This window comes from Shewanella sp. Scap07 (assembly GCF_013394145.1).
Taxonomy (GTDB): domain Bacteria; phylum Pseudomonadota; class Gammaproteobacteria; order Enterobacterales; family Shewanellaceae; genus Shewanella; species Shewanella waksmanii.
The window spans coordinates 1,395,758-1,626,443 of record NZ_CP041329.1 but is presented as its reverse complement, the minus strand read 5'-3'; the positions used below and the strand labels follow the sequence as shown (position 1 = coordinate 1,626,443).

Sequence of the window (230,686 nt, the reverse complement as noted above, 5' to 3'; positions counted from 1 at the left end):
GGTGCCTCAAGGTGATCTATTAGCCGGTCAGTCTTCATTAGTGTCATTAGATAGTTGGACAATTGAAGATGCACTCGTCCCCGCAACTCAAGGGTTTCATTTATACTGGCCGTCAATTCGTCGCTTATCTCAAGATAAAGACAAGCGCAAAGAACAGCTCGATGAGTACCAGCAGCAGCTGAAACAGATCGAGCAGATGTTCGCCGACGGTCAACGCTATCACCTAGCAAACCGTGATAAGCAAGTCAGTAAAATCGATTTACGTTGGCAAGCGCTGCAGCCACTTTACCAGCGCCAAGCGCAACTATTTGTACATGCAAATAAACAGCTGCAAATAGAAGAAGCGGTTGCGTTAGCCAAGCAATATGATTTTAAGTTGGTCATTGTCGGCGGTTATGACAGTTGGCGACTGGCTGATCTACTTAATGAAGTTAATGCCAGCGTGGTTTATACCCGTACCTTTAGTCTGCCAATGCGCCACGATGAACCTTTAGAGATGAGCTTTAAAATCCCCTCTTTACTCGCAGAGGCTGAAATACCTTTTGCTTTAGGTTTTAGCTCAGATTGGAACAGTCGTAACCTTCCTTATGCAGCAGGGCAAGCGGCAGCCTATGGTTTGAGCCAACAGCAAGCATTAAAATCCATCACTTTAGATGCAGCTAAGATACTTGGTGTGACCAATATGGGTGATATAGCCAGCGGCTATCGTGGCAATGTGATCATTGCAGAAGGTGACCTACTTGATCCTATGACCAGTCGCATAGAGCAGCTATTTATCGATGGTCGTCAAATTGATCTTAATAATCGCCATCAACAGCTTTATCAAAAGTATCTAAAACGGTAGAATTTTACCAAGCCGCCTAAATGTAGGCGGCTTCCTTTAACCGAACCTCATCACGGATGCTTATATGAAAATCACCCTTCCTTTGCTGTGTACCCTGTTATTGAGTGCATGTGCAGGTAATTATACCTTTAATAGCAACCTCAACGGCGAAGCCATTGATGAGTACTTTAAAGCATCTGATGTCCGCGTATTCAATGAGGGCGAGCAACCTCGAACTCCCTATGAGCTAAAAGGCATGGTTGAAGGCGAGACATGCCAAATCAGCCTTAACGATGCACCGGCATCGATTGTTGAAGCCCGCACTATTGCCCGCAGAGCTGCAGCTGACAAAGGTGCCAATGGCATGATAGTTAAAAAGTGCATGTTGTTTGAAGAGCGTACTGAGAGCTGTTATAGCCGCGCTTTTTGTGTCGCGCAAGCCATCTCATTAAACACCACCGAACAGTAAACTTGGCGCGTAATCAACCCAATGACATTCACCAATCAAGTGCAAGCGGTGGCGATTTGCCATACCCCCTACAAACAGAAATTTGGTATCCCACGCCAGCCAGGGTTAGTAAAAGCAGCCCATGGATATATTGAACTCCAAGCACCATTTAATCATATCGATGCGGTCAGGGGCTTGGAGCAATACTCGCACATTTGGCTATTATTCAGTTTTCATGAGAACTTGGCTCAAGGCTGGAAAACCACTGTGCGTCCACCTAGGCTAGGCGGCAATGAAAAGCTCGGTGTGTTTGCTACTCGCTCAACCTTTAGACCCAATGGTATTGGCCAGTCTGTGGTTGAATTACGTGACATAAGCCAGGTCAACGGCAAAGTACGATTAGGCATTGGCGCAATGGATCTACTTGATGGTACTCCCATTTTAGATATCAAACCTTATATCCCTTTTTCCGATGCGATTGCTAACGCACAAGGCGGGATTGCCCATGAAGCACCACATACCTTAGCGGTGCGCTTTACCGATAGTGCCAAATCTGCCGCCTTAGCCGCCGAAAGTCGCTATCCACAGTTACTTATGTTGATTGAACAAGTGCTAGGACAAGACCCAAGGCCAGCTTATAAGCGGGCTAAACAGGATGACAAACAATATCAGGTCGCACTGTATGATTTAGATATATTGTGGCGTGTTATCGATGAGCAGATCATCGTGGAGGCGATTCGCCCGGGTCAGTGTTAACTTTGGTAATTAGACATTATGATGAGCAGTAATGAAAGCAGCAATATCGACTATCAAGGCCAACATAAGCGTCGCCTCGCTTACATGCCGTGGCTATACTTTTCATTAAAAGCCAAACATTTAAACTGGGCTAAACCTTGGCAACAGCAAATTCAACAACAGCTTTCAGCCCTAGAAACGGTGCAAATAGGTGAAGATTGTTTCATTGCGCCAAACGTTAACCTATTTGCCGAACCCGGACGCGATATCATTATAGGTAAGCGTTGTATGATTGCCGCCGACAGTTTTCTTCACGGACCGATTGAGTTAGGTAATGAAGTGGCGATTAACCATGGCTGCTCGCTAGATGGTGGTAAAGGCAAAATTGTTATCGGCTCGCAAACGCGTATTGCCAATAATGTCACTATTTACGCATTCAACCACGGCATGTCACCTGACAAGCCAATCTATCAACAAGTCGTTGACTCAAAGGGTATTATCATTGGTTCAGATGTTTGGATCGGTGCACAAGCAGGGATAGTGGACGGAGTTAACATTGGCAACTGCGCCGTCATAGGCATGGGGGCTATCGTCACGAAAGATGTGCCTGAGTATGCCATTGTGGCTGGTAATCCGGCGAGAATAATCGGCGATAGGCGCGACAAGTAAGTCAATTAATTGCATAAAAAAGGCCAAACACACTGTTTGGCCTGTTATTTACTATATCGACTTAAAATCGATTAGCAAAAGTAAGTACTACGCTACTGCTATCATAATCATATAAAAAGCTGGTTTTTTGATCTAATTCGGTTTGGGTATAGCTATATTTTACGCCGATATCCCAAGCTTTGTTTAACTGGTACCTAATACCTGCTTCAGCGACTAAATGACTGTCACTTTCCCAAGTTTGATACTGTAAATTGGTTTGCAGCGAAAAGCTCTCACTCATGTTCCAATTCAATTTGGCAGTACCCGCTGGTAACGCCTTCCAATCTTCATCATCTGAATAGCGTCCGCCGCCATCATCAAGATCAACATCAAGCCCAATCAAATGTACATAAAGGCCTAGTCCAATATCCAGCTGCAGGCTATCAGTTAATGACAAACCTTTATAAACGTTTCCGCCTAATACCCAATGGCGAAACGCAGTCAACACCTCATCACCGACACGATATTCGACACCATCCACGGTAAAGTCTTTCGCAACCACACCACGACGACGGGTTTCAGATGGTAAAAACTCAGCCTCAATAAAATCACCACCGCCAAGCTCATACTGATAATTCACGTACGAAAATGGCTGCGCTTCATCAATAAGTTCATCATTAGTCAAAAATTCGGCCGCACCGGCCTGTGCAGAGCTATCAGCAAAGTTAGCCCCTATCCCCAACTCTAAACGATGTTTTAACTTCTCAACTTTTTGCGCCTTTGGCTTAGTTGACTCAAACGCTTCACCGGTTACCGTCACCCCCATTGCCATGCCGTCTGCGGTTGGTGTTGCATTGATATATACACCTTCAGTGCGATAAGGAGAGACAAAATATTGATTCATCAAAAACGCCGTGGCGCCACCAGCGACAACATCACCCGCATAGTGACGATTGCCATGAATACGACTTGCGCCGACAAATGTAGCTGCCGCATAGGCGGGAATTCCCCAATATGCACCATATCGACTTTGTAAGAAGGCTGCCCCAGAAAAGGCTGCGCCTGTATGCCCTGACGGGAAAGAGTTCCAGCTACTCTCATTCGGGCGTTTACGTCCAACCCCTTCTTTAACACCATGAATAATCAACTGGGTGCTTAACGTCGCGTAGGTCAACTGTTTGGCACCTTCAAAATCATCATGTAACCAAGCAGCAAAGTAACCCGTTGCCGGCAGTAATATTTGTAGCATATCACCGGCTTTTACAATCGAGTCATTAACTGAGCGGTTAATATCATTGTCTTCAAGGCCATTGTTATCATCAGCTAACACTGGCAAAACACACAGCGAAGCCATCAACGCAGTCGCAATTGGAGTCAGTCTCATAAAATACCCTTAATCGGAACAAACACATTAACAATCTTATTGTGCACATGCTGGCAGCACACTTAAACCACGCTTATTTACATACCACCAACAAATGGTAACACATTAATGGAAAGCTGCTGGATTATTACGATATTTTTCAGCGCAATAGCACCATTACCATCTAAGCTTACGCAAACGGTAGTGGCATAAGAAATGTAAAAAATTATCGCAGACTAGCTCGCTTGCAATGAGCAACTGTGGCTCATTACAAGGCTTTTACAGAAACGATTAACGGCCAACTTTGGCCATCAGGTGGGCATCAATAAATTCACCGCCACGAAACGCATACGCTTTAGCGGTACCTTCAATAACAAAGCCAAATCGCTGATATAGGCTAATAGCAGCGTGGTTATCGGTATAAACTTCCAGCTCAATACGAGTGATTGCCAGCCAGTCATTTGCCAATTCAACAGCTTGTTGCATGAGTGCCTCACCCACTTGCTGGCCACGATGATTTTCATCGACGGCCATACCGATATTGGCGACATGTTTGCGCCTAGGGCTGGCAAAAACTTCCATGCCTAGTTGCCCCACTACCGCCCCCTCAACTTCAGCCACTAATGAATAAAAATGTTCATGGGTTCCTGATAATCGCGCTTGCCATTGCTCAATACTGGGGTGTGGCAATTGCAAAGTATTGGCATAGCACGAAGGTTGCGCATAAATGGCCTTAATGGCTGCAATATCGCTGTCACTGCTGTGTCTAACTTGAATATTAACGGTCATTTTTCGCTGTCCTGATAAATATTGGGTTGCCATTTTTGCATTAAAATCTCTGGGTTAGGCACCGGCTCAAAACCAAACTGGGCGTAAAGCCCGTGGGCGTCTCGTGTGGCAAGCATTTGTCGCCGTAACCCCTGCAACTGTGGATGTGCTCCAATGTAGGCCATCAGCTGCTTACTTAAGCCGTTATTGCGGTATTGCTGCAATACAAACACATCTGCAAGGTAAGCGAACGTGGCTTTATCGGTAATCACCCGGGCAAACCCAACGGTGTTTTCAGCACTATTTAGCAGAGCAAAACACAGCGAGTTTTGCATACTACGCTCCAATGTTTCCCTTGGGATAGAATTTGCCCAATAGCTACTGCTGATCACTTGGTGGATCAAATCGATATCCATCTGCGCAATATCTTCAGTAATTTGATATTCCATTTATCCACTCCTTTCCCTAACACAGGGTTATTCACTCTCATGCCTTGCCAATCAACTGTCCAAGCTTAACCACATCCTATGTGACTGAAAAAGTTAGTTAAGTCGCAGCCACCTTCATTTAAGTTACCCTAATTTAGCGCGACAACAAAGTCGCTTTTGTAACAATTTCTCGACGATAGTCGATTGCCTCATTAACCTAGGACTGAGACTTCTCACCTCGCGGTGCTAAGCCGCCAATAAACTAGGTGACATAGGCGCTAACGGTGCTAAAATATCGGCCTATTTATTTCTAACCTGGATATTGGGAATGCGAGTTAGCAAGTACCTGCTTTCAACACAAAAAGAAACCCCAGCAAATGCTGAGGTGATCAGTCATCAATTAATGCTTCGTGCCGGTATGATCCGCCGTAACGCTTCTGGCCTATATAGCTGGTTGCCGACAGGTTTACGTGTATTACGTAAAGTTGAAGCCATCGTTCGTGAAGAGATGAACAAAGCAGGTGCGGTTGAGATCCTAATGCCTATGGTGCAACCGGCCGACTTATGGCAAGAGACGGGTCGTTTTGAAAAATTTGGCCCTGAGCTGCTGCGCTTCCAAGATCGTCATAACCGTGATTTTGTTTTAGGTCCAACCCATGAAGAAGTGATCACTGATATCATTCGTAAAGAAGTTAACTCTTACAAGCAGTTGCCTTTGAATTTATATCAGATCCAAACCAAATTCCGCGATGAAGTTCGTCCGCGCTTTGGTGTCATGCGCTCACGTGAATTCTTGATGAAAGATGCTTATTCTTTCCACTTAGATCAAGCGTGTATGGATGAAACCTATGAAGCGATGTTCCAAGGTTATTGTAATATTCTTAGTCGTCTTGGGCTTGAATATCGTCCAGTAATGGCCGATACCGGCTCTATCGGTGGTAGCTTATCCCATGAGTTCCACGTGCTGGCCAATAGTGGTGAAGACCTTATTGCCTACTCAACGGCTAGCGATTACGCGGCAAACATCGAAAAATGTGAAGCGCCGTTACCCACAGCGACCCGTCAAGCTGCGAGCAGCGACATGACTTTAGTCGACACGCCCAATGCTAAAACTATCGCTGAGCTGGTTGAGCAACATGACATTGCTATCGAAAAGACGGTAAAAACCTTAATCGTCAAAGGTGCAACTGAAGAAGCACCACTCGTTGCCTTAGTGATCCGTGGCGATCATGAACTCAACGAAGTGAAAGCTGAAAAAATCGATGCAGTACTGTCACCTTTTGAGTTTGCAGACGATGCCGAGATCCGTAAAGTCATTGGCGCCGGACCAGGATCAATTGGCCCTGTCGGTCTAGAAATTCCAGTATTTGTTGACCATAGCGTTGCGATAATGAGCGATTTTGGCGCTGGCGCAAACCAAGATGATAAGCATTACTTTGGTATCAACTGGGAGCGTGACTTACCAGAAGCACCAGCCTTTGATTTACGTAATATTATTGAAGGTGAGCCTAGCCCATGTGGCGAAGGCACTATCGCACTTTTACGCGGTATTGAAGTTGGCCATATTTTCCAACTGGGTAGCAACTACTCTGAAGCAATGCACGCCAACGTACTTGACCAAAATGGTAAGTCTAAAACCTTGTTAATGGGCTGCTACGGCGTTGGTGTAAGCCGCATGGTTGCTGCCGCTATCGAACAAAACCATGATGATCGCGGTATTATCTGGCCTGATGCGATTGCACCTTTCAAGGTAGGTATTCTGCCGATGAACATGCACAAATCTCATCGCGTTAAGGATATGGCTGAGCAACTTTACCAAGACTTAAATGATGCGGGTTTTGAAGTGTTATTTGATGATCGCAAAGAACGCCCAGGTGTGATGTTTGCCGATATGGAGCTGGTTGGTTTACCTCATGTTGTTGTCATTGGCGATCGCAACATTGATAACGGCGTATTTGAATACAAAAACCGTCGTACGGGTGAGAAACAAGATATCCCATTTGATCAACTGATTGACTTCTTAAAGTCACAAGCCTAATTCATTAGCTTGCGAGGCTAAATGCCGACCTTAGGGTCGGCATTTTTGTCACTCCTATCCGTCATTACCTGAATGAGCAGCCCGCTATAGGTGTCTTTAACAAAAAAGCCGCCGTAAATCTGATAATAATCTACTTACTTACTTGATTTTAAGCCATATTAAGCGCTTTAATAAAAGTAGCCCTAATCGATGGAGTGGTGATATTGGCAGCAAAAACAGCACTAGTACTCGGCGGCGGTGGCGCCAGAGCGGCCTACCAAGTCGGTGTGCTCAAAGCGATAGTGCAGTTCTATCCACGTAATCATGGTATTCCGTTTAAAATCATTTGCGGCACCTCAGCCGGCGCCATCAATGGCACCTCGATTGCGACTCATGCTTCTTGTTTTCATCTCGGCGTGCGCAAGCTTGAATGGGTTTGGCGTAATTTTACCTGTCACAAGGTGTTTAAGTCATCGTTCCCAGGAATTTTATCGCACTTAGGCAGCATGGCCTTAATGGGCCTGCAAGATGAGAAAATCAATACTAACCCGGGCAGCTTATTTAATAACGATCCACTGCGGGACTTACTCAATCAATTGATCAGTTTCGCGCGTATCGACCGCAATATTGCCAGTGGGGCATTAGCAGCCTTAAGCGTGGATACTTCTTGTTATAACTCGGCAAAATCAATCACTTTTTTTCAAGGCAATCAACATATTGATGAGTGGCATCGAGCCAGACGTGGTGGTCAACGAGCACAGTTAAATACTGAACACTTGCTCGCAAGCTCGGCCATTCCATTGGTTTTTCCCTCAGTGAAGCTCAATCAAGGCTATTTTGGTGATGGCTCTGTGCATCAGTTAGCTCCTCTCAGTAGCCCTATTCACCTCGGGGCGGAGAAGATTATGGTGATTAACTTAGAAAGCCTGCACAAGACTCAGCATCAAGACTTAGAGCATCATCCGAAAACAGCGACAATCACAGGTCATCTATTGGATACCATCTTCTCCGATACATTAAACAGTGATTTGGAGCGGCTTTCTCGGGTGAATAGCACCCTTGATTTGATTGATGCTGAAAAGCGTAAAACATTACCACTGAAGAAAATTGAGACCTTAGTCATTAAACCCAGTGAAGACTTGAGTCAGATTGCTACCAAATACTATCAAGAGATGCCACTTGCAGTACGCACCATGTTGCGCCCGATTGGTGTCAATCAGCAAACCGACTCAAGTATCGCCTCTTACCTGCTGTTTGAGCAATCATATTGCAGCGCACTGATTAATCTTGGCTACCAAGATGCCATGTGTCAGATTGATGAGATTAAGCAGTTTTTTGATATTGATTAATTTCGGCCACATTGAAGTGTTTCTTGCACGCTGAAGCGATAGCCTCCGCCCAAATTTGATAGCTCGCTTCACTGGGATGGAAGCCATCTTGGGCTAACGATAACTGCCCATCTTCATTTGGGATTGCCAGCAGCATCACATTGGCATTGCGTTTAACCTGTTGCATCAAACCTTGATTGAACAACTTCGCCCGCAAGCCCATGCAGTAACGCAACGGCTGCGGTAAGGCGCTAAAGTGCTCTAATGGCGGCACTGCAGTTAAGATGACTAACTGTGGCTGCAATCGTGATTGTATTTGCTGTAAAAATTGTTGTTGCAGTCTCAACCAGCCGCGTTGACTAATCGGGCTAAAAATATCATTCACCCCTAGTGAAATCACAACTACATCAAAATGCTGCTCAGGCAACTTAGCTAACCAACGAAACGCCCCTTTGGTGGCAAGGCCAGAGCGGGCATGTAAGCGCCATTCCAGGTTAAAGTGCTGATTTAAGCGAGTTGCGATCGCGCCACTTAACGCCTGTTGTTGATGGCTTGCTCCCACACCTGCTGCTGCGGAATCTCCAATGATTAATACTGACAACGGCTTGTCCGACTGAGACGCTGCAGCTTGATGATGCCTCACCCCTTTGGGCTCTGGTAAACGCAACGTCGATGCTTTCACTTTCAGTGCCTGAATTAGCAGTAGCGGGCTCAACAACAAAGGCAATACCCGATAATAAAGCGTCAACATCACTGTTCTCCTTAGCGGTTGTTCAATGACATCAATCTCTGTAAGTCACTGGTTTACTGATGCCACCCGCTAACTTAAACACTGCCGTCTTATTGGCGGCTTGCGGGCATCTAGTTTCTGGTTGCTGGTTTTAATGAACTGCAGGCTAAGTGCTAAGCACTAACCCTGCAGCAAGTAATGCTCAGCCTTCTCAATTCGCCGAGGCTTACCCAATAAAATCAAGGTATCACCGGCTTTAATACACCAATCTAGTTCTGGGCTTTCCACCTCGGCGCCTGCGCGGCGCACCGCTCTAATTTCAACCCGAAGTTTATCCCACGGGATATCGGACAAGGGTACACCCACAACATGTGCCCCTTTAGGCAATGCTACGGCATGCAGCAACTCTAAGGTGAAGTCGGTTTCTGCACCTGAGAAAAAGCCATGCAGATATTGATAATGGTTACGGCGTTCATACTCCAAGCGCTTAAGAATGCGGTTTAGCGGCACCCCGCACTGATATAACACCTGCGAGACCAACATTAAGCTGCCTTCTAAACTCTCAGGGATCACTTGACTAGCCCCTGCCTGCTCTAGCTCTTCCATGCCCTCATCGTCTCGAGTACGAACTAAGATTTTGGCATCTGGTGCCAGCTGACGACAAAGTGGCAGCACATCTTCTAATATGCGCCCTTCGCTAAAGGTTAAAACGATTAACTTGGCTTGCTTAATTTTGGCCTGTTTTAAGATACTGCGTTTGCTCACGTCACCAAAATACACCGGCTCACCGGCGCGCCGTGCTTCAGAGACCCGAGTGGGATCTAAATCAAGTACCAGAAACGGCACCGCTTCAGTCTTCATAAAGCGAGCAATGGTTTGGCCCACTCGGCCATAACCTAAAATCAATACTAAATCGTTGGCATGTTCTAACGCGGGATCGATGTGCAGATCTTCTGGGCTACGCCCTCTGGCCCCCTGTAATCGCCTAGCAATATCGACGCTATGGCGCACTAACCATGGCGCGACAGCCATCGACAAGACTGCCACCATGACTAATTTAGTGCTTAAGGTGGGTGCCAATAATTCGTAATTCACCGCCAGTGCTAACACAACAAAACTGAACTCACCCACTTGGGCTAAGCTAATTGCGGTGGCCACAGAAGTTCTAAACGACTCTTTGGCTAAGCGCAACAGTCCAAACACAATGACGGCCTTACCAAAAATCACCGCCACAACTAACAACAGAATTTGCCACCAGAAAGCGAGCACTAAAGAGAAGTCGAGTAACATCCCTATTGAGATAAAAAATAACCCCATTAGCAGATCGCGAAACGGCCGAATATCGGCTTCAAGTTGGCGCTTATATTGGCTTTCACCCAGCAGCATACCCGCCATAAATGCGCCAAGCGCCATTGATAGACCTATCCACTGCGTAAACGCACCAGTAATTAATGCCACGACCAAGGTCGACAGCACAAATAGCTCATTAGAGCGTGAGCGAGCCACCTCATCAAATAGCTTGGGCAATGCCCATTTACCGAAAGCCATTAACAACACAAACGCGGCGACCCCCTCTAACATGGCATAACTGATACTTTGCCATGTCATAGGCTCGCCCTGAGCAGAAAGTAAAGGAAGTAAGATTAATAAAGGGACAACAGCAATATCTTGGAACAACAAAACACTGACAGATAATTCACCATGGCGGCGACGTAACCACCCTTGCTCATTGAGTAGTTTGAGCACAATTGCTGTTGACGACAGCGCAATTGCTGAGCCAACAACAATGGCTTCGACTAATGACAAACCACTGACTAGGCTCACCCCTATGGCCACAATCGCGGTCACAAAAACTTGCGCACTACCTAGACCAAACACCGTCCGGCGCATCGCCCACAATCGAGGTAACGAAAACTCCAGCCCTAGGCTAAACATCAGTAGGACCACACCCAGCTCAGCCACCGAATGCATTTGATGTTGGCTAAACCAATTGAATCCTGCTGGGCCGCTGATCACCCCAGTGGCAAGATAAGCCAAAATTGCCGGTAATCCGGCACGACGTAATAATGCGATAGCAATAATCGCAATAACCAGCATTAGCAACACTTGGATCAGAAAACTATGTTCCATCTACTCACCAACATCAATGTTGAAAACCATCCATTGCGCCAGGGGAATGATTGGCGCAGCTTGTATACATTTGGCTCTATGGCTACTGTCATGATTGAGCGACTTAGCCACCTCAGTTACATTAGCACAACAACAGGCATAACCAATTGAAAAGTTAAATATTAAATCACCTAACCTGATACGGCTGATTTCGGCTACAAACGCCCCTTGGGCGATTGAGACACCATTTCACGGCAAAACGACCTTATTAACATTACGCTAACATAGTATCTAATCAAATACAGCCGCTTAGCTGTCAAAAACATGGCGGAAGCAAAACTTCCTCCACTTCCGCTCAGCACGGCAGTTTCAAGCCAATTTATAACTATTTTTAAACATCGGCATGCATATTGCTTTATATCTACCATTGATGGTCCGTTTTTGGTGGAGTAAACATTATGGACTTTGGTTTAGCTACGGCTTATTACCCTGAAGAATACCGTTATCAAAATGCACACAATGCAAGACTTGGTAACACACCCGATATGACGAAAATTATACAACAGCTACATGAGAGCTTAGATCCGCGGACAGTCTTTGCCTGCTTTGGCAAAGTCATGGGCCAACATTTGCCGATCCAAGGTGTTGCATTGCGCTACAAGGACTATCAGTTTGCTTGGGGCCGTAAGCAAGGGCTTGAGATCAAACAACATCTTGAGGTCAGTGGCGAAACCGTGACTTTAAATTATCACGTCAACTCTCCACTGATGCCTTCTCAAGCGGAGATCATGCAGCAAATTCAAGGCTACTTACTCCAGCCTTTAGTTAATGCAACTCGGTATAGTGAGATGGCAAAACAGGCCATGTTCGACTCGCTTACTCAGCTAGGCAATCGTCACTATTACAATGAAAGTATAAGACAAGCCATTGCACAAGCCGGCCGCAGTCACCAAGCGCTATCTATGATTGTGTTAGACCTAGATAACTTCAAAATGCTCAATGATCGTTATGGACACCTTATTGGCGACCAAGTATTGACGGCTTTTGGACAAATACTATCCAACAGCATTAGAGCCACAGATCAGGCATTTCGTACCGGAGGAGATGAGTTTGTCATTATCGTTCAAGGCGACAAACAAGCAGCATCGATTCTTTGCGACCGCATTCTCACTGCGATAGGTGACAACATTCAATTGGGTAAATACTCAGTGCATAGTAGCTTAGGTCTAACCCAGTGGCATGCGCAGCTAAACGCAGACCAACTCTATGACCAAGCAGACAAAGCGCTTTATGAGGCCAAAGCTGCTGGTAGAAACTGCTATAAAGTGGCGTCTTAATACCGTTTTACTCAGTAACAGCCAAGCGGTGAGTTTTACTGGTGATATTGCAACTGTATACTCGGCTCGCCTTTACGGCTTAGATAGGCTTTTTCTATCCAATAGCCTACAGCACACACCAGCTTGTCATCGAAGTACACTAACGGGACGCGACTGCGCTCCCAAGGCGGAACGGCAAACTCTTGCCAGACTTTTTTCAACTCTCTACTTTTCTGCCGTGTTGATGGATGCACTATTGTGCTGCCCGGCGCGCCGAATTTAATCGATACTTGCTGTGTCGAGTTTGGCAATTTAAGGCCAGATGCATTCTCAAGTCGATAAATACGAATACAGCTACCGTCACTGACGGCAATTTGCTGCTGAGTATTATGCTCATTGACATCGAATATGACTCCACAGTCTACCGACAACGGCTGCTGATAGTGTTTCGCCTCAAGCAAATATAATCGCTGTTGATAGCGTTTGGCCAATAAGCCATTGAGGACAATATTGATTTGCGCGTCACTTTTGGCATGCAGTACTTGCAGCAACAGATTTTGTAACTGCGCTTGCGAAGGTGCGTTAAAACCACACGCTTCAATAAACGCCCTTAAATAAACCGCTTGCCAATGCTCACTTTGCTGTGCAAGCAGACATAGATCCATACAAGGTTTGCCTAGCGCAGCGTTATGCTCAATCAATGCCGGTAAGCGCTCACTAACGACTTCATCTAGCAACGTCTGCTGCTGGGCACATAACGCGGCGCTGCGGCTGCTGGTTACGCTAATGGCGCTCCAGCGCTCCTTTAAGCGCGGTATTATCTCATGTCGAAGAAAATTGCGGTCATACTGAGTGTCATGATTGCTATCATCTTCGATATGGCTAATTTGATGTTGTTTCGCTGCGGCTTCTATTTGTTCACGGCTCACTGACAGCAACGGCCGCACTAACCAGGCTTGCTGTGCAAATGTTTGTACTTGTCCCATTGCCGCGAGCCCTTTGGGCCCTAAGCCACGCTTGAGCGCCAGTAGCACAGTTTCCAGTTGATCATCTTGATGATGTGCTGTTAATAACACATCACCTGGGTTCACTAACTCAGTAAAGACACCGTAGCGAGCATCACGAGCGGCAGCTTCAGTGCTAATTCTCGCGCCAAGCGTCAAGGTGACTCGCTGACACTTAAAGGGCAACTGGTACTGCAATGCCTGCTGATGACAATGCGCCACCCAACTATCGGCAGCGGGGTTGAGCCCATGATGAACATGAACTAGTAAATATTGAAACTGCGGCTGAGCCCGAGCATACTGCGCTAAACCGTGGCACAACACCGCTGAATCAACGCCGCCACTGTAGGCAAGTACTAACTTAGCACCATCTTTAAGTGCTAGCGGCGCAATATTTTGCTCAATAAGGTCTGCTACAGCTAAGGTCATAGTTAAAACAAGATCCGTACTTTACCAGAGCCTGTTAGTGATTCTAGGGCCAACATCAGCTCATCTGTTGGATTCACCCGCCACTCATCCCCTAGCTTAAATTGCGCTTTGGCCTGCGGCTGGGCGTAGTTGATCTTCATTGGTACCGCACCTGATTTCCACGGCTCGACCGCCGAGCGGAATTGCTCCAGCCATTGTACCGAAAGGCTACTGGCTTCAAGATCAACTTCTACCGCGCTGGCAAAGTGACTACGAGCCTCGCCCATATCGATGATGTTTCGCGCCGTCATGCGGTTGCCACCAGAAAAATCATCGAAGCTTACCTCACCTTCAATGATTAAAATGCGATCCTTTTCTAGCAGGTGATTGAACTTTTCGAAGGCCTCGGTGAATAGCATCACCTCAAGCCGGGCACTTTTATCGTCTAAAGTCACCAAGCCCATTTTGGAACCGCGCTTAGTCATCATGACTCGCGTAGCGACCACTAAGCCAGCCGCTTTCATGGTTTTACCACGCTCTGTTGGGTGGACATCTTTTAGTCGCCCAGAGGTGTAATGCTTAAGCTCTTTAAGGTATTGATTAATGGGGTGACCGGTTAAGTATAAACCTAAGGTATCTCGCTCCCCTTCTAGCCACACTTTATCAGGCCAAGGCGTACACTCAACAAACTGCTGCTTGTTATCTTCGGGCTCAGTATTGAGTAGGCCAAACAGATCCTCTTGACCGATTTCTTGTGCTTTGGCATGCTGCGCTGCCGCTCGAATCGCCTCAGGCAAGGTTGCCATCATTGCAGCGCGGTGCGGGCCTAAATTGTCTAATGCGCCGGCGCAAATAAGCTTCTCAATCACGCGCTTGTTGAGTTTTTTCAAATCGACTCGGGCACAAAAATCAAACAGATCTTTAAACGGGCCGTCTTCCCTTGCTTGAAGAATTGAATCTACTGGGCCGTCACCAACCCCTTTAATAGCTCCAATGCCATAAACAATGTTTTGCTCATCATCTACGGTAAATTTAAATAAGCCTTTATTGACATCGGGCGGGATCAGCGGCAACCCCATACGCTCACACTCATCAACTAAGATCACAATCTTATCGGTGTTATCCATATCGGCAGACATAACCGCTGCCATGAACTCGGCGGGATAATGGGTTTTTAGCCATAATGTTTGATAGGACACCAAAGCATAGGCCGCAGAGTGGGATTTGTTGAAACCATAACCGGCAAACTTCTCTACCAAGTCAAAGATTTTCATCGACAAGTCGCCGTCAACGCCATTATTGACAGCACCTTCTTTAAAGGTGCCGCGCTGCTTAGCCATCTCTTCGGGTTTTTTCTTACCCATAGCACGGCGCAACATATCGGCTCCACCAAGCGTATAGCCCGCCAGTACCTGCGCGATCTGCATTACCTGCTCTTGATACAAAATAATGCCGTAGGTTGGCGATAACAACTCTTTCAGTGAGTCGTGCTGATACTGGGCGTCTGGATAAGAGACTTCCTCACGCCCGTGTTTACGCTCAATAAAGTTATCTACCATGCCTGATTGCAGCGGACCAGGGCGGAACAGCGCTACCAATGCAATCATGTCTTCAAAACAGTCTGGTTGCAGACGTTTAATCAAATCTTTCATACCGCGAGATTCCAGCTGGAACACGGCGGTGGTTTCATAACGCTGCAGCAACTTGAATGACTTAGGATCATCGAGGGGAATGGCCTCGATTCTTACTGGCTCGATACCCTGCTTTTGTAAGCGCGGGTTAATCATTTGCAGCGCCCAGTCGATAATGGTTAGGGTTCTTAGCCCTAAGAAGTCAAACTTAACTAACCCTGCGGTTTCAACATCGTTCTTGTCAAACTGAGTTACCGGGTTCTGGCCTTCAGAGTCACAATACAAAGGAGCAAAGTCGGTGATCACCGTCGGCGCAATAACCACACCACCGGCATGTTTACCCGCATTACGTGTCACCCCTTCTAGAATGCGACACATATCAATCAGGTCTTTGACCTCTTCATCAGCATTGTAGGACTCTGGCAAGCCAGGTTCGACTTCAAAAGCCTTGGCCAATGTCATACCCGGTTCTGCGGGGATCATTTTTGAAATACGGTCAACAAAACCGTAGGGATGACCGAGTACACGCCCAACATCTCGTACCACCGCCTTGGCAGCCATGGTACCGAAAGTGATAATTTGCGATACCGCATCACGACCATAAAGGTCGGCAACATGATCAATCACTTCATCACGACGGTCCATGCAAAAGTCGACGTCGAAATCAGGCATCGATACACGTTCAGGGTTTAGAAAGCGCTCGAACAGCAGGTCAAATTCCAGTGGGTCAAGATCGGTAATTTTCAGTGCATAGGCCACAAGCGAGCCCGCCCCCGAACCACGGCCTGGACCAATGGGGATGTCATTGTCCTTACCCCACTGGATAAACTCCATTACAATCAGGAAGTAACCAGGGAACCCCATGTTATTAATAACTTTAAGTTCGATATCTAATCGTTCATCATACTCGGGACGTTTTTCAGCGCGTTCTTGCTCATCGGGAAACAGAAACTCAAGCCTTTCCTGCAGGCCTTTTTCAGAAACTGCAACAAGGTAGTCTTCAATACTCAGATCCCCGGTAGGGAAGTTGGGCAGGAAGTACTCATTCAAACGCACAGTGACATTGCAACGTTTAGCGATTTCGACGCTGTTAGCCAGGGCTTCGGGAATATCTTCAAACAGTTCACACATCTCTTGTTCACTGCGAAAATACTGTTGTTCGCTGTATTTCTTGGGGCGACGAGGATCTGCAAGGGTAAAACCATCATGAATAGCGACCCTGATTTCATGGGCCTCAAACTGATCAGGCTGCATAAACACGACCTGATTGGTCGCCACCACCGGCACCCCCGTCTGCGCAGACAGTTCGACTGCCATATGCAAGTAGCGCTCTTCGTCTGCTCGTCCGGTACGAATTAACTCTAGATAGAATCGGTCAGCAAAGTGCTGTTGATAAAAACCAATAAGTTCATTAACTTGATTTTGATTGCCTTTAAGTAATGCCTTACCTACATCGCCTTCGCGACCACCGGATAGCAGCAATAAGCCTTCGCTATACTTAGCTAGCCATGCTTGGTCGATGACCGCGCGGTCGTTAACATGACCACGTAAAAATGCATCGCTGATCAATAGCGTAAGATTCTTATAGCCTTCGTTATTAATAGCAATGACAGTGACTGAGCAAAACTCTTTTTCAAAACCTGGGACCAACATCGAAAAGTCAGCGCCAATAATGGGTTTTATTCCCGCTCCGTGACACCCGCCGTAAAATTTAACTAGGCCGCATAAGTTAGTTTGATCAGTCAACGCTAACGCCGGCATTTCAAGCTCAGTTGCCTTAGCCAAAATGGGTTTCACTTTGGCTAGGCCGTCACACATAGAGAAATCACTGTGAACACGCAGGTGCACAAAACGGGGTTCAGACATACTTTATACTTTTATCATTAGGCAACTAATCGCTGCCTTTGAGGTTAACAGACTGAGGACAAACTCACTAGAAGTTGAGTATTTTATTCAACTAAACTTTTGCTCTACACGTCGCTTTCGAGTGCAGTTTGTACAGGTTTAAAACTGCGCCGATGCTCCGCTAATACACCGTGGGCGGCTAATGCTTCAAAATGGGCTTTAGTCGGATAACCTTTGTGTTTAGCGAAACCATATTGGGGATATCGCTCATCTAACTCGGCCATCTCCCTGTCGCGAACCACCTTGGCGACAATTGACGCCGCGCTGATACCATCAATCAAACCATCGCCCTTAATAATTGCATGGGCTTCATTATCTAGCTCTGGCGTGCGGTTGCCGTCAATTAATATTCTGTCAGGGCGCGCTTTTAAGCCCGCGACTGCCCGTTGCATGGCCAGCATAGTCGCATGTAATATGTTGATTTGGTCGATTTCTTGCGGACTGGCACGGCCGACACTCACATCAAGTGCTTTTTCTAAAATCTGCTCATACAAAGCATCACGCTTTTTCTCTGACAGCTTCTTTGAATCATTTAGGCCTAAAATGGGATTATTAGGGTCGAGCACGACTGCGGCCGTGACGACATCACCAACAAGCGGACCACGACCCACTTCATCAACACCCGCATAATATCCGCAGGTCAGTTCACTTATCTGCTCAGCTGTTATCCCTTTATAAATGGCCATTAATCTGCCTCCACAAGTTGACTGACAGCTTGCGCCGCGACTTGGCTGGCGTTACAGCGCAGCGACTCATGCATCTGCAAAAATGTCTGCATTAATGGGCGGCTATCTTGATCAAGCTGCAGCGCGACTGCTTGAGCAATCTTCTGTGCTGTACAATCATCTTGAATCAGTTCCGGAATTATTTTTTCGCCAGCGAGTAAATTGGGCAAAGAATAGCTATCGATTTGCATCATGCCTTTGGCAATCTTATAAGTTAAGGCATTAACTTTATAAGCCACCACCATGGGCCGTTTCACTAACATCGCTTCTAATGTCGCCGTACCCGATGCCAGCAAAATGGTATCTGCAGCCGCCATCACTTGTCTGGATTTGCCCTCAACTAAGGTAATTTCTAGATCGGGCGCATATTGTTTGAGTGCCGTTTCAAACTGTTCTCGACGCTTAGCGTTCACTAAAGGAGTAACAAATTTAAGATCAGGGTATTGCTGCTTAAGCAATTGCGCCGCTTCTACAAACGGCTGCGCCAACTGCTTTAGCTCGCCGCCACGGGATCCGGGTAATATCGCAAGGTATTCCGCTTCAGGGGCTAAACCTAACTCCATTCGCGCTTGCAGTTTATCTGATTGTAGCGGGATATCATCAGCCAAAGTATGGCCGACAAAAGTACAAGGCACTTGGTGCTTATCATAAAACGCTTTTTCGAATGGTAGCAACGACAATACCATATTGGTTGCTTTTGCTATTTTAAAAATCCGCTTGGGTCGCCATGCCCATACCGAGGGACTCACATAATGCACCGTTTTAATGCCATGCTGCTTAAGCTTTAACTCAAGCCCTATATTGAAATCAGGCGCATCAATGCCAATAAAACAGTCTGGTTCGAGCTTGGTGATCGTATCGACTAAGGTCTTTCTAACATGCAGCAAGCGTGGTAATCGCGACAATACCTCAACAATCCCCATGACTGCTAGCTCTTCAAATGAAAATATCGATTCAAAGCCCAGCGCATCCATCTGTGGTCCGCCAATGCCAACAAAGCGTGCATTGGGATATTGCTGTTTTAGTGCCTTAATTAAACCAGCACCTAAAATGTCACCGGAAAGCTCTCCAGCGACCATGGCAAAAACTTTTTGATCTACTTCGCTCATAAAACTGCACTGTTATAAAATCAATATAAAAAAAAAGCCCGTTAAACAACGAGCTCTTTAGTTAGGTAAGCTGCTTAACGAATAATACCGCGGCTTGACTGCTTAACAAATTCAGTTAGCAGTTTAACCTGATCGTCTTGCATATCTTCAGACAAAGCGACTACGGCTTCTTCTACGGTCAGCCCTTTACGGTAAAGTGTCTTATACGCACGTCTAACTGCAAGCTGCGTTTCTTTAGAGAAACCACGACGCTTCAGGCCTTCGCTATTAAGCCCCCGAGGTATCGCCGGTTGTCCTGAAGCCATAACAAATGGTGGCACATCTTGAAGGATCAACGAATAACCAGCGGTAAATGCATGGGCGCCAATTTTGACAAACTGATGAACGCCTGTCATGCCGCCTAAAATCGCCCAGTCTCCCACATGCACGTGGCCAGCAATAGAGGCATTATTGGCCATGATGACATTATCACCCACGACACAATCATGAGCGATATGCACATAGGCCATAAACAGGTTGTTTGAGCCAATTTTGGTGATCCCCTCATCTTGAGTGGTACCACGGTGTATCGTGACCGACTCCCGAATCACGTTATTGTCACCAATCTCTAGTCGTGTTGGCTCACCGGCGTACTTTTTATCTTGGCAATCTTCACCCACCGAAGCGAATTGAAAAATACGGTTGCCCTTACCAATGACACTTGGGCCTTTAATGACAACATGCGAGCTAATATGACAATCATCACCAATCTCAACATCTGCACCCACATAGGTCCAAGGTCCGATAGTGACATTGTTGCCAATTTTGGCATCGGGATGAATATAAGCTAACTTATCTATCACTTGCTGATCTCTCTGCGTGCACACATAATTTCAGCTGAACAAACTAGTTCACCATCCACTTTAGCTTCACCAGTAAACACCCCTATCCCGCGGCGCTCTTTTATCATTTTAACTTCAAAGTGAATTTGATCACCTGGCTCTACAACACGTTTAAAACGCGCTTTATCGATACCAGCGAAGTAGTATAACGCGTCATTTGACGGCGCATCACTCATGGTTTTAAATGCAAGCAAGCCAGTTGCTTGTGCCATAGCTTCTAAGATCAACACACCAGGCATAACCGGCTGTACCGGAAAATGTCCTTGGAAAAATGGCTCGTTGATGGTGACATTCTTGATCGCATGCAATGTTTCACCCGGTGTGAAATCCAATACTCTATCAATCAACAGGAATGGATATCTGTGTGGCAGAAATTTCAAGATCTCTTTGATATCCATGGTATTTAATTCGTTTGACACTAAATTACTTCCTTAGCCGCCATCAATTGGCAGTTAATCATCTGACTTTACGTTTTGTTCTAGCTTTTTGACTCGTTGGAATAAGCTATCTAACTGCCTAAACCTAACCGTATTACGCCGCCACAGTTTATTCTCTGTCGCGATCGTTGCTGACGAGTATAGTCCAGGCTTTCTTATTTCGCTGGTGACATTAGTACCACCAGACACATGCGTACCATCGACAATAGATAAGTGACCTGCAATGGCGGTATTACCACCAATAATACAATACTTACCTAGCGTTAAACTGCCTGCTAAAGTGGTGCTGCCCGCAATTGCAGTGTGCGCCCCAACTACCACATTGTGTGCAATTTGCACTTGGTTATCGATTATCACGCCATCATGAATTTCGGTATGGTCTAACGCGCCACGGTCGATACTGGTGCTGGCACCAATTTCAACATCGTCACCGATACGCACGCCGCCAGTTTGTGGAATTTTTATCCACTGACCGCGATCATTGGCGTAGCCGAAACCATCTGAGCCAATCACTGCTGCTGCGTGAATAATACAGCGTTGACCAATATGTACATTGTGGTAAACACTGACATTAGCCCAAAGCTTACTATCACAGCCTATTACACTATCTTGGCCAACAACACACCCAGCACCAATCTGAACCCGCTCACCTAAAATAACGTTGGCGCCGATCACGGCATTTGCACCGATGGCTACCCCTTCACCGAGCATAGCACTGGGATCGATCACCGCACTAGGATGAATCGCATCTGCAGCTTTCGGAGTGCTATCAAGCAATTGAGCTACTCGAGCAAAGCCCACATAGGGGTCTTTAAGCACAATCGCATTACCAGCAAAGCCCACCAGCGCGCTTTCGGTTAACAAGACAGCACCAGCTTGAGTCGATTCAAGTTGACTGCGATATTTAGGATTGGCAAGAAACGCAAGCTGATCAGCCTGCGCTTTTTCAAGTGTTGCTACGCTTGAGATAGTGATTGAACCATCGCCAACCACTTCTCCGTCTAACTTTGACGCTATCTCACTTAAAGTAAAGTGACTCATCAACAATTAGCCTTTGCTTAATGCATCAACAACTTTGCTGCTGATATCTGATGTTGGCTTAACATAGATAACAGCACCACGCTGAAGTACCACATCATATTGCTCTTTTTCAGCAATTTCATTGATGGCTTTTTGTACTTCAACTAACAATTTATTTTGCTCTTCACCATTACGACGACGCATATCTTCATCAAGTGCTTTACCTTTTAGTTGCAGCTCAGCTTTGATTGAATCCATGTTACGTACAAGTTCAGTTTTTTGAGTATCACTCATTAGCGCTGCATCACGTTGTTGCTTCTCTAGCATGTCACGCAACTCATCTTGCATCTTCTGTACTGCAGCAACTCGATCACCAAATTCAGCTTTTAGTGTTTGGTTCACTGCTTCGCGCTGTGGTAATTGCTCAAAAACTGCCTGCATATCTACAACAGCAATTTTTTCTGCTTGAGCGGCAAGTGGGGCACCTAAAAGAACCAATACCATCATTGCGCGATTAAACATCTTTTTCAAAATAGACTCCTTTTTACTCTGCAACAACTGCAGATTAAACTGTATTAATTAATAAAATTCTAGAAAGTTTGACCAATATTAAATGAGAAAATTTCAGTATCATCATCCTCATATTCCTTAATTGGCCAGGCTAAGCTAAATACCATTGGGCCCATTGGCGATAACCATTGAACACTCATACCTGCTGATGCACGAATACGACCAGGGTCTGAATAATCTTCTAGCTTAGCAAACTGCTCAGCAGGAAGGAATCGATACGAATCATAATCAAACTCAGTATCCCACACGTTACCCGCATCAACGAAGAAGCTTGTACGTACAGAGTTAGTGTAAGCTTCATCCAAGAATGGCGTCGGTACAATCATCTCGATTGTCGCGGTTGCAATTGCATTACCACCAATTGAACGCCCTTCGCTCACGTCAATTCGATTCGGATCACCTGGCAACGTACATCCATCGCCTGATGGATCTGGCGAGCATGGCTCACCGCCTCGGTAAAGATAGAACGAACGTGGGCCTACCGAATTCGACTTAAAGCCACGTAGCGAGCTACTACCACCGGAATAATAGTTCTCCCAGAACGGTAGAATCTGATCATTGTCATTAAACTGGCCATAACCGTTACCGTAACCTAAACGTGCTTTGGTCAATAGTACGAAACTATGGCTGCGGTTAAGTGGGAAATAGAAGTCAGTATTAAAATCGGTCTTAAAGTACTGTAAATCTGATCCAGGAATCGTCATCTTCGCATTAAAGCGCTGTGATGAACCTGATGATGGGAATGTCCCGCGGTTTAACGTACGGCGAGACCAACCAATATTGGCTTCAAAGTTATCAAAAGCTAAATCTGCATTAGGATCGTTAGGATCACGGTAAATATTATAGAAACGCAGCGCTTGCTCATAAGCAGAAATTTCAGAAATACTGTTATGACGATAACCAATACCACCGTTAATACGGTTATATTCGTTAATCGGGAAGCCTGAGTTTACTGCAATACCGTAAGAGCTATTCTTATAACGCTCAAGGTTAGCTTCTTGTGCATCAAACTCGTTCCAGAATATGCTACCACCTAAACTGATACCATCTTTAGTAAAGTAAGGGTCAGTGAAGGATAAATTCACATTCTTCGAGTATTTATTGGTATTAAGGTTAATACCCGCTTGGTTACCCGTGCCTAAGAAGTTACTTTGCTGCACACCAAACTGTAAGCTCAACCCAGATTCTGTACCATAACCCACACCGGCATTAAATGACCCTGATGGTTGCTCCTTAACATTAAAGGCAACATCGACTAAATCATCTGTACCAGGCACTTGCACTGTTTCTGTATCGACGGTCTCAAAAAAGCCCAAGCGGTTCAAATTACCCTTAGAAAGTTCAACTTGCGAAGAGTTTAACCAAGCCCCTTCCATTTGACGTAACTCACGACGCATCACTTCATCTTTGGTTACTTGGTTACCAGCGAAGTTAATACTGCGAACATAGACACGTTTACCAGGTTGTACATTGATATTGAGGTTAACCTGTTTATTCTCGTCATCAATTTCAGGGAAGGTCTTCACCTCGGGGTAAGCATAACCAAAACGGCCTAAATATTTGCTGTACATCTCTTCTGCAAAGGTCACATCTGCGCCGTTATACGTTTCACCACTCTTAATTGGCAAAATCGCTTCCAGCACTTTTTCGCGCCCCATTAACTCACCGGTCAAATTGACCTCGTTTACCGTATATACTTCGCCTTCGTCAACGTTAATGGTGATATACAGGCCTTTGCGGTCCGGTGTCATCGCAACTTGAGTTGACGTCACATCAAAACGGATGTAGCCACGGTTATGATAGAAAGTTTTAATGGTTTCTAAATCGGCTTGCAACTTCTGTTTTTGGTAGCGACGCTCACCAAACAGATCCCACCATGCCACATAATCTTTAAGCTCAAGCATGCCGATAAGTTCAGCATCGGTAAATACAGTGTTACCAACGACATTGATTTGCTCAATCTCTGCCGCTAAGCCTTCAGTAAAGTTAAACTTAAGCTCGACGCGGTTACGCGGTAAGTTAATCACCTGTGCTTCTACTTTGGCGCCATACTTACCGACACCGTAATAGAAATCTTGCAGCCCTTTTTCAATGCCACTTAGCATGGTTCTATCTAAAGATTCACCCACTTTTACGCCAGAGCTGTCTAAGCTCTCTTGTAGCTGCTCATCTTTGATATCTTTATTGCCTTCGAAGGTGACCGTACTAATAGTTGGCCGCTCCTTAACGCGGACAACAAGCACATCGCCATCTCGATCAACCTCAATGTGTTCAAAGTTGGTCGATGCATACAAGCTTTTTATCGCTTGTTGAAGACGTTGCTGATCTACCGTATCACCCACTTTAATTGGCATGTTCAACAGCGCAGCACCTAATGCAACACGTTGTAAGCCTTGAATTTGGATATCGGCTACTTCAAATGGCTGGAATGTATCGGCCCAACCGTTCCCTGATAAAGACGCACCGACTAATAACATCGAGGCAAAAAGTTTATTCAATCTCATAGAGCACTTCTAATTATTTGTGTGTCCTTGCTCAGAGTCGGGAAAAATCATTGAAAAGGGCTATACTCATCAACATTAGCAGCAAGGCTGCCCCAAATCTGAATCCAATTTCCTGTACCTTTTCTGGTACAGGCCTACCCGTAATTACTTCTATGAAGTAATAAACAAGATGCCCACCATCAAGCACTGGCAAAGGCAGTAAATTAATAATGCCTAAGTTTACGCTGATTAATGCTAGGAATCCTAAAAAATAAACCAATCCGTATGTTGCACTGCTTCCCGCACCTTGTGCAATAGAAATCGGACCGCTCAAATTCTTTACTGAAACATCGCCAGTAAAGAGCTTGGCAATCATCTTAATGCTCACAGAGATAAGTTGCCATGTTTTATCTGCCGCAACCGCAAAAGAATCAATTACCCCATATTCAAGTTGCAGTTTCATATTCTCTGGCCAACTTGCCTGAGTCGGTGCAACACCAATCACACCTTCACTCACTCCAGCGTCGTTTTGACGCGATTTAGGTGTAACCTCAAGTATCAGCTGTTCTCCATCGCGTTGGACGGTAATCGCGACCATTTTATCTGGCGAGGCTTTGATGAGCTCTACAAATGGCTCCCAGCCTTGATAACGTTGTTGATTGACGGCAATCAGTTTATCGCCAACTTTCATTCCTGCCGCTGCTGCAGCACCGTCATCGTTGACCATGCCAATCACAGGGGTAATTTCAGGCCTAAACACCTCTAAACCAAGCGAAGTGATAGGTGATTGCTTGTCGGGATCAAATTGCCACTGACTAATGTCAAGCTGATAACTTTGTGCCTTGCCATAGCCTTGGTTTAGCGGTGTTAACGTTATATCCAGTTTATCATCACCAATATGACTCACTAGCGCATAGGTAACCTCTTCCCAAGTGCGCACCGACTTGCCACCAATCGCAGTGACCTGCATCGGCTCATTTACTTGAATAACCGCAGCAGGCGTAGCAGTTTGCGTCGACTCAATAACGGGTTTGACCGCAGGAACGCCAATCAGGTACATGATATACAGTGCAAATATGGCAAAAATAAAATTAGCCATAGGACCGGCACCTACGATAGCGATACGTTGCCAGACATTTTTTCGATTAAATGCTTGATCTTTTTGTGATTCAGGCACCTCATCAACACGCTCATCGAGCATTTTGACATAGCCGCCTAACGGAATCAGTGCCACCACATACTCGGTGCCATCTTGGCCTACTTTACGCCAAATCGCTTTACCAAAACCGATAGAAAAACGCTCAACTTTCACACCGCAACGACGTGCCACCCAAAAGTGACCATATTCATGGGCGGTAATTAGCATGCCAAGGGCAACAATAAAAGACCCTAAGTTCCAGAGAAAATCAAACATCCTTTTCCTTTACATGACTAGGTTAAGTCACTGACTAATTCTGCAGCGACTATTCGTGCTTGAGCATCAAGCTGCATAATATCTTCAATACTATTTAAATTACGCTGAGCAACACGATTTAAGCTTAACTCATTCACTTTAGCGATATCGGTGAATTTAATGCCACCTTCTAAGAACGCCGCCACTGAGATTTCATTTGCAGCATTCAATACTGTTGTGGCTTCCTGCCCTTGCTCACAGGCATCAATCGCCAACTTTAAACAAGGGAAGCGAGCAAAATCTGGTTCTATAAAGCTTAACTGTCCGACTTTGAAAAAGTCTAAAGGTTCAACGCCAGAGTAAATTCTCTGTGGATAGGACATACAATGAGCAATCGGTGTACGCATATCTGGATTGCCCATTTGCGCAACAACTGAGCCGTCAATATATTGCACCATTGAGTGAATCACACTTTGCGGATGAATTACCACTTGTATCTGCTCACGGCTGGCATTAAATAACCAACGGGCCTCAATATACTCTAAGCCTTTGTTCATCATTGATGCTGAGTCTACCGAGATTTTACGTCCCATTGACCAGTTTGGATGCTTACAAGCTTGATCAGGGGTTTTGGTCGCTAAACTTTCGATGGGCACTTGTAAGAAAGGTCCACCTGAGCCAGTTAGCAAAATATGAGAAATGCCGGCATCACTGAGGTTGCAACGACCCACCTGAGTTTGCACTGTCTCTGGTAAGCATTGAAATATGGCATTGTGCTCACTGTCTACAGGTAGCAGCTGCGCGCCAGAACGCTCAACTTCATCGATAAACAGGCGACCCGACATAACCAAGGCTTCTTTGTTAGCCAGTAGCACTCGTTTGCCCGCTTTCACTGCGGCTAAGGTTGATGGTAAACCTGCTGCTCCGACGATAGCTGCCATTACTGTGTGTACTTCGGGCAGTGCAACGATACTGGCAAGCTCATCAGCCCCGCAAGAAACCGAGATAGCCATATGAGCAGGCAAACGCCGCTGTAGCTCAGCTGCCGCTTTCGGGTCGACCATATGTGCAATACTGGGGTTAAATTGCAAACACAACTCCAGCATCTTATCTACATTGCTATGCGCAACCAATGCATATGCTTTATAGGCAGCAGGGTTAGCGGCAACCACGCTAAGAGTGCTGGTTCCAATAGAACCGGTCGCACCCAGAACAACCAAATTTTGCATTAGATTACATCCAGAAGGCGATATATAACAGTGTAAACACTGGCAACGCCGCAGTTAAGCTATCAATCCGATCTAACACGCCACCATGACCCGGTAAAATGGTACCTGAATCTTTAATCTGAGCTGCGCGTTTAAACATGCTTTCTGACAGATCTCCCAGTGCCGAGACCAATGCAACGAACAAAATCACTGACACTACTAACCCAAGCTCCTGCTCCGGCGAAACTGTCATTACCGCATAAGCAACCAGCATGGTGGCAACCAGGCCGCCGAGCAGACCTTCAATGGTTTTGGCTGGGCTCACATTGGGCATTAGCTTACGTTTACCGAATTGCTTACCCGCGAAGTACGCACCGGTGTCGGCCGCCCACACAACCATCATTACAAAGAAAATCAGTGTGCCGCCATAAAACGGCATCGCAGCAGAACTCAATGATTTAAGCGCAATAAGAGATGCGAAACAAGGAACCAAAGTTAACTGGCCAAACATCGATTTAAAAGTGGGGCTATTACGCCAAAACGCAGCGCTTTTAGGGTAGCTAATCACAAAAACTAACGATATCGCCCACCACATTGCCCCTATCAGTATGATAGCCAGCATCACCGGGTGCAAGGTCCCTTTAAACCAAACCTCATGGGATGGAACAAATAAATTAAGCGCAACTAAAAGAAAACCAATGGTAATGGTGAAGCTCCACTGGGTAATATTACAATTTTTATCAATAATACGTCCCCACTCCTTAGCTGCGATAAGGAAAACGGCGACAAGTCCCCACGAAAAATACTGACTTGGCACATAAAAGACTGCGCCTATCACTAAAGGGATTAACCAACTTGCTGTTATTATTCGTTGTTTTAGCAAAACCTTCCCTCTTTATTACTCGGCTTGTAACGTTTCTATTTGCGTACCCGTTAACCCAAAGCGGCGTTGACGACTGGCAAAAGTATCAATCGCCTGTTTGAATGCATGTTCATCAAAATCAGGCCATAAAATATCGGTAAATACCAACTCTGCATAGGCTGCTTGCCAAAGCACAAAATTACTAATGCGGTAATCACCGCCAGTGCGGATCATTAAATCAACTTCAGGTTGATTTTGCATGCACAAATGCTCACTTAACCCCTCTTCGGTCATTTGACTGCTGCTGATTTCACCAGTTTCTACTTTTTTAGCTAATGCTTGAGCAGCCTGTAAGATATCCCAACGGCCGCCATAGTTAGCGGCAACATTAAGAATGAGACCGTCGTTATCAGCAGTCTTGGCCATGGCGGCTGCAATTTGTTTCTGAAGTCTTTCGGAGAAACGGCTTATATCACCGATAATATTTAGGCGAACACCATTTTTATGCAGTAATTTGATTTCCCGTTGCAGAACCGTAAAAAACAGCTCCATCAACAAGGTGACTTCTTTATCGGGACGACGCCAATTCTCGCTCGAAAATGCAAACAATGTCAGCGATCCAATACCTAACTCGCGTGCCGTGCTAACAGCTCGTCGCACTGTTTTAACACCGGCTTTGTGACCGACCACACGCGGCTTACCTTGAGCTTGTGCCCAACGACCATTGCCATCCATAATGATAGCAACATGCTTTGGTATTGACTGTTTAACCAGTTCCGCTAGATCCGCAGCAACTTTATCAGTATCTGACTGGGATTCGATTGACATCTAGTACAACCCTTAAAAATAGACAAACGCCGTGTAGTATACCCCTACACGGCGTGTTAACTCTAGTCTTGAGACAGGGAGTTTAGACTTCCATCAATTCTGCTTCTTTTGCAACCAAAATTTCTTCGATTTGCTTAATATGCGCATCGGTGAATTTTTGGATTTCGTCTTCAGTGCGACGTACATCATCTTCAGTACACTCTTTCTCTTTCTCTAGTGCTTTCACATCAGAGTTAGCGTCACGACGAACATTACGAATAGCAATACGGCCGTTTTCAGCCTCAGCACGTACCACTTTGATTAAATCTTTACGACGCTCTTCTGTCAATGCAGGTAGCGGGATACGAATCGTCGTACCAGCTGACATTGGGTTAAGACCCAAATCAGAACTCATGATCGCTTTTTCAACAACTGGGATCATAGTTGTATCAAATACGGTTACCGCTAAAGTACGAGAATCTTCAATAGATACGTTGCCCACTTGCTTAAGTGGTGTCAACGAGCCGTAATAAGACACTTTAATTGAATCAAGTAAACTTGGGTGAGCACGACCAGTACGTACTTTAGCCATTTGAGTTTTTGTTGCTTCAACGCACTTAGCCATACGTTCTTGAGCATCTTTTTTGATTTCGTTAATCACGTTAAATATCCTTTTGATCACTCAGTTTTTAATTGATTTATGTTCTGGGTTATTCAGCACTTTGTTTTTTAATAAAGGTGCCTTCATCTTCGCCCATGATAACACGACGAAGCGCACCAGGCTTATTCATGTTAAATACCAAAATTGGCATATCGTGATCTCTCGCCAACGTAAACGCCGCCAGATCCATCACTTTTAATTCTTTGTCTAGGACTTCATCATAACCCATGCGGTCATATTTAACGGCTTCAGGATTTTTAACTGGGTCATCTGAATAAACACCGTCGACCTTAGTGCCTTTTAATACCACTTCGGCTTCAATTTCGATACCACGTAAACAAGCGGCTGAATCGGTAGTACAAAATGGGTTACCTGTGCCTGCAGCAAAAATCACTACACGGCCAGATTTTAATAAACTGATCGCTTCGGCCCAGTTATAATCGTCACATACACCTTTAAGCGGAATTGCCGACATCAAGCGTGCATTAACATAGGCACGGTGCAATGCATCGCGCATTGCCAAACCATTCATCACTGTTGCTAGCATACCCATATGGTCACCAACAACACGATTCATCCCCGCAGTCGCCAACCCTTCACCACGGAATAAGTTACCGCCACCAATCACAACACCAACCTGAATGCCTAACTCAACCAGCTCTTTTACTTCTTGAGCCATACGGTCAAGGACTTTAGGGTCAATACCAAAACCTTCTTCACCCATCAGTGCTTCACCACTGAGTTTTAATAGAATACGTCGAAATGCAGGTTTAGGATTTGTGCTCATAGTTTTTATTCCTGATTAGAGTCGATGAGTATCATACCAATTTTGGCTGACAAAATGCATGCTACAAATAAAAAATTGATATAACAAAACCGCAGCGATTGCTGCGGTTTTGGGGGTATCTTACAGCTTAACGAATTAAGCCTTAGAAGCGGCGATTTGTGCTTCTACTTCAGCAGCAAAATCTTCTTCTTTCTTCTCGATACCTTCACCAACTTCTAGACGAATGAAGTTAGATACTGTTGCGCCTTTCTCTTTAAGAATTTCGCCAACAGTTTTCTTAGGTTCCATGATGAAAGCTTGACCAGTAAGAGAGATCTCACCAGTAAACTTCTTCATACGACCAGTAACCATTTTCTCAGCGATTTCTTGAGGCTTACCTTCGTTCATCGCGATCTCAACCTGAAGAGTTCTTTCACGCTCAACAACGTCAGCTGGAACATCTTCTGGGTTAACGAATTCTGGCTTAGATGCAGCAACGTGCATAGCAACGTGCTTTAGTGTCTCTTCGTCAGCTTCACCGGTAACAACTACACCGATACGCTCACCGTGACGGTAAGAAGCAGCGTTAGCACCGTCGATGTACTCAACGCGACGAACGTTGATGTTTTCACCGATTTTAGCAACTAGTGCAACACGAGTTTCTTCAAACTGTGCTTTTAAGTCTTCAATCGTTACTTTAGCTGCAGTAGCAACTTCAAGTACTTGGTTAGCAAATGCTAGGAAGTTAGCATCTTTTGCTACGAAGTCAGTTTGACAGTTAACTTCTAGAAGTGCAGTGAAGCCTTCGCCACTCTTGATAAGGATAGTACCTTCAGCAGCGATGTTACCTGCTTTTTTAGCAGCCTTCGCAGCACCACTTTTACGCATGTTGTCAATTGCAAGCTCAATGTCACCATTGGTTTCAGTTAGAGCTTTTTTACAGTCCATCATGCCAGCGCCAGTGCGGTCACGAAGTTCTTTAACTTGGGCAGCAGTAATTGCCATTGTTAAATCCTCTACAGATAATTCTACAAATTCATTTGATAAAAAACAGGGGCCTTGTGGCCCCTGTTCACCAATCATTTCTTTTGGTTAATAAGGGGGATGAGAATCATCGCGCCTTATTATTCAGCTTCTACGAAACCGTCTTGCTCAGCTTGTACTGCTAGATCTTGACCTAGACCAGCTTTTGCCGCAGCAGCAACTGATTCAGTGTACAAACGGATAGAACGCATCGCATCATCATTACCTGGAATGATGTAGTTAATACCGTCTGGTGAAGAGTTAGTATCAACAACAGCTACAACTGGAATACCTAGGTTGTTAGCTTCTTTAATAGCGATATGCTCGTGGTCAGCACCAATAACGAAGATAACGTCAGGAAGACCGCCCATGTTCTTGATTCCGCCTAGAGACTTCTCTAGCTTATCAAGTTCACGAGTACGCATTAGCGCTTCTTTCTTAGTTAGCTTGTCGAAAGTACCGTCTACAGACTGGCTTTCTAGATCTTTTAGACGCTTGATTGATTGACGAACTGTTTTCCAGTTAGTCAACATACCGCCTAACCAGCGGTGATCAACGTAGTACTGATCACAAGAAACAGCAGCTTCTTTGATCGCTTCGCTTGCAGCACGCTTAGTACCTACAAAAAGAACTTTACCTTTTTTAGATGCAACGTTGCTGATGAACGCTAGTGCTTCATTGAACATAGGCACAGTGTGCTCTAGGTTAATGATGTGTACACCGTTACGAGCGCCGAAGATGAATGGCTTCATCTTTGGGTTCCAGTAACGAGTTTGGTGACCGAAGTGAACACCGGCTTGAAGCATGTCGCGCATTGAAACTGTAGTCATTTTATTACCTTATTTAGGGGTTAGACCTCCACGTATCCCATATCTCCGACCAATTAATTGGCACCCCGAAGAACGTGTCGATACGTGTGTGATTTAGTATTTTAAAATAGCCATGTATAATGGCCGCCATATCAACTCTTACGTATACCAATAAAATTGATCAAGTAAGAGTCAAACACAACGGCGCGCTTTATACCATATTGGTAGCCAGAACACAACTTTTTGGCGTAAAATCACCATCTGAAAAATCGCGTAGACAGACAAGAGAACACTGAATGAGTATTGTGATTAAAACCGCTGAAGAGATCGAAAAAATGCGCGCAGCAGGCAAGCTAGCGGCTGACGTATTAGAGATGATTGCCGAGCATGTGAAGCCCGGTGTCACCACCAATAGCCTCAATGACATTTGTGCTAAATATACCCAAGAGCATGGTGCAATTTCGGCCCCGCTAGATTATCACGGTTTTCCTAAATCTATCTGTACCTCGGTCAATGATGTTATTTGTCACGGTATCCCCAATGACACCCCACTCAAAGATGGCGACATTATCAATATTGATATTACCGTGATTAAAGATGGTTACCATGGCGATACTTCAAAAATGTTCTTTGTTGGTGATGTATCTCCTAAGAACAAACGTCTTTGTCGTATCACTCAAGAGAGCTTATACGAAGCCATCAAGAAAGTTCGCCCTGGAATGAAACTGGGTGAAATTGGCACCATCATTGAAAAATACATTAAGAGTAAGAAAACTGGTCTTGAAAAATACACCATCGTAAAAGATTATTGCGGTCACGGTATTGGCTCAACGTTCCATGAAGAACCACAGGTCATGCATTACAAAAATGGTGACAAAACCGTATTACGTCCAGGCATGTGCTTCACCATTGAGCCTATGATTAATGCCGGTCGCCATACTTGTATACTGGATAAAGATGATGGCTGGACGGTTACCACCTCAGATGGTAAGAATTCAGCACAGTGGGAACACACGTTGTTGGTGACTGACACTGGGGTTGAAATTCTCACCTTACGTAGCGAAGAAGATATCGCTCGCAGCATTAATCATTAACTCTCCTCACAAAGGCAACCTCATGGTTGCCTTTGTTGTGCTACAGGACGTCAAATGGAAAACGCCTTATCTGCCAAGCTGTCATTAACCGAACTTAATCAGCAGTTGCTCGAACAATTTAGTAATAAAGACTCGATCACCGAACTCGTTAGCCAACGGTGCCGGTTTGTCGATGAGGTCCTCATTAATCAATGGAAAGACGAAGGGTTAACCGAACTGCCTATTTCATTGATTGCCGTGGGGGGATATGGCCGCGGTGAGCTACATCCACAATCTGATATTGATCTATTGTTTTTGATTGCCCCCGACCTAAGCAAAGCCGATGAAGAGCGCCTCGGCGCATTTATCGCCTTCTTGTGGGATGCAGGCTTAGAGGTCGGCCATAGCGTACGTACTGTCGATGAAACCATCGAGCAGGGCAAAAACGATGTCACTGTTGCCACTAACCTCTTAGAATCTCGCCAGCTTATCGGCGAGCAATCTTTATTTGATGAGTTATATGACCGCATAAGACAAGCTGACTTTTGGCCAGCCAGCGCTTTCTACATTGCCAAACGCGACGAGCAAGTTGCCCGTCATGAGAAAGCGAATGCCTTTGATCTTGAGCCCAATGTCAAATCCTGCCCCGGTGGATTGCGAGATATTCATACCATTGCTTGGGTTGCAATGCGCTATTTTGACGCGGCTTGTGCAGAAGAGTTGGTCGCGCACGGCTTTCTTGAACCCGATGAGCTGCAAGAGCTACTCGAATGCCAAGCCTTTTTATGGCAATTGCGCTTTGCCTTACATTTGATTTCTGGCCGCGATGAAAACCGATTACTGTTTGACATGCAACGCCAAGTGGCAGAATTGCTAGGCTATTCTGACGGGACCGTGTTGGCGGTAGAGAAAATGATGAAACGCTATTACCGCACAGTTAGGCGCGTAATGGAACTGAATCAAATGCTACTGCAACTGTTTAAACGCGCCACGTTAGGCCATACAAAGGCGCTAGAAATCAAGCCGATTAATGACAGCTACCAGCGCCGAGGTATGTACATTGAGAGCTTAAACCCCGAACTGTTTGAGCAACCGACCGAAATTCTCAACCTGTTTTTACAGATTGCCAAAAACTCAAATATCAAAGGTATTTACGCCCCAACATTACGTAGTTTGCGCCGTCAACGCCGCGCATTAAGGACGCCGCTGATGGAGCTCGCACCCTGTCGGCAACTGTTTTTAGAAATTCTGCGTCATCCACGGGGCATAGCCGCGCTTTCGCTAATGCATCAACATGGCATTTTGTCGGCCTATCTGCCGGCTTGGCGACAAATTGAAGGCCAGATGCAGTTTGATCTGTTCCATGCCTATACCGTCGATGAACATACCCATAGGTTAGTGCAAAATATTGACCGCTTCTCGCAGCCTGAACAAAAAGAGGAGTTTCCGCTGGGATCAGTGTTAATCAATCAACTGCCGAAGAAAGGTCTGTTGGTTCTCGCAGCCATATTCCATGATATAGGTAAAGGTCGCGGCGGCGATCACAGCCAGCTTGGCGCCGTGGATGCGTTGGAGTTTTGCGAAAAGCATGGCATGAATAAACACGACGGTCGTTTGGTGAGCTGGTTAGTGAAAAATCATCTGGTAATGTCAGTAACTGCGCAGCGCCGTGACATATCTGATCCCGATGTTGTCGCTGAGTTTGCCGAGAAAGTACGCGATGCAGTGCACCTAAGTTACCTTTACTGTCTAACGGTGGCCGATATATGCGCCACCAATGAAAAAACCTGGAACAACTGGAAAGGCTCACTATTACGAGATCTCTACTTTTCAACCCAGCGAGTATTAGCTCGCGGCAAAGAAAAGCCTGTTGATATCCGCGCTCGCGTACGTGAACATCAAGCAAAAGCTAAGAAAGATCTCCTTAGACGCGGAGTGAAAGAGAAAGAGCTCGATAAATTATGGCAACGTTTCAAAGCTGACTACTTTTTGCGCCACCAGCCCAATCAATTAGCTTGGCACGCTGAAGCCATATTGAAGCACAAAAGCAAAGAAGTGCTGACTCTAATATCAAAACACACGACCCGTGGCGGCACTGAGCTATTTGTATATAGTCCAGATAAGCCTAAGTTATTCGCCACGGTTATGGCGGTATTGGACAATAAAAATATCAATGTACATGATGCAACCATTATGAGTTCGAAGGACAATTATGCCATCGACTCGTTTGTCATTTTAGAACAAGATGGTAGCCCTGTTGCCCAGCCATCAAGGATTCAGGGCATTAAAAAAGCCATCAATAAGGCGCTTTTAGGTGACACTGCCAAGCTACCTAAGTTCAGAAAACTGTCGCGTCGCATGAAGCCTTTTAACGTTCGCACTCAGATCACATTTATTCCATCGCCTAAACCTGGCACCAGTATGATGGAATTAATCGCCTTGGATACCCCTGGCCTACTAGCAAAAGTCGGCGATATTTTATATCGTTGTCGGGTCAAATTGTTGGCAGCGAAGATCACGACCATTGGGGAACGCGCCGAAGACTTCTTTATCCTGCAAACGGCCGAGGGTCAGCAGCTAGATGAGCAGACACAACAGCAATTGACTGAAGCGCTTGTAGAAGCGCTACAAAAGCCAGCAGCACAATAGAAAATATTCATTTTATCGATTTTATATAGCAAATTTGGGAGACATTAATGGAGGCTTTACGCCAACGTATAGAAGCAGCTTTTGAAGCTCGCGCTGAAATTACACCGAACTCAGTAGATCCAAGTGTTCGTGCTGATGTTGAAAAAGCTATCGCGATGCTAGACAAAGGCGAAGCGCGTGTTGCTGAAAAAATTGATGGCCAGTGGCATGTACACCAATGGCTAAAAAAGGCTGTGCTACTTTCTTTCCGCATTTTCGATAACGGTGTTATTGACGGTGCAGAAACCAAGTACTTTGATAAAGTCCCAATGAAATTTGCCGACTATGACGAAGCTCGCTTCAAAGAAGAAGCGATTCGCGTCGTACCACCTGCGGCAGTGAGAAAAGGCTCATACATCGGCAAAAATACCGTACTGATGCCATCGTACGTTAACTTAGGTGCCTACGTTGATGAAGGCTCTATGGTTGATACATGGGCAACGGTGGGTTCATGTGCACAAATTGGTAAAAACGTTCACCTATCTGGTGGTGTCGGTATTGGTGGTGTTTTAGAGCCACTGCAAGCTGGCCCAACTATCATTGAAGATAACTGCTTCATTGGCGCGCGCTCTGAAATTGTAGAGGGTGTAATTGTTGAAGAAGGCAGTGTTATCTCAATGGGCGTTTACATTGGTCAAAGCACCCGTATTTTTGACCGTGAAACCGGCGAAGTACATTACGGCCGTGTTCCAGCAGGCTCAGTAGTAGTATCTGGTAACCTACCATCAAAGTGTGGCACTTACAGCCTTTATGCGGCAATCATCGTTAAGAAAGTCGATGAAAAAACCCGCGGTAAAGTGGGCATAAACGAGTTACTACGTATCGTAGACTAATTCGCAACAGTAAGCTTTTAGCTAAAAAGCCAAGCAGTGATGTTTGGCTTTTTTTAATGGGGCATGGCTAAATCATCAAATTGCACATGGGCATTAGCGAGTATTTTCCATGTAATGCAGCCCATAACCTCATCCCCCTCTATCACCAACAGATAATCGCTGTCGTGCTTATCGAGCAAATCTACCGCATCTTTGACTATCACCGATGGCGCGATTGTTGGAAACTCGTGATGCATAACCTGATGTACACGGCGGTTTTCAATATTACGATCAATGGTTCTTTCTGCAGCCGTATCAAGCAGTGGACTATGCCATAGATCAAGTAAATGCAGATCCACAACACCCACAATACTGCGCCGTGTTTCGCTCAATACCGCTGCCACTTTCACCCCTGCAGCAGTCATCAACTCTCGCGCTTCAAATAAGCTATGGTCCAACTCCACCGTGGTTACCGGTGCTAATGACAGATGTGCTACTCGAGTAATATTGTCGACCTGATGGGACGACAGCAGCTCAATACATACCTCGACAATATGACTATCAAACAAGGTCCCCTTGCCGCTATTAAGGATCTCCACCAGTTTTGACATCCCTAATGATGCCCTGTAAGGGCGATGGCTCAACACCGAATCAGCCACATCAGCCACACCGATGATTTTCGCTTCGAGCAATATCTCATCATCAGTCAAGCCTGCAGGGTAGCCTGAGCCATCAAGCCTTTCATGGTGCTGTAATATCATTTCTTTAATTGGCCAAGGAAACTCCACCTCACTAACGACATCGGCACCTTGCTGTGGATGCATTTTCACTAAGGCATACTCCTCTGCAGTAAGGCGTGCAGGCTTAGTGAGAATTTGCGACGGGATAGCAAGCTTACCGATATCATGGATCAGAGCTCCCAATTTTAGCCCTTCAAGCCTGTCAGTATCCAAACCTAGTCGCTCGCCAATTAAATAGGCGATTTGCGCCACCGATTTTTGATGCCCAGCGGTATAGGCATCTTTGAGCTCAACGGCATCGGATACGGCGCCAATCAGCTGCACTAACGTATGTGACAGTTTCTCTCTTTGTGAGCGAATAACCTCTGATTGCTTGGTCAACACTCGCATAGATTTAGGCAACTCAACACAGTGCCACATTATTGAGGCAAATATGGTCAAAGACTTTGCATCAACCGCAGTATAAGGTTTGACACGATTGCCTACACCTATGACACCGACAATATGGTTACGATAGCGAATCGGCACACTCATATGGCTGTTCAGTTGGAAGTGACCGTCAGGCAAACCTTTTTTATGATGCTCCGTTGCATAATCATTGTGAATAACGGCCTCTTGGGTGCGAATACTGTCGGCCCATATTCCAGCTTCATCCAACGGCGCATGGGTCATCTGCGGAATATCACACATTTTGAGTGCTGAGTCAGACCAAGCCGTTAAGGTCATCTCATCGCTTCTTTCATCATATAGATGTAAATAGCCAACCTTGCTATCAGTTAACACTAACGCTTGATTCACAGCCACTTTAAACACGTCACTGGGCGAAGATGTGATCACCGCTTCAATCTGCTGCAGCCATTCATCACTTGACTGTATGGCATGTTCATAGTCAGGATGTAAATCCATCAACCAGCGGTCATCAAGCGCCAATTCCGATACATTAAGGCACCACAACCCGCTTTTTGATTCGTAAGGAGTAAACACCCCCTGCACTCCTACGCCACGATCATTCACCCAATGATAGGTTTGCGCGCCGCTTTTCGGCAGTGTGATATCAATTTCAGCAATATTAGAATAACTTTGCTGCAGCTTATGATTGAGGATTTGTGAAATGGGCTTTCTAACCGATTGATAGAACGCTTCACTGAGACGCTTAACAACAAGTTGCTCATCAACCACAGCCCAAGCAATTGCCATCGAATGGGGTATTTCATTTGAAGTTAAAAACTGGCTAAATTTCTGTCTCAGCACCACAACGTCCCGTGTCTTTTTCTGCGCCTACTTTAAAAATAAGTCGGAAATAGTCACAACGCAAAATTTCAGCGTAATTAACACGATCTATATCAGGTTTTATTTTGGCAAATTGTGATTGGCGATGGCACCGGATTGTTCGAAAACCGCTTATCGGCATCATAGATGCACATTTACTCCTGCAAATTAGCCTTACGGAGATCATCAAATCACGTTGAATCTCATAAAGTGAGCGATTGATAAACACTCTGAAACACTCATACATCATCTAAGTCATTCAACTTATCTTGAAACAGTTGCGCACAAACTGCTTACAGCTTTTCGACAAATTAGGGTTTAGATTTAATCCGGACCTTGGATAAACCCGCTAGGAGCACCACATGAAAAAGTTACTTACCATCGCCTTGTTAGCAGCTGCACCACTATCTCTATCTGCCAATGCAGCAATGTCACCTCAGCTAGAAAGCACGCTGGTTGCTGTTTGTAAGGCTGGCGCAAGCAACAAAATCTATAAGTTCAATGACACAATGAAAGAGTACCGTATCAATAAGAACCGTATCTTCCCTCGACTCGTTTGTAATGGTCAAAGCTACCATCAATTCGCGCTAGACAATGGCGCTGACAAAACCGCTAAACGCATTGCTCGCTATGTAAAAGGTAGTGTCACCATTAAAGATATTGCGATGACCTATGGCGAAGACCAAATCATGGCGGTAAATTACTAACACCGTCTTGTTAACCAACAGTACGTACATTATGAAGACAAAAAAGGCACTCTACGGTGCCTTTTATGATCTTATTATATTGACTCTATGCTTTGCTATCTGGGCATCAAAACTCAAAACACCACGGTTTTGTTGCCATACACGATAACATCTTCTTGCATCACCAGTTGCACGGCTTTACTAAGCACGCTTTTTTCTACATCACGGCCACAACGTGCAAGCGCTTCAGCGCTATAACTATGATCAACAGGAATCACATCTTGCTTGATAATAGGGCCTTCATCGAGACAGTTATCAACAAAATGCGCGGTGGCACCGATGATCTTAACCCCTCGCTCCCAAGCTTGACGATAAGGTTGAGCCCCCACAAAAGCGGGCAAAAATGAATGGTGAATATTTATGATCTGATTTGGGTATTGCTCAACAAATTCAGGGGTAAGTACCCGCATATATTTCGCCAAAATAATGTACTGGGGTTGATAGTCCGCAATTAATGCCAGCATTTTTTGCTCGTGCTGGTGACGGGTCAAATCATTGTGATCAACATAATGGAAGGGAATATCAAACTTATCTGCTAACGGTGCGAGCACATCATAGTTGCCGATGATCGCAGCAATCTCGATATCAAGGCCACCATAATAGGATTTCATTAACAGATCACCTAAACAGTGAGCTTCTTTGGTTACCATGATTACCACACGCTTTTTACCATGTTCAACCAGTCGGCGATGGCTCTGCGCCGGCAAAACACTGTCAATCTGTTGTAAAAATAACTGCTCATCAAATTGGCCTTCCAGCTCAGTACGCATGAAAAATCGCCCTTGAGCATTATCAACAAACTCACTGTTTTTTATAATGTTTAAGCCATGGGCAAAACATATTCCGGTTATCTTAGTGATTAAACCCGGCGCATCAGCACAATCTGTGATTAATACTTTCCGTTCCATTAACACTTCACCTCACTTTTCGCTATTGTGCTTTTTAAAAATTGACATTGCAGCATTGCTATTAGCTTTGCTAGTTATGCCTATCAATATATTTGTTAAGCAAACGCCTAATACTTTCAGCTTTAGTACCATAAACCACTTGTACGCCGTTACCCAAAATCACCACACCTTTAGCGCCCAATTGACTCAGTTGGCTCTTATTGACCAGATCCGCCGATTTTACGCTAATACGTAAACGAGTCAGGCAAGCGGAGATATCGACAATATTCGCCTTGCCGCCCAATGCGTTGATAATCGCAATCAGTCCTTTAGAACCCGAAGTCTCACCGATTATTCGCCCTGGGGTTTTTAGATTAAACAGCAAAATTGAACCGCGAAACAACAAATAGTAAATGACCGCGGTCAATGGCCCTAAAATAATAAACCACTCAGTGTTGCGTGACTGTGCAAACAGCAAACTAAAATCGACCAAACCATGGGAAAATACAATACTGTGATGGATATCTAAACTGATAGACACGGCGTAAGCAAACCCGGTTAACAACGCATGCAATAAGAACAACAACGGCGCGACAAACATAAATGCAAACTCAATCGGCTCGGTCACGCCAGTTAACCAAGATGCCGTTGCCGCAGAAATCATAATCCCGGCGACTCTATTGCGCTCGGATTTATCGGCGCAGCGCCAAATCGCCAAGGCTGCAGCAGGTAACCCCCACATTTTGATCAAATAGCCACCCGCAAGATGCCCAGATTGGGGATCACCAGCTAAGTAACGAGCCACTTCCCCCCTTATCACCTCACCGCCCTGCATAAACTGGCCTAACTCTAAATAAAACGGCGCATTCCAAATATGATGTAAACCTAAAGGAATTAATAATCGCTCAACGGTGCCATAAAGCGCAAAAGCGTACATCGGGTCTTGATAAACGGCCCAATCAGAAAACAGCTCAATTTTGCTGGACAACAAAGGCCACATCATTAAAAACAGATAGGCAATGAACATGGCCAAAGGCAATAATAGCAATGGCGCGCTACGTCGGCCTTCAAAGAAAGAGAAAATACTGGGTAAGCGCAGCCGTTCACTGAGCCTCACGGCGATGCAAGTAACGGCGCCAATTGCAATGCCACCTGCAATTCCTGTATCAATGGTTTGTGCTCCCCACAGCGATATCGTATCCAGTTGCCGCATGCCAGCTAGCGCCGATAAACTCGAAAAAAAGACGCCGTAACCAAATACGGCACTGAATGCGGCAATGCCTTGGTCTTTGCAAAATCCTATTGCTATGGCCACTGCAAACAGCATTGGCATCATGGTAAAAATCAGATTGCCCACGGTTAACATTAACAATGTTAGATCCGCAGAAATAAAGGGAATGGGGTTAATGGCGAGGCCAATCATCACCCCGGCTGCGGGCAAAATGGCAATAGGGATGAGCAGCGCTTGACTTAAACGCTGCGCAAATTTAAACCAGTGTTGGTTAAGGCGACTAAATACAGAGCCTCTTAGGCCTGTTGTTGGCTCAAGTTTAACAACCAAGCTTTTGCCTCGACTTCCGGTTCCATGGTTTCGCACGCATCAATTTTTAGCAACTCAGCAGCCGGTTTAGCGCCAAGTTCGCTGAGCAATTCATCAAATTGAACTCCGGCATGGCAGAAGGTTTCATAGCTAGAATCACCCAAGCCTATTACGGCGTATTGTAATTGCGGCAGATAAGGAGCCTGATCTTTAAGTTGGGCGAACCAAGGCGCGATATCTTCTGGGATATCCCCCTGTCCTGTCGTCGAACAAATCACAACCAGTAAGCTATCTTGTTCCGGGATATAGTTATCCAGTTGCTCAGGGGTTAGCAATTGAGTTTGCCACCCTTCTGCTTGCAGTGTTTGCTCGGCTTCTTCAGCAACAAATTGAGCATTACCGTATACAGTTCCAAATACTAGATTCACTTTTCGCATGTTTTACTTAGCCCTCAGCGCATTATTTACCTATAATCCAAACATACTTTATTGAAGGCCTTATAGCTACAGTGGCATAAAGTTCAAGGATTTGCTGATGCGACACTCCAGTAGACAAAAACACCTTAAGCATGTTCATAAATCTGCCCACACACGTCGTATGTGTTACTTCAGAACAGTACAATGTTTAACCGATCCCGCTGAAGCTAGTGTTGACCATGGCGCTGAAAATCAATCTGAGACGATTGAAGCTGAGCAAACCAAACCCTTTAAAGCTCAGCCATAATCTATGCTGCAATGCTAAAGGGCTAAATTTACCCGCTAGGTTTACAAGCTTGATTAAATAAGCTGAGGTTAGCTAATTAACATGCTTGGCTGATTGTCTAAATCTTCCGCCTGCCAACCTAACTGCTCAAACAATTCAAGCCATTGTGATTCAAGCTCAGTTTCAATAGATACTCGCTCCCCTGTCCTTGGGTGGTCAAAACTCAACTTCTTGGCGATAAGCCATAGCCTATTGATATTAAAATGCTCTCTAAAAAATCGGTTTTGCTTACCGTCACCATGGGTGGTATCACCGATAATAGGATGCCTTAAGTGGGCCATATGGCGACGTAACTGATGTTTACGCCCTGTATGCGGTGTTAAGTGAATCAGGCAATAGCGGCTCGTGCTATAACGTCCAGATGGATAAGGAATTTCACAATTGAGCAGTGGCTTATAACTGGTTTGCGCATCTTGCGCCGCTTTATCTGTATCGGCATGCTTGTCGCCCAAATCATCAAGCTCTTGTTTCAAGGCATAATCTAATAATCCGGCTTCATGCATATTGCCGCGCACTAACGCTATGTAATGTTTTTCGATAGTTTTATTGGCAAACTGCTCACAGAGGATATTGGCCATCTCGCTGCTTTTAGCAAACAATAATATGCCCGATGTGGGCCGATCAAGTCGATGTACCGGAAACACGTGACAGCCTATCTTATCGCGCGTCAATTGCATCGCAAAAAAGCGCTCTCGCCGTGCTAAATAGCTGCGATGAACTAATAATCCCGCTGGCTTATGAATAGCAACCACATCTTCATCTTCGTATAACACTTCAATCTCTGGCGCTTGCTCTTCACAAGTCGCATCATCGGGTGCTAATTCATCACTTTCATTTGGTACTAACAGCTCATCACTCACGACTTCATCGCCTATACAATTATCTGGGTTCATCGAGTAACTTCTCTAACGCAATCAGCTCATCAATTAGCGCTTGTGCCGCAGTTTGATTATCAAAACGCATCTGCGCCATTGGGCTGATAGCAAACTGAGTCGGCAAGGCTTGTTGATTAGCAACTAAATCCGACATTTTTGGCAAAAACACAAACTGCAACCAATGCTCGAACGGCATCGACTCGTAGCAAAAGGGGCTGGGATCGGCTAGTGCTTCATCAGACGGGGCTGTCTCAGTCCATAATTCAAGATGTTGTAAATGCGTTTTTATCCGTGCCAATGCCTGCGCAGTCTGCAGGTATATTGCCTCATTCATAGGGTATGACTTTTCATTACTCAGTGCTTAAGCCATTAGTTTATCACTTGAACCATAAACTTGGACCAAATAATCACGATAAGTCTGCAGCGAACACGCTTTTATTAGATTGCACTCAACATTCAAAGCACAGCGATGCTATACTGCCGCGATTAAGATTTAGAGACAAATTACGGCGACATAATGACAGAGATTAATACCCTCACCCAATTCCTATCAACGGCCAATACCCAGTTCCAAGTTTATGATCTAGGTCGACGTGTTCAGCACATTGATATGGTCGCTTTTCAACAGATTGAAAACTTGGCTACACCCTATCCCTACCCACTGCAAGGGCACGCGCAATTTGCCGTGGTATTCTGGGATAAAAGCATGCAGCACTATATCTGGTTTTTGAAGCTACCTTTGTGCGAACAAGGCAAGTTGATGGCCGCCCCGCGTACTCAGTTTATTAAGATGGTGGTCGAGGCTCTGGGCCGAAATCCCGCTCAAGTGCTCACTGAGCAAGAACAGGAAAAACTGGCAAATCACCCCTTTGCATTTAAACCGTCAGCAGAAAAACTCGCGGTCTTTAATGCCTTAGTGCGCAAACAACTTGGGTTACCTGCAAGTCCACAATATGAGTTCGCTTATCAATACTTAAGCCAACAACATGACGCTGACAAATGGCAGCAAGTAGGCTATCAAGGTTTGGCCGATATCTGCGTCAATGCGAGTAATCTAGACCACCTGCAGCACTTAAAAGCTGGATTCGATTTTGCTGCTCCTGAAGTGAAAATCGCCTTGTGCCAGCAACTAGAGCATCTGTATATCGACGAATCTCTCGCTGATATCATCTACCAAACAGGTTTAAAGGCTACGACTGAAGAAAAGGTCTACTACCTACGAGCACTGGCCTCTCGCCCACAATTAGCCATTGCGTTTATTGGCCAATTAGCCGAGCAACAACAGTTGAGCGATGAAGTGTTAATTGCAATTGCCGGACGTAACTGGAACACCCTAAAAGATGATCCAACCCGCAGTCTGTATTTAGAAGCACTTGCCAAACAGCCCCAAGGCTTCTTTAACCAAGTATTTGCTGATATTGTGGCTATTCCTAGTTTGCGAACTGAGATGTTAAAGGCACTACGCGATCCCAATCGTAGCCCGCAACTATCTGCTGCCATAGGTGGCTTGTTTAAGGTAACCAAAGCATGATGACAGATTTTTTGATGATTGCCGCTTTAGTGGTGATCGCTGCATTTTTTTGGCAATTGAGACAAATGGCTGAGCTCAGTCGTATGTTTGCTGGTTCAGAATGTAAAAAACAACGTGTGCAACTGTTATCCATCGCCATGGAGTCAGCACGCCCAAGTGTTGGTGGTAGTAGTGGCTTAACTTGGAATGCTAAGTTTCTCATGGAGTTTAGTACTGATGGCATCAACCAATATAAAGCCCATATTTGGATGCATGGTAAACGTGTAAAGAAAGTCGAATGGCCAATATTTCCCGAACCAGAATGGATGGATGCACCAGTTTCAAAAGGCTCAGTCGGCGGGTGTGGTGGCGGAGCTAAACGCAGTTGTAACTCTGGGCGTTGCCGCTAGAAAAGGAAAAACGCGGCTTCAAGAGAAGCCGCGCCTTCGATTTTTTTGTTAAGCATTCCCGCTATTTTATATGCTCCCTGCACCATCCATGCGTTCAAATTGGCATCCAGCCTCATCCATGCATATCCCTATCATTCCATGTACAACTAAGTACTAAGTTCCTTTATCCTAACAAATCCTATGTTAAGAGCACTTATCCGTAAGTGTGTTCCTTATTCGTCCTTGTTGATTCCGTTCAATACTTCCGTTGTAATACCGCCTTCCAGACAGCAAACCTTCCATCCTGGATTGTTTGGCTTTCCTTAGCAGTTCCCACGTTTCAATCCTAAAACGTGTCATCCTTGATAATATCCCTTTAATCACTAACTTCCTGTCAGTGATACGAACATCCTGTTCGACTTCCTTGAATATCGTCCGTCCTTGAACAGTTATAAGTATATGGCGTTCAGCAACGAATATCTCACCCCACAATTAAATAACATAAAAAAAACACCGAGCGTACAGACAGGTAACCACGCAAGCTATTGTTTTTTATCACTTCTAACTGGTAGGCATGACATTAACACACTTAAAATCTCTCAATTGTCCTACAGCCTTGTAAGAGATCTCTCACACGGGTTATGGCATGTTGAGATATACACTATCGAGGTATATTGCATACCATCAATCTTATACTGATTTTCGCTAGCAAACTGACAATAATCACAACGATAAATGTAAGCGCTTACCTCAAAACTCTTTATTCCATGGGGGCTAGCGGCCACTTCTATCGTAATCATTAATGCAATGGATAACAGAGCAAAGCAATACCAATGGCATGGCGTGTTACTAGGATGACGACTAAATATAACCCTTGTTACTCTGATTAATCATTGTGATGACTTAGCGTTCTAAAACACAAAAAATTAACAAACTAATCATGTTAGCTTTAAACCAAACTATTGATTAAAAGTATCTTATTAAGTGAACCGTTGAAAACACAGACAACACAATCGCCTAAAAATCGCGCAACGAGCAAATAACTTACATTCCGACCATTGAAGTGAGCAAAATTTAAATAGCATAGCTAGACCACATTCAACCGACTTAACCTTGGTTGAATAGGCGTTTAATCTTATTGATATACATAACCCAATCACCCAATAGGCTATACCCAGGATAGGTAAAGGTGGCTGGACGGTTTTTCTCAAAAACAAAGTGGCCTACCCAAGCACATCCGTATCCTGCAACCGGCATCAGTAAAAGCAGCCAAAAATTACCGCTGCTAATAAAGCCGATAAGTAACAATAACACTAAGCTTGACCCCAGATAATGTAGTGCGCGGCAACGTTTATCTTGGTGCTGACTTAGGTAAAATGGATAAAACTGCTTAAAGCTTTGATAGCGTTTAGTCATTGCTATGACCTCGATAGAAGAGCAAATCCCCCTCTACATTACCAATGGTCAGTCGCTCTAACTGGGCAAAGTCATGGCGACTAAAGAGCTTTGCGTGATTGTCATTGGCCGCAAACACCCCAATTCCAGCCAATTCGGGCTGCTCTTCACTCCAGCTGATCACCGCTTGCACTAAGCGATTGCCGTAGCCCTTACCTTGCTCAATGGGGTTAATAGCAATGAACTGCAGCACACCACTGTGGGCACTAGGCAGGTGCTCCAAAATAGAGCGCTCCTTATTCATTAATGCTTGGGTGGTTTGCCAACCGGCGCTGACTAACATTTTCAAACGCCAGTTCCATAGCCTAGCCTCACCTAATGGCAGTTGTTCAGTGGCTATGCACGCCACACCAATTAGGCGCTCACCATCAAATAAGCCTATTAACACTTGTTCTTGCTGCCACAAACTATTGAGCTCTTCTCGAATAGCACCACGGAGTTTCTTCTCATATTGCACCTGATCGCCCGAGTGCATAACATCGACAAAAAGCGGATCATCATGATAGGCATTATAAAGAATAGAAGCGGCCACTCTTAAGTCTTCAGCAGTAAGGTAAACCGCTCTTAACGCTTCAGTTTTATCAATTGGGGCAGTGGTAGTCATCGCAGTGATTCCGTGATCTAGATCAATACTGATAACCTAACAAGAATAAAAAAAAGTGCAAATAATAATCAAGGCGCTATCTTTAGGGAATCAAAATAGTGACTACGAGCTGGTAATATGGATACAAACACCCCAGATTTAGCGTTGCTTTTTAAACAGTTAGGTTTAGAGTCAGACCAAGAGTCCATTGATAACTTTCTGGTCACCCATTCATTGGCAGACACAGTTAGTTTAGCTGAGGCACCTTTTTGGAATAGTGCGCAACAGGCATTTATACGCGAGGCAATAGCAGAAGATGCCCAATGGTCTGAAGTGATTGACCAATTGGACACCTTATTGAGAAGACGTTAGCTTACGATAATAGTGCTAGATGCTGGCATAAGCACGGTCACCCCAGCCAACGACACCGTTTTCAGAAATGACAATCGGCGTACACTCATCTTTAGTGGTTTTACCATCACCATTAGTGCGTTGAGTGCGATAGAACAACACATGCACTTCCTTGTCTTTATCAAGGTACGCTTCATTAAAGTCCGCATCGCCCATCAACGACAACACTTCTTGTTTGCTCATCCCTAAGGTTAAGCGGGTTAAATTTGTGCGGTTTTGTTGTTGTTTATGCTGCCAAGAATCATAGCTACTCCATTCGCTTTCACCGTCACCGACATTCAACACACAACCTGACATACCCACACTTACAGCGCCCAATAAGACCAAACCCAATAATTTTGTTTTCACTTTGACATCCTGTTTATCTATTATACTTAACTAGCGATAAAGCAAGGCTTATGCCAAAACCATAACCAACTGTTTTATAACAACATGTTAATTTTTGAACACCACAGTGTTTGTGATATTTACTAAGTTTTAAGGAATTCGACACATGACTTCAGCCATTGACCAAGTATTGGCAGCCGCACAGTCAATCAGTCAAAGCGGACGAACGCCAACCCTTGCCTTGATAAAAACCAAGCTGGGGACGAGTGTCGCCATGCCTACGCTTATCCAAGGGCTACAGCAGTACAAATCCATGTCTGCTGCTGATCAACAGGCTATTGCACCGTTGAGCGCCGCTCCGGCTGTCGTAGCCGAGCCTAAAGTGGACGATATCGACAGCCTTTTACAAGCCTACAAGCAACTTAATGATAAATATCTCGCGCTAGCCGAGCGTGTCAGTGAGCTTGAGTCTCAAGCTAAGCAACAAGGTTAATTACCATGCACGTCATCGAACTGCGATTTGAATGTTTTGACAACACCACGATTACCGCCGCAGAGCAGGCGATTAATGGCTTACTCGAAGCCTACCGCGCCAACGGCCAAGTGCTTGGGCGCGAATTTGCTGTGGCTTTTAACGAAGGGGAATTTCGGGTCCGCCTACTTACACCAGAGAAAAGTAGTTTGGCTAAACGGCACAACAGTCCATGGGTCAACGTTGCCTTACAAGATTTAACTGCGGCAAAAATATTAGCCCCGCGGGAAAAATATATTGGCCAAGATATTAACTCTGAAGTCAGTAGCACCGACACGCCAAGTTGGCAGGTTTTGTATACCAGTTATGTACATATGTGTTCGCCAGTCCGCAATGGCGATACCCTGCAGCCCATTCCTCTATACCAATTGCCTGCCACCTTTAATGGCGATCATAAGCGCATCATCAAATGGCAAACTGAATGGCAAGCGTGCGACGAACTGCAGATGGCAGCGGCCACCAAAGCGGAATTTGCAGCCCTGGAAGAGTTAACCTCTGAAAAAAGCGATCTGTTTCGCCGCGGCTGGGATCTGCGCGGCAGAATAGAATACCTCACCGGCATTCCAACCTATTACTATCTCTATCGTGTTGGTGGTGAGAGCTTAGCAACGGAGCAACAGCGAGCCTGCCCACGCTGCGGCTCAAAAGACTGGTTGCAGCCGCAACCTTTACTCGATTTGTTTCACTTTCGCTGCGACAACTGCCGCATTGTCTCTAACATTTCCTGGGATCACCTATAATTCATCACCCAGTGTGGCTGACTGTTATTCAAGTACGGGCTATCAGCACCTGTATAACAGTCTTTTGCTCTGAATCTAAGCCGGCTTAACGACTGCCGCGTAAATTACGCCACATGATTTTAAGTCGGTGCCAGATACCAGGATGATCGGTTTGCGGCATAGACTCTTCCACTATTTCAACCGGTGGCGCCACCCGAGGTGTCAGCTGCATTAAGAAATCACTGACGCTGTCAGCCAGTCGTTTAGCGGGTTCTTCCCCAGGAATTTCAACCCACACACTGCCATCACGGTTATCGACTACCAACATCTCATCACCTTGGCCCAATACACCAAAAAACCAAGTGGGCGGCTGCTTTAACTTCAGCTTCATCATCAAATGACCAATTAGGTTTTGCTGCAAATATTCAAAATCTACCTGGTTCCAAGCCTGAATAATCTCTCCCTCGCCCCATGGCGAACTAAAAATCATCGGCGCACTGTAATAATGGCTAAATAGGCCGTCGATATCGCCGCTAAGTTGTAACTCCATGGCCCGCTCTACATTGTCAAAACTGGCGACAGATTCTCTTTTAACTGCCTGCCAATGCACCGCTTGCTTAAGCAACTGCTCATCAGACAACTCGGTGTCGCTGATAATACAGTCGGAAAATTCGCCGCGGGGGTAATACCTAGGCGGTTCGCCTAATGATTCTTGATAGGCTTGGTGATAGCGATTAATAAAATTCTCTAAAGCAGTGAGCGAAGACACTTAGCAGCGACCCAAAATTTAAGTATAATGTGGCTCTATTTTGACATGGAAACACAACTGATGACACAAGTTCATGACCCATATTCTGATGCTCCGGCACTTTCTGAACTGACGCTAGGTAAAGCGACAGGCTATCAGGCTGAGTACGATGCATCTTTGCTACAAGGGGTCCCTCGAAAACTCAATCGCGATGCCATAGATTTGACCGATACACTGCCTTTTCACGGCAGTGATATTTGGACAGGTTATGAGCTATCTTGGCTAAATGCTAAGGGCAAACCTGTGGTGGCAATCGCTGAGTTTATCTTGTGTTATCAAAGCAAAAATCTAATTGAATCAAAATCTTTTAAACTTTATCTCAATAGTTTTAACCAAACACGTTTTGATAGTGTTGAAGCTGTACAACAAACCCTAACACGCGATCTATCCGACTGTGCTCAGGGTGATGTACAAGTGAAAGTACTTGAGCCGAAACACTTTAGTCATCAACGTATTGTTGAACTACCTGGCACCTGCATTGATGATATCGACATTGAAGTGGACGATTACCAGTTCAGTAGCGACTATTTAGTAGATAGTACTGATAGCAAATCCATGGTGGCTGAAACCTTAACCTCAAACTTGCTGAAATCAAACTGCCTCATCACCTCACAGCCTGACTGGGGCAGCGTGATGATCCGTTATCAGGGGCCTAAAATTAATCGCGAGAAGTTACTGCGATACCTGATCTCTTTCCGTCAACATAATGAGTTCCATGAGCAATGTGTTGAACGTATTTTTGTTGACCTAAAACGCTATTGCCAATGCACTAAGCTGACAGTTTACGCCCGCTATACTCGTCGCGGTGGTTTAGATATCAATCCCTATCGCAGTGACTTTGAGACCCCTGGTGATAACCAGCGCCTTGCAAGGCAATAAGCTGCTTGCTCGTGGTAGCCGATAAATAGTATCGGCTACCATCACTCCTCTTTTCCCTCGCTATTTGCGTTGCTTTTGCAATGCCATCTGCTCGGTCAACATATTACGCAACCACAGGTTAGCTGGGTTTTGGCTCAAACGGTTGGCCCAAATCATCTGGATATCTAACGGCCTAATGTCAAACGGAGGCTGCAACACCTGCAAATTAAACACGCCGGCATACTCTTTGGCATAAGATTCAGTCACTATCGCTAAGGCTTCGCTCTTTGATGCAGTAGCAATCATGCTCAACAAAGAGGACTGCTCACTGTATATTTTGCGCTGCGGCATCACACTTGGGGTCAGCATATCCAATACTTTGAGATTAAAACGGCGCAGATTAAATACGATATGCTTTTCATCAAAGTACTGCTCATAGCTTAAGCTGCCGCGTATTCTTGGGTGCTGTTTACTGGCCACGCACACAATCCGTTCCTGCATGAAAGCTTGGCTACTAAAGCCGAGCTCCAAGGGTTTAGAAATATCAATCGCCAGATCCACTTTCTCGGTTTGAATATCCATCAGAAAGCTTTGCTCTTGGATCGGCGTCTCCTTAAATACCACTGACAAACGCGTACCTTTTAAGTGTTGTTCAACACTCGCTTGAAGCAGTTCAATCACCGTATCGTTCGCATAAACCTTAAAAACACGCTCAGAGCTATGGGCATCAAACGCTTCGAATCCTGCCACAACCTGCTCAATGTCATCAAGTGGCTGTTGTAAATGATGGTACAAATTCAATGCAGCGGCTGTGGGGCGCACGCCACGGCCTTCTCGAACAAACAACGCCTCACCCACTCGGCTCTTTAAACGGGCAATGGCATTGCTCACCGACGACTGCGTCAACGACAATTCCTCTGCTGCGCGGCTAAATGAACCGGTACGACACACCACGGTGAATACCCGTAGCAAGTTCAAATCAAACTGTTTTAGTTGCGGCATTGGTACACCTAATATTCATAATATAAATACCAAAAACCAAGTTAACCCCAATTATTTAATCAATCAAGCGCCCTATACTGGCCTCAATCAACAAAGAACGTCGGTAACCACCCTGAAAAGATTCTGCTCACAATTCAGGTTAGGCGTGAGTCATCGCTATTTATCATTCATTTGGTCAGCACCCTGACCTAAGGAATTCAAATGAAAAATTCAACTATTGCTATTGCGATTGTGTCCACTTTAAGTCTCAGCGTTCAGGCTGCCCAGCACGAACATGACCACATTAGCGTCAGCTACCAAGGTAAGGCCGCAACCGCGCATACCATTAAAGTTAATCAGGCCCACGCTGCCACCCTTAACTATGCTGATACCCGAGCTTTTGAGCAGTCTGCTAATCAATTAGTCGCTAAATTTGATAGCGAAACAGCCGCGATTCTTCGTGCCGAATTTGCATTTATTAGTGAACAAACACCGGATTCAGTTAATCCCTCTTTATACCGTCAGGCCCAACTCAATATGGTTCCTAATGGCCTATACAAAGTCACTGACGGCATCTACCAAGTTCGCGGGACAGACTTGTCCAACCTAACTCTTATTCGCAGTGACAACGGTTGGATTGCCTATGATGTGTTGCTAACCAAAGAAGCCGCGAAAGCCTCGCTGACCTTTGCTTTGAAGAACCTGCCAAAAGATGGCGACTTGCCTGTGGTTGCGATGATCTACTCACACAGCCATGCAGATCACTTTGGTGGTGCGCGTGGCATTCAAGAGCTATTTCCTGCGGTTAAGGTTTACGGTGCGCATAACATCACTAAAGAAATTGTCGATGAAAACGTACTGGCGGGTAATGCAATGAGCCGCCGCGCTGCTTACCAGTATGGTGCCACCTTGGGCAAACATAACCACGGCATTGTTGATGCGGCATTAGGCAAAGGCTTATCGAAAGGCGAAATTACCTATGTCGCCCCAGACTACACATTAAACCGTGATAGCAAGTGGGAAACCCTCAGTATTGATGGCTTAAAGATGGTGTTTATGGATGCATCCGGTACTGAAGCTGAATCGGAAATGATCACCTACATTCCCAGTAAAAAGGCGCTGTGGACAGCTGAACTCACCTATCAAGGCATGCACAACATCTACACGCTTCGCGGTGCCAAGGTACGCGACGCGCTAAAATGGTCAAAAGATATCAATGAAATGATCAATGCCTTTGGTGATGATGTTGAGGTGCTGTTTGCATCCCACTCTGCGCCAGTATGGGGTAACCAAGAGATTAATCAATTCTTACGCCTACAGCGAGATAACTACGGCCTAGTGCACAACCAAACCTTACGGCTCGCTAACCAAGGGGTGACCATTCAAGATATTGGCGATGCTATCCAAGATACTATTCCAAAAAGTATCTACCAAGCGTGGCATACCAATGGCTACCACGGTACCTATAGCCACAATGCTAAAGCGGTCTATAACAAATACCTCGGCTACTTTGATATGAATCCGGCCAACCTCAACCCACTGCCGACTTCGCCTGAAGCACAAAAGTTTGTTGAATATATGGGCGGCGCGGATGCAGTGGTCACCAAGGCGCAGCAGGACTTTAGTCAAGGGGAGTATCGCTTTGTCGCAACGGTGCTCAATAAGGTCGTCACGGCTCAACCTGACAACCAAACAGCGCGAGAGTTGTTGGCTGATACCTATGAGCAGTTGGGTTATCAAGCCGAAGGTGCTGGCTGGCGCAATATCTACTTAACCGGAGCACAAGAATTGCGGGTTGGCATTCAAGCCGGCGCGCCTAAAACGGCTTCGGCAGATGTGTTAAGTGAAATGGATATCTCTACTTTGTTTGATTTTCTAGCGGTGAAAGTCGATAGTTTAAAAGCAGCACAAGTGGGCTTTATCAACATGAATATCGTCACACCCGATGATGACAAAATCCTATATATCGAGCTCAGTAACGGCAATTTAAATAACAGTGTCGTCAGCAAACCTAAAGAGGCTGCAGCAACAATGACCATCAATAAGGCGGACATTACCCAGATTTTGCTCGGTAAAACTGATTTGGCCAGCTTAATTGAACAGGGCAGAGTCAAGTTCGACGGTGAAAGCACTGCATTTGAAAAAATCGCGGCAACGATGGTGGAGTTTAACCCAGCCTTTGACATCGTACCGACCCAAAAATCGGCCAACAAGGCACACAACCACTAATTAACAACCTGTAAACGCAAACCTCGAAATCGCATCACGATTTCGAGGTTTTTTTTCACTTTTAACAAATCTGCAATTAGAAAAACCTAATAAATACCCACTTAGAGGTACACCTATTTAGGTATAAGCCGTTGATCTTTATCACATTTATTAGCCTAAAAAACCTTTCATTTAACAACCTTGTTTTAGATCAATCTTTGCTACTGCAATCCCACCTATAACATCCCCAGAGCAATGATAAAACAAAAGGATCACATAAGATGAAAGTCCATACCCTTACACTAGCTATTTTAACAAGCCTAGTATCAACAGCCGTCGTAGCAGATAATGTTGATCCACTGAAAAAAGCCTTTATCGATGATTCCGAAGTTAAAGTGCAATTCCGTTTACGTTATGAAGATGTCGATGTGGCCAATGTCGACCAACAAAACCAAACCACACTGCGTACCCGTTTAAATTATAAAACCGGTGATCTATACAACTTCTTTGCCGTGGCCGAAGTTGATGACGTGCGCTCAACAGATAACGAGCCACTGATTGCCGACTATGAATATACGCAAATCAACCAAGCCTTCTTAGGCTATAAAGGTCCAGCTGAGACCTTAGCTAAATATGGTCGCCAACGTATTTTACTCGATAACCAACGTTTTGTTGGTGGTGTGGGCTTCCGCCAAAACGAACAAACTTATGATGCGTTCTCAGTTAAAAATACTGCCATTGAAAACCTGACCGCTTACTACTCATACGTCAATAATGTTAACCGTATTTTCGCCGAAGACTCGGGCAAAGATGAGCACAAAAACAAGACCCATCTAGTGAATGTTAACTACAAGCCTGTTGATGCGCTTAACGTAACCGGTTATGGCTATTTAATTGACAATGTTAACGTGGCTGCTTTTTCAACCGATACCTATGGTGTGCGTGCCACCGGTAAATTTGATTTAGATGCCATTAAGCTTAACTACGAAGCAGAATATGCGCAGCAGTCAAACGGCGGTGACAACCCAACCAGCTACGATGCTAACTACTACAAACTCGGTGCTGGCATTAACTTCAACAATTTCGGCGCAAAAGTTGGTTACGAAGTATTGGGTTCAGACGACGGTAACGCTGGCTTTATTACGCCACTTGCCACACTGCATGCGTTTAACGGTTGGACAGATAAGTTCTTATTCGGCGGCGCAGGTAACTGGGAAAATGGTCTCGTTGATACGCACTTTATTGTTACCGCTAAAGTTGTAGGTCTTAAATTACTCGCCAAGTATCACACTTTTGAGTCTGACTATGGCAGCATCGATATGGGTAAGGAATGGGGTGTATCTGCCGCATACGGCTTTAAGAAGCATTACAATGTCAGTGTGAAATATGCCAGCTTCAGCGGCGCAGATGCCGGTTATGGCTTCTCAAACGACACTGACAAATTGTGGTTAACTTTCCAAGCTAACTACTAAAACCTAGGTTGTTGGAGACCGTACATTAACAATCAACTACGGTCACTTTTAAGAGTAGGCGAGCTCCCCGCCTACTCTTTTTTCATTACGCGTTAAGCTAAAGCAAACACGCTTTGTGCTGTCACCACTTGTGCTAACCAGGTCGGACTTTCGGGCAAACTAATACTGATCGCAAATCGATATTCGTAGTCCAGTCGACCAAACATCACTGACCACTGCTCAGCATCATCCTCTGAGTCATGCAACTGCAGCGAGATACCATTGTCAATATTGATTTCACGGCTTTGCTGTGCATCAAACAAGGCCATATTAGCCGACTTACGATGTTGCATGGTAAAGCTAAAGCCTTTCAATGACATCGCTAAGCCCAGCCCTTTAGCCTTAATGTAAGACTCTTTCAATGCCCACAGATCAAAGAAACGTTCACGTTGTTGATCCTCTGGTAATGCCAACAGATCGCGGGTTTCTATATCGGTAAAATAGTGACTTAAAATCGCATAAATATTGGTGCTGGCGCGGCTACGTTCGATATCAACGCCGAGCTCAATGTGTTGCTTTATCGGATGGCCGCGATAAAAACTAATCACTAACCATTGGCCACTATGACTAATGTTAAAATGAATGCCAGTTAGGCGAAAATCCCGCTCGCATAAGTCTGGCTTACCTTTGTCGCCATACTCAAACTGCCACTGATGCGGCGCAATATCCACCTGCCAAAGCCTGGCATATTGGCTTAATAAAATACGTAAATAAGCTCTAACCATCAGCGCTTTATCGCGCGCTTGTTGGCGATATAACCGATTAATTTTATGGCATTCATCTTCAGGTAGTAACGCCATTAACTCACTTTTTTGCTGCGCATTTAAACTATCTTCATTTAAAGGGCAGAAATATAACCTAGCTTGATTATGTTGTTTTTGGTCTATGCTCATGCTTCATTAAAATAGTGGCCGGTATGCAGCACGCTCCCAGCTTCACTACATCATAACCTGTTAAAAGCTCCAGTTAAATTGCAAGTAACTCAATGTTGAGGGGGTTTGACCAAACAAGCTAGCGCCGCTACCGTCAAAGCGTTGCAAAATAAACTGCACTTGCCAGTCATCGCTGAGCGAGTAGCTTTGGCTTGCCCCCACAAAGTACGAGCCATCGTCATAGTAACTACTGCTTAACGTTAAGCGGCTTAGATCCGAAATATCGGCGCTTACATCCACATAATAAGTCCAGTTGGCAAAGCTCAATGTCCGCGCGTTCAAGGGTAAATTCAGGTAAGCCAATGCACTATCGGCATCGATAGGATTGGAGATATACAAAAGCGACGTACGCACTAAGTAGTTTCGCTGACTGGCAAAACTGTAGTCGGCTTCTATCGTGGCAACATGGCTCGATGGCAATGATTGGTTAGCGATATCGGTAGCTAGTGACGATGGCGAGCTTGGCTTATTATTGTTAGAGTGGTTTAGATGGCTAGCGACGGGCCAAGTCTCATCAACTGGGTCAAAGTAGCTCCATTCAGCACGCAGCCCCGCCCCGGCAATATCCCCAGCAAAGCCAGCACCCAATACATAATCAGTTAATGATTTTCCCGCTAGTACCTGCAGATCCCAACCGTTAGCGTTGGTTAAATATCGCAGTGCATAGCTGTCCAAGTTACGATCTAAGCCATCGTCATCATTGATGCTATATACCGCATCAATACTACTGGCAAAGCCCAGCTGCCGACTTAATTGCACTGCATCTGAACCGCGGCGCTCGGCATAATCAACATCATAAATGGAATAGGCATTAAAAATATCATTGGGGTTCCACAAGGTAGACATTGCCCAGTTAACCCGAAAGCGTCCGAGCTTTAACTGCCAATCTTGATTCATGTCCCAGCTAAGATTAAGCCGATCAAACTGGCTATTACCTAACCAACTGCCGCTATCTAGCCAGTTATGGGATAAGTCCATATAACCGCTATCGGCTTCAATAACCTGAGCAAAACCTGGTATTTCTGGACTATCACCATAATGAAGTCGATTACGCATTCCGACATTAAGTCGTAAATCGCTGTCAAAACGATATTCAAAATTAAACCGCTGATGCAGCAGGTGGTCCACTAAACTGGAGGTGCCATTGGGGTTATTACTGCTAACACTGTAGTGAATATAGCCAGACAAGTCCCAAGGCGCAGCAGGTGCCATGCCGGGAATATCACTGGCAACAGCCTTAGCTGACATTACCAACAAGCCAGCTAAGCAACAATATGGCGTCAATTGCCATTTCACTGACATTGATCCTGCTTCAATTGGCCATCTTCAAATACAATCACCCGTTTTGCCCGCTTTATCACGCGCTGATCATGGGTGGAGAAAATAAAGGTGGTGCCCTCTTCGCTGTTGAGCTGCTGCATGATATCGAGTAACTCAGCGGTACTTTGCGCGTCTAAATTGGCTGTAGGCTCGTCAGCCATAACAAATCGAGGCCGAGGCGCGAGTGCGCGTGCGACTGCCACCCGCTGTTGCTGACCGCCCGATAGCTTAGCCGGAACCTTGTGCATTTGCGCTGCTAACCCGACCTTAGTCAATAGTTCAGTGGCACGCCGCCGGCATTCAGCGGAGCTCAGCCCTTGCAACTGCATCACAAACTCGACATTTTCTAACGCCGTCAACACCGGCAACAAACTGTAATCTTGAAAAATAAACCCCACATGATCGCGGCGAAAGCCTATTAGCTGCTGCTCATTCAATTCAGCGATATCTTTACCATCAATCATCACCGAACCACTACTGGGCGTGTCTATGCCGCCAATAAGATTCAGTAAAGTGGTTTTGCCCGAGCCCGAAGGCCCCATCACCGCCACAAACTCACCGGAGTTAATTTCAAGATCAACATTTTGAACCGCATGCACAGGAAACTCACTATCGGCATGGTAAGTTTTGGTTAGTTTGTTGATTGCGATGCTCATAGCTTATCCTTTGTCACTCTTAGCCTATGTTAGTCGTCAGGTTAGTGTTTCTCTGACATCGCCTGTACCGGCCGCTGTTTTAAAATTTGTCTTGCTGGGTACATGGCCGCGAGCACGCTCACCACCATCACTGCCACAAATACCCACTGATAAGTCGCCAGACTCACTTGAGGGTATAACATTGTATCCACCCCAAATGCCCCAAGACCTGCTGCCATATTACCCAGCGAAATACCGGTGCTTTGTAAAACTGCCATCAAGACACTGCTAGCCACGATACCTAGCAATGCGCCGACCGCCCCAAGCAAAGCTGATTCCGACACTATTAAGGCAAAAACTTGGCCTTTCTCCATCCCCACAGCCATCAGCACACCAAACTCTCGTGTGCGTTCAAATACCGCCATCAACATAATATTGATAATGCCAAACCCCATTGCACTGACAAACACCACCAGCACCACTGCGTTACTGGTAGCCATTTGTCCAATCAAGGTTGCGAGTAGCGGCTGGATCTGTGGCCAGTCTCGCACTTCATCGGCTGGATCACTTACTGCTTGCAGCGCCGCTTTTATTTGCTCAACTTGGCTGCGTTCAAAATTATCAGCACTATTAAGTAACACTGCGATTTGATGAATGCCCTGCACTCCCGTAGCCGCGCGTAAATCCTCATCACGTACATAAACATGACTCTCATCGAATTCACTTGATGGCGACGCAAAAATACCCTGTACACGAAACGCCGCGCCGGTGACATCTTTGTTGGTATTGGTAAAAGTCAGCACCACTTTTGAGCCCAGCACCAACTTAAGTCGGCTGGCGGTTTTTTCTGACACCACTATAGGTTTACGGCCATCTTGAGTCAGCCAACTACCGTCGCTCATATGGCTATCTATGGGACTAATTACGGCCTCAGCTTCAGGGTCAACGCCAACGATTTTTACGCCTCGACTGGCTCTGGCTGAAGCAACCATACCGTCAACTAACACTCGCGAAGAAAATCCCTTTACTGCGCTATTGTCTGATAATGCTGTCACAATTGGAGTGGGGGCAGTGATAACGTAATTGACATCGGGGTCTTGCAGATAGTGCCGCTGGCTAATTTGCAGATGACTGGTTTGCCAACTTATGGCGTTGTCTATCATGTTGGCGTACATGCCCGTCATAAACCCCATCATAGTGACCACGCCCATCAGACCAAACACCATGCAGGCCAACATAATTCCAGTGCGTAACCGGTTACGCCAAAGATTGCGCCAAGCCAGCTTAATAATCAGCAACAATCGAGATGTCCTTGAATGCCCCTCAACGCGCGCACTAACCATGTTGGTCTCCTTTTAGGCCGCTAACCACATCAAGATGGTAGGCGCGCCAAAGCGGATACAGTAAACAGATCAACATCAGTAGCAATACCACCAAGAGTTGGTCAACCGCCAACTGCATTGAGACCGACATAGGCACAATTGGCTCCCAGCCCATATCAAGCATAACTTGTGCCGTATCGCCTGTTAGTTCAATGGGATTAAAGTAGAAATAACCAATTACCGGAATGGCCAACGCTAAGCCCATCAGCATTCCCAATAGGGCAATCAAGCTCGATTCGATCACTATCAATTGCAGCAGCTTAACGCGCTGTAGGCCCGTGGCAAGCATCACCGCAAATTCGCGCTGACGCTCTAAAGTCATCATCAAAATGGTCGCAAACAATCCAAAGCCCACAATGCCGTACAGCAAGTACATCATGAACACACCGCCGGCTTTATCCATGGCGATCTGCTGGGCCATTTGCGGCGCCATTTGCAGCCAGTCACGTACATTCACCGCTTGGTCAGCATAGGCACGTATCAACTGCTGTTTTACACTGGCAACCTGAGCTATCTCATTGGTATGTAGCACCCAAGCGGTCACTTGCTCACCCGTTGAAAATAGCTGCTGAGCGCTGCTCAATGGCAAATAGACTAAGCGCTTATCTAGCTGCGGCAGCGGAAAGCGCACTATGGCCTTTATGGGGTAAAGGCCCGCCGCGGTTTGACCGCGATAACCTTGTCCATAGAGCACCAGCTCATCTCCCAACTCAACTTTAAGCCAGTCGGCCAATCCTTGACCTATCATGACCCCCTCATCAACATCTTTAAGCAGCTCACCAGCAACCACCTTATCGCCGATGCCAGAATAAAGCTGTTCGAGACTTGGCACCGCACCAATAACCGCCACCCCTTTTGACTTGTCGCCAGCGGCAGCCAAAGCAAAGGATTCAATTCTGGGCAGGATAAAACTAATATGGTCGAGCGACTTGGCGGCAGCAATAAACTCATCACTGCCTGGCAGTAAATCTTCAATACTTTGGCTGTCGCTAAAATCAGGGTGTTGCAGCTGCAGTAGTCCGGTTGCAAAACGAGCACTGTTATCGATGTTGCTCTGATAAGCGCCCTCTTGCATGCTGCGCATAAACAGTGACAAAAACAGCGCTAATGCAATCGCAAATGCGGTGATCAAGGTACGGCGTTTTTGTCGCCACAAATTGCGCCACCCAAGCTTAAGCAACATATTTGACTACTCCTTAGTCTCTGAGCGCTCGCATTTTTTGCTGAGAGAAAAAGCTGTCATCGATGTCGAAATCAAATTGTGCTTGATGAGTGATGAGCTCCGTGCGCTGTCCGGGTTTATCGGCTGGAATCATCACCATTTTGGCCGCCAACATCCGCCCGCCCATCAACTGCACATCTGAGGTTTCCATGGTATTGACTAACTCATCAAATTCATCATAAAACTCAACTTTGCGCTGTAAAAAGCTAGTGGTGGATATCCATAGACGCACTTTGTTCCACACCACTGGCGCATCGGGTTTGGCTATTGCATCTATCAAGTACGTATTGTCATCACCAATCTTAACCTGTTCTACCAATTGGTGCTGATAATCGACCACTATCGATGACTGATTGATTAAGTCGTCATTGGTAAAATCCGACCCCATCCAAGATTGACTGAGCATCGACGGCGCAATTTTGATGACCCGTTCAATAGATGGGATCCAGTTCCACATCTCTTTGTAGCGCTTTAACGAGGCACTGCCTTTGTCTTTAGCAGGTGCAGTGACTAACACCAATGACAACTCTTGACCTTTGGTCCAACTTTTCATCCGCATCGAGCGCTGCCAGTCTGGACGTACAATATTCATAGTCGCTTCGGTAAAGCTCGATTCTCCGCGCATCTGCTTATCAGACTGGGCGACAATTTCGCTGGCATTTAATCCTGATGCAGACAAAGGCTCTGGCTCTACCGCCTGCGTGCTCGTAATTACTAAAATGGAAGCAACAAACATAGCCAACATCGACGTTAACCTGCGTAGTGATAACCATTGTCTGATTGAGTAGCTTGGCATGTCGGCTCCTTGACTGTTCATAACCATCACACAGGGTTGATTGGCGGAATAATGGCGTTTTTCAACTATAAATTATTGAGTTCGAAATAGAAATGATTATGGGCGGCATTCAATCGAAGGATTTAATCGCCACAGCCACGATAGACAGCCTACACCTTCTTATTTACGGCAAGCTTTTAGGTAGAGTTATCCATGACACGAAGTTATGGCTGGTGACTTAAGTGGAAAAAAGCTGGAAACGCGCATGAGTAAAAGTACATTTCAATCCACACTAAAGGGTAATTTTAGTGGCTTTTTTCTCTGTTAATTTTTTATTATTAATAACTTAAGTAAAGTGTGAGCAAGGTTTGTAGCGGCTTCCATTTTGGGAGTAACCAAAAGTTCGCAATAGTGTCCATTTATGGCTGAGGAGAAATCAATGACATTAGCGGAAGCATTCACATTAATTCCAAGCTCAAGTGTCAAATCAGGACAGTTTGTGGGCTTATTATTCCACCGCTGCTTTGGCCTTACTGGGCTTTGCCATAGCTTCTGAAAAAGCCACTCGGTCTAGACTTAAAACTGCTGCTATTCAATAGGATTTTCTATTGTTCTCTATTGGCAACGCATGAGCTATTTATGCATCTCAACTAACACTCATAAAGCTAGGAGAAATTGTACGCTCATTCGTTGGTACCAATGGGTTGGTAAATACATTTAATAGTTGGCTGGCAGAGCTATTTCATAGCGTTGTCACTGTATCAATATTAGTACTTATTGAGGTCGCGTTTCGCTATAACAGGTCAAAGTAAGATGATTATTCTGTAGCAAAAGTTAATCAATAACGTAATAGGCTGGCATCTATGCGTTCTTGCTATTGGCCCAAATCCAAATTTATAAGCGACTATCGATGTTGGATTAGTCGCTTACACTCCTTATCGTTTTAAGATATGGACTATGTCTTAATTGCCAGCACCGCACCGAAAGTTACTAAACCTGCACCACATACTTGATTTAGCCTTTTCTTTATTCGTAATAAGTGCTTTTGTAGTGTTTTAGATGTGAAAACAGTCGCTACCGTACCAAACCACAAACCATGTAGCACACACATATATAGTCCATACGTTAACGCTAGATGTTGGTTACTTGTGTCAGATGAAATCACTTGGGTAAAAATGCTGAAGAAAAAAAGCATTGTTTTCGGGTTCAGTACATTACACAAAAAGCCCTGCGTTAAACAATGCAGCGCATTGATACCTTTCTTGCCGACGGCTACTGGTTCTAGCTCTGCACTGGCGCTAAAAATGCTCGCTAGCCCTAAATAGATCAAATAAGCGGCACCGGCATATCTAACCACACTGAATACCAGCTCATTCTGTGAGATTAAGTAACTAACCCCCAACATTGAATAACTAATATGAACACCGATAGCTAAACTAACACCAATCGCAGTCAACACCCCAGCCTTTCGTCCCTGATTCACACTATTCTTTAGCACCAGAACGAAATCAGCCCCTGGGCTGATTACGATTAGTAGGCCCAAAATAGCAAGACTCAACATCTCCATACATTCTCCAAAATTGATAAATAAACAAGTTATGAGTCGTCATTGTATGTACTTTCTTATCTGTCTATAATCGAAACAATCTCAATAATTATGTGAGAAATAATCACAAATGAGACATTTAAAAGCTTTCCATGTATTCCATGTGGCTGCATCATCATCAAGCTACAGTGAAACAGCAAGCAAACTGAACATTACTCATGGAGCTGTGAGTAAACAAATTAAAGTGCTGGAGAGTTATCTCTCTCAACCCTTGTTCTATCGGAAAGGGAGAAATGTATACTTAACCCCAGAGGGGGAGTTACTGAAAAACTATACAGAACAGGCATTTCAAGCCCTGGATACTGGTGTAAGTAAACTCGCTCAGGTTAAAAATCAGTACCTAGAGATTTCTTGTGAGCCAACGTTAACAATGCGATGGTTGATGCCACGATTGTCAGACTTTTACCTAGAGTCAGGGACAGATGTAAGATTATCAACCGCCGGGGGGCCAGTGACACTCGGGGCCAACGGATTATCGCTAGCGATTCGCCGCGATGACTTTGAATTGCCTGATAACTATACAAAGACCAAGTTAGTCGATGAATGGGTCGGGCCGGTGGTTTCACCAGAATACTGGTCTTTAGTAAAAAATAATTTGGATGACGTAAAGCTACTTCATAGCCAGACAAGAAGACAGGCATGGGAAAATTGGTCTTCAAACTATAAAGACTCATTTTATCTCGACAATGTTCAGCAAACTTTTGCACACTTTTACTTTTGTTTGCAAGCTGCTGTAGACGGATTGGGAGCAGCGATTGGATCCTACCCTTTAGTTGCCGATGATTTAAAAAGAGGTAACCTAGTTGCACCATTTGGCTTCGTTTTATCGGGGCACCGTTACGTATTGCTTAGCCAAGATAAGTCATCTGATGACCTCGAGCAGAAATTTACACAGTGGTTACAGCATAGCTTGTCTCAATGTGTACCAACATCTGAAGAGATTGCGCCGTCATTACAATAACCTTGTTTTCATACCTAACTATCGACAGTTCAGTTCCACAGTAAAATGCTGACCCAATTTTCTGTCGCCACTTTGCTACTGCTCCACCTTGTTACACGTGGTTTTTGTGGTGCTATCAAGCTTGGGCATCATTCTCCTTAACCACGACCCTATTTCAGCGCCTTGTTTTGCCCCTTCCCTCCTAAGAGGGCGTTTTAATCAACACTGCATTAGACATCATTGTTTTATCTATGTTTTACTTAGTTCAGCGCTCGCGAATAACAGTACAATGAGGGGGAATAAATGCCACACTTTGTCATGGACTGCTCAGCTAACATCTTAGAATCTCACTCTGAAGAGTTCGTTGTTGAACAAATATTTTTGGTCGCGAATGCAACCGGCTTGTTTGATGAGCACGACATAAAAGTCAGACTCAATCCTTTCAAAAAGTATTCTGTGGGTAATAAGCGCGAAGACTTTATTCATGTATTTGCATCTATCATGCAGGGGCGAACAACGGAACAAAAGGCCCTATTATCCAAGCAAATAGTATCTAAACTTGCTGACTTATTCCCCAATGTCCGCAACATTGCGATGAACATAAGTGATTTTGATAAGGCCAGTTATTGTAATCGCACCATGCTATAGATTGCTGTTACAAGCCTATGTAAACCGCTCCCCCCAAGGTTTAACTAACTAAGAAAAAGTAACTAATATGCGACTAATATATGTGATGGACCCAATGTGTAGCTGGTGCTACGGCTTTCAACCACAGTTGGAAAAATTTTTAGATAATCATCGCCACGCAACAGTGGACTGGATCATGGGCGGCTTAGCGCCAGACACCACGCAGCCAATGGATGACGATTTAAAGCAAGCGATCTCTTCCTATTGGTATCAAATTGAAAAACGAGCCCAGGTCAGCTTTAATCATGATTTTTGGCGGTTAAATACTCCTTATCGTTCAACTTACCCCGCTTGCCGCGCCGTGATTGCCGCTAACAGCCTTATCGAGCAAGGTGCAGTTAAGATGGCTAAGGCGATCCAGTCGGCGTATTACCTTGAAGCGAAAAACCCTTCTTTAGAAGCTACTTTAGTCGATTGCGCCAGCTCAATCGGCATTGCCGCCAATCAATTTATAGAGGTATTCAAATCCGCCAGTACTGAGCAGCAATTTAAGCAACATCTCACCCTTGCCCATCAACTACAGGTAACCGGCTTCCCCGCACTATTTTATATTGATGAAACCAATCAAGCTTACCCTTTAGCTGCGGGCTATTGTCAGGCAGAGGATTTGCAGCAGCGCTTTGCACGTATCTCTAGTCAATAAATAACCAATAGATAGCCAATAGGTATCGGCTCATGGCTTAGTAAAATTCAGGGAAGAAGATAGATGATGAAAAAAGCTTTAGCGACACTGCTTGGTGTATTAACACTACTACTGGCGGTATACCTGTTAACGCCAACATCTAAGTTGTTTGAACTAATGATTAGCGCTGAGCGATTGATGGCAGGCCTTGAGCTGAAACAAGTGCGCGTCAACAAGCTTAATGTCGCGTATCTTAACGGTGGCAGTGGTGAACCGCTGGTGTTGCTGCATGGGTTTGGCGCAGATAAAGACAACTGGAATCGAATAGCTGCCCATTTAACCGATCATTTCGAAGTATTCGCCATCGATATACCGGGTTTTGGCGATAGCAGCGCTGATATCTCGCTAGACTACGACGTGCTTTCACAAACCGCTAGGATTAATGAGATTTTATCAGCACTTGAGCTCAACAAGGTTCATTTAGCCGGCAGTTCGATGGGGGGATATATTGCAGGAAATTATGCAGCAATTTACCCTAAAAAAGTTAGCCAGTTATGGTTAATCAGTCCTTTTGGCGTAAAAGGGGTAGAAAACAGTGACATGTTTTTATCCATTAAAGCAGGTAAAAACCCAGTAGTGCTGCCGCGAACAGAGCCTGAATTTCTCGAACTATTTGACTATTTGTTTGTGAAGCCGCCTTTTGTCCCCCAACCAATCATTACCCATTTAGCCAAACAGGCTGAATCTAGGGTGCTGCTAAATAGCAAGATATTTACCCAAATACATAGATTGGAAAATGGGCGTCCGCAGCCAGATTCTCCGCTTGAAGACGCATTAACAACCTATAAAGGCCCGGTACTTGTTACATGGGGTACTCTAGATCGCATATTACATGTGTCAGCAGCTGATACGCTCAAACAAACTATGCCCCATGCGACATTAAACTTAATGACTGACATGGGTCATTTACCCATGATGGAAAACCCACAAGCCGCAGCAGACGCCTTTTTATCCTTCTCATCAGTGCAATAGGCGCCCTTATTGGCTAGCACTCTGATATGCGATAAGTACTAGTCGCGATAATTGCTGTGGTGCTGTGGTGCTGTGGCGCTGTGGCGCTATGGCGCTGTGGCGCTGTGGCGCTATGGCGCGATGTTTTAGCCACCCTACTTTAAACTAAATAAGTGACTTTCAGTTTACTGTCAGATCACGGATTCAGGTTGTCGTTTTTGTTCAATCTTAACGCTTTGGCCTTGGTTACTATCATTAGCACTTGAGAACAGCATCAATAAGTCAGTGTCTGTTCATCACAATGAATCTAACTCGGTAAATGCAATGATAGACATCAAACCAATCGACAATCTAGCGATAATCAGCCCACTTAAAAAGCAGTATTTTGCGCAAACAAGCGCCCCACTTGATGGTATGTGGCACTTTGGCTTTGCCCCCATGGCAAATCACTTTGGCTTTTATCAACAAAACCAATTGGTTGGTTTTTGCTGTGTTAACGACGACGGTTACCTACTGCAGTTTTATCTCACCCCGCAAGCAAGCGCTGATGCCAAAGCACTGTTTACGCTTATCGCGCAGCAAAACAGTCAAATAACGCCCCAGGTTAAGGGCGCCTTTGTCAGTACCGCTGAGCCACAGTATTTATCTCTATGTCTTGATAACTCAAGCCAATTTGAAGTTAATGCGCTCATGTATCAGCAGCTAAGTTCAACACCGCAAAGTAGTGATACTGAGCTGCCGTTAACACTGGCAAAACCTCAACAGTTACAGCAATTTGTTGAGTTTGCAGCAAGTAACATTGGTGCGCCTGAGCAGTGGCTTACAGGCTACTATGGCAACCTGATCAGCCGTAAAGAGTTATTTGGTTACTGGCAAAATGGTGAACTATTGGCAACGGGTGAATGTCGCCTATTTGATGACTATCAGACCGAGTATGCTGACTTAGGCATGATAGTCGCGCAATCTCATCGTGGTCAGGGCCTAGCAACTCAGGTACTTTCAAGCTTAATCAGCCAAGCTAATCTACGTGGATTGACGGCGATGTGCTCAACTGAAAGCGGCAATATTGGCGCACAAAAAGCCATTGAACGCGCTGGTTTAACGCCACAAAATCGCCTTGTTAAGGTCACATTTGAAATAACATAATACCTGTTAGCAACTATCGCTGTTAGTGAGTATCTGCGGGTTATTGTACTGGTGACTATTGTTGAAATATAAGTTGTGATGCTTGTTGTATTGGCGGCTGTGTGCCATATAGTGATAACTCGTATAGTTAACAAGGTTAAGCTGGTTATGATTCATTGGTTACAGGCGCCCGCTAATGCTAGCGTTGCCAAATACGTGCAATGCTACTGGCTAATAGAAAAACGCCCAGATATTCATACCTATAGCTACCCAAAGCTTAACCCAGATCCCGCTGCACATTTGATTATCTCGCCGTCTGATCAAGCCTATCGCTATGATACCTGCTCGGGCAGTACCACAGGGGCAGGCAGCCATTGGCTATATCCTCACCAAAACACCTTTGAGCTCGATCACTCACAGCCCTTTATCCACCTAGGAATTAAATTCCATATTGGAGCGCTCTATAGTCTACCTGAATGCTCCGGTAACACGCCGCGGCTTGATGAAATAGCACAAATGCAAGGTACAACGCTGTTGAGTGAACGCGGAATCAACCAAGATGTGTTGCTTGCTCTGGCAAGAAAGGAGGCGAAATTATGCTGTGACCAATTAGATGCGTTATTAATGCCATGGTTTGAAGAGTGTACTGAAGATCAGCACAGCAAGATCACCCGCAAGGCATTGCACCAGCTTGATGACAGTATCATATCTTCACTGGGGCAACAGCTGCATTGCTCGCAGCGCACATTGGAACGCAGCTTTCAGCGTGTGACAGGGCTGACACTTAAACAATGCCAGTCGATGAATAAACTAGAAGCAATGTTGGAGTATTTATATCAGCGCTCATCGGCCGAGCTTGATTGGGTGGAAATCGCACTCAAATTTGGCTTTAGCGATCAACCTCATTTGATTCGGTACTTAAAAAAGCAGCTAGGCTTTACCCCTAAAACCTATGAAAAACAGCGCGGCCTGACCATAGATGTTTATGGCGGAGTCAGCTCAATATCAAGCTGATACTGTCGGATTTATTCAATCATTCAATGTAAGCAGGCTTTATAATACACACATCAATTAATCTCACGGCTACGAACATTAGTTCACAAGCCGTTCGTTAAATCCTATAACACACCAACTGAGTATTAGCGTTAAGGCTGAAGTACAAATGATAAGAGTAATACAAGACAAAGATTTCGATGCTGCCGTGTCTATCTGGCTAGCGGCATCAATCAAAGCACACAGTTTTGTGGCTGCTGAGTTTTGGCAATCACAAGTCACCAATATGCGAGATTTGTATCTTCCTAATAGTGAATCTTGGGTTTATGAAGACAACGGCCAGATTGTTGGTTTTATTTCATATTACCAAGGCAGTATTCCAGCCATTTTTGTTGACCCTCAATCGCAATCTAAAGGAGTTGGAAGTCTGCTTTTAGATACGGTAAAAAGCAAATATGGCAAGTTAACATTAACCGTTTATGCTGAAAACAGAAAAACACACCAGTTTTATCTACGCCACGGCTTTATTGATGTGGGTAGCTGTATTTGCGAACACACAGGGCATAAGCAAATTGAGATGTGTTGGACAGCTACCTCGTTGTAACACCATCGACCACTAACAGGCCTATACTCACTGCGAATTCGAGCAAGAGATTAAAAGATCTTTGCTTGAATAAGGCATAAAAAATGCTCACAAGCGCATTGCTGTGAGCATCATATAGCTGCCGCTGACTTTATCATTTTCAGCTCTAAAACCTCCTTCACATCAGACTATATAGGCACTCAGCGAGACAGCACTCAACTCGTCTTAAAGACGTGTTTCTGGTACTCGCTATTTGCTAAGCGAAATATAATAAGCTAATCGGCTGATTTTTATTTAAGTCGGTCCAACAAAAACACCAAAAACACCAAAAACACCAAAAACACCAAAAACTAATATAAACAACCACCTAAGCTATTTGAGTGTTTTTATTTGCTATACAGAACGCAGTTTACATTTTGATAACAGGTGTAAAGCCGTTACTATCGCGCTTCCATTAGTTTTCAGATACATAGGTCATTCATGCTTACAGGACGTTTGCTCACCATCAGTTCGCTATTACTCATTAGCGCTTGTTCAGATAACGATGATAACTCTACCCCAGCACCAGCAGAACCCACCCAAGCTGAAATAGAAGCGCAAATCACCAGCGTGTTACGACAACAAATTGCGTCTTTAGGACTAACAGGCGATCCAAGTACTGACCGCAATATTCCAAGCATTGATGCGCCTTTGGCACAATTGGGTATGCAACTTTTTTATTCTAAAGCACTTAGCGGCGAGATGGATACAGCCTGTGTATCTTGTCACCACCCGCTGCTTGGTGGCGGCGATAATTTATCATTATCAATTGGCGTAGAAGCTGTAGATCCAGATCTCCTTGGCTTGGGTCGTGCCCATAGCAGCAGTGGCACTCATAATGATGGTGGCCCAACGGTACCGCGCAACGCTCCTACCACCTTTAATATGGCGTTGTGGGATCGCAGTATTTTCCATGACGGTCGCCTAGAAAGCCTAGAAGCCACACCAACTATGAACGGTGCGGGTGATACCATCATCAGCCCAGATTCTGCTGATGGCACCACAGCCGATCCCCACGCAACCAGTCTCACAGCAACTCAAGCCAGATTCCCTGTCACCTCTGCAGAAGAGATGAAAGGTCACAATCTTGGTAACTTGGATAACGCAGCTATTCGACAACATTTAGTCGCTCGTCTAAAAGGTGAGACCAATGAGTTAGACAACAATCAATGGTTAGCTGCATTTCAAACTGGGTACCAACAGCCAGATGCCGATGCTGCTAGCTTGATCACCGAAGCAAATCTATTCAATGCCATTGCAGAGTTTGAGCTCAGTCAGACCTTTGTTGATACACCTTGGAAAGCCTTTGTTGAGGGCAATGACAACGCGTTAGATTTAACCGAAAAACGCGGTGCACAACTGTTTTTTACCGCTGTTGAAGACGGCGGCGCCAATTGTGTGCAGTGCCATAGCGGTGATTTTTTCAGTGACGAGTTATTTCACAATATCGCCATGCCACAAATTGGCCGTGGCAAAGGTGACGGAGTAAATGGTAGCCATGACTTTGGTCGCTTTCGTATCACTCAGAACGTAATAGATCGCTTCGCATTTAGAACCCCATCGCTTATCAACGTTGAGTTCACTGGCCCCTACGGCCACAGCGGTGCGTTCGTCTCTCTCACTGAAGTGGTTAAGCACCATTTGGATGTACAGACCTCTGTAGCCAATTACGCCGTGGGTGGTCATGTGTATCAGGCTAATGTGCAGCATAATGATACCCAAACCAACACCCAAGCCGCTCTTGATAAACTGCTCGCTGACCGCAATATTGAAGATCAACTAGGCCTACAAGATGTCAGCCTTAGCGTGGAACAAATCACTCAGTTAGTGGCGTTTCTGCATACTTTGTCTGATCGCTGTGTCGCCCAAGACAATGATCCACAATGCTTATCACAGTGGGTACCCGATGAAACCCTACTCGACCCTGATGGGCTGCGCCTAGAGGCTAAGTTTCAATAACTCTCTAGTTAAAAGGGTATGTGAGGCCATCGCCAAGGTTAATTGCCTCGGCGATGATTACCCTGCTTAAAGCGATTTATATCTTGAGTAACAGGATTATGGCTTAACAGCTAAGTTTGGTGGTAGAGCTAACCTCTAGACTCAGTAACTGAGCAGCAGCCCAGTTCCCATCGCGGTCACAGCTAGCATCAAATGTGGAAAATAGTGCGGTCGGTAACTAGCAGTAAGTATCACCAAGAGGCCAGCAAGCGACAACAGCCCCACAAATAAAATACTGCCGTAAGCAAAGCCCAGATATTGGATATTGACGCTGTAGCTAATCAATAACACTAGCCAGCCACAGCCATATAAACCACGGCTTTGTATCAAGCTAGGCGCCCGATTAAAGCTCGCTCTAAAATGGCTAAACATCGCCAGAGCCATGCAGCTCAATGCCAAATAACCAAAGCAAAACAAGCCTAAACTCAAGCCATTAGTCAACGTAGGTTGAACCATGATTATTCCTCCAGCTTAGCCACATGAGCAATTTGACCACGGGGTGGCATCGACGTTCGTCTCGTTCGCCGCGCCTGATTAACTTTAGGCACGCGCAATTTATAGCCAATTAAACCAAGTAAGCTGCCCATCAACACACATAGGCTATCAAACCCCAATAAGATCCACTGCGCGGACACAAAGTTATCGATAATCCCCTGACCGGATGTCAGCACATTTAATAACGGTATCGCCAGCAGTGCTATCGCAGCCACACTAAACAGCAACTGCCAGCATCGCCGACTACGATTGATACAAGCAATCAGCCCCACCAGGGCTAAGGTGATGAAAAAGCAGTTAATCTCCCACTGTGCTCTTGCTGGCATGGCCTCTGGCAGCAATCGGTTGGCATAAAAAAATGCGCTAGTTGCCAGTGGCAAGCCGGCTATAAAAGTCAGGTTTAAACCTTCAACTAGTCGTAAGCCAAAGCTCGGCTTATCAGCCAGTTGCAACTGCTTTTGCTGTTTTTGGCGAATTTTTATCGCCCAAAGCAAGCTGCCTGTGGCAATCATGGCGCAGCCCATTAGGCCGCAGATGAAAAACAGCAATCTCAGTATAGGCTCAGCAAAACGGGCGGTATGTAACGCCATGAGGGTATCGTGGGTTTGGCGTGCACCCGAGCTTGGCAGTTTTGCAGCGCTGAGCATTTCACCGCTTACTCCATCAAACACCAATGGCGTACGCAGGTCGGTCACCGCTTGCCCGGTATTACGATAAAAGCTCACCCGACTATTAGCATCCCCCGGATACCGCACCGCAATACGTTTTATTGGCGTATCTCCCCATACACTGTGCACTTGGGGCAATAGCTGGCTAAGCGTGATCAACGGCGCCCCGGTACCTGCGGGTTTTACGCTAACCCTCTGCGGGTTAAGTTCGGCTCGGTATGCCCGGCTGTCACCGTCAAAAGCGGTAACTACGCCCCACGGCATGTACATCATCATTAAGGTGATTAGGCCGGTGTAGGTGATCATCAGATGATAAGGTAAGGCGAGCACCGAACTCACATTGTGGCCGTCTAACCAAGAGCGGCTCCCCTTACCCGGTCGAAAACTAAAAAAGTCTTTAAATATACGTTTGTGGATGACAATGCCGCTGATGATTGCCAACAACATAAATAGGGTGCAAAAGCCGACTATCCAACGGGCAACTTTGGCAGGCATGTAATGTAGATCGAAATGCAATCGATAGAAAAAGTGCCCACCGCGCGACTCGCGCACCTCAGTTACCACATCTGTACCGTCAGCAGTTATAATGTGCTCATGAAACTTGCCACGCCGCTGGCCTTCTTCAGGCTGTTCTTGCCAGCCAAAGCTTAAATAGGGTTGGCGCTCATAAGCAAACTCGATGTGCCAATCTTTCGCATCACTTGCATGATTTGCTAGATAGCTCTGACCTTGATTGATTTGTGCCTGCAACTGCTGATGTTGATAGGGCTGCATCACCGCTTGATGTATCTCTGGCTTTGTCCATAGTGAGATCTCGTGCCGGTAATAACTCATTGTGCCAGCAAAAAATACCAACAGCAGTATCCAACACACTAACAAGCCAACCCAAGTATGCAGCCAGGTCATGCTGCGAAAAAAGTTCTCTTTCATCGCTTAACCCACCAGCAAAATCAATAGATACAACCCGGCACTGGCAAGCAACAAATCACGCCAAGCGCGGGTGCTGCTAGGCACACTAAAACTGTATAACGCCGCGCAGGCATAAACAGTAAATGACAGCATAGTGGCCACCAACACGCTGTCGGCTGCTGCCATTGGCAAAGCGATAGCCATTAAACCACAAGCTGTCGCAGCTAATAAATAACCCGCAAATATCGCCGAACCCGCTCGGCTAGCAATCATAAAACTCGGCTTAGCGAGCAACGCTCGCCATCTTTTACTCTCAACTAACACAACAATTGAATCCCAAACCGCATGTAATCAAATGATACAAATGTGACAATTTCGCGATTCTACATGATATTAGTTGTTGAGAATGGTTTTTATTTGAGTTTTAAGTGTAAAGATTGTCAACCCTTTACGCGGTGACATTACTACGCTGCCTTTTGATTTTATCGCTGCCTCTAAAACACTAAGGTCTCACCATCGGCTGGGATGTGTACTTTGCCGCTTAAGCCTTGTAACTCTAGGCTTTGTTTAAGCGTTGCGCGGTCAATGGCACAATGATTCAAGGCTTCCATATGATTAGCAATGACCTGGCCTGGCGCCAGCTCGATAAAACGCATTAGCTCATCATTAGACATCAGTAGCGGCTGACCAACGTCCATCTGGGCTTGCCCCGCCGCAACGACAGTAATATCGGGTTTAAGCTGCAGCAAGGCTCGTTCAACCTCTGTAGTCAATACTGTATCGCCGCTTATGTAAATACTGGGTTCATCCGGTAAAGCAATGAAAAAGCCGCTACCATTTGCCATCACTTTGTGAATCCAGCCATGGCCATGCTGAGCGGGCACCGCAGTGATCTCACCCCCTAAAAAGGGCAGCGTTTGCCAATCACCTACCGCATGAGAAACCGAAAGGCCTACCTTACGCAAATAGGCACTATCTTTTTCAGGCGTTGCAATATCAATATGATTGTTAACTAGAAATTTCTCACCAGCAGCATCGAGATGATCAGTATGTTGCAACGCGCGCACCCCAAAAGTTTGGCTGTGAGTCACAATAGCTTGGTTCACACCGTTAAGTAATCCATCTGCGTTGCTCGGCAATTCAATCGTTGGGTTACGCTGGCACTTAAATCGCATTAACGAGAACGGAGGTAGACTGCCCTGTTTACCTAACATGGGATCAACAATAATTTTATGCTCGCCTGATTCAATGATTAAGGTGGCGTTACGTATGTGGTGAATTTTCATAGTTGCAATCTGCTGTGGTAATCAATTTTTTCAGTATGCAAGTTGTAACGATTATGCAAAACTGTCCCTAAGGACAACCAACAGTCATATTGGGCCAAAATGATGCAACCGCCACTTTATCGCATCGCAGTAATTGCATTTGAGGGTATCAGTGCTTTTCACCTATCAGTGCCCTGCATGGTTTTTCAAGACGCGTTTGTTGACCAATCACCTAGATTTAAGCTGACTATTTGCAGCGCCACCGATAGCGATTTGCAATCGAGCTCAGGCTTTGGCATCCATATCGACCAAGATATCAATGCCCTCAAAACCGCAGATATAGTCATTGTTCCCAGCTGGCCAAATGACTTACCCGCCCCACCTAAAAGCCTTATTGATGGCTTGATAGCGGCCCATCAACGTGGTGCAATGCTTGTTGGTCTATGTTTGGGCGCTTTTGTAATCGCCCACACAGGCTTGCTTGATGGCAAAGCCGCCACAACCCATTGGGCGCTATGCCAACGTTTTAGCCAGCAATTTCCTAATATCAACGTCGATAGTCAGCCTTTATTTATTGACCAACAACAGATTATTACGTCTGCCGGCATCGCTGCGTCTCTAGACTGTTGTTTACATATTGTCAGAAAGCTATGTGGCAGTGAACTGGCTAGCCAGTTAGCACGAGTCATGGTCACTGCGCCTTATCGTTCGGGTGGGCAGCAGCAATATATTCCTACGCCTATAAGCTCCCAACGGCAGATCAGCAGCAGTTTGGCACAGGTAATGGAACGTATTGAACAGCAACTTGCTCAGCCCCACAGTATCGACTCTGTCGCTGCGCTGTGTGCGATGAGTCGGCGCACCTTTACCCGCCGTTTCAAAGCCGCTTATGGCTGCACTTTTGGCTACTGGCTACTCAACCGCCGCTTAATCTATTCACAACAGCTACTGGAACAAGATAAGCACTCTATAGCGCTAATAGCAGATCTTGCAGGGTTTGGCTCCGAAAGCATCTACCGCAAACACTTCAAAGCCGCCTTTGCTCTGTCCCCTTCCCAATGGCGACAACAGTTCACTGGGCTAAGTTAGTCGCACTTTACCTGACTAAATAACTAAAGTTTTAAAGCGCTCACGCCACTAAGTTAACAATGTTTAATATTAAATGTTGAGAACTGTTAGCGCTTGGTCAATAAGCCTGTAAAGCCCGATACATGCTGACATTTTTCTTATCTAAGCAGGCTATTTATTAACACTGTAAACATGGCTTGGCGCACAGTTGTACGCTTAAACTGGTCTAAAGAGTATGAATTAAGTCCCAGGAGATTGTTTTGCCCCTCATCCTCAGGTAGTCTGCTCAACCACTAGCTACTAATTCACGACAAAATCGCGCTTCGACAGGGTTTCTGCAGAATAAAACTGTCATAAAACGTGATGAGTCCCAGAAGATTATTAACGGGTCACCGCTATACTGATGGAAGAACAAGCTCGTCAGGCAGACTCTCCGCCAAATTCAAAAACGGATGAGTGTACGCAAAATGCCACCCAAGTCAGGCACCGCAACGCCACAACGACGCCAGAAATGCGTCAGTTTATTCAGGAATCTGATCTGAGCGTGTCGCAACTTGCGAAGGTGCTCAACATCAGTGAAGCCACTGTGCGTAAGTGGCGCAAACGCGATTCTATCGACGACAGCCCCACTACCCCGCATCACCTCAATACAACGCTGACCCCATTGCAAGAATATGTCGTGGTTGGCTTACGCTTTCAGCTAAAACTGCCCCTCGATAGGTTATTACAAGTTACGCAGCAATTTATAAATCCCAATGTATCTCGTTCTGGATTAGCCCGCTGCTTAAAACGTTACGGTGTGTCGCGTATTGCCGGGATTGAATCCCCCCATGTACCTGAACGTTACTTCAACCAGCTTCCTATCGCCCAAGGCAGCGACATTGCCACCTACACGCTAAACCCAGAAACCTTAGCAAAAACGTTAGCTTTGCCACTGGATGACACACAAAGCGTTGTACAAGTTGCCTCATTGACGATTCCTCCCCAACTCACCGAACAAACCCCAAGTTCAGTGTTGTTGGGTATCGATCCGATCAGCGATTGGATCTATCTCGATATATACCAAGATGGCAATACCCAAGCCACATTGCGTTACTTCGCTTATGTCTTACGACATGGGCCGTTCCATTTAAGGAAGTTGCTCGTACGCAACTACCACACCTTTTTGCAGCGCTTCCCTGGTGCCCAGCTTACTCACGGGCAACAGATGAAAGGTGCTGACACTAACAACAAGACGCCCACTACGCGGGCAGCCACTGGAGACTCATAATGAGCCAGACCTCTAAACCTTCAAAAGCATCAGCAAAAAAGTCAGCGGCCAACGCTGTTGACACTGGGCAAGATAGCCAAGCTGATTTACGTTTAAACAAACGCCTTAAAGACATGCCTATTGCCATTGTTGGCATGGCGAGCATCTTCGCTAACTCTCGTTACCTAAACAAGTTTTGGGATCTAATCAGCGAGAAAATCGATGCCATTACTGAGCTTCCAGCGAGCCATTGGCAGCCAGAAGAGTATTACGATGCCAATAAGAGCACGCCGGATAAGAGCTATTGTAAGCGTGGTGGCTTCCTGCCAGATGTTGACTTTAACCCGATGGAATTTGGTCTGCCGCCAAATATTTTAGAGCTCACTGACTCATCACAATTGCTGTCTTTAATCGTTGCCAAAGAAGTGTTGGCCGATGCTAACTTGCCTGCCGACTATGATCGCGACAAGATTGGTATCACCTTAGGTGTGGGTGGCGGACAAAAAATTAGCCACAGCCTAACCGCTCGTTTGCAGTATCCAGTATTGAAAAAAGTCTTCGCCAGCAGTGGTATTAGCGATGAAGACAGCGAAATGCTAATCAAGAAATTCCAAGACCAATATATCCATTGGGAAGAAAACTCGTTCCCGGGCTCACTGGGTAATGTGATTGCTGGTCGTATTGCTAACCGCTTTGATTTTGGTGGTATGAACTGCGTCGTCGATGCCGCCTGTGCAGGCTCACTCGCAGCAATGCGCATGGCATTAAGCGAGCTTGTTGAAGGCCGCTCAGAGATGATGATCACCGGTGGTGTGTGTACCGACAACTCACCATCAATGTACATGAGTTTCTCTAAAACACCGGCGTTCACCACTAACGACACCATTCAACCATTCGACATCGACTCTAAAGGGATGATGATTGGTGAAGGTATCGGCATGATCGCCCTAAAACGCCTAGAAGATGCAGAGCGTGATGGCGACAGAATCTACTCGGTGATTAAAGGTATCGGTTCTTCATCAGATGGTAAGTTCAAGTCTATCTATGCGCCGCGTCCATCAGGTCAGGCTAAAGCCCTGAATCGTGCCTACGATGATGCCGGTTTTGCGCCACACACATTAGGCTTAATTGAAGCCCACGGTACGGGTACCGCTGCTGGTGATGCCGCAGAATTTGCCGGTCTTTGTTCTGTGTTTGGTCAAGACTGCGATGACAAACAGCATATCGCGTTAGGTTCGGTTAAATCGCAAATCGGCCATACTAAATCGACTGCGGGTACCGCGGGTCTGATTAAAGCGGCCTTGGCACTGCACCACAAAGTGCTTCCGCCAACCATCAACGTGAGCGAGCCAAGTCCAAAGCTGGATATTGAAAACTCACCTTTCTACCTTAATACCGAAACCCGCCCCTGGTTACCTCGGGTTGATGGTACGCCACGTCGTGCTGGTATCAGCTCATTTGGTTTTGGCGGCACCAACTTCCACTTCGTACTAGAAGAGTACCAAGCAGAACACAGCCGCGACGATGCCGACAAAGCTAAATATCGTCAGCGTGAAGTGGCACAAAGCTGGTTAGTGAGCGCCGCAGATAAAGCCGCATTGATTAACGCATTGACTTCGCTCAACAGCGCAGCTGATCAAGCTGAATTTATCTTAAAAGATAGCGCCGCAGATTACCCAACTCGCACACTTGATGCTAACCATGCGCGTATTGGTATTGTCGCAACAGACACCCAATCACTTAAAGCGCAATTGACCCAAGCTATCAGTAAACTGCAAAGCAGCGATGATGTAAGCTGGCAGCTTCCTGGTGGTACTAGCTACCGTGCTAGTGCGCTAGTGAGCAACAAGTCAGGTGCTAAAGTAGCGGCATTGTTTGCTGGCCAAGGTTCACAGTACCTAAACATGGGTCGCGAGCTTGCCTGTTACTACCCAGAGATGCGTCAACAATGGGTTAGCGCAGATAAAGTATTTGCTGGCAATGATAAAACGCCACTTTCACACATCGTTTACCCTAAGCCGGTATTTAATAAGCAAGATGTGAAAGCGCAAGAATCGGTATTAACCAACACCGCCAACGCACAAAGCGCAATTGGTGCGATGTCGATGGGCCAATACGCGCTATTTAGCGCCGCAGGCTTTAATGCCGATATGGTTGCAGGACACAGTTTTGGTGAACTCAGTGCACTTTGTGCTGCAGGCGTGATCAGCAGTGATGACTATTACAAGCTGGCCTTTGCCCGTGGCGATGCCATGGCGACTAAAGCCACACCTAAAGCCGGTGAAACTGAAGCCGATACCGGTGCAATGTATGCCATTATCACCAAAGACAACAGTGACCTTGAAACCTTAGAGGCCACTATTGCCAAGTTCGACGGCGTCAAAGTCGCTAACTATAACGCGCCAACACAATCAGTGATTGCAGGCCCTACAGCAACCACAGCGGATGCCGCTAAGGCGCTTGCTGATTTAGGTTATAAAGCCATTAACCTACCTGTATCAGGTGCATTCCACACCGAGCTAGTAGGCCACGCCCAAGCACCGTTTGCTAAAGCCATTGATAGCGCTAAGTTCACTAAGCCAAGTCGCAGTCTCTATTCTAATGCGACAGGCAAAGCCTATGACGCCAGCGGCGCTAAAATTAAGACCGCCTTTAAGAAGCATATGCTGCAATCGGTACGCTTTACTGACCAGTTAAGCGCCATGTATGACGCAGGTGCGCGTGTTTTTGTTGAGTTTGGACCTAAGAATATTCTACAAAAATTGGTACAGGGCACCCTAGCCACTAAAGGCGAAGAGATCTGTGCGATTGCGATCAACCCAAGCCCGAAAGCAGACAGCGATGTGCAGCTAAAACAAGCTGCCGTACAACTTGCTGTAGCCGGGGTGAGCTTAGACAATATTGACCCATATCAAGCCGATATTGCTGCGCCTGCAAAAGCGTCGCCAATGAATATTACCCTCAACGCGGTTAACTACATCAGCGCGGCCACCCGCAGCAAGATGGAAAAATCACTTAACCAAGGCCAAGTGTCTAGCACCATAGTGGTCGAAGAAAAAGTGGTTGAAAAAGTGGTTGAAGTTGAAAAAGTCGTTGAAAAAATAGTTGAAGTTCCCACGGTAGTGGAAAAAATTATCGAAGTTGCTGCGCCGCACCAAGATGCTGCCCAGTCTGTTAATCACACCATCAATGAGAGTGCCGTACCAGTGTCGCAAGATAACAAACCAAGCGTAGGTTCATCAGCCGATGCGCTGACACAGTTCTTTGCAGCCCAGCAGCAAGCAGCACAGCTGCACCAAGAGTTTTTACAAATTCCGCAGCAATACGGTGATACCTTCACTACATTGATGACCGAACAAACTAAGCTTGCCAACAATGGCGTGGCGATTCCAGAAAGCCTACAGCGCTCGATGGAACAGTTCCACCAGCTGCAAGCTCAAACGGTGCAAAGCCATACTCAGTTCTTAGAAATGCAAGCGGGTAGCAACAATGCAGCCCTAGCAGCACTAAGCGGCGCCCAACTTCAAGCACCTCAAGTCAGTGCACCTGCACCTGTCAGCACTGTTACTGCCGCGCCAGTAATTAGCGCGCCAGTGGCTCCTCAAGCGCCGGTACAAACTGCGCCAGTACAAACTGCGCCACAAGCGAACAGCGCGCCAAAAGTTGCGCCAGCGCAAGTGGCTACGCCTGCACCAGTTACAGCTCCCGCTCCAGTTACAGCGCCTGCAGCCCCTGTTGTTACACCCGTTGCTAGCGCACCTGTGGCTGCGGCACCTGCGGGATTAAACGCCGAGCAAGTGCAAACTACCATGATGGCGGTTGTGGCTGAAAAAACCGGTTACCCAACCGAAATGCTTGAGCTTGAAATGGATATGGAAGCCGACTTAGGCATCGACTCCATTAAGCGTGTTGAAATTCTTGGTACCGTACAAGATGAGCTGCCAAGCTTGCCAGAGCTTAGCCCTGAAGATTTAGCGGAATGCCGCACCTTAGGTGAAATTGTTGCCTACATGAACAGTAAGCTACCTGCTGCGGGTTCAGTTGCCGCTGCGCCAGTGGCTGCTCCAGCCGTGAGCGGTGGTTTAGATGCAGCCCAAGTTCAAAGCACTATGATGGCGGTTGTCGCTGAAAAAACCGGTTACCCAACCGAAATGCTTGAGCTTGAAATGGATATGGAAGCCGACTTAGGCATCGATTCTATTAAGCGCGTTGAAATTCTCGGTACTGTACAAGATGAGCTACCAGGTCTACCTGAGCTTAGCCCAGAAGATTTAGCGGAATGCCGCACCTTAGGCGAAATTGTTGCCTACATGAACAGCAAGCTACCTGCTGCGGGTTCAGTGGCTACAGCACCAGTGGCTGCTGCCGCTGCCGTCAGCGGTGGTCTAGATGCAGCCCAAGTACAAGCCACCATGATGAGTGTCGTGGCCGATAAAACCGGTTACCCAACTGAAATGCTAGAACTGAGCATGGACATGGAAGCAGATTTGGGCATTGATTCAATCAAGCGTGTTGAAATTCTTGGTACCGTGCAAGATGAGCTGCCAGGCTTGCCTGAGCTAAGCCCAGAAGATTTAGCCGAGTGCCGCACCCTTGGTGAAATCGTTGCTTATATGAATAGCAAATTGCCAGCCAGTGCACCGGTAGCCTACGGCGCTGCCGCGCCAGCTATCACGCCTGTGGCAGCACCTGCAGCAACAGGCGGCTTAGATGCTGCCCAAGTACAAGCCACCATGATGAGCGTAGTGGCCGATAAAACCGGTTACCCGACTGAAATGCTTGAGCTTGAAATGGATATGGAAGCCGACCTAGGTATCGATTCGATTAAACGTGTTGAAATTCTTGGTACCGTACAAGATGAGCTACCAGGCTTACCAGAGCTTAACCCTGAAGATTTAGCAGAGTGCCGCACTTTAGGTGAAATTGTTGCTTACATGAACAGCAAGCTACCTGCTAGTGCGCCTGTTGCAGCAACAACGACAGCTGCGCCAGCAGCACAAGCACCTATAGCAAGCGGTTTAAGCGCTGATCAAGTACAAGCGACTATGATGAAAGTCGTCGCAGACAAAACCGGTTACCCAACTGAAATGCTCGAACTGAGCATGGATATGGAAGCTGACCTAGGTATCGACTCTATCAAGCGTGCTGAAATTCTTGGTACCGTACAAGATGAACTACCAGGACTGCCTGAGCTTAACCCAGAAGATCTCGCCGAGTGTCGTACCCTAGGCGAAATTGTTAGCTACATGAACAGTAAGCTAACCGTTAGCGCGCCAGCAGCACCGGTTGCCGCGACTAGCGCTACTGCGCAAGCCCCCGTAGCAAACGGTTTAAGCCCACAACAGGTACAAGCTACCATGATGAAAGTGGTCGCTGATAAAACCGGCTACCCAACTGAAATGCTTGAGCTAAGCATGGATATGGAAGCCGACCTAGGTATCGACTCGATTAAACGCGTTGAGATTCTAGGGACGGTACAAGATGAGCTGCCAGGGCTACCTGATCTTAACCCAGAAGATCTCGCAGAATGCCGTACCCTAGGCGAAATTGTGGATTACATGAACAGCAAGCTTGGCGATGGCCAAAGCGCAACTACTAGTGCTGCTGCAAAACCAGCACCAGTGGTAAATCAGCCGAGTGTTGAGCTACCACCCCATGATGAGGTTGCATTAAAAAAGCTTGATGCGGCGAGCAAACTAGTTGATTGCTTCGCCGCTGATAGCACCGTTGTGATCACCGATGACGGTCATCATGCCGGCGTATTAGCCGAGAAGCTAAACAAACAGGGTCTGAATGTCGCGGTTGTGCGTTTACCAGAAGGTCAGCCACAATCACCGCTAAGCAGTGAAGTCGCCAGTTTCCAAGCAAAATCTGTTGACGAAGCGGGTATCAAAGCCGTTATCGGTCAAATAGACAAGCAGCTGGGCAATATTGCTGGTTTCGTACACCTGCAACCCCAAAGCACTGCCAGTGCAGAGCAAGCCGTTAATCTTGACGATGAGAGTATGCAGCACGTGACCCAAGCGTTCCTATGGGCCAAATTACTGCAGCCAAGCCTATGCAAAGACACTGGCGCGCGTCGCTGCTTTGTTACCGCAAGCCGTATCGACGGCGGTTTCGGATATTTAGATGCAGCCGAGCTTGCCAAAGCTGAGCTCAACCAAGCCGCGCTAGCTGGATTAACTAAAACCTTGAGCCATGAATGGCCAAACGTATTCTGCCGAGCGCTGGATATTGCACCGAGTGTCGATGCCAGCAACTTAGCAGATGCAATTGCTGCAGAACTGTTTGACCAGCAAGGTATTGCAGAAGTCGCGATAGCGCAGCAAAACGGTGAGCTTGTACGTCACACTCTCGTTGCCAGCACAGCAGTCAATCAAACCGCTGCAGCTAACTTAGATAGTGCAGATAAAATACTGGTGACCGGGGGTGCAAAAGGCGTCACATTTGAATGTGCTCTTGCCCTAGCCTCACGTACCCAATCACACTTTGTGCTTGCGGGTCGTAGCCAATTGCAGGCCATTCCACAATGGGCTGCAGGTAAACAAGCGTCAGAGCTGAAACCGGCTGCCATTGCGCACATCATCGCGTCAGGCGAAAAGCCAACGCCAAAACAAGTTGATGCGCTAGTTTGGCCGGTTCAAAGCAGTCTTGAAATCAGCCATGCATTGGCCGCCTTTGAGCAAGTCGGTGCCAGCGCTGAGTATGTCAGCATGGATGTCACTGACAGCCAAGCGATTGGCCAAGCATTGAGCACCCTCAAAGGGGTCAGTCAGGCGAGCGATATTACCGGTATCATTCATGGTGCTGGCGTATTGGCTGACAAACATATTCAAGATAAAACTGCAGCAGAGTTAGCCCGTGTTTATGGCACTAAAGTTAACGGCCTAAAGGCCCTACTTGCCGCCATTGAACCAAGTAAACTTAAGCTACTGGCGATGTTTAGCTCAGCAGCCGGTTTCTACGGCAACACTGGCCAAAGTGATTACTCAATGTCTAACGACATTCTTAACAAAGCGGCACTGCAATTTAGTGCCCGTCAAAGCCAAACTAAAGTGATGAGCTTTAACTGGGGCCCTTGGGATGGCGGCATGGTCAACCCAGCGCTGAAAAAGATGTTCACTGAACGCGGTGTCTATGTCATTCCGCTAAAAGCGGGTGCAGAGTTATTTGCCAATCAACTACTCAATCAAACTGGCGTACAGTTACTGATTGGTACTTCAATGCAAGGCAATAACCAAGACAGCCAAGGAGCAGCTGCTGTAAAAAAGCTTAATGCGGGTGAGGTGCAACTTGCATCGCGCCCGCTTGCGGCAACCTCGGTAACGCGCCAACTAGACCCAAAAGCAATGGCCTTTATTGAAGACCATTGCATTGGCGGCAATCCTGTATTGCCGACAGTTTGCGCCATTCAGTGGATGCGTGAAGTTGCCAGCGAAATGCTAGGCTCACGCATCACTGTTCGAGATTATAAGCTGCTTAAGGGCATTGTGTTTGACAGCGCTACGCCACAGCAAATGACCTTGGAGTTAACGCCAGCTAAAGACAACAGTCTTGAAGCGCTCATCTCTGCCAACGGCCGGCCACAATATAAAGCCAGCTTAGTTGCCGATGAGCAGCCGTTGCCTGCGGCGAAAGCCTTAGCAGCCCACAATGATGTGGTTGCATCAGGCGCGAGCTTGTATCAGGACGGTACGCTGTTCCATGGTCCGCGCCTACAAGGGATTAAGCAGGTCACGCGCTTTGATGAACAAGGTTTAGTGGCTGATTGCCAAATTCCAATGGTGGAGTTGAGCGATTGTGGCGACTTTACCCCAAGCGCACATATGGGTGGCAGCCAAGCTTTCGCTGAAGACTTATTGTTGCAAGCCATGCTCGTTTGGGCACGCATGCAGTACGGTGCAGCCAGTTTGCCTAGTACTATCGGTGAGTTTCAGGTATTGCGTCCACTTGCCTTTGGCGAGTCGGGTGTTATTGAACTCAGTGTCAAACGTACTAGCCAACGTGCCTTAGAAGCCGATATCGCCTTGTATCATAGCAATGGTGAACTCAGCGCTAAGATGACAGCGGCCCAAGTGACCATCAGTAAAGGGCTTAATGCCGCTTTTACGGCAAATAAGGCCACGTTAGTACAACATGAGGCGAAGCTGTAATGTCGACATTGGTCTCCAACGCCACCAATGGTCAAACTGCCGATAGTGTTATGCCGCTGCGCATAGCACTATTAGCGTTGCCGTCGGCTCAGATGAGTGATGAGGTGCTCAAGCACCTATTGCCAGATCTGAGCCGCAGTCAGCTATTTGACCAACCCATTGTACAAATTCAAGTGGATGACTTTGAGGCTAACCTCAAAGCCACCATCGACGCAATTAGTAATGATAAAGTAGTGCAGTTAACGGCCCAGTGCTGTGACACCGACGCCCCAATTTCATTGCTAATGATGCCAGCACTCAAAGCGGCGCAACTGCGTATTCATCCCCACGCCCAACTCGCTGCTATGCAACAAAGCGCGCTGGGCAGCAATGCAGCATTGACCGCGGCATTAAGCCAAGCAAAACGTGATGAAACCGATTTAAGCCGTAACCAAGATCATCATAATCTCGATAGCCGTCAGCAATTTGCTGTTGTCTATCAATTGATTGTGGCGATGGCGTCGCGCACTTGGCAACGTGAGTTAGTTAACGGCGAGACGCCGCTAACTAGCAAACAAGCTAAAAGCCACTATTGGTATACCGAGCATCACCAAGCCCGAGTCGCGGCTATCAGCTTTACCGACGATGCTTCATCGCAAGCGGTAAGCTATGTGCTTTCACAAGGTAGCGGCGTACTCGCTGCCAAATCACTATTGCATGCACAGCAACTGCAATTTGTAGTGCAAGCGGATGACGTCAGCAACCTTACAGCGGCCCTTGGTCAGCTTGAGCAAGCACTCATCGACGAACCGCTAGCGCTGCTTGAACTAATGCGCGACAACTTGGCCGAAGCTGCTCAGTCAACGAGTCAGTACCGCGCGGTATTGCAAGCCACTGGCGTTGATGCACTTAAAACTGAAATAACAGCGCTTATCCAAGCACTGCCCAAGGTGATCACCGCTGACATGCACGCCGCGCCCTACCGCACGCCAGCAGGCAGCTATTTTGCTAGCACGCCACTGGGCAGCGATAAGCAACAGGCATTAGCCTTTGTTTACCCCGGTGTCGGTACGGTGTACGCAGACATGTTTAGTGAATTACATGGCTATTTCCCTGAGTTGTTTGCGCGCCTAGAGCGTGAAGGCAATCTCAAAGCCATGTTACAAGCCGACGCCATTTATGATTTGGACCCTAAAACTGCTGCCAACATGGCACTAGGCGATTTAGCTATCGCTGGTGTAGGCAGCAGTTATATGCTCACGCAACTGCTCACCCAAGCCTTTAAGATTAAGCCTAACTTTGCGTTAGGTTATTCAATGGGTGAAGCCTCAATGTGGGCCAGTTTGGGCGTGTGGCAAAACCCACATGCACTGATTGCAAAAACCCAAACCGACCCGCTGTTTACGTCGGCGATATCAGGTGACTTAACCGCAGTTAGAGCGGCTTGGCAACTGCAAAACAGTGATGAAGCCATCGACTGGAATAGCTTTGTGGTGCGCTGTGATAAAGCCGCCATCAGTGCGCTACTGCCTCAGTATCCGCGTGCTTATTTGGCCATTGTGCAAGGTGATACCTGCGTCATTGCTGGCTGCCAAACACAATGTAAAGCCCTGTTGAGTGAACTCGGTAAGCGCGGCATTGCCGCTAATCGCGTCACCGCAATGCACACTACGCCAGCACTGAATGAGCATAGCAACGTGATTGATTTTTACAATCAACCATTGTGCGATGACGTGCCGAACGATATCGGTTTTATCAGCGCCGCCAGTTTGCTGAGTGGTCAGGATAAAGCCGTCAATCAGCAACAGTCACTCAACAGTCAAATTATTGCTGAGTCGATAGCCGATACCTTCTGTCATCCTTTGGACTTTACCGCCTTAATCCATAGCGCGCAGCGCCAAGGTGCCAAGCTGTTTGTTGAAATAGGCGCAGATAGACAAAACTGCACCTTGATCGACAAAATCGTTAAGCAAGACGGCGGCGATGCCAGTGCCTGTTGCACGGTACCAATGAATGCCAAAGGTGGCACTGATACCACCCATTTACTTAAAGCCTTGGGGCAGCTTATTAGCCACCAAGTGCCGATGTCATGGCAACCATTACTTGACGGCTTAGACCGCGAGATTGCTTTGCTAAAAAATCAACAGCAGCTCGCAGATATTGCTGTTGCTAATGGCATTACCTTACCGAAAGGGGAAGTCTCATGTCGCTAGCTGACAAGTCTTCAAAACCAAGTAAAACCAAACAGAACAAAATAGCCATTGTTGGCTTGGCGACGCTATACCCAGATGCCAAGACCCCAGAGCAATTTTGGCAAAACTTGCTGGACAAGCGCGACTCGCGCACCACCTTGACCAACGAAAAACTCGGTGCCAACAGCGCCGACTATCAAGGGGTTCAGGGCCAGTCAGACCGCTTTTATTGTGACCAAGGCGGTTACATTGAAAACTTCAGCTTTAACCCTGAAGGCTACCGCCTAAGTAGCGAAGCGCTCAACGGCTTAGATGACAGCTTTTTGTGGGCACTTGATACTAGCCGCAAAGCGCTAGAAGATGCCGGTGTGGCGCTAAGCGATAGCCACACTCTGCAGCGTACCGGCGTAATCATGGGGGCGCTTAGCTTCCCAACGGCACGCTCTAATGATCTGTTTTTACCGATCTACCACAGCGCGGTAGAAAAAGCGCTGCAACACAAATTGGCCAATCCAGCCTTTAGCCTTAACCCGACCAATGCGGATTCATCGCGGGCACAACAAGGCCAAGCCATTGATGTTGCCAATGGTGCGATCGCCCATAACACCTCAAAGGTGGTGGCCGATGCGCTGGGTTTAGGTGCGGCACAATTAAGCTTAGATGCCGCCTGTGCCAGTTCGGTATATTCACTTAAATTGGCCTGTGATTACTTAACCACAGGTAAAGCCGATGTGATGCTAGCCGGCGCGGTCTCAGGCGCTGACCCGTTCTTTATCAACATGGGATTCTCGATTTTCCACGCCTACCCTGACCACGGTGTGTCAGTGCCATTTGATGCCGACAGTAAAGGCTTGTTTGCCGGTGAAGGCGCTGGGGTACTGGTATTAAAACGCCTTGATGATGCCCAGCGTGATGGCGACAAAATTTATGCGGTTGTCAATGGTGTTGGCCTATCCAATGACGGTAAAGGTCAGTTTGTACTGAGCCCGAACCCCAAAGGACAAGTACGCGCGTTTGAGCGTGCCTATGCCGCCAGTGATATCGCACCTAAAGATATTGAAGTAATTGAATGTCACGCCACAGGTACACCGCTGGGTGACAAGGTTGAGCTAACCTCGATGGAGCAGTTTTTTGCTGACAAACTCGAAGGTAAAAGCGCGCCAATGATTGGCTCTGCCAAATCCAATTTAGGCCACTTACTGACAGCAGCTGGCATGCCAGGGATCATGAAGATGATCTTTGCGATGCGCGAAGGTGCCCTGCCACCGAGTATTAATATCAGCGATGCGATTAGCTCACCCAATGGCCTATTTGGCAGCCATACCCTACCCAATCAAGTCACGCCTTGGCCGGTGAAAACCAACAACCAAGCGCGCCATGCTGGGGTATCGGTATTCGGATTTGGCGGCTGTAATGCACACTTACTGTTAGAGTCTTACTGCGCGGATGAGCAGCTCGTCGCCACACCACAGCCAAGCGCGCCGACGGCAATGACAGTGACAGGTATTGCCGGTCACTTTGGGCCGCTAAGCAGTATCGATCAGCTCGATCGCGCCATTAGTGAACGTAGCAATGGCTTTATTGGTTTACCTAAGCAGCGCTGGAAAGGGCTTGAACAACATCAAGACTTGCTCAATCAGTTTGGCTTAAGCGCGGCACCCAAAGGCGCTTATGTCGATAACTTTGAACTCGACTTCCTACGCTTTAAGCTACCGCCTAATGAAGACGATAGACTGATCTCGCAACAACTGATGCTGATGCGAGTCACCGACGAAGCTATCCGTGATGCGAAATTACAACCTGGTCAAACCGTAGCGGTATTGGTTGCTATGGAAACTGAGCTGGAATTACACCAGTTCCGTGGCCGTGTTAATCTGCACACTCAGCTGGCACAAAGCTTAAATGCAATGGGTGTCAGCCTTAGCGATAGCGAATACCAAGCGTTAGAAGCTATTGCCATGGACAGTGTCCTTGATGCCGCTAAGCTGAACCAGTACACCAGCTTTATTGGCAATATCATGGCTTCACGTATTGCCTCGCTGTGGGACTTTAATGGCCCAGCCTTTACCATCTCAGCGGGCGAGCAATCAGTGAGTCGCTGTGTTGATGTGGCACAAAACCTGATGTCTGAAGATAATATCGATGCCGTGGTGATTGCCGCAGTCGATTTGTCAGCCAGTTTTGAGCAGGTCATCTTAAAGAACCAGCTGGCACCGGTAGCCATTGAGCCCAACACGGGTGCAGTAGGTAGCTGGAATGTCGGCGAAGGTGCAGGCGCTGTGGTATTGGTGAAAGCCGGTACTGAGCTTGAGCAGCAACAAGTCGGTTATGCCAGCCTTGATGCCTTAAGCTTTGGCCATGTAGAACACGCCAGTCGCGTCAGTGATAGTTTGTTGTCGCAAACCGGCGTTGATAGCAGCAGTATTAAAGTGGCTGAAACCAGTGTCGCACCTGGCAGCTTAGCGATTAATCCACTGGCATTGGCCCAAGCAGTGCACACTAATGCCGACGAGCGCATTGGCCATTGTTTTGCCGCCGCTGGCATGGCCAGTATGCTGCACGGCTTGCTCAATCTATCTAAGCATGCCGTTAGCGCCAATAGCCGCCAACATGCCTTAGTCAGTAACGTCAGTGAAGATCAAATCTCGCAAATTCTGCTCAGCCAAAGTGATGCCCAACAGCAAGCACTTAGCCAGCGCTTAAGCCAAGAGCTTAAATCAGATGCTAAACATCAACTGATTAAGCAAGTGCATTTAGGTGGCCGAGATATCTACCAGCACATTGTTGACACTCCGATTGCCGAGCTTGCCACTATTCAACAAAAGGTGGGCCAATCTCAGCACTCAAACGTGAGCAAAACACCACTGCAATATGTTGCCCGTCAGCCGCAAGCGCTCAATCATGCCGCCCAGACAGCACCAGTTAATTCTGTATTAGGTAACCCTACGCCAATGACAACTAAAACTCTTAACCCGAGCACTCCTGCTGCAGCCATTAATGTTAGCCAGGGTGATCTCAATGCGTTTCAACAGAACCAACAACTAACTCAGCAAGCTCATCAAGCCTTTTTGCAAAGCCGCGCTAGCGGAATGAAAGTCGCCGATGCCTTGCTTAAGCAGCAGTTAGCAAAAGTCACTGGCAATACCGCGCCAGCAATTGCACACAGCGCGCCAGTTAATGCCTTAAGTAATGCAGCAACGCCAACTACTGCGCCTGTGATTAAGCCAGATCATGCTAACGTGCCGCCCTACACCGCGCCAATTCCAGCACTGAAACCCTGCATCTGGAATTATGCCGACTTAGTTGAGTACGCTGAGGGTGACATCGCTAAGGTGTTTGGCCAAGATTATGCCATCATCGACAGCTACTCACGCCGCGTACGTCTACCAACCACTGACTACTTGCTGGTTTCTCGCGTAACAAAACTTGATGCCACCATGAACGAGTTTAAACCTTGTTCAATGACTACCGAGTATGACATTCCCGTTGATGCACCGTACCTGGTCGACGGCCAAATTCCGTGGGCTGTGGCGGTTGAGTCAGGCCAATGTGATTTAATGTTGATCAGTTACTTAGGCATTGATTTTGAAAACAAAGGTGACCGCGTATACCGCTTACTTGATTGTACCCTTACTTTCTTGGGCGATCTGCCGCGCGGTGGTGACACCCTACGTTATGATATTAAAATCAATAACTACGCCCGTAACGGCGACACCTTGTTGTTCTTCTTCTCATATGAGTGCTTTGTTGGCGATAAGATGATCCTGAAAATGGATGGCGGCTGCGCTGGCTTCTTTACCGACGAAGAGCTTGCTGACGGCAAAGGCGTGATCCGCACAGAAGATGAAATCAAGGCGCGCAACTTAGCGCAAAAGCAGGTGTTTAAGCCTTTACTTGATTGCCCTAAAACTCAGTTTAGCTACCCAGAGATCCACCAGCTACTGTCAGCCAACATTGAAGGCTGTTTTGGCCCAAGCCATGCTGGCGCACCACAACCATCATTGTGTTTCGCCTCAGAGAAATTCTTGATGATTGAACAGGTCAGCAAGGTTGACCGTCAAGGCGGCGCATGGGGCTTAGGTTTAATTGAAGGCCATAAGCAGCTTGAGCCAGACCACTGGTATTTCCCGTGTCACTTTAAAGGTGACCAAGTGATGGCAGGCTCGCTGATGGCCGAAGGTTGTGGCCAATTGCTGCAGTTCTACATGCTGCACTTAGGTATGCACACCCAAACTAAAAATGGTCGCTTCCAGCCACTGGAAAATGCCTCTCAGCAGGTACGTTGCCGTGGTCAAGTTATCCCGCAGTCAGCGGTATTAACCTACCGTATGGAAATTACCGAGATTGGCTTTAGCCCGCGCCCTTACGCCAAGGCAAATATTGACATTTTGCTTGATGGTAAAGCGGTTGTGGATTTCCAAAACCTTGGGGTGATGATCAAAGAAGAAGATGAATGTACCCTTTATCCATTACTTGAATCTGCTCAAGAGCAAGTGCCAGCAACGGACGCGAAAAAAGTCTATCAAGCTGCGTCTGCTAACGCCCCATTAATGGCGCAAATTCCAGACTTAAGCAAAACACCAAACAAAGGTGTGGTGCCTATCTCTCATGTGGAAGCACCAGTCACACCAGATTACCCTAACCGGGTGCCTGATACTGTGCCATTTACGCCGTATCATATGTTTGAATTTGCAACCGGCAACATTGAAAACTGTTTTGGCCCTGAGTTTGCTATCTACCGCGGTATGATCCCACCACGCACCCCGTGTGGCGATCTACAGCTCACCACCCGTGTGATTGAAGTTAATGGCGAGCGCGGTGACTTTAAAACCCCATCGTCATGTATTGCTGAATACGAAGTCCCAACCGATGCGTGGTATTTCGATAAAAACAGCCACCACGCTGTTATGCCCTATTCGGTATTGATGGAAATTTCACTGCAGCCTAACGGCTTTATCTCTGGCTACATGGGTACCACGCTTGGTTTCCCTGGGCTTGAGCTGTTCTTCCGTAACTTAGATGGTAGCGGTGAACTGCTGCGCGATGTCGATTTACGCGGCAAAACCATTGTTAATGACTCGCGCTTACTGTCTACGGTAATGGCGGGCACTAACATCATCCAGAGCTTTAGTTTTGAGCTTAGCACCGATGGCGAGCCATTCTATCGCGGCACCGCGGTATTTGGCTACTTTAAAGCAGAAGCCCTGAAAGACCAGCTAGGTCTTGATAACGGTAAAGTCACTCAGCCTTGGCATGTGGCTAATGGCGTAAGCGCCGACCATAAAGTGAACTTGCTAGATAAAACTAGCCGCTACTTCACTGCACCTGCAGGTCAGCCACACTATCGTTTGGCGGGTGGTCAACTTAACTTTATCGACACCGTTGAGATTGTTGAGCGTGGCGGTAGCGAAGGCTTAGGTTACTTATATGCCGAGCGCACCATTGACCCAAGTGATTGGTTCTTCCAGTTCCACTTCCACCAAGATCCGGTCATGCCGGGCTCGCTAGGTGTTGAAGCCATCATTGAAACCATGCAGACTTATGCCATCAATCAAGACTTAGGCGCTGGCTTTAGCAAGCCTAAGTTCGGACAGATTTTATCTAACATCAAGTGGAAGTATCGCGGTCAGATCAATCCACTTAACAAGCAGATGTCAATGGACGTTAACATCACTTCGGTGAAAGATGTCGATGGTAAGAAAGTCATCACAGGTAACGCTAGCTTAAGCAAAGACGGCCTACGTATTTACGAAGTCACCGACATTGCAATCTGCATTGAAGAGTCAGCATAAGGGCATGGCCTCAGCTAAGTCACCCTTAGCTGAGGCAACTCAATTACGCGCTAAAACGATAAAAATTAAAAGGTCTTGAATAATGAATTCGACTACAACTAATGAACAGCTCTCGCCATGGCCTTGGTCGGTGACAGAAAGCCAAATCCAATTTGATACCCAAGCGATGGGCCAACAGCTTAAAGATTTTAGTCGCAGCTGCTACGTGGTAAACCATGTAGACAAAGGCATAGGCATTGCTGTTGAAGCCCAAGTGGCGGCCAACGGAAAAGTCGACAGCCAGTCTCACCCAGTAAGTGCTTTCGCACCAGCCCTAGGCACAGAAAGTTTAGGTGACAGTAATTTTCGCCGCGTCCATGGGGTGAAATATGCCTACTATGCTGGCGCAATGGCAAACGGTATCTCGTCAGAAGAGTTAGTTATCGCGCTTGGCAAAGCCGGTATCTTATGCTCATTTGGTGCGGCAGGCTTAATTCCATCACGTGTTGAAGCCGCCATTAACCGCATTCAAACGGCACTGCCAAATGGCCCGTACATGTTTAACCTTATCCATAGCCCAAGTGAACCTGCACTTGAGCGTGGTAGTGTTGAACTGTTTTTAAAGCATAAAGTACGCACTGTTGAAGCCTCGGCGTTTTTAGGGCTGACCCCACAAATTGTTTATTACCGCGCCGCGGGCCTAAGCCGTGATGCCCAAGGTAATATTGTGATTGCCAACAAAGTCATTGCCAAAGTTAGCCGCACCGAAGTGGCTGAAAAATTCATGATGCCTGCGCCAGCAAAAATGCTGCAAAAGCTGGTTGATGAAGGATCAATTACCGCTGAGCAAATGGAGCTAGCACAACTGGTGCCTATGGCTGATGATGTGACCGCAGAAGCCGATTCTGGTGGCCACACTGATAACCGCCCACTCGTGACGTTATTGCCAACTATTTTGGCACTGAAAGATGCCATTCAAGACAAGTATCAGTACGACACCCCAATCCGTGTAGGCTGTGGTGGTGGCGTGGGTACGCCTGATGCTGCGCTGGCAACCTTTAACATGGGCGCAGCTTACATTGTTACAGGCTCAATCAACCAAGCTTGTGTTGAAGCAGGTGCCAGTGAGCATACCCGTAAACTTCTGGCGACCACAGAGATGGCTGATGTCACCATGGCGCCAGCTGCCGATATGTTTGAGATGGGCGTGAAACTGCAAGTGGTTAAACGCGGTACCCTATTCCCAATGCGCGCCAATAAGCTCTATGAAATCTATACCCGTTATGACTCAATTGAAGCCATTCCGGCCGATGAGCGTGAAAAGCTAGAGAAGCAGGTATTCCGTTCAAGCTTAGATGATATTTGGGCGGGTACGGTCGCGCACTTTAATGAGCGTGACCCTAAGCAAATTGAGCGTGCTGAAGGCAATCCGAAGCGTAAAATGGCGCTTATTTTCCGCTGGTACCTTGGCTTATCAAGCCGCTGGTCTAACTCTGGTGAAGCTGGTCGTGAAATGGATTATCAAATCTGGGCAGGCCCAGCACTTGGTGCCTTTAACCAGTGGGCCAAAGGCAGTTATTTAGATAACTACCAAGACCGTAACGCCGTCGATTTAGCCAAGCACTTAATGTACGGTGCCGCTTATCTCAATCGCGTTAACACCCTCACCGCCCAAGGGGTGAAATTACCTGGTGAGCTACTACGCTGGCGACCTACTGAACGTATGGCATAAGCTGTTATAACTTAGCCGGCCACACAATAAAAAAGCCATCGTTTAGATGGCTTTTTTGTGGCTGAAACCGTGCACCATTTATCGGGCAAAACGCAGGGTTAGCCCGCGGCAGGTAAGATTTCTAATGTCGCTAAACTATCCCCAGGCAGCAGTGGCGTGGGCTGGTGAGTACCGTACTCATCAAAACCGGCACGATAAAAATCAGATAATGGATGGCCTGACTGTCCGCCAGGTATCGCCATAATGCCCTGCTCTTCACGGCCTGGTTGCACCACAAAACGTTGCGATGCGCCAAAGCTACTGCGCTGTACTGCCGGCATATAGCTGTCACCAAAGCCTGCAACCTCTGGCATATCTAACCAGTGGCTCAACAACGGGATCTGCTTACTAAACGGATGTTGCACCTTAAGCGCATTAACCTTACCCCATTGCAAGGTCGCTAAATCTCCGCTATTACGACTATCGTATTTGGCGAGCAAATCCTGCTTACTATGGCGGTAGGCATCAAGGCTAAAGGCTGCCCAGCTATCATATCCTTGCGGTAGCCATTGCGGTGGCTGCTTAGCTAACAGTTGCCACATGGGTGTTTCAAGATTGCGCTTGATCGCCGACAAGCTCAGCTGCTGCTTCTTAAGCCCCGCTTCTAACGGCGCAAATGTTGCGTCTATCATCTGATCACGAAAGTGCCGCACTAAGGTGTATCCCACTGAGTCACTGCAAGCACATTGTTGCCACTGCGCCAGTGCTTGTAAATCATCGCTGAACACTTTGGGTTGGCTTGAAAGCACGCTGACTAGGTACTCATGCCACGGGGTTAAAAAGTGGGCGGTATTGTCAAACTGCATCGCAAAAAATAACCGCTCATCAAAGCTGTCATGGGCCAACAAATTATCACGCACTTGTTCAGCTCGCGCCCCTAGCGCATAACCGCCATCACCAAAGCGCTGATGATCGCTCGCTGACATGACCCGTGAATTAGCGCTCCATAAGCGATCGCTTTGTGGGTTATGCACCCGCGGGATTTGAGTTTCATCCTGACGCCACAGTTCAGCCTGATAATCATCGCTGTGCTGCGCGGTATCACTTAATGCTGTACGTGACGGAATAGCGCCAGTGGGTTGCCAGGCGGCATCGCCTTGGCTGTCGACTATCAGCAAGTTTTGTACTGGAATACCAAAGTGCTTGGCTTTTTCCAGCCCAGTGCTGACATCGGTGGCAGTTTCTAACTGCATCAACTGCATATCAACGGCGTAAGGCTGATGCGCCACCCAAGCAAGCGCATAGGCCTTATCGTCAATACGTCTAACTGGGCCAAATCGGCTTAACTCCAGCGCATATTCATGCTCGCCTTTTGGCAGCTTAATCTGTTGTTTTTCGACTTGTGTGGCTTCATCGTCCGCCAGAGCAATCCAGTCAGCGGTATCGATATAGGCGTTAGTGAATCCCCAAGCAATATGACCATTCGTGCCCACCACAATGGCTGGCGCGCCAGGCAATGATACCCCTGTCACCTGCACCGCTTCGCCTGTAGCGCTTTGATAGTTTAGCTGGGCGCGATACCAAATAATGGGCACCGCAAACGACAGGTGCATATCATCAGATAGCATGCCGTGGCCGCTTTGGGTGACCTTGCCACTGACCGCCCAGTTATTACTGCCCACTTCTACTGGCTCAGCAATAGGCGTTACCTTTGCCATGGCCACCTTTGGTAAGCTTAAGCTAGGGATAGCAATTTCAGGTGTGGCCAGTTCGCTGCCATCTATTGCCGCTTGATAACGGCTATTTTGGTTCACAAATGCCAACATTTCAGCACCAAAATAGCGCTCAATATGCGCAAGGGTTAAATCTCGCTTGATGGTCCCTGATTGTAAATCCAAATACATGCTAAAAATCACTAACAGGCTATCGGCGCTGCGCCAAGGTTCTGGCTTACTTTGGGTGAGCAAGTACTCAAACGAGCGTAAATGCTGCGCCTGCTGGGCATCGTTCACCCCCGCAGCGTAATCTTGCAGCAGACGTTTACTGGCCACATCCATATTGGCCACTATCATCTCAGCGCGTTGCCTGAACTGATGAAATCGTTGACGCTCATCTAGCTTAATGGCGCCGGGGCCAAATATCTCGGCTAACTCACCCGCAGCATTGCGGCGCAGTAAATCCATTTGGAAGAAACGGTCTTGGCCATGGGCATACCCCAAGGCATAGGCGGCATCGTTACGATTGCTAGCGGTAATAACCGCGGTGCCTAAGCTATCGCGACTTAAACTGACCGCTTGTTTTACCCCACCGCTGTACACAGTACCGGTCAATTGCGGCAAGCTAGAATACAGCCCCGCATACAGGGTAATCGCGCCAATAAAGCCTAAGGCTAACAAGCCTATCAGCAGCTTTTTTATTATTTTTATCATCAAGTAAGCTTATATCTGAGCATGTTGCCATCCACTATAACGGCAAGTTACCAAGATGTTAATGTTCACGGGGATAATTATGCCTGTAAGTGGGTGGGTGGTTTATAGCATTGGTGGCATTGGTGCCATTGGTGGACAGTCGGTTTCGCCTCCAGCGGGGTTTGTGCAGATACCTTAACGAGTCGCTGTGAAGCCCTCCGTGGCCGCTTTGCGGTTTCATCCCTGAAACCGAAACTCGCTGCGGTATCTGCACGGGGTTAATTGCCTCTTCGATTTGGCTGTGTTTTGTGGGATGGACTTGGTTTTGCACTGTGTAATTGGCTGCCATTTACCACAATGGTAGATAGTGGGGTTTCGCTTCCAGCGGGGTGGCGCCATTTACCACAATGGCGGAAAGTGGGTTTTCGCCTCCAGCGGGGTTAATGCAGATACCCTAGCGAGTCGCTGTGAAGCCCTCCATGGCCGCTTTGCGGTTTCATCCCTGAAACCGAAACTCGCTGCGGTATCTGCACCGCGTTAACTGCCTCTTCGATTTGGCTGTGTTTTGTAGGATGGACTTGGTTTTGCACTGTGTAATGGCTGCCATTTACCACAATGGTGGATAGTGAGGTTTCGCCTCCAGCGGGGTATGTGCAGATACTTTTTCGGGGCGCTACAAGCACTTCCATGTGTGCTCGACGGTGGCATCCATGCCACCAACGCCCTCAGCCGTATCTACACTGGGCTTAGTGTCTCTTCGATTTACCCTTATTTTTCGAGAGAAGCATGGTTTCTGGGTGCGCTATTACATTTATGAACGAGAGGCATGGATGCCAAGGATCGGCCATGCTGTCGAAGGCCTCAGCCGCATCTACAACTGGAATTATTATCTCTTCGATTTAGCTTGGCAGCAGAGAATTCGCGTCGCAAAAGATTTGGCATTGGGTACTGATTTATAGGTAAATCTATTTTGATCATCGCGGAAAAAGATCACAAATAAGTCAATTTCGACTTTCTACAACGAACATTGAATAAAAGTCACCTTCGACTTGAACATAAGCTATTGAGGGTGATTAGCTTTTAAGTTAGCTTGCTACTATTACATTAACGTGGCTGCCCGTTGTTATGCGGAGTTCGGCCTAATATACTGTTAGGCATATAAGGATATTCAATGAAACCGTATTTTTTACTAATAACTTTGTTTTTTTCTATTCAGGCATTTGGCACTGACTTCGTTAAAATTCACGCTCCTACCGCAGAATCATTCAGCTGCACAGAACACTGGGAGGGGCAATTTAATAACTACGTAGGTGATGCTCTAGGTACAGATTGTGTTGTCCAAGATTTTTACCAATCAGGAGAGCGATTATTCAATCGACCTTTTAAAAATAACGGACATAAAAATACAGATTGGTATGGTTTTGGTAAAAATGTATTGGCTCCATGTGACTGTATTGTCGAGTCTGTTCATATTAACAACGTAACAAATAAACCAGGAATTATGACTCCCGGAAGGGCTGGCTCTGTAGTGTTTAAAAAAGTGGACGGGACGCTAATTGTTATCGCCCACGTTGATAACGTCAATGTAGCTATGGGGAACTCAGTTAAATCTGGTGATGTTGTAGCAACTATCGGAAATAATGGCTACAGCCGTAACCCCCATTTACATATTGCGGCTTGGAAAGATAAGCAGCCTTTGCAAATTCGTTTCGATCAAAAAACAATAGACTTAAAGTTTCGTGAAGAAAGCGGCGAGTAATGCATAACAAGGCGCTCAAACGGAAAAATACAGTTGGCTCGCGTTTCGCGAAGTTTAGCCTAACTGTATTTTCCGCTTAGCTTAGCGTTACGTGTCAGTGTAAAGGTAACAATATGAGCAATTATGGAATAGTTGCAATTGAAGCAGTTCAGATAGCAAAAAGTGGTATTGCCCCTGATGATGCATGGCAATTAGCAGTGGAAAAGGAGTTTACTAGCTTACCTTCTATCAAAAAGAGTTGCCCTAAAAATGCTTTTCTTGGTTTAGCGGAAGATGGCTGCATAAAAGGAATCTCATCGGGAAGCTACACTAAATCCAGAGATAACAAGTCATATTCATTGAATGCATTAGGTTTATTGAGGCTCGATACTGCGCTTGCTCAAAACAAAAAAGAATTGTGGAAAAAGTCATGTAATTCAAATGAGAAAACTCATAACGGACAAATGGACGTTGTTATTGAACTATGGAAACAAGGTTTAGTGGGATAAACACATAATAAGTCGTTTAAACGGACAAAAAACAGTTGGCTTTTGTTCGTGCTTTACAAATTGTAGCCAACTGTTTATCGCCCCTTAACGAGGCATTGGGTTTTATGAGCACCAGTCAGTATTATTATATCGGCAATAATCAGAATCTATTCTTTGGAGTATTTTCCCTTTCTTTGATTGGCTATATTTTATATACTATTGGACTACCTATAGTTAGCTTCACTATTTGGTCGGTTCTAGGATATTCCCTTTATGCTGCTTTTATATTCTTATTTGTGTGGCTTGCTTACCTTTCTTTTAAAACTTACTTTAAGTTACGTGGGCATAAACGCGTAATCATTCTTAATGATAAATCAATAATGTTCCCTGAATTAGGTGATTCCTTAAACGTTATAGAACTTAAATTTTCCGAGATTACTGAGGTGTACTTTGCCGAGGGCAGGCACGGAACACCAAATAACTTAATCATTAAATATGGCTACGATGGACACGCATACATAGCCAAGGATTATTTAAAGTCGCAAGATTTTGATGCAATTTGCACTTTTCTTAAAAAAGCCTTAAAAATAAAAAAGATAAGTGTAAAATAAAACCATACAAGCCGGTCAAGGGCAGACAAAAAAACAGTTGATTTTCGCTCCATCGTCGCTTTTTTTAACCAACTTTTTTCTGCCTATAAATGAGGCGTTAAGTGTAATAAGTGTGAGTTAAAACACTAGATTGACATTGGTCAAAAGCGAGAGAGATTACTGGAATGGAAATAGATATCCGAGATACTGAAGAATATGGTGTCATCGTACATATGGACGAGATAACAGGCGATGAGTTCGATGACTACCTGTCTGAATCGGTCTATGCGCTCTTCGATAAAGGGGAAGAGAATGGTCAAACTATTTTCTATTTTGGATTGGCAAGTTCAATTGAAAAAGTTGAGAAAATCGTAGGAAAATTTACGAAAGCACTTAACAAACCTATGGAAAACTAGCTTGCAAAGACACACAGGTTAGAATGACCAACACTCAGTTTACCGATTAACAATGGCTAGCAGCTATTCATTCCTGCATCGACTCGATAAATGAAAAAAACTCATATTCACCTTGTTGCTAGCGCATTAAGCGGGCTTTATGGGTAGGTTAGCTTGGCAAGGCGTATTGCGCTGACTGCCATCAGCCTCAATAGAGGTGTTAAGTTTAATCAGTTTATGGAGTTTACCTCATGGAAGAGTACATCCTAGGATGGGGCACATTAGCGTTAATCAATACCGCACTCGCCAATTTAGACAATCGTAGTCCGTTAGCTTACCTTATAGGCTCACTGTTGTTAGGCCCGGTGGTCACAGTAGTACTAGCAACAACCCAGTACGATCCCGAAAAAGGCACTGAGTTTATTGATATCTTTCGTGGACGCAGCAACAAGCCTGCACCAACCACTCAACTGCCTAATTGGCTAGTGGCGATTATTTTTATCGGCTTGTTAGCCCTGTTCGCTACCGCCCTTATAATGTAGATGCAGTGGCACTGCACTTAGGCTGCGCATAGTGACACTAAGTGCTGCTAAAGCATGGCAGCGATAGTTTTGATGAAGCGATACTAAAGGAGTCGGTATGGCAAAAGTTTTGGTGTATGCAACTGCACTATTTTTCTTACTCTACGGCTCATTTTTTACCTTAATTCCCGTAGAGATGGCCCATTGGATCACCGGCGCCAGCCCTGCTCCCGCCTCAGCGACAATCGATTTTAGAGCAACCTATGGTGGCGCGCAGTTTGCTATCGGCCTGTCTCTCATTTGCATTATGAGATGGCAAAAACAGACTAACTTAGCACTAACCGTTATCGCCATTACCTTATTTTCTATGGCTTTTGCTCGTCTTTTAGGTATCTTAGTCGACGGTCAAGCCAACTTATTTATGTACCTGTATTTAGTTGCTGAAGTTGTGTTTGCAACATGGGCATTATATTTAAAAAGGTCAGTGACACCGCGACAATCTTAGCCGCCGGGCGTTAATGTAGTGCCAGTCGTATTATGTTGTGGTACTCACCTTTGCTGAACATCAAGGAAGGAACAATGAGAGTTTATGGGGATTTACAATCAGGTAACTGTTTAAAAGTTAAACTTTTATTGTCTTTACTGTCTATTGAGCATGAATGGATACACGTCAATATTTTAGATGGTGAAACTAAAACCGCTGAATATTTAGCTCGATTTCCCAATGGCAAAATCCCTGCAGTAGAGCTCGATGATGGTCGCACGCTATGTGAATCGAATGCAATTTTGGGCTATTTTTCAGACCAAACTCCGCTACTCCCCAGCGACAATTACAGCAAAGCTAAAGTGTATGAGTGGCTGTTTTTCGAACAATACAGTCACGAGCCGTTTATTGCCGTGGCGCGGTTTATACAAAAATACTTAGGTTTGCCACAAGAGCGAGCAGCAGAATATCAATCACTGCAAGCAGGCGGTCATAAAGCGCTGCAGATAATGGAAGCCCAGCTAACTCAAAGCCAATATTTAGTCGGCGATGAGCTTACCATTGCCGATATCTCACTGTATGCCTACACCCATGTTGCCCACGAAGGCGGCTTTGATTTAGCCGCTTACCCCAAAATACAACAATGGTGCCGCCGTATTCAGGCCATGCCGGGTTATGTGGGTATGAACTAAGCTCTATTTCACACTGGCGCTCAAGCTAGCGTTGCTATTTGCACAGGACTGCGCGATTGCTTAAAGGAAGATAAGATGAAACTAGAAACCCTGTTTAAACTCTCTGTTTTGTTGGTGTGCCTATCAAGCTTTTTTATGCATTACATAACTGGCAGCTTGGTGTACAGCAAAGATATTGTAGAGGCGATGAGCTGGCACGGCTTTAACTCATCGCTTCCCCATTGGCTTAAGTTGTCTATTGTCGCCCCGCTGCAACTCGCGGCTTTACTCATGCTCACTTTTAATGTCATCGCCCGAAACCTATTTGCGCTATTGAGCCTTATTGGCCTATGCCTGTGCTTATTCGACGGCGTAGCGGCCTATACTCACTACGAGATATTAATACTGCAGATATACTACCTTGCCAGTGGCGTGGTACTCACCTTATCTTTCACCAGCTTGGCCCATCGATTTAAAGCGAAAAATAACAGCCAGACGCTTGATTCACCCACGCCACATCGCTAAGTGATTTTGTAATAGGTAACCAAAAGATGTCATCAAACGGAGTTGTCATGCAAGCAGGTGAACGCCGCATTAATATCTATTTAGTTTTGGGGGCGACATGCAGCGCCATTGCGGCCTTAGCCCACTTAGGCTGTATTATTTTTGGCGCTGATTGGTACCGATTTTTTGGTGCAGGAGAACAAATGGCACAAATGGCCGAGGAAGGGCTTTGGTATCCCAGTGTGGTGACGGCAATAATCGTTGTTATTTTAGCCATCTGGTCACTGTATGGCTTATCCGGTGCCAAGGCGATAATCAAACTACCACTGCTAAAATTCGCCCTAGTTGTTATCTCATTCATCTACCTCACTCGTGGCGTCGCTTTTGTTGCCATCATGCCGATGTTTCCAGGCAACAGCTTAAGCTTTTGGTTGGTCAGTTCGGGGATCTGTTTCATTATCGGTACATTTTATGCCATTGGCACTTACCAAAACTGGCAATACCTATCAGGTAAAACGGCCTAACCCCAGCTAACCAAACGGTGTATATTGACAACTCGCGGTAACATTACAGCATGAGTGTGCGCCGCTCCCCATACCACTTTATTGTTTGCCTTTACGAGGAGATTTTATGATTTACTCAACCACAGACACCATTCCAGGAAAGCAGATAGCGCAAGTTGTGGGCGTTGTCATGGGCAATGTAGTGCAATCTAAACATATTGGACGCGATATTATGGCTGGACTCAAAGGCATTGTAGGTGGTGAGCTGCGCGGTTATACCGAAATGATGACCGAGGCCAGAGATACCGCTATCCAACGCATGATTGAAAATGCCAATGAAAAAGGCGCCGATGCCATCGTCGGCATTCGCTTTACCACCAGCGCGATAATGGATGGCTCATCAGAAATCATGGTGTTTGGCACAGCGGTCACATTAGCACCATAGCCGCGCTGGCCATTTCTGATTACCGCTATTTTTCGTGTTGGCAAGCTCAGGTAGAGCAGCCACTAACAGCAAATGTAAAATTCACTGCAAAACAACAATCAGTGAAAATTGAGTTGACTTCCTTATTTGAAGTATAGAGCTTAGTCATAAGCATTCATGCCTATGACTAAGCTCTATACTGGGTCAAAGACTTGTTAGCCAATAAATGTGGCAATCGGTTTTATTACATCAGCGCCCAATTGGACACTACGCGAGGCTGACCAACCGGTTGAAGCATTAGGTCTGTTTTGATTGTCAATGAATGGCATTTCCAACACCATTGCCAAGCAATCAAAGTTACCCGTAACGTACTGTGTTGCCATGCTTTGCTTATCTTTACAACTCACGCCACAGCAGCGCTTATACTTCTTTTTATAACTGTCGTAGTCAATCTCAGTTTGCATATCAGGATTATGAGATACAAAATCACGTTTAAAGCGTTCAGCTTGTGCCGCCAGTAACTCACCACCGTTTGCAGGCATAATAAAGCAATATGGGATCTCTTCCTCACCATGAATGTCTAAAAGCAGGTCAACACCAGTCTGCTGCATCATTTGCTGAACAGAATATACTTCTGGGCAACGTGTTTTAGATGGCTTGTCCCATTGCCGGTTAAGGTTCAACCCGTGACTATTGGTGCGATGATTGCCTCTTACTCCTCCGTCCGGATTCATATTCGGTACGATGTAGAACACCGCTTTTTCCAGCAGTGAACTAACTTCATCACTAGGTGTTAGTAGCTGGTGTATTAACCCTTCAGCAAACCACTGCGCCATCGTTTCACCTGGGTGTTGCCTTGCTATCAACCAAATCGCCTGTTTGTGCGGTGCAGCTTTTCCAATTGTTAGCATGTCAAGTGAGTGACCATCTGCTGTAGTGATCAGCGAGGTAAGCTGACAAATATCAGACTGTGGCGATGCCTGGACCAACATTTGCTGCCTTGCATAGTCATAAGGTGTGAAATAGGCGTAGCTGATGCTGTCTTCAATGGGAGTATGGCGAATCACTAGCTCGCCACTATTGTATGTTGTTGGCAGTCTAAACCAGTTTTCTCGGTCATATGAAGCCATGACTTGATAGCGCTGCCAGGCGTTGGCAAAGCTGCTATCTCCTGCATTAACGATGCGAATAGTGTGTGGTAGTCCCGCCTTAGTTTGACAACGAAAGTGGAACCACTGGCGAGTGGTGCAGTTATTATCAGGCCTAAGCGCAACTTGAATATTATCGATGTCTGTCGTTGAGATCACGGCAATGCTGCCACTGTCAAAATCATAGCAAATGTTCATTTTTTACAGTCCTTATAATTTGAATTCTAAATAAGCTCAATGGCAAAACCAGTGACACATGCGGTGGTGAACACAGCCAAAATAAACGCTAACATCAACGGCCAACAAAACATCCTTTTCATCATGATTAGCTCCGGCAAGCTTGCCCCCGCGCCCGCTACAGTCAACGCCATTACCGGCCCCATGCTGGCCCCTTTTGCTATTAAGGCTGTTGCAATGGGTAACATGGTCGACGCACGAATGTAGAGAAAGACACCGAGAATGGCGGCCGCTGGAATGGTGAAAATCAGGCTGTGGCGCATTAACTGTTCAATCGTTTCTTGCGGGGTATAACCATGTAACAGAGCGCCAACGGCAACCCCTATCAACAAATAAGGCACGAACGCAGCTAGCTGTTTGTAAGATTCGATAAAGGAGTGGCGCCATAGGCTTTTTTTATGAAGAAAAGGGGCTGAACTTGGTGGCGCAGGTTGCTCACAACTAGCATTTACAGCGTTTGGTTGCATGCCTTCTCTTATAAAGCGTTCAAAGTGCAATCTTTGCAAAACATGGCCACTTATGACCGCTAGCACAATGACAGAAACACTATATATCGCAGTGACTTTAATCCCAAATACAAACCCAAATAACACGAATATGTACGGGTTTAATAAGGGGGAGGTAAACAGAAATGCCATCATTGGACCAAATGATACCCGGGCTTTAATCAGCCCAATAGTCATGGGCAATGTTGAACAACTACAAAAAGGTGTCAAGGCTCCAAGACTAACGGCTATTACATAGCCGCGATTACCACTAAGTAGCTGGCTAACCTTATTGGCAGGTAACTTGGCATTTATCAGGTTAACCACAAAACTAATCATAAAAAACAGTACAACTAACTCTACAACCGTACTAGTAAAAAACGTTATAGCACTTTCCATTTTGATAGACATTCTATATTTCCATATTTTTAGAATAGTAAAAATATAGAGATCACCAAGAACACTGTCAACATATTTCCAACAAAATGGAAATATACCAATAATGTCGAAAATATAGCCACAGCCATTAATACTCCGGACTGGCGAAGCTATGTGGGATACACACTAGAAACTTTATCCTTATTTAGCAGGGCTAACACCACAAACCCGCACTACTAGGCTTAAGTTAAGCCAATTGATCTTTCACCTAGCACTCGCAAAATGAAAGCCTAACTCGCCGCAGCATTTTGTGATTAACAAATCATTTTTGATAATCATTCAAATCAACAGCGCTTTTCTGGTTGTATAAACCCGATTAACATGGCCACATTGATAGTTTGACCTAAGCTATAGCTTGGCAACCACAAATAGGATGTATTGATTATGACTCACGCGATTATTACCGACCTTGAAAACCGTTACACCGCTAAACGATACGATGCCAGCAAGCGTATTTCATCTGAGGATTTAGCGGTTATTTATGAAGCAACTCGATTGTCGGCATCATCAATCAACTCGCAGCCGTGGAAATTTATTGTGATTGAGTCTGACGCGGCTAAGCAGCGTTTTCATGACACTTTTGCCAACAAGTTTCAGTTTAACCAGCCCCATGCAAAGTCAGCCTCGCACATCATATTGTTTGCCCATAATCCGCACTATACCCGTGATGATTACGCCAAAGTGGTTGATAAAGGCATTGCAGATGGTCGCACTAAGGTTGAAGATCGCGAGCAAGCATTTGCCGGTTTCGCTTTTGCTGAACTAAATACTGACCAAAACGGTAACACGGCAACTTGGACCAAGTCGCAAACCTATTTAGCCCTAGGTAACACCTTACATGTGCTTTCACGTTTAGGCATTGACTCCACCACCATGGAAGGCGTCGATAGCGAGTTAATAGGTGAAATATTTAAAGAAGAACTGGGCGGATTTGTTTGTGAAGTGGCATTAGCCATGGGCTATCATCACAGTACTGAAGACTATAATGCCAGCTTGCCTAAATCACGTTTAGCAATGGAACAGGTATTAACTGTGCTGTAGCACTGAGTCCATTTTTGACGGCTAAATGTACAGCGCCTAAAATGGCTTAGTACTTGATATTGAGTCCAGAAAATAAGCCAGTGAGCTAATGCCACTGGCTTATTAGTTTACTTAGCCACTATTTAAGTTCGACTTTTAAACTCATGCCCGAGTGAGCGCCTACAATACTGATATAACGCCAACCGACAGTTGGGTTAGTGACCGTAATTGACTCGGTATTGCCGCTATTAATGGAGCGTTGATCATAATTGCTGCTAGTAGCCCAGCTCGACGCCTTGTAAAACACATCGCCATTATTACTGCCATGATCACTGCGGATCTCTATACTATTGACACTCGAATCAACATAGATATAAAAGTACTTTATCCGGTTACTGATAGTCTCTGTAGGCACGCAAATGGTGTCGCCGCTGGTGAGGTTCTGACCATACATGGGAGACTCAGTTAAACAGGCATTCTCAATACTATTACCACTGCCATTAGTGATACTCACACTGGCCGAATCTGTATGACTGGCACCTTGGTTATCGGTCACCGTCAGCGTGGCAGTGTAGTTACCTGCCGCAGCGTAACTATGATTAGGATTTGCGCTATTGGCACTGTTACCATCGCCAAAATTCCATTGGTATGAGGCGATACTACCATCAGTATCGACCGAGCCATTGCTGCTAAACGAAATAGCGGCATTGACCGCGCCATTGTATGGACCATTGGCCTGAGCTGTTGGTGCTTGATTCTGACCGCCTGCACCAGTTCGAATATGCATATAGCTACTGTTATTTTGCTCTGACCATTCCGACACGGCATCACTGTTATCCACAATCACCCCTAGATAATAATCAGTATTGGGCGCCAAATTGGCGGGAATAACTACTGACTTAACCACTGTATCTGGTGTATTACGGGTAATCGTCACCGTGTCAGTGCCTATTAGCGTATCACTGCTGGTAATAGTGGCATTGGTTGAAATGTAGTAGCCCAACACAACCGACTGACTGTGGCTACCATTGTTCTCAAGGGTCATTTCGTACCCTACGGTATCGCCCATCGCCACGTTATAACGCCTTTCACACTGGGTATTGCTACAACTTGAGTTAGCCACACTGCTGCTTAGCTCACTGCCGGCGCTGCTGAATAATCGAGTTCGGCCATGATTACTATACGCACCCGATGAACCTATGTGTCGCCAAGCCGCAACGGATAAATCCTGCTTAGTGGTTGAACCATAAAGATTGATAAGACCATTCACGGCATCTTCGCCCAGATAAGCGAGCAGCTGATTTTCACCACTGGTGTGCAGATGGGTATAGTCTGTCCCCATAATGTTGTAGTAACGATTTTCATGGGCTAAACCCACGGTATGTCCAACTTCATGCAAGGCTGTAGATTCAAAGGTGCGACTATTACCACCATAGTTCCAGAAGTTAGTTTTCTGCTCCATGCTGTCGTCATAAGCCACGGTATTATGGAAAATAATATCGCCTTCAACCGTCACGCCACAGGGGTTGGTAACATTGTAGCCAATGGCAGAGCTACCACTACTGTCCCACCAGATCTCACTTTCTCCGTTGCCCACTCCCACTAAGTTGTCATTGTCGAGTGCCACGCCAATGTTTAAATTCACTGGGGTCGCATTGAATTGACTTAGCGCCTTAGCAAAAGATGTACGCCAAAAAGTATAGTTGCCCCCAAAACCGGCTGGGTTAGCATTAAAGGTCACACTGTTAGTTGGCCATTTACGCGGTGTGTTGTTACTGCAATCAGTCCAATATTGATACGCCATGACCTGAGAGCTTGAAAGGGTAAGTAAGGTTGCGATACCAAGTTTCGCAACAAGATGTTTAGTTTTCATTATTGTTCCTTAAATTTTCTGCACAAAATAGCTATGTTACGTCACTATTTGTTCGCTGAATCACCACCCAGTACAGGGTTTCCGCCGTTAAGCTGAAGTTGCTCAAGCTCCCAAGCATCGTGAGATCCGGCCACAGCTTTCTGCGCCAAGTCAGCCGCTTCAACACGACGTTGTAAGGCTTTGGGCACTTGGGGACCAGCCATGGCTCGGCTCAGCGCTGGATAGGCATTAAATTCAAGGTTTTTATCAATATTCACTACGGGTTTAAGCGATACACTGCCCATTATGCTGGGCTGATTAGCGATCTGCTTTAAATGTTGTACGAAGGCATCAGCATTTGACTGAGTTAACTCATCACGATATTTTTCGCCTTGCTGTTGTGCATGGCTGATATAGCTAACCTCTCCTTTACCATCAAGTAAAATTGCTGATTCATTCGCGGTATAAATTTGCTGCTCTTTTATTAACATCCTGCCATGTTCACATTCAACAAAATCGCAGCCAGTATCTTTTTGTTGCTGTACAAATAAAATGGCCTGCTCACCTAATGTTACTACGGGAGAATTAGTGGCACTAAGTCGGTTACCATTTTCAAATTCACCACCAACAAACTTCAGCGTAATTTCAGTATCATCATAGCGACCGTTAATGGTGTCATCTATTTGATAAGTGACAAATGTATACGGGATACCTTCAAGCGACAGCTTCTCGCTAATATCGATGAGTGAACCTTTGATAATCAAATCAGAACCAAGGACCAGCTTGTCTACATAACTGGGCTGTACCACGGCAACAGTGGGATTGACGTTGGCGCTCACTAAATTGGGAGCGGTCATTAAACTTAGCAGCAACACTGTGCCACAGCTTAATTTTGTGTATTGACTTTCCATATGAACTCTTCCTCATTAGAACGGAAAAAACGGACATTTACCATGCCTGTTCTCCTTAATATCTAACCCCGAAGAGAAAGGCGCTTCGCTTTATCTCACAGCGTAAAGCAAAACGAATATTACATATTTTATACAGTATGTTAAATTTATGTTTAAAACTTTTAATTATTCTATAGATCCACATTGCTTTTTTAATTGAGTTTTATCAGCTTACAAAGCATTTAATTTCAATATCACCAATAAATACAAGTCGAAATAAAATCACGCTCAGCCCACCCTTTTCTATAGCAGAAACAAAACTGAATCATACGAGCTAATTAGCTGTATTTTCAGCCGCAGCCAAATAGTTATACTTAACGGTTAAGTCTATTAACGTTAATAATTAATTGGCTTTTTATGATCAAATTGGTTTTAAGGTTTAATAGAGGTGAGTTAAATAACATCTAGCTTGCTGGATAATATTGACAATAAAGCGGCTGATATGAGCGAAAATTTGACATACAATAACCCGCTCACAGTTTAATGGTATCAGCGTGGCAAAACCCAATAAGAAAGGCCCTACTCGCACAGTCGACATCTTTTGCGCTAACTGTAAGGCGTTATTGTATAAGTACCGCAAGGGCGGAAAAGGGGCACTGGTAAAGTGCTTTAAAGAACGCATCGTCAGCGACCACACACTAACAGCCTGTACGTGCCCACAATGCCAACAGGTATTTGCTAGGGACACCTTAGTGCGTGGAACACCGGCATTTAAGATGATTGGTGGCAAAGTATTTATGAAATAGCCATTAATCCAACAGCCATTCATTCAAGTGACTGAAACACTCGCTGCAAACACTCTGCCTTGAACCACTACTTAGCGTTAAATAAATCCATTACGCTAGCGGTTGTGGCTTTCACACCGGTACTGATGGTGTCGGGGTAATCAGGCGCAAACAAGCTCGAATGCAGTGAAGGTAGCAATTTACCGCTGTCGACACTACGTTGATATTTTGTCGGCTCTACCGCCCCTAACCAAAAAATGGTGATAGGACGTTTCTCTGGCGTTAAGCCATATAAACCAAAGTCTTCACCGGCCATAACGGGCTCCGACTTCACCACATTGTCACTACCAATCGCTTGGCGAATGCTATCGCGGATCTGCGCAGTTTGAGTCGGATCATTATAGGTTGAGGGGATGGTTTCATCACTATGCACGTAAACCGTAGGTAGCAAAGACTCGGTCAGTCCGGCGCTGATACCAATGCCTTTCACCATGCGTTTTATCGCAGCAATCTGCTGCAAACGTACTTGTGGATCGTAGGAGCGTAATGTCAGCTGCAGTTTCACTTCATTAGAGATGATATTGTGTTTAGAGCCACCATGAATGGAGCCTACCGTCACCACATTGGGCGCTAACGGCGACACTTCGCGGCTCGGAATCGTTTGCAAAGCTAAAACAATGCGCGATGCTAATACAACTGGATCGATTGTGGTATGCGGGTAGGCACCGTGGCCACCTTTGCCTTTAACGGTAATATCCACGGAATCAACATTAGCCAGTGCATAACCTGGGGCGATTCCCACCTGGCCTGCAGGTAATGAGGCACTCACATGTAATCCCAAAATATGGTCCGGCGTGGGAAACTGACTAAATAGTCCTTGCTTTAACATCGCTTTGGCACCGCCGCCGACCTCTTCGGCAGGTTGGGCCACCATCATCAATGTGCCCTGCCATTGATCTTTATGTTTAACTAACTGCTCGGCGCTGCCAATTAAACTGGTCATATGAATATCATGACCACAGCCATGCATTACCCCAACAGTGTTGCCATCTTCATCTTGGGTGGTGACCGTCGATGCGTAATCTTTACCTGTTTGTTCAGTAATTGGCAGTCCATCGGTGTCGGCGCGCACCATCACCGTTGGCCCTTGGCCATTTTTAAATATCGCCACCACGCCATAACCACCATAATTATCGGTCACCTCAAACCCCAAGCGTTTTAACTCGGTCGCCATGCGTTGGCCTGTTTGCTGCTCATGGTAAGACAATTCAGGGTGTTGATGCAGGTGCAGGTAGAGTTGCTCAAGCTTAGGCAAAGCTTGCTCCACACTTTGTGCCAACTGAGCGGGGCTGGGCTGAGCTGCTTGCGCCGTTAAACTTGCTGCCATTAGTGCGCTAATAATACTTAATTTTTTCATGAAAAGTCCCTATCAAATGACTAATAATGGCAGCCGTGTATAACGGGTTTAATGCGGTTGTTTAATTTAGTACTCCCAAGTACTAAAACTGATAATGCACACCTAAATATACCGTACCAAGATCGCTTTCTAAGGTCTCGCTGGCACTGTTTTCTAAGTCGGTATAAAGCATTTCATAAGCTAAGCGCACATTAACTTGATTACTAAAGGCAACATTAAAACCGGCGCCCCATAGCCAACCCGTACCGTCAAAATCAGGCGTGGCCTTAAGATTGGTTTTTGCCATACCTGCTTTAATAAACATGGAGTACATTGGGCTGAAATAGTGATGGAATTTAGCCGACAGCGATAATTGTTCAGCTTTAACATCGCCTTCTTCGACAAAGTTATCTGTCAGAATGTAGGTAGATTCAACCGCGAAATTTTTACTGAAATAATACCCGCCATAGAGGCCATAACTGATCGCAGATTCATCGAAGTCACCGGCAGATAGCTGACCGTTACCGCCTAACACTCCTAAATAGTAACCTTTAATATCGGCAACATTGGCAGCCATGGCATTACTTGACAGTAATAGCGCCGCTGCAGCGATAACACGGACACTGAATTGTTTCATCAAACCCTCACATAACATTAATAACAAGCTATCAACATAGTAGACCAAAACCTTCCAGATATTAAGCCTTTAATGCCAAACACTGCTGTTGATGTTGTCGGGGTTATTCTGCTAGCGGTACGAGAGCGGGAGCATGACGGCAATAACGCACTAACTGAGCGATTAAGCGGTTATATAGGTCCTCTTCAATGTAGGGTAACTCGTCGGTGTATACGCGACTATCGAGCTGAGTGGGCAAAATAAATGTCGCTAGACGGTCGATATCTTGGCTTATCTTGTCGATGTCATGGGCAGAGAAGAAAGCCGCCATGGGGTAAGCATCGGTTAAATAGGCTCGGCGCAAGAAATCAATGAGCGCGTCAAATTGGCTGTCCCAGTTTAAGTTGCCATTGCATTGGGCTTCAAAACACAGCGCCTCTATTACTCGTAACACCTCGCCTTGCAAACTGTGTGCACGGCCTTGGTCCGGCACTAAGTTCTCCCAAATCCATAGTGCTGTATCTTGGCTATTGCCGTTATAGGTAACCTGAGTAATTGCAGTTGTTTGACTCATAACATGTTTATATCTGTCATCTAGGTAACGATTATCATACCTTAGCGACAACAAAAAAGCGGCCATTGCCGCTTTCAATTTTGCGTGTTTTACCCTTGGCGATACTAAGTCCTACGGCGATAAGCCAGTAGCAGTAACACAGAGAATACACCCACACCGAGTGCACCACCCGAAACTTCAACCACCTCAACGTAATCAACATCATAGTCGCTACTTTGCAGCGGTAAAGCGTACAGGTTGTCGGTATCTTCACTGCTGATACTGGCAACGATATTGGGGTTACCCACTTCATATAAGTCAATTAACACGTCATAACTGTCGCTGGGGTAACCTGTGTGCAGGGTGCTGAGCACTTCATAGTCGTCATCTGAGCTATCATCAATAATAGTGAAGATGTCTGTGGTGTGGTACAGCACCCAAGGCCCACCATTACGACTTAAATACATATCGGCAAATACCTCAGCACGCTCACCGACATACATGCTGTACACATCAGCATCAAAAGTAATACTCAGTGTTTGGTAGTAACCATCACCATTGTTGTCAGTAAACAAGCGCGCGTAGGCATCGTAAAGGCTAAACTCTCGATACAAAGATTGGCCACTGGAGAATATATCTGCTGCCGTCACCCCATGATTTTCAGCCGCTTGTTTTCTCACGTCGGTAACAGCTGTGCGTATCATGCCTTGGTTGACATTCAATTTGTGCTCAGCAACCTGTTGCGCAGCACTAGGGACAATGCTGTCGCTAGCAACTTGATTTGAACTATCAGGTTGCGGGTTAATTTTAGCCGCCAGCTTAGCGGCTTTTTGCGCACCCTCCACACTGTGTGGCTGGCTGAAATCGACGGAAGTAACCCCTTTGTGACGAGCGGTATCTTGGCTCGCCATGGCGCCATTTACCGTCATAATTAACATACAACAGCCGAGCCATAACATAGATTGCAGTCGACGCTGTAATTTGGGTGATGACCTTAGGACCGATCCTTTGATTCTCTGAATTCGCTTCATTTTGATTCTCCAACTTAACCACTAAGTTGCTATCAATTAAAAGCGATGTTAAATGAACGCAAGCTGAACAGCTGTTAATCTACATATTCGTTAACTTCATGAGTACTCAGGGCTTTCACAATAGGTGAGTATTCAGCTCATGTTCATTTTGGCCATGTCACCATTTAACATATAGTGCAAGAGCAGCGGCCAAAGCCGCTGGTTTTGCTCAGCAAGTTGTTTCCTATTGCCATGGGATCTTTTACACTCAATACAATACGAATTTTTAACACGCCTAAACTGTTAAGCCCCTAGCATTTGAATAGGAACTTAATAGTTTTCAGTCGGCTACTTTGGATACGGTAAATGAAGAACTCCCTGAGTCTAATACTGTTAGTTTGCCTGAGCTTAAGCTATTCCAGCTTAAGTCATGGGCAACTATTGGCTGGAGTAAATCAATACGCCAACGCCAAGCCTCCGCAATCAAAAGCTAAGCCACCGCGCGCTAATCAGTTGGTTGTAAAAAACCGCAATCAAGCGATCAGTATGGCGAAAAATCAGTACTCAGCAAAAGTGCTCAATGCACAATCGATTCACATCAATGGCAACCCGGGATACAAGGTCAAATTACTCAGCCGTGAAGGCCAAGTGTTCTACGTCAATATTGACGCACGAACCGGCCGCATGAGTCGCTAACACATCATCTTGCAAGAGGAGGCGTTGCCATGCGTTTATTGTTAGTCGAGGATGATTTAGAGCTACAACATAACCTCAAGCTGCAGCTTCAAGCTGAAAAGTTTACCGTGGATGTTGCCGGCGATGGCGAAGATGGCTTGTTTCAAGCCCAAGAACATCCCTACGATGCCGCTATTATCGACGTTGGCCTGCCCATCATGGATGGCATTAGCCTGATCCGTACCCTACGTGCCGAGCAACTTGACTACCCGGTGCTGATTCTCACGGCCCGTGATAGCTGGCAAGACAAAGTAGAAGGCCTAGATGCAGGTGCCGATGACTACCTGACTAAACCGTTTCAGCCTGAAGAATTAGTCGCACGCCTAAAAGCCTTAATCCGTCGCTCCGCCGGCAAGTCGAGCCCCATTATTAACCATGGCCCCTATACCTTAAACACCAGCAGCCACGATATCGACATTGATGGCACAGGGGTAAAGCTTAGCGGCTCAGAGTACAAGCTGTTTGAGTACTTTATGTTGCACCCAAGCGAAGTGATTTCAAAAACGGTATTGATTGAGCACATTTACGATCAGGACTTTGATTTGGACTCCAATGTCATTGAAGTGTTTATTCGCCGCCTACGTAAAAAGCTTGACCCAGATAATCGCCACAAGCCCATCGAGACCTTGCGTGGCCAAGGTTACCGTTTGCGGAAATACTAACAGTGACGATGGCTGCAAGTCGCCATCAGCCTAAATGGCTGAAAACCGCATTAACGGCATTGCGCTTTCGCTCTTTGCGTGCTCGCTTGCTTGCCAGCGCCCTACTGCTGATTTTGGTGTTATTGCCGATCATCGGTGTCACCTTAAACAAGGCATTTCAAGATTATGTCAGCCAAGCCGCTGAAAATGAGCTCAGTGCTTACTTGTACTCAGTGCTGGCAGTCACCGATATTGATCAACAAGCCCTGTTTGTACCTGAACTGTTAACTGAAACCCGCTTTAATGTGATTCAATCGGGCCTTTATGCGCTAATATCCAGCCCTAAAGCGGCAGCCAAGACACTCAGTGCACCACTGCAGCAAATGCTTGAAAGTGGCCAGCAACTGCTGTGGCAATCTAACTCTTACAGTGGCCTGACTCCACCTGATTCACTGCCTACTCCACCTTTGGGGCAAAGTAGTTTTCGGCAAATCAATATCAACGACAAACCGTTTTTGGTCTACAGTCTCAGTGTCAGCTTTATCCAGAAAAATAGCTTAAAAGAGAGCACTACAGTCACAGTGCATGTACTGAAGGAGCGGGCGGAGTTTCAGCTACAAATTGAGAAGTTTAGCCGCCAATTATGGACATGGTTACTGATTTTGATGGCGGTATTGGCCATCGTCCAGCTTAGCTGGCTAACCTGGACACTGCGACCACTGGCACGCTTTCGCCATGAACTGACCCAAGTCGAACAGGGCAAAAGCCAGCAAATTAACGGTCTCTATCCAACCGAAATCAATGCCGTCGCCAAGCAACTCAATACCCTGTTAACGGCGGAGCAGCGTCAACGTAGCCGTTATCGCAATGCCCTATCCGATTTAGCCCACAGCCTAAAAACACCGCTGGCGGTGATCCGTAGCCAACAAGATTTGAGCCCCAGCTCAGCTGAACAGGTGGCACAAATCAATCAAATCATCAGTTATCAACTTAAGCGAGCTCAGAGCGTCGCCAATAACGCATGGCACCTTGGGGTCAAGGTCAGTGATGTCTCTGACAAATTGATGCGAACTTTGCCAAAAATCTATCCCGATGTGCAGTTAAGCTATCGACAAGCGCCCAGTGCCGATATGTTATTTTATGGCGACCAAAGCGATTTAACCGAGCTACTCGGTAATCTGCTCGACAACGCCTGTAAGGCGGCAAAACAACGGGTTGAATTGTCGGTCAGTGTCGACGCACAGCAAGGCTTGCGCCTAGCCATTGAAGATGATGGCGATGGTGTGAGTCAATCAATGCGCCAAACCATTTTACAACGTGGCATACGCGCCGATACCTACGAGCAAGGCCATGGTATTGGCTTAGCCATAGTGCGCGATATTTGCCAAAGCTACGATGCCAGCTTAACTATCGCGCAGTCACAACACTTAGGTGGCGCGGCGTTTATATTGTATTTTCCAAAAATCGGCCGCAGCGACCCATAATTGTCAGCTTGTGTTCATTTTCACTTGGGTATGATTCAGTCAAGATAACCCACAATGTGGTAATGGAGTGCATATGACTAGATTAATCCGCCGCTGGCAACTTGGACTCTGCCTGATAATGTCCAGCCTAGGTTTTGCCTACGCCAGCGATAGCAATATTGAACAACAAGCCCAGTTTAGCGATGCTGAATTGGCGCAAATGCTTGCGCCTATTGCCCTTTACCCAGACAGTTTACTGACCCATATTCTGATTGCAGCAACCTACCCTCTGGAGATTGTCGAAGCAGATCGCCTCGCCAAGAAGCATCCAGATTTAGCCGCAGATAAGCTAATGGCTAAAGCTGAAGATGAAGATTGGGATCCCAGTGTCACCGCCTTACTCGCCTTTCCCAGCGTATTAGAGCGACTAAGCGAAGATTTAAACTGGACTCAAGATTTAGGTGACGCCTTCTTACAAGACGAAGCTGACGTTCTCGCCAGTATTCAAGACTTAAGAAAGCAGGCTGATGAGGCTGAAAACCTTGAGCAGATGGATAATATGACCGTCACTAAGGTCAACAATCAGATCATAATTGAGCCCAGTGAACCCCAAGTGATATATGTGCCTTACTATGACCCACGTGTTGTCTACGGATACTGGCGCTGGCACGCTTACCCGCCCATTTATTGGCATTATCCGCGCCATTATGTGCACTATCGACATGGTCACTTTTATTGGCATAGCCGTACCCATATCAGCTTTAATTTCTATTTCAGTGCTTTCCATTGGCATAAACGCCATGTGGTGGTTACCCACCATAGAAAGTCACATAAATACCGTCACCATGGCCGCATTGTTACCAGCAAAGGAGCGCAGCGTTGGCACCATAAACCTCAGCATCGCCGTGGCGTGGCCTACCGTAGCCCTGTTGTCAAACAGCGTTATAACAGCCATAAACCGGCTAAGTTTTATAACCAGCAGCCGCGTGTAAAACACACTAATGTGAGTCATGCTGCCAATAACAAAGCGCTGTCTAAGCCGCAACAACGCCTGAAAAGAGAGCAAGATTTCAGCCATAAAATGCAGCAAAACAAAGCCGCTAAACCGGTTAATGTGGCGAGCAATAACCACAAACATTCAAGCGCTAAAATCAGCCAGCAGCCCACTAAACAGCAGCCAAAGCTGAACAACAATCAGCGCCATTACGGCACTAATAAATCCACTAGCCAGCAGGCTCGCACTAAAGTGAACGGCAATAGTCATTACAGTAACAAAGTGAGCAGTAACCAACAAAACCGAGCCACGAGTCAGCAGCGCCAGTATCTGCCGCAAGCACCCAATAATCGCGTGCAACGGCAATCAACAAGCCAGTCTAAAGCGGCTAAACCAACGCGCTCACAACCATCGACTCGACCGGCAACGCGCAGCCATAGCAACCAAAAGAGTCGCCAGCACTAAAGTGCCAGAAAAAGTCGCTAACAATAGGCATAAAAAAACGCAGCACTAAGGCTGCGTTTTTTCATGGTATTGCCGGTTAGGCCAACATAATAAAGCCTACAAACGTCACCGCCGCTGCGATAAGCGCATAAGGTAACTGAGTTACCGCGTGGCTCACCAAGTTACACCCGGAGCCCTGGGCTGCCAGCACCGTCGAGTCGGAGTAAAAACACGCTTGGCTACCAAAAGATGACGCAGACAATAGTGCACCAATAACCAACGGTGTATCTGCTCCAACAGCTTGTGCCAACGGCATAACAATCGGAATAGATACCGCAAAGATGCCCCAACTTGAGCCCGTGGCAAACGCCAATCCCGCCATAGCAACAAATACCACTGCAGGTAGGAACTGCGCCGTCATATACGGACTTAAGCTCTCAATCACAAATTGCGGTAACAGTAATTTGTCACACACATCTTTAAAGATAAATGCCGCAATCACAGTACCAATCGCTGGCAGCATACTTTTAAAACCATCAATCATTTGCTCCATCATCTCTGACAGCGGCATTAAACGCTGCAAAGCATAATAAGGCAATGTCACCGCCAATGTGGCCAACAAGCCGTACCAGATATCAATATCAAAGTAGATAGTGAAACCCACCAGCAAGAAAATTGGCACAAAAAAGTTGTGCAACTTACCCGAATCATCGGCTTGCTCAAAACTGTCTTCGGCCGCTTTCACCGCGTATTCATCTGAAGTCTGTACGTCTTCTAAATTGACTTGCTTAAGCGCTGGCTCACCTTGCTTAGCCGCTAGCTCTGCTTTTTTCATCGGCCCAAATACTGGCACGATACCGACAATCACGAGTATGACCATCGCTACCGATAACCATGCGTAGAGCATGTAAGGGATTGCCTGCATATACACAGCAATGGCTTGGCCTTCGGGTGCAATACCGTTATCAACCAGTAAGCCACCAAAAAACACTGCCCAAGTCGACAATGGCACTAGCACACAGATAGGTGCAGCGGTAGAGTCCACCACATAGGCCAACATCTCTCTGGAGACTTTAAATTTATCGGTCACTCGCTGCATGGTTGAGCCAACAGTTAGCGCATTAAGGTAATCATCGATAAAGATAATGACCCCAAGCACGAAGCTCATAAACAGCGAAGATCGCGGCCCCTTGGCAAATTTAAGTGCATGACGACCAAAGGCCATCGAGCCGCCAGTTCGCACCAACAATGCGATTAGCGCGCCAAAACTACCACACACTAGGATTAACCAGCCAATGGTTTCATCGGCCATGACACTGAGTGAAATGGCGGCGAAATTGGGTAATACTTCTGCAGGGCTAAGCAATAGTAGCCCTGAAATCGCCCCCACAATTAGCGACAAAATGGGTCGACGTAGCCAAATGGCTAACACTAATACAACAACTGGGGGAATAAGACTTAACGCTGTCGGTTCAGACATGCAACTAGGTCCTTAATCTAAAGATGAATGTCATCACATTCATGGTTTACTAACGCGTAAAGGCAGGCTAATGGCCCAATAACCTTTACCAATTCTGCTTTTTTATTGCGCTAATTACCCAAGTAAATTGATTACTTGATGCTACTTTGACCGCGTAAAAACATCGAGCAGAAAATAAGACCGAATTAGCATTGAGTCAATAAAAATTTAACTTTACAACATAATTAAGGTCTATTTATCTTTCGCGCTTAATTTTTACTTTATCTCTGTTAAGGCATCGAGTTTCCTGGCCAAGCGGGGGAAGCGAGAAGTTGGCAGCGCAGCAATCAACGGCTATGGGTTGGCTAATTGCTGTTGATACGCCCGTGGCGACATCCCCACATAGCGCTTAAAGGCACGAGAAAAGTGGGCCACATCGGCATAACCGAAGTTGGCTGAGATATCCGTTACTGAGTATTTGGCTTCAGCCAGCTGTTTTTTGGCCTGCAAGAAGATAATCCTGTCGACCACTTGAGAGTAGCTTACACCTGCTTTGGTCAAACGCCGCTGCAAGGTGCGCACGCTCATATCCACAATCACTGCTGCTTGAGCAATCGGCAGACGGCCGAGCATAAAGTAAGGTGTCAGCGCGTTTATCAACGATTCCACAAAATCTTCAGGTGCACGCACTTCCTCAATAATTACCTGGCCATTTTGTCTGACATGTACTTTGGTTGCCAACATACTAGGGTCAAAGCTGATAGCCGTTACAGCGCGCGCCGTATAGAACTGACTAGCGTTTAATCCTAAGGCATTTTGAATCGTCTGGGCTTGATTCTCACACAGCGACACATCAATGGGCTGCCAACTTTTGCCGAGTAACGTTCGCATTAATGTAAGCATAAAAGTCAGCGCGAACTGCTCGGCTAATACCGAACGAGCTTGGCCTGCATGGGCACGGCGCTGGCGCACAAACCACATTTTGTTTTGCAATAACTTTAACTGTAGGTGTGTATGGGTCGACTCAATATGCACCAACTCAATAAACTGCTTTAGTGCACCTTCTAAGGTCGACACATCGGTCATTCTGGCAAGGTAGCGCGGGATATAGATGTTTTCAGCCGCTGCGGCAATAAACTGGGAGTACTTTTCAGGCCCCACCTTATCCATCAAAATATCGAGCAGGTTTATCACAGATGCTTCCGGCACATAATCGTGGTCTTGCTGCAGAATATTCTCCGGCAGCTTCGCTTGATCTATGATGGGGTAAATATCTTTATCGAGTTGTTTAAGCAGTTCAACAAGCACTACGGTATATTCACTTTTAAAAAGGGGAACAACAGTTTTGTTTGGCATTACTTTACTCCCCTCTCTATGGTGTATTTACCTAATTACGCCAACTAGAACAAATAAGAAAATGTCAGCATTGGCCCGTTAAAACCGTAGTAGATATTGGTGTCGGTAAAATCGCCATCAACATCCACATCAACCTTGTAGTACTTATAGGACAAATCAGTATAGAACTGCGGGGTAAACTGATATTCAATGCCGCCGCTAAAATCAATTAAACTGCCGCTGATATCATCCACTTTAAGATAAAAATATTGCCCATGGGCGGTAATGCGCCAGTTATCGGCAAAAGAGTATGCCGCCAGCAGGCCAACATCAGGCAATGGTGCGGTCATTTCAGTAAACACGACTTGGTCAGGGTCAATATTGATAATTTCACAACTCTCATCAATACACAGGCCCACATCGCCACTAAATCCAAGCTCAAGCCACATTACGTGTAAGCCCAAAGTGGCGATTAAATCCCAGTTATCATCTTTATAAAAGCGATACCCATAACCTATACGCGCAATATCTACATTAAAAGTGGTGGTAATTTTGGCACCGGCTTGTACTGTATAAGTATCGCCAGTGTCGGGATGTTGGAACTCATACGGTACCGTAATGCTGGTATTTTCTGCATCTCGGTGCAGCTGCTTCCAGTCGGCATAAACAACATGATCATCATTAACCCAATAAGCTAGCTCAATGAATGGCAGAAACTCTCGCTCAACCAGCTCTAGGTCGGTTTCAAAATCTAAATCAAACTCTTTATCGGTGAGTGGGCTAGTGACTTCCATGCCACTATCTGATGTGGAGTAAAATCCACCCACAGACACCCGTAAATTACCGGCTTGGTCGCCATAGGCCGGCGCAGTTACAGCAGCTAAAAGCGTGGCCAGCATAGTGATGGAATACCGCTTGATTCCCTTCATTAATCCCTCTCGATTCGTTTTAAAAATTGCCAATTGCGACTTTCTAAGAAAAAGGATGCAAACACCATGTAAGCCCCCACCAACATCAACTGCGCAATACGCAGATAAAAGTTCTCGGCAACATCTTTATCTGCAGACGACACCGTCGACCCCACCACAACAATCAGCGCGGAAAAGATACCGGCGTACAATTGCGCCTTAGCCGGGTCGAGATAGATTTTGCGGGCAAACACAATTGCCGCTAGACAGGCAAGCACGACATAAAACGACAACTGCGGCACGATGACTAATAAATTATAGAAAATAATCGCCAAGATGCCGCCCACGCCATTGGTAAGAATCAAGAATAAGCTGACTTTGACACTTTTCTCTCCCGCGGCCTGCAATGACAAGATGGCGATGAAGATCATGGTTAGCAATGCGCCAGAAATCTGTAAATAGTAGAAGAAGCAGATCACAGGAAACGCCAGTATCAGCGCTTTAAACGCCTCATAGATACGGTCTTCGCTGCTCTGCTGCGGCATGGGGTGCTGCTCGCGACTTAATGATAAGTCAGGATACAGTGCATGCATTAGGGCAAAAATAGCCACAGCCACCACACCTGAGAAGCTTAATCCAAACCCAACAATTAACGCGGCCCCGGGTTGTAACATCCCCATGTAAGGCAGTAATAGCACCGCAATAATTAATACGGTGGCGAAGAAGTTCCATTTAGGGTCGGTAAATAAGTAGTAGGCCCACAGCATCAATAAGGCAATCAATGGCAGCAATACTAGGGCATATTGGGTCGGGCCAAAGCTAACTAACCAGCCCAATAGAATGGTCACGACCATGGAAAGCAGCAACTCATAAACGGTTTGCACCGTTGGCTCTTGGCGATCAACCAAAAACTTAGCCACAAACACAGGCACAATAAACGCTAACGGCCAGGCAAATGCAGCCGAGATGGCCACCGCTAAGCCCACACCTAAAGTAAACCGTAATACCTTGCGGGTATAGATTTGCTCCTCTGTGGCGACCTGCATGCCTGACAACAACTTATCTGACATATGATAGCCAGCTTACGATGCGAATGTAGGCCTTACCGATTAGGTTAAACAAACCGTCATCTTTGGTATAAACAATCACATCTGCTTGGCCACCTACTCGCTTAAGACCTTTTGCTTGGTCTTCATCAAACACTATGGTGACCGGGAAACGCTGCGATTGACGTAACCAACCCGTTTGACCAGATACGGTCGCCAGCTTACCCACTTGTTCGTTCTGTCCCCAATCAATACCGTAATCGATGCTGCCAACAGTCCCTTGGAAAACTTTACCCGGCGCATAATCGAGCGCAAATTCCACTTTATCGCCGGCATTCATGTTGCCAAGACTGTTCTCACGAAAATAAGCTTCAATCCAGACATTCTCGACACTGATAAATGTCATCAATGGCTGGCCTTTGTTGGCAAATACCCCTTCTTTCAAACGAAAGTTAGACGCGGTACCAGCCGTGGGGGCGCGAATATCGGTACGCTGTAAATTCAGTTGAGCTTGTTGTAGAGCCAGCAAAGCCGACTTCACTTGGGTATTGTTATCTCCTTCCATGCCGAGGCGTTCTTCCGCCTTAGCAAGATCGGCTTTGGCAGCAGCCACCGCTGCTTCGGCGCTGGTCAATGACGCTCTGGCATTGTCGGCATCAGCTTGTGACATCACCCCTCTATCTGCCATCGCAAACACACGTTTTGACTGCACCTGCGCATTTTTAAAGTTAGCAATCGCATTGGTCACTTTTGCCTGAGCGGCTGTCACATTAGCGGTTTGCGCGCCCATGTTCTGCCCAGCCTGCTTAAGCTTTTGTTCGGCAGTATTTACCGCAATTTCATAATCGCTGCTGTTCACTCTGGCGAGGATCTCCCCCTCTTGCACTAAGGTGTTGGGGGTCACTAAGATGTCGACGATTTCACCCGAAACCTGCGGACTGATAGGCACGACAAATGCCCGCACTCGGCCTAGGTCCGTTGAGGGAATAAAGCGGTCAGCAATAAGGTGAAACGCAAACATGGTGGTGGCAAAAATAAGCAAGTAATTAGTCGCTTTGCGGATTTTATTGGTTTTGGCTTGACTGGCTTGAGTGTCTGCGTCGGTTGGTTGCACGCTGGTAGAGGGCTCGGCCTCGGTGGTGGCCTCAGTCTTGGCTTGGTCTGACATTTTATATCCCTATTAATAAACTGGCAGTGCTGGGTGATTTCACTTTGCTATACACCCTAAAGGATAGTGAAAAAACGCCCAATGCGTTAAGTTAAAAATTATCACCTAAGCCATACAAGTGTAAAGAAAAATCACTGAATGATAACAATCACTCAGACGATAAAATAGTGGGGTTTATCAAGGAGGGGAATGACCATTAAAATGGCACTAACACAGAAAATGGGTACCCCCGCCTGGGAACTGCTTAGCGAGTGGTACCCTAAACTTTTACTGTTTACTTAATCGGTTTAACATCGGCTGCCATACCACGAGTCGGCATAGGTTTAGCCTTAAATGGTAATACAGGATCCGATTTTAGCTGCTGTTGTAGATAGCTAATGGCTTTATTAAGCTGCGCATCTACACCGCTAAATGTGGCATAAGGTAAATTGTCTACTTCAATATCAGGTGAAATACCGCGGCCTTCTACCACCCAGGTGCCGTCAACTGAATATTGTGGATATTCGGCAACGCGAGCCATGCCCTTATCGGTCAATGCATTGCGACCCGACAACCACACACCCGCACCTGCCGTTTGCTTGCCAATCAGTGGCGCAATGCCCAGCGCTTTGACTCCTGCTGAGAAAGTCTCACCATCTGAGTAAGTCAGCTGATCGGTAAGCACCACAAGGTGACCATTAAAGGTTTGCTGCATATTGGTGCTGGCATCACCTTGAGTTGGGTTCCAGTACATCCACACACGGCGCAGTAATTTCTCGATAATCCAACTGTCGATATTGCCACCACGATTACGACGCACATCGATGATTAAGCCATCTTTTTCAATGTTGGCGTAAAACTCTCTAGCAAAGCTAGCGATATCGCCTGAGCCCATAGCATAGAGATGCAAATAGCCAATCTCTCCTTCACTGGCCTCACTGACTTTAGCGCCATTGTGATTGACCCAGTCAAGATAGCGTAGTTTGGCATCTACCTTAGGCGTACTGGGAACAACGATGGTTTGATGGGACTTCTTGCCTCGAGTCAGCCCTAACAACACTTGCTTACCTTGCTGGTTTCGCAGCAACTGAGTCACCTGGGCAATATTGGTTACCGGCTTACCATTAATCCGGCTGATAATATCCCCCGCTTGCGCGTCCACGCCCGGTTTGGCTAATGGCGAAGCTTGGCTTGGTAATTCAGGGTCAGTTTGATAAATATGCGCAATCACTACGCCTTTGTCTTGCTGGGCAAATCGCGCCCCTAAGCTAGCAGATTGGGCTTGCTGACTATCGACGGGCAAATCACCGCCGCGAACCTGTGAATGCAGTGAGTCGAGCTCTCCCATCATCAAACTAAATAGGTCGTTAAGTTCATGACGGTCAGTTAAGCGATCCACTAACGGTTGGTACTTAGCTTTGGCTGCTTGCCAATCTACACCGCGCATCTGCTTGTCATAAAATGAGTCGCGGTGCATCAGCCAAGCATCTTCAAACATCTGCTGCCACTCTTGCTGTGGCTCAATGGCTATCTGCCACTGGGACATCGCCACTTTGGCACCATTGAGATCTTTTGGTAGCTTATCGCCCGCTTCCACAATCAACATCTGTTTGCCATCTTGCTTATGACGACGGATAAACAACTTTTCACCGTCTTGGCTCAGCGCGTAGCTGCCGACATCTTTGGCATAGGTGGCGACTTTAGGTTGCTGCTTATCAAATTTAATCCATTGTAAACGCGGCGAGCTTTCGCCTCGTTTGCGGTCCATCACGTACAGACCTTTGTCGGTTACCGTTAAATCATAATAATTGCCTGATGCTACCGGTACTTGCCATAAACGCTTGCTAATGCCCTGCCAGTCAACGTTGACTTCAACCTCATCCTCTTTGGCCTCTGCGGCAGGTTTATCGAGTTCGGTTGGCTTAGCAAATGGAAATTGAGCTTGTTTGTTTAACGCTATGGCAAAGAGCTGCCCGCGCTTATCAAACATTGGGCCCATGTTGCGGTCGCCCCATGGTGAGCTCGGCGTCGACTTAAAGTGACGATTAGACACAAAATACAGCCATTGGCCATCGGGACTAAAGCTTGGAGAGAACGACTCATACTTGTCGCTGGTTAAAGCCAGCTCTTTGTCATCATCAAGCGAATAAAGCGCAATGTGTGAACGTAAGTTGCCTAACTGATGCTTAGTGACCGCAATAAACTGACTATCGGGCGACCAGTTAATGTCGGCATATGGCCCCAAGCCTTGGCCTTGAGTGATGATCACTTTTTGTCTATCACGCTTAAGATCATACAGCGACACATTGCCATCATAATCATCAAACGCTAAGTAGCGACCGTTAGGCGACAGCGTCAATGACATTTTCATGCTCGACGCATTGTCTGTTAGCTGTTTGGCATTGTCGCTACCGTCGGCGGCAAAGCGCCATAGTTCTTGCTCGCCACTGGCATCACTAATGGCATAAACCCATTTGCCATCATGGCTTAACACCGCTTGACGTATGCGGCTATCAGCTGGTGCATACACCTGCACTAAGCGGCTACCGTCATTACTTGCAATGGCTACGTGGCTGCGCGCGGTCACCACGACTTTGTTGCCGCTACTGGCAAACTCAGTGGCAGTGGCATACTTCATTGGCTCGTTAACCCAATGTTCGCGGCGCTGAGAGAAATCAGAACTGAGGCTAATATCGACAACGCTGCTGCTGTCTTTACTGATATCGTAAAGCACAATATCCGCACCCTTTTGGAAAACAATGCGGCCTTGATCTAACTTGGCGGCGCGCACCTGCCAATCGGTAAATTCGGTATGCTGCTGTTTATCGTTACCACTTAAATCCATTGACCAAATGTTGTCATTGCCGCTGGCATCGCTGACAAAATAAAGCCGTTGTTGCCACAGCATTGGCTGGCGAACCGAGCCAATATGATCGGCACTGAGCGGCTCAGCTTCTTGCTTGCTACCCAACTGGTAACGCCACAACTCGCCTTTCGCTCCGCCACGGTAAACTTTGGCATTATCGCCAGTAGTCTGCAGCCCAAAGCGGGTGAAATACAGATACTCGCCAGCGGTGTCTATCACACCTTCAATCGCATCGGCCAAAGGTAAGTCAGTGGTGATTAACGTATCAGGATTAACGCTGCGCAATACCCAGTAGTTGGCAGGGCCAAAGGCGTTGTCAGTGGCATAAAGCACCTGCCCTTGAGCGGTCCAGCCCTGAATACGCACTCGGTTATTTTCAAAACTCACCCGCTTTGCCACACCACCAGCAATCGGCATGACATAAACTTCATCGCTGCCGTCATAGTCAGCCACAAACGCGACCTGCTTGCCGTCATGGGACAGCGTTGCCCCAATTTCTTGCGCTGGTAAGCTGGTTAAACGAGACGCTTGTTTATCCCCAAGTTGCTGCTTCCACAAATCACCTTCAGCAGTAAATACTAAGGTATCTCCCTGCAACGCGGGGGCGCGGTAATAACCTTGATTGGTTGGGCTGACGGCAAGGGCGGCACTGGAAAATGTACCTAACGCGATTAAACAACTAACTAGTGAGGTTCGGAGTTTCATTTCACACTCTTCTTAATATGGACAACGACTTGAAGTATCAAAAATTTTGCCAACACGTTAGCAAATTTTTATTAAATTAACAGTAATCTTCTACCAATTAAGTATTAGCAAATGTGTACAACTATACTGATTAAATAACATGCGCAAAAAAAGGCTCGCTATGACGGCAAACTCGGCTCCTATCAACACCCCACAGTCCCCCAACGCATCGGCAACTCAAGCGGGGCATGATCCGCTGTTAAACGATCTATTTGAAAATATGGATGAGCAGGTGGTAACGAGTTTCAGCGAGCAGCAAAAACAAGCGCTTAGCCTAGCCGTTAGGGGACAAAGTTGGGGCAATCACAGCATTGATAAACGCGGCACTTTTGCTTTTCCATTTGTTCGCTGGCGCTTCTACTACGTATTTTTACTCGGCCGCAACCGCCGGGCATACACTCGCAAAGAGAAAAATCTGTCGGTGTTGATGTTTATTGCCATGGTAGGTGGCTTTTTACTGTTAAGTGTGGCGCTGGGTTTACTGGCACTTTATCTGCTGAAGTCAGCGTTGGGAGTCGACATATTTGCCGACTCCTCAACGGGGATTTGGGATTGGTTTAAAGCGTTATTCTAGCGTTGAGGTTTAATCACAAACTGGTTTTTAATTGCTGATAGCGCTGATGCAACGGGTGGCTTTGCTCAGTTATTTGCGGGAACTGTTGCTCTAGTTGCTGCAACACTGCCAATGCTTGAGTAGGCTGGTGCGCTGCCAGTTGCTCAACTTGCGTCAACATCTGCTCTATGCTTTCCGAACTATCAGTTTTCACGGCTTTTTGGCGCAGTTGCGCTGCAGAAGCGGCCTCTGGCACGGCTGCTGAATCAGCACTAAACGCTGCCGGACTGGCTGCCATGGGCTCAACCGCCGCCGGAGCAATAGCATCGCTATTTAACATTGGCGCCACCATATCAGCGTCTTCACCGCCATTGATTAGCAGTAACCCGGCAATCAACATCACTGAAGCCGCAGAGGAAACGGGCCAGCGATGACGCTGCCAAAAACTGGCCGGAGGCCGCACGACCTTTTGAGGATCCCCCGCTACTGGCGCACTGCGCTGAGCCGCCTTAGCCAGAATAGCGGCATCCAGTTCAGGACTCGGCTGCTCTGTTGCTTGGCGGCGATACAACTGCACCAATTCGTTATCAATCATATCTTGCTGATGATTATCTTTAGTCATGTTACACCTGCTGCCAATGTTGATTCACACAGGTCTTAAGACCTTGATTGGCATAGCGGATACGGCTTTTGGTTGCTTCTATACTGGCACCAGCAATTTCACCAATAACCGCAGCGGTAAAACCCATCTCAATATTGAGTAGCAAGGCTTCTTTTTGTACCGCCGGCAGCAAAGCGATGCAGCGCTTTAAAATGGATGATTTTTGCTGCTGCTCTAAATCGCCATCGGGCTGATGTTGAGTTGACTCTATTTGCGCTTCAAAAGGCTCTTCGGTGCTATTGGTGTCGCTAAAGAGATCCACAGGCTTTACCGCGCGGACGTGATCGATAATAAGATTATGGGCAATCTTATATAGCCAGGTGGTGAACTTGGCATTTGGCTGATAACTGCCTGCTGCTTTAATCACCTTGCTCCATACCTCTTGGTAAAGATCTTCTGCAAGTTGTGGGTCATCAAGCTGGCGTACGAAATAACGAAACAGCGGGCCTTTGTGCGCCTGATATAGGCTTTCAAATGCGCTCATGTCGCCATCTTGATAACGCAGCATCAGCATTTGATCGCTATCGACGGTTTGATTGTCAGCCGGCAATTGTTGCACCTTCGCATCTCCAGAATAAAGAAACACATCATACTATAGCCGCCATCATATTGAACAAAACTTTGCAGCCTTTGACATTGGCTGTGTTCGAATAAAGTCCCAACAGCCCTATTGCGCTGCAAATAGTTGCGCTAAGGTGCTTTGCAACAATTGATACTCGGTTTCACCAAAAAACTGGCGGTGTAGGTCTATATATTGCTGCTGCACCGCCTCTTGACTCATACTGGCATCTATCGCCGCAATCAATTGCTTTCCTGCAGGTGTTTTAGCGCAAGCAATATAACCAAACATTGGCTCGCTAGCGTCGACGATGGGTAATGCGACCAACGGGTTTTCGGTCTGCATCACTTGGAAAAAATGATCAATCGATAAACTGTAATCTAATATGGCATCGACCCGATTGGCCATTAGCATCTCAATCAACTTGGTCGACGACTCAATACTACTGCGCTGATAAACATTCAGTTGATGCTCGGCAAGCTTTTGGTTTAACAAGCTCCCATAGCTCCGTCCTTTCACTGTGCCCAAGGTAATTTCAGGCCTATCGCTAAGCACGTCAAAATCAAATGGTTTGTCAAAGGTCATTTGACTATCGGCGCGGTGAAACAAGCGTATTGGTGGGTAGACAGACAAAGGGTAACGGCTAAAGTGGGCTATCTGCTGACGCTCATCAGACTTAAGGGCATTCATAATGCAGGCATTTTGCTGTTTGGGCAGTTCTTTCCATGAACGGCTCATGCTCACTTGCAGCTGTTCAACTGCCAGTGGCTGCGATGTCGATTGCCTAATGAGCCCCCACATTTTATTCAGCAGGTGCGGCTCTTCGTCGTCGGCAATATCAAACTCGCCCGCCTCTAACAAAATCACCATAGGCAACGCCTCTGGCTGCTGAGCTCGTAACGATGTGGCGACTGACAAGGCGGTTAAACAAACGATAAGTTTTACGTATACGGCTAATTTCAACTTGCTCCCCCAATTATTAATTATTGTTGTCGGGTGACTCGTTTTTTAGTTGGACTCCGTGTCGCGAACGCAATTCCTTATACTTTAGGGTTAATACTAGTGCAATTAATCAACATAGCAGAAACTCACAAGCCATGAAATGCCATTTTTAGCCGCCTAAAAGAAGCCAAAGTGATCACCCTGCTCTGACCCACCCTCACCTTTTAGTACTGCCGTGTCATTAAGGACAACGAAAACACTGCACAATGAGCGACATAAGCGGGTTGGCCACACGGCGCATTGGTGGTCTAAACGCGATAAGCGAGTCATTTTGTCAAAAGCAAATCATCTAAAAATAACTGAGAAGTAAAGGTTCAGTTAATCAAACGCTGAATTCGTCAGCAAAGTTTCGAATAAGCCGCTTCTATGTGTATAATCGGGCGCAAATTTCGACTATGTCGCACTTATTTAAGATCACCATTAGAAGGATTGTGTATGAAAGTTGGTATCATTATGGGTTCCAAATCTGACTGGCCGACCATGGAGCATGCGGCAAAAATGTTAGACACCTTTGGCATTGCCTATGAGACCCGAGTTGTTTCAGCTCACAGAACTCCTCAGTTACTAGCCGAATACTCAGAAACTGCTGCAGAGCGTGGCATCAATGTCATCATCGCGGGCGCGGGCGGTGCTGCTCACCTACCAGGTATGGTTGCAGCTCACACCAGCCTGCCAGTGCTAGGCGTGCCAGTAAAATCGAAAGCCTTAAACGGTATTGATTCATTGCTATCTATCTGCCAAATGCCAAAAGGCGTGGCGGTTGGCACATTGGCAATTGGCGATCCAGGTGCTGCTAACGCTGGTCTACTAGCCGCGCAAATTTTAGGGTCACAGCAACCTGAAATTTTCGCCAAAATTGAAGCGTTCCGTCAGCAGCAAACTGACTCTGTATTAGCTAACCCAGATCCTGCGATTTAATATGAACATATTGGTTTTAGGTGCTGGGCAACTGGCACGCATGATGAGCCTTGAAGGCGCACCGCTAGACTTAAATGTGCGTGCCTATGATGTCGGCTCGAAAAAAATCATCCATCCGCTAACACTTCAAGACTTTAACCAAAGTCTTGAACAAGCCATTGCAATGGTGGATGTGATCACCTCTGAGTTTGAACATATTCCCGATGATGTATTAGCGCTTTGCTGCCAAAGCGGTAAGTTTTACCCGGGTAAAGCGGCAATTAAAACCGGCGGAGATCGCAGTATTGAAAAGGCATTGCTGGATAAAACCTGCGTACCGTCTGCACCTTACAAATTAATCACAGAAAAGCAGCACCTTGTCGAAGCCGTTGAGCTACTGGCGCTACCTTTAGTGATAAAAACCTGCCAAGCCGGTTATGACGGTAAAGGTCAATGGCGATTAACTTCGCTAGCGCAACTTGATGCGATTTGGGCTGAAATGGCCGGTTTCATTGCCAGTGGCACAGAATCGTTCCCACACACCATTATTGCTGAAAAGATGATTCCGTTTGACCGCGAAGTGTCAGTGATTGGCGCCCGTGACCGACAAGGTAATGTCAAAGTTTACCCTGTCACAGAAAACCAACACACCAATGGCGTACTTACGCTGTCGCTTGCTACTGAGATGGATGACAATATTCAACAGCAAGCCTTGGATGCCTTCAATAAGTTGGCATTAGCAATGGATTATGTGGGCGTGCTCGCCATTGAGTTTTTTGATGTCAACGGCACACTAATGGTCAATGAAATTGCCCCACGTGTACATAACTCAGGTCACTGGACCCAGCAAGGTACTGCTTGCAGTCAGTTTGAGAATCACCTACGCGCAGTTGCAGGTTTACCTTTAGGTTGCACCAAGGCGCAAAAGCCAAGCGTGATGATCAATGTACTGGGACAGGCTAACATCCCTACCCAAGTACTCAATATTGCTGATGTGAAGAGCCATTGGTATGGCAAATCACAACGCGCTGGCCGCAAGATGGGCCACATCAATGTATCAGCACCCAGCAACGCTGCGCTTGGCGGTAAATTACAGCAACTAGCTGAAATCTTACCCGAGCAAGACTACCCCGGCGTAGCAGCTATGGCTGAGCGCCTGTTAAACAGCTAAGGCCTGTTAAACACATAGCCTGTGCTAAACCAAAAAGCCGAGTCGATACCATCACGTATCACTCGGCTTTTTTGTATGCTCGCTTGTAGCGATAATCTTTGAATTAACTATTGCCAACATTAAGTTAGCTAAACAACTTAAACTAGACTACCTACTGTATATCGCAGGTTTAGAAGAGCTTACAGCGCCAATTTTCCAATGATATTGATAGCGGCTTTCGCTCCCAGCTTGAAAAACTTCCTGTCTATCATCCAAATTAATTGGTTTCAAATCATGGCTTGTACAATTAGGCATACACACCCAAGCATGGCCTCCATTTACCAGTAAGTTAATACTAGCCAGATCCACGCCCATTTCAGCCAAGTAAGCCCCCATATTTTTTGATCCAAGATCCCAAGAATTGCCATGTTTGATTTTGTTATGCCTATTACCCGTTAAAGCAATGACAAGCGTGTTACCTAGAAGACTTTCTTTAATGTTTCTGGCCATCTCTAAGTCTCTTTGTTGTTTATCTGAATCGAAAAAAACAACATCTATTTTATCTTCGCTGACCAGCTGGTTGAGTTTTTGCAGCAGTTCGAACATCGCAGCACTGGTTTTACCATCATGCTGCTCATTCCATATGGTCGACTTCTCTATATCTTTTGTCATAGATTGGTTGTCGCCATTAAGCGTAATGTCTCCTTCAATAAGCTCGATTGCCACGGTTATTTTTTTAGAAGAGATGTCTATTGAATTACAAACAATATCAAAGAAGTGCTTTGGCGACTCTTTTGTACCGTGATATTCACCAACTAAAAGAGCATCGTTCGTATTGGCGATAATACTGGTAATCTTTTCTGGCAACTCATCGCATGACCAAGCATTTTCAGCTAGACATGATGCTAATAGTGTTAAAGCCAAAAATACTCCGTTATTCATAAATATACATCCATATTGTTCTATTGTTAGCCACACTATCCAACCATCGACCTGATTACAACAAGCTTCAGTTCCAGCCCTGAAGAAAAATATAGACAGGGATAGTTGGAGCCAACGCCCCTCGTGCTAAAAATAGCAATTAGTAGCCTATTTCATCATTTCGTACTGTGTATTTGTAATCATCACAGCATTCAGGGCAAAGAGCTTGATTAGCAGTTGATCACCTAGCTAGGTTATTGATTAATGATGGCTGGCTAATGTTTTGTTCCATTGCTCAGATTTTATGGCGTAAAAAATCTCTATATACTTTTTCATCTAATCCTATATCTGGGCAGACTAAACTCTTCTCTCTGACTTTAGAAAGGCTTAGTAAGCCATTTTCAACAAACACTGCTTGGGATATTAACGAGCAGTTGTCTACAGACCATTTCCCCAGCTGTTCTAACGGTGTCGGAGCACCGGAGACAATGTAAACTTTCACACCTTTATATTGATGAAAACCCTTCCCTTGCTGGTTAACTTTAACAACTGAGCAAGGTGGTTGTATCTCCAGAGCTATACTCTGCTCGTTTAGTTCAGCAATACATCTAGTTGAATTGGAGTTAATTGTCACTTCTGCATTTACACATGATGTAATAAGCAAAAAAGAAACGAAACCTGCGAGCTTAGTTATTGCTTTAATTACCAAAACCATACTTGGTCTCCAATGTTTGACCTGTTCGCATCACCGCCTTTTAAATCTTGCCGGTTAAATAAACCGATATGGGCAGTAGTTAGCTCCGTTGCTAATTTACTTCCACTGGAGTTGGTGTTGAAACAAGTTGAGAACCGTCAGTTAAATATAACGTATCCCCATCCCAGGCTGCATATACTGAAAGACTATTTACATCAAATGGCGCAGTGCCAGTGTACTTAAAACTCCCCTGATACCAAACCTCTCCATCACCATCGAAGTAAACAGTGCCAACATATCCTTTATCAGTATTATTCATTGCAACATATACTCCACCGTCAGGGCCGCCAACCCACAATGCAGTTTTAGGAACAGTAATCGGTCTAGTTTCAGGTTCGTAGCTTGATACAGGTTCACACCCATTGATTATTACCATCAGAAGCAGAACTGCTAGCAATTTCATGCAGAAAACTCCCCTATATTCTCAATAACCAGCCGGTTCATAGTTGGGAAAAAGTCTAGATCTCGATATTCATCGCGGAACTCTCCAATATAAGAGTTTGGGCGCGGGTCTATCATCCATGGTGTCTCTTTACCCGCAGCTTCAACTAACCTCTTAACAAAGTGAATGCAGCTATTTTTTGTTAAGTCATACTTCTTTCTAGCCGGATTACTGTTTTGCGATTTTTGGGCCGCTACACGCTGGTTGAGTTTCTCAAAAACACCTGCAGCCTCTAAAAATACGCCTTCAACTCTTGACCCCTTGCCTGCTTTGTTGCTCACTTTCTTTAACACAGGAACCAATGAGTTCAAATCTACGCCATCGACACCAGTTTTCACATTGGGCACTGGCACTCTCCTGACTACCCCTATTTTCTCTGGATAATCATATCGACCGTATTCGTAGTATTTCGTTAAACCTGACACTCCATTAATTAAAAGAATGCCTGCATGTCCTAAGTTAGAAATTTGCTGACTCGACTTTCTTATCGTAAAGTTGTCGAAATTTACCCATGGAAAAATATCAACATCCGTTCTCGGTGTATCCACAATAATTTTATAATCGGGGAAAACTATTGGGATCAATATGTCTTTCATACCTACTTCCTTGTATAGGGCTCACTAAAGGGCTAATTTTCAATCGTTTCACGGGTATGATGTTGTCCACAACGTATAGCAAACTCATACAGTCCATAGACTTAAATTTACTTAATCAGTCATAAACATTGAATTTGACAGCTTGAAAGACAGCTGAGGTAAAAAGTAACATAGCGCTTCTCATCAATTGCTAATCAGACTCAGAACTACATCATCTATTCCAGTCTTGAGTCATTTTCTAGTCAATGACTAATAAGTAACGAATGACATTTAAGTACCTATGTACTATCACAAAAACTTAAAGTGCCGATTATGCCCATAGTTGCTGCTAATACAATCGAGAGCTCAGTATTTAACACTTAAGTTCGAACCTGATAATTCGTATTTACTAATAGTACATAACTAAATATACCTAACGAGACGCTGTGAAGTCATCCCATGGCGGTTTTACGGTTTCAACCTAGAAACCGAGGCTCACTCCTGTACTTACACTAGATTATTTAGCTATTCGATTTAATCTCGCTGAATTATCCCTAAGACAAGCTAATATTTTTCGAGAAAAAAACAGGCAAATATATGACATAAAATATTGATAGCCACTAGCAAGTTAGATTAAAGTATCACCACTTAAGTACAGAGCTAGGCCTACTCGAGTCAAACATCGACCACGCCATCCAGAGAATTAAAAGCCAATCTCTACACGCCAATCAACTCCCTTATAAAGTTAACTCTGCCCCCATTTACTTAGGTTTTAAACCAGGTACTTTTTATATTTAACCTCAAGCCTCGATAATGAATAGTGAAACTCAATAAAATTCAATAAATTATCTTTTATCATTTTCTAATGAGCGTTTTTTTCTGATTTCAAGGTGAGTTTACACGCCAACAACTTATCTATTTCACGTAAATTTACGCTAAAGCAACAAAAATATTATAAAAACATGGTTTACCCTAAGAATAGGTTATTTACATCGCACATTTTTAAACGCACTAAAGCACAATATAGAATATTTACATTACTCAGTTAGCCGCGTACTATATTATGCCGAAATGGTTTATAAGGATATAACTATGTCGTGGCAAAAGATCGATAAGCGCATTGGCGCTCATTCACTGATGGCACTCGATGCGCACACCTGTTTAGAATATGGCGTAAAGTTACCTGCCAACTTCCCATTTAATAAAGTGAAATTTACCTGCCAGGCACTCGCTATGCTGGCAAAACTAAATGACTTTGACCAACAAATGGTGATTAAAGACATTTTTAGCGTTTACCACCACCCCAATGCACCAAGCTCAGTAAAGCACAGCCGTAACCCATTTCGCCGTTTGTGGCGCACTAAATACCCTTTTCGCACTTATCACTTTTTGATTCGTTATGAGCAAGCTTCATCAGGTATTAATATCGAAGATATTTTATTTGATAAGCAACTGAGTGGTCCTAAAGAACGCTTTGCCGCTGAGCGCACTATGTTGTATGAAGTAAAGCGTACGAGCATTGCCACATATAATAAAGCAATGGATAAAGATGGAATCGAAGAAATTGAGGGGGCTTGGGGAAATGAACCAAAGCCTACCGCACGAGTAAATACAGCCCATGCAGCAGTCAATGGCATGCAAAATAGTGTTACTAAGGCAACATGGCTAATGGGTACCCATTTAGATACCGCATATAAAGGTGATGGTATTCAAGCTTATACTTTGTTTCATAACCCGACAGACTCAGTCAAACTCGATTTAGTTGAATGTGTGTTTGATAAGCGACAAGGGCGAAAGTCTCATAATGCCCAGCATTTAGCCGCAGTGCTGGCACAAAATAACCAGCAAGGTAAGTCGGTAAAGTGGGTGGCACACAGCCAAGGCGTGATTGTATTTAATGCGGCGCTTGAGCACTATCGCATTCATTACCGTGCACAATTAAAAGGGGTTGAGCTTGCAGTGCATGGCAGCGGTGCAAACATTGATCAGCTAAAGCGTATTGCATCCAGCTTAGGAGTCAAAATTATCAGTATTCGTAATAACCCTTATGATTTAGTACCTAATTTGGCAGGGCGTAATGACGTATCATCGAGCAGCTTAGTACGTTCGGCGCGTTTTGCTAAGCACGTTTTTGGTGATGAAGTAGGCGCAAGCCCGCATACTTTACCCTTTTTAGGGCTTGAAACTTATGCTGATCAATTGGCGATGCTAGGTAATCGTGATAAAGCCGCTGAGGTGAAAAAGTTTATACGCCAACTCCCTAAAGTGGACCCACGAATATGATGGCGTTACTTAAAGCTTTTTACCGCGGTTTTGTTGGCGGCCCTGACTTTAACAACACAATCACCCGCAAGTTTATTTTAGAAGATAAACAGCTCAGTGTGACCATGCCTGACAGTAATGTTGCTGCGATTGATAACGCCAAAGATGTGAGCTTTCCTCACACTTCATCAATTTGGTTTAAACAAAATGCTAAAGTTTATATGCAACATCACTACGTTAGGGTTATGACTGAAAACTGGATGTACGTGCCACCAGTGGGGGTTGGCACTAGCAGTGAATATGGCATGTTAAGTTGCCAAGTGCGTATCAAACAAACCTCTGCTATTAATGTGCTTGATAAAACCGCATTGGCGCAGTTTGTGGTGCAAGCGTATGATAATTTTCATAATGGTCCTGAAGGGCGTAATACTGAAATTCGACAAGAAACCATCGAAGAAACAAGTCAAATGGCGCGATCATTTACGCCTGACGAACTTGAAGAAGAAATTGCGGAACTGATACATCTAAGGGGTAAGCCAGCTATTCCAGCAGCGAAATTAATTGAAATAAATGGTGTTGATTGGGTTTTTTATCAAGAGGTTAAAAATAACCGACGCTCTCATCTCGACTTTTATTGCTTACCGCTAAGCCCCACCAGTTTTTTAGAGGTGAAATTTAATCACCGCGTTGACCGCAGTGATCAACATAAAAAATGGGCAAAACACGCTTTGGAGTCACAGCAGCGTATTATGGAAGCCATTTTATTAACCAACATCCCAGCAAGTGATGACAACTTAGTCGCACACAACGCTGAGGTGGTATAAGCATGTGGTCGCTAATTAAAACCTTTTGCCGTGGTTTTGATGGCGGCCCTGATTTTAACAACACAATCACCCGCAAGTTTATTTTAGAAGATAAACAGCTCAGTGTAACCATGCCTAACAGTAATGTTGCAGCGATTGATAGCGCCAAAGATGTGAGCTTTCCCCACACTTCATCAATTTGGTTTAAACAAAACACTAAAGTATATATGCAACATCATTACGTTAGGGTTATGACTGAAAACTGGATGTATGTGCCACCAGTGGGGGTTGGCACTAGCAGTGAATACGGCATGTTAAGTTGCCAAGTGCGCATCAAACACACCTCTGCCATCAATGTGCTTGATAAAACCGCATTGGCGCAGTTTGTGGTGCAAGCGTATGATGATTTTCACAATGGTCCTGAAGGGCGTAATACTGAAATTCGACAAGAAACCACCGAAGAGTCAAGTAAAATGGCTATGCCTTTTGAGCCTGAAGAACTCGAAGAAGAAATCGCAGGGCGTATCGAGAACTATGGGTACCCTCCCATCTTGCCTGCTGAAATTCACAATGTGAATGGTGTTGATTGGGTGTTTTATCAAGAAGTAAGAAGTAATGTCCGCTCTCGCAGTGATTTTTATTGTTTGCCGCTAAGCCCCACCAGTTTTTTAGAGGTTGAGTTTAGGCACCGCGTTGACCGCAATGATCAACATAAAAAATGGGCAAAGCACGCTTTGGATTCACAGCAGCGCATTATGGAAGCAATTTTATTAACCGACATCCCAGCAAGTGATGATAATTTAGTCGCACACAACGCTGAAGTGGTATAAGCATGTGGTCGCTAATTAAAACCTTTTGCCGTGCTTTTGTTGGCGGCCGTGCTTTTGTTGGCGGCCCTGATTTTAACAACACAATCACCCGAAAGTTTATTTTAGAAGATAAACAGCTCAGTGTAACCATGCCTAACAGTAATGTTGCAGCGATTGATAGCGCCAAAGATGTGAGCTTTCCCTGGATATGTGAGGTCAGAGTGAACTTCATTTGAGTATCATATTTTTCCTCATCCCACGACTCGGCTTTAGACCCCTTGACATAACACATTTCTGTTAAGAAACCATTTTACAAAAAGCAAACCCGATTCGAGGAGGCATCTAACCTTGTGTGAATGCACGTTAACTCTCGGCGACAGGCCACTCCGAGGCATCTATGCCATCGCGGCATTTGTGAACCCATTCACATCAGACACTGTCCCAGAGCGCCCATGGATGGGTTCAAACAACGTCCCTGTTTAAAAGCCGGTTCGGCATCCAAGCCTCTCGCTCATAAGCCCAGTCGCTGATGAGACTATTCGCCGAGCCGAAAGAGCATCTGCACACACCCCGCTGGAGGCGAAAACCCACCGTAGGTGTTCAAATGAATCTAGCCTTCATTTCAAATGATTAAGCCCCCTAGGCTAATCATCCAAAGAACAACCGCCATAACCAAGAAGAATCCAAGTTCTCCTGACAAGTACGATACTGAGCCGCATATCGTTTCGAGCGGGCATCAACGCGATCGGCCACCTTAATCAACCAGGCTTTTTGGTTATAGGTTTTGCGCTTATATCCACCCCATCCTTCGTGATAATTAAGATATTGGTTGCGCGCGTCCCATTTTGATACGCCATTGATTTGATGCGATTTGTAGATGAACCAGCCCATAAAGTCCATTGCATCGTCAAAGTTACTGCGACTAGACCAGGTATTACCGGTTTCTCTGACGTAATCATCCCAAGTCATGGTTTTCGCTTGGGCATAGCCGTAGGCATCACTGGCACGGCCAATGGGGATGAAGCCTAAAAAGTACTCCATTGGTGGCGCAGCATTGTGCTTAAACGAGCTTTCTTGGTACATCATGGCCAATGGCACATGTACAGGGACGCCCCACTTATCTCGGGTGTTTTTAGCCGCTTTATACCAAGAGCGATTCTCTTGATAAATAGCACACAAATTTTCTGGGTCTTTAGGTGGAGGGGTGGCACAACCTAACAGCAGTTGGGTGGCAATCACCACCCACAACCAAGACAATTGCTTCATAAAACCTTTAGCCAAATTAAACGTCAGTTAGCCAGTAGTTTCACATTGTTTGAATTATTAGGCAATTGATTCAGGTAGGTTTATTGACGTAAGTAGGAGGAATTTGTAACTTAGTCTCAGTGGGCTATTGGCTGCTATCCGGTAGCTTCACCCGCTCACAATCATAAGACTCTTGCTGCCAAACCACAGGCTGCCAATAGCTGTCGTCCATGCCGCGATAAATTTTTCCGGCATTGAACTGCGCACCTATGTGGTAACGCTCGTTAGCTTCAACGTTAATGACAAACTGTTTGGGTGTGCGCGCCGCCAATTTAACCTTAACGGCCGGGTCGCTAATAAGTTCAGCCACCGTAAATTGATACTCGCCAGGAGCCAATTGATAATTAGGCTTTGAGATAACAGGCTTGCCATCTAAATGGGTAACGACAGCCCGGTATAGGCCTTGGTCTTTAGCGGGCTCTAGATAGCCTGAAACGGTACCGCAGAGGTTTTCATCATCGGGTGCTGAAGCGCACCCGACAAGCGTTAAAGCTGCACTCATCAATATCAGCTTGCGCATCAGCCTACCTTAGCGTCATCCACTTGCGGTTTAAAGTAGTCATCTAAAAACTGCTCAAATGTCACGGCATCGCTTTGCTCAATTTCAGTTTGCTGAACTAAGGACTCCTCAGCGGCCTGCTTATAACTCGCTTGTACATCACTTGGAAGCGGTAGTTGCTGCAGTTCTTGGTGGTACTGTTTGGCTAGCCTCATCACCCACTCACCGTGGTCAAGTTGTTGGTCAAACAGTTGCTGCATTAATTGCCCTGATAGGGTTAAATCTGGATTATCAACAGCTTGATGCCAGTGCGCTAACGCTTGTTGATATGCCTCACCCTGCTCACCATCTAGCTGTTTAGCAATTTTCTGTAAGTCAGCAAAAATGTCGTGTAACCAGGCCGTTTTACTGACCATTTCACCATCGCGGTTTAGCTGCAGTTGCGGGTCGCGCCCCTGAAGAATCACTTGATTGAGGTTATCTGATAATGCTTGTTCCTCAGATGCATCACTTGGCGGTGATGGCTGAAGCAAACAATATAGAATAAACATATCAAGAAAACGCACTTGCGATGCGGTGATGCCCACGCTGCTAAACGGATTAACATCTAACGCGCGTACTTCGATGTACTCAACCCCTGCCCTTGCTAGTGCCTCAGATGGCTTTTCACCGGGTAAGCTAACTCGCTTGGCACGAATAGGTGAGTAAAACTCGTTTTCGATTTGCAGCACGTTGGCATTCAGTTGGCGAAACTCACCATCGACCTTCACACCGATTTCAGCAAATTTGTCTGATGACATATTGATGGCTGCATCAACGCCCTTTAGGTATTCATCCAGCGAATTGTAGCTAATACTTAATCTTTCTTGCTCTTTGTTGGTGTAGCCAAGATCGCTCATACGCAAAGAGGTGGCGTAAGGTAAATACAGCGTTCCTTTGCCCATTTTTTCAAATGGGATATCGGTTTGCTGATCTTTAATAAACGATCCACACAACGCAGGTGATGCGCCAAATAGATACGGCAGCACCCAAACCAAACGGCGATAGTTACGAATAAGACCAAAATAAGATTCAGAAATGAAATTGCATCGGCCACCCTCAGCACCTTGCACTTCATAGAGTCGCTGCCAAAGCGATTTAGACACTGAAAAGTTAAAATGCACCCCAGAGATAATCTGCATTTGCGCGCCGTAACGATACGTGAGTCCTTTACGGTACAAACGTTTCATCTGGCCGCTGTTAGAACTGCCGTAATCGGCAATGGGGATGTCTTCAATATTGCCCACATAACACGGCATACTCACCGGCCATAATTGCTCACCATTTAGGTTTTGCACCGTGTAAGCATGGGTGTAGGTGAGATCGGTAAACAACGACTCTATGTCACCATGAACGGGAGTAATAAACTCCAATAGAGACTCACTGTAATCAGTGGTAATACGAGAGTGGGTTAAAGCAGACCCTAAGGCTTTGGGATGAGGCTGCATAGATAAGTGTCCAGCAGCGTCAATCCGTAAGGCTTCGCGCTCAATGCCACGGTGTAAATCACCCAAGGCGCGTTGGCTGTCAGTATCGGAGAGTTGCTCTATCACTTCATTGAAAGATTTCAATCTCTTTGTCTCTTATATGTCATGGTCACGGTAGCTAGGGTCTGTTGACCTTTTGCGGTTAAATGTTGTTCGAGATAAAAGCGTTTTAGTCACGGCGAGAGGTTTGCTGCTTAGCAACATGCCTCTTCAAAGATTCACTGCCCCTAGTCAGACCCGCCAATCACAATAGATATTTCATGCCTTGGCCTAATTAAAGCACATTGGCATTGATTTTATTGGCGCCTATTTAACGCTAAAGCGGCACTCACACAGTGAATACCGCTTATGCTGTCTAATATAGGGTCAAATAACCAGATTACAACTCAAAATCTCTAACTGGATAGCCAAGCGCTTTAATATCCGCCTCAATGGCCGCCTTATCACCTACAATCAATACCACCATCTTGTGTAAATCCAGTTGCTTTTTAGCCACTTGGTTTAGCGTTTCAAGGCTAATGGTGTTGATCATGTCAGTTTGCTTTTGGGTGTAGTCATAGGGCAAACCAAAGCGTTGAATACGGCGCATGAAGCCGGCTTTTTGATACGGTGTTTCATAATCCAGTGCTTGAGATTGCGTAATCGAGTTACGCATAAATGCCAGTTCTTTGTCTGTCATGCCCTGTTTGCGATACTGATTAATCTCTTTCGCAAACTCGACTAACGCAGGTGCTGTCACATCGCTACGTACACTTGCTGACGCTTCAAACACACCCAGCTCTTTACCACCGGCAAAGTAACTACGCGCGCCATAGGTATAACCTTTATCCTCACGCAGGTTCAAATTAATGCGGCTATTAAATGCGCCACCTAATGGGTAGTTCATCAAATAAGCTTTAAAGTAATCACCTGTCGCATCATAAGGCATGGCACGCTTACCCAGCTTAATTACCGACTGCGCCGCGCCCGGCTTATCAAGAATATAGATTTTACCGCCTTTTACTTTCGGCAAATCAGCTAGTGCAGGCAGTGCTACTGCGTCGCCTTGCCACTGGCTAAACACTTGTAATTTAGCCATTAGCTCAGATTGACTGAGGTTACTGACCGCCACCATTTGCGCGTTGCCAGCGCGGTATTGTTTGGCATAAAACTGCTTAACATCGTCAAGCGTTATTGCAGACACGCTGGCCAGTGTGCCCTGACTACTCACACCTAATGGTGAGTCTTTACCGTAAAGCAGCGCATCAAACCCGGTAGAAGCTAAAAAGTTAGGATCTGACATCATATGCTGCAGCCCTTGTAGCTGCTGCTGTTTAACGCGATCAAAATCGGCTTGCTTAAAGGCGGGCTCAAATAAACGCTCTTGAACGATGGCCAAGGTTTCATCAAGCTTAGATGTCAGTGCAGACACTTTGACATAGCTTTGGTAAACATTAGAGCCAAAACTGATGGTACTACCAATCATCTCAAGGGCTTGGGCCAACTCTTCGGTACTGCGCTTGGTACTCGACTCGTTAAGCATTGACGCGGTGAGGCTGGCAAGGCCTGCTTGCTCTAGCGCCACCATGCGGTGACCGCCATTAAGGTATATCAATAGCTCAACGGTGGGGGTTTCTTCTGATTCAGTCCCCATCACTTCAATACCATTGCTTAAATCACTGGTCCATAAGGTGGGAACCTTAAGCACTGGGGCTGGACCGGCTGCAGGCATCACGCTGCGATCAAATGATGACTTAGCCACGGCAATATTATCAAGCCCGGTCACCGCATCAGCAGCCACTAAAGGTGCGGGTGCCACAAAGGTATCTTCATGGGCGATCAGCTGCCCTTGCCCTTCGGGTACCACGCTCATCACCACCATGGGCTTATCTTTAATGTAAGTATTAAATACCCGCATGACATCGGCTTTGGTCACATTGGCATAGCGATTAAGATCGTAACCTATCATGTTGGGGTTGTCTGAGAAGGTTTGGTTATAGGCCAAGGTAGAGACTTTGCCCTTGACACTTTGCAAACCAAAAATGGTGTTTGCCTCAAACTGAACCTTCACTTTTTGTAAGTCATCATCAGTGACGCCACGCTGTTCAAATTCGGCAATAGACGCCAGCATGGTTTTTTCGATATCAGCTAAATTCACACCGGCTGCAGGGTTAGCTAATGCATACATAGAGAACTGACAAGCCAACTCCTGACAAGGGTGACTCACACCCGCTTGTACCGCTAAGCCATCTTTGACTAAGTTTTTATAAAATATTGAAGTTTGACCGCCACCAAGAATATTGGACAGCAAGTCCAGCGCTGCTTCATCGTCATGGCGACCATAAACGGTTGGGAACGCCACTCGCAATAAAGGCAAATGCACGCGATCTTCCATTGAGATGTAACGCGTCTCAGGCAGTGTAACCAGCTGTTTTTCATCGGCCTGTACTGCTGGCCCTGCAGGTATTTCACCAAAATACTTGTTTACCCAAGCTAAGGTTTGCAGTTCGTCAAAGTCGCCACCTATGGTTAAGGTCGCATTGTTCGGGCCATACCAACGCTGGAAAAAGTGTTTCACATCGTTAAGGTCGGCGCGTTCTAAATCTTCCGGCCAACCGATAACAGGCCAAGAATATTGATGCCCTTGTGGGTAGAAGGCTTGATTAAAGCGCTCGCTCATGCGGCCGTAGGGTTGATTATCAATCCGTTGTGCTCGCTCGTTTTTGACGGTTTCTCGCTGCACTTCAAATTTCTTTTCTGTTAGTGCCGGCAGGAAAAATCCCATGCGGTCGGACTCTAACCACAACATCTTTTCCAGCTGATTGCTGGGGACGGTTTCAAAATAGTTGGTGCGATCACTATTTGTGGTGCCGTTTAAGGTACCACCGGCTTCAGTAACCGTTTTAAAGTGCTGCTCGTCGCCCACGTTTTCAGATCCCTGGAACATCATATGTTCAAACAGGTGAGCAAAACCTGAACGCCCAGACATTTCCCGCGCAGAGCCCACATGGTAGGTCACATCTACGTGCACTAGTGGGTCAGAGCTATCTTGGTGCAACACCACAGTCAAGCCGTTTGCCAATTGGTATTTTTTATATGGGATACCGACTTCTGACTCGGCAAAACTCACCGATTCCAGTAGTGATACGCCTGCGGGTAAGTTAGTTTGGGTTTGTTGGTTGGCACAACCTAACAACGCCGCTGACACTGCGGCTGCTAATATCCATTTTTTCAACGTAAACTCCTTCAGGCTTGGTGGTCCAATACCTTTAAAATACCAATGACATCAAACTGGTCTGTTTGTCACTATAACCAATGCAAGGCTGCCGCAGCAACCAACAGGTAGCGAATACTCTTTCCGATAAAAATCATCACGGTTGAACGAATCAAAGGCAACTTCATCCAACCCGCTAGCAAACACAATAGGTCGCCTACAACCGGTGCCCAGGCTAGCAGCAAAGACCAATACCCGTAACGCTGGATCAACGCCAAACTACGCTGGTACTTACCCGATGCCATATCTTCCGGCGACTTAGCAAAGCGGCCTAAAGATCCAAGGTAATAACTGGTGATTGAGCCAAGTGTATTACCCACAGTGGCGACGATGACCAGTGTTAACCATATCGATGCATCATCGTTAATCAGTGCAGCAAGTAAAACTTCCGATCCACCCGGTAACAATGTCGCAGCAAGAAATGCGGCACTAAACATCAACCATAACGTTGTCATATTCTCTTACCTAATGATATTTCGTAATGTTTTGTTAATCATTGCCCATCACGTCTGCAGTGTTGCACAACCGTTAAAATTTAAAGATATTAAAACAAGCTTTATTATCACAATAAGTTATAACAAAAATGGTTTGTTGCGCAACACGGTCTATCTATAAAATGGCGAAATTACCGTGAAACCAATTATTTTTGCTAAGCAAGTATATAGCAGGCAAACTATGACGTTTCGCACATAATTTTCACACACACGCAGTCGTGCAAGTTAAGTTGTTTTTTATAACCAAAATAAATAACCCTAACACTCAAATTGTACTCGCTCAGTGTGGCAATCAATATTTGGAATAACAGACATGTGGCAAACGATTAAACAAATCCCTTTTTGGCAAAAAGTGGTAGCGGGCTTTATTTTAGGCGCTACTGTCGGTGTCATTTTTGGTGAGCAAGCAACCGTATTAAAACCGCTGGGCGACCTGTTCATTGCGGCGATTAAGATGTTAGTGGCACCACTGATTTTCTGTGCGATTGTGGTCAGTATTACGGCACTGGGCAACGATGTCAGTTTAAAGCGCCTGAGCTTTAAAACCCTGGCGATGTTTATGTTCACCGGCACCATCGCATCAATTATCGGCCTGACAGTTGGTTCGATGATCGATATGGGTGGCACCATGGAGCTAGCCACCTCAGAAGTTCGCGAGCGCCATGTCCCCGGCTTTGCACAAGTGCTGCTTGATATGATCCCAGTCAATCCTTTCGCCTCACTTGCTGAAGGCAAAGTACTGCAAATCATCGTATTTGCCGCACTGGTGGGGATTGCCATTAATAAAGTGGGCGAAAAAGCCGACGCATTAAAGCGCACCATCGAAGCGGGCGCTGAAGTGATGTTCCAATTAACTCGCATGGTACTACAACTGACTCCAATCGGCGTATTTGGCTTAATGGCATGGGTTGTTGGTGAGTATGGTTTATCGACTCTATTGCCACTGGGTAAATTTATTGGTGCCATTTATATTGCCGCATTAATCCACATTATTGTGGTTTACGGTGGATTAATAAAATTTGCCGCTAGACTGAGCCCAGTGCAGTTTTTCCGTAAAGCCATGCCAGCTCAGCTAGTTGCTTTTACCACCGCATCGAGCTTTGGCACTCTGCCCGCAAGTACACGCTGTACTGAGTCTATGGGCGTATCTAAGAAATACGGCGCCTTTGTACTGCCAATGGGCGCAACCATGAACATGGACGGTTGTGGCGGTATCTACCCTGCTATTGCCGCTATCTTTATTGCGCAAATTTATGGTATTCCACTAGAGATGAGTGACTACTTGCTGATTGCAGTTACCGCAACGGTCGCCTCAGTAGGCACCGCTGGCGTACCGGGTAGCGCTATGGTGATGCTATCGGTCACGTTAGGTGTGGTTGGTCTGCCGCTTGAAGGCATCGCCTTTATTGCCGCCATTGACCGCGTTATCGACATGATCCGCACCAGTACCAACGTCACCGGCGATATGATGACGGCCGTTGTGGTTGGTAAATCTGAGGGACAAGTCGACGTAGACCAGTTTTATACTAACGACGAGCCACTAAAAACCGCAACTAGCTAGCTACAGATTTAGTTAACTCGCAACAAAAAGGCCACTGAATGTGGCCTTTTTAATACCCAAACTATGCAATAAAATCAAACGCGTTATACTGAATAGGCAATACCAATCAGTATAAACATTTAGTCACTCAGCGAGAGTTTAGAGGTTCTGAGGCAAGGTCATTAAATGCTCCTGCATTAATGACATTCACCACATCCATGTGGCTTGCAACGAGTGAAGAGCATAGTTGTTCTACGGTTAAGCTCGTTAACATAGCATCAGGACTGCTAAAACTCGCCGTTCTGGCGCGTTTTTGGCTACCTACTTCTGCGTTGAATAACCTCACAAGGGAGCAACCATTGTCTCTGTTATTCGTCTTGAATTAGTTTGCCAAAAGCGCGCTAAGTAGATCAAATTCTTATACTGATTGGTATAAAATAGCTTAACTGAAAGATAATTAAGGCCATTTATGACCAAACTCTTCTTCCTACCCATCATACTTTGTCTGTTTTGGACGCTGTTTTTACACCTCAATGGTGTGCCGCTTAAGCAGGGCAAAAAGGGCTTTATTTATATTATCGCCATCAGCATGACCCTGATCTTGTCATTGTTGTTCTTACTTTGGCTAACCGCAGGACAAAACTTACGTAGCTAACAGCTAATCGTTCACTAGGCGAGCGCTCAATGGTCTGGTAAGATTGCGCCCCCGCAATATGTGTGCAGTGAGATTCAGGAAATACCATGTCAGACAAGTTCTTCTTTAAAGGGCGCAAAACTCCTAAGCCTAAGCATGAGAGTTTTGGTTACAACACAAAGCGTAGCGCTAAACCTGGGACGCTAGAACGCCCTTTTGAGCTCACTGTCACCAGTAGCGAACGCCAAGCTGAAATAGCAGCGCTGCTACAAAGCCAAAAATTGCATGGCAACATTACTGTTGATGCAAGCGCGGTAGAAAATATTGCAGAGTTAGATGGCTACCTAAATCGGCCCACTACAGCAACTGTCGCTAAAGTCCCTGGACGTAATGACCCATGTAGCTGCGGCAGTGGTCAGAAATTCAAGCGTTGCTGTGGCTAGCCACTTACCCGTTTATAAAACGCTTTGGGAAAACACTTCAAGATGAGCTTCTAGCTCATCTTCTGTTTGTGGTGCGCGCTCTAATTCAAAGGTTAATGGGCTGCCGCCATTAAGCATAAACACCGATAGCTCACCGTGGTCATAATGAAACCATTTACCGTTAATACACAGGTCGGTATAGCAGTTGGGTAATAATTCCATGTTAGCACCTCATTGTCATAACTGTTTCTAGCAACTTTTTGTTAACTTTGAGTTGCAATATGGGATATACATCACCTTTATAAAAACCCAAATGACGTAGGGGAACCATGATCTATGTCAATGTGGACAACATTTTTTGGCAATTTAGCCATATTGATAAGCATAAATCGCCAAAATTGGCTTTTTAAGCGCATAAAAAAATGCCGCGAGATGACTCGCGGCATTTAACATTTCAACCTATTGAGCTACCCCAGTACGGCAATCAACACACCCGCAGCCACTGCTGAGCCTAACACCCCTGCAACGTTGGGGCCCATTGCATGCATCAATAGGAAGTTTTGCTGGTTAGCTTCTAAGCCCACCTTATTCACTACCCGTGCTGCCATAGGTACCGCTGACACGCCCGCTGCGCCGATAAGCGGGTTAATCTTACCACCCGATAACTTGCACATCAGTTTAGCCATCAATACCCCTGATGCTGTACCGATTGCAAACGCGACCGCACCTAATACCAAAATACCTAAGGTCTCAATTTGCAAGAACTGCTCAGCAGACAGTTTTGAACCTACTGCCAATCCAAGGAAGATGGTGACAATGTTAATCAGCTCGTTCTGCGCTGTGCTAGATAATCTATCCACAACACCCGATTCGCGCATTAAGTTACCCAAGCAGAACATACCGACTAACGGTGTTGCCGCTGGTAAAAACAGAATCGTTAACCCAAGCACCATTAGCGGGAAGATGATTTTTTCTTTCTTGCTCACCTCACGCAGTTGCTCCATCTTGATCTGGCGTTCAGATTCAGTGGTCAGCGCCTTCATAATAGGTGGCTGGATAATCGGTACCAGTGCCATATAAGAATAAGCCGCTACCGCAATCGCCCCTAATAATTCAGGTGCCAGTTTGGACGCTAAGAAAATTGCCGTCGGACCGTCCGCCCCGCCAATAATCGCAATCGCCCCCGCATCTGCCATAGTAAACTCAAAACCCGGGACCGCATTGAGCGCTATTGCGCCTATCAGTGTCGCAAAAATACCAAATTGTGCAGCGGCACCCAGTAACAACATGCGTGGGTTAGCAATTAATGCACCAAAGTCAGTCAACGCCCCAACGCCCATAAAAATCAATAATGGGAAAATACCGGTTTCGATACCCACATAGTAGGCGAAATACAACAGTCCGCCTTCATCGGTAAAGCCACCATTGGGAATGTTGGCCAGAATGGCTCCAAATCCAATTGGCAATAGCAACAAGGGTTCAAACCCACGGGCTATGGCTAAATATAATAGCGTGGCTCCCACCGCCATCATTAACATTTGGCCGCCAGTAAAGTTGGCGATACCTGATTCAGCCCAAAAAGCTAATAAACCTTCCATGACGACTCCTATGCTATGCCCAGTAATTGGTTGCCTACAGCGACAGAATCGCCCTCTTTCACCCAAATCTTACTGATCACACCATCGGCTTCAGCCCGAACTTCGGTTTCCATTTTCATGGCTTCTAGAATAATCACCACATCGCCCTGTTTAACGGTATCGCCTTGGGCTACGTTAACTTTGAAGATGTTGCCGGACAGCGGCGCACTCATCTCTAACTTAGTTTCAGTACTTGCTGGCGCAGCCGCTGCTGCGGGCGAAGAGGCCGGTGGCGTAAAGGACACCACATTGTCTGTCGCCACTATTTGATTAATGTCACCACCAGGTGATACCTCAACAACAAAGTTTTGCCCTTGTACGTTAACCGTATAAGTTTCTGGCTCCCCTGATACTGAAGCTGTAGCAGCTACAGCGGCTGACGCGGCTTCAGGCTTAGGCTCGAAGGCATCGGCATTGTCGCGGTTTTGCAAGAATTTATAACCAATTTGCGGGAACAGTGCATAAGTTAATACGTCATCGTCGAACTCAGAGCCGAGACGCACATCGTCCTGCGCGGCTTTATCTTTTAGCTCGTCGCGTAGGTTATCTAGCTCTGCCGTCAACTGGTCCGCCGGGCGACAAGTGATGGCTTCACCACCATCAAGTACTTTGTCTTGAAGGCTTTTGTTTACTGGGGCTGGAGTTGCGCCATACTCGCCTTTAAGTACGCCTTCAGTTTCTTTTGTCATTGACTTGTATCGCTCACCCGTCAATACGTTAATCACCGCTTGAGTACCCACAATTTGAGAAGTAGGTGTCACTAACGGTAAGAAGCCGAGGTCTTCACGGACTTTAGGGATCTCTTCCAGAACCAAGTCGAGCTTATCTGATGCGCCTTGCTCGCGTAACTGATTTTCCATGTTGGTCAACATGCCGCCTGGCACTTGAGCACGTAAAATGCGCGAATCAATTCCTTTAAGCTCACCTTCAAAACTGGCGTACTTCTTACGCACATCTCTAAAGTAAGCGGCGATCTCTTCTAAGAGCACCATATCGTAGCTCGTTGCGCGGTCAGTACCTTCTACCATAGCAACTAAGGTCTCTGTTGCGCTGTGGCCGTATGTTTGGCTCATTGACGAAATAGCGGTATCAAGGACATCAATCCCCGCCTCAATGGCTTTTTGGTAGGTGGCCGTACTTAAACCTGTAGTTGCATGACAATGCAGGGCAACAGTGAGATCAGTCTGGTTTTTAAGCTGGCTAATTAGATCGTAAGCTTCATACGGCTTAAGCAAGCCTGCCATATCTTTGATACATAAAGAGTGACAACCCATGTCTTCAAGGCGTTTGGCCATATCGACCCAAGTATCTAAGGTATGTACTGGGCTTGTGGTGTAAGAAATGGTGCCTTGCGCGTGCCCGCCTACTTCAACAACAGACTTTACTGCCTGTTGTAGGTTACGTACGTCATTCATCGCATCGAAAATACGGAATACATCAACACCATTATCGTGTGCACGTTCAACAAAACGGTGCACGAGGTCATCGGCGTAATGGCGATAACCTAAAAGATTCTGTCCACGCAATAACATTTGCTGTGGGGTATTGGGCATGGCTTTTTTAAGCTCACGGATACGCTCCCAGGGATCTTCACCAAGGTAACGAATACAGGCGTCAAAAGTGGCGCCGCCCCATGACTCAAGTGACCAATAGCCAACTTGGTCTAATTTTGCTGCTATGGGAAGCATATCCTCGATTCTAAGACGAGTGGCAAGAATGGACTGATGGGCATCTCTTAAAGCGACATCAGTTAATGCTAAAGGCTTGCTCATATAAACTCCCTAATTTTATGCTTTTGCTCGATACTGATGAATTGCTGCAGTAATCGCAGCAACTATTTTAGGATCGATATTATTATTCTGACTATCAGTAGCGGCCGGTTGCGGCTGACTACTAATCTGGGTTTCAGGGGCGAACTTCCACGCCACCAATTTAATCGCCAAGATCAACATAGAAAGGAATAGGAAAACTAAGCCCATACCAAGCAGCATGATACCGAGGGCATCCACTATCTGTTGTGAAATTGCGTTCATACTTTCCTCTTTCTGTTCTAGTACTTCTTTTATGCACCTAAAATTCAACTTAATGCATTTTTAGGCAGTAGCAAACTCCTGTTAGTCAGGGACAACTTGCTTAATTTAGCGCGAATATTCGCTATCAAGGTTGAAAACCATAACTAATCTATAACAAAAACGCGAGCCTTTTGTAAATTGGTCTTACCAAAATAGCCGTATCCAAATCGGTCAAAGTGAAAATATGATAAAAATATGACACTAAAAATGCAGATATGACAACAATTTGCGCTTACCAATCATTTTCTTCATAAAATGCCACTGCCAACGATAAAAATTGATTCCACAACACAGAACATTAATCGCCATCACGTATTTTATGCAATTTTGAAAGGTAAAAATTCATTCGAGCAGCCTAAGCCACTAGGAATAGCTGTTGATAATGGTTAAGTTAGCCTATTGTCGCTAAATAAGCAGCAAAACTGCCCGTTCAGCGGTGGGGTATTCATCGATCAAGCCCATCACGACAAAGAAAACGTTTTGCTTGTCTGCGAAGACGTTGCTGCAAGCAACAGTCGCGTTAGGTGTTGTTATACCAATCAGTATAAGAATTTGATCTACTCAGCGCGAGTCTTGGCAAGCGAGTTCAAGGCGAGTAGTAATAATGGTAGAAATAAAGGTCATTGAATAGCAGCGACAGCTGCCGTTAAAAAGCGGGCATTAAAAAAGCCCGTTGAATATTCAACGGGCTTTAATAATGGCGGAGAAGGAGGGATTCGAACCCTCGATGGGATTTAAAGCCCATACTCCCTTAGCAGGGGAGCGCCTTCGGCCACTCGGCCACCTCTCCGCATAAAATGGCGCGCTTGGGAGGATTCGAACCTCCGACCGCCTGGTTCGTAGCCAGGTACTCTATCCAGCTGAGCTACAAGCGCAAATTTTATGGTCTAACAAACAAAACGACGGTATAAACCGTCGATTTAGAATATGGTACGCGTGAGAGGATTCGAACCTCTGACCGCCTGGTTCGTAGCCAGGTACTCTATCCAGCTGAGCTACACGCGCACAGATAAAACTTTAAGTAAGATATAGATGGTACGCGTGAGAGGATTCGAACCTCTGACCGCCTGGTTCGTAGCCAGGTACTCTATCCAGCTGAGCTACACGCGCATCTTACTATCTATAAACTACTTTACACTAAAAAACAAAAAATGGTACGCGTGAGAGGATTCGAACCTCTGACCGCCTGGTTCGTAGCCAGGTACTCTATCCAGCTGAGCTACACGCGCATATCGTTTTCTAGTTAAGAAATGGCGGAGAAGGAGGGATTCGAACCCTCGATGGGAGTTAAAGCCCATACTCCCTTAGCAGGGGAGCGCCTTCGGCCACTCGGCCACCTCTCCGTTTTCTTGGCGCACATATTACTGTTTGATGAAAATAAGTCAAACCATTTCTGATAAACAATTACTGTTTGAGTCGTTTTTAAGCAGATTGTACTCTAATGCACCAAATACGCAGGAAAAGTACATTTTTAAAAGCCCAAAAACAAAAAAGCCAGCGAAATCGCTGACTCTCTATAAGTCTTACTCCGGTCCAAGAGTTTGACTTAAAAGTTGCCACCCTCAGGTGCATTTCCGGCCTTCTCAGACTGAATACGTTGATAAATCTCTTCACGATGTACAGAGACTTCTTTAGGTGCATTCACACCGATGCGTACCTGGTTACCTTTTACGCCTAACACAGTGACAGTTACTTCGTCACCAATCATCAGTGTTTCACCAACACGACGAGTTAATATCAGCATTCTTTTGCTCCTTAGTTCCTAGTCTGCTCTCTACGGCACTATTCCGTTAATATGCTTATTATAAGGTCAGCATAGTACAAATTAACAGTAGTCTATTCGAAAAGCGTGATTTAATTGCACCTTTAAACGTCAAAAACGTGAGATATCTGTCTGACATCTAACCATAACGCGTTATTTTCGCTCTTTTGTTAGGTTATATTATCACTTTACGAGATTAAACCAGCATTAATTACACTTCTTTAGATTATTATTAGGTAATGATCATTATTGCGGCAATTTTTGACGCTAATGCCATTACCTAAACATCCTTGAATTACCATGCCTTAATCTTAGTCATAAAAAAAGCGCCGTAGGCGCTTTTTTAACGATTAACTCAATCGATCAGTCAACCAAGGTAACACGCTCGCTAATGCGGCATCTAAGTTCTCTGGTTGACTACCACCAGCTTGTGCCATATCCGGACGCCCACCGCCTTTACCACCCACTTGAGCAGCAACAGTAGCAACCAACTCCCCTGCTTTAACCTTAGCGGTAAGATCTTTAGTCACACCAACAATCAAGTTAACTTTGGCATCACCTGCTATGCCAAGTACTACAATACCCGATTGCAGTTTCTGCTTAAGCTCGTCTTGCAAGCCGCGTAGTGCTCCTGACTCCACACCTTCAAGCTTTTTAACCAGCACTTTAACACCCGCTACCTCTTGCGCTTCACCAGCAAGGTCGGCACTGGTAGCAGCCGCTAACTTATCTTTAAGTTGCGCCAACTCTTTTTCCAGTTGCTTAGTTTTGTCTAATTGTGCTTTTAGCTTAGTGACCACAGAGGCTGAATCAGATTTTAGCAATGAAGCGGCCTGCTCTAAATCTGCTTGCTGATTAGCAATGTATGCCATTGCAGCTGCGCCGGTGACTGCTTCAATACGACGAACACCTGCAGCGATGCCACCTTCTGAAGTAATTTTGAATACACCGATGTCACCCGTACGACCAACATGGGTACCGCCACACAGTTCAATCGAGAAATCACCCATGGTTACAACGCGTACTTGTGAATCATACTTCTCACCAAATAGCGCCATCGCGCCTTTTTCTTTGGCTGATTCAATATCCATCACTTCAGCTTTCAATTCGTGGTTACGACGAATTTGGGTATTAACTAAATCTTCAACTGCTTTTAGCTCTTCTGCTTTAACCGCTTCAAAATGTGAAAAGTCAAAACGGAGACGTTCAGGATCAACCAATGAACCTTTTTGGGTCACATGACTACCTAAGACCTGACGCAATGCGGCATGCAATAAATGCGTTACTGAGTGGTTTAACTCAGTACGATGGCGCAGCTTCTTATCAACTTGTGCTGCAAGTTGTTGTCCCACGCGAATCTCGCCTTGCGCTAGCTCGCCAATATGCCCTACTGCAGTACCATACTTTTGGGTATCGGTAACATTAAAGCTAACCGCATCTGCACTTAAGGTGCCTTTGTCACCACATTGACCGCCAGATTCACCATAAAATGGTGTTGTCTCTAGTACAATAACGGCTTTCTCGCCCGAGCTGATGCTATCGACAGCTTGGCCATCTACGTAAATAGCGGTAACAGCGCTCTCACCCGTTAAACCGGTGTAACCACAAAACTCAGTCTCACCTTCGATTTTTAAACTGTCATTGTAGTCAGTATCAAACTGACCAGCAGCTTGCGCTCGGCTACGCTGCTCAGCCATCGCAGCTTCAAATCCAGCTTCATCAACGGTGATATTGCGCTCACGGCAAACATCTGCGGTTAAATCAACTGGGAAGCCATAAGTGTCGTATAACTTAAATGCGGTCTCGCCATCGAGTACGTCACCCTTAAGGCCCGTCAGTGCGGCATCTAAAATACCTAGACCACGCTCTAGTGTGCGAGCAAATTGCTCTTCTTCAGCTTTAAGTGATTTTTCAACGATCGCTTGCGTGGCAACTAGGCCTTTAGCAGCATCACCCATCACTTCTATCAGTGTTGGCACCAATTTGTAGAAAAATGATTCGGTAGCGCCTAGCTTGTTACCATGGCGAACCGCACGACGAATAATACGACGCAACACATAACCACGGCCTTCATTTGATGGCATCACGCCATCGGCAATTAAGAAAGCGCAAGAACGAATATGGTCCGCAATCACTCGCAATGACTTTTCTTCAAGATCGCTAACAGATAAGATTTCAGCGGTTTTCTTAATTAGGGCTTGGAAGATATCGATTTCATAGTTTGAATGAACGCCCTGCATAATTGCTGCAATACGCTCAATCCCCATGCCGGTATCCACAGACGGTTTAGGCAGTGGCTCCATGGTGCCGTCAGACTGACGGTTGTACTGCATGAAAACAATATTCCAGATTTCGATGAAACGATCGCCATCTTCTTCTGGCGTACCTGGACGACCACCCCAGATATGATCGCCATGATCATAGAATATCTCTGTACACGGGCCACAAGGGCCGGTATCGCCCATTTGCCAGAAGTTATCAGAAGCATATGGCGCGCCTTTATTGTCGCCAATACGGATAAGATTCTCAGCTGGAACACCAATCTCTTTGGTCCAAATGTCATAGGCTTCATCATCGGTTTCATAGATGGTGACACATAGACGTTCTTTCGGTAGTTTCAACTCTTCTGTCAGAAAACGCCATGCGAACTGAATCGCATCTTGTTTGAAGTAATCGCCAAAACTAAAGTTACCTAACATTTCAAAGAAGGTATGATGTCTCGCCGTGTAGCCGACATTGTCTAAGTCGTTATGTTTACCACCGGCTCGCACACAGCGCTGTGAGGTTGTCGCACGGCTATAATCGCGTTTATCTTCACCCAAAAACAGTTCTTTAAACTGGTTCATACCTGCGTTGGTAAACAACAAGGTGGGGTCATTACCTGGCACTAATGAACTGCTGTCCACGACCTGATGACCGTTATTACGGAAAAACTCCAAGAACGCACTTCTTAGCGCTGCGGTGGTTTGATACATGAAATCACCCTGATTTAGATTAAGCTCACAATAAACAGCTAAAATATACCGAGACTCTCGCTCAGTACTTTAATTCATTAGGCAGAGTTATAGGTTGGGCTGTTATTCTTTTCGACCAAGAGGATGTAAGGAAAAATGTTCTTCACACTCAACTAAAATCTAGCCACCTATCGAAGCTGAGGAGGCATTTTAGCCCCACAGTCTGCACGTTTTAACCGAGCATTATAAGCAGAGTCTAAGCGAACAACCAGAGTTTTAGTGACATTGTGGCAAAATAAAATGCAACGCCAATATGTTACTTTGAATCATGACAAAACCGACGCAAATCAGCACAGATACAGCAAGTAAATAAGGCACTTTTTTGATGGGGCAATAAGCTGATTTATTCTTCTACTGACAGGGCGTAATTAGCTTGCTCATAATCAAAGCCTTGGCCCAAGAGGAAACGCAGTCGCTTGGCACGGGTTGGGTGATCAAGCTCTGTTGCTGAGCCATACTTTTTTTCAGCCTTTTGCCGGGCAATAGCAAACCAGTCACAGTCAGTTTGCGATAACACTTCCGCTATCAGATCTTTGTGCAGACCTTTTTGCTGCATAGACTGGCGAATTTTGTTCACACCGTGGCCTTTGCTGATATGGGACTTCAGCAATAGCGCGGCAAATCGAGCATCATCAAGATAACCACTTTGTTGACAGTGATCGAGTGTGGTCTCAATCTCGTCAGCATCATATTGCTTTTGTTGTAATTTGAGTTGAATTTGTTGGCGGGAATAATCGCGGCGAGCTAACAAGCCAACCGCAATATGCATGGCAGAATGTTTAGGGGCAGCTTTAGTTTGATTGTTAGCATCACTCATCCGCTCCCCCTTAGCCATGTATAACTATCTTAGTGACGGCTTGGTTAGAAAACCTCGCCAGTCTCCATATCGATATTTTCATCACCGGTAGCAGATTCAGCAACTGCTTCACCGCTGCTCAGTAACATGGCACGTAAAGCCGCTTCAATTTCAGCTGAAATCTCTGGGTTTTCAATCAGGTATTTACCTGCATTGGCACGCCCTTGACCGATTTTGCTACCTTTATAGCTATACCAAGCACCGGCTTTCTCTACGAGTTTATGGGCTACGCCTAGGTCAACTAGCTCACCAGTACGGTTAATCCCTTCACCATATAAAATTTGGAACTCTGCTTGTTTAAATGGTGCGGCAATTTTGTTCTTAACCACTTTAACGCGGGTTTCATTACCAATCACTTCATCGCGATCTTTAATGGCACCGGTGCGGCGAATATCTAAACGGACTGAGGCATAAAACTTCAGTGCGTTACCGCCGGTTGTGGTTTCTGGGTTACCGAACATCACACCAATTTTCATACGAATTTGGTTAATGAAAATCAGCAAAGTATTTGATTGCTTGAGGTTACCAGCAAGCTTTCGCATTGCTTGGCTCATCATACGGGCAGCAAGACCCATATGAGAATCACCAATCTCACCTTCAATTTCAGCTTTAGGGGTTAATGCCGCTACCGAGTCAACAATGATAACGTCGACGGCACCAGAGCGGGTTAACGCATCACAAATCTCTAATGCTTGCTCACCGGTATCTGGCTGTGAACAAAGCAAGTTATCGATATCAACACCTAGCTTTTGTGCATAAATCGGGTCTAATGCGTGCTCAGCATCGATAAAGGCACACACTTTACCTTCACGTTGAGCTGCTGCAATAACTTCTAGCGTTAATGTCGTTTTACCTGAAGATTCTGGACCGTAAATCTCTACGATACGCCCCATTGGTAAACCACCTGCGCCCAAAGCAACGTCAAGAGAAAGTGAACCGGTAGAAATAGTTTCAACATCCATCGAGCGGTTTTCACCTAGCTTCATGATAGAGCCTTTACCAAACTGCTTCTCAATTTGGCCTAGTACCGCTGTCAGTGCTTTCTCTTTATTCGCATCAATACTCATAGGTTTTCCTCTTAATCACAGCCTTTGCTGTGCGAACTGTGTGGTGCTGAGCTGGCGTTTGTCTCGCTAGCAGCCTCAATATGCAAACTAGTATACTGTACAATCATACAGTATCAAGTACTGTTGATGATTATTTTTTATCTGCTGATGAATTTGGCTTTGCTCAATGGCTAAGCGACGGAATCGTTTCGCGGGTATTTTTTTATTAATTAGCCGCCATCGACAGCTAATCCTTGCTAATATTGGCGACATATTTTGTGTCGCCAGTCGACGACCTAGTGACAATCGCGGTAGGAACGGTTCAGAGTGAATAAAGCAACAACTCAACATTTAGAAAAACACACACCCATGATGCGTCAGTATCTGACCTTAAAAGCAGAAACTCCCGATATGCTTTTATTCTATCGGATGGGTGATTTTTATGAGTTATTTTATGACGATGCCAAACTGGCATCTGAGTTATTAGGCATTTCACTTACCGCCCGCGGCAAAAGTGGCGGAGACCCCATTCCGATGGCTGGTATCCCCTACCATGCTGTTGAGGGCTACTTAGCAAAATTGGTTCAGCTACGTGTCTCGGTTGCAATTTGCGAGCAGATTGGCGATCCGGCCACTTCTAAAGGACCGGTAGAGCGCAAAGTTGTCAGAATAGTGACCCCAGGTACATTGACTGATGAAGCGCTATTACAAGAGCGTCAAGACAACTTGCTCGCTGCGGTTTATCACGGTAAGACCGGATTTGGATATGCCACCTTAGATATCTCATCAGGCCGATTTATCGTTACCGAACTTGATACTTCTGAAGCATTAGAAGCAGAACTACAACGCACCAATCCAGCAGAACTACTGTATAGCGAAGACTTTAGTGAGATGGCGTTAATCAACCGCTTTAGTGGTAAACGCCGCCGCCCTGAATGGGAGTTTGATTTTGATACCTGTCAGCAACTGCTGCTCGACCAATTTGGCACCAAGGACTTATATGGCTTTGGACTGGGTGAAGTGCGTTTATCGATTCAGGCTGCAGGTTGTTTAGTTCAATATGTGAAAGATACCCAGCGCACCGCGCTACCGCATATCAACTCGATCAGCCGCTTTAATCAGTACGACAGCATTATTTTGGATGCCGCGACCCGTAAAAACCTTGAGCTGACCTGTAACCTGCAAGGCGGCAGTAGCAATACTTTATCTGCCGTTCTAGATAATACCACCACTGCGATGGGCAGCCGCATGCTGCAACGTTGGATACATGAACCGCTACGCGATCACAACGTACTTCGCGCCCGCCATGATGCTGTCGATGAGCTGTTGAACTCTGGGTTATTTGGCGATCTTTCCGAGCAACTGAAGCAACTCGGAGATGTTGAGCGGATCACTGCTCGCTTGGCGTTGCGCAGCGCTCGACCACGTGATTTCGCCCGTTTACGCCAAGCATTAGGGGCACTACCACAGCTCCAAACGACTTTAGGTCAATGCCAAAGTGATCGCTTGCAAAAGCTTGCAAGCTTATTGGGTGAATTCCCCGAAGAGCATGCACTGCTGTGCCGAGCTATCGTTGATAATCCACCGATGTTGATCCGTGATGGCGGTGTTTTGAAGCCAGGCTATGATGCCCAGCTTGATCAATGGCGTGATTTAAGTCAGGGCGCCACTGACTATTTAGATGAATTAGAAGCCAGAGAAAAAGCCGCAACCGGTGCTTCAACCCTCAAAGTCGGCTACAACCGAGTACACGGCTACTATATTGAGGTCAGCCGGCGTGAGTCTGATTTGGTGCCTATGAGCTATCAGCGCAGGCAAACACTCAAAAACACTGAGCGTTACATCGTTGCTGAACTTAAAGAACATGAAGAAAAGGTGTTATCCAGTCAAGGTAAAGCCCTGGCGCTAGAGAAGCAGCTTTGGGAAGCTTTGTTCGATCAGATATTACCCAAGTTAGCGCAACTGCAACAATTTGCCCGCGCCGCAGCAGAGCTTGATGTAATTTGTAACTTTGCAGAGCGCGCAGAGAGCTTAGACTACCGCCGTCCTGAACTGGTTGCCGAAATTGGTATTGATATCGAAGCGGGCCGCCACCCTGTTGTCGAACAAGTGAGTCAAACGCCTTTTATCGCTAACCCAGTTGGTTTATCACCGCAAAAAAGTATGTTGGTGGTCACCGGCCCTAACATGGGTGGTAAATCAACTTACATGCGCCAAGTCGCGCTGATCACCTTGATGACCCATATTGGTAGCTTTGTTCCAGCCCAAAAAGCCACGATTGGCCCCATTGATCGTATCTTTACCCGTATTGGCGCTGCCGATGACCTCGCATCGGGACGCTCAACCTTCATGGTTGAAATGACAGAAACCGCTAACATTCTGCACAATGCCACCCCTGAAAGTTTGGTGCTAATGGATGAAATAGGCCGAGGTACCTCCACCTATGATGGATTGTCATTAGCTTGGTCTGCGGCAGAACATTTAGCCACCAAACTAAAATCGCTCACGTTATTTGCAACTCACTACTTTGAATTGACCCAACTACCAGAGCAGATAGCGAACATTGCTAATGTACATTTGGATGCGATTGAGCATGGTGACACCATTGTATTTATGCACGCGGTACAATCTGGCGCAGCGAGTAAGAGTTATGGTTTGCAAGTGGCCGCTTTGGCTGGCGTACCCAATAATGTAGTTAAAGCCGCAAAGCAAAAACTCGCACACTTGGAAAGTCGCGATCATCAAGCACTTGAAGCGCATATCCAACCAGTACTGGATTTCCAAGCCCCCGAAACCTCTGCCGCATTGGATAAGCTAGATAGCATCAACCCCGATGACTTCTCACCTCGCCAAGCGCTTGAACTTCTCTATCAATTGAAGAAAATCAGGTAACTCAATATAAAGCATAAAAAAAGCGCACTATTAAGTGCGCTTTTTATCATCTGTTAGTGGTTTGCCAAATACTTGAATGCTGGACAAAATACTCACCAAAAACAGATGTTTTACCCTGTGTAGGCCTGAGCCGTTACATTTTAAAAATTGCTTCTACTGACAGTCCTTGTGCTCCTAACAAATCTTTCAGTCGCTTTAATGCTTCCACTTGGATCTGTCTAACACGTTCGCGGGTCAAACCAATCTCTTTACCCACATTTTCTAATGTCGAAGGCTCGTAACCTAATAAGCCAAATCGGCGCGCTAGCACTTCTCTTTGCTTACTATTAAGTTCATCTAACCAACGTACTACTGACTTAGACATGTCTTCATCTTGTACTTTATAATCTGGTCCTACACTATCATCGTCCGCTAATACATCGAGCAAGGCTTTATCATTGTCGCCACCTAAGGGGGTATCGACAGAAGTAATACGCTCGTTAAGCTTAAGCATTCTGCTTACGTCACTGCTAGGCAAATCAAGTTTCTCAGCAATCTCTTCTGCTGTTGGCTCATGGTCCAATTTATGCGCCAGTTCGCGGGCCGTTCTGAGGTAAACATTGAGTTCTTTGACCACATGGATTGGTAGTCGAATAGTGCGAGTTTGATTCATAATAGCCCGTTCAATAGTTTGACGGATCCACCATGTTGCATAGGTCGAAAAACGAAATCCGCGTTCTGGATCGAACTTTTCTACGGCACGAATTAAGCCTAAATTACCTTCTTCAATAAGGTCGAGTAATGCTAACCCACGATTGTTATATCGGCGCGCTATTTTAACAACGAGTCTGAGGTTACTTTCAATCATGCGATTGCGGGACTTTTCACAGCCTTTTAGGGACTTACGCGAAAAATAAACTTCTTCTTCTGCACTAAGAAGTGGGGAAAAACCTATTTCGCTTAGATACAGCTGAGTGGCATCTAAGTTTTTTTGCATATCATCTTGAACTTGTGCTTCTAATTCTGATTCCTTGCCTGCCTCCTTGGTTTTAGATTCAACTTCCGACTCGTTCTTCGACAAGTCGACTAAGGGCTCCGCTACTGCGGTTGATGTTTTACGACCCATAATATGATCTCCCAAATTTTAAATACGCTAAATTACTGCACTTTCTTATCCTCCAATTGCCAATGCGGCACCCAAACTAATTATTGCTTGGGTAAATATTTAAGTGGGTCAACAGACTTTCCATGGTATCGAATTTCAAAATGTAACATGACTCGATTGGCACCTGTTTGGCCCATTTTTGCTACCGTTTGTCCAACGGTTACATACTGTTTTTCTTTCACTAAAATCTGATCTGCATGTGCATATGCACTTAAGTAATCATCACTGTGCTTAATAATGACCAAATTGCCATAACCACGTAGTGCGTTACCTGCATATACCACTCTGCCATCTGCAGCTGCTTTAATGATATCGCCTCTAGAGCCAGCGATTTTAATACCTTTATTGCCTTGCTCTGTCGCAGAAAAACGTCCGATCAATTTGCCATTCACCGGCCAATGCCATTTATACACTTTATTTGGTAATGTCGACTTTGGCTTGTGAATAACCTGGTTAACATTTTGTTGACCAGTTGTTACAGAGTACGCAGAGTTTTTGTTTGAATCAAGCGATTTTTCAGTTTTTTGTGCTGCACTATTTTGGGGCGTTGATTTTGCAGTAACTTGCTGTTTTTGTGCCGTATTTGAAGATTTCTGTGCAACTTTTGTATTACTTTTACTGCTGATTTGGCTCTTTGGTTTATTTGTAACGCTAGATGTCGTATTAAGGCTTAATACCTGTCCAGGGTAGATGGTATAAGGCTTCTTAAGGTTGTTCTTGCGCGCCACATCAACAAAATCTTTGTTGGCGGCCCAAGCGATAGAATAAAGAGTATCTCCCTTACGCACCTGATATTGGCTTGAAGTTAAGCCACCACGTGAATATGACTTTTTAACCGGCGTTGTGACAGACACAACCGGTGCAGGGCGATCAGACTGAAAGCTACAACCCGTTAGCGTGAAGCAACATGCCGCTATAATTGTACCGTATTGTAATAAACCCAAGCGCAACCACATCACCTCTTCTGCTAATCGACCTATCCAACCACTGTTATCAGCTCAGTGCTTAGGCTAAGTCACCATTGACTAACGGCACAAAATTTACCATCTCAATAGTTTCTGACAAAAATTGCCCTTGCTGGCGCGTTACTTTTAATAACTGCTGCGTTTGCTCACCAACAGGGATAATCAAAATACCGCCCTCGGCCAGCTGCTCTAACAAAGCTTGTGGGATCTGGCTCGCTGCCGCTGTAACCATAATGGCATCAAAAGGCCCTTTATTAGCCCAACCGCGCCAACCATCACCATACTTAAATGACACATTATGTAAATCAAGTCGCTTCAGACGTTGTCGAGCCTGAATTTGCAGCGCCTTTATTCGCTCAACAGTGCATAACTGATCAACCAGCTGCGCTAGAATCGCTGCTTGGTAGCCAGAGCCAGTGCCAATTTCCAACACCTTTTTAGGACGCTGTTCAAGCAATAGCTCTGTCATTCTCGCCACGATATAGGGCTGAGAAATCGTCTGTCCTTGGCCAATTGGCAATGCCGTATTTTCATAGGCCTTATGCCCAAGTGCCGCATCTAAAAATAGCTCTCTTGGGGTATGTGCCACCGCATTCAAAACAGCCTGACTTTGAATACCAGCATCCCCAAGACGTTTTGCTAAGTTAATTGCCGATGCAGTTGCTACACCATTCATAGTTTATCTATCCATTGCTGCATTTTTTTGATCTGCTCAAATGCGGTTAAATCGACGGTTAAAGGGGTGATGGAAACATACCCATTGGCGACCGCATAAAAGTCGGTTCCTTCGCTGGCATCTTGCTCTTCACCGGGGGGCCCTAGCCAGAAAATCTCTTTACCTGCTGGGTCTGTTGTTCGCACCATACCTTCTGCCCGATGCCTAGCACCTAGACGCGTAATTTGCACGCCCCTTATCTCGCTCAATGGCAGATCAGGTACGTTAACGTTCAAAATTTGGTCTTGCGCTATTGGTTGCTCTATTAGCTTTTTAACTATTTTACAGGCGTAGTGGGCAGCCGTATCGTAGTGTTGCAACTGTTTACCCACCAATGAGACAGCCATTGCTGGCAAACCTAAAAAGCGCCCTTCCATGGCGGCGGCAACCGTACCCGAATACAAGGTATCATCACCCATATTGGCACCGGCATTAATACCAGAAACCACCATATCGGGCTCGTGCTCATACAGCTCTCTAATCGCTAAATGAACACAGTCTGTCGGCGTACCACTGACTGCCACAAAACCGTTTTCTAACGTATTAATTCTTAAAGGGTTAGTCAAGGTTAGCGAATTACTCGCGCCAGAGCAATTTCGATCTGGTCCAACGGTCATCACTTCAAATTCATTTGCAAGCGCATGAGAAAGCGCCACAATGCCTGGTGCCGTCACGCCATCATCATTGCTAACCAAGATTTTAATCATTTTTTTGCTCTAATTGCTGTTGTTGTCTTAAGGCATATTCGCGGGCATTGACGTCTTCATAAACGGCGACTTCGCGCAGTACCGAGGTAGCAAAACATCCCGCTGGTAGGGCAAACTTTATCACCACAGTGTCATCACTGACTTGGTAACTCAGTTGTTCTGGCTGCAACAGCAATGCACGGCGCTCTTGATCTAGGCCAGCCTTTTCTAAACCGATACAGTCATCACTAAAGGGCTCGGCAACTTGGGCTTCAAACTGGGCTGCATCGCTTTGTGCTAGGGCGCTACCGCGTCCCCACAGCGGGCAAGATAAGACGATATCTCTACGCTGCAATCGCTCGACTAAGGTGTCATCCCATTGCTCTGCAAAGAAATAGCTACGCGTGCCAGCTAACATCACGCAATCACCGGTCAGTGTGTCTGTACCGTGGGAGGCAATGCGCGCGGCAACATGTTGATTGAACAGATTTGAGCGTACCGCCGATAAATAAAAGCTACGTTTATTGCGGTCTTTCACCCGTTTACCACTTAGCATTTGTCGGCCGAATACCAAATTTTTGCCATTGTGACCAAAACGCTGCTCGCCAAAATAGTTTGGCACACCATGCTGTTTAATTAACTCTAGTCGTGCCACCACAGCCTGTGGGTCACTGACTTTTCGCAAGGTAATAGTAAAGCGGTTACCAGAAAGCGCACCTGTACGCAGCTTCTTGATGTGGCGGCCACTGCTAAGCACAGTAATCTGCTCACTATTGAGCTGCTGCCAATCCGGGGTTTCTTTACCCGGGATTCGCACACCAAACCACTGCTCGGTAATGGCATTTTTATCTTTTTGCCCGGCGACAGTAACTTCTTTAGGGTGTACACCTGCAAAGCTCGATATTTTCTTCGCTACATCCGCTGTATTGAGTCCATCCTTACGAATATGAATTAAATGATGCTCCCCTTCACCAGAAGGCAAAAAGGGTAATATTTCTTGTACTAGAAAATCAGCGTTACTGGTGCGAATATCAGCGGTAGCGCTAGGCTCACCATGTAGGTAGGCTAAATCTGTCATCAAATTATCCTTTGGCAACCATCAGCACTACGGCTTCAACCGCAATCCCTTCTTTACGACCAGTAAAACCCAGTTTTTCTGTTGTTGTCGCTTTAACATTGATTTGCGCTAACGTTGCTTGCAAATCATCAGCCAGAACAGCACGAATGGCATCGATGTGAGGCAGCATTTTTGGTGCTTGTGCTATCACAGTGACATCAAGATTGCCGACAACAAAGCCCTGCTGTTGTGCCAATTGGTAGCAGTGGCGCAATAGTACTCGGCTGTCTGCGCCCTTAAAATCAGGATCAGTATCAGGAAAGTGCTTGCCGATATCCCCCAAAGCCATTGCCCCTAATATCGCATCGCTAATGGCATGCAATACCACATCACCATCAGAATGGGCAATTAATCCGGTCTCATAAGGGACTTCTACACCACCTAGAATAAGCGGCAGTTCTCCACCAAATTTGTGGACGTCAAAACCATGGCCAATTCGAATATTCATTGATTACTTTCTCTAAGTGGAAGTGAATTAAGTAGACTGCCGAGCACTAAGAAACAGCTCAGCCAAACGCAGATCATCAGGGTGAGTGACTTTAATATTATCAGCACGGCCCGTCACCATGCCGGGATTGACTCCTGCATGCTCCATAGCAGAAGCTTCGTCGGTGATTTGTAGCCCAGCGGCCAGTCCCTGACGTAAATGCTTCGCCAGCTGCTGCGCGGGGAAAAACTGAGGTGTCAGCGCATGCCATAAACTTTGACGGTCGACGGTAGCGCAAATGGTGCCATTGCCATTAGTGCGTTTCATGGTGTCACGCACGGGGGCGCCTAGAATCGCACCTTGTGGGTACATGCTTTGTGAAGCAATTAATTTATCAATATCACTGTGGGTTAAACAGGGCCGCGCTGCATCATGAACCAGCGCCCACGCATTGGGGTCGCACATGGCTAATGCGGCCACTACCGAGTCTGCACGCTCTTTACCACCCAGGGTTGTGCGCAGCTTAGCATGGGACGCTTGAGTTAATTGGCAAAAAAATTGGTCATCAGGGTTTAGCGCAACAATCACTTGTGCAATTTGTGGATGCGATAATAAACAATCAAGCGTATGGGCCAATATCGTTTGGCCATTGAGCGGCAAGTACTGCTTGGGAATGTCGGCACCCATACGGCTGCCAATACCGGCTGCCGGCACGATAGCCACAACCTTAGTGTCAACTGAGTTCATCTGTCATGCTCGTGATTAACTGGAGTGGTAAGATTATTCATTGGCATCGGAAAGATCCCGTTGCTGGCCGCCCACAACTCTAAAAAAGGTTTCACCTTGTTTCACCATGCCGAGCTCATTCCTTGCTCGCTCTTCAAGGGCTTCAGTACCACTACGCAGGTCGCTTATTTCCTCTTTCAGAACCTGATTGCGTTCAACCAGCTTGGCATTACTCGCTTGCTGCAAAGTAATTTGTTCCTGTAAGTGAAAAGTTTCTGGCAAGCTATTACCACCGAACCAGAGTCGGTATTGTAACAAACCCAAAAGTAGCACCAGCAATACAAGCACGCGTTTCATCGGTAGATAGACAGATCCGCAGGTGAAAAATTAATAGCTAAGATATTACAACAAAAAAGGCCACCAAGTGGCGGCCTTTTTTACTTAAATCAGCAAATCATTCGATTATGCTTGACCTTTAACCTCTTTAAGACCGTTATAAGGTGCTTTTTCACCTAACTGCTCTTCGATACGCAATAGTTGGTTGTACTTAGCAACACGGTCACTACGGCTTAGTGAGCCAGTCTTAATTTGGCCAGCAGCGGTACCCACAGCTAAATCGGCAATAGTCGCATCTTCTGTTTCACCACTACGGTGAGAAATAACAACAGTGAAGCCTGCATCTTTAGCCATCTTGATTGCAGCAAGGGTTTCAGTTAACGAGCCGATTTGGTTGAACTTAATTAGGATTGAGTTAGCAATACCATTGTCGATACCACGCTTCAAAATCTTAGTGTTAGTAACAAACAGATCGTCACCTACCAATTGGATTTTGTCACCCAACAGTTTAGTTTGGTGTGCAAAGCCATCCCAATCAGACTCATCAAGACCATCTTCAATTGAAACAATTGGGTATTGGTTAGTAAGGTCTTGTAGGAAGTAGTTGAACTCTTCAGAAGTAAACTTCTTACCTTCACCTTTAAGATCATAGATGTTGGCTTCTTTGTCATAAAACTCAGAGGCAGCACAATCCATCGCTAAGGTGATGTCTGTACCTAGCTCGTAACCCGCGTTAGCTACCGCAACTTTAATCGCTGCTAGTGCAGATGCATTTGATGGCAGGTTTGGCGCGAAACCACCTTCATCACCCACTGCAGTAGAGTGGCCGTCAGCTTTTAGTACTTTTGCTAGGCTATGGAAAACTTCTGCGCCCATGCGTAGGCCTTCACGGAAGTTAGCAGCACCAACAGGCTGAATCATAAACTCTTGAATATCAACAGAGTTATCAGCGTGCTCACCCCCATTGATGATGTTCATCATCGGCAATGGCATAGAATAAACACCAGAAGTACCATTTAGGTCTGCAATGTGTGCATATAATGGCACTTTCTTAGATGCTGCGGCGGCTTTAGCTGCAGCAAGTGAAACTGCCAAAATCGCATTCGCGCCAAATTTAGCTTTGTTTTCAGTGCCGTCTAAATCAATCATGATTTGGTCAAGCTCTGCTTGAGCAAGTGCATCTTTGCCTTTCAGGGCTTCAGCAATTGGGCCATTTACGGCTTCAACGGCTTTTAATACACCTTTACCTAAATAACGCGCTTTATCACCGTCACGTAGCTCTAGCGCTTCACGCGAACCGGTCGATGCACCTGATGGCGCCGCAGCCATACCGATAACACCATCTTCTAAGTGTACTTCGGCTTCAACGGTTGGGTTACCACGAGAATCCATGATTTCGCGACCGATAACGTTAATAATCTTAGCCATAATTTCCTCGACTTTAAGTTTAAAAAATAAATTGAAAATAAAATAAAACTAAAATAGGTGCAGCAGAATTTACACGCTGAAAACAAAAAACCGCCTCCGAATAACGGAAGCGGTTTTGCTGATTAAGTTAGCCTAAATCGCGTTTTTGATAGGCGGTTGCTGCAGCAACAAAGCCCTCAAATAGTGGCTGACCATCACGTGGGGTCGATGTAAATTCTGGGTGGAATTGACCAGCGACAAACCAAGGGTGGTTTGGCAGTTCAATCATTTCAACTAGCTGGCGATCTGATGATAGACCACTGAAAACAAGACCCGCTTTTTCTAATCTTTCTCTATAACCGTTATTCACTTCATAACGGTGACGGTGACGCTCAACACAAGTCACACCTTTATAGGCGTCGGCAGCTTTAGTGCCTTCTTTAAGGTGACATAGTTGTGCACCAAGACGCATAGTACCACCAAGGTCTGAAGCTTCATGGCGCTGCTCAACATTGCCTTCTTCATCAATCCACTCAGTGATCAAACCAACAACAGGGTGTGGCGTCTCTTTATTAAATTCAGTTGAATGCGCGCCTTCAAGACCCGCTACATGGCGAGCAAACTCAATTAGCGCTACCTGCATACCTAAACAGATACCGAAATAAGGCAGGTTGTTTTCACGGGCATATTTAGCAGCGTAAATCTTACCTTCAACACCGCGCTCACCGAAACCACCTGGAACAAGAATACCATCTAAGCCTTCAAGTACTTCATCGCCTTTAGCTTCAACGGTTTGTGAGTCAATATACTTGATATTCACTGACACACGGTTAAACAAACCAGCGTGCTTTAATGCTTCATTGACCGACTTATACGCATCAGGTAGTTCGATATACTTACCTACCATACCAATGGTGACTTCACCGGTTGGGTTGGCTTCTTGATAGATAACTTGTTCCCACTCATGTAGGTCAGCTTCAGCGCAAGTTAGGCCAAAGCGCTTAGTGACTAAGTCATCTAAGCCTTGTGCTTTCAATAGCGCAGGAATTTTGTAGATACTGTCGACATCTTTTAGTGAGATAACCGCACGCTCTTCTACATTACAGAACAATGAGATTTTAGCTTTCTCGTTGGCTGGAATTGCACGGTCGCCACGACAAACCAATACATCTGGTGCAATACCAATTGAACGTAGCTCTTTTACAGAGTGTTGAGTTGGTTTGGTTTTCACTTCACCCGCAGCGCCCAAAAACGGCACTAAGGTTAAATGCATAAATAAGGTGCGGTCACGTCCTAGTTCAACACCTAATTGACGAATAGACTCTAGGAAAGGCAGTGACTCAATATCACCTACCGTACCACCAATCTCAACGATAGCGACATCATGGCCTTCACCACCTTCAATCACTTTTTCTTTAATCGCATTGGTAATGTGCGGAATAACCTGAATGGTTGCACCTAAATAATCACCACGACGCTCTTTACGAAGTACTTCTTCGTAGATGCGACCTGTAGTGAAGTTGTTACGACGGTTCATCTTGGTACGAATGAAACGCTCGTAGTGACCTAAGTCTAAGTCAGTTTCAGCGCCATCTTCAGTCACGAATACTTCACCGTGCTGAGTTGGGCTCATGGTACCTGGATCCAAGTTAATATAAGGATCCAGCTTCATAATGGTTACGTTAAGGCCTCTAGCCTCTAAAATTGCCGCTAATGATGCTGCTGCAATGCCTTTACCTAGTGATGAAACCACGCCACCAGTAACGAAGATATACCTTGTAGTCATGCTGAACCTGAGAAAATGAGTTGAAATATGTGCTTGTATGAAAGCACTAGGACGGGGCAATATTATAACAAAGCCAGTGGCCTTCGACAAATAGCTTCGGCGATAATTTTTAGCTTTTTACTGCTTCTTGCTGCTTGACTTGTTCCCAGTATCGATCTAGCTCTGCTAACGTGTGTTGCTGCAACGGCTTATTATTTTCAGCCGCTAGCTGCTCTACCCCACGAAAACGGCGCTCAAATTTACGATTTGCCTGGCGCAATGCTTGTTCTGGATCCACCTGTAAATGCCGAGATAGATTGACTACGGCAAACAGTAAGTCGCCCATTTCATCCACCACCTTGTCTTGGTCAATATCGGCCGCGTTAACTTCAGCCAACACCTCATCGACCTCTTCATGGATTTTCGCGACAACGGGGTCTAGCTCATCCCAATCGAAACCAACTCGGGCCACGCGTTTTTGAATTTTGGCCGCTCGCTTAAGTGCCGGCAATGCTTGCGGCACATCATCGAGTACAGAGTGAAGCTCCCGCTCGCTGCGCTCTTGCGACTTTATCGCCTCCCAATTGGCGTTAACTTGCGCTGAACTTGCGCCGTCGATATCTGCAAATACATGGGGGTGACGACGAATCAGCTTATCGCTTATTTGTTGTACGACATCAGAGAAATCAAATAAGCCGGCCTCTTTGCCTAACTGGCAATAAAACACCACTTGAAACAGCAAATCACCCAACTCGCTGGGTAACTCAGCCATATCCATTCGCTCGATGGCATCGGCAACTTCGTAAGCTTCTTCAATAGTAAAGGGCACAATGCTTGAAAAAGACTGGGCTTTATCCCACGGACAGCCAGTTTGCGGATCGCGTAACTTTGTCATAATGGTTAGCAGTTGCTCGACATTATGCGCCATACACGCGCTCCTTTTTCATTAGCTTTACCATCACAGACGTCTCGCTTCACTGACACCTTCAACTTGAGTCAGTTTGGCGATTACACGAGATAAACCATCGAGATTATAAAGTTCGAGTTCAATCTCTATGATTGCCGTTTGGGTTTTAACATCCGAGGTGGAGGTCATCGCCAACACATTGGATTTTTCCGCTGCTAACACCGAGGTTAAGTCACGTAATAACCCGCTGCGGTCGCTGGCATGAATACGGATACGAATTTTATAGCCGCCGGAGTAGTTCTCGCCCCACACCACATCAACGGCACGTTCAGGATGTACCCGCATTAACTCTTTAACTTGTTCACAATCGGCACGATGCACTGAAATACCCCGGCCTTTAGTGATAAAACCAAAAATCTCATCGCCTGGTACTGGTTGGCAACACTTAGCGATGTGACTCATTAGATTACCAACGCCATTGACCTCAACTTGACCTTTACCTTTTTTGGCAGGTTTGGAGCTGCTCTTCTTAACTAAATCTTCAACGGCCTCTTCGTCACTGATCTCGGTGACTCGCATCCGCGATTGAACATGATTGACGACTTGGTTAAGACGCACATCGCCACCGCCTATCCCGGCAAGCAGGTCATCCATCGTGACCATATTGAAGCGTTCAACGGCTGACTGAGCATCTTTTAGTCTCAGCCCACCACGAGCCAACTCGTTCTCTAAAATTTCACGGCCAGCAACAATGTTCTTGTCTCTGTCTTGCTGCTTAAACCAGTGCTGAATCTTCGAGCGAGCTCTTGATGAACGGATATAACCTAAATTCGGGTTCAACCAATCACGTTTAGGATTGGGTTGTTTAGAGGTGATAATTTCCACTCGCTCACCGGTTTCAACTTGGTAAGTAAATGGCACAATACGGCCGTCTACTTTAGCGCCGATGCATTTGTGGCCCACATGGGAGTGAATATAGTAAGCAAAATCCAATACCGTTGACCCCAACGGTAAATCAATCACCTCACCACTTGGGGTAAAGACATAGACTCGGTCTTCAAATACTTGACTGCGGACCTCTTCAACTAAGTTGCCGCTTTCAGCCACATCTTCTTGCCACTGCAGAATTTTACGCAGCCAATTAATTTTCTCTTCGTAGCCACTTTGTTTGCCGCTACTACCCTCTTTGTATTTCCAGTGGGCAGCCACACCCAACTCGGCATCTTCATGCATCTGCTCAGTACGGATTTGAATCTCTACCGTTTTGCCTTCAGGCCCCACCACAATAGTGTGGATAGACTGGTAACCATTGGGCTTGGGGTTTGCGACATAATCATCAAACTCTTTAGGAATATGGTGCCATAACGTATGCACGACCCCTAAGGCGCCGTAGCAATCTTGCAAACGGTCAGTGACAATTCGTACCGCCCTAACATCAAACAGTTCATCAAATTTCAACTGTTTGCCCTGCATCTTCTTCCAAATGCTATAGATATGTTTAGGACGACCATAAACTTTAGCGCGGATCAGGTCTTTGTCTAAACGAGCCTGCAACTGACTAACAAAGTCGTCGATGTAGGTTTCGCGGTCCAGTCGCTTACCATCAAGCTGCTTAGCAATATCTTTATAGGTTTGCGGGTGAAGGTAGCGAAACGAGATATCTTCAAGTTCCCACTTAAGCTGACCAATACCTAATCGGTTAGCCAGTGGCGCGTAAATTTCGGCAATTTCTCTGGCCAGAAGCACACGAGTTTCTTCATCGGCATTTTTAACTTCACGCAATAAGCAGATACGTTCGGCAAGCTTAATCACTACCGCACGTACATCCTCAACCATGGCCAATAACATCTTACGAATATTATCAATTTGTGGTTCAGCAGCGCGTGAATTCTGATTGACTTTCAAGGCGCCAATGGCATCCATGGTCACCACGCTATTGACCAAGGTCGACAGCTTTTTACCAAATAGCGCTTCTAACTGTTCGGTATCAATAATTTTGGCATCGAAAATAACAAAGATAATGGCCGCTTGCAGGGTCTCAATATCCATGTTCAGTGGCGCAAGAATCTCTATCATCTCACGGGCACGTTGGCTAAGGATGGGGCTGGACTGGTTTGCCTTCTGGGCAATTAACTCGATCTGTTTAATCAGTTCCAGTAAGGTCTTGGCATCATCACTATCATTAATGTAGCGATCGACCCACTCACTTAACTGAAAATCGGCATCACTAAAATGTGCTTCTCTAACAGATACCATTAACCCAATGTCCTTTTATTCACAAAATTGCCCGCAACGCTGACGTCACCCATACCCAATATTGACAGCTTATTTATTGAGAATGTTCTATCTTCAGCATTCCCCGCTCATTGTCAATTAACAAAAGCTGACAAAATGAACATTTAGCCATTTTCGGGGATTTTATTTCAACTCAAACAAGGCCATCGCTTCGATATGATGCGTTTGTGGGAACATATCAATGAGCCCCAACTGAGTCAGTTGATAACCTTGTTCGGTCAACGGCTGACTGTCGCGCGCTAGGCTGGCTGGGTTACATGAAACATAAACCACCCGCTGTGGCTTCATTTTTTTCAGCCACTGCAATGATTCAAATGCCCCAGCTCTGGCGGGATCGAGAAGCATTTTGTCAACTTTACCGAGCCAAGGCTGCGATGAGATATCTGCACTTAAATCAGCATGGAAAAACTGTACATTGTCGATGCCATTATGACGAGCGTTTGCGCGGCCCTGTTCTACCATCTCAACAACGCCTTCAACACCCACCACCTCGGCACCTGTTTGCGCTAAGGGCAGACTAAAATTACCCACACCACAAAACAGGTCTAGCACTCGCTCACCTGGCTTAGGCGCTAACCACTCAATCGCTTGGGTGACCATGGCTTGATTTATGTCTCGATTAACCTGAATAAAATTACCCGGCGAGAAACTCAATTCAAGCCCATCACTCAATTGATAAAACGGCTTAACTTCGTCACCATTAATAAAGCTCATGGCAGCGTGTTCGCCCAACAAAATCATGCTGACATTTTGCGCCGCGGCAAATTCACTAAGTTTAACCCGTTCTTTGTCAGCTACAGGCTTAGTGATGCGCAGCACTATATATAAACCACTTTCTACGGCTATCAGCTCGACATGGCCTAAGCTTTTTTTCACATTAAGGCGATTTAGTTGCGCTGTTAGTGGCGCAATCAATACTGATAAGCGCTCATCGAGCACTGGACATTGGTCGATACTGACAACTTTGTCACTGGCCTTTGCACGAAATCCTAAGGTCAATTTTTGGGTGTCTTTCTGATAGTGACTGGCAAGGCGGGCACGGCGGCGATAGCCCAGCTCACTGCCAATTAGCGCTGCAGACTGATGCAATGCTTGGGTCTGGCCCATTTTCTCGATCAACCCACCTAAGGCTTTAGCCTTATAGTGACGCTGGTTTTCAAGGTCAAAATGCTGCAGATCGCAGCCACCACATTGCTGATAGTGGCGGCACACAGGTTTAACCCTGGCATTCGCAGGTCGCAGTACTTTTAAGAGTTTGGCACGGCTGAAGCGTTTCTTTTGCTCAACTAACTGTACCAACACTTGTTCTGTTGGTAGCGCGCCAGGAATAAACACGATTTTGCCTTGGTGCTGGGCTATGCCCGAACCTAGGTGGTCTAAATCGGTAACTTCTAATGTGAGCTTTGTCGATAACTGTTTGGAGCTATTTGGTTTTGCTTTAAAAAATTGCGCCATTGTGGCCTCTAAAACGATAAAAAAACTGGCCAAGACAGCCCTATATCTGCCATTCTAATGTAACCTAAATGTGAACTATAGATTTAAGCCAGCAAATGTAATGAATAATGCCGAACACATGACCAAATATAGCTTGAGATCTTGGGTACTGGTGTTAGCTTTAGCCCCGACCATTCTCGTAGGCATTTTACTCGGCAGCTACTTTACCATAAATCGCTTCTATGAACTCGAAGAAACGCTCATAGAGCAAGGTGGTAATATCATTGAGCCTTTGGCAATTGCCGCTGAAATTGGCCTCGAAAGTAAAGACTTTGAAACCACTAAGCGCTTAATCACCTCAGCACAGCTAAACAAGTCCGATTTAGTGCAGTTTATTGCCATTTTTGACACCAATAATCGTGTGGTGGTGACCTCTCACCATTACAAAAGCCATGAATTCATGCGCTATAGCCAGCCATTAGATTCTTTGTTGCGCACTGAGCTGGAGCAAGTGGGCGACAGCTTGATCCTCCGTAGCCCTATTTTCTCTAGCCAACGACAACTGATAGCCGCACCGACCGATCAAGATTTATCCCAGCAACGCTTGGGATATATTGCCGTGTTAATCAATAAAGAAAATGCGTTGTTGCAACAGCACCGAGCGGCAGTTGCAGCGTTCATTATTGTGCTGATTGGCGTGCAGCTAAACCTGCTGTTTACCTTTAGACTGGTTAAAAACGTCACCCACCCCATTACCGAGATGGTGCGAGTGGTGGCGAAAATTCGTGAAGGTAAGCTGGACACCCGGGTTCATGGCAACCTGATTGGTGAGCTTGATTTACTTAAACGCGGCATCAATGCCATGGCAGGTTCCTTATCAGAATACCATGATGAGATGCAGCAAAATATTGACCAAGCCACCTCTGATTTACGCGAAACCTTAGAGCAAATTGAGATTCAAAACGTTGAGCTCGATTTGGCGAAAAAGCGCGCTCAAGAGGCAAGCCGAATCAAATCTGAGTTCTTGGCCAACATGTCACATGAGCTGCGTACACCGCTAAATGGTGTCATTGGTTTTGCTAAGCAGCTACTAAAAACCCCACTGCATGCCAGCCAACAAGATTATATAAAAACCATTGAAAAAAGCGCTACTAACCTGCTGGGGATCATTAACGATATTCTCGACTTCTCTAAACTGGAAGCGGGCAAAATGGTGCTAGAGAATATGCCGTTCTCGTTACGAGAAGTGGTTGACGACACCCTATCATTACTCACCAACAGTGCCCGCGAAAAAGATTTAGAGTTGGTTATCGATATTGACCCAGAGATTATTGATAACCTCAATGGTGATGCGCTGCGAGTTAGCCAAGTACTCACCAATTTGGTCGGCAATGCCATTAAATTTACCGACCGCGGCTCTGTGCAAGTTAAGATGCGCCTCTTAGACATTGACAGTGAAAAGCTCAATATTCGCTGCGAGATCACCGATACTGGCATCGGTATTGAAGAGCAACAACAAGAGTTATTGTTCCAAGCCTTTGGTCAAGCTGACTCCTCTATATCACGCCGCTTTGGCGGTACGGGTCTGGGCCTCATTATTACCAAGCGCCTGATCAATCGAATGGGCGGCCACATAGGCTGTAATTCGGTGCTTAATCAGGGCTCAACCTTCTGGTTCACTTTGCCACTTGAACGCAGCCAGTATCCTATCAGTCAGCCAATTGATACTCACCCTATGGCCAACAAACAGGTACTGCTTTTTGAGCCAAGAGAGTTAACTAATTCCATGCTAACTGAGCTAATGAACTATTGGGATATGCAGGTCACCAATGTCAGCTCAAAACAGCAGCTCGACAATTATTTAGCCCAGCGCAGCCTCACCTATGACTTTGCCATTGTCGGTTGCCATAGTTTTGATCAACAAACAGATGTGGGTCAGGCGCTCCGCAATATCCGCTCTCACGTAGACTACCTAATTTACTTGTGTAGTAGCTCCAGTGCCGATGAACAAATTCGCCAAATACAGCCTTACACTGACGTCGTAATTCAAACACCCGTGACCGAGCGAAGCCTTGCACGAGCGCTAACCAATCCACATAAAGCACCACTGGCGCCAGCACAACTGCAAGAGAGCATCACCGAGTACACCAGTCGTGAGCCCTTAAGTGTACTCGCAGTGGATGATAATCCAGCAAACCTTAAGCTTATCGATACTTTGCTAAAAGAGATTGTCGCCCATGTCACTGTGATCGACAGTGGCCAGGGCGCTATTGAGCTTGCCGCAGAGCAAGTATTTGATTTGATTTTTATGGATATTCAAATGCCCGGCATAGATGGTATTAGCGCCACCAAACAAATTCGTGAACACTCACGTAATCGCAATACGCCCATTATTGCTGTCACCGCGCATGCTATTGCCGAAGAACGTGAGCGCATTAATCAAAGTGGCATGGATGGTTACTTACCTAAACCGATTGATGAAGCGGCGCTACGTGGTGTGATTAGCCGCTGGAAGAGCCGGCCAACCTTTACTCATTTTGACCATAACACCCTTAATTGGGAGTTATGCCTAACCCAAGCCAATGGCAAATCGGAGCTGGCATTAGAGATGCTGCAAATGCTGACCGACTCCATTCCGGCGACCGCAGAGGTATTGCAAGCCGCGCTTGATGAGCTTGATCCGACGCTAATGCTAGCTCATGTTCACAAGCTACACGGCGCCTGTTGCTATAGCGGTGTACCTACGCTTCAACGGCTTTGCCAAGAAATTGAATCAGCACTGAAACGTGACGAACGGTTAGAAAATATCGAACCTGAAATACTAGAGTTACTTGACGAGCTTTCTAAGGTAGAATCGGCAGCTAATCAAGTGATCTCTCAGTTCTCAACAGGTGTTATCGATGAGTAATAAACCCGGTTTTTTCAAAAGATTAAAAGCATTAGAACCCGAGCAGAAAAAACTGTTTGCCATAGCCCTGTGCCAACGTATGTACCCTAATTACCAATTGTTTTCTGAAGTATGTGAATTTGGTGATGCACAGGTATTAGACACAGCCCTAAATCTGTTATGGCAATCGATGTACGACCGCAAGTTAAAGCTAAATATTGATGTCTACCTTGAGCGACTCGATGTCAACACACCAGAGCCAAGTGATTTCGATGTTTATGGCGTCTACCCAGCCATGGATGCCGCAGTAGCGTTAACCTCGCTACTTAGCGCTATGCAAAGCAAGATTGAAGATGACATGACTAACATCAGCAAACTGTCTTCAGCCACTGTGGCCAATTATATTGAGGCGACATTAGAAGATGAGCTAAGCGAAGCTGAGCTTGATGACTATATTTTCAGTCACCCGGTCATGGTTGAAGAGAAAGCCTTACAGTCATCACTACTTGAGATTGTTGAAGACAACCCCAAAATGACACCTGACTTTATTAAGGCATTGCGCAAAGAGATTGTGCAAGCTGGTGTATCCAATATTGGCATAGAAGTCAGCCAAGACTAACTTGTATGCCCATCTAAGCCATGAAAAAGCTCATTTACCAAGGCTACATACTGACTAATAGCCAAGGCAACACTGACTCATGGAAGCTGACCATTGGCGAGCAGCAACGTATTGGCTCGCTATTTGAGCTGCGCCGGCAAATACAATTCTATGAACAGCTCGGGGTCCTACCCGAGCTACGTACCAGCCTATTAGCCGATAAAACAGCGATTAACGCGACGGCTAACAACCCACCTCAAAGTCAGACCTCAATAAAAAAACGCCGTTAAACTTAGGCCTAATGGGCTTTATTTCGGCAAACTGTTAACCTCTACTTTTGTTTGCTATAACCGCTAAGGTAATTTGCCATGAGCCAGATTTATACACCGCTGTTTGTTGTATTTGGCATGATGTTGTGGGGATTTATCACTGACAGAGCTCGGCTTCTACCAGTACAAAGTGCCGATGTGCTCAATCAATACGTTTATTACATCGCCTTTCCCGCCATCATGTTAATTGTGCTGGCCGAAACCTCCTTTGCCGATATTATGCAATGGCGATACATTCTTGGTTATAGTGCAGCAATGGGCTGTGTGTACCTGCTGAGCATCGTGACTTCATACCGCGCGACGCCCAAACGTGGTGATATTGCCGCAATACGCTCGCTCAATACGACATTTGGTAATACGTCTTTTATTGGAATTCCGTTGATGATGATGCTCTACCCTGAGCAGCAACAAGCATTAACGGCAGCGGCAATTGCCAGTCTATTATCGGTGATCATGTTTGCAATTGTGCTGGTGTCTATTGCCCTGCATCAAGGTCAAACAAGCCGCCCTGCTGTCACTGCTATTGAAGCTTTGGCCAAAAACCCAATCATTATTGGCAGTGTCATTGGCACCTTAATATCGGCACTGGATATCACTTTGCCGCTAGCGGTGAGTCAGATTTTGACCCAAATAGGCATGACATCGAGCCCTTGTGCTTTGTTTGCTATCGGTATGGTCCTGAGCATGGCAATGCGCGGAGGCAGCAAACAAAAAGCAATCGGTGCCCGCTCGGCAGTGATTGAACTCAGTCTCATTAATGTAGCTAAGCTGATCATCCAACCATTACTGGTTTACCTTTTCTTTGTTTGGTTAGCGGTAGAACCGCAGATGTTGGTCATGGGCGTGCTGCTAGCTGCGCTGCCTACTGCCGCCAGTGTGTATTTACTTGCTCAGCGCTACGATGTGCAAGCAGGTATTAGTGCTCTGGCGATCACCATCGGGGTACTACTTAGTTTTATTACCCTTCCCATCATTCATCATCTATTGCTAAGCTAAGCTTCGAATAAAAAACCAACAAATTAGCGTTAGCTATTTACTGTATAAAAAATCAGTATATACTGTGCATTAATACAGTACTATGTGAAAGGATGTCATTATGCTTTGTCAGCTCAGCATCAATAACTTTGCAATTGTTCGCTTTCTTGAACTCGATTTTAAAGCCGGCATGACCAGTATTACAGGTGAAACCGGTGCAGGTAAGTCAATCGCCATCGATGCGTTGGGCCTGTGCTTAGGGAATCGAGCTGATGCCAATAGCGTGCGCCCCGGCGCCACTAAAGCCGAAGTGAGCGCGCGCTTTTTAGTCAACGATATTCCACTCGCGAAGCGCTGGTTAGAAGATAATGACCTTGAGCAAGACGATGAGTGTATTTTAAGACGCACCATCGGCAGCGACGGCCGTTCACGTGCTTATATCAATGGTAATCCGGTGCCCTTAACGCAAATGCGCTTAATCGGGCAACTATTGGTGGGAATTCACGGCCAACATGCCCATCACGCCATGCTAAAAAGTGAGCACCAGCTTACCTTGCTCGACAGCTATGCAAACCATAAGATACTCCTAGATGGTGTTGCGGCGAGTTATCAGCGCTGTAAGATGATTGAAAAAGAGCTGCATGCCTTAGAGCAGTCGCAACACGAACGTATCGCCCGTAAACAGTTGCTGCAATATCAAGTTGAAGAACTCGATGAGTTTGCCTTAGGTGAAACGGAGTTTACAGAAATAGAAGCCGAGCATAAGCGTCTTGCTAACGGCACGGCACTTATCCAAACCTGCCAAAACACCCTGTTTATATTGCAAGACAATGAACAAGGCGATGTGGAGTCACAATTAAATAGTGCGATAAGCGAGGCCCAAGAGCTTGCAGGTTATGATGACAGCTTGCAGAGCGTCAGTAGCATGCTCAACGAAGCCTTGATCCAAGTTCAAGAAAGTAGCAGCGAAATTCAGCGTTATTTAGACAGCTTAGAGCTTGACCCTGAACACTTTGCTTTTTTAGAACAAAGGCTATCAAAAGTGATGCAGCTAGCACGCAAGCATCATGTTAAGCCTGAAGCGTTGTATCAACACCACCAACAGCTGAGTCAAGAATTACAAAGCTTAGATTCCGATGAAGATAAGCTCAATGAAATTACCGAGCAGCTCGCCAGCTGCAAAGCCAGCTACTTAACTCAGGCTCAGAAGCTGCACAAAAGTCGATCGCGCTATGCCAAAGAGCTTGATAAGCAAGTCACTCAGTCTATTCATGAGTTGAGTATGCCTAAAGGTAAATTTGTTATCGCCATTAACTTTAATGAAAATGCCTTATCTGCGACTGGCTGCGATCATGTCGAATTTATGGTTACCACCAACCCAGGGCAGCCCTTGCAACCCATTGGCAAAGTCGCGTCTGGCGGCGAGCTGTCGCGAATCGGGTTGGGTATTCAGGTCATTACCGCTAAGAAAGTGTCTACACCAACATTGATATTTGATGAAGTGGATGTGGGAATATCGGGCCCAACAGCGGCGGTTGTCGGCCGTATGTTGCGCAGCTTAGGGGAATCGACCCAGGTATTTTGTGTAACCCATTTACCACAAGTCGCCGGTAACGGGCATCAACATATGTTTGTCAATAAACAGAGCAAGTCCGGGCAGACGGAAACATCGATGACGCCATTGGATAAAGCAGAGCGGTTACAAGAGTTGGCGCGTTTGTTGGGCGGCGATACTATTACCGACAACACCTTAGCCAATGCTAAAGAGCTGTTGCAAAGTTAACCCGTACAGCAAAAAAAGCGCATTGAGCTTTCGCGTAGTACATAACATAACGCCAGCAAATGCTGGCGTTGTTTTTTCAGGTTATTGGCGCGGTTACCCTACAAAATAAACCAAGAACTGTAGACAAATCAGCGCAAAAATACCCGCCAGAACATCGTCAATCATAATGCCAAAGCCGCCATGAACTTTGGCATCAAGCCAGCGTATTGGCCAAGGTTTTAAAATATCGAAAAAGCGAAATAAAGCAAAGCCAATCACTAGCCACATGATGCCAGCAGGTGCAGCAATCATGGTAATGAGCAAACCGGCCACTTCATCCCATACAATCGCACCATGATCATGCACGCCCATATCTTTGGATGCTTTGTCACAGATATAAAAACCAGCAATAACACTGAGCAGCGTTAACCCAATATACCAAGGCAATGATAGCGGCATCATCAGCAAGTAAAGCGGAATAGCCGCCAAGGTGCCAAAGGTGCCTGGGGCTTTCGCCGCTAAACCAGAACCAAAACCAAGCGCTAGAAAGTGGATCGGATTACGCAGTGAAAGCTTGGCAACGTCAGGATCTTTAGTCAGTAAACTCATTAAGAAAAATGCTCAAATGATAAGTTTTTCGGTTCAAACTCTTGACCGCTACGCAGTAGTTTTAGCTTGTCTCCAGTACAAATTTGACCGATCTGAGTGAACGTCACGCCAGCATGAGCCAATGAAGTTTCCAAAGCGCCACGTTGCGATTCAGGCACGGTAAACAGTAGCTCATAATCTTCACCGCCACTGAGTGCATAATTGATTGCGCTCTCTTTGCCGACAGTATTGACTAGCGCGTCAGATAACGGCAACTGCTCAACATCGATCACCGCCCCAACTTCTGATCGTTTTAGCACGTGCTTGATATCGCCTAAAATCCCGTCAGAAATATCGATAGCACTTGAAGCCAAGTTTCGCAGCGATTGTCCGGCTAATACCCGAGGGCTGGGATAATAGTGACGATTAATCAGATAGTCTCTATCTTGTGCAGAAGCCTCTACACCCGGTTCATTGGCTATCAATGCTAGCCCCACCGCTGAGTCACCTAAAGTGCCGGTGACATAAATCCAGTCACCATTGTTAGCCCCAGCGCGAGTCAGTGCTTTCTTTTCTGGCACCTGACCGTGTACGGTAATGGTAATACTGCGTGGTCCTCGGGTGGTGTCGCCGCCAATTAGGCTGACACCATAGTATTCAGCAATATCAGACAAACCTTGGCTGAAATCTGCTAACCACGCTTCATCGACATCAGGTAGCGTAAGCGCCAACGTCATCCAAGCGGGTTCTGCGCCCATAGAAGCTAAGTCTGACAAGTTAACCGCTAAGCACTTGTAGCCTAACGCTTTAGCGGGCATGTCAGGATAGAAGTGGGTATTTTCAACTAAGGTGTCGCAAGATATTGCAATAGACTTATTTTCGGCGGGAGCAACGAGTGCGCAATCATCGCCTATATTGAGTACAACATCACGACGGTTTTGACCTCGGCCGGTAAAAAATCGCTCAATGACTTTAAACTCTTTCACAGTTCTCGTACCAGTTTAAGCGACCTCCCATGCATAGTCGCACCAGAAGTCTAAATAATAATTAATGTTAGCTCATAAAAAACGGCATCCTGAGATACCGTTTTTATGTTTAGTTGCGAGCGACTATCTTATCAAGTATGCCGTTCACAAATTTATGACCATCTTCAGCGCCGAACGCTTTGGCTAGCTCAATGGCTTCGTTAATCGCCACCTTATAAGGTACATCCTTACGGAACGTTAACTCATAAGTCGCAATACGTAATACCGCTTTCTCGATGGGTGACACTTCGTCAAAAGCACGCTCTATATGAGGAACAATCAACTCATCTAGTTGCGACTGCTTAGTTGCGGTACCAGACAGCAACTCACGAAAATAGGCGATATCGACACCGTCAGTTTTCTGTTCAGTTAAAAACTCGTGCTCAACATCAGCAACGTTATTTCCACTCAACTGCCATGAATAGATAGCTTGTACGGCTAGACGACGTGCCTTGCGGCGCTCAGAAGGCTTCATTATTTTTCCTAATCTTACAACTGCTGTTCTAGTTCTTGCAGAACATTAACCATTTCCAACAGACCCAGCGCGGCTTCACCACCCTTGTTGCCTGCTTTAGTACCAGAGCGCTCAATCGCTTGCTCAATGGTATCTGTGGTTAATACACCGAATGAAACAGGAAGGTCGTACTCTAGTGCAATTTGCGCTAGACCTTTATTACATTCGCCTGCAACGAAATCAAAATGAGGTGTACCACCTCGGATTACTGCGCCTAGCGCAATAATGCCATCAAATTTACCGCTAGCAGCAACACGACGTGCAGCTAATGGTAGTTCTACCGCGCCCGGAACACGTACAACAGTAATGTTGTCGTCTTCAACTTGACCAAAACGCTTCAGTGTATCAATCGCGCCTTCAAGTAAACTTTCAACCACAAAGCTATTGAAGCGTGATACAACGATAGCAATTTTGGCGTTTTTCGCTTCGATATTACCTTGAACTACGTTCATTTATCTTACCTAACTTTTGCTGATGCTAATTATACTAAGCGGTACCTAAACGTGGCTAAACCGTCTGTATAATCGGCGTTAAACCCGGCACGGGCAAAAAAGAGGCGGTATGATAACACAACGCCCGCTTCTGATCCCCATGCATTTTATAAGAATCAGTTAATTTTCATTATCGCCTAGATTAATCGGCAATATACTCAGTCACTTCTAAACCAAAGCCCGACAGCGAATGATAACGCTTAGGTGAACTTAATAGACGCATAGTGGTGACACCCACATCGGCCAAAATTTGCGAGCCAACGCCCACTTGGCGAGACGTGCCTTTCCACGGAGCAGGTACTGGGGCCTGACCGTTATCTTCTAGTTCAAACGCTTTCACTTTAGCCAAAATATCACTGCTGTGCTCTTGATGGCCTAACAAGACTAATACGCCACCTTCGTTACCGATGCGCTCCATGGCTTTCTCAAGCGGCCAACTACGTTGCTGATCGCGCTCTGAATGGAGTAAGTCATTAAAGGTATTTTGTAAATGCACTCGCACAAGGACATCTGGCTTAACTTCGCCATTAACCAATACATAATGCAGCTGGTTATCTATCGTGTCGCGATAGGTCATCATGTCAAACTGGCCAAAACGAGTGGGCAGTTTACATTTAGCTTCACATACAACCGTGGTTTCTTTGGTGTTGCGATATTCAATTAAATCGGCAATGGTGCCCATTTTCAAACCGTGTTTTTCGGCAAAAACCTCTAGGTCTGGACGTCTTGCCATGGTGCCATCATCGTTGAGGATTTCAACAATCACCGCTGAAGGCTCCCGGCCAGCTAGGCGAGCAAGATCGCAGCCCGCTTCAGTATGACCTGCACGAATTAGCACGCCACCTTCTTGGGCCATGAGTGGAAATATATGCCCTGGTTGCACAATATCTGATGACTTAGCATCTTTAGCAACGGCCGCTTGTACTGTCACCGCTCGGTCTTGAGCAGAAATACCAGTGGTTACCCCTTCTGCCGCTTCAATCGACACGGTAAAGTTAGTCGAGAACTGGGCATTATTGTTGGTCACCATCAAAGGTAAGTTAAGCTGTTGGCAACGAGCTTTTGTCATGGTTTGACAGATGAGACCACGACCAAAAGTCGCCATAAAGTTAATCGCTTCAGGCGTCACAAGGTCTGCCGCCATGATTAGATCGCCTTCATTTTCTCTATCTTCATCGTCCATCAAGATAACCATTTTACCTAAACGGATATCTTCAATGATCTCTTCTATGCTATGTAGCGCCATGGTAAGACCTTTCATTTTCTTGTATTAATTTATTAAATCCGCAAATTGCCAATTTGGCCACTTTAAGCGGTAGTTTTACGCTTGTGTATTATTTGATAAACCCTGAGCGCGCCAGTAAATCCATCGTCACATTTGATACTGTGCCATGGTTAGCATCGTTTTCCTGTGCGCCAAGCCCCATTAAGCGTTCAATGTGACGGGCAATCAGGTCAACTTCAATGTTGACGCTATCTCCGGCTTGCAGGTTCAGCAGTGTGGTTTCTGAAGCAGTGTGCGGCACAATCGTTAAGCGGAACCGAGCGCCATCAACCTCATTGACCGTTAAACTGACACCATCAATGGTAATCGACCCTTTATGGGCAATGTACTTGGCTAATTCTGCAGGCGGGGTAAGCCAAAACTCAATCGCCTTACCGCGCAACATGCGATCGTCCACACTGGCAATACCGTCAACATGTCCACTGACCATATGGCCGCCTAAACGTGTGGTCGGCGTGACCGCTTTTTCTAAATTGACGGCTTGCCCAACTTGATAACGACCAAAACCAGTTAAGTTAACCGTTTCAGCCGAAATGTCTGCGACATAGCCATCAGTTAGGCACTCAACAACGGTTAAGCACACCCCATTGGTAGCAATACTGTCACCAAGCTTTACGTCACTTAAATCTAATTTGCCACTCGATACCGTCAAGCGAATATCCTCACCTCGACGTTCAATTTTTCTCAATGTACCGATGGATTCTATGATGCCAGTAAACATATGACCTACTTTTTAACGCTGCTTAGCGATTTGAAATGTAAAACGCGTATCAACCCCGACCTTAACTTGGTCAACCAGTTGAATATCTGGAATTTGCGCCATGCTGCTAAACACCTTTAGGTTTAGCATATCTCGGCCGCTGGCACCGATAATTTTCGGTGCTTGATACAGCACCAACTCATCGGCAAGCCCTTGGTCCACAAAAGCCCCGGCTAACGTTGCGCCAGCTTCAACCAAGACATCGTTATGTGACTGAGCTAAATAGCCTAACAGCGCGTCTAAGGGGACTCTACCGTCAACCGCCGCTAATTTGAGATGACTCACATGTGCTGGCCAATTGTCTGTTTCTTGTTGCGGGTAGTCGCTGCAAGACACCAATAAAATTGGGCTGGTTATCGAGAACAATTTAAGGCTATGGCGCGCTCTAGCGCCGCTATCAAGTATCACACGTACCGGCTGACGAATCAGCGCACTATCAACTTGCTCACTAACATAGCCTAGCTCTTGCGGGCGTACATTCAATGAGGGGTCGTCTGCTAAAACGGTTTCAATACCGGTAATTAGAGCACTATGTCGCGCCCGCATGCGCTGAACATCTTGGCGCGCCTTTGGCCCGGTTATCCATTTAGACTGGCCATTTTGCAGCGCCGTTTTGCCGTCAATGCTAGCCGCTAATTTAATCGTGACCCTTGGCAAACCTGTAGCCATACGCTGCATAAACCCTGGATTGATAGCTGCGGCGGCTTGTGACATCAGCCCAACATCCACTTGGATGCCTGCTTGCTGTAACATGGTGATGCCCCGCCCTGACACTTGCGGATTTGGGTCAGTGACAGCAACCACAACCCGCGCCACTTTGGCATCAATGAGTCCCTTAGCGCAAGGAGGTGTGCGGCCATAATGACTACAAGGCTCCAAGGTGACATAAGCGGTGGCACCGTGAGTGGCATCGCCAGCAGCACGAATCGCATGCACCTCGGCATGGGGCCCGCCAGCTTGAATATGAAACCCTTCACCCACGACCGTTTCACCTTGGGTGATAACACAGCCAACACTTGGATTGGGCGCAGTCGTATAGCGACCTTTATGGGCAAGTTTTATGGCTCTTGCCATCATGGCACTGTCAAATGTTGAACCGTTCACTCAAACACCTTTTGCAAATTGACTACTTTTGTAGCTTAGCAATAGCTTCACCAAACTCCGACACATCTTCAAATGCACGATAGACAGAGGCAAAGCGAATATAAGCCACTTTGTCTAAGGTCACTAACTGGTCCATCATCAGATTACCAATCATCTCGGAACGTACTTCACGTTCACCGGTGGCCCGCAATGTTGACTTAATTTTGGTTAGCGCTTGCTCAATCTGATCCATCGATACCGGACGTTTCTCCACCGCGCGTAACATACCGCCACGCAGTTTTTCTTCATCAAAAGGCTGACGACTCCCGTCCTGTTTCACCACTCTGGGCATCACCAGCTCAGCCCCTTCAAAGGTGGTAAAACGTTCATGACACTCCGCACATTCTCGACGACGACGAACTTGGTGGCCATCTGCAACTAACCGCGAGTCAATCACTTTGGTATCTGTAGCACTGCAAAATGGACAATGCATAGCGCCTCCTGCTAAATAATGGATCATTAAGATCAAAAATGGCCGCTATATTAGCGGCCATCGGAGTTTACCTGATTTAACCTTTAAGGTTAACCATAAACAGGGAACTTAGCACACAATTCAAGCACCTGTTGCTTAACACGCTCAATGGTCGCTTCGTTGCTGATGTCATCAAGTACATCACACATCCACTGTGTTAACTCAACCGCTTGCGCTTCTTTGAAACCACGACGTGTGATTGCAGGTGAACCAATACGTAGGCCCGAAGTCACAAATGGAGAACGCGGGTCATTTGGTACTGAGTTTTTGTTCACAGTGATGTTTGCTAAACCTAATGCAGCATCAGCATCTTTACCTGTGATGTCTTTGCTGATCAGATCAAGCAAGAACAGGTGGTTGTCTGTACCGCCGGATACGACGTCGTAGCCACGCTCAATAAAGGTTTTTGCCATCGCTTGTGCATTAACAACAACTTGCTCTTGGTATGCGGTGAACTCAGGGTCTAATGCTTCTTTAAATGCCACGGCTTTAGCAGCAATAACGTGCATCAATGGGCCACCTTGGCCACCTGGGAATACTGCCGAGTTAAGTTTCTTGTAAATATCTTCATCGTTTGATGCAGATAGAATCAAACCACCACGAGGACCGGCTAGTGTTTTATGGGTAGTCGTTGTTACAACGTGTGCATGTGGCAGTGGGTTCGGGTAGATACCAGCCGCAACAAGACCTGCAACGTGTGCCATATCAACAAATAGGTAAGCACCCACTTTGTCAGCTATTTCGCGGAATTTACCCCAATCAATGATGCCTGAATAAGCGCTGAAACCAGCGATAATCATCTTAGGCTTATGCTCAACCGCTAGGCGCTCAACTTCAGCGTAATCAATCTTACCCGTCGTTTCGTCAATACCGTATTGAACGGCGTTATATAGCTTACCTGAGAAGCTTACATGTGAACCGTGAGTAAGGTGACCACCATGTGCAAGGCTCATACCTAAAACAGTATCGCCGCCTTGAAGAAGTGCCATAAATACTGCTGAGTTAGCTTGCGAACCTGAATGCGGTTGAACGTTGGCATAGGTTGCACCAAACAGCTCTTTTGCGCGAGAAATAGCGAGCTCTTCTGCGATATCAACGTGCTCACAACCACCGTAGTAACGCTTGCCTGGATAACCTTCCGCATATTTATTGGTTAACTGAGAACCTTGGGCTTCTAGAACACGAGGACTCGTGTAATTTTCTGAAGCGATAAGTTCGATGTGCTCTTCTTGACGGCGAGTTTCATCTTCAATCGCTTGAAAAAGTTGTGGATCATAGTCCGCAATGTTCATATCTTTTTTCAGCATTGGTTACTCCAGCTGTACAGTCTTATAAGTAGGGTTGCGCGTATTCTACAGTGCAATTGATCACAATCCCAGACCTTACAACATGAAATTACTTGCATTTAAATCGGCAGCTAAATTCATTTTTATCTTATGACGCCGAATTCTAAGCAGGTGAATACCTTAGCGAAACCGAATATCCACGTAATGATTAAGCTCGATTTTACGAAAACACTGTTTGCAATGCGTTAGTCGTGGCGTTGCCGCCAGCCCTGTTTAACAAGCGACAGAGAATAGCAGCGAAACCAACACAGAAATTGCCAAGACAAATTAGTAAAAGTTAGATTTAAGTTCGGCGATGATTACAGTAGAATTGCCTGCATTATTGGTAAAATAAGCGAATCTAACATGGCTCAGTTTGTATACAGCATGCTTAGAGTGGGCAAAATTGTTCCACCGAAAAAGCAGATCCTTAAAGACATTTCATTGAGTTTTTTCCCTGGCGCTAAAATTGGTGTTTTGGGTCTTAACGGCTCTGGTAAATCAACGCTACTGCGCATTATGGCCGGCCTCGATACTGAAATCGAAGGTGAAGCGCGTCCGATGCAGGACCTCAAAATTGGTTACTTGCCGCAGGAGCCTAAGCTAGACGAGCAGCAAACCGTGCGCGAAGCCATTGAAGAAGCGGTTTCTGAAGCCAAAAATGCCCTAACACGTCTTGATGAAGTCTATGCACTTTACGCCGAGCCCGATGCAGATTTTGATGCGTTGGCAAAAGAACAAGGTGAACTTGAAGCCATCATTCAAGCCCAAGATGCTCACAACCTAGACAACATTCTAGAACGTGCCGCCAATGCGCTGCGCCTACCCGATTGGGACGAGAAAATCGAGGTGTTGTCAGGGGGTGAACGTCGCCGTGTAGCCATTTGTCGTTTGCTGCTTGAAAAGCCAGACATGCTGCTACTTGATGAACCCACCAACCACTTGGATGCCGAATCCGTGGCGTGGTTAGAGCGCTTCTTGCAAGATTACACTGGTACCGTAGTGGCGATTACCCACGATAGATACTTCCTCGATAATGCTGCAGGCTGGATTCTAGAACTTGACCGTGGTGAAGGTATCCCATGGGAAGGTAACTACTCTTCATGGCTTGAACAAAAAGATGCGCGTTTGCAGCAAGAGTCAGCAACAGAAAGTGCTCGTCAAAAAACCATTGCCAAAGAACTTGAGTGGGTACGCCAAGGCAGTAAAGGTCGTCAATCAAAAGGTAAGGCGCGTATGGCTCGATTTGAAGAGCTTAATACCAACGATTACCAAAAACGTAACGAAACCAACGAACTGTTCATTCCGCCTGGACCGCGTTTAGGTGATAAGGTTATTGAAGTTAATAACCTGACTAAATCTTATGGCGACCGCATCTTAATTGATGACTTGAGCTTTAGCGTACCTAAAGGCGCAATTGTCGGTATTATCGGTGCTAACGGTGCGGGTAAATCGACGCTGTTTAAAATGATCTCTGGTGCTGAACAGCCTGACAGCGGTAGCGTTGAGTTAGGTGAATCGGTGCAAATTGCCTCGGTTGAGCAGTTCCGCGACTCAATGGACGATAAGAATACCGTCTGGCAAGAGATCTCTGGCGGCCAAGACATTATGCGCATTAACAACACTGAAATTCCAAGTCGTGCTTATGTTGGACGCTTTAATTTCCGTGGTGGTGATCAGCAAAAAATCATCGGCACCCTTTCAGGTGGTGAGCGTAACCGTGTGCACCTTGCTAAGCTACTGCAAGCTGGCGGTAACGTACTGCTTCTCGATGAACCAACCAACGATTTAGATGTAGAAACCTTGCGAGCACTAGAAGAAGCGCTACTGGAGTTCCCAGGTTGCGCCATGGTGATTTCGCATGACCGTTGGTTCCTCGATAGAATCGCGACTCACATCTTAGATTACCGAGATGAGGGCCAAGTGAACTTCTATGAAGGTAACTACACAGAATATTCCACTTGGTTAAAAGAGACATTAGGCACTGATGCTATTGAACCGCATCGCTTAAAGTACAAAAAAATGACTAAATAACCTTAGGTTAAGTCATAGCTAAAACGGAGGCGAATGCCTCCGTTTTACTGTTTACATTCCATATTTGGTAGCATTAATGCGCAATAAAGCCAGCTTTAACTCCCTCTTTCAGGCTGAACTCATCACCAATAGCGCCGACCACCATATGTTGACGGTCTGATTTAAGTAATCGACGCAACGTGTACAAAGCATCCACACCGGTACAATGACTGCCTATCATCTGCTTCAAACCAAAACCCTGTAATTTTTTTGCTGTCCAAGCTAAATGATCATCACTGGCAAATACCAGATGAAACCCACCTATAGCCGCAGTGATGTTACCTTGGCCTATGCTAGTTTGAATATGTTCCATGGTGTTGATTATGCCTGCATGACCGCACCCAGATACCAAGACAAAACCCTTTGGGGTATCGAGCACTAATGAGAGATCTTCTGCAACAATGTCACTGACTAACCCTGACTGAGTCACGAGCTTGGCTTTTTGATTCCAATTTTTCTCGTCATGCACTCTAGGAACATTGCCCGTCACCCACACGCCCGAGAAAATTTCTGTTGGTTTATCGTACTCAATAAACTCTACGCCCATTTTCAGCAACTCATCTCGCATTTTCCATATGCTATTACGACTATTCGCCCGCTCGGCAAAAATCCCCTTACCAACATGCACCCGCTTAATCGCATGGGGATTTTTAGCCCGCATGGCTTGGGCAATGCTTAGCAAGCCGCCGGTATGGTCGCCGTGGTTATGGCTTAAAATCACATCTTCGACATCAGATAGATCAATCCCGAGTTCTTGCGCATTTTGCAGCACGGTTTGCGGACGGTAACCGCTATCAAACAAGATCTTTTTACCATCGACCTCAATTAAAGCGGCATAGCCCCACTCACCAATACCACGGCTGGCTAACATGGTTGAAAGTGTCGTGATTTTCAGCTCAGTAACTTGCCGCTGGGAGCTTGCGCCATAGGCATCGGGCACAATGGCGGCAGACAACATGAGTAATAACCCCAAAATTTTTGTCATTCATCTTCCTTAAATCTATACAAAACTACGCTGGATAACCTGAAAATGACCTACCATGCTGATTCAGCGCCTTCGCTCTGCTGTCTATGTCTCAGCCAATATCGATTCTAGGTCTATTTAACCTCGGTTTAGTCTTTGAGGATAGCTGCTAGGTTAATGTTAGTGCTAAGATGTTACTGTAAGGTAAACTCAACAAGGAATATAGAGTGAATCAAGACGTTGCCAATAACAATAACGACAAGGTCGACGCGAAGGGCGCCAGTGGAGATCAGCCTAAGCCACAAGCTAAGAAAGCCTTTCTTAACAGCATTAATCATTTTCGCGGCATCGCAATAATCTTTATTGTGATGGCCCATTGCTATCGCCCTGCGGGGTGGCAAGTAGAAACCTTAGCCGATAAAGCCTGGTTTAACTTAATGATGAATGGCACGGTATTTTTTGTATTTATTTCTGGCTTTCTCTTTCATCATGTATTCGCCCATCGCTGGGATTACAAAAAATACATGAAGAACAAAACCAAATTTGTTTTCCTGCCCTACCTTTTGTTGTCGCTACCTTGGATTGTCTGGCATATCACCGCCGGTACCGACCCCTTAATGCACCTCAATTACACCGATTTAACTGGGCCTGCAGAGGTCGCTAGTTGGTATGTGATTACTGGGCGAACATTAACGGCTTACTGGTATATCCCCATGGGGATGATGTTATTTGCTTTATCGCCGTGGGTGATGCATTTGCTTAAAACACAGCGATTAATGCACTTTGCGCTGCCCTTGTTTGTCGTTGCGATGCTGATCCACCGCCCAGAATCGAACCTCAACGCAATCCAGTCGTTATTTTACTTCTTGCCAGTCTATCTGTTTGGAGTTTGGAGTTCAGAGCATCGCGACCGCTTATTCCCGTTTATCGATAAGTATTGGCTACTAATGTTGTTATCAGCCATTGCGCTTGCCATCGGTCAGGCTCACTTTTATGGCGCTGGCGTGCTCAACAAACCGGCATTTGAACTCACCGTGCCAGACTTAATGTTGCCACAAAAAATCTTACTGACTTTAGTGCTGTTAGCCATTCTTAATAAGTTTGAACACATCAGCATCAAACCTTTGCAAAAGCTCGCCGATGTCAGTTTTGCCATCTACTTCATTCACCCCTGGATCACTACCCCTTGGTGGATGATTTATAACAGCCCAGATGTTTTCAGTTTACAAGGGCAAGGTAATGTACTTACCACCTTAGTGGTTACCTTAGGGGTGATAGCCATCTCCTATGTCATTGCTGTTGTCATAAAGGCATTGCTGAACAAACGTAGCCGTTACCTCATCGGTTGGTAATAGCACTAGTACAATAATAAAAGGCAACTTTTGATGTTTATTCTCTCGCGCTTGTTACGCCACTGCGCCCTGTTGGGTGCCGTTATTTCAACGCCATTGGCTTTTGCGGCCGGCTCGCAATCTATTGATGAGTTTTATGACGGCCCCTACATTTTTGATGGCAGTGATTCTACGCAGCATCAAGTCAATTGGATTTGCAATGGCAAACTAAAACAGCAAGTCCACACCCAGCTAAACGCACAAATTCAACGCCCTGACAATTGTGGTCAACTGCCACAACCAAGCCTCAACCCTGAGGCCACACAGCTGTCAGCAGATAGCTACAGCGGTGTTAAACAGATTGTGGCGCTGAGTGATGTTCACGGCCAATTTGAGGTGTTAGTGACGCTATTACAACGCCACAATATTATTGATGCCCAACAAAACTGGACCTTTGGCGACGGCCATATGGTAATGACCGGTGATATGTTTGATCGCGGACATCAGGTCAATGAAGTGTTATGGCTCATGTATAAACTTGATGCCCAAGCAACTGCTGCAGGCGGTAAATTGCATCTATTAATGGGTAACCATGAGCAAATGGTGCTGCGGGGCGATCTTAGGTATATCCACCCTCGCTATGAGCTAAGTAGCCAGCTACTTGAGCGACCTTACGATCAATTATATGGTCGCGACACTGAGATCGGCCAATGGCTCAGATCGAAAAATACCTTAGTCAAAATCAATGACACTTTGTTTTTGCATGGCGGCATTGATATTGAGTGGGTCAACCGCAAATTGGCCCTCGATAAAGTGAATCAGCTGTATCGAACCAATGTGGATAAAACCAAAGCTGAGCTTAAACAAGATCCCTTACTCAGCTATCTATTTTTTGGCAATGGCCCCACTTGGTTTCGCGGCTATTTTGACGAAGATTACTCGCAACAGGAACTTGAGCGGATTTTGGCTTACTTTGAAGTGAGCCGAGTAGCCGTTGGCCACACTTCACAAGAGCGCGTGCTAGGACGCTTTAACAACAAGGTGATTGCCATCGATTCCAGCATCAAAAAAGGCAAATCTGGCGAGCTACTGTTCATTGACCAGCAATTATGGCGCGGTACCTTCTCGGGTGAAAAACTGAGCTTATAACAAGCTAAGCTTGATAATCGGCGCTTACCACCCGGTTGCGCCCCGCGGCTTTGGCTTCATATAACGCACTATCTGCTTGGGCTATCAGCTGCTCAAGCAACCCTGCTGGACCCACCTTAGCATTTGCTGACCATACACACATGCCTATGCTGGCACTCACCTTTTGTTGCTGCATATTGGTGGCAGAGAAGTCTAACTCGGTTAAGCGCGCACACACCTCTTGCAGCACCTGACTGGCGGCTTCTTTGTCATGCTTGGGCAACAAAATCATAAACTCTTCCCCGCCCATACGGCAAATCTCACCGCGTTGACCTAGTACAGATAATGTAGCTGCCACAGATGATTGCAATACGGTGTCGCCAGTTGCATGACCGTAAGCGTCATTAATCTGCTTAAACTTGTCTAAATCCATAATCGCAACAGTAAATGGCTGACGCGCTTTAACTGCACGGCTCAGTTTCTGCTCAGCCGAGATAAGCCCTTTACGACGATTATAAATCTGCGTCAAACTATCAATATTGGCCAAAATACGAATGCGGCGCAGAGCAAAGGTGAGCCAAATAGACACTAAAATTAGCGCTAGCGATAATACACTCAGCAAAAACAACTGGCTGTTTTTGCTAGCTATCGACTGCTGCTGATCGCTAATTTCAATTAAGTTCTCTGCATTCGCTTCAGACAACTCTGCCGCCTGCTCGGCATACTGCTCTGACTCTACCGCCATTTCCACTCTGTCGGCGCGTTTTGCCCCTTGTTGATCACTGTAATTGCGGATCAGCAACACCACAGCTTGCATGCGTTTAAACAAGTTGTCGATATCTTGATTGCTATAGTCGAGCTCTGCTTGCACCAGCAAGGTTTCAAACCGCCCTAACTTGTCACCTACTCGCTGGTACTCATTGAGCACCTCTTCGAGTAACTGACTCACATTGGCTGTTTCGCCTAAACGCACCATTGCCGATGCCTTAAGCAAACGCATGAGATTCCGATTAGCAAAATAACTTTGTACATCGTTAGCGAGCATTAACTTAGTATCTGCTAACACCTGACGATTACGGCCTAGCTTGGCATTAATTTGCACTCTTTGTGACATCAAAGCCCAATAAAATGGATGTTGTGGATTGACCTGGTATTGGCGCTCGATCTGCTCAAGTTGAGCGATAGCTTCGTCGGGCTGCTGGAGAAAATCGGCTAAAGTGGCCAGTTTTAGACCGATGCCTATTTGACTATAAACGGCATCAATCTCATGAGCGCGCTGCAGCGCAGCGTTTAATTCCTGCTCAGCGGAAACCACATCTCCCATGTACATTTTCAGTGACGCAACTTGGTACTGGCTCGATAGTGCACGGTGTGGATTTGCTAACTCTGTCCATAATTGCTGCGCTTTAATGGCCGCATCTAATGCAAGATCCAGCACGTTAGTTTCAAACAATCCCACGTGCAAAGAAGTGTAATAGTAGGCCTGTAGATATACTGAATCTACCTGTTTAAGGCCAGGTTCAAGCGCTTGTAATGGCTTTATGTACTGACCAACATTATCAACCAACAAGCGATATTTAAATTCGATAATAGCCAGCCAATAAGCCCGAGACGGATCAGAAGCCGGCATTAACTGCTTGGCTTGTGCCAATAGCTCAAGAATAGCTTGCTCGTCATGATGCACAACCGCAAGATCGGTCGCTATCATAAAGTAGATCCCAAGCTCCTGCACATCCATCTTATCAACCTGGGTCGACAACTCCTCAAGCGCATCTATCGATATGGTCAAGCTCCTGCTTGCAGCCTGTTCTACATCATGAAGGCGTTCAACTATCGTTGCGGCATGACTGAATTGTCCGCTTGCTAATGTTAAAACAATGACCAGCAAACTCAGGCTGCGCCACATAGGTTCTCCTAGAAATATTGTGTTAAACAAGCTAATTTTGAGCAACTCCGTCGCCCTAAAAGCCGCATAATGCATTCGAAAATGTCAGCCAGCAATTCATGCACAAGATACAGTATTTATCGCATTTTAAAATATCATATTAGACTATGTTATCAATGCCGCTTTGATTCAACGAATCAATTACTTAACGGCGCACTGGCCGAGCAACAAAAAAGGCTACCTTAATGGTAGCCTTTTTAATGGTTAACGCCACAGCAGCTAATGATTACTGCTAAGCTTAGCCTCTTGTGCCACTATGGCATCATTGAGTTGCGCCTCAACGTATCCGGGTGAATGCGTTGCGCCAGATATAAGGCGATACATTGCGGGAATCACCAATAGGGTGACAAAGGTGGCAAATGCCATACCAAAGAACACCACGGTACCTACCGCTATGCGGCTTTCAGAGCCCGCGCCCGAGGACATAATTAGTGGAATCGCACCAATCAAAGTGGTAAAGGCAGTCATCAAAATCGGACGTAAACGTCTGGCTGAAGCATTGATAATCGCTTGCTCAATCGCTTCGCCTTTATCCCGCAATTGGTTAGCAAACTCAACAATCAAAATACCGTTTTTGGTTACCATACCAATGAGCATGATCATACCGATTTGGCTATAAATATTGAGCCCTTGGCCGGTGAGATAGAGTCCCAAGAATCCACCAAAGACTCCCATAGGGACAGTAAACATCACCACTAGCGGGTTGATAAAGCTTTCAAACTGCGCCGCTAGTACCAAATACGCAACCAATAACGCTAGCGCAAACACCACCATGACGCTACTTTGGTTTTCTTTAAAATCTTTTGACTCACCCGTATAGCTAACTGAGATTTCGCTAGGTAACATCTCAATGGCTTGGGCGTCTAGGAAATCCAACGCCTCACCTAAGGTATAACCCTCGCCCAAGTTAGCTTTTAAAGTGATAGACTTTTGCTTATTGGTATGGCTCAGCTTGTGGGCGGATGCCACCTCTTCAATCTTAGTGATCGCATCTAAAGTAACCAACTCACCCGAGGCACTACGCATATAGATTTGGCTCAAATCAGCCATATTATTAAAGCTGTCTTCATCGCCACGCAGATAAACATCGTACTCTTCACCACGGTCGATAAAGGTGGTTTCACTGCGGCCACCTAACATCACCTCTAAGGTTTCTGACACCGAGGCTACACTAATACCTAGTTCGGCCGCACGCTGCCTATCGACACTGACCACTAACTCTGGTGTGGTTTCGGCGTAATCTAAATCCGCCCCTTCCAGCATAGGCGAGGCAAAGGCCACTTCTTGTAGCTCTTGCGCCCACTTAAATAGCTCTTTGTAATCGGAGCCGCCAAGTACAAATTGCACAGGCTCACTCGATTTGCCCCTAAATCCTGGCAGCATAGGACGTACCATGACATCGGGAATACCCTGCAGTGCTTGGGCTACCACTCCTAATGCTTGCTGCGCATTGATATCACGGTCTTGCCACTCTTCAAGCTGCATGATCACAAAGCCGGTTTGGTCTCCTGCGCGGCCGCCAAATGCTGGCGCCTGTATACTAAAGGATTTAATCACCCCTTCACCGAGTAAAGGCATTAAGCGTTCTTCAACAATATCCATGTTGGCGGTCATACGGTTGTAGCTGGTGCCCTCAGCGCCTTTAACAAAGGCGAAAATCACCCCACGGTCTTCTTGCGGAGCCAGTTGCGCGGGCACCTGATTAAGCAGCCAACCGCTGCCTGCTATACACAACACAATGATAGCTGGGGCGCCATAGCGCCATTTTACCGCCAGCGTTACCGCGCGGCGATAATTGCGCTCAAGCGCTGCAAACAGCTTATCGACCCATACGTTAAAGCCATTGGGCTTCACCTCAGATTTTAAGATTTTGCTGCCCAGAACCGGCGTTAATGTGAGCGCGACAATCGATGAAAAGATAACCGCCATGGCAAGCATCACAGAAAACTCGGTAAATAATCGCCCGACCATACCGTCCATAAAGGAGATAGGCAAAAACACCATGACCAAAACAGCAGTGGTAGCCATAACCGCAAAGCCCACCTCTCGTGCACCTTTATAGGCTGCAAGTAATGGCGGCTCACCACGTTCAATGTGATGGAACATGTTCTCCACCACCACAATGGCATCATCGACCACTAAGCCGATGGCCAAAATCAGTGCCATTAAGGTCAGTAGGTTAATAGAGAAACCAAAGAAGTTGGCCGCGATACACGCTGAAATTAGCGATACCGGTACCGTCACCGCAGGAATTAACGTGGCGCGTGCTTGGCCAATAAAGATATACAGCACCAGCACAACCAAGGCACCAGTAATAAATAACGTGTTGTAAACTTCGCTAATAGAACGGTCAATAAATACCGTAGAGTCGTAGTCGACAGTAAGCTCTGTACCTTCAGGCAAGAACTTTTGAATACGCTCAACTTCTTGGTGAACCCCTTTGGCCACCTCAAGTGGGTTGGCGTCAGATTGCGCAATAATGCCCAAACTTAAATTAGGAACACCATCACTTTTAAAGGTGGAGTTTTCATTCTCAGCGCCAATAAAGACCGAAGCTACATCTTTTAGATAAATTGGCGTGCCATCTTCGGCTGTGCGCACCACCAGATAATCAAAATCTTCTGGGTGGTGATATAACCGCGCGGTACGCACCGTCATCACTGTGGTATCGTTGCGTACTTCCCCTCCAGGGGTTTCAACGTTTTCGGTATTCAATGCCGAAATAATATCAGAGGTAGTGACATTACGGCCTGCCATCAGCTCTGGGTTAAGCTGCACGTACATCACTTTGTACAAGCCACCAGAGATATCAATCGAACTCACCCCTGTGATGAGGTTAAATCTGTCTTCTAATACCCGCTGGGCATAATCCGTTAGCTGGGTGCGGTCCATCACTGACGAGCTAAGGTTGATGTATACCGACGGCTCACCGGATCCGTTATCTTTGGAGACAATCGGATCGTTAGCTTCATCTGGTAGCCGGCGCTGAGCACGGGCAACCGCGTCACGCACGTCGCTCACCCCTTCGGTTAAATTCCAGTCGAGATCAAACACGATAGTAATACGTGACATCCCATTACGGGTTACCGAAGTAATTTCATCAACACCACTAATGCCAGTAAGTTCATCTTCAATCGCGGTGGTAATTTGGCTTTCCATGATGGTCGCAGATGCGCCTTCATAGGTGGTCATCACAGTAACCACAGGGCTTTCTACATCGGGCATTTCTCGGACTGCCAGTTTAGAGAACGACACAATGCCGAACACACATAGCAGTAAGCTTAAAACGATGGCAACAACCGGCCGTTTAACCGACACATCAGATAACAACATTAACCGCGGCTCCCTAGAGGCTGAGCGTCATCAATATCGGCAATTTGCGTATCGGCAGTAATACTTAAATCATCGACCTTCAAGCCGTCACGCATGTTCACTAATCCTTGTACCACGATACGATCGCCAACGTTAACGCCTTCGCTAATTAACACTTCATCTTGAATACGGGCACCTAAGGTCACTTGAGTGCGTTTAGCCATTTGGTGCTCATCCACCACATACACGTAACGTTTAGTACCTGAGTACTCCAACGCCTGCACCGGAATAACTGGCTCTAACACAGCCGGAAAGGTTAAATTGGCCGACATTAACATACCTGGCTTTAACTGTTTTTTACTGTTATCGAAGTTAACCCGCACTTTCATGTTGAGGGTATCTTGGTTAATGCGTGGATCTATCGCCACAATTTCACCAAAGAACACTTCTTTGGGCCAAGCGCGGTTGGTGGCGCTCACTTGCATCCCCACACTAATCTGCGACAAATAGGTTTCGGGCACTTGAATATCTAGGCGCATTGAAGACAGATCATCCAAGCTAAGCAACTCGTTACCCACGGACACCATTTTACCCAAGCTAAAATCAACTAAACCCGCAGTACCAGAAAAGGGGGCACGAATGTAATGATAGTCTAGTTCGGCTTGTGCAGCGCTTAAACGCGCCGCCGCCATTTCAACGCTGGCTTGTTGACCATCAATCTCTGTTTGGGTGATGGCATTACTATCAATCAAGCGATTAAACTCGGCCAGTTTACGCTTTTCATCTAGCAGGTAGGCATTGGCTTCAATCAAATTAGATTTTGCCCGCGCATCTTCTAACTCAATAAGCACCTGACCGGCGGTGATGGCTTCATTGGCATTGACGTTAATCGTCTTAATCTTGCCCTGCACTTCAGGGGCAATGTACACCGATTGATTGGCCTCTAATTTACCAATCAAGGTGATCTGTTGGGACAGCTCATGCTCATCAACAATCCCCGTCATAACAGGTACCACCCGCACAGACTTTGCTTTAGGTTGGCCTTTGTTTGCTTCGCTTAAACTGCTGTAACCAATCACGGCAATAACTGCCGCCACAAGAGGGATTAAAATAAGGCTTTTTTTCATGATAACTACTGCCAACAAAAGAGACCGATACTAGGGACTATTTTAAAGAAAAAACCTGAAAAATTAGAGTAAATGAATGTAAAGCTGCGCAAATAACTTATCTAATAGTAACAAAAGCTTGTAACAAACAATTTCTGTTAACAAACCCAAGAATCGTCACTAACAAACTGGCCACATTGATCACTAAAAACCGACAGTTTGTCAGCAAGTCTCTTGCAATAGAGATCTGCATAAGCCATGCTGCGACCATGCAAATAGTATGGATAGCTGACCCCGAATCCCGTCAGCAAGTTAAGCAGTTTTATCGCCTGTATATGCCCAATGCGAAACCCAATGCGCGCGAGCATATTGCTACACTCGTTGACGGCTGCAGTTCATCAGCAATCGCCGTTAGCGTTAACAACATCATCGCCACATTGAGACTGCGACCAATAGGAGAAAACCTGCTACTTACCGGGATGCTCGTCAGGCCAGAAAAACAGTATCAAGGCTTTGGCAAGCAGCTACTCACCGCCATTACGCCCAAACTAACAGCAAAGCCAACTTACCTTTTTTGCTTACCCAGCTTAGTCAATTTCTATCGCCAGCAGCAGTTTGAACAAACTGAAGAGCTACACAATGATATCGCCCAATTACTGCGACGCTATCAGCAACGCGAACCTCAGCTTATCGCCATGCGCTATCAGCCCGATAACCCAGATATTTAACAGGCAAGCCTTCAATATTGCCCACTGCTACGGTATGGTGAGCAGCATACTCACCCCTTGGAGCACCAAGTGAAAAAACTTGCCATTTTTGTCGATGTGCAAAACATCTACTACACCTGCAAAGAGGCCTATGGCCGTCAGTTTAACTATCGCAAACTATGGCAACATTTAGGCTATGAAGGGGAGATTGCCATTGCCAACGCCTACGCAATTCACCGCGGTGACGATGGTCAGCTCAAATTTCAAGATGCACTGAAACACATTGGCTTTGAAGTCAAACTCAAACCTTTTATTCAGCGCAGTGATGGTAGTGCCAAAGGCGATTGGGACGTCGGCATCACCATCGATATCATGGAAGCAGCCAGTGAAGTCGATAGCATTATTTTACTGTCTGGAGACGGCGACTTCGCCCTATTACTAGGTCACATCGCCCACAAATACGGTATCGAAACCCAAGTGTATGGCGTACCTCAACTCACCGCCAAAGCGCTCATCGACTCAGCAGTGAAATTTCATGAGATTGATGGCAGCTTGTTGCAATAACAAAGAAGGATCACACCTCAATAAGGTGTGATCCATTGTAAACCCAATTAGCAAAGACAAGAGCGTTGGCTCACTGTTCAGCATTCATCTAAACAACATGTATCTGAGCTAACGACAACAGCCACTACCGTTTTGAATTGGCGGGCACTTAACTGTGCCAAAAGAGCAAAACACAACAGTCTCCCGCTAAAGGCTTTAGAAGTTGACGGCAAGATGTTCACTCATAAAAGTGTTGGCAAGCATCAGTTGGCATGACTTCTTTTTTCTTAACTCCGCACTTTGGGCAGCGGATAATAGACTCTAGAATGATTTCACTCATCAAATCCCATCCAATGCAAACTAAGCGGTGCAAATAGTGTTTTATCAATGCTATACCACTATTTACACTAATTAGGCTTCCAACATAGGCGCACTTGGCTTGTATTCATTTGTACGCGCTAATCAAAATTTTTCAGCTAAATAATAACTTACATTATCGGATATCTTTTCTTATAAAGCCTTAATTCGGAGTTAAAACCATCTATCGTTTCAAAACCAAATGGATGAACATTTGTTGCTACCAACTCATAATCCGGTAAAAACTTGTCATAGTCTTCACCTTTTATCGGTTGTTTGACTCCCACATGACTACCTTCGGTGGCAAGCTGCTTACCTTCTTTCAAATTTCTTAGCAAAACATACTTACATTCTAAGCGCGCTACGTGTTCTAAATAGTTAGCAACGATGTCAGGTTCCATCTCTTGAAACGAAATAAAATTCACGAATAAATCGAGCTCGCCGGACACTTCTGGCAACTGCCAAGGGCATAAGACCGCACCATCATAAAGCTCAGATAAAGTGTTCAAAGAGAGATCGGGTAACTTCTTTGTCGCTTTATAGTCAGCAATGCGTTCCTTGCCGAAGTTCTGTTGTAAATAGTAGGTAGAAAAAAGGCAAGTCGGTGAAATATCGACATTCATATAAAATGTTTTATTACGTTGATCTTTAAGCAATATTTCACCAAGCGATCCAAAACCGCCACCGATCTCCAATACTGTTCTAATTGGCACCTCAGTAACATGTTTTTTCAAAAAATTTAGCCCTAGTAAGTAGTTTAAACTTGAACGGCTGTAATACTTCCCTTCAAACTCAAACTGACCCTTTGGCTTGCCTACTTGGCTTTCACTAAAACTCTCAACGAATGGGGCTTTATCTATATTACTAGCAGTAAAAACGCGATAATCGTTTCTGGCATGCATTTCACCGGATAAAAAGTCTTGCATCGATAAGCAAGCTTTATGATCACCTTCTAACTGTTTTTGCGTGCAATTTAACATCGATTGATATTTATCTTCTTGTGTCGCCCATCCATGAAAACGATAGGTAGGTACAAAGAAAGATAGTGCCCCTTTTAAGGAGCGAAAATTTTCTATACCATGCAACTCCAGTTCAGCTTGCAAAGTACTGGCACCAAACTGCCAAAAGTGTGTTGGACGGTAACGTTCATCAACCTCTTCCATGTCCATAATGATCTCTTGAGCTTGTTCAGTCCACATAAACGCTTCCTTGTTTTCATAGTTGAATAAATAGTCACTAGCTATTATTAATCAATAAGATAGCAGTGTTTTGTCGCATTTTTCAAGAGCGAACCTCGTTTATCCCTCCTAGTGGGATGTAATAAACAATTTCACCATATAAAAATATGTAATATTGAAAAAGTAACGCATAAACTGCTGCTTTTAACTTGAGATTGCATGACCCAACTGACGTAGATATGCCTATAAAGCCAGTGCTCAACACCCGTGCCTTTCTTTTAGATACTCAGATATAGCAACTACCATATACTTCCCTACGATATCCCCCATCCTTACCTCGGCAAGAGGTAAAACTAAACTAATAAGCTTATATGCTCATCTAAGCTCAAAAACCGCCTCCTACATAATTTCTATCTCATCAGCACAATAAATTCCTAACCCTTTAGCACAGGTTTGACGCAGCCCCACACCTCCGCATAACGCGCTGAATTTAAATATTAATCAATGATTGATTTTACGGGATTTAAATTTAGAATAAGCTTAAACATGGATGTTAGCATTACAATGAATTTTCCCACCAAAGAAAACCAGCTAACGAAATCTCGAAGGCTAGGTTATGGCTTTAAAAGACATATTTAGAAAACTCAGCAATCATATCGGCACTCACAAAGTGCATTTGTGTCCAGAGGTCAAAGGTCGATTAGTTAATAACGGCCAACCTTTAGCCAATGTCAGGATAACTAGGGGGCTGTATTACTCAGATGGTAAATACACCGAAGATGAGTGTTATACCGATAACAATGGCAATTTTTCTATGCCAGCAATGAGCCTACGTTCAAGCCAGCCTTCACTTTTAATTGCTGAGAAAATGACTCATCAACAGATTATAGGTCACATCTCCGGAGTTAAGTATAAGCTATGGTCCAGTACGCCAAGCGGCATTGAATACATTGAAGAATATGCGGTGAAACTTAGCTCTATGATTGCTGACATTTCATATGATGAAACTAGTTTTTACTTCAACTCTCATCAAACAGACTATAGATACAGAGCTTCAGGTATTTGTCGTTGGAATGATAACTTTGTCTTAATTGATCATGAAGCTGAGTTTGCAAAGATGATTGAAGGGGCGCTTTAGTTTACAAATCAGGAAATTTTGATATGGCTACAGGGATGAACACATTAACACCAAGAATTGCTGCTAGTTTCGCAGAAATAGCATATGCAAGTTTGAGAAAAAATGGGATAACTTCTAGCGAGCTGTTCAGAGATCTGGATATTGGCTTTTCTTTTGACAGTAGAACCATAAAGGGAACCAGTGGTACCATTTTAGAACGCCTTGTTAAACATAAAACAGCCTTCGGTTGTATAGCCCAAGGGAAAACCGGTCCATTTAAAGGTGACTTTGTCATCGCATTTCGGGGCACAGACGGCAAACGAGATATGATCACTGACTTACATTGTGGCATCAGCAGCTGCAGCAATGGCCAACCAGTTCACGCTGGCTTTAACCATACTTTTAACTCAATAAAACAGCAACTTGAGCATTATTTTTCGCAAAATGCAAAACAAACTAATAGCGGGCTAAAAGTTCATGTTGTTGGTCACAGCCTTGGCGGCGCACTTGCAAATCTTGCTGCAAACTGGCTCAAACAGCGCTTTAAAGCTAAGGTTAAACTTTATACTTTTGGCGCACCACGTGTCGGCTACCCCAGCTTTGCCTTAAAAACTGTCACATCAACCAACAATGAAATCTATCGCTGTGTTCACGCAGGTGATCCGGTGCCGCTAGTACCAGTGTGGCCATTTGTTCATACCGAGGATGAATATATACTCCATGGCGCGACGACTATCACCCTCAAAGCTCACAGCATGACGGCGATTACTCCTGGTTATTTGCATACAGCGTCAGGTTTCAGCAACTACAACGCCATCAATAAAGGTAAAGAGAGTCGATTTAAAAAGCAGGTAAAACTTGACTACGACAAACGTTTGCAAGCCGCACCGACAAGGCGATGGGCAAGAATTATCGGTGAAGCCATCATCACACACCTGCACCAATCAGGTAAGCTACATGCCATTCAAGCTGATATATCTAATACCCTCACTGTTTACGATAAAATTGCGCGGGTACTCGCCGATAGCATTGATATATCGACGAGCCATGCCGCTGATGTTAAGGGGATTCTCGGACACATTTTGGCATTCTGTAGAGCGCCATTTAAGGTGGTAGAACTGTCATATAAATTTGTGCGAAACACATGGAATTTGATGTTAAATACATTAACAATAATGGCAAAATTGGCAATTAAAGGGCTGATAGGCTGAAGAGTTTAACTGGGTTTTGAGTCTCACTGACTACCTTAATACCATCTTTATCTACAGCAGCGTGGTTGGTGTGATGGCACTGGTATTGCTGATTTATGGGATGGTAGCAAGTGCATTTTCAAAGATTATGCCAGTGCATCCCATAATGTACTTTTTTAGGAAGCTGCATAATGAAACAGATAAAATTGGTTACTGCATACGTCATGTTACTGACGCTTAGCGCTTGTGCCCAAAAGCCTGTAAATCATGAAGATGACCTCATGAAATTTGCGAAATCTAACTGTTTTTTTTGGTATTTTAAGTCTCAGAATTTGGATCCCACTGAAATTAGAAAAATCACCGCTGGAATTGTTGAAATGAGCAGCTATTCAGCCAGTAGATTCGAAGAAGTAGCGCTATTAGTTAAAACATACTCACCTAAAATCCCAACAAAAAACAACGCCAACATAACGCTATTGAAGTGTTTTAATTTAGAATCAGATCAAGAGTTTATTAATAACCTTAATGAGATAAGAGTTGGGAATTAAACACTTAAAGCACAACCTAGTTGCCACAGTAATAATTTACTGTGGCATGCCTACTTTTCAACCCACCATTTTATAACTCAAAAAAACAGATTCCCCCCAACATGAATACGACAGAGGACATCGACAAATTGATAACTCTCTGGCATCCATGCCCTTCGTTCATTAGCTCAGTCATTAATACGACGATTTACCACCTTGATATCGCAATCAAACATCCGCTAGATAACTAGCCAAATACTCACTGGAAGCGAAAACTCGCCCCAACAAATAAACTTTTATTTAAAACTCATACAACTCTTCACAATAAGCTTTCGCCACATCTTGCCAAGTGAACCGATTGGCTAAAGCTTGTTGACGTATAGACTGAAACTGAGGCTGCTCTGTCATCGCGACTGCCTCTGTTACCGTGGCCAGCATGGCATCGACTTTATCGGCTAGCGAATCACCATTAAATACCCAGCCATCGACTTGATGTTCAATGGTATCTTTCAAGCCGCCTACCCCGTGCACGATACACGGCTGGCCTGCTTTCATGGCTAGCATTTGGCTGATCCCGCAAGGCTCAAAGGAGCTCGGCATCATAAACAGATCGCCATGTTGATATAACAGCTGAGACAATGGCAGATCGAAGCCATTGATAAACAGTAGTTGTGGCCAACGCCCTGCCACCTGGCGCAATTGCTGCTCAATGTGCTCATCGCCACTACCAAGCAATATTAACACCCCTTGTGATTGCCCAGTCGCTAATGACTGCAGCAGGTGTTCAATGGCGTAGCGGCCATCTGCCATGACTTGAAGCAATAACGCCACTTTTTGGCTGGTGAGTCGTCCAACTGAGGTTAATAAACACGACGGTGCTTTAGCCGCGCGCCGCAGCTGATTAAGGCGCTGTAAGGCGATTTGGTCTTGACTGGCTACCCATTGGTTACTAGCCAAATTGTTTAATAAACATTGCTCGGCATAGTCGAGCACCTTAGCAAAGTCTTGCTCGGTACGCTTAGGTAACTCTAGCGGCGCATCATGGTAAAAACAGCCGTTTAATATGCCGTGTACCCGCAGCTCAGCGGCGCGCTGGGCAATATCATCTTGCAAGCCTTCGCCACCGTAGTGACCGCTGCCACTGTCGCTCGCCAGCAGTACTTCCTTGGCATAAGTTGGTGACACAAAGTGCAGATGATCGCACAAATTAATGGCTGCGCGCATCGGGTTAAAGCATTGTGCATGTATAGGATCAATGATCTTTGCCATTGCCTCATCATGATGGACACTTAGCTTGGCAAACAGCTCAGGAAACCAAGCTTGTAAGGATGAATGTTCCTGACATAGGGGGCGCTGCCCCTGTATTGACAGATTGTGGACGCTATACACAGTATGGATTGCTTGCAGCGCGTTAAAGCGTGGTTCATAGGCGCGCAGCAGCGCTAGCACACCACAGTGCCAGTCATGTAGGTGCAACACATCAGGCTTATCCACTATCTCTTGGCAAATGACTTGCGCCGCCGCTGCACACATTAACGCAAACTTATCAGCATCATCGGCAAAAGGCCGACCGTCATTGTTGCTGGTATAGATAGCGCCACCCGCATCAAAATGGGGATGGTCGAGCAAGTAGATTGCACTTCCCGCCACATTGGGGTGGGGGGCAATAAATACTTTCACTAAGGTAGTCTGCCCCCTAAATGGCAATGATACATCGGCAATAAAGCGCGCTTTTAGCTGCGACACTAGAAAGCCGTAACTTGGCATCATCACATCAACTGCCACATGTTCATTGTGCAGCGCTGCGGGAAGATCGCCGATAACATCAGCCATCCCGCCAACTTTTGCTCCCGCTACAGCGGCATTCTCAGCCGCTAACATCAATACTCTTTTCATTATTATTTCAATTTCTATTTCGTCGATTACTTGGATTACTCATAACCCACTGGTAAGCCCAGCATGTCGCGGGTGACTAAGGTAATGCCTTTTTCAGACACCCTAAAGCCACGGGCTCTGTCATGGCGGTGGTCATAGCCAATGACCGTACCTTCGGGAATAATACAGCCACGATCTAAGATGGCATTTTTGATCTTACAGTTGCGCTGAATCACCACATCCGGTAGCACCACTGCATCTTCTAAGGTTGAGTAGCTGCATACTCGCACCTCATTAAACAGCACCGAGCGCCTAACCGTCGCGCCAGAGATAATGCAGCCACCACTGACAATAGAATCCAACGCCATACCGCGGCGGTCATCATCGTCAAACACAAATTTAGCCGGAGGCAGCTGCTCTTGAAAGGTCCAAATGGGCCATTTAGCATCATATAAATTCAGTGCCGGTGTCGGCGATAGCAATTCCATATTGGCTTGCCAAAATGAGTCCAATGTTCCCACGTCGCGCCAGTATGATTCATCGTCGGTAAAGCCACTGCAAAATGGATGCGCATACACTTGATGGTCTTCAATAATCGACGGAATAATGTCTTTACCGAAGTCTCTGTCTGAGCCTTCGTTTTGCGCATCACGCTTAAGCTGCTCAAACAAAAAATCGGTGTTGAAAACATAGTTCCCCATTGATGCTAGGCAGCGCTCTGGGTCGTGCGGCAGATGTTTAGGGACCTCTGGCTTCTCTTCAAAGCCCAATATCTTGTTTTTCTCATCCACCTCTACCACGCCAAAAGCCCCAGCTGCTTCAGCAACAGGCACTTGTTGGCACGACACTGTCATATCTGCACCCGACTCTGCATGGGCAGCAAGCAGGCCGGCATAGTCCATACGATATACATGATCACCTGACAGAATCATCACGTATTTAGGTAGCTCGTTCCGAATAATGTCGATGTTTTGAAATACCGCATCTGCAGTGCCTTGATACCAGTTGTCAGAATAACGCTGTGAGGCGGGTAGAATCTCTACCGACTCCCCCAGCTCCTTTTTGAAGTGACCCCAACCGCGCATGACATGGCGAATCAACGAGTGAGATTTATACTGAGTAACCACCCCAATACGACGAATGCCCGAGTTAACACAGTTAGACAAGGGGAAGTCAATAATGCGAAATTTACCACCAAAATACAGCGAAGGCTTTGCCCGCCAGTCGGTGAGTTCATGCAGGCGTGAACCGCGGCCACCAGCAAGAATCAATGCGTAGGTTTCACGGGTTAGGTTACTGATATAACGTGGACTTGGGTTATGCATAAGTGCGCGCTCCTTGCGTCATAAGACCGATTAAATCTTCAATTAGAACTACTGGGACATGCCCGACGACTGCTAACATTTTCATAATCCCCATATTGCATCGCGGTAGCCCGCGATGGTGTTGTCACTGGAAAAACGGCCACTTGCGGCGGTATTGCGAATACTCATTTGTGTCCAGGTGTGTGGGTCGCGATAGGCGTAAGCCACCGCTACTTGGGTGGTGCGATACGCTTCAAAGTCAGCGGCCGTCATCCACGGATCAGTGGGAGATAAAATGCCAGCTATCACATCATCAAACTCACCGGGCTCAAGTAGACTGAAATGCCCACTATTGATGAGATCAATTACCGCTGATAAAGCGGGGGAAGCTGCTACAAACTCCCAAGGGCGATAGTCACGCTTTTGGGTTTCCACTTGCTGTGCATCTAGCCCAAAAAGGAAGAAGTTGTCAGCACCCACCTCTTCTAACATTTCAACATTGGCGCCATCTAAGGTGCCGATGGTGAGTGCGCCGTTCATCATGAACTTCATATTGCCGGTCCCCGAGGCTTCCTTTCCGGCCGTTGAAATCTGCTCAGAGACATCAGTCGCACTGCAAATTTTCTCCATTGCACTGACGTTATAATTAGGCAAGAAAGCAAACCGTAAATAAGGGGTCACTTGCGGATCAGAATTGACCATATGGGCCACATTATTGGCCAACTTAATCAGCTTTTTAGCCATGGCGTAGCCGGGAGCCGCTTTACCGCCAATCAATACACAGCGCGGTACCAAATCTTGGGTCTTACCGGCTAAAATCTGCTGGTAGAGGTGGATAACATGCAAAATATTGAGCAACTGCCGTTTGTATTCGTGAATGCGTTTAACTTGCACATCAAACAGCATGTTGGCATCAAACTCGACCTGACACTCTTGTTTAATCAATTGTGCTAGCTCAACTTTGTTTTGCTGCTTAACCCGCTGCCAGTCGCTAATCAACTTATCATCATCGGTAAAGGCACTGAGGCTACTTAGCAGGTGTAGGTCCGTTACCCAACCACTACCAAGACGTTTATTTAACAGCTGACTCAACCTTGGGTTGGCATGAGCTAGCCAACGCCGCGGAGTCACACCATTGGTGCGGTTGTTAAATTTCTCAGGCCATAGGCGGTAGAAATCTTTAAACAGGCCAGCAGTTAACAGCTGCGTATGCAGTGCCGCCACGCCGTTTACTGAAAAACTGGCTACGATGGCTAAATACGCCATGCGGATATGTGGCTCATCACCTTCTTCTATAATCGACATCGCCCGCAGCTTTTCGCATTGACCAGGCCACTCATGGGCAACCAAATCTAAATAGCGGGCGTTGATTTCATAAATGATATCCAGCAGCCTAGGCAGCATGTGGGCAAATAAGCGCACCGGCCAGCGCTCTAGGGCTTCGGGTAATAACGTGTGATTGGTATACGCCATGGTATGGGTGGTGATATGCCAGGCGTCATCCCATTCAAGCCCATAAATATCAATCAGCAAGCGCATCAGCTCAGGGATGGCAATACTCGGATGGGTGTCATTGAGCTGAATCGCGTGCAGTTTGGCAAACTGACTAAAGTCTTCACCATGTACGGCAACATACTGCTTCAATAGATCTTGTAAACTTGCTGAAGATAAAAAGTACTGCTGACGCAGGCGCAGCTCTTTGCCGTTCTCACTGGCATCATTCGGGTAAAGCACCATGGTGATTTGTTCAGCTTGGTTTTTACGTGCAACCGCTTCGGCATAATCGCCTTGGTTAAATTCAGCTAAGTCAAAATCATCGGTGGCTTCAGATTTCCACAGTCGCAGGGTATTAATGCGCTTGTTGCGATAACCCGGCACAGGCATATCGTAAGCTACGGCCAACACATCTTGGGTATCGACCCAGGTCATGTGCCGACGACCATGTTTGTCCACATAGGACTCGGTATGACCAAAGAAAGGCACTGTGACATTATGCGCCGGCACGCGCACTTCCCAAGGGTTGCCATCCCTTAACCAACGGTCCGGACACTCTACCTGATAACCGTCCTGTATTTTTTGACTGAACATGCCATATTCATAGCGGATGCCATAGCCTACAACGGCTAAATCCATACTGGCGCAACTATCAAGAAAACAAGCGGCTAATCGCCCTAGGCCACCATTGCCTAATCCCGCGTCATGCTCCTGCTCGGCAATGGTTTCTAGCAGTTGAGAATAAGGCAGCAACGCTTGGCGCACCTCGGTATCAATATCAAGATTCAGTAGCGCATTGCCCAAGGCGCGGCCCATCAAAAACTCAAGTGATAAGTAGGCCACTTGTTTGTTTTGGTAACTGCCATCTTGACTACGGGTTTGACGCCAGTCATCTAACATCAACTCTTTTACGCTTTGCGCTAAGGCATTAAACAACTCTTGATTGTCCTGCTCATCACGATTAAGCCCATGAAGCACTTGTCTTGCCATACTGTCTGCAAGCTGTTTAGCCGTTGCGGAAGTCTTAGCCGTAGTGCTGGAAGCTTCGGTGGTAGAGGCTTTAGCAGCCGCTGGCTTTTTAGCGCTAGCTGCTGTTTTTTTGCTGCTAGCGGATCTGCGTTTTGGCTTACTTGCCTGTTGTTCGCTCATTTAATTCGCTCCTTCAAATTGGGCGTAAAAAACCATTAAGCTTTTGCTTTGCAGTAAAAACTGCTTTGCTGCGCCACCGGCGAAATAGCCCTTAGTTTCGCTATCAAAACCACTGTCTTGGGTATGGATAAGGCAGTCCCAGTGGCTGATACCTGAGATTGTCGGTAAGGTAAAATGCAATGACTCATCATCGGCGTTGAGCATGAGTAGCAAGGCTTGTCGGCATTGGGGTTGCGCTTCAAGCTCGCCACTTATCACGACACTTAAAGTACGCGTTTGCGCTTCGCTCCAAAGGGTCTTGGTCATTGGGCTACCTTGGCGGCAAAACCAATCCAAAGCCGGGCTACCTGTGGTGCATGAATCGTGGATGTATTCTCGATGGCATAACAACGGGAAGCGCTGGCGTAACTTAATTAGCCTGCGGGTAAATTGCAGCTGTTCATCGCGTTGAATGTCCTGCTGCCAGCTCAACCATGTGGTGGTGTTATCCTGACAATAAGCATTATTGTTACCTTGCTGGCTATGACCTAACTCGTCTCCGGCCAGCAACATAGGCACACCTTGGGAGAGCAACAAGGTGGTGAGCATATTACGTGATTGGCGAGTCCTTAATGCCTGAATGTGCAGGTCCTGACTGACCCCTTCCATGCCACAGTTGTCACTAAAATTTTCCTGATGCCCATCACGACTTTGCTCGCCATTGGCATCATTGTGCCGCTGCCGATAACTCACTAAATCCGTAAGGGTGAAACCGTCATGACTGGTAATGAAATTGATGCTGGCACTCGGTCGGCGCCCAGCGTGCTCAAACAGATCACTTGAGCCATGAAAGCGCCGCGCAAATTCGGGCAACATTCCGGCATCACCGCGCCAAAAACGCCTAACGGTATCGCGATAACGATCGTTCCACTCACTCCACCCCATTGGGAAGTGCCCTAACTGGTATCCGCCTGGCCCGATATCCCACGGCTCAGCAATCAGACGCACTTGGCTCAAAACCGGATCTTGCTTTATCGCATCGAAAAAGCTCGAATTGACATTAAAGCCCTGCGGCTCGCGCCCTAGGGTTGCGGCTAAATCGAAACGAAAGCCGTCTACGCCCATGACTTCAACCCAATAGCGAAGTGAGTCCATCACTAGCCTAAGTACATGGGGATTACTTAAATCAACGCTATTGCCACAGCCGGTATCATTGATGTAATAGCGCGGCTGCTGTGGGTGTAATCGGTAGTAGCTAAGGTTGTCGATACCGCGAAAACACAAACTTGGTCCGCGGCAGTCACCTTCGGCGGTGTGGTTGTAGACCACATCGAGCAACACTTCGATACCCGACTGGTGCAACGCCGCCACCATCTGCCGAAACTCATTAATGTCGGCATTGTTTAAATAAGCCTGATGCGGCGCAAAAAAGCCGATACTGTTGTAGCCCCAGTAATTACTGAGCTGCTTTTGCTGTAAAAAAGGTTCGCTGGCAAATTGCTGTACCGGCAACAACTCCACCGCAGTCACACCTAAATTTTTGATGTATTGCACTACGTTGGCGTTAGCAATACCACTAAAACGGCCACGTTCTGCCTCCGTTAAATCCGGAAATAGCTGAGTAAACCCTTTTACATGCATTTCATAAATAATGCTGCGCCGCAGTGACAGTGACGGTTGAGTTTGATCGTATTCTTTGGCCACCGCTGGGATAGGCGAGAGGTTGCGGGTGTCGACGATTTTACACTTAGGCATAAAATCGCCACTATCCAGGGAGCAAAAACTTAAATCGGCGTCGGGATGCTGCAGTTGATAGGCGTAATGACTTGGGTGGTCAATTAGCTCGCCCTGAAGTAATTTAGCGTAGGGATCGAGCAGCAGTTTATTGACATTAAAGCGATGGCCAAGTTCAGGCTGATAAGGGCCGTCAACTCGATAACCATAACAGCAATCTAATGCCAAACCTTCGATGTGGCCATGCCAGATATGGTCGCTTTGTCTTGGCAAGGCCACTCGAGCCAGCTCATTAACGCCGCTGGCATCGTACACGCACAGATATACTGCGGTAGCATGGGCCGAAAACAGCGCAAAATTAACGCCGCTATCGTCAACACTCGCACCCAGCGGATAAGGTCGTCCGGGAGTCACTAACATGTTAGTCAGCCTCATTATTGAGGCCTATTACTAGGCAAGCTAGCGGCGGCACGGTAATTTCGGCGCTGTACTCACACTCTTGATAAGGCTGAGCTTGCGCCACAATCACCCCATGATTGCCAACATTGCTGCCACCATAGAGCTGGCTGTCGCTATTGAGGAGCTCAACGTATTGCTGATCAGTTGGCAGGCCGAGGCGATAGCCGTGGTGAACTTGTGGTGTCATGTTGACCACAAAAATTAACGACTCGGTTTGACTGTGACGCATAAAACAGAACACGCTGTTATCGGCGTTATCACAATCTAACCAGCTGAAGCTTTGTGGCAAATTGTCTTGGCTATATAGCGCGGGCTGCACCTGATACAAACGATTGAGATCTTTTAACCAGTCTTGCACCCCTTGATGGGGGGAGTACTGCAGCAGATGCCAATCTAAACTTTGCTGATGGTTCCATTCATCGCGCTGGGCAAACTCATTGCCCATAAACAGTAGCTTCTTACCAGGATGCCCCCACATGAAGCCGTAGTAGGCACGTAAAGTGGCAAATTTCTGCCAATCATCACCAGGAATTTTGTGCAGCAACGACCCTTTGCCATGTACTACCTCATCATGGCTGAGTGACAGGATAAATTGCTCACTAAAGCCATACATTAAACCGAAAGTCATTTCACTATGGTGATGGCTACGGTAGAGCGGATCACGGCAGAGGTAACGTAAGGTATCGTTCATCCACCCCATGTTCCACTTAAATCCAAAACCTAGGCCATCATGCTCGACACTTTGGGTCACTCCCGGCCATGCGGTTGACTCTTCAGCAATCATCAAAATGCCCGGGTAGGCTTGATACAACTCACTATTGAGGCGTTTTAACAAATTGATGGCTTGCAGATTCTCTCTACCTCCATATTCGTTAGGTAACCACTCCCCTGCTTCACGGCTATAGTCGAGATACAACATTGACGAGACGGCGTCTAAGCGCAAACCGTCGAAATGAAACTCTTCAAGGTAGTAGCAGGCGTTACTGAGCAGGTAGCTTTGCACTTCAGCGCGGCCATAGTTATAAATCAACGTATCCCAATCTGGGTGTTCGCCCTGTTTAGGATCGTCATGCTCAAACAAGCAGGTACCATCGAAACGGCGTAGGCCATGGGGATCCTTGGGGAAATGAGCCGCCACCCAGTCTAGAATGACCGCCAAACCTAATTGATGGGCATGATCAATAAACGCCTTTAATTCAACCGGGCTGCCGAAACGATGACTCGGTGCATACATTCCTACGGGCTGATAACCCCATGAACCATCAAAGGGGTACTCGCTAACGGGCATTAGCTGTAAGTGAGTGAACCCCATCTCTTTGACATAGGGCAGCAAGGTTTGCTGCAGCTCAGTGTAGTCAAGGTAGCTTTGGCCCGAATCTCCTTGACGGCGCCAAGACCCCAGATGCACTTCATAGATTGAAACCGGTTGTTGATGCCATTGCTGCGATTGGCGTGCTTGCATCCATGATGTATCTTGCCAAGCATAGTCGTCGGCCAACACCACCTTTGATGCATTACTTGGAGCCGGATCCATAGCTTTGGCAAATGGATCCGCTTTTAATTCGCGTTGTCCTTGCTGATCAATGATTTCGAATTTGTATAGGCTGTACTCGGCGACTTGAGGAATAAAAATCTCCCAAATGCCGTGGGCGACATGTTGGCGCATCACATGACGAGCGCCGTCCCAGTAGTTAAAGTCTCCCAGCAAAGACACGCGCTTAGCATTGGGCGCCCACACACAAAACAGCACACCATCGATACCATCAACAGTTCGGGGATTCGCGCCCAGAAACTGATAGGCATGCCTAAGCTTGCCTTCGGCAAAGAGATAGACATCTTGCTCAGTTAGCAAAGACTGAAACTGATAAGGATCGACAATCTCTTCCACACTTTGCGGATAGGTCACCCGCAATAGATAGGGAAACGGGTTTACCCGACGTGGAATGAAACCGGCAAATAGCCCCTCATCATCTTCCTTGTTCAATGTGGCGACTTTACGCTTATCTTTTAACGTTAATACCTCAACTTGCTGCGCGCCGCGCAAAAAGCACCGTAGCAATAACTTTTTAGTGGCTTTGCCAGTTTTAGATTGTTGCTCAACTTGATGCATGCCTAATAACGAAAATACGTCGATATACTCACCTTGAAGCAACGCGATATCTGCGCCGTCATGAAAGTGGGGGGCATTTTGTGTCATGGTTAGTTCTCCCATAATTTTAAATTCATGCTGACTGACTGTTACCTCGCGGCGTACTCACATCATTTGCACTCGCACCTGCGTTTCGCTGCTGAGCGATTTGCGATAACAGTTTGTCTATCAATGGGCTGCGGCTTATTTCGCTAACTGTCATTGAGTAGCGGCGCCGCCAATTTGGGTATTCAGTGCTGGTGCCGGGAATATTATTGCTAACGGTTTCAGACAATAGATCGCATAGTTGAACGCTAAACAGTTCAGCTGCGCTGCTGGCGCTGTCGCTTAGCCAAGCGGGTAATATCGCCTCAAAAGCCACGGTCTCAGATACGTCGTTCAGTAGCCCCAATGACCGCCAGCGTTTGACTAATTGCTGTATGTCGCAATCACGACTGACCTCGGCGGCTTCCAACTGCAAAGTAGTGATTAAGCCTAAAGAATGCTGCAGATGCAGATCATCACTGCGCCACCAAGCCGCTAACGGAGGGACATCATGGTTAGCTAGCATCATTAAGCTGTGGCCTTGGTGCAGATCAGGAGACACAATGCGATCGTATTGGCGAGTGAAATAAAACAGCTGGTTAGAATAGATATTAAATTGCTGCAGTTTGGTACGTATCTCATCGGGCACGATACCTAAGTCTTCGCCAATCACTGTGCAGTTAGCAGCGTGACTTTCATAGGCTAATATGGCGAATAGCGCGTCGGCATCATAATAGACGTAAGCACCACTGGGATCGTTTGCATTTTGGGCCGTCCACCACCACAACCGTAATAATCCCATAATATGGTCGATGCGTAGCGCGCCGTAATGCTGCATATTGCTTGCGAGCAGCTCACGAAAATGGCCAAAGCCAGTGGCTTTTAACGCCCAGGGTTGCATTGGCACCAACCCCCAGTTTTGCCCTCTAGCAGCAAAACGGTCTGGCGGCGCGCCAATACTGGCCGCAGCGCAAAAAAGCTTGGGGTGCTGCGCGGCCTCGACACCATCGGCAACGGTTCCCACGGCAAGATCGCCAACAAGACCAATCGCCATACCCAGCTCTGTTGCCAGCGCTTGTGTCTGCGTCAATTGCCGAGTGACTTCAAATTGCAAAAAGGCGATAAATTGCTCAGCATTCTCGCCAGCAATCGCTGCGAGGCTATCTGCTTGATGGTCAATGTAGGCCTGTAAACTCTTCCCGCCTCGCTCAACAAACAGCTCAAAGGCTCGGGCTCTGACACTATTTACTGACAGCTCATATTGCACAAATGACTGGTAAATGAGGTAGAGCGCAGCAAGCTTTAAGCGAGATACTGCCTGGACTTCGATAGTTGGGCTCTGATTTAACTCGTGCTTGGATGATTGATATGTCAGTGTTAGCGAATCCGCCACGTAGCGGCATTCAGGAACCTGCTCAATACTAATATATAAAGGATGAATAAAACGGCGATCAATCGGACTGTAAGGACTGAGTTCATTGGGTTTATCTAATGCCAGCGCATGCAAAGGATTGATGACCACAAAATCACATTGACGTGCTGCCAGCGTAGCCAATAACCCTTGTAAGTCGGCTAAATCACCCATTCCCCACTGGGTATCACTGCGCAAACTGGGCAGGTGAACACTCACGCCCCACGGCTTATGGCTTAGTTTCGCTGGCCGTTTTGCACGCCCTTCAGCTTGGCCCTGACCGTGAAGAGCATCAAAAGTGTGCCGGGGGGCTAGCAGTAACTCGCCCTGTGCGACCAGACTCCCAGCAATATGTAACTCAAGTTGTAGGTAGCCCATACCAGTATCAGTTAGCTGGGCTATTTGGGAGGCCAACGGATAGCGATAACGGATATAGCGTTGCTGCTCAGTTTGATAGTCACCAATTTCAACCAGCTTAGTAGTATCAATTGGCCACTGCATTTGCCGTGCTGGGGTGCGCTCTGATGCCGCCGAACGCACCGTAATCGTCATAGGCCGATTGTCATGCTTTGCTAAGTGCAGCACCACAGCAGCTTGGTCCACAAAACAGTATTGGAAAGGGGCGAGAAAATCGCGCCATGGCTGAACATCAAGTTGGTCTATTTGCTGGGTAATGATGGCATTGTCTATCTCGGGCTTCGCCAACATGGCTAGCAATATTGCCAAGCGATCGTTGGCATGAATCGCGGTTAGTTGACCATCACAGTCAACAAACTCTGCACCCACGCCCCGTAAGTAGAGCAACTTATCCAATCCCATTGAACCCGCCCTATTGCTTAACACACCTTGTTGAGAGTGCACTAAGCATGCCAAGGGCAGATAACAGCTTAAAGACAGTTTAATTGCAGAACCATGACAGGCATAATTATTTAAATAACAATAATTTAGAGTAAAAAACTTAGGAAATAACTATCGCAAAGCCCAAGCTTAGCAGCAGTGACCGATCATACCTATTTTTAGGTATGCACAAGTGTAGCGCGTCATCTCACCAATTCGGCGCACGACCAGCAACCAATAATCTTGTCACGCTCATGCTAACGCAACTAGCTAAAATGATAAGCAAGGTTATGTATTAAAACAAAGAGATCTAACTATAAAATATTGATTTTACTACTTTTACCCACCAACACCAGGACAATTCCTAAAAGCGCCAGTCTTTGGCGAAATCATAACGAAAGCCAACAGACCAGGAATTAAAGTCATCAAGATAGTCGTAATCACGAACTAGATATTCCAAGTGGAATCTTAAATGCTCATCTGGCAACCACTCTAAAGTGGTATTGTAGCCATTGAACTTTTGGCTCAATTGAGCTTGATAGCCATCGTCAAAATCAAAATAGCCCAGCTTTAATCTGAACGCTTGGCTTAAGCGATAAGCCCCAGAAATATCCATCGTGTGACCAGTTCTATCACTGACAACGACATCTCTTTTATAGGTTTTATCTTGATAAGCTGCGGCAAGATACAGCCCCATATCGAATTGGTGAGCTAATGCTGCCGCCCAGACAATATCTTCGCCTTGGCTCAGGTTATCGCTAATGCTGTCTTGTTGTAAGTAAGATATAGCCCCATGAAAACCACCAACGTCATAACTCACACCTAAGTTGACCATATCAGCATTATTATTGCCGCTGTCACCGTCGAATTGTCCTGCTGCTAGCCAACTCAAACCGCCGGTTTCAATACGGTATGTCACCATATTGTTCACAAAGAAAATCCCTTCTGGATCATAAGAAAACGGGCTATTAGCGTGATTAAAAATATCCACATATTCTGCAATCAACAAATATTGCGGCGGCCGCTGCTTACCGACCCCTAAACGACCATAGGGACTGTCCACCGCGACATAAGCTCGGCGTGCATTACCAAAGTCGCCGTTATTGGATAAGTCTATGCCCCACTCGCCATGTAAAATCGCCTGCCAACCGGGCATAAAGTCGTTACTCGCCTTTATCCCTGCATGGCTAAGTGCATCTCTAACATCCCAAAATTGCTCCCCTTTTTCATCAATATAACCATAGGTTGGGCGCATGGTGGCATAAACGCTCACTTTATTGCGGGCTTCTACTTCGTCGGCGAGTTCTGTAACTGGCTGGCGCTTGTCTTGAGTTGCTATATCGGTTTCAGCCACAACGTCGCTGTGCAACTGATTTTGTTGAACTTGTTGAGCTGGATGGTTCTGTTGAGCTTGCTGGGATTTTTCGAGCGCGATTATCTGTTGTTGTAACTTGTCGACTTGCTGCTTGAGCATTTCAAGAGTAATCTCTGTCTCTGTAGCCAACACATTGAAACTCATTAAAAAACTGCCAAAAAACAGCCATACCACCTTAGTCCATATACGCATCATTTCATTCCAAAACTAGCGAGCAATGAAAAAAGTATAGACTATACTTTTGTACCATATGCAGGTGAATATTCCGTCATAGCAAGCTGCTATGTGGGTTTGTTTGGCCAAACAAGGACTAGCGCAATGAAAATAAGAACCAAATTCTCTGTCGCCTCAGGTATCGTCATCTTTGTTGTAGTCTCCCTTCTTGCCATCACCACTGATCTGGCAATCAAAACCACTTTAGAAGAGAAAACACAGGCCTATATTCAAGACAACGCGTCATTGTTAACCACCAGTATTGGTAATTGGTTAGCCGGTAAAAGTCGACAAGTCGACCTGTTAAAAAGCGTTGTCGAGCAAGACTTCTCGACAGACAACTTTCAAAACACGTTAGCCTTATCTGCAGTGAAACAAGACTTCTTACTGGTATTTGGCACGCTGAAATCTGAAACGGGGTTACGTTCTAATAACCCTAACAGACAAAATCCCGCCGGCGTCGATTTTAGACAAAAACCGTGGTACGCCTTAGCACAAAACAATAACGACACCGTATTTACTGCACCTTATCAAGATGCGGCAACCAAAGAGATGTTGTTATCTATCGTGACTAAAGTTGAAACCGCGTCTGGCTTTCAAGGGGTAATAGGCGGTGATTTAAGCCTTGGTACCATTGCTGAAACCGTCAACACCATCAACTTTGATGGAACAGGACTGGCTTTTATCGCTGATGGGCAAGGTAATATCATCACCCATCCACAAGCGGATTATAATGGTAAAAACACCAATAACGTCTATCAACATTCCCCAGCAACTAGCCAACAAATAATCGAAATTGAGCACCAAGGTGTCGACAAACTATTGTATTTTTACCCACTGCCACAAGCGAATGGTATCAATTGGCATTTAGCGGTGCTACTTGATAAAGACAAAGTATATCAAGCACTCACAGATCTGACTTGGCGAACTACCGTGTTGGCTTTCTTCAGTATTGTGATCTGTTTCTTTCTACTCAAACAATTAGCCAAACACTTATTAATGCCACTAAACGAGTTAGAAAAGGCCATTGAAAATATTGCATCTGGCGAAGGCGACCTAACCCAAAGATTAACCATCAAGAATCAAGATGAATGCGGCGCGGTTGCCAACAACTTTAATTTATTCCTCGCATCAATGCAGGCATTGGTGGTCGATATTAAACAAAAGGCTGACTCAGTCGTGCATCACAGCAACGACTCAACGGATCTAGCAACCCAAGCGGGTAGTCAGTTGGTCGAACAAAAAGCGCTGATTGAGGGCTTAGCCACAGCGATGAATGAAATGACAGCCACCTCTGCCGATATTGCCAGCAGCGCCCAAGAAGCGGCCAGTTCAATAACCTCAGTGAACGAGCGCACCGACCAAAGCCAAATCACCTTCACCGAGACCTCTAACTATATCGGTCAGCTATCTGACACCATTAGTGTCTCGCAAGGCGTCAGTGACCAACTGGCTGAGTACAGCACTAACATTGAGCAAGTATTGTCTGTTATTAACGGCATTGCCGAGCAAACCAACTTATTGGCCTTAAATGCGGCCATTGAAGCGGCCCGCGCAGGCGAGCAAGGACGGGGTTTCGCCGTGGTTGCCGACGAAGTGCGCACCTTGGCTTCACGCACACAAGAATCAACCACCGAAATCAAAAGCACTATAGATCAAATACAATCGGCGTCGGCGCAAGTACAACAAGCCATGCAAGACAGCAAAGAAAAAGCCCAAACATGCGTTGATCATGCTTATACCGCCAGCACTGCACTGCAAGAGATCTCTGAATCTGTGAAAGACATAATGGATAGAAATATTCAAATTGCCGCAGCGATTGAAGAGCAAAGTGTGGTTGCAGAAGAGATTAACCTCAACACCAATAACATTAACGATATCAGTACCAGTGTCGGTGAATTCTCTGAAAGTCAGCTCTGCACCAACCGAGAGCTCGTTGAGCAAGTGAACCAGCAGCAACAACTACTGAATAAATTCACCGTCTAGCTTAAGTCAGCTTTGCGGCCGGTAGTTCTGCGTTCATGTGCATCGCTTGTGCCGCTAACATTGCGTTTGACAAGGGGGCCGAAAACAACACTTTGTGTTTGATAAGAGACTCGATTTGAGCTGTCGATAATTGCGCCCGCTGCAACTGTTCAATAGAGGTGAACTGCTTAAAGAGCGGCAGTTTTGCAACGATTGACTCAGGTATAGCCGAGACAGCTTCATAGGCTCGATTTAAAAATGGATGACGCTCCAACATATGTCGGTTGTTGTCGTTATTTCGGTTGATGCTCAATCTTCCCGAGTCATCAACCGCCATTAACGGATTAAAAAACACTGCATTGCTAGCCTGAATATCAATAAAAGCTGAAGTTAAATAACAATGCTGTTGCTGGGCAATCCAAATGTATCCATTGTAGTGCTCAGTATCTGGTGTCGTGCTCATTTCTGTGTATTGTTCCGTTGAGTAGACATCTAACTCACTCAGAACATTTACTTTTCTTCCATCATTGTGTTGATGACTTTCAAACTGCTGCTGATAATCAAGACCATAACGGTATTCTCCACCTCGTTCAAAAAACGGCACTGGCTCAGCATTAGCGAGGTGCACATGGGCGAAATTGATGATGCCATCTCGCTTAGTTACCCGGTAAGCTTCATCAATAATACCTCGGTAGCGGTGCAAGCTGTCATAAGCAAAGCAGAACGCTACACTTTGATCTTTCAACGGCAGACGTTTATTGGGTTCATGGAAAATAACAGTATGGTTAGTAGCCCGAGCCTGTGGCGTGAATAAGGCTTGATATCCTTTGTAACCAAGTACAGAATTATCTCCTTCCCATATAGATATAACTGATTGTTCTGGGAATAAATTTGCTAAAAAGTCCCCACTCCAGCCCGTTCGGCACCATGTATCCAAAATGACATCACCGGGTTTTAAGTAGTTTTTTAGCGCATCAATACTATTTAACAGCGCCTGAAAAGATTCATTAAATGGCTGAAATGCGGCGTAGGGCTCGATAATCTGTCGACGTTTTTTAAGCTGCATATACTGTAAAAAAGTACTGTTCGCTAACTGATTTTGTAACGCTTCTATCTGTTCAACTGTCCAGCTATCATTTTGATATAAAGGCAAGAAATACAACTGACCATTAATTTGGGGGTACTGATGTCCTTGCTGACACGCTAATATGCTTGCCGTTTGACTTAAGTCACTCCCACAAAGTGGGCAGGAGAATATGCTGATCATATGTTGATGTATCCGATGCCTTCGGGATTCAATAATGAATAGGTATAAATGAGTAAAATTGCCAATACCAAAATGACCACAGTCACTAATGCGGCCAGCCAGTTCGGTAGCCTTTCCTGCAAGCTTTGATACATCTTACTCATTTATCCCCCTAACCAACCCATAATTTGTTGGTTGATATATAAAGTTATCGGATAACTAGAAATGACAAACAACAAGGTTAACACTGCCGCGATAACTTTTGGCAACTGAGGCCGCCACGTTTGCCGACTATACCATTGATAGCCAATTAACCCTGTTGCGTGATAGATCCCCCACAACACATAACGCATTGAAAATTCATGCCACAAGCCAATCACCACCATGGTCAATACCGAGGCAAAGAACACAGACCGACTCACTGCTAACGCTGGAGCAAAAACATAGCTCTTACACCACTGAGACAAGCTGATATGCCAACGTTGCCAGAATTCATTAATGTTTTGACTCACAAAAGGAAAGTTAAAGTTCTCCTTGATCGTGATCCCTAACATCAAGGAAAAGCCAATAGCGATATCGGCAAAACCACTGAAAACGAGATACAACTTAATCCAATCAAATAGGCTGGAAACCAGTGCTGTTGTATAGGGGTGCTGTAACCACAACAAACTGTGCAACTCAATATGGTTAACCAAAGCGGCAGCTAGCACAATGACCTTAAAATGCCCCCAAACGACTCGCTCTAAGCCATTTGAGATCGCCATCAAAGATACTTTTCTACGACGTAACTGCCGTTCAAAATCATCTGCACGGTGAATAGGGCCAGCAATGAGACATGGCAAAAAACACTGATAACGCAGATAGGATAAATATCCACAAGATAATGTGCTATTTTTCAGCGTATCCACCAAAAAATGTATCTGCCGGCACACGACGTAAATAACGCCGATAAACACAACCTGGTTCCCTTGGGCATGTAAGGTTTTCGCCCCGATAAATACCAGCACACTAACAGCAATGCCAACAAAAATGGCCGTTTTCCTATGGGAATGTATAAACAAGTGACCACAAGCGTATATCAAACTGCTAAACAGTAGCAGTGCCACCGCGGTAGTTTGTGAGATAAAAACCAGCAGTAAGAGCGTACTAATGAGAAAGCCATTCATTTGCCAACTTGGCTTGAGTATCAAGCTAAGCCATATCGCCATGAAGATTCCCGCATTAAGATATATGATTTGCTCAGTCATTAGCGATACTCACTAATCACAGTTTCAAGCCAATCCATATATACTTGAGCCCCCTGTCGATTAACATGCACTAAATCAGTATAGTTTTGATAACTAAGGTTATTAATCGCTGGTAATAAGCTTATTCCTGTTTGTCGACTGATTTTTTCGTGGGCCTTTTCAAGGGCAACTTGCCATGCCTTACCTTTTCTCGAAGCGAGCTCGGAGGCCATGCCCGGATAGAAAAATTTAATATCAATCTGATCTGTCCGACTGGCGAGCGCTTGTATCGCAAGCGAAGAAAAAGGCCGATTGGTTGGCATAAACCCCTGAAACTTTTGCATGCCAGCTGGATTAGCTTTGACAAAAACCTCGCTACGAGAACTAGGTTCGCTTTGATGAAATCGAATGGGTATGAATCCCGCCCCTTGTTGCACCATGGTGGCCAACCATAATCGGTGCAACGAAAAATGATGACCCCCGCCAAAACTCAAGGTCCAAGGGTTAATCTCTATCAAAATTAAGTCAGGCTTCAGTGCCAAAGCATGAATAAGCACCGCTTCAAGCTCAGTTGCAGCGGCGGCGCCCACAGTGATTTTCGATAGTGCCAACTTATGATTTGGTGTAGAAAGTTGCTCACTGGTATTTTTGGTTGTATCGAACCCCGCCTGAGTTAAGCTGGTGCCGATAATTACCACCTTTAAATTAGCTTCTTGCAGTTCTTCGCTTTGTTGATGGGTTGCGGCAGTAATCCATTTGCTAATAAGAGCTACTTTGCTTTCACTCAGGGTAAATGTTGATTGCCAGCTATAACGTAACCCCAGCAGCACAAGTAGCAATACTGATGACCATATAAGGATAATCGTCAGATTTTTCATTTGCTGATTATCAATGCCAGCAGTTGCTGTAACGAGGTGGCTTTCATGATCTCTATAGGCGTTAATTGAACACCGAACTGTTCTTCAGCTTCCGTAACTAGCATCAAATGCCCTAGAGAATCCCACCCCGGTGTATTTTGACTACTTGAGCTGATGGATAACTCGGTTTGCTGCAAATTAAAAATTTTCGCTGCAATAGCCAACAATTTGTCTTCATCTTGACTTGCCGCGACTTCAATTTGTGGTTGTTTTTCATCGATTAACGCCTCAGCACTCGCTTTGATAACTTTACCAGAGGGCCCTAATGGTAACTTGTCAGTTATATAGATCGACCTTGGAACCTTATGCGCTTCGAGAGTACTTCTAACATGCGCAATAATCGGTTCGCTACCGCTCATACTCGTCGCGACCAGCGACACAATATATTCGCCATATAAATCGTCAATACGCGAAGTCGTGTAGGCATTTTCAACATCTGGATGACTACATAAAGATTCATTAATTTCTTGAGGGTAAACCGCGTAGCCACCAGCATTAATTAACTCTTTCTCACGACCAATAATCGACAAACTGCCATCCTCATGGCGCTTGGCGATATCTCCGGTATTTAGCCAGCCATCAACTAACACCTTTACAGTCTCTTTGGGTGCATCAAGGTAGCCATCCATAATATTGTCACCACTTAACCAAAGTAGGCCTTCATTTAGCTCCTGTGGTTCAAATGGCGAACCTAGCGCATATTGCATGTCTACTGGTCGGCCTATCCTGCCATAGCTATTTTCTGCGTCACCTACTGTGGTAAATACGCCACCAACACAAGTCTCAGTCAAGCCGTATAAATTGCTGACCTTTGTGGCATATTTTTGTTCAAAGCTTTGCCATAACTGTGCTGACAGTGCTCCGCCCGTAGACACCACGCAATAAAATATGTCACCGCTGAACGCATCATCAGAGGGGCCGTACTTGTTAAGTAATGCCAACACAACGGGAACGGTAATAAAATGAGTCACCTCTTGAGCAACTATATGATCAAAAATACTTTCCGCATTGGCAATATCAAATTGACCAAGGTGTGACCACTTTATACCTAGGTAAGCTGCGAGAATTGGCCCCTGAACCAAGCCATCGGCATGGGATAGTTGCAGTGCATTTAAAATATGACTGTGTTGACTATATTGATAAACCTGCTTGAGCGTAGCAAGGTGGCTTGCCAATGCTTGCACAGAAATCATTACTCCTTTGGGCTTTGATGTCGTACCTGAAGTAAATAAAACATAGGCCTGTGTATTATTGTGTACCACATTAGGCACGCAAGCTTGGTAGTGCTTTAATATGTATGGATAACACTGGTTATTTTGAGATTGACCGAATAAGTTTGAGAGTATCGAGCTAGGCTTAGCTTTGCTAGTGATTGTAAACTCAGTGCTAACCGTCAAAGCCGACATCTCATCGACAAAAATATGATCCGGTTTAAAACGTTGTATTATGCCATCAAACCTTGGTTGCTTAATGTCACCGTCAAGCACAGTAAATACCACACCATTTAATAGTGCCGCTAACATTATTTCAGCGGTATAGCACTCGTCAGTACACACAATAGCAATGCGCTCAATGCTATGTTGAGCGAAAAAGCCAGAGAGCTTTTTGATTGTTTTAACTAACTGAGCATATGAAAGTTCTTGGTTAGCGACATAACCAAATTGACGTCTCGCGCTAGCTTGGCTTTGCATGCTGTCCCAGAGTAGTGTGGACAAGCTCTTTGTGCTCATTATCATCAATCCTTGAGTAATGCTTGTGGCAGTTTACCTAGCGCCGTACGCTGTAAGCATGTTGAGACAGAAAAATGTGGTGGGATGTATTTTTTGTCAAGGTCGGTTTTCATTTTTTCTAGCAACTGAGCTTTATCTAGCGAGCTCTCGATGCTTGCTTGCCAACCTTCCGTATGCTTGCTCACTGCTACATCGTCAATATACGCACACGCTTTCAACAGCCGCTCAATATCATAAGGATAAACCAATTCGGTACTCGTGAGTTTAATTGCCTCGTCGGCTCGACCATGTAAAACAACCGTACCACAGGCACTTATGCTCGCTAAATCTCCTGTATCGAACTCAGTTATTTCACCTTCTTCTCGACCTAAGTAGCCCGAAAATAACCGCTCACTTTTGACAGTAAGACAGCCAATACCTTCACTATCTGGTTGACGGATCTGTAGTTCAACACCATTAACAGCCTTGCCGATACCGCCGTCTATTAAGCATGGGTCATTTACACCTTGAGCGATGCAAAAACCGTAAGTTTCAGTTAATCCATAATAGTTGAGAACTTGTATCGGGAAATACTGCTGAATGATAGCTACATCTTGTTGTGACAGGTTTGCCCCAGTACATAAAATGTACTGCAATGATACTAGCTGTGACGGCGCAATCCGCTTCGCGATGACTGCTAACATTCGCACAAATGGCGGCCCAACAATAATATGGGTCACAGCCTCTTTTTCGATAATAGCAAGATAGTCGAAAATACTCGCGTCGCCCTCGCAAAACAATGACATTTGACACTCACTGATCATGGGCATGAATAAATGAGTTCGTAAGCCGGTCATTGTTGATATTGGCGCTAGACAAAGCACTTTTGAACGCGATCCAATATTGAACCACAAACAAAAATCCATCGCCGATTGCATGACTTTAGCTGGGGTGAGTTTAATACACTTAGGCTGCCCTGTTGAGCCGGAGGTAAATAACATGACATGCTTTTTACTAGACGCGATTGCAGCGCTATCAGCAGTGATTTGATCGCCTAGTTTACCCAGCTGTAGCTCAGTTAGGACATCTGTGTCATCGATATCCAATACGGTTTTCTCAATATCGATGTGATGAGCATTCGCATCCACAATGATTAAGTTCTTATCGATACTCAACACATAGCCACAAAAATCCACTATCACTTGATTAAGCTGGTTAATTTTAAGCAATACATTTGCTTTTCCAGTCGATAAATAACTCTTGGTAGATTCCATGCTGGCAATTGACTCGTGCTGAATAGGTTAAAGGCTATTTGAGCGCTGAAATCAGCACAAAGCTCTTAATGTTGAGGATATTA

196 protein-coding genes, 6 tRNA genes and 1 pseudogene (1 of these 203 only partly in view) are annotated in these 230,686 nt (G+C 45.9%); 76 read left to right on the top strand and 127 right to left on the bottom strand.

The annotated features are described in order from the left end of the window. The 4 genes from FLM48_RS07165 to FLM48_RS07150 all read left to right on the top strand — a co-directional run. On the top strand, positions 1 to 844 hold the 3' portion of the coding sequence (locus tag FLM48_RS07165; RefSeq protein WP_179024180.1) for an amidohydrolase. It extends 431 nt beyond the left edge of the window; 844 of the gene's 1,275 nt are visible here — the last part of the coding sequence; the start codon falls outside the window, past its left edge; the stop codon is at positions 842 to 844. Positions 845 to 908: 64 nt separating this feature from the next. Beyond that, positions 909 to 1,292, top strand: a complete 384-nt coding sequence (gene rcsF, locus FLM48_RS07160; RefSeq protein WP_179024179.1) for an Rcs stress response system protein RcsF — start codon at positions 909 to 911, stop codon at positions 1,290 to 1,292. A gap of 21 nt (positions 1,293 to 1,313) precedes the next feature. Further along, positions 1,314 to 2,027: a tRNA (N6-threonylcarbamoyladenosine(37)-N6)-methyltransferase TrmO gene (tsaA, locus tag FLM48_RS07155; RefSeq protein WP_179024178.1), complete on the top strand. Its 714-nt coding sequence runs from the start codon at positions 1,314 to 1,316 to the stop codon at positions 2,025 to 2,027. Between the two features lie 18 nt (positions 2,028 to 2,045). Next, positions 2,046 to 2,675 (top strand): DapH/DapD/GlmU-related protein, encoded by a 630-nt coding sequence (locus tag FLM48_RS07150; RefSeq protein ID WP_372847456.1) that lies wholly within the window; start codon positions 2,046 to 2,048, stop codon positions 2,673 to 2,675. Positions 2,676 to 2,736: 61 nt separating this feature from the next. On the opposite strand, the gene FLM48_RS07145 is transcribed toward FLM48_RS07150, so the two are convergent. The 3 genes from FLM48_RS07145 to FLM48_RS07135 form a co-directional block, all read right to left on the bottom strand. Then, a complete protein-coding gene (locus FLM48_RS07145) occupies positions 2,737 to 4,038 on the bottom strand; it encodes a phosphatase PAP2 family protein (RefSeq protein ID WP_179024177.1) in 1,302 nt (433 codons plus the stop codon). A gap of 270 nt (positions 4,039 to 4,308) precedes the next feature. Continuing rightward, complete coding sequence (locus FLM48_RS07140) at positions 4,309 to 4,806, bottom strand: GNAT family N-acetyltransferase (RefSeq protein WP_179024176.1); 498 nt, start codon at positions 4,804 to 4,806, stop codon at positions 4,309 to 4,311. Next, entirely contained in the window at positions 4,803 to 5,234 is a 432-nt protein-coding gene (locus tag FLM48_RS07135) for a GNAT family N-acetyltransferase (protein WP_179024175.1), read from the bottom strand. Before FLM48_RS07135 ends, FLM48_RS07140 begins: the two co-directional genes overlap by 4 nt. Before the next feature lie 307 nt (positions 5,235 to 5,541). Here FLM48_RS07135 and FLM48_RS07130 point away from each other — a divergent pair, with 307 nt between their 5' ends. Both FLM48_RS07130 and FLM48_RS07125 read left to right on the top strand, forming a co-directional pair. Next, positions 5,542 to 7,251 (top strand): proline--tRNA ligase, encoded by a 1,710-nt coding sequence (locus tag FLM48_RS07130; RefSeq protein WP_028772265.1) that lies wholly within the window; start codon positions 5,542 to 5,544, stop codon positions 7,249 to 7,251. 203 nt (positions 7,252 to 7,454) lie between these two features. Next, a complete protein-coding gene (locus tag FLM48_RS07125; RefSeq protein WP_179024174.1) occupies positions 7,455 to 8,579 on the top strand; it encodes a patatin-like phospholipase family protein in 1,125 nt (374 codons plus the stop codon). Here the strand turns inward: FLM48_RS07125 and FLM48_RS07120 are convergent. Next, positions 8,554 to 9,309: an SGNH/GDSL hydrolase family protein gene (locus FLM48_RS07120; RefSeq protein ID WP_179024173.1), complete on the bottom strand. Its 756-nt coding sequence runs from the start codon at positions 9,307 to 9,309 to the stop codon at positions 8,554 to 8,556. The two genes, FLM48_RS07125 and FLM48_RS07120, sit on opposite strands and share 26 nt — an antisense overlap. A gap of 159 nt (positions 9,310 to 9,468) precedes the next feature. Next, positions 9,469 to 11,418, bottom strand: coding sequence for a monovalent cation:proton antiporter-2 (CPA2) family protein (locus tag FLM48_RS07115; protein ID WP_179024172.1), 1,950 nt, complete (start codon positions 11,416 to 11,418; stop codon positions 9,469 to 9,471). Between the two features lie 437 nt (positions 11,419 to 11,855). On the opposite strand from FLM48_RS07115, the gene FLM48_RS07110 reads away from it, so the two are divergent. Beyond that, the gene (locus FLM48_RS07110) at positions 11,856 to 12,734 is read left to right on the top strand and encodes a GGDEF domain-containing protein (protein ID WP_028772262.1); all 879 of its coding nucleotides are present in this window, start codon (positions 11,856 to 11,858) and stop codon (positions 12,732 to 12,734) included. A 35-nt stretch (positions 12,735 to 12,769) separates the two neighbouring features. Here the strand turns inward: FLM48_RS07110 and tilS are convergent, their stop codons facing one another. The 17 genes from tilS to rpsB all read right to left on the bottom strand — a co-directional run bounded on the left by tilS (position 12,770) and on the right by rpsB (position 32,436). Beyond that, positions 12,770 to 14,146: a tRNA lysidine(34) synthetase TilS gene (tilS, locus tag FLM48_RS07105; protein WP_179024171.1), complete on the bottom strand. Its 1,377-nt coding sequence runs from the start codon at positions 14,144 to 14,146 to the stop codon at positions 12,770 to 12,772. 2 nt (positions 14,147 to 14,148) lie between these two features. Beyond that, the gene (dnaE, locus tag FLM48_RS07100; protein WP_179024170.1) at positions 14,149 to 17,622 is read right to left on the bottom strand and encodes a DNA polymerase III subunit alpha; all 3,474 of its coding nucleotides are present in this window, start codon (positions 17,620 to 17,622) and stop codon (positions 14,149 to 14,151) included. A gap of 104 nt (positions 17,623 to 17,726) precedes the next feature. Beyond that, positions 17,727 to 18,347, bottom strand: coding sequence for a ribonuclease HII (gene rnhB, locus FLM48_RS07095; RefSeq protein ID WP_179024169.1), 621 nt, complete (start codon positions 18,345 to 18,347; stop codon positions 17,727 to 17,729). Beyond that, positions 18,347 to 19,495: a lipid-A-disaccharide synthase gene (gene lpxB, locus FLM48_RS07090; protein ID WP_179024168.1), complete on the bottom strand. Its 1,149-nt coding sequence runs from the start codon at positions 19,493 to 19,495 to the stop codon at positions 18,347 to 18,349. The genes rnhB and lpxB overlap by 1 nt, the downstream gene beginning before the upstream one ends. Positions 19,496 to 19,569: 74 nt before the next feature. Further along, positions 19,570 to 20,337, bottom strand: a complete 768-nt coding sequence (lpxA, locus tag FLM48_RS07085) for an acyl-ACP--UDP-N-acetylglucosamine O-acyltransferase (protein WP_179024167.1) — start codon at positions 20,335 to 20,337, stop codon at positions 19,570 to 19,572. After that, positions 20,334 to 20,795 carry a 3-hydroxyacyl-ACP dehydratase FabZ gene (gene fabZ / locus FLM48_RS07080; protein ID WP_028772256.1) on the bottom strand — a complete coding sequence of 154 codons (462 nt, stop codon included), beginning with the start codon at positions 20,793 to 20,795 and terminating at the stop codon, positions 20,334 to 20,336. The genes lpxA and fabZ overlap by 4 nt, the downstream gene beginning before the upstream one ends. Before the next feature lie 33 nt (positions 20,796 to 20,828). After that, positions 20,829 to 21,854, bottom strand: a complete 1,026-nt coding sequence (gene lpxD / locus FLM48_RS07075; protein ID WP_179024166.1) for a UDP-3-O-(3-hydroxymyristoyl)glucosamine N-acyltransferase — start codon at positions 21,852 to 21,854, stop codon at positions 20,829 to 20,831. Between the two features lie 6 nt (positions 21,855 to 21,860). Then, positions 21,861 to 22,355, bottom strand: coding sequence for an OmpH family outer membrane protein (locus FLM48_RS07070; RefSeq protein WP_037470575.1), 495 nt, complete (start codon positions 22,353 to 22,355; stop codon positions 21,861 to 21,863). Positions 22,356 to 22,423: 68 nt separating this feature from the next. After that, entirely contained in the window at positions 22,424 to 24,907 is a 2,484-nt protein-coding gene (gene bamA, locus FLM48_RS07065) for an outer membrane protein assembly factor BamA (RefSeq protein WP_028772253.1), read from the bottom strand. A gap of 31 nt (positions 24,908 to 24,938) precedes the next feature. Continuing rightward, positions 24,939 to 26,300: a sigma E protease regulator RseP gene (gene rseP / locus FLM48_RS07060; RefSeq protein ID WP_179024165.1), complete on the bottom strand. Its 1,362-nt coding sequence runs from the start codon at positions 26,298 to 26,300 to the stop codon at positions 24,939 to 24,941. A 17-nt stretch (positions 26,301 to 26,317) separates the two neighbouring features. Then, the gene (gene ispC, locus FLM48_RS07055) at positions 26,318 to 27,508 is read right to left on the bottom strand and encodes a 1-deoxy-D-xylulose-5-phosphate reductoisomerase (protein WP_179024164.1); all 1,191 of its coding nucleotides are present in this window, start codon (positions 27,506 to 27,508) and stop codon (positions 26,318 to 26,320) included. A 4-nt stretch (positions 27,509 to 27,512) separates the two neighbouring features. Then, positions 27,513 to 28,370, bottom strand: coding sequence for a phosphatidate cytidylyltransferase (locus tag FLM48_RS07050; RefSeq protein ID WP_028772250.1), 858 nt, complete (start codon positions 28,368 to 28,370; stop codon positions 27,513 to 27,515). Positions 28,371 to 28,385: 15 nt separating this feature from the next. Continuing rightward, a complete protein-coding gene (locus FLM48_RS07045; RefSeq protein WP_179024163.1) occupies positions 28,386 to 29,177 on the bottom strand; it encodes an isoprenyl transferase in 792 nt (263 codons plus the stop codon). Positions 29,178 to 29,259: 82 nt separating this feature from the next. Continuing rightward, on the bottom strand, positions 29,260 to 29,817 hold the full coding sequence (frr, locus tag FLM48_RS07040) for a ribosome recycling factor (RefSeq protein ID WP_028772248.1): 558 nt from the start codon (positions 29,815 to 29,817) through the stop codon (positions 29,260 to 29,262). A 49-nt stretch (positions 29,818 to 29,866) separates the two neighbouring features. After that, positions 29,867 to 30,604: a UMP kinase gene (gene pyrH, locus FLM48_RS07035; protein WP_028772247.1), complete on the bottom strand. Its 738-nt coding sequence runs from the start codon at positions 30,602 to 30,604 to the stop codon at positions 29,867 to 29,869. Positions 30,605 to 30,739: 135 nt separating this feature from the next. Further along, the gene (gene tsf / locus FLM48_RS07030) at positions 30,740 to 31,588 is read right to left on the bottom strand and encodes a translation elongation factor Ts (protein WP_028772246.1); all 849 of its coding nucleotides are present in this window, start codon (positions 31,586 to 31,588) and stop codon (positions 30,740 to 30,742) included. Between the two features lie 119 nt (positions 31,589 to 31,707). Then, positions 31,708 to 32,436: a 30S ribosomal protein S2 gene (gene rpsB, locus FLM48_RS07025; RefSeq protein ID WP_028772245.1), complete on the bottom strand. Its 729-nt coding sequence runs from the start codon at positions 32,434 to 32,436 to the stop codon at positions 31,708 to 31,710. Between the two features lie 275 nt (positions 32,437 to 32,711). On the opposite strand from rpsB, the gene map reads away from it, so the two are divergent. From map to dapD, 3 genes are read left to right on the top strand one after another with little or no spacing between them, the layout of a single operon-like run. Further along, positions 32,712 to 33,509, top strand: a complete 798-nt coding sequence (map, locus tag FLM48_RS07020; RefSeq protein ID WP_028772244.1) for a type I methionyl aminopeptidase — start codon at positions 32,712 to 32,714, stop codon at positions 33,507 to 33,509. A gap of 54 nt (positions 33,510 to 33,563) precedes the next feature. After that, positions 33,564 to 36,137: a bifunctional uridylyltransferase/uridylyl-removing protein GlnD gene (glnD, locus tag FLM48_RS07015; RefSeq protein ID WP_179024162.1), complete on the top strand. Its 2,574-nt coding sequence runs from the start codon at positions 33,564 to 33,566 to the stop codon at positions 36,135 to 36,137. A gap of 47 nt (positions 36,138 to 36,184) precedes the next feature. After that, positions 36,185 to 37,009 (top strand): 2,3,4,5-tetrahydropyridine-2,6-dicarboxylate N-succinyltransferase, encoded by an 825-nt coding sequence (dapD, locus tag FLM48_RS07010; RefSeq protein WP_028772242.1) that lies wholly within the window; start codon positions 36,185 to 36,187, stop codon positions 37,007 to 37,009. Positions 37,010 to 37,062: 53 nt separating this feature from the next. On the opposite strand, the gene FLM48_RS07005 is transcribed toward dapD, so the two are convergent. Continuing rightward, positions 37,063 to 38,979 (bottom strand): HD domain-containing phosphohydrolase, encoded by a 1,917-nt coding sequence (locus FLM48_RS07005; RefSeq protein WP_179024161.1) that lies wholly within the window; start codon positions 38,977 to 38,979, stop codon positions 37,063 to 37,065. 380 nt (positions 38,980 to 39,359) lie between these two features. Here FLM48_RS07005 and FLM48_RS07000 point away from each other — a divergent pair, with 380 nt between their 5' ends. Continuing rightward, positions 39,360 to 39,704, top strand: a complete 345-nt coding sequence (locus FLM48_RS07000; RefSeq protein ID WP_028774501.1) for a DUF3718 domain-containing protein — start codon at positions 39,360 to 39,362, stop codon at positions 39,702 to 39,704. A 113-nt stretch (positions 39,705 to 39,817) separates the two neighbouring features. Here FLM48_RS07000 and purU read toward each other — a convergent pair whose 3' ends face one another. From purU to FLM48_RS06985, 3 genes are all read right to left on the bottom strand, one after another. After that, a complete protein-coding gene (gene purU, locus FLM48_RS06995) occupies positions 39,818 to 40,651 on the bottom strand; it encodes a formyltetrahydrofolate deformylase (RefSeq protein WP_179024160.1) in 834 nt (277 codons plus the stop codon). Positions 40,652 to 40,721: 70 nt separating this feature from the next. Then, positions 40,722 to 42,191 carry a PTS transporter subunit EIIC gene (locus tag FLM48_RS06990; protein WP_037471521.1) on the bottom strand — a complete coding sequence of 490 codons (1,470 nt, stop codon included), beginning with the start codon at positions 42,189 to 42,191 and terminating at the stop codon, positions 40,722 to 40,724. Then, a complete protein-coding gene (locus tag FLM48_RS06985) occupies positions 42,158 to 42,607 on the bottom strand; it encodes a flavodoxin (protein WP_179024159.1) in 450 nt (149 codons plus the stop codon). Before FLM48_RS06985 ends, FLM48_RS06990 begins: the two co-directional genes overlap by 34 nt. A 97-nt stretch (positions 42,608 to 42,704) precedes the next feature. On the opposite strand from FLM48_RS06985, the gene FLM48_RS06980 reads away from it, so the two are divergent. After that, positions 42,705 to 42,893: a hypothetical protein gene (locus tag FLM48_RS06980; RefSeq protein WP_179024158.1), complete on the top strand. Its 189-nt coding sequence runs from the start codon at positions 42,705 to 42,707 to the stop codon at positions 42,891 to 42,893. Positions 42,894 to 42,961: 68 nt separating this feature from the next. On the opposite strand, the gene truC is transcribed toward FLM48_RS06980, so the two are convergent. Both truC and FLM48_RS06970 read right to left on the bottom strand, forming a co-directional pair. After that, on the bottom strand, positions 42,962 to 43,825 hold the full coding sequence (truC, locus tag FLM48_RS06975; protein WP_179024157.1) for a tRNA pseudouridine(65) synthase TruC: 864 nt from the start codon (positions 43,823 to 43,825) through the stop codon (positions 42,962 to 42,964). Continuing rightward, positions 43,812 to 44,141 (bottom strand): YqcC family protein, encoded by a 330-nt coding sequence (locus FLM48_RS06970; RefSeq protein WP_179024156.1) that lies wholly within the window; start codon positions 44,139 to 44,141, stop codon positions 43,812 to 43,814. Before FLM48_RS06970 ends, truC begins: the two co-directional genes overlap by 14 nt. A gap of 183 nt (positions 44,142 to 44,324) precedes the next feature. On the opposite strand from FLM48_RS06970, the gene FLM48_RS06965 reads away from it, so the two are divergent. Next, complete coding sequence (locus FLM48_RS06965) at positions 44,325 to 45,338, top strand: DUF3549 family protein (RefSeq protein ID WP_028774506.1); 1,014 nt, start codon at positions 44,325 to 44,327, stop codon at positions 45,336 to 45,338. Next, positions 45,335 to 45,727, top strand: coding sequence for a DUF3301 domain-containing protein (locus tag FLM48_RS06960; RefSeq protein ID WP_028774507.1), 393 nt, complete (start codon positions 45,335 to 45,337; stop codon positions 45,725 to 45,727). The genes FLM48_RS06965 and FLM48_RS06960 overlap by 4 nt, the downstream gene beginning before the upstream one ends. Positions 45,728 to 46,813: 1,086 nt before the next feature. Here FLM48_RS06960 and FLM48_RS06955 read toward each other — a convergent pair. Together FLM48_RS06955 and FLM48_RS06950 are read right to left on the bottom strand one after the other, a co-directional pair. After that, a complete protein-coding gene (locus tag FLM48_RS06955; RefSeq protein WP_179024155.1) occupies positions 46,814 to 47,122 on the bottom strand; it encodes a DUF962 domain-containing protein in 309 nt (102 codons plus the stop codon). Beyond that, complete coding sequence (locus FLM48_RS06950) at positions 47,115 to 47,765, bottom strand: GNAT family N-acetyltransferase (RefSeq protein ID WP_051484687.1); 651 nt, start codon at positions 47,763 to 47,765, stop codon at positions 47,115 to 47,117. The genes FLM48_RS06955 and FLM48_RS06950 overlap by 8 nt, the downstream gene beginning before the upstream one ends. 117 nt (positions 47,766 to 47,882) lie before the next feature. Between FLM48_RS06950 and FLM48_RS06945 the strand changes: the two genes are divergently transcribed. Further along, the gene (locus FLM48_RS06945; protein WP_028774510.1) at positions 47,883 to 48,116 is read left to right on the top strand and encodes a DUF2789 domain-containing protein; all 234 of its coding nucleotides are present in this window, start codon (positions 47,883 to 47,885) and stop codon (positions 48,114 to 48,116) included. Positions 48,117 to 48,131: 15 nt separating this feature from the next. Here FLM48_RS06945 and FLM48_RS06940 read toward each other — a convergent pair whose 3' ends face one another. Beyond that, positions 48,132 to 48,452, bottom strand: a complete 321-nt coding sequence (locus FLM48_RS06940) for a DUF3192 domain-containing protein (protein ID WP_084632581.1) — start codon at positions 48,450 to 48,452, stop codon at positions 48,132 to 48,134. Between the two features lie 196 nt (positions 48,453 to 48,648). Here FLM48_RS06940 and FLM48_RS06935 point away from each other — a divergent pair, with 196 nt between their 5' ends. Both FLM48_RS06935 and FLM48_RS06930 read left to right on the top strand, forming a co-directional pair. Further along, complete coding sequence (locus FLM48_RS06935; protein ID WP_179024154.1) at positions 48,649 to 48,975, top strand: DNA-binding protein; 327 nt, start codon at positions 48,649 to 48,651, stop codon at positions 48,973 to 48,975. Between the two features lie 5 nt (positions 48,976 to 48,980). Continuing rightward, a complete protein-coding gene (locus FLM48_RS06930) occupies positions 48,981 to 49,754 on the top strand; it encodes a Zn-ribbon-containing protein (protein ID WP_179024153.1) in 774 nt (257 codons plus the stop codon). Between the two features lie 85 nt (positions 49,755 to 49,839). Here the strand turns inward: FLM48_RS06930 and syd are convergent, their stop codons facing one another. Next, a complete protein-coding gene (syd, locus tag FLM48_RS06925; protein WP_179024152.1) occupies positions 49,840 to 50,502 on the bottom strand; it encodes a SecY-interacting protein in 663 nt (220 codons plus the stop codon). Between the two features lie 60 nt (positions 50,503 to 50,562). Between syd and queF the strand changes: the two genes are divergently transcribed. Beyond that, the gene (queF, locus tag FLM48_RS06920) at positions 50,563 to 51,420 is read left to right on the top strand and encodes an NADPH-dependent 7-cyano-7-deazaguanine reductase QueF (RefSeq protein WP_179024151.1); all 858 of its coding nucleotides are present in this window, start codon (positions 50,563 to 50,565) and stop codon (positions 51,418 to 51,420) included. A gap of 60 nt (positions 51,421 to 51,480) precedes the next feature. Here queF and FLM48_RS06915 read toward each other — a convergent pair whose 3' ends face one another. Further along, entirely contained in the window at positions 51,481 to 52,401 is a 921-nt protein-coding gene (locus tag FLM48_RS06915) for a LysR family transcriptional regulator (protein ID WP_179024150.1), read from the bottom strand. A gap of 201 nt (positions 52,402 to 52,602) precedes the next feature. Here FLM48_RS06915 and FLM48_RS06910 point away from each other — a divergent pair, with 201 nt between their 5' ends. Then, positions 52,603 to 54,609, top strand: coding sequence for an alkyl/aryl-sulfatase (locus FLM48_RS06910; protein WP_179024149.1), 2,007 nt, complete (start codon positions 52,603 to 52,605; stop codon positions 54,607 to 54,609). A gap of 260 nt (positions 54,610 to 54,869) precedes the next feature. After that, on the top strand, positions 54,870 to 56,060 hold the full coding sequence (locus tag FLM48_RS06905; protein ID WP_179024148.1) for an alginate export family protein: 1,191 nt from the start codon (positions 54,870 to 54,872) through the stop codon (positions 56,058 to 56,060). 92 nt (positions 56,061 to 56,152) lie between these two features. Here FLM48_RS06905 and FLM48_RS06900 read toward each other — a convergent pair whose 3' ends face one another. From FLM48_RS06900 to FLM48_RS06870, 7 genes are all read right to left on the bottom strand, one after another. After that, the gene (locus tag FLM48_RS06900; protein WP_179024147.1) at positions 56,153 to 56,899 is read right to left on the bottom strand and encodes a 4'-phosphopantetheinyl transferase superfamily protein; all 747 of its coding nucleotides are present in this window, start codon (positions 56,897 to 56,899) and stop codon (positions 56,153 to 56,155) included. Positions 56,900 to 57,052: 153 nt separating this feature from the next. Next, a complete protein-coding gene (locus tag FLM48_RS06895; RefSeq protein WP_218645331.1) occupies positions 57,053 to 58,333 on the bottom strand; it encodes a hypothetical protein in 1,281 nt (426 codons plus the stop codon). Continuing rightward, positions 58,324 to 59,007, bottom strand: a complete 684-nt coding sequence (locus FLM48_RS06890; RefSeq protein ID WP_179024146.1) for an ABC transporter ATP-binding protein — start codon at positions 59,005 to 59,007, stop codon at positions 58,324 to 58,326. The genes FLM48_RS06895 and FLM48_RS06890 overlap by 10 nt, the downstream gene beginning before the upstream one ends. Positions 59,008 to 59,048: 41 nt before the next feature. Beyond that, entirely contained in the window at positions 59,049 to 60,329 is a 1,281-nt protein-coding gene (locus FLM48_RS06885) for an FtsX-like permease family protein (RefSeq protein WP_256871075.1), read from the bottom strand. After that, positions 60,322 to 61,551, bottom strand: a complete 1,230-nt coding sequence (locus FLM48_RS06880) for an ABC transporter permease (protein ID WP_179024145.1) — start codon at positions 61,549 to 61,551, stop codon at positions 60,322 to 60,324. The genes FLM48_RS06885 and FLM48_RS06880 overlap by 8 nt, the downstream gene beginning before the upstream one ends. 13 nt (positions 61,552 to 61,564) lie before the next feature. Then, positions 61,565 to 62,386 carry an outer membrane lipoprotein-sorting protein gene (locus FLM48_RS06875; RefSeq protein WP_256871074.1) on the bottom strand — a complete coding sequence of 274 codons (822 nt, stop codon included), beginning with the start codon at positions 62,384 to 62,386 and terminating at the stop codon, positions 61,565 to 61,567. 934 nt (positions 62,387 to 63,320) lie between these two features. Next, positions 63,321 to 63,932: a LysE family translocator gene (locus tag FLM48_RS06870; RefSeq protein WP_179024144.1), complete on the bottom strand. Its 612-nt coding sequence runs from the start codon at positions 63,930 to 63,932 to the stop codon at positions 63,321 to 63,323. Positions 63,933 to 64,041: 109 nt separating this feature from the next. Between FLM48_RS06870 and FLM48_RS06865 the strand changes: the two genes are divergently transcribed. The 8 genes from FLM48_RS06865 (at position 64,042) to FLM48_RS06830 (ending at position 71,930) form a co-directional block, all read left to right on the top strand. Next, on the top strand, positions 64,042 to 64,932 hold the full coding sequence (locus tag FLM48_RS06865) for a LysR family transcriptional regulator (RefSeq protein ID WP_179024143.1): 891 nt from the start codon (positions 64,042 to 64,044) through the stop codon (positions 64,930 to 64,932). A gap of 282 nt (positions 64,933 to 65,214) precedes the next feature. Continuing rightward, positions 65,215 to 65,559, top strand: a complete 345-nt coding sequence (locus FLM48_RS06860; protein ID WP_179024142.1) for a 5-carboxymethyl-2-hydroxymuconate Delta-isomerase — start codon at positions 65,215 to 65,217, stop codon at positions 65,557 to 65,559. A gap of 67 nt (positions 65,560 to 65,626) precedes the next feature. Beyond that, the gene (locus tag FLM48_RS06855; protein ID WP_179024141.1) at positions 65,627 to 66,241 is read left to right on the top strand and encodes a DsbA family protein; all 615 of its coding nucleotides are present in this window, start codon (positions 65,627 to 65,629) and stop codon (positions 66,239 to 66,241) included. Between the two features lie 63 nt (positions 66,242 to 66,304). Continuing rightward, positions 66,305 to 67,252, top strand: coding sequence for an alpha/beta fold hydrolase (locus tag FLM48_RS06850; RefSeq protein WP_179024140.1), 948 nt, complete (start codon positions 66,305 to 66,307; stop codon positions 67,250 to 67,252). 303 nt (positions 67,253 to 67,555) lie between these two features. Further along, positions 67,556 to 68,377, top strand: coding sequence for a GNAT family N-acetyltransferase (locus FLM48_RS06845; protein WP_179024139.1), 822 nt, complete (start codon positions 67,556 to 67,558; stop codon positions 68,375 to 68,377). Between the two features lie 147 nt (positions 68,378 to 68,524). Further along, positions 68,525 to 69,370, top strand: coding sequence for an AraC family transcriptional regulator (locus FLM48_RS06840; protein WP_179024138.1), 846 nt, complete (start codon positions 68,525 to 68,527; stop codon positions 69,368 to 69,370). Between the two features lie 148 nt (positions 69,371 to 69,518). After that, entirely contained in the window at positions 69,519 to 69,953 is a 435-nt protein-coding gene (locus FLM48_RS06835) for an N-acetyltransferase (protein WP_179024137.1), read from the top strand. A 459-nt stretch (positions 69,954 to 70,412) separates the two neighbouring features. After that, on the top strand, positions 70,413 to 71,930 hold the full coding sequence (locus tag FLM48_RS06830) for a cytochrome-c peroxidase (protein ID WP_179024136.1): 1,518 nt from the start codon (positions 70,413 to 70,415) through the stop codon (positions 71,928 to 71,930). 141 nt (positions 71,931 to 72,071) lie between these two features. Here the strand turns inward: FLM48_RS06830 and FLM48_RS06825 are convergent, their stop codons facing one another. The 4 genes from FLM48_RS06825 to FLM48_RS06810 form a co-directional block, all read right to left on the bottom strand. Next, entirely contained in the window at positions 72,072 to 72,425 is a 354-nt protein-coding gene (locus tag FLM48_RS06825) for a DUF3325 domain-containing protein (RefSeq protein WP_179024135.1), read from the bottom strand. 2 nt (positions 72,426 to 72,427) lie between these two features. Beyond that, the gene (locus FLM48_RS06820) at positions 72,428 to 74,062 is read right to left on the bottom strand and encodes a PepSY domain-containing protein (protein ID WP_179024134.1); all 1,635 of its coding nucleotides are present in this window, start codon (positions 74,060 to 74,062) and stop codon (positions 72,428 to 72,430) included. 3 nt (positions 74,063 to 74,065) lie between these two features. Then, the gene (locus FLM48_RS06815) at positions 74,066 to 74,365 is read right to left on the bottom strand and encodes a hypothetical protein (RefSeq protein WP_028774445.1); all 300 of its coding nucleotides are present in this window, start codon (positions 74,363 to 74,365) and stop codon (positions 74,066 to 74,068) included. A gap of 170 nt (positions 74,366 to 74,535) precedes the next feature. Then, a complete protein-coding gene (locus FLM48_RS06810; RefSeq protein WP_179024133.1) occupies positions 74,536 to 75,327 on the bottom strand; it encodes an MBL fold metallo-hydrolase in 792 nt (263 codons plus the stop codon). 99 nt (positions 75,328 to 75,426) lie between these two features. On the opposite strand from FLM48_RS06810, the gene FLM48_RS06805 reads away from it, so the two are divergent. The 6 genes from FLM48_RS06805 (at position 75,427) to pfaD (ending at position 95,450) form a co-directional block, all read left to right on the top strand. Next, the gene (locus tag FLM48_RS06805; protein ID WP_179024132.1) at positions 75,427 to 76,395 is read left to right on the top strand and encodes a GlxA family transcriptional regulator; all 969 of its coding nucleotides are present in this window, start codon (positions 75,427 to 75,429) and stop codon (positions 76,393 to 76,395) included. Between the two features lie 382 nt (positions 76,396 to 76,777). Further along, entirely contained in the window at positions 76,778 to 77,644 is an 867-nt protein-coding gene (locus tag FLM48_RS06800; protein WP_028774444.1) for a phage terminase small subunit-related protein, read from the top strand. Next, on the top strand, positions 77,644 to 85,776 hold the full coding sequence (locus FLM48_RS06795; protein WP_179024131.1) for a type I polyketide synthase: 8,133 nt from the start codon (positions 77,644 to 77,646) through the stop codon (positions 85,774 to 85,776). Before FLM48_RS06800 ends, FLM48_RS06795 begins: the two co-directional genes overlap by 1 nt. Next, positions 85,776 to 87,968, top strand: coding sequence for a PfaB family protein (locus FLM48_RS06790; RefSeq protein ID WP_179024130.1), 2,193 nt, complete (start codon positions 85,776 to 85,778; stop codon positions 87,966 to 87,968). Before FLM48_RS06795 ends, FLM48_RS06790 begins: the two co-directional genes overlap by 1 nt. Continuing rightward, positions 87,959 to 93,739 carry a beta-ketoacyl synthase N-terminal-like domain-containing protein gene (locus FLM48_RS06785; RefSeq protein ID WP_179024129.1) on the top strand — a complete coding sequence of 1,927 codons (5,781 nt, stop codon included), beginning with the start codon at positions 87,959 to 87,961 and terminating at the stop codon, positions 93,737 to 93,739. The genes FLM48_RS06790 and FLM48_RS06785 overlap by 10 nt, the downstream gene beginning before the upstream one ends. 82 nt (positions 93,740 to 93,821) lie before the next feature. After that, the gene (pfaD, locus tag FLM48_RS06780) at positions 93,822 to 95,450 is read left to right on the top strand and encodes an eicosapentaenoate synthase subunit PfaD (RefSeq protein WP_179024128.1); all 1,629 of its coding nucleotides are present in this window, start codon (positions 93,822 to 93,824) and stop codon (positions 95,448 to 95,450) included. A gap of 98 nt (positions 95,451 to 95,548) precedes the next feature. Here pfaD and FLM48_RS06775 read toward each other — a convergent pair whose 3' ends face one another. After that, positions 95,549 to 97,858 carry a penicillin acylase family protein gene (locus FLM48_RS06775; RefSeq protein WP_179024127.1) on the bottom strand — a complete coding sequence of 770 codons (2,310 nt, stop codon included), beginning with the start codon at positions 97,856 to 97,858 and terminating at the stop codon, positions 95,549 to 95,551. A gap of 689 nt (positions 97,859 to 98,547) precedes the next feature. On the opposite strand from FLM48_RS06775, the gene FLM48_RS06770 reads away from it, so the two are divergent. The 11 genes from FLM48_RS06770 (at position 98,548) to FLM48_RS06720 (ending at position 104,176) form a co-directional block, all read left to right on the top strand. Continuing rightward, complete coding sequence (locus tag FLM48_RS06770) at positions 98,548 to 98,796, top strand: hypothetical protein (RefSeq protein ID WP_179024126.1); 249 nt, start codon at positions 98,548 to 98,550, stop codon at positions 98,794 to 98,796. 212 nt (positions 98,797 to 99,008) lie between these two features. Then, the gene (locus FLM48_RS06765; RefSeq protein WP_179024125.1) at positions 99,009 to 99,596 is read left to right on the top strand and encodes a M23 family metallopeptidase; all 588 of its coding nucleotides are present in this window, start codon (positions 99,009 to 99,011) and stop codon (positions 99,594 to 99,596) included. Positions 99,597 to 99,709: 113 nt separating this feature from the next. After that, entirely contained in the window at positions 99,710 to 100,084 is a 375-nt protein-coding gene (locus FLM48_RS06760) for a hypothetical protein (RefSeq protein WP_179024124.1), read from the top strand. Between the two features lie 35 nt (positions 100,085 to 100,119). Continuing rightward, the gene (locus FLM48_RS06755; protein WP_179024123.1) at positions 100,120 to 100,674 is read left to right on the top strand and encodes a hypothetical protein; all 555 of its coding nucleotides are present in this window, start codon (positions 100,120 to 100,122) and stop codon (positions 100,672 to 100,674) included. Between the two features lie 164 nt (positions 100,675 to 100,838). After that, a complete protein-coding gene (locus FLM48_RS06750; protein ID WP_179024122.1) occupies positions 100,839 to 101,069 on the top strand; it encodes a hypothetical protein in 231 nt (76 codons plus the stop codon). 230 nt (positions 101,070 to 101,299) lie between these two features. Continuing rightward, on the top strand, positions 101,300 to 101,590 hold the full coding sequence (locus FLM48_RS06745; protein ID WP_179022697.1) for a hypothetical protein: 291 nt from the start codon (positions 101,300 to 101,302) through the stop codon (positions 101,588 to 101,590). A 97-nt stretch (positions 101,591 to 101,687) separates the two neighbouring features. Next, a complete protein-coding gene (locus FLM48_RS06740) occupies positions 101,688 to 102,074 on the top strand; it encodes a DUF4345 domain-containing protein (RefSeq protein WP_179024121.1) in 387 nt (128 codons plus the stop codon). A gap of 74 nt (positions 102,075 to 102,148) precedes the next feature. Further along, positions 102,149 to 102,745 carry a glutathione S-transferase family protein gene (locus tag FLM48_RS06735; RefSeq protein ID WP_179024120.1) on the top strand — a complete coding sequence of 199 codons (597 nt, stop codon included), beginning with the start codon at positions 102,149 to 102,151 and terminating at the stop codon, positions 102,743 to 102,745. A gap of 75 nt (positions 102,746 to 102,820) precedes the next feature. Further along, positions 102,821 to 103,249 (top strand): hypothetical protein, encoded by a 429-nt coding sequence (locus FLM48_RS06730; RefSeq protein WP_179024119.1) that lies wholly within the window; start codon positions 102,821 to 102,823, stop codon positions 103,247 to 103,249. Positions 103,250 to 103,296: 47 nt separating this feature from the next. Continuing rightward, positions 103,297 to 103,752, top strand: coding sequence for a hypothetical protein (locus FLM48_RS06725; RefSeq protein ID WP_179026296.1), 456 nt, complete (start codon positions 103,297 to 103,299; stop codon positions 103,750 to 103,752). A 106-nt stretch (positions 103,753 to 103,858) separates the two neighbouring features. Then, positions 103,859 to 104,176, top strand: coding sequence for a heavy metal-binding domain-containing protein (locus tag FLM48_RS06720; RefSeq protein ID WP_028774353.1), 318 nt, complete (start codon positions 103,859 to 103,861; stop codon positions 104,174 to 104,176). Positions 104,177 to 104,370: 194 nt separating this feature from the next. On the opposite strand, the gene FLM48_RS06715 is transcribed toward FLM48_RS06720, so the two are convergent. Both FLM48_RS06715 and FLM48_RS06710 read right to left on the bottom strand, forming a co-directional pair. After that, entirely contained in the window at positions 104,371 to 105,501 is a 1,131-nt protein-coding gene (locus FLM48_RS06715) for a carboxypeptidase family protein (RefSeq protein ID WP_179024118.1), read from the bottom strand. A 26-nt stretch (positions 105,502 to 105,527) separates the two neighbouring features. Beyond that, on the bottom strand, positions 105,528 to 106,424 hold the full coding sequence (locus tag FLM48_RS06710) for a permease (protein WP_256871130.1): 897 nt from the start codon (positions 106,422 to 106,424) through the stop codon (positions 105,528 to 105,530). Between the two features lie 423 nt (positions 106,425 to 106,847). On the opposite strand from FLM48_RS06710, the gene FLM48_RS06705 reads away from it, so the two are divergent. Then, entirely contained in the window at positions 106,848 to 107,504 is a 657-nt protein-coding gene (locus FLM48_RS06705) for a nitroreductase family protein (RefSeq protein WP_028774354.1), read from the top strand. 118 nt (positions 107,505 to 107,622) lie between these two features. Here the strand turns inward: FLM48_RS06705 and FLM48_RS06700 are convergent, their stop codons facing one another. Beyond that, positions 107,623 to 109,356, bottom strand: a complete 1,734-nt coding sequence (locus FLM48_RS06700) for a PKD domain-containing protein (protein ID WP_256871073.1) — start codon at positions 109,354 to 109,356, stop codon at positions 107,623 to 107,625. A gap of 44 nt (positions 109,357 to 109,400) precedes the next feature. Next, a complete protein-coding gene (locus FLM48_RS06695) occupies positions 109,401 to 110,246 on the bottom strand; it encodes a hypothetical protein (protein ID WP_179024116.1) in 846 nt (281 codons plus the stop codon). Between the two features lie 533 nt (positions 110,247 to 110,779). Here FLM48_RS06695 and FLM48_RS06690 point away from each other — a divergent pair. Beyond that, on the top strand, positions 110,780 to 111,031 hold the full coding sequence (locus tag FLM48_RS06690; protein WP_084632570.1) for a hypothetical protein: 252 nt from the start codon (positions 110,780 to 110,782) through the stop codon (positions 111,029 to 111,031). Between the two features lie 67 nt (positions 111,032 to 111,098). On the opposite strand, the gene FLM48_RS06685 is transcribed toward FLM48_RS06690, so the two are convergent. The 4 genes from FLM48_RS06685 to FLM48_RS06670 form a co-directional block, all read right to left on the bottom strand. Continuing rightward, positions 111,099 to 112,427, bottom strand: a complete 1,329-nt coding sequence (locus FLM48_RS06685; RefSeq protein ID WP_179024115.1) for an amidohydrolase — start codon at positions 112,425 to 112,427, stop codon at positions 111,099 to 111,101. Positions 112,428 to 112,509: 82 nt separating this feature from the next. Continuing rightward, complete coding sequence (locus tag FLM48_RS06680; protein WP_179024114.1) at positions 112,510 to 113,043, bottom strand: outer membrane beta-barrel protein; 534 nt, start codon at positions 113,041 to 113,043, stop codon at positions 112,510 to 112,512. A gap of 103 nt (positions 113,044 to 113,146) precedes the next feature. After that, a complete protein-coding gene (locus tag FLM48_RS06675) occupies positions 113,147 to 113,596 on the bottom strand; it encodes a hypothetical protein (protein ID WP_028774360.1) in 450 nt (149 codons plus the stop codon). A 104-nt stretch (positions 113,597 to 113,700) separates the two neighbouring features. Then, positions 113,701 to 114,513, bottom strand: coding sequence for a choice-of-anchor H family protein (locus FLM48_RS06670; RefSeq protein WP_256871072.1), 813 nt, complete (start codon positions 114,511 to 114,513; stop codon positions 113,701 to 113,703). A gap of 438 nt (positions 114,514 to 114,951) precedes the next feature. On the opposite strand from FLM48_RS06670, the gene FLM48_RS06665 reads away from it, so the two are divergent. The 4 genes from FLM48_RS06665 (at position 114,952) to FLM48_RS06650 (ending at position 118,883) form a co-directional block, all read left to right on the top strand. Next, positions 114,952 to 115,281 (top strand): PepSY domain-containing protein, encoded by a 330-nt coding sequence (locus FLM48_RS06665; protein WP_028774361.1) that lies wholly within the window; start codon positions 114,952 to 114,954, stop codon positions 115,279 to 115,281. Between the two features lie 29 nt (positions 115,282 to 115,310). Beyond that, the gene (locus FLM48_RS06660; RefSeq protein ID WP_028774362.1) at positions 115,311 to 115,982 is read left to right on the top strand and encodes a response regulator transcription factor; all 672 of its coding nucleotides are present in this window, start codon (positions 115,311 to 115,313) and stop codon (positions 115,980 to 115,982) included. 8 nt (positions 115,983 to 115,990) lie between these two features. Next, positions 115,991 to 117,445, top strand: coding sequence for an ATP-binding protein (locus FLM48_RS06655; RefSeq protein WP_179024112.1), 1,455 nt, complete (start codon positions 115,991 to 115,993; stop codon positions 117,443 to 117,445). 73 nt (positions 117,446 to 117,518) lie between these two features. Beyond that, entirely contained in the window at positions 117,519 to 118,883 is a 1,365-nt protein-coding gene (locus FLM48_RS06650; protein WP_179024111.1) for a DUF3300 domain-containing protein, read from the top strand. Between the two features lie 76 nt (positions 118,884 to 118,959). Here the strand turns inward: FLM48_RS06650 and FLM48_RS06645 are convergent, their stop codons facing one another. The 6 genes from FLM48_RS06645 to FLM48_RS06620 form a co-directional block, all read right to left on the bottom strand. Next, positions 118,960 to 120,342, bottom strand: a complete 1,383-nt coding sequence (locus FLM48_RS06645; RefSeq protein ID WP_179024110.1) for a Na+/H+ antiporter NhaC family protein — start codon at positions 120,340 to 120,342, stop codon at positions 118,960 to 118,962. A 333-nt stretch (positions 120,343 to 120,675) separates the two neighbouring features. Next, a complete protein-coding gene (locus FLM48_RS06640; protein WP_179024109.1) occupies positions 120,676 to 121,677 on the bottom strand; it encodes an AraC family transcriptional regulator in 1,002 nt (333 codons plus the stop codon). Between the two features lie 44 nt (positions 121,678 to 121,721). Continuing rightward, positions 121,722 to 122,585, bottom strand: a complete 864-nt coding sequence (locus FLM48_RS06635) for a hypothetical protein (RefSeq protein WP_179024108.1) — start codon at positions 122,583 to 122,585, stop codon at positions 121,722 to 121,724. After that, positions 122,585 to 123,634 (bottom strand): DUF2955 domain-containing protein, encoded by a 1,050-nt coding sequence (locus tag FLM48_RS06630; RefSeq protein ID WP_028774368.1) that lies wholly within the window; start codon positions 123,632 to 123,634, stop codon positions 122,585 to 122,587. Before FLM48_RS06630 ends, FLM48_RS06635 begins: the two co-directional genes overlap by 1 nt. Further along, positions 123,624 to 124,778: an HlyD family secretion protein gene (locus tag FLM48_RS06625; RefSeq protein ID WP_028774369.1), complete on the bottom strand. Its 1,155-nt coding sequence runs from the start codon at positions 124,776 to 124,778 to the stop codon at positions 123,624 to 123,626. The genes FLM48_RS06630 and FLM48_RS06625 overlap by 11 nt, the downstream gene beginning before the upstream one ends. A 274-nt stretch (positions 124,779 to 125,052) precedes the next feature. Further along, positions 125,053 to 128,328: a S41 family peptidase gene (locus tag FLM48_RS06620; protein ID WP_179024107.1), complete on the bottom strand. Its 3,276-nt coding sequence runs from the start codon at positions 128,326 to 128,328 to the stop codon at positions 125,053 to 125,055. Between the two features lie 160 nt (positions 128,329 to 128,488). On the opposite strand from FLM48_RS06620, the gene FLM48_RS06615 reads away from it, so the two are divergent. After that, entirely contained in the window at positions 128,489 to 128,941 is a 453-nt protein-coding gene (locus tag FLM48_RS06615) for a hypothetical protein (protein ID WP_245608458.1), read from the top strand. A gap of 13 nt (positions 128,942 to 128,954) precedes the next feature. Here FLM48_RS06615 and FLM48_RS06610 read toward each other — a convergent pair whose 3' ends face one another. The 3 genes from FLM48_RS06610 to FLM48_RS06600 form a co-directional block, all read right to left on the bottom strand. Beyond that, entirely contained in the window at positions 128,955 to 129,542 is a 588-nt protein-coding gene (locus FLM48_RS06610; RefSeq protein WP_179024106.1) for a hypothetical protein, read from the bottom strand. A gap of 1 nt (position 129,543) precedes the next feature. Beyond that, positions 129,544 to 130,095 (bottom strand): sigma-70 family RNA polymerase sigma factor, encoded by a 552-nt coding sequence (locus FLM48_RS06605; protein WP_179026294.1) that lies wholly within the window; start codon positions 130,093 to 130,095, stop codon positions 129,544 to 129,546. A 153-nt stretch (positions 130,096 to 130,248) separates the two neighbouring features. Beyond that, positions 130,249 to 131,103, bottom strand: a complete 855-nt coding sequence (locus FLM48_RS06600; RefSeq protein WP_179024105.1) for a transporter substrate-binding domain-containing protein — start codon at positions 131,101 to 131,103, stop codon at positions 130,249 to 130,251. A gap of 474 nt (positions 131,104 to 131,577) precedes the next feature. Between FLM48_RS06600 and purE the strand changes: the two genes are divergently transcribed. Then, positions 131,578 to 132,060, top strand: a complete 483-nt coding sequence (gene purE, locus FLM48_RS06595) for a 5-(carboxyamino)imidazole ribonucleotide mutase (RefSeq protein ID WP_028774376.1) — start codon at positions 131,578 to 131,580, stop codon at positions 132,058 to 132,060. Position 132,061: 1 nt separating this feature from the next. Beyond that, positions 132,062 to 133,210, top strand: a complete 1,149-nt coding sequence (locus FLM48_RS06590; protein WP_179024104.1) for a 5-(carboxyamino)imidazole ribonucleotide synthase — start codon at positions 132,062 to 132,064, stop codon at positions 133,208 to 133,210. 147 nt (positions 133,211 to 133,357) lie between these two features. On the opposite strand, the gene FLM48_RS06585 is transcribed toward FLM48_RS06590, so the two are convergent. The 4 genes from FLM48_RS06585 to FLM48_RS06570 form a co-directional block, all read right to left on the bottom strand. Then, a complete protein-coding gene (locus tag FLM48_RS06585) occupies positions 133,358 to 134,131 on the bottom strand; it encodes a hypothetical protein (RefSeq protein WP_179024103.1) in 774 nt (257 codons plus the stop codon). A 274-nt stretch (positions 134,132 to 134,405) separates the two neighbouring features. Next, complete coding sequence (locus FLM48_RS06580) at positions 134,406 to 134,825, bottom strand: hypothetical protein (RefSeq protein WP_179024102.1); 420 nt, start codon at positions 134,823 to 134,825, stop codon at positions 134,406 to 134,408. A 91-nt stretch (positions 134,826 to 134,916) separates the two neighbouring features. Next, entirely contained in the window at positions 134,917 to 135,267 is a 351-nt protein-coding gene (locus tag FLM48_RS06575; protein ID WP_179024101.1) for a hypothetical protein, read from the bottom strand. Continuing rightward, entirely contained in the window at positions 135,264 to 135,902 is a 639-nt protein-coding gene (locus FLM48_RS06570) for a hypothetical protein (RefSeq protein ID WP_179024100.1), read from the bottom strand. Before FLM48_RS06570 ends, FLM48_RS06575 begins: the two co-directional genes overlap by 4 nt. A gap of 1,071 nt (positions 135,903 to 136,973) precedes the next feature. Between FLM48_RS06570 and FLM48_RS06565 the strand changes: the two genes are divergently transcribed. The 4 genes from FLM48_RS06565 to FLM48_RS06550 are packed head-to-tail and all read left to right on the top strand — an operon-like array spanning position 136,974 to position 139,991. Then, positions 136,974 to 138,164, top strand: coding sequence for a hypothetical protein (locus FLM48_RS06565; protein WP_179024099.1), 1,191 nt, complete (start codon positions 136,974 to 136,976; stop codon positions 138,162 to 138,164). After that, positions 138,161 to 138,967, top strand: coding sequence for a hypothetical protein (locus tag FLM48_RS06560; protein ID WP_179024098.1), 807 nt, complete (start codon positions 138,161 to 138,163; stop codon positions 138,965 to 138,967). Before FLM48_RS06565 ends, FLM48_RS06560 begins: the two co-directional genes overlap by 4 nt. Positions 138,968 to 138,969: 2 nt before the next feature. Further along, positions 138,970 to 139,776 carry a hypothetical protein gene (locus FLM48_RS06555; RefSeq protein ID WP_179024097.1) on the top strand — a complete coding sequence of 269 codons (807 nt, stop codon included), beginning with the start codon at positions 138,970 to 138,972 and terminating at the stop codon, positions 139,774 to 139,776. 2 nt (positions 139,777 to 139,778) lie between these two features. Continuing rightward, complete coding sequence (locus FLM48_RS06550) at positions 139,779 to 139,991, top strand: hypothetical protein (protein ID WP_179024096.1); 213 nt, start codon at positions 139,779 to 139,781, stop codon at positions 139,989 to 139,991. Positions 139,992 to 140,403: 412 nt separating this feature from the next. Here the strand turns inward: FLM48_RS06550 and FLM48_RS06545 are convergent, their stop codons facing one another. The 5 genes from FLM48_RS06545 to FLM48_RS06525 form a co-directional block, all read right to left on the bottom strand. Next, a complete protein-coding gene (locus tag FLM48_RS06545; RefSeq protein WP_179024095.1) occupies positions 140,404 to 141,021 on the bottom strand; it encodes a hypothetical protein in 618 nt (205 codons plus the stop codon). Between the two features lie 124 nt (positions 141,022 to 141,145). Next, positions 141,146 to 141,580, bottom strand: a complete 435-nt coding sequence (locus FLM48_RS06540; RefSeq protein ID WP_179024094.1) for a hypothetical protein — start codon at positions 141,578 to 141,580, stop codon at positions 141,146 to 141,148. Continuing rightward, the gene (gene gshA / locus FLM48_RS06535; RefSeq protein WP_179024093.1) at positions 141,580 to 143,169 is read right to left on the bottom strand and encodes a glutamate--cysteine ligase; all 1,590 of its coding nucleotides are present in this window, start codon (positions 143,167 to 143,169) and stop codon (positions 141,580 to 141,582) included. The genes FLM48_RS06540 and gshA overlap by 1 nt, the downstream gene beginning before the upstream one ends. Before the next feature lie 295 nt (positions 143,170 to 143,464). Beyond that, on the bottom strand, positions 143,465 to 146,299 hold the full coding sequence (locus FLM48_RS06530) for a pitrilysin family protein (RefSeq protein ID WP_028774702.1): 2,835 nt from the start codon (positions 146,297 to 146,299) through the stop codon (positions 143,465 to 143,467). 71 nt (positions 146,300 to 146,370) lie between these two features. Further along, positions 146,371 to 146,793, bottom strand: coding sequence for a YqaA family protein (locus tag FLM48_RS06525; protein WP_028774701.1), 423 nt, complete (start codon positions 146,791 to 146,793; stop codon positions 146,371 to 146,373). A 352-nt stretch (positions 146,794 to 147,145) separates the two neighbouring features. Between FLM48_RS06525 and FLM48_RS06520 the strand changes: the two genes are divergently transcribed. Then, positions 147,146 to 148,393 (top strand): dicarboxylate/amino acid:cation symporter, encoded by a 1,248-nt coding sequence (locus FLM48_RS06520; RefSeq protein WP_179024092.1) that lies wholly within the window; start codon positions 147,146 to 147,148, stop codon positions 148,391 to 148,393. 127 nt (positions 148,394 to 148,520) lie between these two features. On the opposite strand, the gene FLM48_RS06515 is transcribed toward FLM48_RS06520, so the two are convergent. After that, a complete protein-coding gene (locus tag FLM48_RS06515; protein WP_179024091.1) occupies positions 148,521 to 148,718 on the bottom strand; it encodes a hypothetical protein in 198 nt (65 codons plus the stop codon). A gap of 123 nt (positions 148,719 to 148,841) precedes the next feature. On the opposite strand from FLM48_RS06515, the gene FLM48_RS06510 reads away from it, so the two are divergent. Both FLM48_RS06510 and FLM48_RS06505 read left to right on the top strand, forming a co-directional pair. Next, the gene (locus FLM48_RS06510; protein ID WP_084632593.1) at positions 148,842 to 149,027 is read left to right on the top strand and encodes a hypothetical protein; all 186 of its coding nucleotides are present in this window, start codon (positions 148,842 to 148,844) and stop codon (positions 149,025 to 149,027) included. An 86-nt stretch (positions 149,028 to 149,113) separates the two neighbouring features. After that, positions 149,114 to 149,449, top strand: a complete 336-nt coding sequence (locus tag FLM48_RS06505) for a PBPRA1643 family SWIM/SEC-C metal-binding motif protein (protein WP_179024090.1) — start codon at positions 149,114 to 149,116, stop codon at positions 149,447 to 149,449. A gap of 12 nt (positions 149,450 to 149,461) precedes the next feature. Here the strand turns inward: FLM48_RS06505 and FLM48_RS06500 are convergent, their stop codons facing one another. From FLM48_RS06500 to recA, 14 genes are all read right to left on the bottom strand, one after another. Beyond that, positions 149,462 to 149,650, bottom strand: coding sequence for a hypothetical protein (locus FLM48_RS06500; protein ID WP_028774698.1), 189 nt, complete (start codon positions 149,648 to 149,650; stop codon positions 149,462 to 149,464). 245 nt (positions 149,651 to 149,895) lie between these two features. Then, positions 149,896 to 151,026: a sodium ion-translocating decarboxylase subunit beta gene (locus tag FLM48_RS06495; RefSeq protein WP_028774697.1), complete on the bottom strand. Its 1,131-nt coding sequence runs from the start codon at positions 151,024 to 151,026 to the stop codon at positions 149,896 to 149,898. 8 nt (positions 151,027 to 151,034) lie between these two features. Next, positions 151,035 to 152,837: a sodium-extruding oxaloacetate decarboxylase subunit alpha gene (oadA, locus tag FLM48_RS06490; RefSeq protein ID WP_179024089.1), complete on the bottom strand. Its 1,803-nt coding sequence runs from the start codon at positions 152,835 to 152,837 to the stop codon at positions 151,035 to 151,037. A 15-nt stretch (positions 152,838 to 152,852) separates the two neighbouring features. Next, a complete protein-coding gene (locus FLM48_RS06485; RefSeq protein ID WP_179024088.1) occupies positions 152,853 to 153,098 on the bottom strand; it encodes an OadG family protein in 246 nt (81 codons plus the stop codon). Between the two features lie 737 nt (positions 153,099 to 153,835). Then, positions 153,836 to 153,927 (bottom strand) — tRNA-Ser (locus FLM48_RS06480). Positions 153,928 to 153,935: 8 nt separating this feature from the next. Then, positions 153,936 to 154,012 (bottom strand) — tRNA-Arg (locus tag FLM48_RS06475). Between the two features lie 53 nt (positions 154,013 to 154,065). Further along, positions 154,066 to 154,142: transfer RNA gene (locus tag FLM48_RS06470), tRNA-Arg, on the bottom strand. A 28-nt stretch (positions 154,143 to 154,170) separates the two neighbouring features. Continuing rightward, a tRNA-Arg gene (locus FLM48_RS06465) sits at positions 154,171 to 154,247 on the bottom strand. Between the two features lie 42 nt (positions 154,248 to 154,289). Then, a tRNA-Arg gene (locus tag FLM48_RS06460) sits at positions 154,290 to 154,366 on the bottom strand. A 22-nt stretch (positions 154,367 to 154,388) separates the two neighbouring features. Beyond that, a tRNA-Ser gene (locus FLM48_RS06455) sits at positions 154,389 to 154,480 on the bottom strand. A gap of 203 nt (positions 154,481 to 154,683) precedes the next feature. After that, on the bottom strand, positions 154,684 to 154,881 hold the full coding sequence (gene csrA, locus FLM48_RS06450) for a carbon storage regulator CsrA (protein WP_028774694.1): 198 nt from the start codon (positions 154,879 to 154,881) through the stop codon (positions 154,684 to 154,686). A 368-nt stretch (positions 154,882 to 155,249) separates the two neighbouring features. Then, positions 155,250 to 157,874, bottom strand: a complete 2,625-nt coding sequence (gene alaS / locus FLM48_RS06445) for an alanine--tRNA ligase (RefSeq protein ID WP_179024087.1) — start codon at positions 157,872 to 157,874, stop codon at positions 155,250 to 155,252. 382 nt (positions 157,875 to 158,256) lie between these two features. After that, positions 158,257 to 158,730: a regulatory protein RecX gene (locus FLM48_RS06440; RefSeq protein WP_256871071.1), complete on the bottom strand. Its 474-nt coding sequence runs from the start codon at positions 158,728 to 158,730 to the stop codon at positions 158,257 to 158,259. A 44-nt stretch (positions 158,731 to 158,774) separates the two neighbouring features. Then, positions 158,775 to 159,836, bottom strand: coding sequence for a recombinase RecA (gene recA, locus FLM48_RS06435; RefSeq protein ID WP_028774059.1), 1,062 nt, complete (start codon positions 159,834 to 159,836; stop codon positions 158,775 to 158,777). A gap of 348 nt (positions 159,837 to 160,184) precedes the next feature. On the opposite strand from recA, the gene mutS reads away from it, so the two are divergent. Then, positions 160,185 to 162,707, top strand: coding sequence for a DNA mismatch repair protein MutS (gene mutS / locus FLM48_RS06430; protein ID WP_179026292.1), 2,523 nt, complete (start codon positions 160,185 to 160,187; stop codon positions 162,705 to 162,707). Between the two features lie 133 nt (positions 162,708 to 162,840). Here mutS and rpoS read toward each other — a convergent pair whose 3' ends face one another. From rpoS to rlmD, 13 genes are all read right to left on the bottom strand, one after another. After that, positions 162,841 to 163,812, bottom strand: a complete 972-nt coding sequence (gene rpoS, locus FLM48_RS06425; RefSeq protein WP_028774061.1) for an RNA polymerase sigma factor RpoS — start codon at positions 163,810 to 163,812, stop codon at positions 162,841 to 162,843. A gap of 80 nt (positions 163,813 to 163,892) precedes the next feature. Continuing rightward, positions 163,893 to 164,807 carry a peptidoglycan DD-metalloendopeptidase family protein gene (locus tag FLM48_RS06420; protein ID WP_179024086.1) on the bottom strand — a complete coding sequence of 305 codons (915 nt, stop codon included), beginning with the start codon at positions 164,805 to 164,807 and terminating at the stop codon, positions 163,893 to 163,895. Positions 164,808 to 164,856: 49 nt separating this feature from the next. Next, positions 164,857 to 165,492: a protein-L-isoaspartate(D-aspartate) O-methyltransferase gene (locus tag FLM48_RS06415; RefSeq protein ID WP_028774063.1), complete on the bottom strand. Its 636-nt coding sequence runs from the start codon at positions 165,490 to 165,492 to the stop codon at positions 164,857 to 164,859. After that, a complete protein-coding gene (gene surE, locus FLM48_RS06410; RefSeq protein WP_179024085.1) occupies positions 165,489 to 166,238 on the bottom strand; it encodes a 5'/3'-nucleotidase SurE in 750 nt (249 codons plus the stop codon). Before surE ends, FLM48_RS06415 begins: the two co-directional genes overlap by 4 nt. Further along, positions 166,231 to 167,295, bottom strand: coding sequence for a tRNA pseudouridine(13) synthase TruD (gene truD / locus FLM48_RS06405; protein WP_179024084.1), 1,065 nt, complete (start codon positions 167,293 to 167,295; stop codon positions 166,231 to 166,233). The genes surE and truD overlap by 8 nt, the downstream gene beginning before the upstream one ends. A gap of 4 nt (positions 167,296 to 167,299) precedes the next feature. Further along, positions 167,300 to 167,782: a 2-C-methyl-D-erythritol 2,4-cyclodiphosphate synthase gene (ispF, locus tag FLM48_RS06400; protein ID WP_028774066.1), complete on the bottom strand. Its 483-nt coding sequence runs from the start codon at positions 167,780 to 167,782 to the stop codon at positions 167,300 to 167,302. A gap of 27 nt (positions 167,783 to 167,809) precedes the next feature. Then, complete coding sequence (ispD, locus tag FLM48_RS06395; RefSeq protein WP_179024083.1) at positions 167,810 to 168,508, bottom strand: 2-C-methyl-D-erythritol 4-phosphate cytidylyltransferase; 699 nt, start codon at positions 168,506 to 168,508, stop codon at positions 167,810 to 167,812. A 33-nt stretch (positions 168,509 to 168,541) separates the two neighbouring features. Next, on the bottom strand, positions 168,542 to 168,844 hold the full coding sequence (gene ftsB, locus FLM48_RS06390) for a cell division protein FtsB (RefSeq protein WP_028774068.1): 303 nt from the start codon (positions 168,842 to 168,844) through the stop codon (positions 168,542 to 168,544). A 105-nt stretch (positions 168,845 to 168,949) separates the two neighbouring features. Next, positions 168,950 to 170,251 carry a phosphopyruvate hydratase gene (gene eno / locus FLM48_RS06385; protein WP_179024082.1) on the bottom strand — a complete coding sequence of 434 codons (1,302 nt, stop codon included), beginning with the start codon at positions 170,249 to 170,251 and terminating at the stop codon, positions 168,950 to 168,952. A gap of 127 nt (positions 170,252 to 170,378) precedes the next feature. Then, the gene (locus tag FLM48_RS06380) at positions 170,379 to 172,016 is read right to left on the bottom strand and encodes a CTP synthase (protein WP_028774070.1); all 1,638 of its coding nucleotides are present in this window, start codon (positions 172,014 to 172,016) and stop codon (positions 170,379 to 170,381) included. Between the two features lie 109 nt (positions 172,017 to 172,125). After that, a complete protein-coding gene (gene mazG, locus FLM48_RS06375; protein WP_179024081.1) occupies positions 172,126 to 172,923 on the bottom strand; it encodes a nucleoside triphosphate pyrophosphohydrolase in 798 nt (265 codons plus the stop codon). Between the two features lie 30 nt (positions 172,924 to 172,953). Then, entirely contained in the window at positions 172,954 to 175,158 is a 2,205-nt protein-coding gene (relA, locus tag FLM48_RS06370; RefSeq protein ID WP_179024080.1) for a GTP diphosphokinase, read from the bottom strand. 162 nt (positions 175,159 to 175,320) lie between these two features. Then, the gene (gene rlmD / locus FLM48_RS06365; protein WP_179024079.1) at positions 175,321 to 176,652 is read right to left on the bottom strand and encodes a 23S rRNA (uracil(1939)-C(5))-methyltransferase RlmD; all 1,332 of its coding nucleotides are present in this window, start codon (positions 176,650 to 176,652) and stop codon (positions 175,321 to 175,323) included. A 100-nt stretch (positions 176,653 to 176,752) separates the two neighbouring features. On the opposite strand from rlmD, the gene barA reads away from it, so the two are divergent. The 5 genes from barA to recN all read left to right on the top strand — a co-directional run bounded on the left by barA (position 176,753) and on the right by recN (position 183,203). Then, positions 176,753 to 179,539, top strand: a complete 2,787-nt coding sequence (barA, locus tag FLM48_RS06360; protein ID WP_179024078.1) for a two-component sensor histidine kinase BarA — start codon at positions 176,753 to 176,755, stop codon at positions 179,537 to 179,539. Beyond that, positions 179,532 to 180,137 (top strand): YjaG family protein, encoded by a 606-nt coding sequence (locus tag FLM48_RS06355; protein ID WP_179024077.1) that lies wholly within the window; start codon positions 179,532 to 179,534, stop codon positions 180,135 to 180,137. The genes barA and FLM48_RS06355 overlap by 8 nt, the downstream gene beginning before the upstream one ends. A gap of 20 nt (positions 180,138 to 180,157) precedes the next feature. Then, positions 180,158 to 180,406: a DUF3319 domain-containing protein gene (locus tag FLM48_RS06350; protein WP_179024076.1), complete on the top strand. Its 249-nt coding sequence runs from the start codon at positions 180,158 to 180,160 to the stop codon at positions 180,404 to 180,406. 78 nt (positions 180,407 to 180,484) lie between these two features. Next, positions 180,485 to 181,441: an AEC family transporter gene (locus FLM48_RS06345; RefSeq protein WP_028774077.1), complete on the top strand. Its 957-nt coding sequence runs from the start codon at positions 180,485 to 180,487 to the stop codon at positions 181,439 to 181,441. A 100-nt stretch (positions 181,442 to 181,541) separates the two neighbouring features. After that, complete coding sequence (gene recN / locus FLM48_RS06340) at positions 181,542 to 183,203, top strand: DNA repair protein RecN (protein ID WP_179024075.1); 1,662 nt, start codon at positions 181,542 to 181,544, stop codon at positions 183,201 to 183,203. A 93-nt stretch (positions 183,204 to 183,296) separates the two neighbouring features. On the opposite strand, the gene FLM48_RS06335 is transcribed toward recN, so the two are convergent. The 9 genes from FLM48_RS06335 to glyA form a co-directional block, all read right to left on the bottom strand. Then, positions 183,297 to 183,791, bottom strand: a complete 495-nt coding sequence (locus tag FLM48_RS06335; protein WP_179024074.1) for a phosphatidylglycerophosphatase A — start codon at positions 183,789 to 183,791, stop codon at positions 183,297 to 183,299. Beyond that, complete coding sequence (gene thiL, locus FLM48_RS06330; protein WP_028774080.1) at positions 183,791 to 184,756, bottom strand: thiamine-phosphate kinase; 966 nt, start codon at positions 184,754 to 184,756, stop codon at positions 183,791 to 183,793. The genes FLM48_RS06335 and thiL overlap by 1 nt, the downstream gene beginning before the upstream one ends. A gap of 109 nt (positions 184,757 to 184,865) precedes the next feature. Next, positions 184,866 to 185,270, bottom strand: coding sequence for a transcription antitermination factor NusB (gene nusB, locus FLM48_RS06325; protein ID WP_028774081.1), 405 nt, complete (start codon positions 185,268 to 185,270; stop codon positions 184,866 to 184,868). Positions 185,271 to 185,284: 14 nt separating this feature from the next. Further along, positions 185,285 to 185,761, bottom strand: coding sequence for a 6,7-dimethyl-8-ribityllumazine synthase (gene ribE, locus FLM48_RS06320; protein WP_028774082.1), 477 nt, complete (start codon positions 185,759 to 185,761; stop codon positions 185,285 to 185,287). Between the two features lie 181 nt (positions 185,762 to 185,942). Beyond that, positions 185,943 to 187,046 (bottom strand): bifunctional 3,4-dihydroxy-2-butanone-4-phosphate synthase/GTP cyclohydrolase II, encoded by a 1,104-nt coding sequence (gene ribBA, locus FLM48_RS06315; RefSeq protein ID WP_179024073.1) that lies wholly within the window; start codon positions 187,044 to 187,046, stop codon positions 185,943 to 185,945. Positions 187,047 to 187,134: 88 nt separating this feature from the next. Next, positions 187,135 to 187,806: a riboflavin synthase gene (locus FLM48_RS06310; RefSeq protein ID WP_028774084.1), complete on the bottom strand. Its 672-nt coding sequence runs from the start codon at positions 187,804 to 187,806 to the stop codon at positions 187,135 to 187,137. A gap of 12 nt (positions 187,807 to 187,818) precedes the next feature. Then, a complete protein-coding gene (gene ribD / locus FLM48_RS06305; RefSeq protein ID WP_179026291.1) occupies positions 187,819 to 188,922 on the bottom strand; it encodes a bifunctional diaminohydroxyphosphoribosylaminopyrimidine deaminase/5-amino-6-(5-phosphoribosylamino)uracil reductase RibD in 1,104 nt (367 codons plus the stop codon). A gap of 49 nt (positions 188,923 to 188,971) precedes the next feature. Further along, a complete protein-coding gene (gene nrdR, locus FLM48_RS06300; RefSeq protein WP_179024072.1) occupies positions 188,972 to 189,421 on the bottom strand; it encodes a transcriptional regulator NrdR in 450 nt (149 codons plus the stop codon). A gap of 89 nt (positions 189,422 to 189,510) precedes the next feature. Further along, positions 189,511 to 190,767: a serine hydroxymethyltransferase gene (gene glyA / locus FLM48_RS06295; protein WP_028774087.1), complete on the bottom strand. Its 1,257-nt coding sequence runs from the start codon at positions 190,765 to 190,767 to the stop codon at positions 189,511 to 189,513. Between the two features lie 384 nt (positions 190,768 to 191,151). Between glyA and ettA the strand changes: the two genes are divergently transcribed. After that, the gene (gene ettA, locus FLM48_RS06290) at positions 191,152 to 192,819 is read left to right on the top strand and encodes an energy-dependent translational throttle protein EttA (protein WP_179024071.1); all 1,668 of its coding nucleotides are present in this window, start codon (positions 191,152 to 191,154) and stop codon (positions 192,817 to 192,819) included. A 73-nt stretch (positions 192,820 to 192,892) separates the two neighbouring features. Here the strand turns inward: ettA and FLM48_RS06285 are convergent, their stop codons facing one another. Then, positions 192,893 to 193,843, bottom strand: coding sequence for an MBL fold metallo-hydrolase (locus FLM48_RS06285; protein ID WP_179024070.1), 951 nt, complete (start codon positions 193,841 to 193,843; stop codon positions 192,893 to 192,895). 206 nt (positions 193,844 to 194,049) lie between these two features. On the opposite strand from FLM48_RS06285, the gene FLM48_RS06280 reads away from it, so the two are divergent. Then, on the top strand, positions 194,050 to 195,174 hold the full coding sequence (locus FLM48_RS06280; protein ID WP_256871069.1) for an acyltransferase: 1,125 nt from the start codon (positions 194,050 to 194,052) through the stop codon (positions 195,172 to 195,174). 33 nt (positions 195,175 to 195,207) lie between these two features. Next, positions 195,208 to 196,302: a metallophosphoesterase gene (locus FLM48_RS06275; RefSeq protein ID WP_179024069.1), complete on the top strand. Its 1,095-nt coding sequence runs from the start codon at positions 195,208 to 195,210 to the stop codon at positions 196,300 to 196,302. A 4-nt stretch (positions 196,303 to 196,306) separates the two neighbouring features. Here FLM48_RS06275 and FLM48_RS06270 read toward each other — a convergent pair whose 3' ends face one another. The 3 genes from FLM48_RS06270 to FLM48_RS06260 all read right to left on the bottom strand — a co-directional run bounded on the left by FLM48_RS06270 (position 196,307) and on the right by FLM48_RS06260 (position 202,665). Next, the gene (locus tag FLM48_RS06270) at positions 196,307 to 198,187 is read right to left on the bottom strand and encodes a diguanylate cyclase (protein ID WP_179024068.1); all 1,881 of its coding nucleotides are present in this window, start codon (positions 198,185 to 198,187) and stop codon (positions 196,307 to 196,309) included. A gap of 258 nt (positions 198,188 to 198,445) precedes the next feature. After that, a complete protein-coding gene (locus FLM48_RS06265; RefSeq protein ID WP_179024067.1) occupies positions 198,446 to 201,559 on the bottom strand; it encodes a multidrug efflux RND transporter permease subunit in 3,114 nt (1,037 codons plus the stop codon). After that, entirely contained in the window at positions 201,559 to 202,665 is a 1,107-nt protein-coding gene (locus tag FLM48_RS06260; RefSeq protein WP_179024066.1) for an efflux RND transporter periplasmic adaptor subunit, read from the bottom strand. The genes FLM48_RS06265 and FLM48_RS06260 overlap by 1 nt, the downstream gene beginning before the upstream one ends. Positions 202,666 to 202,913: 248 nt before the next feature. Here FLM48_RS06260 and FLM48_RS06255 point away from each other — a divergent pair, with 248 nt between their 5' ends. Together FLM48_RS06255 and FLM48_RS06250 are read left to right on the top strand one after the other, a co-directional pair. Further along, positions 202,914 to 203,372 (top strand): GNAT family N-acetyltransferase, encoded by a 459-nt coding sequence (locus FLM48_RS06255; RefSeq protein ID WP_179024065.1) that lies wholly within the window; start codon positions 202,914 to 202,916, stop codon positions 203,370 to 203,372. Between the two features lie 69 nt (positions 203,373 to 203,441). Beyond that, positions 203,442 to 203,915: an NYN domain-containing protein gene (locus FLM48_RS06250; RefSeq protein ID WP_179024064.1), complete on the top strand. Its 474-nt coding sequence runs from the start codon at positions 203,442 to 203,444 to the stop codon at positions 203,913 to 203,915. Between the two features lie 108 nt (positions 203,916 to 204,023). On the opposite strand, the pseudogene FLM48_RS22725 reads toward FLM48_RS06250, so the two are convergent. After that, positions 204,024 to 204,234: pseudogene (locus FLM48_RS22725) on the bottom strand (GDCCVxC domain-containing (seleno)protein). A 148-nt stretch (positions 204,235 to 204,382) separates the two neighbouring features. After that, positions 204,383 to 205,450, bottom strand: a complete 1,068-nt coding sequence (locus FLM48_RS06245; protein ID WP_179024063.1) for a putative sugar O-methyltransferase — start codon at positions 205,448 to 205,450, stop codon at positions 204,383 to 204,385. Between the two features lie 595 nt (positions 205,451 to 206,045). Here FLM48_RS06245 and FLM48_RS06240 point away from each other — a divergent pair. From FLM48_RS06240 to FLM48_RS06230, 3 genes are all read left to right on the top strand, one after another. After that, a complete protein-coding gene (locus FLM48_RS06240; RefSeq protein ID WP_179024062.1) occupies positions 206,046 to 206,567 on the top strand; it encodes a DUF6795 domain-containing protein in 522 nt (173 codons plus the stop codon). A 35-nt stretch (positions 206,568 to 206,602) separates the two neighbouring features. Continuing rightward, on the top strand, positions 206,603 to 207,757 hold the full coding sequence (locus FLM48_RS06235) for a lipase family protein (RefSeq protein ID WP_179024061.1): 1,155 nt from the start codon (positions 206,603 to 206,605) through the stop codon (positions 207,755 to 207,757). A gap of 170 nt (positions 207,758 to 207,927) precedes the next feature. Then, entirely contained in the window at positions 207,928 to 208,284 is a 357-nt protein-coding gene (locus tag FLM48_RS06230) for a hypothetical protein (protein WP_179024060.1), read from the top strand. Between the two features lie 279 nt (positions 208,285 to 208,563). Here the strand turns inward: FLM48_RS06230 and FLM48_RS06225 are convergent, their stop codons facing one another. The 7 genes from FLM48_RS06225 to FLM48_RS06195 form a co-directional block, all read right to left on the bottom strand. Next, the gene (locus FLM48_RS06225) at positions 208,564 to 210,159 is read right to left on the bottom strand and encodes a glycogen synthase (protein WP_256871068.1); all 1,596 of its coding nucleotides are present in this window, start codon (positions 210,157 to 210,159) and stop codon (positions 208,564 to 208,566) included. A 35-nt stretch (positions 210,160 to 210,194) separates the two neighbouring features. Then, the gene (gene glgC, locus FLM48_RS06220; RefSeq protein ID WP_179024059.1) at positions 210,195 to 211,463 is read right to left on the bottom strand and encodes a glucose-1-phosphate adenylyltransferase; all 1,269 of its coding nucleotides are present in this window, start codon (positions 211,461 to 211,463) and stop codon (positions 210,195 to 210,197) included. An 81-nt stretch (positions 211,464 to 211,544) separates the two neighbouring features. Next, positions 211,545 to 214,085: a glycogen/starch/alpha-glucan phosphorylase gene (locus FLM48_RS06215; RefSeq protein WP_179024058.1), complete on the bottom strand. Its 2,541-nt coding sequence runs from the start codon at positions 214,083 to 214,085 to the stop codon at positions 211,545 to 211,547. Next, positions 214,086 to 216,233: a glycogen debranching protein GlgX gene (gene glgX, locus FLM48_RS06210; protein ID WP_256871067.1), complete on the bottom strand. Its 2,148-nt coding sequence runs from the start codon at positions 216,231 to 216,233 to the stop codon at positions 214,086 to 214,088. Further along, positions 216,220 to 218,454 carry a 1,4-alpha-glucan branching protein GlgB gene (glgB, locus tag FLM48_RS06205; protein ID WP_179024057.1) on the bottom strand — a complete coding sequence of 745 codons (2,235 nt, stop codon included), beginning with the start codon at positions 218,452 to 218,454 and terminating at the stop codon, positions 216,220 to 216,222. Before glgB ends, glgX begins: the two co-directional genes overlap by 14 nt. 25 nt (positions 218,455 to 218,479) lie before the next feature. Next, complete coding sequence (gene malQ / locus FLM48_RS06200) at positions 218,480 to 220,660, bottom strand: 4-alpha-glucanotransferase (protein WP_179024056.1); 2,181 nt, start codon at positions 220,658 to 220,660, stop codon at positions 218,480 to 218,482. 382 nt (positions 220,661 to 221,042) lie between these two features. Beyond that, entirely contained in the window at positions 221,043 to 222,248 is a 1,206-nt protein-coding gene (locus FLM48_RS06195; protein ID WP_256871066.1) for a porin, read from the bottom strand. Positions 222,249 to 222,371: 123 nt separating this feature from the next. Here FLM48_RS06195 and FLM48_RS06190 point away from each other — a divergent pair, with 123 nt between their 5' ends. Then, positions 222,372 to 224,252 carry a methyl-accepting chemotaxis protein gene (locus FLM48_RS06190; protein WP_179024055.1) on the top strand — a complete coding sequence of 627 codons (1,881 nt, stop codon included), beginning with the start codon at positions 222,372 to 222,374 and terminating at the stop codon, positions 224,250 to 224,252. Between the two features lies 1 nt (position 224,253). Here the strand turns inward: FLM48_RS06190 and FLM48_RS06185 are convergent, their stop codons facing one another. From FLM48_RS06185 to FLM48_RS06160, 6 genes are read right to left on the bottom strand one after another with little or no spacing between them, the layout of a single operon-like run. Beyond that, positions 224,254 to 225,498: a hypothetical protein gene (locus FLM48_RS06185; protein WP_179024054.1), complete on the bottom strand. Its 1,245-nt coding sequence runs from the start codon at positions 225,496 to 225,498 to the stop codon at positions 224,254 to 224,256. Then, positions 225,495 to 225,641, bottom strand: a complete 147-nt coding sequence (locus FLM48_RS06180) for a hypothetical protein (protein ID WP_179024053.1) — start codon at positions 225,639 to 225,641, stop codon at positions 225,495 to 225,497. The genes FLM48_RS06185 and FLM48_RS06180 overlap by 4 nt, the downstream gene beginning before the upstream one ends. After that, positions 225,642 to 226,724 carry an MBOAT family O-acyltransferase gene (locus tag FLM48_RS06175; RefSeq protein ID WP_179024052.1) on the bottom strand — a complete coding sequence of 361 codons (1,083 nt, stop codon included), beginning with the start codon at positions 226,722 to 226,724 and terminating at the stop codon, positions 225,642 to 225,644. Further along, positions 226,724 to 227,581: a hypothetical protein gene (locus FLM48_RS06170; protein WP_179024051.1), complete on the bottom strand. Its 858-nt coding sequence runs from the start codon at positions 227,579 to 227,581 to the stop codon at positions 226,724 to 226,726. The genes FLM48_RS06175 and FLM48_RS06170 overlap by 1 nt, the downstream gene beginning before the upstream one ends. Continuing rightward, positions 227,578 to 229,350 (bottom strand): AMP-binding protein, encoded by a 1,773-nt coding sequence (locus tag FLM48_RS06165; RefSeq protein ID WP_179024050.1) that lies wholly within the window; start codon positions 229,348 to 229,350, stop codon positions 227,578 to 227,580. The genes FLM48_RS06170 and FLM48_RS06165 overlap by 4 nt, the downstream gene beginning before the upstream one ends. Before the next feature lie 5 nt (positions 229,351 to 229,355). Further along, entirely contained in the window at positions 229,356 to 230,558 is a 1,203-nt protein-coding gene (locus tag FLM48_RS06160) for a fatty acid--CoA ligase family protein (protein ID WP_179024049.1), read from the bottom strand. Positions 230,559 to 230,686 lie beyond the last annotated feature (128 nt).

What these genes read in the sequence shown, in the direction of transcription:
- rcsF (WP_179024179.1), top strand. Translation starts at nt 909, where the DNA reads ATGAAAATCACCCTTCCTTTGCTGTGTACCCTGTTATTGAGTGCATGT.
- tsaA (WP_179024178.1), top strand. Translation starts at nt 1,314, where the DNA reads ATGACATTCACCAATCAAGTGCAAGCGGTGGCGATTTGCCATACCCCC.
- FLM48_RS07150 (WP_372847456.1), top strand. Translation starts at nt 2,046, where the DNA reads ATGATGAGCAGTAATGAAAGCAGCAATATCGACTATCAAGGCCAACAT.
- FLM48_RS07145 (WP_179024177.1), bottom strand. Translation starts at nt 4,038, where the DNA reads ATGAGACTGACTCCAATTGCGACTGCGTTGATGGCTTCGCTGTGTGTT.
- FLM48_RS07140 (WP_179024176.1), bottom strand. Translation starts at nt 4,806, where the DNA reads ATGACCGTTAATATTCAAGTTAGACACAGCAGTGACAGCGATATTGCA.
- FLM48_RS07135 (WP_179024175.1), bottom strand. Translation starts at nt 5,234, where the DNA reads ATGGAATATCAAATTACTGAAGATATTGCGCAGATGGATATCGATTTG.
- FLM48_RS07130 (WP_028772265.1), top strand. Translation starts at nt 5,542, where the DNA reads ATGCGAGTTAGCAAGTACCTGCTTTCAACACAAAAAGAAACCCCAGCA.
- FLM48_RS07120 (WP_179024173.1), bottom strand. Translation starts at nt 9,309, where the DNA reads ATGTTGACGCTTTATTATCGGGTATTGCCTTTGTTGTTGAGCCCGCTA.
- FLM48_RS07115 (WP_179024172.1), bottom strand. Translation starts at nt 11,418, where the DNA reads ATGGAACATAGTTTTCTGATCCAAGTGTTGCTAATGCTGGTTATTGCG.
- FLM48_RS07110 (WP_028772262.1), top strand. Translation starts at nt 11,856, where the DNA reads ATGGACTTTGGTTTAGCTACGGCTTATTACCCTGAAGAATACCGTTAT.
- tilS (WP_179024171.1), bottom strand. Translation starts at nt 14,146, where the DNA reads ATGACCTTAGCTGTAGCAGACCTTATTGAGCAAAATATTGCGCCGCTA.
- dnaE (WP_179024170.1), bottom strand. Translation starts at nt 17,622, where the DNA reads ATGTCTGAACCCCGTTTTGTGCACCTGCGTGTTCACAGTGATTTCTCT.
- rnhB (WP_179024169.1), bottom strand. Translation starts at nt 18,347, where the DNA reads ATGGCCATTTATAAAGGGATAACAGCTGAGCAGATAAGTGAACTGACC.
- lpxB (WP_179024168.1), bottom strand. Translation starts at nt 19,495, where the DNA reads ATGAGCGAAGTAGATCAAAAAGTTTTTGCCATGGTCGCTGGAGAGCTT.
- lpxD (WP_179024166.1), bottom strand. Translation starts at nt 21,854, where the DNA reads ATGAGTCACTTTACTTTAAGTGAGATAGCGTCAAAGTTAGACGGAGAA.
- FLM48_RS07070 (WP_037470575.1), bottom strand. Translation starts at nt 22,355, where the DNA reads ATGTTTAATCGCGCAATGATGGTATTGGTTCTTTTAGGTGCCCCACTT.
- bamA (WP_028772253.1), bottom strand. Translation starts at nt 24,907, where the DNA reads ATGAGATTGAATAAACTTTTTGCCTCGATGTTATTAGTCGGTGCGTCT.
- rseP (WP_179024165.1), bottom strand. Translation starts at nt 26,300, where the DNA reads ATGTTTGATTTTCTCTGGAACTTAGGGTCTTTTATTGTTGCCCTTGGC.
- ispC (WP_179024164.1), bottom strand. Translation starts at nt 27,508, where the DNA reads ATGCAAAATTTGGTTGTTCTGGGTGCGACCGGTTCTATTGGAACCAGC.
- FLM48_RS07045 (WP_179024163.1), bottom strand. Translation starts at nt 29,177, where the DNA reads ATGTCAATCGAATCCCAGTCAGATACTGATAAAGTTGCTGCGGATCTA.
- pyrH (WP_028772247.1), bottom strand. Translation starts at nt 30,604, where the DNA reads ATGAGCACAAATCCTAAACCTGCATTTCGACGTATTCTATTAAAACTC.
- tsf (WP_028772246.1), bottom strand. Translation starts at nt 31,588, where the DNA reads ATGGCAATTACTGCTGCCCAAGTTAAAGAACTTCGTGACCGCACTGGC.
- rpsB (WP_028772245.1), bottom strand. Translation starts at nt 32,436, where the DNA reads ATGACTACAGTTTCAATGCGCGACATGCTTCAAGCCGGTGTTCACTTC.
- map (WP_028772244.1), top strand. Translation starts at nt 32,712, where the DNA reads ATGAGTATTGTGATTAAAACCGCTGAAGAGATCGAAAAAATGCGCGCA.
- glnD (WP_179024162.1), top strand. Translation starts at nt 33,564, where the DNA reads ATGGAAAACGCCTTATCTGCCAAGCTGTCATTAACCGAACTTAATCAG.
- dapD (WP_028772242.1), top strand. Translation starts at nt 36,185, where the DNA reads ATGGAGGCTTTACGCCAACGTATAGAAGCAGCTTTTGAAGCTCGCGCT.
- FLM48_RS07000 (WP_028774501.1), top strand. Translation starts at nt 39,360, where the DNA reads ATGAAAAAGTTACTTACCATCGCCTTGTTAGCAGCTGCACCACTATCT.
- purU (WP_179024160.1), bottom strand. Translation starts at nt 40,651, where the DNA reads ATGGAACGGAAAGTATTAATCACAGATTGTGCTGATGCGCCGGGTTTA.
- FLM48_RS06985 (WP_179024159.1), bottom strand. Translation starts at nt 42,607, where the DNA reads ATGCGAAAAGTGAATCTAGTATTTGGAACTGTATACGGTAATGCTCAA.
- FLM48_RS06980 (WP_179024158.1), top strand. Translation starts at nt 42,705, where the DNA reads ATGCGACACTCCAGTAGACAAAAACACCTTAAGCATGTTCATAAATCT.
- truC (WP_179024157.1), bottom strand. Translation starts at nt 43,825, where the DNA reads ATGAACCCAGATAATTGTATAGGCGATGAAGTCGTGAGTGATGAGCTG.
- FLM48_RS06970 (WP_179024156.1), bottom strand. Translation starts at nt 44,141, where the DNA reads ATGAATGAGGCAATATACCTGCAGACTGCGCAGGCATTGGCACGGATA.
- FLM48_RS06965 (WP_028774506.1), top strand. Translation starts at nt 44,325, where the DNA reads ATGACAGAGATTAATACCCTCACCCAATTCCTATCAACGGCCAATACC.
- FLM48_RS06960 (WP_028774507.1), top strand. Translation starts at nt 45,335, where the DNA reads ATGATGACAGATTTTTTGATGATTGCCGCTTTAGTGGTGATCGCTGCA.
- FLM48_RS06955 (WP_179024155.1), bottom strand. Translation starts at nt 47,122, where the DNA reads ATGACTAAACGCTATCAAAGCTTTAAGCAGTTTTATCCATTTTACCTA.
- FLM48_RS06950 (WP_051484687.1), bottom strand. Translation starts at nt 47,765, where the DNA reads ATGACTACCACTGCCCCAATTGATAAAACTGAAGCGTTAAGAGCGGTT.
- FLM48_RS06945 (WP_028774510.1), top strand. Translation starts at nt 47,883, where the DNA reads ATGGATACAAACACCCCAGATTTAGCGTTGCTTTTTAAACAGTTAGGT.
- FLM48_RS06940 (WP_084632581.1), bottom strand. Translation starts at nt 48,452, where the DNA reads ATGTCAGGTTGTGTGTTGAATGTCGGTGACGGTGAAAGCGAATGGAGT.
- FLM48_RS06935 (WP_179024154.1), top strand. Translation starts at nt 48,649, where the DNA reads ATGACTTCAGCCATTGACCAAGTATTGGCAGCCGCACAGTCAATCAGT.
- FLM48_RS06930 (WP_179024153.1), top strand. Translation starts at nt 48,981, where the DNA reads ATGCACGTCATCGAACTGCGATTTGAATGTTTTGACAACACCACGATT.
- queF (WP_179024151.1), top strand. Translation starts at nt 50,563, where the DNA reads ATGACACAAGTTCATGACCCATATTCTGATGCTCCGGCACTTTCTGAA.
- FLM48_RS06915 (WP_179024150.1), bottom strand. Translation starts at nt 52,401, where the DNA reads ATGCCGCAACTAAAACAGTTTGATTTGAACTTGCTACGGGTATTCACC.
- FLM48_RS06910 (WP_179024149.1), top strand. Translation starts at nt 52,603, where the DNA reads ATGAAAAATTCAACTATTGCTATTGCGATTGTGTCCACTTTAAGTCTC.
- FLM48_RS06905 (WP_179024148.1), top strand. Translation starts at nt 54,870, where the DNA reads ATGAAAGTCCATACCCTTACACTAGCTATTTTAACAAGCCTAGTATCA.
- FLM48_RS06900 (WP_179024147.1), bottom strand. Translation starts at nt 56,899, where the DNA reads ATGGCGTTACTACCTGAAGATGAATGCCATAAAATTAATCGGTTATAT.
- FLM48_RS06895 (WP_218645331.1), bottom strand. Translation starts at nt 58,333, where the DNA reads ATGTCAGTGAAATGGCAATTGACGCCATATTGTTGCTTAGCTGGCTTG.
- FLM48_RS06890 (WP_179024146.1), bottom strand. Translation starts at nt 59,007, where the DNA reads ATGAGCATCGCAATCAACAAACTAACCAAAACTTACCATGCCGATAGT.
- FLM48_RS06885 (WP_256871075.1), bottom strand. Translation starts at nt 60,329, where the DNA reads ATGGTTAGTGCGCGCGTTGAGGGGCATTCAAGGACATCTCGATTGTTG.
- FLM48_RS06880 (WP_179024145.1), bottom strand. Translation starts at nt 61,551, where the DNA reads ATGTTGCTTAAGCTTGGGTGGCGCAATTTGTGGCGACAAAAACGCCGT.
- FLM48_RS06875 (WP_256871074.1), bottom strand. Translation starts at nt 62,386, where the DNA reads ATGCCAAGCTACTCAATCAGACAATGGTTATCACTACGCAGGTTAACG.
- FLM48_RS06870 (WP_179024144.1), bottom strand. Translation starts at nt 63,932, where the DNA reads ATGGAGATGTTGAGTCTTGCTATTTTGGGCCTACTAATCGTAATCAGC.
- FLM48_RS06865 (WP_179024143.1), top strand. Translation starts at nt 64,042, where the DNA reads ATGAGACATTTAAAAGCTTTCCATGTATTCCATGTGGCTGCATCATCA.
- FLM48_RS06860 (WP_179024142.1), top strand. Translation starts at nt 65,215, where the DNA reads ATGCCACACTTTGTCATGGACTGCTCAGCTAACATCTTAGAATCTCAC.
- FLM48_RS06855 (WP_179024141.1), top strand. Translation starts at nt 65,627, where the DNA reads ATGCGACTAATATATGTGATGGACCCAATGTGTAGCTGGTGCTACGGC.
- FLM48_RS06850 (WP_179024140.1), top strand. Translation starts at nt 66,305, where the DNA reads ATGATGAAAAAAGCTTTAGCGACACTGCTTGGTGTATTAACACTACTA.
- FLM48_RS06845 (WP_179024139.1), top strand. Translation starts at nt 67,556, where the DNA reads ATGATAGACATCAAACCAATCGACAATCTAGCGATAATCAGCCCACTT.
- FLM48_RS06840 (WP_179024138.1), top strand. Translation starts at nt 68,525, where the DNA reads ATGATTCATTGGTTACAGGCGCCCGCTAATGCTAGCGTTGCCAAATAC.
- FLM48_RS06835 (WP_179024137.1), top strand. Translation starts at nt 69,519, where the DNA reads ATGATAAGAGTAATACAAGACAAAGATTTCGATGCTGCCGTGTCTATC.
- FLM48_RS06830 (WP_179024136.1), top strand. Translation starts at nt 70,413, where the DNA reads ATGCTTACAGGACGTTTGCTCACCATCAGTTCGCTATTACTCATTAGC.
- FLM48_RS06825 (WP_179024135.1), bottom strand. Translation starts at nt 72,425, where the DNA reads ATGGTTCAACCTACGTTGACTAATGGCTTGAGTTTAGGCTTGTTTTGC.
- FLM48_RS06820 (WP_179024134.1), bottom strand. Translation starts at nt 74,062, where the DNA reads ATGAAAGAGAACTTTTTTCGCAGCATGACCTGGCTGCATACTTGGGTT.
- FLM48_RS06810 (WP_179024133.1), bottom strand. Translation starts at nt 75,327, where the DNA reads ATGAAAATTCACCACATACGTAACGCCACCTTAATCATTGAATCAGGC.
- FLM48_RS06805 (WP_179024132.1), top strand. Translation starts at nt 75,427, where the DNA reads ATGATGCAACCGCCACTTTATCGCATCGCAGTAATTGCATTTGAGGGT.
- FLM48_RS06800 (WP_028774444.1), top strand. Translation starts at nt 76,778, where the DNA reads ATGGAAGAACAAGCTCGTCAGGCAGACTCTCCGCCAAATTCAAAAACG.
- FLM48_RS06795 (WP_179024131.1), top strand. Translation starts at nt 77,644, where the DNA reads ATGAGCCAGACCTCTAAACCTTCAAAAGCATCAGCAAAAAAGTCAGCG.
- FLM48_RS06790 (WP_179024130.1), top strand. Translation starts at nt 85,776, where the DNA reads ATGTCGACATTGGTCTCCAACGCCACCAATGGTCAAACTGCCGATAGT.
- FLM48_RS06785 (WP_179024129.1), top strand. Translation starts at nt 87,959, where the DNA reads ATGTCGCTAGCTGACAAGTCTTCAAAACCAAGTAAAACCAAACAGAAC.
- pfaD (WP_179024128.1), top strand. Translation starts at nt 93,822, where the DNA reads ATGAATTCGACTACAACTAATGAACAGCTCTCGCCATGGCCTTGGTCG.
- FLM48_RS06775 (WP_179024127.1), bottom strand. Translation starts at nt 97,858, where the DNA reads ATGATAAAAATAATAAAAAAGCTGCTGATAGGCTTGTTAGCCTTAGGC.
- FLM48_RS06770 (WP_179024126.1), top strand. Translation starts at nt 98,548, where the DNA reads ATGCCACCAACGCCCTCAGCCGTATCTACACTGGGCTTAGTGTCTCTT.
- FLM48_RS06765 (WP_179024125.1), top strand. Translation starts at nt 99,009, where the DNA reads ATGAAACCGTATTTTTTACTAATAACTTTGTTTTTTTCTATTCAGGCA.
- FLM48_RS06760 (WP_179024124.1), top strand. Translation starts at nt 99,710, where the DNA reads ATGAGCAATTATGGAATAGTTGCAATTGAAGCAGTTCAGATAGCAAAA.
- FLM48_RS06750 (WP_179024122.1), top strand. Translation starts at nt 100,839, where the DNA reads ATGGAAATAGATATCCGAGATACTGAAGAATATGGTGTCATCGTACAT.
- FLM48_RS06745 (WP_179022697.1), top strand. Translation starts at nt 101,300, where the DNA reads ATGGAAGAGTACATCCTAGGATGGGGCACATTAGCGTTAATCAATACC.
- FLM48_RS06740 (WP_179024121.1), top strand. Translation starts at nt 101,688, where the DNA reads ATGGCAAAAGTTTTGGTGTATGCAACTGCACTATTTTTCTTACTCTAC.
- FLM48_RS06735 (WP_179024120.1), top strand. Translation starts at nt 102,149, where the DNA reads ATGAGAGTTTATGGGGATTTACAATCAGGTAACTGTTTAAAAGTTAAA.
- FLM48_RS06730 (WP_179024119.1), top strand. Translation starts at nt 102,821, where the DNA reads ATGAAACTAGAAACCCTGTTTAAACTCTCTGTTTTGTTGGTGTGCCTA.
- FLM48_RS06725 (WP_179026296.1), top strand. Translation starts at nt 103,297, where the DNA reads ATGCAAGCAGGTGAACGCCGCATTAATATCTATTTAGTTTTGGGGGCG.
- FLM48_RS06720 (WP_028774353.1), top strand. Translation starts at nt 103,859, where the DNA reads ATGATTTACTCAACCACAGACACCATTCCAGGAAAGCAGATAGCGCAA.
- FLM48_RS06715 (WP_179024118.1), bottom strand. Translation starts at nt 105,501, where the DNA reads ATGAACATTTGCTATGATTTTGACAGTGGCAGCATTGCCGTGATCTCA.
- FLM48_RS06710 (WP_256871130.1), bottom strand. Translation starts at nt 106,424, where the DNA reads ATGGAAAGTGCTATAACGTTTTTTACTAGTACGGTTGTAGAGTTAGTT.
- FLM48_RS06705 (WP_028774354.1), top strand. Translation starts at nt 106,848, where the DNA reads ATGACTCACGCGATTATTACCGACCTTGAAAACCGTTACACCGCTAAA.
- FLM48_RS06700 (WP_256871073.1), bottom strand. Translation starts at nt 109,356, where the DNA reads ATGAAAACTAAACATCTTGTTGCGAAACTTGGTATCGCAACCTTACTT.
- FLM48_RS06695 (WP_179024116.1), bottom strand. Translation starts at nt 110,246, where the DNA reads ATGGAAAGTCAATACACAAAATTAAGCTGTGGCACAGTGTTGCTGCTA.
- FLM48_RS06685 (WP_179024115.1), bottom strand. Translation starts at nt 112,427, where the DNA reads ATGAAAAAATTAAGTATTATTAGCGCACTAATGGCAGCAAGTTTAACG.
- FLM48_RS06680 (WP_179024114.1), bottom strand. Translation starts at nt 113,043, where the DNA reads ATGAAACAATTCAGTGTCCGTGTTATCGCTGCAGCGGCGCTATTACTG.
- FLM48_RS06675 (WP_028774360.1), bottom strand. Translation starts at nt 113,596, where the DNA reads ATGAGTCAAACAACTGCAATTACTCAGGTTACCTATAACGGCAATAGC.
- FLM48_RS06670 (WP_256871072.1), bottom strand. Translation starts at nt 114,513, where the DNA reads ATGTTAATTATGACGGTAAATGGCGCCATGGCGAGCCAAGATACCGCT.
- FLM48_RS06665 (WP_028774361.1), top strand. Translation starts at nt 114,952, where the DNA reads ATGAAGAACTCCCTGAGTCTAATACTGTTAGTTTGCCTGAGCTTAAGC.
- FLM48_RS06660 (WP_028774362.1), top strand. Translation starts at nt 115,311, where the DNA reads ATGCGTTTATTGTTAGTCGAGGATGATTTAGAGCTACAACATAACCTC.
- FLM48_RS06655 (WP_179024112.1), top strand. Translation starts at nt 115,991, where the DNA reads ATGGCTGCAAGTCGCCATCAGCCTAAATGGCTGAAAACCGCATTAACG.
- FLM48_RS06650 (WP_179024111.1), top strand. Translation starts at nt 117,519, where the DNA reads ATGACTAGATTAATCCGCCGCTGGCAACTTGGACTCTGCCTGATAATG.
- FLM48_RS06645 (WP_179024110.1), bottom strand. Translation starts at nt 120,342, where the DNA reads ATGTCTGAACCGACAGCGTTAAGTCTTATTCCCCCAGTTGTTGTATTA.
- FLM48_RS06640 (WP_179024109.1), bottom strand. Translation starts at nt 121,677, where the DNA reads ATGCCAAACAAAACTGTTGTTCCCCTTTTTAAAAGTGAATATACCGTA.
- FLM48_RS06635 (WP_179024108.1), bottom strand. Translation starts at nt 122,585, where the DNA reads ATGAAGGGAATCAAGCGGTATTCCATCACTATGCTGGCCACGCTTTTA.
- FLM48_RS06630 (WP_028774368.1), bottom strand. Translation starts at nt 123,634, where the DNA reads ATGTCAGATAAGTTGTTGTCAGGCATGCAGGTCGCCACAGAGGAGCAA.
- FLM48_RS06625 (WP_028774369.1), bottom strand. Translation starts at nt 124,778, where the DNA reads ATGTCAGACCAAGCCAAGACTGAGGCCACCACCGAGGCCGAGCCCTCT.
- FLM48_RS06620 (WP_179024107.1), bottom strand. Translation starts at nt 128,328, where the DNA reads ATGAAACTCCGAACCTCACTAGTTAGTTGTTTAATCGCGTTAGGTACA.
- FLM48_RS06615 (WP_245608458.1), top strand. Translation starts at nt 128,489, where the DNA reads ATGACGGCAAACTCGGCTCCTATCAACACCCCACAGTCCCCCAACGCA.
- FLM48_RS06610 (WP_179024106.1), bottom strand. Translation starts at nt 129,542, where the DNA reads ATGACTAAAGATAATCATCAGCAAGATATGATTGATAACGAATTGGTG.
- FLM48_RS06605 (WP_179026294.1), bottom strand. Translation starts at nt 130,095, where the DNA reads ATGCTGATGCTGCGTTATCAAGATGGCGACATGAGCGCATTTGAAAGC.
- purE (WP_028774376.1), top strand. Translation starts at nt 131,578, where the DNA reads ATGAAAGTTGGTATCATTATGGGTTCCAAATCTGACTGGCCGACCATG.
- FLM48_RS06590 (WP_179024104.1), top strand. Translation starts at nt 132,062, where the DNA reads ATGAACATATTGGTTTTAGGTGCTGGGCAACTGGCACGCATGATGAGC.
- FLM48_RS06585 (WP_179024103.1), bottom strand. Translation starts at nt 134,131, where the DNA reads ATGAATAACGGAGTATTTTTGGCTTTAACACTATTAGCATCATGTCTA.
- FLM48_RS06580 (WP_179024102.1), bottom strand. Translation starts at nt 134,825, where the DNA reads ATGGTTTTGGTAATTAAAGCAATAACTAAGCTCGCAGGTTTCGTTTCT.
- FLM48_RS06575 (WP_179024101.1), bottom strand. Translation starts at nt 135,267, where the DNA reads ATGAAATTGCTAGCAGTTCTGCTTCTGATGGTAATAATCAATGGGTGT.
- FLM48_RS06570 (WP_179024100.1), bottom strand. Translation starts at nt 135,902, where the DNA reads ATGAAAGACATATTGATCCCAATAGTTTTCCCCGATTATAAAATTATT.
- FLM48_RS06565 (WP_179024099.1), top strand. Translation starts at nt 136,974, where the DNA reads ATGTCGTGGCAAAAGATCGATAAGCGCATTGGCGCTCATTCACTGATG.
- FLM48_RS06560 (WP_179024098.1), top strand. Translation starts at nt 138,161, where the DNA reads ATGATGGCGTTACTTAAAGCTTTTTACCGCGGTTTTGTTGGCGGCCCT.
- FLM48_RS06555 (WP_179024097.1), top strand. Translation starts at nt 138,970, where the DNA reads ATGTGGTCGCTAATTAAAACCTTTTGCCGTGGTTTTGATGGCGGCCCT.
- FLM48_RS06550 (WP_179024096.1), top strand. Translation starts at nt 139,779, where the DNA reads ATGTGGTCGCTAATTAAAACCTTTTGCCGTGCTTTTGTTGGCGGCCGT.
- FLM48_RS06545 (WP_179024095.1), bottom strand. Translation starts at nt 141,021, where the DNA reads ATGAAGCAATTGTCTTGGTTGTGGGTGGTGATTGCCACCCAACTGCTG.
- FLM48_RS06540 (WP_179024094.1), bottom strand. Translation starts at nt 141,580, where the DNA reads ATGCGCAAGCTGATATTGATGAGTGCAGCTTTAACGCTTGTCGGGTGC.
- FLM48_RS06525 (WP_028774701.1), bottom strand. Translation starts at nt 146,793, where the DNA reads ATGACAACGTTATGGTTGATGTTTAGTGCCGCATTTCTTGCTGCGACA.
- FLM48_RS06520 (WP_179024092.1), top strand. Translation starts at nt 147,146, where the DNA reads ATGTGGCAAACGATTAAACAAATCCCTTTTTGGCAAAAAGTGGTAGCG.
- FLM48_RS06510 (WP_084632593.1), top strand. Translation starts at nt 148,842, where the DNA reads ATGACCAAACTCTTCTTCCTACCCATCATACTTTGTCTGTTTTGGACG.
- FLM48_RS06505 (WP_179024090.1), top strand. Translation starts at nt 149,114, where the DNA reads ATGTCAGACAAGTTCTTCTTTAAAGGGCGCAAAACTCCTAAGCCTAAG.
- FLM48_RS06500 (WP_028774698.1), bottom strand. Translation starts at nt 149,650, where the DNA reads ATGGAATTATTACCCAACTGCTATACCGACCTGTGTATTAACGGTAAA.
- FLM48_RS06495 (WP_028774697.1), bottom strand. Translation starts at nt 151,026, where the DNA reads ATGGAAGGTTTATTAGCTTTTTGGGCTGAATCAGGTATCGCCAACTTT.
- oadA (WP_179024089.1), bottom strand. Translation starts at nt 152,837, where the DNA reads ATGAGCAAGCCTTTAGCATTAACTGATGTCGCTTTAAGAGATGCCCAT.
- FLM48_RS06485 (WP_179024088.1), bottom strand. Translation starts at nt 153,098, where the DNA reads ATGAACGCAATTTCACAACAGATAGTGGATGCCCTCGGTATCATGCTG.
- csrA (WP_028774694.1), bottom strand. Translation starts at nt 154,881, where the DNA reads ATGCTGATATTAACTCGTCGTGTTGGTGAAACACTGATGATTGGTGAC.
- alaS (WP_179024087.1), bottom strand. Translation starts at nt 157,874, where the DNA reads ATGTATCAAACCACCGCAGCGCTAAGAAGTGCGTTCTTGGAGTTTTTC.
- FLM48_RS06440 (WP_256871071.1), bottom strand. Translation starts at nt 158,730, where the DNA reads ATGAGTGATGCTAACAATCAAACTAAAGCTGCCCCTAAACATTCTGCC.
- recA (WP_028774059.1), bottom strand. Translation starts at nt 159,836, where the DNA reads ATGAGTATTGATGCGAATAAAGAGAAAGCACTGACAGCGGTACTAGGC.
- mutS (WP_179026292.1), top strand. Translation starts at nt 160,185, where the DNA reads ATGATGCGTCAGTATCTGACCTTAAAAGCAGAAACTCCCGATATGCTT.
- rpoS (WP_028774061.1), bottom strand. Translation starts at nt 163,812, where the DNA reads ATGGGTCGTAAAACATCAACCGCAGTAGCGGAGCCCTTAGTCGACTTG.
- FLM48_RS06420 (WP_179024086.1), bottom strand. Translation starts at nt 164,807, where the DNA reads ATGTGGTTGCGCTTGGGTTTATTACAATACGGTACAATTATAGCGGCA.
- FLM48_RS06415 (WP_028774063.1), bottom strand. Translation starts at nt 165,492, where the DNA reads ATGAATGGTGTAGCAACTGCATCGGCAATTAACTTAGCAAAACGTCTT.
- surE (WP_179024085.1), bottom strand. Translation starts at nt 166,238, where the DNA reads ATGATTAAAATCTTGGTTAGCAATGATGATGGCGTGACGGCACCAGGC.
- truD (WP_179024084.1), bottom strand. Translation starts at nt 167,295, where the DNA reads ATGACAGATTTAGCCTACCTACATGGTGAGCCTAGCGCTACCGCTGAT.
- ispF (WP_028774066.1), bottom strand. Translation starts at nt 167,782, where the DNA reads ATGAATATTCGAATTGGCCATGGTTTTGACGTCCACAAATTTGGTGGA.
- ispD (WP_179024083.1), bottom strand. Translation starts at nt 168,508, where the DNA reads ATGAACTCAGTTGACACTAAGGTTGTGGCTATCGTGCCGGCAGCCGGT.
- ftsB (WP_028774068.1), bottom strand. Translation starts at nt 168,844, where the DNA reads ATGAAACGCGTGCTTGTATTGCTGGTGCTACTTTTGGGTTTGTTACAA.
- eno (WP_179024082.1), bottom strand. Translation starts at nt 170,251, where the DNA reads ATGGCTAAGATTATTAACGTTATCGGTCGCGAAATCATGGATTCTCGT.
- FLM48_RS06380 (WP_028774070.1), bottom strand. Translation starts at nt 172,016, where the DNA reads ATGACTACAAGGTATATCTTCGTTACTGGTGGCGTGGTTTCATCACTA.
- mazG (WP_179024081.1), bottom strand. Translation starts at nt 172,923, where the DNA reads ATGGCGCATAATGTCGAGCAACTGCTAACCATTATGACAAAGTTACGC.
- relA (WP_179024080.1), bottom strand. Translation starts at nt 175,158, where the DNA reads ATGGTATCTGTTAGAGAAGCACATTTTAGTGATGCCGATTTTCAGTTA.
- rlmD (WP_179024079.1), bottom strand. Translation starts at nt 176,652, where the DNA reads ATGGCGCAATTTTTTAAAGCAAAACCAAATAGCTCCAAACAGTTATCG.
- barA (WP_179024078.1), top strand. Translation starts at nt 176,753, where the DNA reads ATGAATAATGCCGAACACATGACCAAATATAGCTTGAGATCTTGGGTA.
- FLM48_RS06355 (WP_179024077.1), top strand. Translation starts at nt 179,532, where the DNA reads ATGAGTAATAAACCCGGTTTTTTCAAAAGATTAAAAGCATTAGAACCC.
- FLM48_RS06350 (WP_179024076.1), top strand. Translation starts at nt 180,158, where the DNA reads ATGAAAAAGCTCATTTACCAAGGCTACATACTGACTAATAGCCAAGGC.
- FLM48_RS06345 (WP_028774077.1), top strand. Translation starts at nt 180,485, where the DNA reads ATGAGCCAGATTTATACACCGCTGTTTGTTGTATTTGGCATGATGTTG.
- recN (WP_179024075.1), top strand. Translation starts at nt 181,542, where the DNA reads ATGCTTTGTCAGCTCAGCATCAATAACTTTGCAATTGTTCGCTTTCTT.
- FLM48_RS06335 (WP_179024074.1), bottom strand. Translation starts at nt 183,791, where the DNA reads ATGAGTTTACTGACTAAAGATCCTGACGTTGCCAAGCTTTCACTGCGT.
- nusB (WP_028774081.1), bottom strand. Translation starts at nt 185,270, where the DNA reads ATGAAGCCTTCTGAGCGCCGCAAGGCACGTCGTCTAGCCGTACAAGCT.
- ribE (WP_028774082.1), bottom strand. Translation starts at nt 185,761, where the DNA reads ATGAACGTAGTTCAAGGTAATATCGAAGCGAAAAACGCCAAAATTGCT.
- ribBA (WP_179024073.1), bottom strand. Translation starts at nt 187,046, where the DNA reads ATGGCGCTACATAGCATAGAAGAGATCATTGAAGATATCCGTTTAGGT.
- FLM48_RS06310 (WP_028774084.1), bottom strand. Translation starts at nt 187,806, where the DNA reads ATGTTTACTGGCATCATAGAATCCATCGGTACATTGAGAAAAATTGAA.
- ribD (WP_179026291.1), bottom strand. Translation starts at nt 188,922, where the DNA reads ATGATGGCAAGAGCCATAAAACTTGCCCATAAAGGTCGCTATACGACT.
- nrdR (WP_179024072.1), bottom strand. Translation starts at nt 189,421, where the DNA reads ATGCATTGTCCATTTTGCAGTGCTACAGATACCAAAGTGATTGACTCG.
- glyA (WP_028774087.1), bottom strand. Translation starts at nt 190,767, where the DNA reads ATGCTGAAAAAAGATATGAACATTGCGGACTATGATCCACAACTTTTT.
- ettA (WP_179024071.1), top strand. Translation starts at nt 191,152, where the DNA reads ATGGCTCAGTTTGTATACAGCATGCTTAGAGTGGGCAAAATTGTTCCA.
- FLM48_RS06285 (WP_179024070.1), bottom strand. Translation starts at nt 193,843, where the DNA reads ATGACAAAAATTTTGGGGTTATTACTCATGTTGTCTGCCGCCATTGTG.
- FLM48_RS06275 (WP_179024069.1), top strand. Translation starts at nt 195,208, where the DNA reads ATGTTTATTCTCTCGCGCTTGTTACGCCACTGCGCCCTGTTGGGTGCC.
- FLM48_RS06270 (WP_179024068.1), bottom strand. Translation starts at nt 198,187, where the DNA reads ATGTGGCGCAGCCTGAGTTTGCTGGTCATTGTTTTAACATTAGCAAGC.
- FLM48_RS06265 (WP_179024067.1), bottom strand. Translation starts at nt 201,559, where the DNA reads ATGTTGTTATCTGATGTGTCGGTTAAACGGCCGGTTGTTGCCATCGTT.
- FLM48_RS06260 (WP_179024066.1), bottom strand. Translation starts at nt 202,665, where the DNA reads ATGAAAAAAAGCCTTATTTTAATCCCTCTTGTGGCGGCAGTTATTGCC.
- FLM48_RS06255 (WP_179024065.1), top strand. Translation starts at nt 202,914, where the DNA reads ATGCAAATAGTATGGATAGCTGACCCCGAATCCCGTCAGCAAGTTAAG.
- FLM48_RS06245 (WP_179024063.1), bottom strand. Translation starts at nt 205,450, where the DNA reads ATGTGGACTGAACAAGCTCAAGAGATCATTATGGACATGGAAGAGGTT.
- FLM48_RS06240 (WP_179024062.1), top strand. Translation starts at nt 206,046, where the DNA reads ATGGCTTTAAAAGACATATTTAGAAAACTCAGCAATCATATCGGCACT.
- FLM48_RS06235 (WP_179024061.1), top strand. Translation starts at nt 206,603, where the DNA reads ATGAACACATTAACACCAAGAATTGCTGCTAGTTTCGCAGAAATAGCA.
- FLM48_RS06230 (WP_179024060.1), top strand. Translation starts at nt 207,928, where the DNA reads ATGAAACAGATAAAATTGGTTACTGCATACGTCATGTTACTGACGCTT.
- FLM48_RS06225 (WP_256871068.1), bottom strand. Translation starts at nt 210,159, where the DNA reads ATGAAAAGAGTATTGATGTTAGCGGCTGAGAATGCCGCTGTAGCGGGA.
- glgC (WP_179024059.1), bottom strand. Translation starts at nt 211,463, where the DNA reads ATGCATAACCCAAGTCCACGTTATATCAGTAACCTAACCCGTGAAACC.
- FLM48_RS06215 (WP_179024058.1), bottom strand. Translation starts at nt 214,085, where the DNA reads ATGAGCGAACAACAGGCAAGTAAGCCAAAACGCAGATCCGCTAGCAGC.
- glgX (WP_256871067.1), bottom strand. Translation starts at nt 216,233, where the DNA reads ATGAGGCTGACTAACATGTTAGTGACTCCCGGACGACCTTATCCGCTG.
- glgB (WP_179024057.1), bottom strand. Translation starts at nt 218,454, where the DNA reads ATGACACAAAATGCCCCCCACTTTCATGACGGCGCAGATATCGCGTTG.
- malQ (WP_179024056.1), bottom strand. Translation starts at nt 220,660, where the DNA reads ATGGGATTGGATAAGTTGCTCTACTTACGGGGCGTGGGTGCAGAGTTT.
- FLM48_RS06195 (WP_256871066.1), bottom strand. Translation starts at nt 222,248, where the DNA reads ATGATGCGTATATGGACTAAGGTGGTATGGCTGTTTTTTGGCAGTTTT.
- FLM48_RS06190 (WP_179024055.1), top strand. Translation starts at nt 222,372, where the DNA reads ATGAAAATAAGAACCAAATTCTCTGTCGCCTCAGGTATCGTCATCTTT.
- FLM48_RS06185 (WP_179024054.1), bottom strand. Translation starts at nt 225,498, where the DNA reads ATGATCAGCATATTCTCCTGCCCACTTTGTGGGAGTGACTTAAGTCAA.
- FLM48_RS06180 (WP_179024053.1), bottom strand. Translation starts at nt 225,641, where the DNA reads ATGAGTAAGATGTATCAAAGCTTGCAGGAAAGGCTACCGAACTGGCTG.
- FLM48_RS06175 (WP_179024052.1), bottom strand. Translation starts at nt 226,724, where the DNA reads ATGACTGAGCAAATCATATATCTTAATGCGGGAATCTTCATGGCGATA.
- FLM48_RS06170 (WP_179024051.1), bottom strand. Translation starts at nt 227,581, where the DNA reads ATGAAAAATCTGACGATTATCCTTATATGGTCATCAGTATTGCTACTT.
- FLM48_RS06165 (WP_179024050.1), bottom strand. Translation starts at nt 229,350, where the DNA reads ATGAGCACAAAGAGCTTGTCCACACTACTCTGGGACAGCATGCAAAGC.